The organism is Frigidibacter albus (assembly GCF_009908165.1).
Lineage (GTDB): Bacteria > Pseudomonadota > Alphaproteobacteria > Rhodobacterales > Rhodobacteraceae > Frigidibacter > Frigidibacter albus.
In genome coordinates this window covers 1-222,165 of the sequence record NZ_JAAAUC010000003.1, presented here as the reverse complement: position 1 = coordinate 222,165, position 222,165 = coordinate 1, and the positions used below count along the sequence as shown (strand labels likewise).

Sequence of the window (222,165 nt, the reverse complement as noted above, 5' to 3'; positions counted from 1 at the left end):
GCCAGCACCGGGCCGATATTGGGGATGAAGGCCAGCAGCCCCGCAATCAGGCCAAGGATGAACGCCAGCGGGATTCCGATCAGCCACAGCCCCAGCCCGGTCAGCACGCCCACCGCCGTCATCGCCATCAGCTGCGCCGTCAGCCAGCTGCGCAGAGTATTGCCCGCCTTGTCCATCACCTCATCCGCCCGGGGCCGCAGCGAGGGCGCCAGCAGCGCCAGAACGCCGGACCGGTAAAGCCCGGGATCCAGTGCGCCATAGATGCCGATGAACAGCATGATGACGAAATTGCCGAGCGCGCCGAAGGTGCCGGTCACAGCCGAGGCCGCGGCAAGGCCGCTCTCGCTCGACATCAGGCTGGAGGGGTCGATGGCGTCGGTCAGGCGCTGGCCCCAGCTGTATTGCTCCACCCGCTCGCGCAGGCTTTCGAAGGCGGCGGGGATCTCCTCGGTCAACTGGTCGAACTGCTCGGCCATCGCGGGGGCAAAACCCAGCATCGCGCCACCGAGGGCGATGAGGATCAGCAAGATGAAAAGGCCGATCCCCAAGGGCCGCGGCATCCCGGTCTTGCGGGCGATCCAACCGCCGCCTCCGCCAAAGAACACGGCGAAGAGGATGCCGGCGAAGATCACCAGCAGCACATCGGGCGCGACAAGAAGGAGGAGGATCAGCGCAGCCGCAAGAACGACAAGCGAGATGGTGCGGCGGGTTGGGGTTCTGTCCTGCATGCGGCCCCAACGTCCCGTCCTCTGCCGGGTTCCGCCGGGGACCAGGGTTGCGCCAGCGCGCATTCATTGTCATCTTTCCGTTACAACGCCGTTGGCCGCACGTCACATCCCTCGCCTAGGGACTGCCTGATACCCTTTTCTCGGAACAGGAGCACATGATGACCATCCGCGCCCTTCTCGCAGCCACCGCCCTTTCGCTTGCAGCCTTCCCGGCCGTTGCCGAATTCGCTCTCGACTCGCGCTACACCGACGCCGATGGCGACATGATCGCCGACATCCCGACCGATGCGTCGGAACTGGTCGATCCCGACACCCTGATCTTCGCCTATACCCCGGTCGAAGATCCGGCCGTCTATGCCGAAGCCTGGGCCGATTTCATCACCAACATGGAAGAAGTCACCGGCAAGACCGTGCAGTTCTTCCCGATCGACTCCAACGCCGCCCAGATCGAGGCGATGCGCGCTGGCCGTCTGCATATCTCGGGCTTCAACACCGGGTCGAACCCGCTGGCCGTCGCCTGCGCCGGCTTCCGCCCCTTCGCCATGATGGCCGCCGCCGATGGCAGCTTCGGCTACGAGATGGAAATCATCACCTATCCCGGCTCGGGCATCGAGAAGGTCGAAGACCTGAAGGGCAAGCAACTGGCCTTCACCTCGGAAACCTCGAACTCTGGCTTCAAGGCTCCGTCGGCGCTGCTGCAGGCTGAATACAACCTTGTAGCCGGCACCGACTTCGAGCCGGTGTTCTCGGGCAAGCATGACAACTCGATCCTCGGCGTTGCCAACAAGGACTACCCGGCTGCTGCCATCGCCAACTCGGTGATGACCCGGATGGTCGAGCGTGACGTGATCAAGGCCGATCAGATCGTGTCGATCTACAAGTCGGAAACCTTCCCGACCACCGGTTACGGCGTTGCGCACAACCTGACGCCGGAACTGCAGGAGAAGATCAAGGAAGGCTTCTTCGGCTTCAACTGGGAAGGCACCTCGCTGGCCGAAGAGTTCTCGAAGTCGGGCGAAGAGCAGTTCATCCCGATCACCTTCAAGGACAACTGGTCGGTGATCCGTCAGATCGACGAAGCGACCGGCGTGTCCTACGCCTGCCAGTAAACGCTACAGTCAAACGAAAATGCGGGCCCCGTGCCCGCATTTTCATGTCTGCCAGACAGGATGCACGATGCTAGAGCTTCAGGGCCTGACCAAGACCTACAAGACCGGCGACACCGCGCTCAGCGATGTCAGCTTCTCTGTCCCCAAGGGCCAGATCGTCGGGCTGATCGGGCCTTCGGGCGCCGGCAAGTCGACGCTGATCCGCTGCATCAACCGGCTGGTGGAGCCGACCTCGGGGCGGATCGTCCTGGGCGGGCGCGACCTGACCGGGCTTGGCGTGCGCGACCTGCGGGCGCAGCGGCGCCGGATCGGGATGATCTTTCAGGAATATGCGCTGGTCGAGCGGCTGAGCGTGATGGAGAACGTGCTGTCGGGCCGGCTCGGCTATGTCGGCTTCTGGGCCAGCTTCACCCGCCGCTTCCCGCCCGCCGATATCCAGCGCGCTTACCGCCTGCTGGACCGTGTCGGCCTGATGACCCATGCCGACAAGCGCGCCGATGCACTTTCCGGCGGCCAGCGCCAGCGGGTCGGCATCGCGCGGGCCCTGGCGCAGGAGCCGGAACTGCTGCTGGTCGATGAACCCACCGCCAGCCTCGACCCCAAGACGAGCCGCCAGATCATGCGGCTTCTGGTCGAGATCTGCACCGAATCCGGCCTGCCCGCCATCGTCAACATCCATGACGTGCCGCTGGCGCAGCAGTTCATGCAGCGCATCATCGGGCTGCGCGCCGGGCAGGTGGTCTTTGACGGCACGCCTGCGCAACTGACCGAAAGCGCCCTGACCGAGATCTACGGGTCTGAAGACTGGACCGCGATGCGCAAGGGCCATGAGGATGACAAGGACGCCGAGGCGGACGCGCTGCGCCGGCTGTCGGTGCTGCCGGCATGACCACCTATCCGACCACATGGCGGCGCCCGCCGCAGATCTTCACCCATCGCGGCTGGCGCATCGGGCTGCAGCTGGCGGCGCTGATCTATCTGGTCTTCGCCATCGGCACGCTGGAAGTCAGCTGGGCGCGGATCGCCGAGGGCGGCGAGCGCGGGATGCGCTTCCTCATGGGGTTCCTGTCGCCCGACTTCTCCAGCCGCTGGCGCGACATCAGCCAGGGCCTGATCGAGAGCCTGACGATGACGTTGACATCCACCGTCGTCGGCGTCGCCATTTCCATCCCCATCGGCATCGGCGCGGCGCGCAACGTGGCCCCGGCCTGGATCTACGCGATCTGCCGCAGCATCATCGCCATCAGCCGCGCGCTGCAGGAGATCATCGTTGCCATCTTCTTCGTGGCGATGTTCGGCTTTGGCCCCTTCGCCGGCTTCCTGACGCTGTCTTTCGCCACCATCGGCTTCATCTCGAAGCTGCTGGCCGAGGATATCGAGGATATCGACGAGGCGCAGGCCGAGGCGATCCGCGCCACCGGCGCCTCCTGGGCGCAGCTGATCAACTACGCCATCCAGCCGCAGGTGATGCCGCGGCTGATCGGCCTGTCGCTCTACCGGCTCGACATCAACTTCCGCGAAAGCGCGGTGATCGGCATCGTCGGGGCGGGCGGCATCGGCGCCACGCTGAACACCGCCATCGACCGCTATGAATATGACAGCGCCGGGGCGATCCTGCTGATGATCATCGCGCTGGTGATGGTGGCCGAATACAGCTCCAGCTATCTGAGGAAATTCCTGCAATGAGCGATTTCCCCGCAAGCTGGCAGTTCCGCAGCCCGAAGGCCCGGCTGGCGCTGTGGTTCGGCTGGCTGTGCCTTGTCGCGCTGTTCGTCTGGTGCTGGCAGGTGATGAACGAGCGCACGATCTGGATGTTCGTGCAGGATGCACCCAAGCAGGCGGCCGATATCGGCGGGCGGATGTGGCCGCCGCGCTGGTCCTATCTGGGCGAGCTGATGGTGCCGCTGTGGGACACGCTGAACATGGCGACGCTTGGCACGCTGCTGGGGGTGATCCTGGCGGTGCCGGTAGCTTTCATGGCCGCGCGCAACACCTCGCCCTTCCCGCTGATCCTGCGCCCCATTGCGCTGTTCATCATCGTCGCCTCGCGCTCGATAAACTCGCTGATCTGGGCGCTGCTGCTGGTCGCCATCCTTGGCCCGGGGCTGCTGGCCGGGATCATCGCCATCGGCCTGCGGTCGATCGGCTTCATCGGCAAGCTGCTCTATGAGGGGATCGAGGAAACCGACATCCGGCAGGTCGAGGCGATCACCGCCACCGGCGCCAGCCAGGCGCAGGTGCTGAACTACGCCATCGTGCCGCAGATCCTGCCCGCCTTCTGGGGGATCACCGTGTTCCGCTGGGACATCAACATCCGCGAAAGCGCGATCCTCGGCCTCGTCGGCGCCGGCGGGCTGGGGCTGAAGCTGCAGAACTCGCTCAACACCCTCGCCTGGCCGCAGGTGACGCTGATCCTGCTTGTGATCCTGGCGACGGTGGTGCTGTCGGAATGGGTGTCTGCCAAGGTGCGGGCCGCGATCATCTAAGCCTGTCCCTTGCCCCGCGGCGCATTCCGCGGGGCAAGAGGGGCGCAGAAGCGTCACACCAGATAGCGGTTGAACCAGTCCAGCGTCCGCTCCCAGGCCAGTTTCGCCGCCGGCTCGTCATAGCGCGGGGTGGAATCGTTGTGGAAGCCGTGGTTGGTGCCCGGATAGATGTGCGCCTCATAGGTCTTGCCATGCTCTTTCAGCGCCGCCTCGTAGGCAGGCCAGCCGGCATTGACGTTCTCATCCGTCTCGGCGAATTGCAAAAGCAGGGGCGCCTCGATCTTCGGCACGTCGGCGACGGGCGCCTGCCGGCCGTAGAACGGCACCGCCGCCGCCAGTTCGGGATAGGCCACCGCCGCCGCATTCGACACGCCGCCGCCATAGCAGAACCCGGTGATGCCAACCTTGCCGGTCGTCAGCTCGCTGGCCATCAGCCATTCCACCGCGGCAAAGAAATCGTTCATCAGCAGCGCCGGATCGACCTGCCGCTGCAATTCTCGCCCCTGCTCGTCATTGCCGGGATAACCGCCGACCGAGGTGAGCCCGTCGGGCGCCAGCGCCACAAATCCCGCCTTGGCCAGCCGCCGCGCCACATCCTCGATATAGGGGTTCAGCCCGCGATTCTCATGCACCACCACGACGCCTGGCTTCGCATCGGCGATTGCCACGCCATCGACCGCCGGGCGCACCAGATAGCCGCGCACCTCGCCATGGCCGTTCGGCGAGGGGTAGGTGATGTATTCCGCCACGATCTCGGGATCGGTGAACATCACCTGCTGCGCCAGCGCGTAGTTCGGCATCAGCGAGGACAGCAGCGCCGCCGCGGTCAGCCCGCCAATGGCGAACTTGCCGGCGCGGTCCAGAAACTCGCGCTTGGTGATGCGGCCATGGGCGTAGAAATCGTAAAGCTCCAGCAGCTCTGCCGGAAAGTCCTTTGCGGTCAGCCGTGTCATGCGATCCTCCCTGATGCAGCGACCCGGCCTGCCAGCGCGGGACAGGGCGATGCTAGCGCCCGAAGGCCCTGTCGCAAGCCTGGCCAGCTACACGATGCTGCGAGCGGCTGGGTCAGGACCAGGCCGCCACAGCCCGCTCGGCAAAGGCCCGGAAAGAGGTCGGCGCCTGCCCGGTCAGCTGCTGCATCCCGGTCGTGGTCCGGTCCTCGGCGCCGGCGCTGATCGCCGCATCGAGGCTGGCCAGCGTCTCGGCATAGCCCTGCGGCACCCCCTGCGCCACGAAACGCGCGGTCAGGGCGGCGGGGTCCAACGGCACATGGCGCACCGGGCGGCCGATCACGTCCGACAGGATCGCGGCGGTGTCGTCATAGCTCAACGCCTCGGGGCCGGTCAGCACGTAATCCGCGTTCAGCGGTGTGGCAGAGGTCAGCGCGGCCAGCGCGGCGGCGGCGATGTCGCCCGCGTCAATGAAGCCGATACGGCCGTCGCCGGTCGCGCTGTAGATCGCACCCGCCTGCCGGATCGTGTCTCCGTGCGGGCCTTCGCTGAAGTTCTGCATGAACCACGAAGGGCGCAGGACGGCCCACTCCACGGTATTCGCGAGCCAGCCATGCACCTCGCCCATCATCGGCCCGCCGGGCTCCAGCAGCGAGGAGCTGAGCAGCACGAAGCGCCGCACGCCCCGCGCCTGCGCCGCCTCCAGCATCGGCCGCATCACCGCCAGATGATCGGTCCGGTCGGTGGGCGCGACCAGATAGGCGGCATCGCAGCCGTCGAAGGCCGCGGCGGTGGACAGGTCGGCCCAGTCGAAGCGCCGGTCCTGCGGCGAGTCAGGGGTCCGCGTACCGATCCGTGCGTCGATGCCTGCCGCGCCCAGAAGGCCCGCCACACGGCGGCCGGTCTTGCCGGTTCCGCCGGTCACAAGAATGCGCTGCCCCATGCTCAAGCCCGCCCCGCATAGGCCGCTGCGGCCGCCTCGGCACCGCCAAGCGCGGACAGCACCACAAGGGGGTTCCAGTAGTCGCGGTAGCAGGCGATGCGACCGTCGCGCATCGTGACGACCGAGATGTAGGTCTGGTCATAAGGGGTGCCGGTCTGGGTGCCGCGGCCGGTGCAGGTGAACTCGATCACCACCGTCTCGCCCGCGGGATGGACAGCCCCGAGCGTCATCTCGCCAAAGTCGATCAGCGGACCCAGCTTGGCCAGGTGCCCCGCCAGCGCGGCGCGCCCCTCGAGCCGGGCCGGCATCCCTTCCGGCGCGAAGGGGAATTCGAACACGATGTCCGCGGCGAACATGCCCATCATGTCCTCGGCCGGGGCAAGGCGCGCGCCGAGCGCGGCGCGCAGCAGGCTTGAGAAGCTGTTGAACTTGTCAGTCATGGCGAAGCCTCCTATGGATGGAACGGTATCGTCTCAACCATCTAGGAGGGTGTCCGTTGGAACGCAACCGTTCCGCCCAAAAAACCCTGCGCAAGCCGTCCGGCGCCGCCGTGCCGCGGGCCGACCTGACCGAGGCGCTGTATCGGGCGTTCTTCGAGGAATGGGCCGCGCATGGCTTTGCCGCGCTGAGCCTTGAGCGGGTGGCGGCGCGGGCGGGCGCGGGCAAGGCGGCGATCTATCGCCGCTTCGCCTCGCGCCACGAGTTTGCCGCGGCGGCGGTGTCGGCACTGGGGCTGCGGATCGCCCTCCCCGAGGATCGCGGCAGCCTCGAGGCGGATGTGCTGGCCTTCCTGCGTCAGGTGCGCGCCGTGCTGCGCCACCCGCTGATCCGCCGGATCCTGCCGGACCTGCATGCCGAGGCCGCCCGCTCGCCTCAGATGCGCGCCCTGAACACGCAGGTCGCCGAGGCGCGGCGGGCGCAGGGGCAGGCGCTGCTGGACCGGGCCATCGCGCGCCACGAGCTGCCGGCGACGCTGGACAGGGCGCTGGCGATGGACCTGCTGCCGGCCACGCTTTACTGGCGGATGGTGGTGATCGGGGCCACGCCCACCCGGGCGCAGCTTGCGGCGCAGGCCACCGCGATCACCGCGGGCCTGCGCCGGCTCTAGCTCAGCTGCATTTCGAGTAACCGCAATCGGCGCAGGTCATGCAGCCCTCGACCATGCGCAGTGCATAGCTGCCGCAGGACGGGCAGGCCTTGCCGCGGGGGGCTTCGCCGGCCGCAACGACCATCCGCTCGGCCTGCGGGTCGGTCTTCAGGCCCATGCCTTCGCCCGCCAGAAAGCCGGTGGCGATCATGTGCCGCTCGATCACGCCGCCGATGGCCGCGAGGATCGAGGGCACGTATCGCCCCTGCATCCAGGCGCCGCCGCGCGGATCGAACACCGCCTTCAGTTCCTCCACCACGAAGCTGACATCGCCGCCGCGCCGGAACACCGCCGAGATCATCCGCGTCAGTGCGACCGTCCAGGCGAAATGCTCCATGTTCTTGGAGTTGATGAACACCTCGAACGGGCGGCGGCGGGTGCCCTGCACGATGTCGTTGATGGTGATGTAGATCGCGTGCTCGCTGTCGGGCCATTTCAGCTTGTAGGTGGCGCCTTCCAGCGATTGCGGGCGGTCCAGCGGTTCGGTCAGATAGACCACCTCGGCGCCCTGATCGACCTCGGGCGCCGTCTCGGTGGTTTCCGAAACCGACAGCACCGAGCCGGTCACCGCATTCGGGCGGTAGGTGGTGCAGCCCTTGCAGCCCTGGCCCCAGGCCGCCATGTAGACGTCCTTGAACGCCTCGACATCGATATCCTCGGGGCAGTTGATGGTCTTGGAGATCGAGCTGTCTATCCATTTCTGCGCCGCGGCCTGCATGCGCACATGATCCAGCGGCGGCAGGGTTTGGGCGTTGACGAAATAGTCCGGCAGTTCGGCATCGCCGAACTTGTCGCGCCACAGCTTCACGGCGAAATCGACGACTTCCTCTTCGGTGCGGCTGCCATCCTTCTGAAGGACTTTGCGCTTGTAGGCATAGGCGAAGACCGGCTCGATGCCCGAAGACACGTTGCCGGCATAGAGGCTGATGGTGCCGGTGGGGGCAATCGAGGTCAGCAGCGCGTTGCGGATGCCATGGGTGCGGATCGCCTCGCGCACGTCGTCATCCATCTGCATCATGTTGCCGCTGGCGAGGTATTTCTCGGCATCGAACAGCGGGAAGGCACCCTTCTCCTTGGCCAGATCGACCGAGGCCAGATAGGCCGCCCGCGCGATCCGCTTCATCCAGGCCTCGGTCTGCGCGGCGGCCTCTTCCGAGCCATAGCGCAGCCCGGTCATCAGCAGCGCATCGGCCAGGCCGGTGACACCAAGGCCGATCCGGCGCTTGGCGCGGGCCTCGTCGGCCTGCTGGGGCAGCGGGAAGCGGCTGGCGTCGACGACATTGTCCATCATGCGGATCGACAGGCGCACCAGATCGTCCAGCGCCTCGGGGTCGAGATCGGCATCCGCCTCGAACGGTTTCTTGACCAGCCGCGCCATGTTGATCGAGCCCAGCAGGCAGGCGCCATAGGGCGGCAGCGGCTGCTCGCCGCAGGGGTTGGTCGCGGCGATGGTCTCGGCATAGCCGAGGTTGTTCATCCGGTTGATGCGGTCGATGAAGATCACGCCCGGCTCGGCGAAATCATAGGTCGCCTGCATGATGCGGTTCCACAGGTCGCGCGCCTGCACAGTGCGGTAGATGCGGCCGTTGAACTGCAGATCCCACGATCCGTCAGCCTTCACCGCTTCCATGAACGGATCGGTGATCAGGACCGACAGGTTGAACATGCGCAGGCGGGCCGAGTCCTGCTTGGCCTCGATGAACTGCTCCACATCCGGGTGGTCGCAGCGCATCGTCGCCATCATCGCGCCGCGGCGGCTGCCAGCCGACATGATGGTGCGGCACATCGCATCCCAAACGTCCATGAAGGACAGCGGGCCCGAGGCATCGGCGGCGACGCCATGCACCTCGGCCCCGCGCGGGCGGATGGTGGAGAAGTCATAGCCGATGCCGCCGCCCTGCTGCATGGTCAGCGCGGCCTCCTTCAGCATGTCGAAAATGCCGCCCATGCTGTCGGGGATCGTGCCCATCACGAAGCAGTTGAACAGCGTCACGCTGCGGGCGGTGCCGGCACCGGCGATGATCCGTCCGGCGGGCAGGTATTTGAAATCCTCGAGCGCGGAGTAGAACCGCTCCTCCCAGACATTGGGTTCGGCCTCGACGGCGGCCAGCGAGCGGGCGATTCGGCGCCAGGTGTCTTCCACCGACTGATCGATCGGGGTGCCATCCGCCTCTTTAAGCCGGTATTTCATATCCCAGATCTGCTCGGCGATGGGGGCGGCGAAGCGGGTCATCGAGTATCCTTGCGCGTTTTTTCGTCGGGAATCCGGGCGGCGCGGACTGCCGGGGCAGCCGCCTCCGCGGGGCTACAGGATAGCCTCCCCCGCCCGGCCAGTCCACCCATTGCCGACGTTGCAGGCTCGCCTATATACCCGGTGTTGGGGGTGCCGCGTGACCGATCACATAAATCTCGTAAAGCTCTGCGTCGGCGCGGAAGCGGTGGAAGACCTGCTGGCCTGGCAGAAAGCGCGCTTCGGCAGCGACAATCCGGTGCATGTCACCAGGATGTGGCCCAAGCGCGCCGACGAGATTCTGGCGGGCGGCTCGCTCTACTGGGTGTTCAAGGGCGCGGTGCTGGCCCGGCAGCGGATCTTGGCGCTGGAGCCGCGGACCGGCGCCGATGGCATCGCCCGCTGCGCCCTCGTGATGGACCCCGAGGTGATCCGCACCGAACCGATGCCCAAGCGCCCCTTCCAGGGCTGGCGCTACATGGCCCCCGCCGACAGTCCGCGCGACCTGCCCAAGGGCCGCGGGCGCGAGGAGCCGCTGCCGCGCGAGTTGCTGCAGGCACTTGCCGAGATCGGACTGCGCTGAGAACGCCCGCCCCGCTTTGCCTTTTCCAAGTATCCTCGGGGGTGAATTGGCCGCAGGCCAAGAGGGGGCAGACAGCCCCCTCCTGCGCCGCCGGCCAGCACCGGGGGACTTTGCGTCCCCCGGACCCCCTGCAGGATATTTGGAAAAGGCAAAGACCGAGGGGGTCAGAGCCCCTGCGGGCGGGTCAGGCCAAGCACCGGCAGAAGGTGGTCCAGCACCTCGCTGGCACCATTGGTCCAGTCGGCGCCGCGGGCGGCGAAGAGCATGGCCTGGCTTTCGTGGATCAGGCCGCCGGTCAGGATCCTGAGGTGGTTGGCGCGCAGCGTCTCGCCGCTGGAGGTGATGTCGGCGATGGCCTCGGCGGTCAGGTTCTTGACGGTGCCCTCGGTCGCGCCCTGGCTGTCGACCAGCTGGTAATCGGCAACGCCCTGGTCTTGCAGGAATTCCCGCACCAGACGGTGATATTTGGTGGCGATGCGCAGCCGGAAGCCATGCGCGCGGCGGAAGGCGGCGGCGGCGGCGTCAAGATCGTCCAGCGTTTCGACATCCACCCAGCAGGCCGGCACAGCGAGGATCAGGTCGGCATGGCCGAAGCCGAGCGCGGCGAGTTCGGCGACCTGATCGGGCCAGTCGGCCAGACGGTCGCGCACAAGGTCGGAGCCGGTGACACCAAGGTGGATGCGCCCGGCGGCCAGCTCGCGCGGGATCTCGCCCGCCGACAGCAGCACCAGCTCCACGCCCTCGCAACCCATCACCGCGCCGGCATATTCCCGGTCAGATCCGGTGCGGGCCAGCGTCAGGCCGCGGGCGCCGAACCACTCGAAGGTCTGTTCCATCAGCCGGCCCTTGGAGGGCACCCCGAGCTTCAGCATGCTTGCGCCTCCAGACTGGCTTCAAGGCTGGCCACCAGCCCCGGCCGGATCACCCCGCCCACGGCGGGGATGGAGCGGCCGCCGCCCCGCCCCAGCACCCGGGTCAGCGCGTCATAGCGCCCACCCGAGGCGACGGGGGGCAGCGCGGGGTCGGCAGCGCGGACACTGAAGACGAAACCGTCGTAATATTCCATGGTGCTGCGGCCGTGGCTTGCCTCGAACGCCAGCGCGGCCACATCGACGCCGCGGGTGGCCATCGCGTCGAGACGGCGGGCGAGGCCGGCGACGGCGGGGGCGATGGCGGGCATCTCCCGGGCAAGGTCCTGGAGGCGCGAGAGCGCCTCGGGGGCCGGGGCGGCGAGGTCGAAGAGGGCGTTGAGCAGGGCGACTTCCGCGGTGGCAATCGGCGGGGCGGCGGCGTCTTCGGCGAGGGCGGCGAGGCGAGATTCGATCTCGGCGGCCGAGCGCAAGCCGATCAGCGGGGCATCGATGTCTGCCGTGCCTGCGGCGATGCGGGCGAGAAGGTCGGCGCGGGCGGCCGGCACGGGGGCCTTGCCGCCGAACCGGTCCAGCAGCGCATGGAAGCGGCGGGGGCGCCAGATATGGCGCAGGAGGGCCGCCTTGCGGCCAGGGAGAGTGTTCAGCCCGCCCACCGCCGCCATCAGGATGCCGATATCGCCGATGGCCGCGCGCAGCCCCAGCGGGGCCAGCAGACCGGCGATGAGCGCGAACACCTCGGCATCGGCGGCGGGGGCATCGTCCCGCGCGAAAACCTCATAGCCGACCTGGAAATACTCGGGCGCGCGGGGGCCGCGGTGGCCTTGCTTGCGGAACACCTCGCCGAAATAGCAGTAGCGGGCCGGGTCGGCACCGTTCGCCATGTGCATCTGCACCACCGGCACGGTGAAGTCGGGGCGCAGCATCATCTCGCCGCGCAGGGGGTCCTGGGTGACGAAGGCGCGGGCGCGGATATCCTCGCCGTAGAGGTCCAGCAGCACCTCGGCCGGCTGCAGGATGTCGGCCTCGACCTCGGCGGCGCCGGCCTCGCGGAAGGCGGCGAGCAGGCGCTGGCCGGTGGCGCGGGCTTCCGCTTTATCCGGGGACATCAGCCCTGCTCCAGCATCGCCCGGACGGCGGCGACCAGATCGGCGCGGGGCACTTCTTGCTGCGCGGGGCGGGCCTTCCATTCCTCGAGGCTCGCGCCTTCGGCGATGCGGGCGCCGAGGATCAGGTCCTTCAGCACCACCGTGCCGCGGCCCGCCTCGTCGCCGCCCTGGATCACCGCGACCGGGGAGCCGCGTTTGTCGGCGTATTTCAACTGGTTGCCGAAGTTCTTGGGGTTGCCGAGATAGACCTCGGCGCGGATCCCGGCGCGGCGCAGGTCGCCGGCCATCGCGAGGTAATCGGCCATGCGCTCGCGGTCCATCACCGTCACGACCACCGGGCCGGCGCTTGCGTCACCGGCGCGGCCCTTGGCTTGCAGGGCGGCGAGCAGGCGGTCCACGCCGATGGAGACGCCGGTGGCGGGCACCGACTGGCCGGTGAATCGCTTGACCAGGTCGTCATAGCGACCGCCGCCGGCGACGGAGCCGAACTGGCGCTTGCGGCCTTTTTCGTCAAGGATTTCAAAGGTCAATTCGGCCTCGAACACCGGGCCGGTGTAGTAGCCGAGGCCGCGGACGACGGAGGGGTCGATCTCTACCCGGTCCGGGCCATAGCCCTGTGCCGCGAGGAGTTCAGAAATCATTTCAAGCTCTTGCACACCTTCGAGCCCGATGGCGGAGCCACCCGCGAGCTCGTGCAGGCGGGCAACGGTGGCGGCGCCGGTCTCGCGCTTGGCGGACATGAAGCCCATCACCACCTCGGCCTGATCGGGGGAGAGGCCGGCGCCCTTGGTGAAGTCGCCGGACTCGTCCTTGCGGCCTTCGCCGAGGAGGGCGCGGACGCCGTCTGTGCCCAGGCGATCCAGCTTGTCGATGGCGCGCAGGACGATGCCGCGTTCGGCGAAAAAGCGTTCGGGATCAGTGGGATCGAGGACACCCGCCACCTCCATCACCCCGTTCAGCACCTTGCGGTTGTTCACCCGCACGATGTAGTCGCCGCGGGGGATGCCGACGGCTTCGAGCGTGTCGGCGAGCATGGCGCAGATCTCGGCGTCGGCGGCGACGCTGCCCGACCCGACGGTGTCTGCATCACATTGATAGAATTGACGAAACCGCCCCGGCCCCGGCTTTTCGTTGCGCCAGACCGGGCCCATCGCGTAGCGGCGGTAGGGGCTGGGGATGTCGTTGCGGTATTGTGCGGCGACGCGGGCGAGCGGGGCCGTCAGGTCATAGCGCAGGGCAAGCCAGTCGCCCGGCTTGTCGCCTTCCGCATCCTCTTGCCAGGCGAAGACGCCCTCGTTGGGGCGGTCGATATCGGGGAGGAACTTGCCAAGCGCCCCGACCGTTTCCACGGCGGAAGTTTCAAGCGGATCAAAGCCATAGCGGTGATAGACCTCGGCGATGGCATCGAGCATCGCCTTGCGTTCGGTCACCTCGGCGCCGAAATAGTCGCGGAAGCCCTTGGGGGATTCCGCGCGCGGTCTGCGGGGGGCTTTGTCCTTGGCCATCATCGCCTCGCTTGCTGTCGGGCGGGGGTGTAGCGGATGGGCGGGCGCGGGACAAGCGGCGAGGGTTTGCGGGCGATATGGAAAGCATGCAGAACCCATGCGGATACCGTATGTAAAGTGAAACAGTAGGACATGGGGGCCGGGATGGCTATTGAACCGAGGCTTCAGGCCAGTGAAGAGGCGATCGCGCATCTGACCCGCGCGGTGGACGAACTGTCGGAGGTGGTGGCGCGGCAGCAGCGCGAGATCGACGCGCTGACCCGCCGGGTGGCGATGCTGATGCAGCGCGAAGCGGAACGCGAGACGGAGGGCGGCGGGACGATCCCGCTGGCGGATCAGCGGCCGCCGCATTGGTGAGGGGGGCGGCTTTGGCAAAGACGGGGGCCGTCTGCCCGTTCGCGCGAAGAGGCGGGGGGCCTTCCGCCCCCCCGCGCCTCCCGAGGGTATTTTGACCAGAACGAATGGGGGGCGGCGATGGGTGAGGGGGGCGCTGGTCTGGTGGAAGCCGGGGGGCCGTCTGCCCCCCGGACCCCCCGAGGATATTTGCGCCAGCAAGAAGGGGGAGGGGAGCGGTTGTCGAGATCGCTGGTGCCTCGGCCCGCTGGGGAGGCGCGTGGCTGGGGAAGCGTTTGGCCTGCGCCGCCAGCGGGCAGCGCCTGTCTGCCGGGTGGGGGACTCTCGCCCGAGGAGGGGATGACGGGGCCGGGAGGCGGGCGCTGGCTGAAGGCGCGGCCGCGAGTCCCGGCAAGGGCGCGCGGGCGCGGGAGAGCCTTGGCGCCCCCGCGGGTTGCACCGGCCGGGGGGAGGTGCCACAACCGCGACAAGAGGGCAGTGCCTGACCTGCCCTTCTGACGCAGCCTGACCCCGAGTGCGCGAATGCCCCTGACCTTTCACATCGGACGCACCGAGGTGCATCTGCCGACCGTGCTGCTGACGCTAGCGCTTGGCACGGCGGGGGGGCTTGTGGCGCAGGCGGCGCATGTGCCGCTGGCGCTGCTGCTGGGATCGCTGCTGGCGGTGGGTGCGGCCTCGGTCTTCGGCGTGAAGCTGGCGGGGCGCCTTCCGGCCTTGCCGCAGGATGTGCGGCTGGTCTTCGTGCCGGTGATCGGGGTGGCCATCGGCGGGGCGTTCACGCCGGACATCCTGCGCGAGGCAGCCTTGTGGTGGCCGTCGCTGGTGGCGCTGGCGCTGTTCATCCCGGTGGCGCATTGGATCGGCTTCAAGGCGCTGAGCGCCACCGGGCAGCTGGACCCGGTGACGGCGTTTTTCGGCACCGCGCCAGGGGGCCTGCTGGAGACGGTGCAGATGGGCGAGGAGATGGGCGCCGACGTGCCGATGCTGACCATGCTGCAATTCATGCGGCTGATCCTGACCATCGTGCTGGTGCCGATCTTCTTTGCCTGGATGACCGGCCATGCCGTGGGCTCGGCCGGCGGCGCCAGCATGGGGGCGCGGGAGGTTCCGGGGTTGCAGGATGTGGGGATCCTGCTGGCCGCTGGCGTGATCGGCGCGGTGCTGGGGCGGCGGACGCGGATTCCGGCAGGGATCATCACCGGGCCGGTGCTGATGTCCGGGGCGGCGCATCTGGCGGGGCTGACCGCGGCACTGCCGCCCGGATGGCTGATCGGGGTGACGCAGGTGGTGATCGGCACCACGCTGGGGGTGCGCTTTGCCGGGGTGGCGCCGCGGGCCTTTGTGGTGGCGCTGCGGCTGGCGGCCCTGAACGTGGCGCTGACCATGGCGCTGGCGGGGCTGATCGCGGTGGGGCTGGCGCCGCTGGTGCATGAGCCGCGGGCGGCAGTGTTCCTGGCCTTTGCGCCGGGCGGGCTGGCCGAGATGAGCCTGATCGCGCTGTCGCTGCAAATCAGCGTGCTCTACGTCACCACCCACCATGTGCTGCGGATCGTGCTGGCGGTGACGGTGGCGCAGGTGTTCTCGCGGCGGCTGAAGAAGCGCTAGATCTCCTCCACCGCGACCACGCCGCCGATGGCCTTCAGCGCGCCCTTGATCTGCGGGTTGACCGGCAACTGGCCCGGCAGGGTGATTTCCACCTCGGCCCCCGTCTCGGGATCGGTGACGCAGAAGCTGACCGGGCCGCGGGCGGTGCGGGTTTTCGGATCGTTCCTGATGCGGTCGAAGAGCGCGGCGACGGAGGCGATGGCGGCCTCTGCCCCCAGATGGATGCGCAGGCCGGAGCTGCCGGCCTCGGCCGCGACGGCATCGACAGGTTCGGCCTTGCGGGCCAGCAGCTTCAGCGTCTCGCCCTCCAGCGTCGCCTCGACCGTCAGCACCACGGCGAGGCCGGGTTCGAGATATTGGCGCGCAGCCTCGAGCGTGTCGGAGAAGACGGTGACCTCGTAGAGGCCGGTCGGGTCCGACAGCTGGACGAAGGCGAAGCGGTTGCCCTTGGCCGATTTGCGCTCCTGCCGGGACGACACGTTGCCGGCGATCTTGGCGAGGATCGGGCCGTTCTGGGCGGCGCGGGTCAGTTCGGTCAGGGTCTTGACGTCGCGGCGCTTCAGCGCGGGCATGTAATCGTCAAGCGGGTGGCCGGAGAGGTAGAAGCCGACGGCGCCATGCTCCTGCGCCAGCCGCTCCACCGGCAGCCAGTCATCGCCGGGGGCGAGGCGCGGTTCGGGCAGGTCGTCCCCCCCTGCCCCGAACAGCGAGACCTGGGCGGACGATGCCGCCTCATGCACCGCGGCGGAATAGCTGGCGAGCGCGTCGAGGCTGTCGAAGACCCGGCGGCGGTTGGGGTCGAGCCGGTCGAAGGCGCCGGCACGGGCAAGCATTTCGAGCGAGCGCTTGCCGACGCGCTTGAGGTCCACCCGGCGGGCGAGGTCGAAGAGGCTGGCATAGGGGCGGCCCTGACGGGCGTCCACGATCATCTTCATCGCCTCGACGCCGACGTTCTTCAGCGCGCCGAGGGCGTAGAGGATGCGCCCCTCGGATACCGCGAAGGTGGCGAGGCTGCGGTTGACGCAGGGCGGTTCGGTGGTGAGGCCCATCCGGTCCACCTCGCGCTTGTAGATCGCCAGCTTGTCGGTGAGGTGGATATCGCAGTTCATCACCGCGGCCATGAACTCGACCGGGTGGTTCGCCTTCAGCCAGGCGGTCTGGTAGCTGACCACGGCATAGGCGGCGGCGTGGGATTTGTTGAAGCCGTAATTGGCGAATTTCTCCAGAAGGTCAAAGACCTCGCCGGCCTTCTTCGCGTCGATATTGTGGGTGGCCTTTGCGCCGTTGAGAAACTTGGGGCGTTCCTTGGCCATCTCCTCGGCGATCTTCTTGCCCATGGCACGGCGCAGAAGGTCGGCGCCGCCGAGGCTGTAGCCGGCCATGACCTGCGCGATCTGCATCACCTGTTCCTGATAGACGATGATGCCCTGGGTTTCGGCAAGGATGGAATCGATGGTGGGATGGATGGATTCCAGCGCCTTGGCGCCGTTCTTCACGTCGCAATAGGTCGGGATATTCTCCATCGGGCCGGGGCGGTAGAGCGCGACGAGGGCGACGATATCCTCGATGCAGGTCGGCTTCATGCGGCGCAGGGCGTCCATCATGCCCGAGCTTTCCACCTGGAACACGGCGACGGTGCGGGCGGCGGCGTAGAGCTCGTAGCTGGGCACGTCATCGAGGGGGATGTGGCCGATGTCATTCTCGGCGCCGGGGGCCGGGTCATAGAGCTTGCGGCCATCCGCGGCGATGTGCAGCTGGCCGCCGCCGCCGAGGATCAGGTCGATGGCGTTGCGGATCACGGTCAGCGTCTTCAGGCCGAGGAAGTCGAACTTCACCAGCCCCGCAGCCTCGACCCATTTCATGTTGAACTGGGTGGCGGGCATGTCGGAGCGGGGGTCTTGATAGAGCGGCACCAGCTCATCCAGCGGGCGGTCGCCGATCACCACGCCGGCGGCATGGGTGGAGGCGTTGCGCAAGAGGCCCTCGACCGCCTTGGCGTAGTCCAGCAGGCGGGCCACCACCTCCTCGGCCTTGGCGGCTTCGCGCAGGCGCGGCTCATCGGCCAGCGCCTTCTCGATGCTGACGGGTTTGACGCCTTCGACCGGGATCATCTTCGACAGCCGGTCCACCTGCCCGTAGGACATCTGCAGCACCCGGCCCACGTCGCGGACCGCGGCCTTGGACAGCAGCGCACCGAAGGTGATGATCTGGCCCACCTTCTCGCGCCCGTATTTGCCCTGCACGTAGCGGATCACCTCTTCGCGGCGATCCATGCAGAAGTCGATGTCGAAGTCTGGCATCGAGACCCGTTCTGGGTTCAGGAACCGCTCGAACAGCAGCGAGTAGCGCAGGGGGTCGAGGTCGGTGATGGTCAGCGCATAGGCGACAAGGCTGCCCGCGCCCGAGCCGCGGCCGGGGCCGACGGGGATGCCCTGGCCCTTGGCCCATTTGATGAAATCGGCCACGATCAGGAAATAGCCGGGGAAACCCATCTGCTCGATGATCCCCAGCTCGAATTCCAGCCGCGCCTCATAATCCGGCACCGGCACCGAATGCGGGATCACGGCAAGGCGGGCGGCGAGGCCTTCGCGGGCTTGGCGGCGGAGTTCTTCCACCTCGTCATCGGCAAAGCGCGGCAGGATCGGCGGGTGCTTCTTCACCGCAAAGGCGCAGCGGCGGGCGATTTCCACCGTGCTTTCCAGCGCCTCGGGCAGGTCGGCGAACAGCGCCGCCATTTCATCGGGTGTCTTCAGGTAATGCTGCGGGGTCAGGCGGCGGCGGGGTTCCTGCTGGTCGACATAGGCGCCATCCGCGATGCAGATCAGCGCGTCATGCGCCTCATACATCGAAGCCTTGGGGAAATAGACATCGTTGGTGGCGACCAGCGGCAGGCCCATCGCATAGGCCATCTCGACATGGCCGCGCTCGGTCAGCCGTTCCGCCTCGGGCAGTTGGCCGCCCTCGCCGGGATGGCGTTGCAGCTCGACATAGAGCCGGCCCGGGTAGATCGCGGCGAGTCGGGCCAGGAAGGCCTCGGCCCTGGCGTGCTGGCCGGCCTGAAGCAGGCGGCCGATGGGGCCATCGGGGCCGCCGGAGAGGCAGATGAGGCCTTCGGAGTGGGCGGCCAGCTGGTCGGTCGTCAGCTGCGGCACCTCCCCCGTCTTGTCGAGGTAGAGGCGGCTGTTCAGCTTCATCAGGTTGCGATAGCCCGCCTCGGTCTGCACCAGCAGCACTACGGGCGCGGGGCGGCGCGGACGCTCCCCGGGTTGCGGCGGATCATAGGCCAGATCGACCTGGCAGCCGACGATGGGCTGCAGCCCCGCGCCCTTGGCCAGCACCGAAAATTCCAGCGCGGCGAAGAGGTTGTTGGTGTCGGTCACCGCTACGGCCGGCATCGCCATGCTGGTGGCGGCGGCGATCAGCTTCTTGACCGGCACCGCGCCTTCCAGCAGCGAATATTCGGTATGGACGCGCAGATGGATGAATCGGGGGGCTTTGGTCATCGTGCCAGCCTAGCCTTTGGGCGCGCCGGGCGGAAGGCCGCGAAAACGCTTGCCAAGCGCCGGCCCCCGCGATTGTGTGGAGGGCAGCGAACAGGGCGCGCGCCCCGCTTTCCGCCGCATCGGGCGGGCGCGCCACAGCCCAAGCCATGGAGACAGCGGCAGGTTTTTCACGAATGACGGAGATCGCGTTTCTGCTGAACGGAACGCCGGTCCGGGCCTCGGCCGCGGACCCTGCGCGCACCTTGCTGGACTGGCTGCGCGAGGATCGCGGGCTGAAGGGCACCAAGGAGGGCTGCAACGAGGGCGATTGCGGGGCCTGCACGGTGATGGTGACGGACGCCTCCGGGGTGCGGGCGCTCAACGCCTGCATCCTGCTGCTGCCGCAGCTGCACGGGCGCGCGGTGCGCACGGTGGAGGGGATCGCCGGGCCGGGCGGCGCGCTGCATCCGGTGCAGCAGGCAATGGTCGATCACCACGGCAGCCAGTGCGGGTTCTGCACGCCGGGGTTCGTGGCGTCGATGGCGGTGGGGCACCTGAACGGGCGGCATGACCACGATGATGTGCTGGCAGGGAACCTCTGCCGCTGCACCGGCTATGCACCGATCATCCGAGCGGCGGAGGCGGCGGAAGCGGCACCGGTGCCGGAGTGGATGCGGGATAGTTTTGATGTGGAGGGGCCGGCGCCCTATGCCCCGGCCAGCAGCGATGCGCTGGCGGCATGGTGTCTGGAGCATCCGGAGGGGACGCTGATCGCCGGGGCGACCGATGTGGGACTGTGGGTGACGAAAGAGCTGCGGCCGCTGGGGCCGGTGGCGCTTTTGCACGCCGCGCGCGATCTGCAGCGGATCGAGCCGGTGCCGGGCGGGCTGCGCATCGGCGCGGGGGTGACGATTGCGGCGCTGCGCGAGGCGATGGAGGGGCCGCACCCGGCCTTTGCCGAACTGCTGCGGCGCTTTGCCAGCGAGCAGATCCGGGCGGCGGCGACCATCGGCGGCAATATCGCCAATGGCTCGCCGATTGGCGATGCGCCACCGGCGCTGATCGCGATGGGGGCGGTGTTGCACCTGCGCCGGGGCGAGGAGCGGCGCGAGATGCCGCTGGAGGCGTTTTTCCTCGACTATCGCAAGCAGGACCGGCTGCCGGGAGAGTTTGTCGAGGCGGTGACGGTGCCGGATGCCGCGCCGGGGCTGCGCTGCTACAAACTGTCGAAAAGGTTCGATCAGGATATCTCGGCGGTTTGTGGCTGCTTCCATCTGGTGCGCGAAGGTGGGAAAATCACATGCGCCCGGATCGCGTTCGGCGGCATGGCGGGTGTGCCGAAGCGGGCGGCGGCGGTGGAGGCGGCGTTGGTTGGACGCGAGTGGAGCCTTGAGACGGTGGAGGCGGCGCTGCCCGCCTTTGCGACGGACTTCGCGCCGCTCAGTGATATGCGGGCGAGTGCGGGGTATCGGCTGGCCACGGCGCAGAACCTGTTGCTGCGGTATTTCCATGACATCGCCGGGGATGCGGTCTCGGTGCTGGAGGTGCGGGCATGAGTGTTTCCTCCTCTCTCCCGCACGAGTCGGCCGGGCTGCATGTCACCGGGCAGGCGCGCTATGTCGATGACCTGCCGGTGCCGGCGGGGTGCCTGCATCTGGCGTTCGGCATGTCGAGCGTGGCGCGCGGGATGATTACCGCCATCGACCTTGAGGCGGTGCGCGCCGCGCCGGGGGTGGTCGCGGTCTATTCCGCGGCGGATTTCGCGGTGATGCCGGATTGCTCGCCCAGCCTGCATGACGAGCCGCTGCTGGCGGTGGGCGAGGTGCATTACCTTGGCCAGCCGGTCTTCGTGGTGGTGGCGGAGAGCCATCTGGCAGCGCGCAGGGCGGCGCGGCTGGGGCGCATCAGCTATGACGAGCGGCCGGCGATCCTGACGGTGGAGGACGCGCTGGCGGCGGGCAGTCGCTTCGAGGGCGGGCCGGTGATCTGGGCGCGGGGCGATGCAGCTGAGGCGATTGCCGGGGCCGAGAGGGTGGTCGAGGGCAGTTTCGAGATCGGCGGGCAGGAGCATTTCTATCTGGAGGGGCAAGCCGCGCTGGTGCTGCCGCAGGAGGATGGCGCGGTCGTCTACAGTTCCACCCAGCATCCGACCGAGATCCAGCACAAGGTGGCCGAAGCGCTGGACCTGCCGATGCATGCGGTGCGGGTCGAGATGCGGCGGATGGGCGGGGGCTTTGGCGGCAAGGAGAGCCAGGGCAATGCGCTGGCCGTGGCTTGCGCAGTGGCCGCGGCGCGGACCGGGCTTCCTTGCAAGATGCGCTATGACCGCGACGATGACATGATGATCACCGGCAAGCGCCACGATTTCCGCATCCGTTATCGCGCGGGCGTGGATACCGACGGGCGTGTCTTGGGGCTGGAAGTGACGCATCTGGTGCGCTGCGGCTGGTCGATGGACCTGTCGCTGCCGGTCGCGGACCGGGCGATGCTGCATGCCGACAATGCCTATTGGCTGCCGGCGGTGCGGATCGAGAGCCACCGGCTGCGCACCAACACCCAGAGCGCGACGGCCTTTCGCGGCTTTGGCGGGCCGCAGGGGATGATCGGGGTGGAGCGGGTGATGGACCATGTGGCCCATACGCTTGGGCTCAATCCGCTGGCGGTGCGGCGGGCGAATTATTACCCGGAGGCTTCGGAGGCGGAGGCGGGCCCCGGGGAGGTGACGCAGGATGAGCCGGAGGTGACGGGGGCGGATCGCGATCTGACTTCGCGCGGGGCGGTGGCGGAGGCCGGGGGGCCAGCCCCCCGGACCCCCCGGGATATTTCCGCCAGCAAGAAGACGACGCCCTACGGGATGGAGGTGGAGGATTTCATCCTGCATGGGCTGACGGAAGAGTTGCAGAAATCCAGCAATTTCGCTGCAAGGCAGGCAGCGATTTCCGAGTGGAACAGCACAAATGCGATCCTTAAGAAAGGGATCGCGCTGACGCCGGTGAAGTTCGGGATCAGCTTCACGCTGACCCACCTCAATCAGGCCGGCGCGCTGGTGCATGTCTATCAGGACGGATCGGTGCAGCTGAACCATGGCGGCACCGAGATGGGGCAAGGACTGCATCGCAAGGTGGCGCAGGTGGCGGCAGCGGCGTTCGGGATCGACGATGGGCGCATCCGCATCACCGCGACGGATACGGGCAAGGTGCCGAATACCTCGGCCACGGCGGCCTCTTCCGGGGCCGATCTGAACGGGATGGCGGTGAAGGCGGCCTGCGATACGTTGCGGGGGCGGATTGCGGCATTCGTGGCCGAAAAGCACGGCGGCACGGCGGCGGAGGTGCATTTTGCCGGGGGCAAGGTCTTTGTCGGCACCGAGGAGCTGACCTGGGAGCAGGCGGTGGCCGCGACCTATCAGGGCCGGGTCAGCCTGTCGGCGACGGGGTTCTACGCCACGCCGAAGATCACCTGGGATAGGGTCAAGGGCCAAGGGCGGCCGTTCTTCTACTTTGCCTATGGCGCCTCGGTGTCGGAGGTGGTGATCGACACGCTGACCGGCGAATACCGGATCCTGCGCGCCGATATCTTGCATGATTGCGGCACCAGCCTGAACCCGGCGCTGGATCTGGGCCAGATCGAGGGAGGCTATGTGCAGGGCGCGGGCTGGCTGACGACCGAGGAGCTGGTCTGGGACGCGAAGGGCCGGCTGCGGACCCATGCGCCCTCGACCTACAAGATCCCGGCCTGTTCGGACCGGCCGGGGCAGTTCAACGTGGGCCTGTGGCAGCATCCGAACCGCGAGGAGACGATTCACCGGTCGAAGGCGGTGGGCGAGCCGCCGTTCATGCATGGGATCTCGGCGTTTCTGGCCCTGTCGGCGGCCTGCGCGGCTTGCGGGCCGCACTATCCGGCGCTGGATGCGCCGGCGACGCCGGAGCGGGTGCTGGCGGCGGTGGCGCGGGCCCGGGGGCCCAAGACGGCTTGCAACGATGAGCTTTGATGCTGGGGCCCTTGCGGCGGCTGTGGAACGGCTGGGGCCGCTGGTGCGGGTGCTGGTGGCGGGCGCGGCGGGATCGGTGCCGCGCGAGGCCGGGGCCGAGATGCTGGTGAGCGCGGGCGCGCAGGAGGGCACGATCGGCGGCGGCACGCTGGAATGGCAGGCGAGCTTGCGGGCGCGGGAGCTGCTGGCGAGCGGTGCGGCGGGCGCCGTGAGCCGGGTGCCGCTGGGGCCGGCGCTGGGGCAGTGCTGCGGCGGGGCGGTGACGCTGGCCTTCGAGCGGCTGGATGCGGCGCGGCTGGCGCAGCTTGGGACCGGGTCGCTGGTGGCGCGGGCGCTGGACGGCTCGGCGATGCCACTGGCGGTGGTGCGGCTGCTGGCCCGGGCGCGGGGGCAAGGCGCCCTGCCTCGCCTGCCGCTGCTGGAGGGCAGCTGGCTGGTGGAGCGGGCGGCGCAGCCAGCGCGCGGGCTGTGGATCTGGGGCGCGGGGCATGTGGGCCGGGCGCTGGTGTCGGTGCTGGCGCCGCTGCCGGATCTGGCGATCACCTGGGTGGATACCGGGGCGGAGCGGTTCCCGGAGGTGATTCCCGCGGGGGTGACGCAGCTGGTGGCGGCGAACCCGGCGGAGCTTGTGGCCCATGCGCCAAGGGAGGCGGAGCACCTGATCCTGACCTTCTCGCATCAGCTCGACCTCGAGCTTTGCCACAGGCTGCTGGGGCATGGCTTTGCCGCGGCGGGGCTGATCGGATCGGCGTCGAAGCGGGCCCGATTCCACAGCCGGCTGCGCGGGCTTGGCCACGCCGATGCCCAGATTTTGCGCATTGCCTGCCCAATAGGCGATCCGGCCTTGGGAAAACACCCTCAGGCCATTGCCGTGGGCGTCGCCGCCGCGCTACTCAAAGGGTCGAGCGAGATGAAAACCGCAAGGGATCGCGCCGGGGGGCGGGCAGAGTGACGGGGACCGAGACGGCACAGCTTCTGACGATCCGAGGCCTGACCAAGGCCTATCCGGGCGTCGTCGCCAATAGCGACGTGTCCTTCTCGGTCGCGCCGGGCGAGGTGCATGCCCTGCTGGGCGAGAACGGCGCGGGCAAGTCCACGCTGGTCAAAGCGATCTACGGGCTGGTGCGGCCTGATTCCGGCGAGATGCGGATGCGGGGCGAGCCCTATGCGCCAACCGAGCCGCGGGCGGCACGGGCCGCGGGCGTGGCGATGGTGTTCCAGCACTTCTCGCTGTTCGAGGCGCTGAACGTCGCCGAAAATGTCGCGCTTGGCATGGAGCACCCGCCCCGGCAGCGCGAGCTTGCCGCGAAGATCCGGGCGGTCAGCGAGGCTTACGGGCTGCCGCTGGACCCCTCGCGGCTGGTCGGCGATCTGTCGGCGGGGGAACGCCAGCGGGTGGAGATCATCCGCTGCCTGTTGCAGGACCCCAAGCTGCTGATCATGGACGAGCCGACCTCGGTGCTGACCCCGCAGGAAGTGGAGATCCTGTTTGCCACGCTGCGGCAGCTGTCGGCCGAGGGCACCGCGATCCTTTATATCAGCCACAAGCTGGAGGAGATCCGCAGCCTGTGCGACAGCGCCACGATCCTGCGCCGGGGCAAGGTGGTCGCCACCTGCACCCCGCGCGAGGTTTCGGCGCGCGATCTGGCCGAGATGATGGTGGGCACGGCGCTGACCCCGCCGGCGCGGGCGCCGCGGACGGATTGGGCGGGCGCGCCGGCGCTGGAGGTGACGGGGCTGTCGGTCGCCTCACCCATGCCGTTCGGCACCTCGCTGAAGGGCATCGGCTTCACCGTGGCGCGGGGCGAGGTGCTGGGGATCGCCGGGGTTGCGGGCAACGGGCAGGACGAATTGCTGCTGGCGCTGTCGGGCGAGCTGAAATCGGCGCCGGGCATGGTGCGGGCGGCGGGGGTCGATCTGGGCGACAAGGGCCCGAATGACCGGCGGCGCGCGGGCTTCGTGGTCGCGCCCGAGGAGAGACTGGGCCATGCGGCGGCGCCGGGGATGAGCCTGGTGGAAAACGCGCTGCTGTCGGGCTGGGTCCGCATGGGGCTGGTCAGGCGCGGCTTCATCGACTGGGCGGCGACGCGGCACTTTGCGGAAGGCGTGGTCAAGGAGTACGACGTGCGCACCCCCGGCACCCATGTTGCGGCGCGGGCGCTGTCGGGCGGGAACCTGCAGAAATTCGTGATCGGGCGCGAACTGAGCCAGGAACCGGCGGTGATCGTCATCAACCAGCCGACCTGGGGCGTCGATGCCTCGGCCGCGGCCTCGATCCGGCAGGTGATCCTCGACCGGGCGGCGGCGGGGGCGGCGGTGGTGGTGATCAGCCAGGATCTGGACGAGCTGATGGAGATCGCCGACCGGTTCGCGGCGCTGAACGAGGGGCGGCTGTCGGCGCCGCGCCCGGTGCAGGGGCTGACGATGGAACAGGTCGGGCTGATGATGGGCGGCGCGCACGGGATGCATGTGCCCGAAGCGGGCGCGGCGGATGTGCTGCATGCGGAGGCCGCCGATGCTGAAGCTTGAACGGCGCCCCGCCCCCTCGCGGCTGTGGACGGCGGCGACGCCGGTGCTGGCGGTGATCGCCACGATGATCGCGGGCGGGCTGCTGTTCGCGGCGCTTGGCAAGGCGCCGGTCGAGGCGATCCGCACCATCTTCTGGGACCCGCTGTTCGGCGAGTTCGCCAGCTATTCGCGCCCGCAGCTGCTGGTCAAGGCCGGGCCGCTGATCCTGATCGCCATCGGCCTGAGCCTGGGGTTCAAGGCGCAGGTCTGGAACATCGGGGCCGAGGGGCAATACATGATGGGCGCCCTCTTCGGCGCGGCGACGGGGCTGGCATTCTACCCGACGGACAGCGTGCTGCTGTTCCCGGCCATGGTGGTGATGGGCGCGTTTGGAGGGTTCCTGTGGGCGATGATCCCGGCGGTGCTGAAGCTGCGCTTCGGCACCAGCGAGATCCTGGTGTCGCTGATGCTGGTCTATGTGGCGCAGCACATCATGTCGGCGGCATCCTTCGGGATGCTGCGCAACCCCGAGGGCATGGGCTTTCCCGGCAGCCGCAACTTCCAGCACTACCCCGCCGCGTTCAACAGCGAGCTGATCGCCGGGACCGGGATGCACTGGGGCGGGGTTGCGGCGCTTGGGGCGGTGGTTGCGGCCTATGTGCTGCTGACCCGGCATATCCTGGGATTTCATATCCGGGTGGCCGGCGAGGCGCCGCGGGCGGCGCGGTTCGCGGGTGTCAGCCCGGTGCTGCTGACCTCGATCTGCCTTGGCACATCGGGTGCGCTGGCGGGACTGGCGGGGCTTTTCGAGGTGACGGGCCCGGCCGGGCAGATCACCACCGACTTCGCCTCGGGCTATGGCTTCACTGCCATCATCGTGGCGTTTCTGGGCCGGCTGCATCCGGTGGGCATCTTGCTGGCGGGGCTGCTGATGGCGCTGACCTATATTGGCGGAGAGCTGGCGCAGCTGACGCTGAACCTGCCCTCCGCGGCGGTGCAGGCGTTCCAGGGGATGCTGCTGTTCTTCCTGCTGGCCTTTGACGTGCTGGCGAATTTCCGCATCCGGCTGGTAGGGAGCAAGTCTGTGAAAGGAGCGGGCGCATGATGGGCTCTATCGACCCGATCCTGCTGATCGCCTCCTTGATGGTGGCCTCGACCCCGATCCTGCTGGCGGCGATTGGCGAGCTGGTGGTGGAAAAGGCCGGGGTGCTGAACCTTGGCGTGGAAGGCATGATGATCGTCGGCGCCATCGCGGGCTTTGCGATGGCGGTAGAGAGTGGCTCGCCGCTGATGGGCTTCCTCGGGGCGGCGGTCGCGGGCGCGGCGCTGTCGCTGATCTTTGCCTTCCTGACGCAGGTGCTGCTGTCCAATCAGGTGGCGACGGGGCTGGCGCTGACGCTGTTCGGCATCGGGTTTTCGGCGCTGATCGGGCAGGGCTATACCGGCGTGCGGCCCCCCCCGACGCCGAAGATGGATTTCGGGCCGCTGTCGGATATTCCGGTGATCGGCCCGATGCTGCTGCGCCATGACCCGATGGTCTATGTCTCGATCCTGATCATCGCCGCGGTCTGGGCGTTCCTGAAATTCACCCGCGCGGGCCTCGTGCTGCGGGCCGTGGGCGAGAGCCATGATGCCGCCCATGCCCTCGGCTACAAGGTGGTACGGCTGCGGGTGCTGGCCATCGCCTTTGGCGGGGCCTGCGCGGGGCTTGGCGGCGCTTACCTCAGCCTCGTGCGCGTGCCGCAGTGGACGGAAGGCATGACCGCCGGCGCCGGCTGGATCGCGCTGGCCATCGTGGTCTTTGCCAGCTGGCGGCCGTGGCGGGTGCTGGCGGGGGCCTATCTTTTCGGCGGGGTCACCGTGCTGCAGCTGAACCTGCAGGCGGCCGGGGTGGCGATCCCGGTGCAATACCTGTCGATGGCGCCCTACCTGATCACCATCCTTGTGCTGGTGCTGATTTCGGCCGACCGTCGCCGCGCGGCGCAGAACGCCCCCGCCTCGCTGGGGCGGGTCTTCCATGCCTCCAGTTAATGCTTTCACCGCTGCCCGAAGGGGCGGCCCCGCTTTGACAACACCTCAAGGGAGCACCCCGAACATGCAACGCAGAACCCTGCTCAAGTCCAGCGCCGCCGCGCTGATCGCCGTATCGCTGGCCGGCCCGGCGCTGGCGCAAGACCCGCTGAAGGTGGGCTTCATCTATGTCGGCCCGATCGGCGATCTGGGCTGGTCCTACCAGCACGATCAGGGCCGTCTGGCCATCGAAGAGGAATTCGGCGACAAGATCGAGACCGTCTATCTGGAAAGCGTGCCCGAAGGCGCCGATGCCGAGCGCGCGCTGACCCAGATGGCAATGCAGGGCGCGGACCTGATCTTCACCACCTCGTTCGGCTACATGGACCCGACGATCAACGTGGCGGCCAAGTTCCCGGATGTGAAATTCGAACATGCCACCGGCTACAAGCGCGCCGACAACGTTTCCACCTACAATGCCCGCTTCTACGAAGGCCGCGCCGTGATGGGCACCATCGCCGGGCACATGACCAAATCGAACAAGATTGGCTATATCGGCTCGTTCCCGATCCCCGAGGTCATCCAGGGCATCAACGCCACCTTCATCCACGCCCAGAAGGTGAACCCCGATGTCGAGATCAGCGTGGTCTGGGCCTATACCTGGTTCGACCCCGCGAAAGAGGCCGATGCCGCCAAGGCGCTGATCGAGCAGGGCGTGGACGTGATCCTGGCCCATACCGACTCGACCGCACCGCTGGCCGAGGCTGCCAAGACCGAAGGCGTGATCGGATTTGGCCAGGCGTCGGACATGCTGGACTTCGCGCCCTCGCCGCGCGTGTCCTCGATCATCGACGACTGGTCGCCCTATTACATCAAGCGCGTGCAGGCGATGCTGGATGGCACCTGGACCTCGACCGACACCTGGGGCGGGATCGGCGAGGGTGAAGTTGTGATCGGCGAGATCACCGATGCGGTGCCGGCCGAAGTGAAGGCCGAGGCCGAGGCGCTGACCGCGGCGATTGCCGACAAGTCCTACCACCCCTTCACCGGCCCGCTGAACAAGCAGGACGGCTCTGCCTGGCTGGCCGAGGGCGAAGTGGCCGATGATGGCACGCTGGCCGGCATGAACTTCTATGTCGAAGGCATCGAGGGCGACATCCCGCAATAAGCGCGGCACCCCTGACACGGCAGAGGGGGGCACGGGTGCCCCCCTCTTGCATTCTGATCGCAGGAGACGGGCATGCAGGACTTCCTCATCATCGGCGGCGGCATCGCCGGCATCTCGGCGGCGGCGCGGCTGTCGCATCTGGGCCGCGTCACGCTGCTGGAGGCGGAACCGGCGCTTGGCTACCACGCCTCGGGCCGCTCGGCGGCGCTGTTCGAGCCGCGCTATGGCCTCGCGCCGGTGGTGGAACTGAGCCTTGCCAGCGAGGACCATCACCGCCACGCGCATGGCGGCGTGCTGAGCCCGCGCGGCATGATGATCGTGGCGCGGCAGAGCGAGGCGGAGGCCTTTGCCGAGGACATCGCCGATATGGCGCTGGACCAGATCAGCGTGGATGAGGCGCGGGGAATGGTTCCGATCCTGAACCCGGAGGCGGTGGCGCTGGCGGGCTATGCGGCCCATGCCGAGGACATCGACACCGACCTGCTGATCCAGAACTTCCTGCGCGAGGCGCGGGGAAATGGCGCAACCATCGTCACCGGCGCGCGGGTGACGGGCATTGCGCGGGGTGCCGGCGGCTGGACGGTGACCAGCGAAGCGGGCAGCCATTCCGGGCGGATGCTGGTCAATGCCGCCGGGGCCTGGGTCGACGGGGTGGCGCAGATGGCGGGGGTGCGGCCGCTGGGGTTCCAGCCCAACCGCCGGTCGATGGCGCGGATCCCGGCGCCCGGCGGGCATGACGTCAGCCGCTGGCCGATGGTGTTCGGCGCCGGCGAAGGCTGGTATTGCAAGCCCGATGCCGGGGCGCTGATCGTCTCACCGGCCGAAGAACACCCGATGGACCCGCATGACGCCTGGGCCGATGACATGGTGCTGGCCGAGGGGTTGGCGCGGTATGAGGCGATGGTGACGGAGCCTGTCACCCGCATGATCTCCAACTGGGCGGGCCTGCGCACCTTCGCGCCCGACCGGGTGCTGGTGATCGGGCCGGACCCGCGGGTGCCGGATTTCTTCTGGCTGGCGGGGCAAGGCGGCTACGGCTTCCAGACCTGCCCTGCTGCCAGCCAGCTTGCGGCCGACCTGATCGCCGGGCGCGCCCCGGCGGTCGATGCCGCCACCGTCGCCGCGCTGTCGCCGGCGCGGTTCGGCTGAACGCATTCGGAACGCTGCATAAGTTGACCCGCATCAAGGTGCGGGTCCGCGGTCCATGCCAAATCTCTCCCACACGCAAGCAGGAGACGGACATGGACTACCAGACCAAGATCGACACGATGCGCGACGAGCTGCGCACGCTCTACAAGGCGATTCCCGAAACCGCCAAGGGCTTCAGCGCGCTGTCGAAGGGCGTGAAGGAGGGCGGCGTGCTGGGGATGAAGGAGAAGGAATTCATCGCGCTTGGCATCGCCGTCGGCGTGCGCTGCGAGCCATGCATCGTGCTGCATGTCGATGCGCTGATGAAGGAAGGCGCCACGCGCGAGGAGTTGGGCGACGTGCTGGCGATGGCCGTCCAGATGGGCGGTGGCCCGGCGATGATGTATGCCGGACATGCGCTGGCCTGCTGGGATGAGCTGGCGGCCGCCAAAGGTATGTAGCCCGGACACGTTTTCGTTGCCCCTGCCCTGCCCCCCGTGACAATCCGCCCCCCCTCCGGCAGAGTCGCAAAAAAGTGAGGCGGGGCCGAATGGCCCGCGGGCTGGATAGCAGGGGCAGCGGATGCGCGGATGGATCAAGGGGCTGGCGGTCATCGCCGTGGCGGTGATTGTAGCGGCCTGCGGCGGACAGCATCCGCAGGGCATTCCGCCGCAATTCGGCGATGCCGCGCCGCATCCGTGGTATGGCCGCACCCCGGCGGGATATGAGGTGCATGGCATCGACGTGTCGCGCTGGCAGGGCCCGATCGACTGGCAGGGCGTCGCCTCGGGCGGGGTGTCCTTCGCCTGGATCAAGGCGACCGAGGGCGGCGACGTCGCCGACCCGATGTTCCGTGCCAACTGGGAGGGCGCCCGCCGCGCCGGTCTGCCGCGCGGGGCCTATCACTTCTACTACTTCTGCCGCACGGCGCAGGAACAAGCCGCATGGTTCATCCAGAACGTTCCGGCCGAGCGGGGCGCCCTGCCCCCGGTGCTGGACATGGAATGGACGCGGTCGCGCAACTGCCCCGGCCGCCCCTCGCCCGAGTGGATCCGCGCCGAGGCGCAGATCTTCATGGCGATCATCACCCAGCATTATGGGCAGCGGCCGGTGGTCTACACCACCGTGGATTTCTTCCGCGAGAATGAGATGTGGCGGCTGAACGGGGTGGAGTTCTGGCTGCGGTCGGTCGCCGGGCATCCCGATCAGGTCTATCCCGGGCATGACTGGACGTTCTGGCAATATACCGGCACCGGCCTTGCGCGCGGGGTTTCCGGCGAGGTGGACCTGAACGCCTTCGGTGGCTCGCGCCAGCAATGGTCGCGCTGGCTGGCCCGACGGAGCCAGTAGTCGCGCTCGCTGAAGCGCGTTGCAGGATTGTTGCGAGGTGAGGGCCCTAGGCCTATACTCGGCCCATATCTGAAGTGATTTCTCCGGCCGCGACTGTGGCCGGTCAGCTATGAACAGCGTCCATCAATTCAGGGTGCCGTGATGCGAATTCTTATAGTCGGCCTGCTTTTCGCGCTGACCGCCTGCGTCCAGCCGGCGGAGGAGGCCCCCGCGCAGACCCATGTCTGCACGACCTTGCCCACCAACCTCGTCGAATGCGCCGAGACCGGCTGATGCCGCGCTACACGCCCCTCAAGCTGACGCTCCGGGCGCTCTTGTGGGGGCTTTTGGGGTTGCTGGCCCTGCCCCCGCTGACCCTGTTTCTGGTGCTGGGGCTGGGTCACCTGCAAGGGGCCTGCGGCGCGGGCAGTTCAGGCGGCTGCGAGATGGGCGCGGCCATGGCCGCGCTCATCGCCACGATCTCGGGGTTCGGGCTTGGCGCCGCGATCTCGCTGATCCGCGACCTGCGGCGCAGGAAGGTCTAGCAAGGCCCCGCCCGCCGGAGCGGGACCTGTAGCGGCCTCAACCATCCTTGCGGATGCGGGCGTTCGACGGATCGAAGGGGCTGTCCTCCACCACCTCGGCATCCCACAGCTTGCGCAGCATCCGCACCTTCAGCCTCTGCCCGGTGACGGCGAGGTCGGGGCGCACATAGCCCATGCCGATCTGCTTGCCGAAGCCCACCGACCAGCCGCCCGAGGTGAGGCGGCCGATCTTGGCGCCGTCATGCAGCAGCGCCTCTTTCCCCCAGGGGTCGCAATCGGTGGGGCCGTCGATCAGCAGCGTCACGCATTTGCTGCGGATGCCGGTGTCGAGCATCGCCTGCTTGCCGTGGAAGTCCTTCGACAGGTCCACGAACCGGTCCAGCCCGGCCTCCAGCGGGGTGGCGTCGCGGCCGAGCTCGGTGCCGAAGGCGCGATAGGATTTCTCCTGCCGCAGCCAGTTCTGGGCGCGGGCGCCAACCAGCTTCATGCCGTGCTTGGCGCCAGCGGTTTGCAGCTGGTCCCACAGGTAGGCCGACATCTCGATCGGGTGGTGCAGCTCCCATCCCAGCTCGCCGGTATAGGCAACGCGGATGGCGCGCACCGGGCACATGCCAAGCTCGATGTTGCGCATCGTCAGCCAGGGGAAGCGCTTGTTGGACAGCACGGTTTCGGGCACCGCATCGCGCACCAACTCGTTCAGGATCGCGCGGGAGTTCGGCCCGGCGAGGCCGAAGACGCCCCATTGCGTCGTGACGTCATGGATGTCGAGGTATCCGCCGCCCGCCGCGATGAAATCCTCGGCGGCCTGTTTCAGATAATCTGCATCATAGGCCGTCCAGGCCCCGGCAGAGACCAGATAGTATTCATTTTCCGACAGACGGACGATGGTGTATTCGGTCCGCGTGGTGCCCGTCGCGGTCAGCGCATAGGTCAGGTTGATGCGGCCGATGGCGGGCAGTTTGTTGCAGGTGAAACCGTCGAGGAAGGCCGTCGCGCCCGGGCCGCGCACCAGATGCTTGGTGAAGGCGGTGGCGTCGATCAGGCCAGCGGTTTCGCGCAGCGCCTCGGCTTCGGACCTCGCATAGTCCCACCACGCGCCGCGGCGGAAGCTGCGGCTGTCATGGTCGAAGTTCGACGGGGCATCCAGCGGACCATAGTAATTCGGCCGCTCCCACCCGTTCACCTGCCCGAACTGGGCGCCAAGCGCCTTTTGCCGGTCATAGACCGGCGCGGTGCGCAGCGGGCGACAGGCTTCGCGTTCCTCATCGGGGTGATGCAGGACAAAGACATGCTCATAGCATTCCTCGTTCTTGCGCGCGGCGTATTCGGTAGTGATCCAGCTGCCGTAGCGCTTGGGGTCGAGGCTGGCCATGTCGATCTCGGCCTCACCTTCGGTCATCAACTGCGCAAGGTAGTATCCCGTGCCCCCCGCCGCGGTGATGCCGAACGAAAAGCCCTCGGCCAGCCACATGTTGCGCAGGCCCGGCGCCGGGCCGACCAGCGGGTTGCCATCGGGGGTGTAGCAGATCGGGCCGTTGAAATCGTCCTTGAGCCCCACGGTTTCCGACGAGGGAATCCGGTGGATCATGCTCATGTATTCCTCCTCGATCCGCTCCAGATCCAGCGGGAAGAGGTCGGCGCGGAAGCTTTCGGGCACGTCATAGAGGAAGCGCGCGGGCGCATTGCGCTCGTAAGGCCCAAGGATCCAGCCGCCGCGCTCCTCGCGCACATACCATTTCGCGTCGGCGTCGCGCAGCACCGGATGCTCGGGATTGCCGGCCTTGCGCCAGGCGGCCAGCATCGGGTCGGGTTCGGTGACGATATACTGGTGTTCCACCGGAATCGCCGGGATCTTCAGCCCCAGCAGCCGCGCGGTGCGCTGCGCGTGGTTGCCGGTGGCGGTCACCACATGCTCGGCATGGATCTCGAACGCCTCATCCGAGGCGACCAGCATCCCGCCCTTTTCCACCATCTTGTGGCCGCGCACGACCCACTCGGACCCGGTCCATTCGTAGCTGTCGACCTGCATCCGCCGCACGATCTCGGCCCCCAGCTGGCGCGCGCCCTTGGCCATCGCCTGCGTCACGTCGGCGGGGTTGATATAGCCGTCCTGCGGGTGGAACAGCGCGCCCTTCAGGTCCTCGGTCCGCACCAGCGGCCAGCGCTCCTTGATCTGCGCCGGGGTCAGGAATTCGTGATACACATCGGCGGTTTCCGCGACCGAGGAATACAGCATGTATTCATCCATCCGCGCATCGGTCTGCGCCATACGCAGGTTGCCGACAACCGCGAAGCCGGCATTGAGCCCGGTTTCCGCCTCCAGCGTCTTGTAGAAATCGACGCTGTATTTGTGGATATGGGTGGTGGCATAGCCCATGTTGAACAGCGGCAAGAGGCCGGCGGCGTGCCAGGTGGAGCCAGAGGTCAGCTCGTCCCGCTCCAGCAGCATCGTGTCCCAGCCGGCCTTGGCGAGGTGATAGGCGATCCCGTTTCCGACGGCGCCGCCGCCAACGACAAGGGCACGAACATGGGTTTTCATCGGGCGACTCCTGAAGCGCTGTTTGCCCACGAATGCCAGACTGCCGGAATTTCAGGACGGCGCGCCCGACATCTGCGGGACGAAAACGACATGATGCGCGATTGCGCCGCAGCGCGGCTTAGGGCCGCGCCACCAGCCGGGCGGAAAGGGCCAGGGTTTCGGCGTCGGTAAAGCGGAAGGGCACGGTGAAATCGAGGCTGTCCAGCACCTGCGCTGTCTCGGGGGCAGGCCATCCACTGCGGCCGAGATTGCTTTCCAGATTGAGGTTCGTGCGCATCAGAACCAGCACCGGCGTGCCGGGTGCGGGCGGGGCCTGTGTCGGCAGGAAGGGCGCCACCTGCCAGCCGGGATTGCGCAGCGCCAGATTGCCGCCGACATAGAAGTCGGCAAGGATCGGCGTCGTTTCGGGCTCAAAACGGGCCAGCGCCGCCTCGACATCGGCGAAGTCCACCGCGCCGCGGGCCGGGCCATACATCCGCGCCCCGGCCATGCCGACGACCGTCAGCGCCGCCAGCACCGCGACCACCCCCAGCAGCCCGTGGAAGGCCGCGGGGCGCGCCATCGCCACCGCACGGATCAGCAGCGGCGGTGCAGCCAGCACGAAGACCGGCAGCAGCCAGCGCGGGGTGACATGGGTGGCGCCGGCGAACACGACCCCCACAAGGAAGACGGCAAAGGCGGTCAGCGCGGCGCGGGTCAGCAGGCGCACGAAGGTCTCGCCCGGTTCGGTCAGCGGCGAGGTGGCACGGTTGCGCAGGCCGAAACCGAGGGCCGCCGCGACCAGCGCGGCCAGCCCCAGCCCCGCGGCGATCCCGGTGAAGCTGTCGCCGAGACCGGTCAGCCAGGGCAGGGTTTGGACAACCGCCTCGCCCACCGTCAGCTTGTAGCCCGAGGCAAAGGCGAGCTCCGGGTGGCGCAGCATCCAGAGGGCGGGCGCGGCGATGAGAGCCAGTGCAACCGCCAGCGTGGCGAGGATGCGCCGGTCGCCGAGCCGGGCCCGCATCAGCGGCAGGGTCAGGCCCGCCAGCGCCAGGGCGACCGGAACCAGCGCGTAATTGTATTTCGACAGCGAGCCGAGGCCGATGGCCAGCCCCAGCAGCAGGTAATCGGCGGCCCGGCCCCGCCGGAGCAGGCCCGAGACCGCCGCGAGGGTTGCCGCAATCGTCAGCAGCAGCGCGACGGAATGGGTAGTGGCGCGCTGCCCCTCCCAGAACACGTCGGGCAGCAGCGCAAGGCCCAGCGTTCCGGCCACCGCCAGCCGCAGCGGCAGAAGCGGACGGAGTGCGGCAAAGACCAGCGCATAGGTGCCAAACAGCATCAGGTTCTTGACGATGGCGAGCGCGAAGGTGGACTTGCCGAAGACCGCGAAGCTGGCCGCCTGAAGCCAGCTGTAGAGCGGCAGCTGCGGGCCATAGCCCAGCCGGAAGCCGGGGGTCAGCAGGACCATCTCGGCCTCATCCGTTTCCAGCGCGCCGCCAAGCGCCAGCCGCAGCCCGAATTGCAGCAGGAAATAGCCCACCAGCAGCGCGAGGAAGATCCGCGTGCCCTGCCCGTTGCCCTGGTCCATCTGTTGCCCTGCCCTGCGCATTTCTTGGACTGAGTTTCGCATTCCGCGGCGGGGAGCGCCAGCCCATGGGCGCGGGCATCTTGGCGTCTTCATCTGGCCCAGTCAGAGGGCAGCGCCCGTCCGCGGGTGGGCGCTGCAACGCAGGTTCTAGGCGCTTTATGGTGCGGCGCAACTCCACCGGCGTTCTACGCGGAACCGTTGAGTAGCGCCCGCCCGGGGGGCGGACGGGCGCTGCCCGGCGGCGCTGAAGCGCCTTGATTCCGGGCAAGAAGGTAAGAGCCTTCAGCTCACAGCAGCCCCGGCACCACCAGATCCGGCGGGCGGTGACCATCGGCAAAGGTCTTGATGTTGATGATGACCTTCTCGCCCATCTCCACCCGGCCCTCGACGGTGGCCGAGCCCATATGCGGCACCAGCACCACATTGGGCAGCTCGCGCAGGCGGGGGTTGATCTCGTGCCCATGCTCGAAGACGTCGAGGCCGGCGCCCGCGATCTCGCCCGCGCGCAGCATCCGCGTCAGCGCGTTCTCGTCGATCACCTCGCCGCGCGAGGTGTTGACCACCACCGCCGTCGGCTTCATCAGCTTCAGCCGCCGCGCGTTCAGCAGGTGGAAGGTCGAGGGCGTATGCGGGCAGTTGACCGACACCACATCCATCCGCGCCAGCATCTGGTCGAGGCTTTCCCAATAGGTTGCCCCCACCTCTGCCTCCACCTCGGGGCGCAGGCGCTTGCGGTTGTGGTAGTGGATCTGCATCCCGAAGGCCTTTGCCCGCCGCGCCACCGCAAACCCGATCCGGCCCATGCCGAGGATGCCAAGCCGCCGACCGCCGACGCGCCCGCCGAGGAAGGCGGTCGGCGACCAGCCCTGCCATTTGCCGTCCTGCATCACCGCCATCCCCTCGGGGATGCGGCGCGTGACCCCAAGGATCAGCGCCATCGCCATGTCGGCGGTGTCATCGGCCGAGACGCCGGGGGTGTTGGACACCAGAACCCCGCGCTGGCGGGCGCTGGACACGTCGATATGGTCCACCCCGGCGCCGAAATTGGCGATCAGCTTCAGCTTCTCGCCGGCCTGGGCGAGCATGTTCGCGTCGATATGGTCGCTGAGCGTGGGCACCAGCACATCGGCGCGGCGCATCGCGGCGGCCAGTTCCTCGCGCGTCATCCGCACATCGGTTTCGTTCAGTTCGACGTCGAACAGCTCCTTCATCCGGGATTCCACAACCTCGGGCAGGCGCCGGGTCACCACGACGCTGAGTTTTTGCTTCGACATGTCGGTCTTCCGCTTGTCAGAGGTCTCGGGGTGCCGTCTGCGTCATGTTGCACTGCAGCAGGCGGGTTTGCACCGCATTACTCGCGCAATATTATTGCGGTTTCAAGGGGAAAACTTGGCAAAAACGTCGCGGCACACCGCGGCCCTGCGGCTGCTGGCGCTACCGGGCCACACCTCCGCCGGCATCGCGCCGCATCTGGCCTCCGGCGCTGGCCTTTCCGGGCCCCGCATGGTCTGATCCGTGCAAAGAGGGTGCGGCCGGCTTCGGCCCGACATCCCGAAACCGAGGCAAAGACGGGCGGGCGGCAGGCATGACCATGCGGGCTGGACAGGGATTTCTGGCAATAGCGGCAGTTCTGGCGGCCCTGCTTGGGCCGGCGGGCATCGCACAGGCGCAAGACGGCTCTGCCCTGCTGCAAGAGGCAGCCGTGGAGCCGGCGCTTGACATGGACGCCGCGGTGCAGGCATCCGCCGCCACCGCCGAGGGCCGCGGCCCCGTCACCAACCTGCCGATGCCGCGCTATGTGTCGCTGAAGGCGTCCGAGGGCAATGCCCGCCGCGGCCCCTCGCTGTCGCACCGGATCGACTGGGTCTTTCGCCACCGCGACATGCCGCTGCGCGTGACCGCCGAGTTCGGCCATTGGCGCCGGGTCGAGGACCGCGACGGCGCCGGGGGCTGGGTGCATTATGCGCTGGTGTCAGGGGTGCGCACCGTGGTCATCAGCGCCGAGTCGGCCGACCTGCGCGCCCGCGACATGGCCGGCGCGCCGGTCGTGGCCCGGGCCATGGCCGGGGTGATTGCAAGGCTGGAGCAATGCGGGCCGGATTGGTGCCGCATCAATGCCAGCGGCCAGCGCGGCTGGGTGGAAAAATCCGCGCTTTGGGGCGTGGACGCGGGCGAACTGGTCGAATAGTCCGGCGGTCCGCGGCAGAGTGATTGCGGACACCGAGTCGAAGGACCTCCCCATGGCCAAGAACCCCATGCTGCGCCTGAACCTGTCGGCCGGCCTTGCCTCTGTCACCGTGGCGATGGTGCTGGTGCTGGCCAAGCTCTGGGCACTGTCGGCCACCGGCTCGCTCTCGATCGCCGCCTCGCTGGCCGACAGTGCGATGGACCTGATGGTTTCGGTCGCGGGACTGGCGGCGATGATCTATGCCGCCCGCCCGCCGGATGAGGACCATGCCTTCGGGCACTCGTCTGCCGAGGATCTGGTGGCCTTGGGGCAGTCGATCTTCATCGCGGTGTCGGGCATCGTCATCGGCTGGGCCGCCGCAGCACGGCTGCTGTCCGACGCGCCGGCGCCGCTGGAGGCGCAGGCCGAGGGCATCGCGGTGATGACCTTCTCCATCGTGCTGACGGTGGGGCTGGTGCTGTGGCAGCGCCGGGTGGCGCGGCGCACCCGCAGCCGGGTGGTGGCGGCGGATTCGCTGCATTACCTTGGCGATCTGCTGCCCAATATCGGCGCGATCCTGGCGCTGTGGGCTTCGGCGCGCTTCGGGCTGGGGCAGATCGATTCCGTGGTGGCGCTGGCGGCGGGCGCGGGGATGGTGCTGGGGGCCACACGCATCGGCAAGGGCGCCTGGGACGCGCTGATGGACCGCGCCGCCGATCCCGAGCTGGTGGCGGGCATTGCGGAACTGACCCGCGCCTGGCCCGAGGTGCGGGGGTTCCATGACCTGAAGACCCGCACCGCCGGCAGCCGGGTGTTTGTTCACCTGCATATCGAGCTTGATGGTGATCTGACCCTGCGCGAGGCGCATGACATCGGCTCGGGCCTGCGGCGGACAATCCTGCTGGCCTATCCGCAATGCGACGTGATCATCCACAAGGATGTGGCGCGGGTGTGAAGGAAGCAGGGGGGCCTTCCGCCCCCGGCCGAAACATAAGAGCGGGGGGCCTTCTGCCCCCCGCACCCCCCGAGGATATTTCCACCAGCAAGAACGGGTCAGGCTGCGTCGAGCAGACCCCGGCCCTTGAGCAGCGCCTCCACTCCCGGCAGGCGGCCGCGGAAGGCGGTGTAGAGGGCCTCGGCTTCCTGTGAGCCGCCTGCGGAGAGGATGAACTTCTCCAGCTTGGCCGCGGTTTCGGGGTCGAACACGTCGCCGGTTTCCTCGAAGGCGGCGAAGGCGTCGGCATCCATCACCTCGGACCACATGTAGCTGTAATAGCCCGAGGAATAGCCGTCCCCGGAAAAGACATGGGTGAAATGCGGGGTGGCGTGGCGCATCTTGATCGCGTGGGGCAGGCCGAGGCCTTCCAGCACGCGGCCCTGCATCTCCATCGGGTCTGCGGGGGCCGCGCCTTCGTGGAAGGCGAGGTCCACCAGAGCCGAGGCGACATATTCCACCGTCGCAAACCCTTGCCCGTAGGTGCTGGCGGCCAGCAGCCGGTCCAGCATGTCCTGCGGCATCGGCGCGCCGGTATGCCAGTGGCGGGCGTGCTTTTGCAGCACTTCGGGCACTTCCAGCCAGTGTTCGTAGAGCTGGCTCGGCAGTTCCACGAAGTCGCGCGCAACCGAGGTGCCCGAGATCAGCGGATAGGTCACGTCCGACAGCATCTGGTGCAGCGCGTGGCCGAATTCATGGAACAGGGTGCGGGCATCGTCATAGCTGAGCAGCGCCGGGTCGCCCTTGGCGAAGTTGCACACGTTGACCACCACGGGGCGCACCTCGCCGCCCAGCTTGCGCTGGCTGCGGAAGGACGAGCACCAGGCGCCGGAGCGTTTGGAGCCGCGGGCGAAGTAGTCGCCGATGAACACCGCCATGTGGCGGCCGTCGCGCGTCACCTCCCAGGCGCGGGCGTCGGGGTGGTAGAGGGGCGTGTCGAGTGCCCGGAACTCCAGCCCGAACAGCCGGCTGGCCACATCGAACTGCGCGCCGATCATCGCATCGAGCGACAGGTAGGGCTTCAGGGCGGCCTCATCGAGGTCATGCTCGGCGCGGCGGCGGCGTTCGGAGTAGTAGCGCCAGTCCCAGGGCTCCAGCGTGCCGTTGATGCCACCCTCATGCATCATCCCTTCAAGGATCGCCGCGTCGGCCTCGGCCCTAGCGCGGGCCGGGGTCCAGACCTGCATCAAGAGGCCCCGCACCGCGGCCGGGGTCTTGGCCATCTCCGGCTCCAGCTTGTAGGCGGCGAAGCTGTCATATCCCAGCAGCTTGGCGCGTTCCTCGCGCAGGGCGAGGATTTCCGCCGCGACGGCGCGGTTGTCGGTCTCGCCGCCCGTGGCGCCGCGGGCGCCCCAGGCCGCGAAAGCAACCTCGCGCAGGTCGCGGCGGGGCGAGAACTGCAGGAAGGGCACGATCAGCGAGCGGTTCAGGGTCAGCACATGGCCGCTCTGGCCGCGTTCCTCGGCGGCGGCCCTGGCGCTGGCGATCACGAAATCGGGCAGGCCCTCCAGATCGGCCTCGGCCAGCGGCATCGACCAGCCGCGTTCATCGGCCAGCACGTTCTGGCTGAAGCGGGTGGACAGGACCGCGAGGCGCTGTTTCACTGCGGCCATACGGGTCGCCGCCTCGCCCTGCAACTGGGCGCCGGCGCGGATGAACATCCGGCGGTAAAGGTCCAGAACCCTTGACTCTTCTGCGTTCAGGCCAAGGGTATCGCGCCGCTGCCACAGATCCTCGATCCGCCCGAACAGTTCGCGGTTCATCGTGACCTCGGAGGAGAAGACCGACATTTTCGGGGCAAGATCGCGCTGCAAGGCCTCGCGCGCGTCGGTGCTGTCGGCGCCGGCGAGGTTGTAGAAGACGCCTGCCACCCGGTCGAGCGTCGCCTCCGCCAGTTCCAACGCGGCGATGGTGTTGGCGAAGGTGGGCGTCTCCGGATCACCAGCGATTTGCGCGATGCGGGCGCGGGCTTCGGCAAGGCCGGTGTCGAAGGCGGGGGCGAAATCGGCATCGGTGATCGCGGCGAAGGGCGGCAGGTCGAAGGCGCCGGTCCAGGGGGCGAGCAGCGGGTTATCGGTCATGGCGGTCATGGGGAACTCCTTGTTGGCTGGCACGCTAGGCAGGAGCGGCGGCAAGGTCCAGCCTCAACCCCTTTTCCGCAGCCGTGCTTCCAGCCGGCGCAGCAGCAAGGACAGGGTCAGCGTCATCGTCAGATAGACCAGCGCCACCATGTTGTAGGTCTCGAAATAGCGGAAGTTGCTGGCGGCGGCGAGCTTGCCAAGCTGGGTGACATCGGCGACGCCAAGTACCGAGACCAGCGAGGAATCCTTGACCATCGCCACCAGGTCATTGCCAAGCGGCGGCAGGATCACCCGGAAGGCCTGCGGGAACACCACCATGCGAAAGCGCATCCAACGCGTCAGGCCCAGGCTCTCGGCGGCTTCGATCTGGCCCTGGTCCACCGATTGCAGGCCCGCGCGAAAGATCTCGGCGAGGAAGGCGGAATAGGCCACCGTCAGCGCCAGCACCGCCCGCCAGAGCAGCGGCACGTCGCGGGTTTGCAGCGGCGGCAGGCCGAGATGGGCGGCGAGCCCGTTCCACCCCGCCACCGCCGCCGGAACCACCACGAAGGCCGTGTAGAGCAGCAGCACCAGGATCGGGATGCCGCGCACCACCTCGATGTAAAGCCGCGCCACCTGACGCAGGACGCGGGTCCGCGACAGCACCGCAAGGGCCAGCAGCAGGCCAAGGGCGCAGGCCGAGAGGTAGGCCACCGCCGTCACCAGCAGCGTGACGCCGACCCCGCGCCACAGGAGGTGCAGCACCTGCCGCTGCGCCGGGTCGGCAAAGGCCTGCCAGAACAGCCAAGCCCCGGCGGCCAGCACGAGGGCCAGCCACCAGGGGAACTCCTTGGCGGGGTCGCGGGGGGTCAGCATCGGGAGGGCTGAGGGGTCACTCGCCCATCTTGAAGTCGAGGAACCAGCGGGTGTTGAGCGCCTCCAGCGTGCCATCGGCGGCCATCTCGGCGATGGCGGCGTTAACCGGGGCGACGAGGTCCGAGCCCCTGGGGAAGATGAAGCCGAAATCCTCGGTCCCGAGCGGGGCGCCCACCAGCTTCAACGCGCCGTCCGACGCCGCGACATAGCCGTTGCCCGAGGTGCCATCGGTCAGCACCAGATCGACATCCCCGGCCCGGAGCGCGGCAACGCCCGCCCCGAAGGTCTCGAACAGCTTGATCCGCGGGTTGGCCTCATCCCCGTCCAGCACCTCATAGACGCCGACATAGAAGGGCGTGGTGCCGGGCTGCGCGGCCATCAGCAGGGCTTCGTCTGCGGCGAAGCCGGCGGCATCGGTGAAGCGGGCCTCATCACCACGCACCATCATTACCATTTCCGAGCGCATATAGGGGTCCGAGAAATCCACCATCTCCTTGCGGTCGTCGCGGATGGTGATGCCGGTCATGCCGATGTCGTATTGCGCCTCGGATATGGCGGGGATCATCGCGTCCCAGCTGGAATTCTCGTAGCGTACCACCATGTTCAGGCGCCTGGCGATCTCGTCCATCGCGTCATATTCCCAGCCGACGGCCTTGCCCGAGCTGTCGAGGAATTGCAGCGGCGGGTAGGCGTTTTCGGTGACGACCACCACCTCGCGGCCTGCAAGATCGGGCAAATCGGCGAGGGCGGGGGTGGCGAGCATCAGGGCGGCGAGGACGGCGAGGCGGCGCATCGGGATCTCCTGTCGGGGAAGGTTGGGGAGAGGGTAGGCCTGGCGCTGCGGGCTGTCCAGCGGGGGCGTTGTCGCTGGTAAAAGGCAAGTTGCCGCCGCTGGCGCCCTTCCCTCCGACTGTTCGGGCGGGAATAGGCGAGGCACTGCCTCGCCCCGCCCGCATGGGGCCTTTCACCCAGAACCGCTGGCAGCGAGAGACCGTGTGAGGACAGCGCCCGACCTGGCGGGCGGGCGCTGGCCGGGGGCTTTGGGCCCCCGTCCGTCTGGTTGACAGGGCGCCGCGTGGCGCAGGCGATGGCCTTCGCCAAGGGGAGGGCTACTGCCGGCCGGATGTCACCCCGCCGGATGCACGCCCCCGCACACGGCACACCCGGCCCGGCGTTTCAGCCCGACCGTCCGGTTCTCGCGCCACAGCGCGTCATAGATCAGCAGCCGCCCGCGCAGCGATTGCCCGGCGCCGGTGATCTCCTTGATCGCCTCTGCCGCCATCATCGCCCCGACAACGCCCGGCAAGGCGCCCATTACCCCGGCCTCGGCGCAGGCGGGGGCGAGGCCCTCGGCGGGGGCTTCGGGGAAGATGCAGGCATAGCAGGGCGCGCCGCTTGCGGGGTCGAACAGGCCGAGCTGCCCCTCCCATTGCGCGATGGCGCCGGAAATCAGCGGCTTGCCCGCCGCCACTGCCGCCGCGTTCACCAAGAGCCGCGTGGGGAAATTGTCGGAACCATCGAGGATCAGGTCATAGTCGGCAAACAGCGCCGGGGCCTCATCGGCCGTCAGCCGGCGGTTGTAGGGGCGCACCGTGACGAAGGGGTTCAGCGCGGTCATCGCCGCCTGGGCCGAGAACACCTTCGGCATCCCGATCCGCGCATCGCTATGGATCACCTGCCGCTGCAGGTTGGAGTTCGACACGGTGTCATCGTCGATCACCCCGATTGTCCCCACCCCCGCCGCCGCCAGATACAGCAGCGCCGGTGAGCCAAGGCCCCCTGCCCCGACCACCAGCACCCGCGCGCCCTTCAGCCGCCGCTGCCCGGCGCCGCCGACCTCGCGCAGCACGATATGGCGGGCGTAGCGGTCGAGCTCGGTGTCGGAGAACGGCCCGCTCGCGGGCGGCACCGGGGTGGCAACCGAGGCAAGCGCCCCCTTGCGCAACCGGCTGACCCCCGCCCGATATCCCAGCACCACCACCACCACCACGCCAAGCGCCAGCCAGCCGCGCAAGTTGCCGCCCGTCGCGCGCAGCAGGCCCGTGCCCTCGGGCAGCACCAGATGCGCCAGCACCACCGCCAGCCACAGCATCACCAGCATCAGCCCGATCAGCCGCCGCGGCAGCCCGGCCACATAGCCAAGCGCCACCAGCGCCAGCGCGGCCAGCAGCACCGTCATCGCTTGCCTGTGGAGCCGAAGCCGCCCGCGCCGCGCACGGTCTCGCCAAGCGCGCCCACGACCGCGAACCCCGCCTGCAGCACCGGCGCGACCACCAGCTGCGCGATGCGGTCGCCGTGCTGGATGGTATAGGGCTCGGTGCCAAAGTTGATCAGCAGCACTCCCAGCGGACCGCGATAATCGTTGTCGATCGTGCCAGGGGTGTTCGGCAGGCTGATCCCGTGCTTGAGCGCGAGGCCCGACCGCGGGCGGATCTGGAGCTCATACCCCTCCGGGATCTCCACCCGGATCCCGGTCGGCAGCACCGCGCGGCGCATCGGGTCCAGGATGAAGCCGGTCGCCCTGTCTTCGGGCCGCAGGTTGGCGCGGATGTCGGCGCCGGCCGATCCTGCGGTCTCATAGCTGGGCAGCGGCACCTCGCGGTCGGCCCAGTCCTCCCACAGCACCCGGATCTCTGGCGCGCTCATGCCAGCGCCTCGGCGATGCGGGCGGCGAGCTTGCGGGCCACAGCGTCCTTGGCCATCCGCGGCCATGTCTCGGCCGCCTCCGCCGTCAGCACCGTCACCGCATTCTCGCTGCCACCCATGATGCCGGTCGCGGGCGAGACATCGTTGGCGACGATCCAGTCGCAGCCCTTGCGGGCGCGCTTGGCGGTGGCATGGGCGATCACGTCATCGGTTTCGGCAGCGAAGCCCACCACCAGCCGCGGGCGGCCCTTGGCAAGCTGCGAGATGGTGGCGAGGATGTCGGGATTCTCGGCAAAGCTGAGGGCGGGCGGGGTGCCGCTGCCGTCCTTCTTCATCTTGCGGTCCGCGGCATTGGCGACGCGCCAGTCGGCGACGGCGGCGGCAAAGACCGCGGCCTCGGCCGGCAGAGCCGCCTCGACCGCCGCCAGCATCTGTTGCGCCGTTTCGACCTTCACCACGGTCACGCCCTGCGGCGGCGGCACCGTGGCGGGGCCGGTCACGAAGGTCACCTTTGCCCCCAGATCGCGCAGCGCGGCGGCCAGTGCCGTGCCCTGCGCACCAGACGAACGGTTGGCGATATAGCGCACCGGGTCGATGGGCTCATGCGTGGGGCCGGAGGTGACCAGCACATGCCGCCCCGCCAGCGGGCCAGCCCAGCCGCCGAGGATGCCTTCGATGGCCGCCACGATCTCCAGCGGTTCGGCCATCCGGCCCGGGCCATATTCGCCGCAAGCCATGTCGCCCTCGTTGGGGCCGACGGACAGGATGCCGTCGCCCGCCAGCACCGCCCGGTTGCGGACGGTTGCCGCGTGCTGCCACATCCGCACGTTCATGGCGGGCGCGATCAGCACCTGCGTGTCGGTCGCCAGCAGCAGGGTCGAGGCCAGATCATTTGCCAGGCCGCCCGCCATCTTGGCCATCAGGTCGGCGGTCGCCGGGGCGACCACCACAAGGTCGGCAGAGCGCGACAGCTGGATATGGCCCATCTCCGCCTCTGCGGTCAGGTCGAACAGGTCGCGGTGCACGTTCGCGCCCGCCAGCGCCGCAACGGACAGCGGCGTCACGAACTCCTCGGCCGCGCGGGTCAGCACCGGGGCGACGCTGGCGCCCCGCTCGCGCAGGCGGCGGATCAGGTCCAGCGCCTTGTAGGCGGCAATGCCGCCGCCGATGATCAGAAGGATGCGCTTGCCCGCCAGCATGTCTGCCTCCAGTCCTTGGCTCCACCCCAAGGGTCCGCCAAGGATTAGGGGCGCAGGGCGCGGATGACAACGCCCGGCAGACGGATTCAGGTGCCCGGCCGCGAAGGCGGCCGATTCAGTTGAACGCGGCGCAGGGGTCTTCGCGCGGGGTGGGCTCGGTCACGAGCCAGACGTCGAAAGGCTGGCCCGGCTCCACATCGCCCTCCGCCTCGATCTGGCCGACCGAAAGCACCGACAGCTCTGGCGCGGCGAGGGCCAGTGCCGCCGGAATGCCCCAGTCACGCCGGGCATGGCCCGATCCCGCGATCACCGCCACCGGGCCGCCGGTCTCGGCCGTCGCCTGCACCGCGGCGCGGGCCAGCGAGGCATCCCGCAGCCGCTGCGCCTCGACCATGCCCGGCATCATCTCGGCCGGCATGGCGTTGCAATGGGCAGCCATCTGGTCCGCCTCGCGGGCCGCCTGCTCCGCGGCGGGCAGCGGGGAGGTGAGTCCGAAGCGTTCGGCATCCGCGCCAAGGATAACCGCGGCGCCCTCGGTCACCGACCGGCGCACCTCGTCCCGCGGCAAGGCGGCGCCGTAGATCTTGGCCTCAGGGGCCGCGGTGAAGATGGGGTGATACATCGTGAAATCGGGCCAGCCCGAGGCCTCCCAGTCCAGCGCCGCGCCCAAGGCCGCCGCATCGCCGCGGTTCGCGTCGGTCACGGCCGCGGCCTGCTCCGGCGTCAGCATCTCGAACACCAGCGCGGCGGGGGCCAGCGCCGTCACCGCCTGCGCCTGATGGGCGTGGTGAACGGGGTTGTCATGCACCTCGCCCAGGATCACCACATCGGCGCGCAGATCGGCCAGGGCGTCCGGCCCAATCTGCTCGGCAAAGGCCGGCACGGCGCAGACGCACAGCGTCAGGATCAGGACATGTCTCATGCGAGGAAGTGATGCACTTCCTGGCTTTGGGCTTCAAGGCTCTTGCGCATCTTGGCGAAGGCCTGCGCCTCCAGCTGGCGGATACGCTCTTTCGACAGGCCAAGCTCTTCCCCCAGCGATTCCAGCGTCCGCGGCTCTGCCCGCAGCTTGCGCTCGCCGACGATATAGCGCTCGCGCGGGGTCAGCGCGCCCATCGCCCGGCCCAGCCAGATGCGCAGATGGCCGGCGTCATGCGCCTCGGCGACGGTCTCGGCGGCCTGCGGGCCGTCATCCTCCAGCGCCTCGATCCACTCGCGGCCCTCGTCGTCGGACGATTGCGTGGCGTTCAGCGAGAAGTCGGACCCGGCCAGCCGCCCCTCCATCATCTCGACATCGTGCAGCGGCACCCCGACCTCGCGGGCGATGCGGGCTCGCAGCTGGTGGCCGTCGAGCCGCTCGCCCTGCGCCTCGGCCTCGCGCTCCAGCCGCGCCTGCACCCGGCGCATGTTGAAGAACAGCGCCTTCTGGCTGCTGGTGGACCCGGTGCGCACCATCGACCAGTTGCGCATCACGTAATCCTGGATGCTGGCCTTGATCCACCACACCGCATAGGTTGAGAAGCGAACGCCCCGATCCGGGTCGAACTTGTCGGCGGCCTTCATCAGGCCAAGCCCTGCCTCCTGGATCAGGTCGTTCATCGGCGCGCCATAGCGGCGGAACTTCGACGCCATCGAGATGGCGAGGCGCATATAGGCCGTCACCAGCCGGTGCAGCGCCGCCTCATCCCGCCGGTCGCGCCAGGCGACGGCCAGTTGATGTTCGGTTTCGGCGTCCAGCAGCTCCGCCTTCATCGCCCGGCGGGGCAGAATGCCATCAGAATATCCATCCAGTGCCATGCGAGCTTCCCCTTCGTTTCCATCTCGGGTGGTCGGGTCAGGCGGTAGATGCAGGAATCGGTCTCTTCTTTCCTGACTATGCGGGATACGTTTCCCAGGCTGAACCGGATCACGCAAAAGTTCATGCTTTCGGCCGGTGGGGCCATCACCGCGCGTGATGGAATGCCGCACGAACAGGCATTTCCCAACGGGCCGGGGGGTGGATAGGTTCCGCGCAGCACAGCAAAGGGAAAACGCCATGACCTATCACCTCGCCATCGGCGATCGCACCTATTCCAGCTGGTCGCTGCGCGGCTGGCTGCTGTTCGAGAAATTCGGGATTCCGGTGAGCGTGGAAACCGCGGTTCTGTATACCGATGAGCTGCCGCGGCTGCTGGCCCGCTATGCCCCGGCGCGGCTGGTGCCGGCGATGCGGATGCCCGACGGCGAGGTGGTCGGCGAGACGCTGGCGATGGCCGAAACGCTGGCGGAGCGGCATCCGGAGGCGGGGATCTGGCCGACCGATCCGGCGGCACGGGCGCTGGCACGGTGGCTCTGCGCCGAGATGCATGCAGGCTTTGGCGCGCTGCGCGGCGATTGCGCGATGAACCTGGCGAAGAGCTACCAGGACAGCGCCCCGCGGCCCGAGGTTCTGGCCGATCTGGCGCGGATCGAGGAGATCTGGGCGCTGGCGCGGGACCGCTTCGGCGCGGGCGGGCGGTGGCTGTTCGGCACCTACACCGCAGCGGATGCCTTCTTCGCCCCCGTCGCGGCGCGGATCGCCGGCTACAACCTTCCGGTGGGGGCGGCCTCGGCCGACTATGTCGCGGCGCATCTGGCCGACCCTGCCTTCCGGCGCTGGCGGGCGATGGGCTGGGCCCAGCATCTGGAGCAGGCAGCCTATCGCAAGCCCTATCCCGAGCGTCCTTGGCCCGGCCCCGCACCGTTGGCGGCGACCGTGGCCGAAGGGCCGTCGGTCAACGCCGCCTGCCCCTATTCCGGCAAGCCGGTCACCGACTTCCTGCAACTGGGCGGCAAGGTCTGGGGCTTCTGCAACCCCTTCTGCCGCGACAAGACACTGGCCGATCCCGAGGTCTGGCCGAAGTTCATGGCGATGGTGCAGGCGGAAGGCTGAAGCGGCGTTAACCATTCTTAAACCGATCCTTCCCTAAGGGTTAACGACGGGGGCCGTTGGGGGTGAAGGCGAATGGTGGCACGGGCCTATACGGTGGCCTTCGAGGGGGTCGAGGCGCGCATCGTCGAGGTGCAATGCGCGCTGACCCCGGGCCTGCCGGGCTTCACCGTCGTCGGGCTGGCCGACAAGGCGGTGTCCGAGGCGCGGGAGCGGGTGCGGGCGGCTCTCTCCGCCCTCTCCATCGCGCTGCCGTCGAAGAAGATCACCGTCAACCTCTCGCCCGCCGACCTGCCCAAGGAAGGCTCGCATTTCGACCTGCCGATCGCGCTGGCGCTGCTGGCCGCCATCGAGATCCTGCCGCGCGAGGAGGTGGAGAACACCGTGGCGCTTGGTGAGCTGTCGCTGGACGGCCGCCTCGTCCCGGTGATCGGCGCCCTGCCCGCCGCGATGGCTGCGGCCGCCGAGGGCCGGATGCTGATGTGCCCCAAGGCCTGCGGCGCCGAGGCGGCCTGGGTCGGCGCCACGCAGGTCATCGCCCCCGCCAGCCTGACCGAGGCGATCCGCCATTACACCGGCCAGTCGCCGCTGCTGCCCGCCGAACCGGGCGAAGTGGTGGCGGACACCGGCGCCCGCGACCTGCGCGACGTGAAAGGCCAGGAACGCGCCCGCCGCGCGCTGGAGATTGCAGCGGCGGGGCGGCATCATGTGCTGATGGTCGGCTCCCCCGGCTCCGGCAAGTCGATGCTGGCGGCGCGGATGCCGGGGATCTTGCCGCCGCTGTCGGCGGCCGAGGCGCTGGAAACCTCGATGATCCACTCGCTGGCGGGGCTGCTGTCCGAAGGTGGCATCTCCCGCACAAGGCCCTACCGCGACCCCCACCACACCGCCTCGATGGCCGCGATCATCGGCGGCGGCCGCGGCGCGAAACCCGGCGAGATCAGCCTTGCGCATAATGGCGTGCTGTTCCTCGATGAACTGCCGGAATTTCCCCGGCAGGTGCTCGAAACCCTGCGCCAGCCGCTGGAGACCGGCGAGGTGATGGTGGCCCGCGCCAATGCCCATATCCGCTATCCCTGCCGCTTCCTGCTGGTCGCCGCCGCCAACCCCTGCAAATGCGGCTATCTCGCCGACCCCGCCCGCGCCTGTGCCCGCGTTCCGGCCTGCGGCGAGGATTACCTCGGCCGCATTTCCGGCCCGCTGATGGACCGCTTCGATCTGCGGGTCGAGGTGCCGCCCGTCGCCTATACCGACCTCGACCTGCCCGCTTCGGGCGAGGGCTCGGCCGAGGTCGCCGCCCGCGTCGCCGCTGCGCGCGATCTGCAGACCGCCCGCTACGCGGCCGCCCCGGGGGTGCGCGTCAACGCCGATACCGAGGGCGCGGTGCTGGAGGAGGTGGCGAGCCCCGATGCCGAGGGCCGGGCGCTGCTGTCGATGGTGGCGCAGCGCTTCGGCCTCTCGGCCCGCGGTTATCACCGGGTGCTGCGGGTGGCGCGGACGATTGCCGATCTGGAAGGGTCCGAGGCTGTGCGCAAACCGCATGTGGCCGAGGCGGTCAGCTTCCGGCTGACGCTGTCGGTTCCGGCCTGAACAGCCCGGCGCGAATCGCGGCAGCGGCGACCCGCAGCGCCGCCCGCGCCTCGGGCACCCAGCCGTCGAACAGCTGGCAGACATGCGGCACGCCCGGCAGCAGCTGCAGATCGACCGCCGCGCCAAAGCCGCGCAGCCGCTCCGCCAGCCGCAGCGAATCGTCCAGCAAGATCTCGGTGCTGCCGACCTGCAGCAGCACCGGCGGCGCGCCCGGAAATTCCGCGAACAGCGGCGAGGCGCCGGGATCACCCGCCGGATGCCCCTGCAGATACATCTGCGCCACATCGGCCAGCCGCGCCGCCGGCAGCATCGGGTCGGCGCGGGCATTCCTGCGGATCGATTCGCCCGACCCGGTCAGGTCCGACCAGGGCGAGAACCCATAGACAAACCCCGGCACCGTGCCCGCCGCATAAAGCCGCGCCAGCAGCGCGAAGGCGAGCCCGCCGCCGGCGCTGTCGCCGCCAAGCGCAATCCGCTCCGGCGCATAGCCCCGCGCCAGCAGCCCGGCAAAGGCCGCCTCGGCATCCTCCAGCGCGGCGGGAAACGGATGTTCGGGCGCCAGCCGGTAGGCGGGCGCGAAGACCTCAAGGCCCGAGAGCCGCGACAGCCGCCCCAGCATCGCCTGATGGGTCCGCGGCGAGCCCGCGACAAAGGCCCCGCCATGCAGGTGCAAGATGGCATGGCCCGGCGCCACCCGCCCGGCGGAGATGCGCAGCCCCGGCACGCCGCAAAGCGGCGCATCCAGCACCAGCAGATGCGGCGGCGCGCGGAACATCCAGCGCGCGCCCCTCTCCATCATCGCCCGCGCCAGCACCGGATCGCGCATCCGCGCCAGCGCCGGCTTGGTACCAAGCCGCAGCGCCGTGTTCAGCAGGCCCAGGTGCCGGCTCATGTCAGCCGCCGCGCTTCGCCTCGATCACCTGCCAGATCCGCTCGGCGGTATTGGTGCCGTCGAAGCGCTCCAGCTCCTGGATGCCGGTGGGCGAGGTCACGTTGATCTCGGTCAGCCAGTCGCCGATCACGTCGATGCCGACGAAGACCTGGCCCTTTTCCTTCAGCACCGGCGCCAGACGCGCGCAGATTTCCAGATCCCGCGCCGTCAGCCCGATCTTCTCGGGCCGCCCGCCGACATGCATGTTCGACCGCGTCTCGCCCTCGGCCGGCACCCGGTTGATCGCGCCCACCGGCTCGCCATCCACCAGGATGATCCGCTTGTCGCCCTTGCTGACATCGGGGACGAATTTCTGCGCAATCAGCGGCTCGCGGCTCATCGAGGTGAACAGCTCATGCAGGCTGGCAAGGTTGCGGTCATTCGGGTCGAGCCGGAACACCCCCGCCCCGCCATTGCCGTAAAGCGGCTTGAGGATGATGTCGCCATGCGCCGCCTTGAACGAGCGGATCGCGGCCAGATCGCGGGCGATCAGCGTCGGCGGCGTCAGGTCGGGGAAGTTCAGCACCAGGAGCTTCTCGGGCGAGTTGCGCACCCAGAACGGGTCATTGACCACAAGCGTCGCCGGATGGATCCGCTCCAGCAGGTGCGTCGTGGTGATATAGCCCATGTCGAAGGGTGGATCCTGCCGCAACCAGACCACATCCCATTCGGCCAGGTCGATCTCGGTCTCGGCGCCCAGCGTGTAGTGGTTCCCGACCTCGCGCCGCACCGTCAACGGCCAGCCCCGCGCCAGCACCCGGCCCTCGCGGTAGGACAGCTTGTCGGGCGTGTAGTAGAACAGCTCATGCCCCCGCGCCTGCGCTTCCAGGGCGATGCGGAAAGTGCTGTCCGCCTCGATGTTGATCGGGCCGATCGGATCCATCTGGATCGCGACTTTCAGCCTTTTGGGCAAGCCTGTGGGCAAGGATGTCAGGGCCATGCGCGCCTCCTCATGTGCTGCGCCCTTGATGGATCAGCGGCGCGGCAGTTGCAAGGAAGGCGGGGAAGACGCCTCGCGGTCAGTACTCTCCGAAGGCATTCTCGATGATGTCGATCCGGCCAAAGCCATCGACCAGCGCTACATCGAAGCGCATCTCGGTATTCTGGCCGAGCGGTTCACCGGCAACGAAGGCGGCGGCAGACCGGCAGATCCGGTCCATCTGCCGCCGCGACAGACGCTCGGCAGCGCGCGCGAAGCTGGAGGATTTCTTGACCTCGACAAAGACCAGCGCGTTGCCCTCGCGGGCGATCAGGTCGATCTCTCCGCCCGGGCCGCGCCAGCGCCGCGCCGCAATCGGGCGGCCGCTGCGCTGGTAATGCGCGGCGACCTGCGCTTCGGCGGCGAGCCCGCCGTGATAGGAAACCTGCCCGCCCATACCGTCCTCCGTTCCGGCGCCAGCGCGCCTAGTCTTCAGTCCCCAGCCGCAGCGCGGCCTGATAGACCTCACGTTTGGGCAGGCCCAATGTCTCGGCGACCGCCGCCGCAGCATCCTTCAGCCGCATCCGGGTCAGCGCGTCCTTCAGCGCTGCTTCCAGATCGGCGCCGTCCGCCTTGCGCCCGCGCGCCCGGTCGATCACCACCACGATCTCGCCCTTCACGGCACGGTCCGCAAAATCGGCGGCCAGCGTGGCAAGCGGCCCGCGCGTCACCTCTTCGAAGCGTTTGGTCAGTTCCCGGCACACCGCCGCTTCCCTCTCGCCTCCGAAGCTTTGCACAAGCGCCCCTAACAAATCGCTAATCCGTTTTGGCGATTCATACAGGATCACCGTCGCCGCCACCGGCGCCAGATCCTCGAGCCAGCGCAGCCGGGCGCTGGCGGTGGAGGGTGCAAAGCCGGCGAACAGGAACCGGTCCGAGGGCAGGCCCGACACGGTCAGCGCCGCCAGCACGGCCGAGGGGCCGGGCGCAGCCAGCACCTTGTGGCCGGCCTCGATCGCGGCGCGGCCGAGCTGGTAGCCGGGGTCGGCGACCAGCGGCGTTCCGGCCTCCGACGCATAGGCGACGGCCTTGCCCATCGCCAGCGCGCGCAGGATGCGCGGCCGCATCTGCTCGCCGTTATGGTCGTGATAGGCGAGGATCTGCCGGTCCCCCAGCGGCACGCCGTGGATGTCCATCAGGTGGCGCAGGGTCCGCGTATCCTCGGCCGCGATCAGGTCGGCGCCGGCCAGAATGTCGAGCGCGCGCAGGGTGATGTCGCGCGCCGCCCCGATGGGGGTCGCGAGGAAATGCAGCCCGGGTTCAATGGGTTTGAGCGCGGGGCTATGGGTGTGGCGCGGGCCGGGGCTGGCCTCGAGACCCGCAGCTGGCGGCAGGTCGGCATCCGTCCCCTCGACCGGCTCAATCGCGTCCTCAGGAGGCTCTGCGCTCGCCGAACCCGGTTCGGACTCGTTCAGCGGCACGGGCTTTGCTTCGCCGGTCATCATCGCTCCAGTCCTGGTGCAAGTTGCCTTCCGGTCCGGGAACGCATAGGTTCATCGCGCGTTGCCGCCCTGCCCTTCCATGCCCGGGACCACAAGGATCGCTTTCATGTTCGCCGTTTTCCGCACCCCCCGCAAGCCATTGACCCGCCCCCTTGCCCGCATTGCCGCGCTGGTTTCGGCCTTCTGGGTCGCTGCCTGCGACCCGATTGCCACCGGCAGCACCGGCCCCTCGATCAACACCGATGCCCCGGTTCCGGTGGCCCTGCTGGTCCCCGGCGGCTCTGGCAGCTCGGGCGACGAGCTGATCGCGCGCAGCCTGCGTCAGGCCGCGCAGCTGGCCGTGTCGGACCTGCAGGGCGCGCAGATCGACCTCAGGGTCTATGACACCGGCCCCTCGGCGGCCGGGGCCGCCTCTGCTGCCACACGGGCGGTGGATGAGGGCGCGAAGATCATCCTCGGCCCGGTCTATGCCGAGGCGGCGAATGCCGCGGGCGTTGCCGTTGCGGGGCGCGGCGTGAACGTGCTGTCGTTCTCGAACAACCCCGACATCGCCGGCGGCAACGTCTTCGTGCTGGGGCCGACCTTCCAGAACACCGCGAACCGGCTGGTCTCCTACGCCGCCGGGCAGGGCCGCGGCCGCATCATGGTGGTGCATGACCGCAACGCCAGCGGCGAGGCCGGCAAGCGCGCCATCGAATCCGCCATCGGCAATTCGCGTGGGGCCTCGCTGGCCGGCACCGGGTCCTACGACTTCTCGCAAGAGGGCGTCGTTGCCGCGGTCCCGAACATCGTGTCCACCGCCCGCGACTCGGGCGCGCAATCGATGTTCTTCACCGCCGACACCGCCGGCGCGCTGCCGCTCTTGGCGCAACTGCTGCCCGAGGCCGGGCTGGACCGTGAAACGACGCGCTTCATCGGCCTGACCCGCTGGGACATTCCGGCCGCCACGCTGGCGCTGCCGGGCGTTCAGGGCGGCTGGTTCGCCCTGCCCGATCCGACGCTGAACCAGCAGTTCCAGTCGCGCTATCAGTCCGCCTTCGGCGAGGCGCCGCATCCGATTTCCGGCCTTGCCTATGACGGCATCGCCGCCATTGGCGCGCTGGTGAAGGCCGGCAAGGCCGATGCGCTGACCACCTCGGCGCTGACCCAAGGCTCGGGCTTCGTCGGCGTCAGCGGCATCTTCCGCCTGCGCTCGGACGGCACCAATGAACGTGGGCTCGCCGTGGGGCAGGTCCGCAACAACCAGGTTTACGTGATTGACCCTGCCCCAAGAAGCTTCGGTGGTGCCGGGTTCTGACCCGGCGCTGCCCGCAGCCCCTCTCGTCCCATCGACACCGCTGACCAGCACAGCGCCCGGCCTTGATGCCGCGGCGCTGTGTTCGGCGCTGGATGCCCTGCTGTCGGCGCCGAAGGGCGACACCCCACCGCGTACGCTGGCGGTGCAGCACCTGATCGAGGCCCGCCGCGAATGCTCGGCGCGGATCGAGGCGGAGTTCGCCACCCATCCCCGCGCCGCCGGCCCCACCGTCCGCGCCTATGCGGCGCTGACCGATGTCATCGTGCGCGCGGCGTTCCACGTCGCCACCCGCCACCTGCACCCGCTGCCGAACCCGACCGAGGGCGAGCGGCTGGCGGTGATCGCCGTGGGGGGCTATGGCCGGGCCGAGATGGCGCCGCAGTCGGATGTGGACCTGCTGTTCCTGACCCCGTGGAAGATCACCGGCTGGGCCGAGAGCGTCATCGAATCCATACTCTACATGCTGTGGGACATGCGGCTGAAGGTTGGCCATGCCAGCCGCACCGTGAAGGACTGCCTGCGCCTTGGGGCCGAGGACATCACCATCCGCACTGCGCTGCTGGAGCATCGCTTCCTGTCCGGCGACGTGCGGCTGGCCACTGAACTCCACCAGCGGCTGCGGGACGAGCTGTTCCGCGGCACCGGCCCGCAATTCATCGAGGCCAAGCTTGCCGAACGCGCCGAACGCCACCGGCGGCAAGGTGGCCAGCGCTATGTGCTGGAGCCCAATGTCAAGGAGGGCAAGGGCGGGCTGCGCGACCTGCAGACGCTCTACTGGATCGCCAAGTACCTGCACAATGTCGAGGAGGTGTCGGAACTCGTCGGCACCGGCCTGTTCTCGGCCGAGGAATACCTGCAATTCGAGCAGGCCGAGGATTTCCTCTGGGCGGTGCGCTGCCATCTGCATCTGCTGGGCGGGCGCGCCGTCGATCAGCTGACCTTCGACATGCAGGTCGATGTCGCGCAGCGCATGGGCTATGAGGATCGCGCCGGCCGCCGCGGGGTCGAGCTGTTCATGCAGGAATATTTCCGCGAGGCCACCAAGGTGGGGGAGCTGACGCGGATCTTCCTGACCGGCCTGGAAGCGCGGCACGTCAAGAAGGTGCCGCGGCTGGAAGGCCTGTTCCGCCGCCGCAAGAAGGTGCGCCCCGGCTACCGGATCGACCTCAACCGCCTGAATGTCGAAGATCCCAAGGCCTTCCTGGCCGACAACCTGAACTTCCTGCGCATCTTCGACGAGGCGCTGCGCACGGGCTATCTGATCCATCCCGATGCGATGCGGCTGGTGGCGGCGAACCTGCCGCTGATCGACGATGCCATGCGCGAGGCGCCCGAGGCGGCCGAGATTTTTCTCGACCTGATGCTCAAGCACGGTAACCCGGAACGCGCCCTGCGCCGGATGAACGAGCTTGGCGTGCTAGGGGCCTATATCCCCGAGTTCGAGCCGATCGTGGCAATGATGCAATACAACGTCTATCACCACTACACGGTGGACGAGCATATCATCCAATGCATCGCCACGCTGGACCGCATCGAAAGCGGCGAACTGGTCGAGGAGCTGCCGCTGTCCTCCTCCATCCTCAAGGAGGGGGTGAACCGCCGCGTCCTCTATGTCGCGCTGTTCTTGCATGACATCGGCAAGGGCCGGCCCGAGGATCATTCGGTCGTCGGCGCGCAGATCGCCCGCCGCGTCGCGCCCCGGCTGGGGTTGAACGCCGAAGAGGCCGAGACGGTGGAATGGCTGGTGCGCTATCACCTGTTCATGTCCGACGTGGCGCAGAAGCGCGACCTGTCGGACCCGCGGACCCTGCGCGACTTTGCCAAGGCGGTGAAGACCAAGAAGCGGCTGGACCTGCTGACGGTGCTGACGGTCTGCGACATCCGCGGCGTCGGCCCCGGAACCTGGAACAACTGGAAGGCGATGCTGCTGCGCCGCCTGCACAGCCTGGCCAGCATCGCCCTGGAAGACGGGCTCGAGGCGCTGAACCGCGACCGCGGCGAGGAGGAGAGCAAGCAGCACCTGCGCGAGGCGCTGGCTTTCTGGCCCGCGGACAAGATCGAGGCCGAGATCGGCCGCCATTACGGCCCCTACTGGCAGGCGCTGTCCACCGAAGGCCATGTCATCTTCGCCCGCCTGCTCGACGGGCTGCGCGATGACGAGATCCGCATCGACCTGATGCCCGATCCCGACCGCGACGCCACCCGCGCCTGTTTCGCGCTGACCGACCATCCGGGCATCTTCTCGCGCCTTGCCGGCGCGCTGGCGCTGGTCGGCGCCAACGTGGTGGATGCCCGCACCTATACCTCCAAGGACGGCTATGCCACGGCGGTGTTCTGGGTGCAGGACATCGAGGGCCGCCCCTACGAGGCCAGCCGCCTGCCCCGCCTGCGCCAGATGATCGAAAAGACCCTGCGCGGCGAAGTGGTGGCGCGCGAGGCGCTGAAGGACCGCGACAAGGTCAAGAAGCGCGAGCGCGGCTTCAAGTTCCCCACCTCGATCGCCTTCGACAACGAGGGCTCGGACATCTACACCATCATCGAGGTCGATACCCGCGACCGGCCCGGCCTTCTGTATGATCTGACGCGGACGCTGGCGGCCAGCAATATCTACATTGCCAGCGCCGTGATTGCGACCTATGGCGCGCAGGTGGTGGATACCTTCTACGTGAAGGACATGTTCGGGCTGAAGCTGCATGTGAAGTCCAAGCAGGAGGCGCTGGAGCGCAAGCTGCGGCAGGCGATCACCGAAGGCGTGGAGCGGGCCCGGGCGGCAGATTGAACGGCGGCGGAAGCGCTGCGATTTGGGGGCGGCGATGAGACCCGTGCGGCTGATCCGCGGTTTCCTGACGGTGGGCGGCTGGACGCTTGGCAGCCGCCTTGTCGGCTTCATCCGCGACGTGATGATCGCGGCCTTCGTCGGCGCGGGGCCGGTGGCCGAGGCCTATCTGATCGCCTCGTCCCTGCCCAACATGTTTCGCCGGTTCTTTGCCGAAGGCGCGTTCAACACTGCCTTCGTGCCGATGTTCTCCAAACGGCTGGAGGCGGGCGAGGACCCCAAGGCCTTTGCCGAAGAGGCGCTGGCCGGGCTGGCGACGGTGGTGATCGGCGTGTCCATCGTGGCGATGGCGGCGATGCCCTGGCTGGTGCTGGCGATGGCCTCGGGCTTTGCGCAGGACGAACGGCTGGGGCTGGCCACGCTCTATGGCTGGATCTGCTTTCCCTATATCCTGTTCATCTCGGTCGCGGCGCTGCTGTCGGGGCTGCTGAACGCCGGCGGGCGGTTCATCGCCGCCGCCGCGGCGCCGGTGCTGATGAACGTGGTGCTGATCGCGGCGATGCTGCTGGCCTATGTCCAAGGCTGGGACATGGGCCTCGCGATGAGCTGGTCGATGCCTGTCGCGGGCATCGCGCAGGCCGGGATGCTGTGGGTCGCCGCGGCGCGGATGGGCTTTCCCCTGCGCCTGCGCCGCCCGCGGCTGTCGCCCGACATGCGACGGCTGCTGTCCATCGCCTTTCCGGCGGTGCTGGCAGGCGGCGTGGTGCAGATCAACCTTCTGGTCGGCCGTCAGGTCGGCAGCTTCTTCGACGGCGCCATCGCCTGGCTGTCCTATGCCGACCGGCTGTATCAGCTGCCGCTGGGAGTGGTCGGCATCGCCATCGGCATCGTGCTCTTGCCCGACATCTCGCGCCGCCTGCGCGCCGGCGATACGGAAGGCGGCCGCCACGCGCTCAGCCGCGGGGCGGAGTTCGCGCTGATCCTGACGGTGCCGGCCGCCGTCGCGCTGATGGTGATCGCCGGGCCGCTGATCTCTGTCCTGTTCCAGCGCGGCGCCTTCACCGCGGCCGAGGTGGCGCCGACCGCCCTCGCGCTGGCGATCTACGGCGCGGGCCTTCCAGCCTTCGTGCTGCAAAAGGTGGTCCAGCCGCTGTATTTCGCCCGCGAGGATACCCGCCGCCCCTTCCGCTATGCGCTCAACTGCATGGCGGTGAATGCGGTCGTCGCCATCGGCCTTGCCCCGTTGATCGGCTTCAGCGCCGCCGCGCTGGCGACCACCATTGCCGGTTGGGTGATGCTGGCGCAGCTGTGGTGGGGCACCCGCGACATGGGCGAGGCCGCGCGCTTCGACGACCGCCTGCGCCGCCGCCTGCCGCGGATCGTGTTGGCCTCGGCCGTGATGGGGCTGGCACTTTGGGGCGGCCAGCATCTGCTGGGCGAGGCGCTCTACACCCCCACACAGCGCTATGGCGCGCTGGCGCTGCTCGTCCTCGGCGGCATGGCCACCTATGCGCTGGCCGCCTTCGCCACCGGCGCCTTCCGCCCGTCGGACGTGAAGGCCGGGCTGCGCCGTCAGCGCTGACGCAGCATCCGCACCGTCCGCTGCCAGCCGCCCGGGCTGACGACGAAGGACAGCAAGAACCCGGCGACGAAGCCCGCGATCTCGGCCACCCAGGACCAGCCGCCCGCCCCGAACAGCAGGCCGAACACCAGCTGGAAGGCCAGCAGGAAGCCGATCAGCGTGAAGGCCCGGTAGCGGTTGGCATTCACCGCCCCCAGCCGCGCCCAGAGGATATAGGAAAACGCCCCGATCATCCCGTAGACGGCCGGATAGCCACCGTAGAGCGGCTGCACGTCGAAGGGGAGCAGACTGTAGACCAACGCCCCCGTGATCGCCGCGGCGAAGAACACCGTCAGCACCGCCCAGGCCCGGAACACCTCGCCCACCATCTTGCCAAGCGCCAGCAGGAACACCGACACGAACAGCGCATGGGTGATGTCGCCATGCACGAACGGATAGGTCACGAAGCGCATCATCTGCTCGGGCGGGAAGATCCGGTTTTCCAGCAGCACCTTGAAGATGCCGGGCGCGAAGCTGAACTTCTGCAGCGCCTCCAGCCGCCAGCCCGCCGCTTCCGGCCCGCCGACAAAGCCGCTGCCCCCCGCGCTCAGCACCAGTTCCATCGCCACCACCGGCAGCAGCAGCAGCCAGATCACCGGCGGGATCGGGTTCAGCGGGGATTCGTCATGACCAGGGCGCATTGCCGTCTCCGTTTGGGGTGCCCCGCATTGACGGGCCATGCCCCCAGCGATAAGCGAGCCCTGCAGGAATATCCAGACGGAGAGGCGACATGACAGCCACCGCTTTCACCCCCCGCATCTTTTCGGGCATCCAGCCCTCGGGCGGGCTGACGCTGGGCAACTACCTTGGCGCCCTGAAACGCTTTGCCGAAAAGCAGGATGAGGGGATCCAGACGATCTATTGCCTCGTCGACTTGCACGCGATCACCGTCTGGCAGGACCCCGAGCGCCTGCGCCAGCAAACGCGCGAGGCGGCGGCGGGCTTCATGGCGTCGGGCATCGACCCGGCGCGGTCGATCCTGTTCAACCAGAGCCAGGTATCGGCCCATGCCGAGCTTGGCTGGATCCTCAACTGCGTCGCCCGCCTCGGTTGGATGAACCGCATGACCCAGTTCAAGGACAAGGCCGGCAAGAATGCCGAACATGTCAGCCTTGGCCTCTATGCCTACCCGTCGCTGATGGCCGCCGACATCCTTGTCTATCACGCCACCCATGTGCCGGTCGGTGACGACCAGAAGCAGCATGTGGAGCTGACGCGCGACATCGCCGCCAAGTTCAACCATGACTATGGCGTGGACTTCTTCCCCGCGCCCGAGCCGGTGATCGAAGGCGCGGCGACGCGGGTGATGAGCCTGCGCGACGGCACCAAGAAAATGTCGAAATCCGATCCCTCGGATGCCAGCCGCATCAACCTGACCGACGATGCCGATACCATCGCCCAGAAGATCCGCAAGGCCCGCACCGATGCCGAACCGCTGCCCGACACGCTGGAAGGGCTGAAGGACCGGCCCGAGGCGCGCAACCTCGTGAACATCTACGCCGCGCTGTCGGGGATGACGGCCGAGGCGGTGGTGACGGAGTTTGCCGGGCAAGGCTTCGGCACCTTCAAACCGGCGCTGGCCGATCTGGCGGTGGCCAAGCTCTCGCCGATCAGCCTTGAGATGACCCGGCTGATGGCCGACCCCGCCGAGATCGACCGGATTTTGGGTGAGGGCGCCGACCGGGCCGAGGCCATCGCCCGCCCGATCCTCGACCGGACACTGGACATCGTCGGCATGGTGCGGTCACGCCGCGGCTGACCGGCGCCACGCCGCCCGGCGGCGGCGAGGAGGCCCGCCCCGGCAACGGCGGCGCGGGACGGCGATCTGCAAACCCGCCGCTCTCGCGCCCGCCGCGCAGCCACCCTGCGCTACCGGGCCAGCGCCGGCCGGGCGAGGATGCGGCGAAGCCCGCCGCCCCGGAACCGCCGCCGGTGACCCGCGGCGAGCGCCTTCCCGCCACGCCCCTGCTGTTGACCTCGCCGCTGCCAGCCGCTTCCCGCGGGCGGCCCGCCCCCCTGCAAGCCCCGCTTTCAGAAAGGCCCCCGCCCGTCACCCGCGGCGAGCGCGCACGGACGGAATTCCCGCCACCTGCCACCTCTCCGCGGCCATCCCTCGGCGGCGATCCCTCGCCCCGACCAGCGCCGCCCCCGCCACCTGCCGCTGCCAACCCGCGGCCATCCGTCGGCGGCGCGCCCGCGCACCCCACCTTTGCCGCCCCGCCGTCCCCCGCGCCGCTGCTTCTGACCTCGCCGCTGTCCGCCTCTCCCACGTCTGCTCCTCCCCAAGGCTCCCGCCCGCGGCGTCCCGGGCCCGGTGCCCCCCCGCCACGCCGCCCCCTCGCCGCCCTCGGCGCCGGCTTCCGCCTCGCCGCCCGCCGCATCCTGCTGCTGATCCTGCTGGCCTCGCTGGCCCTCTCCGGCCAGTCCCTCGCCACCATCGCCCGCAGCCCCGGCATCGCCCCCTTCATGGACCGCGGCGCCGACAGCATCGATGCCGCGATGGAGCGCGCACTGGCCAAGGAAGCCACGCCCGAGCGCATCGAAACCTTGCTGCGCACACAACTGGCCGAGGAGGACCGCAACTGGCTGGCGATCCGCGCCATCGAGGGCGTGGCCGCCGAACGCGGCCTGCCTCTTCCCCCCGATCTGGGCGCCGATCTGGCCGCAGCGTGGGAGCAAGACAGCGGCTTCTGGGCCACAGCCGGCGGTTGCCTCGCCTGCGCCTATGATCCCGCAGAGTGCACCCTGTCGGCGGAACTGCTCTGCCAGGCGCCGATGGTGGCGACCCCGCTGGGGGACATCGCCGGCGTTGCGAAGGAGGGGCTTGCCTACTCCACCGGCGGCGAGGTGGACGAGATCAACCTGGCCCTGTCGCTGGTCGGCCTCGGCGCGGTCGCGCTGGTGGTGGCGACAGGCGGATCGTCGGCCACCGTCAAGATCGGCGCCAGCGTCGCCAAGCTGGCGCGGCGGATGGGGCTGGTCTCGCCGCGGCTTGGCGCACTGGCCAGCGACGCGCTGCGCCACGGGGTGGACTGGGCGCGGGTGCCGTCCGTGCGCGGCGCGGATGATCTGGCGGCCGTGCTGCGCCCGGACCGTTTCGCGCCGCTGGTCGCTGTCGCGTCCGATCTTGGCCGCACCAGCCGCACGCTTGGCACCACCGATGCGCTGCACCTTCTGCGCTACGTCGATGACGCGCCGGACGCCCGGCGCATCGCCAATGCCGCCGAGGCCTTGGGGCCGAAAACCGTGGGCCGGATGGAGGTTCTGGGCAAATCCCGCTTCCTGCGCGCCACGGTGCGGCTGTCGAACCTCACGGTTCAGCTGTTTGCCGGGATCATCGGCCTGCTGCTGTCGGCCGCCTCGCTGCTTGGCTCCAGCCTCTCGTCACTCGCGCTTCGTGGATTGCGCCGGGCAGCACGGGGTTGAGGCGCGGCTGACCCTACGTCGCAAAACGGAATCATTGGTCCGCTAACCTGCCCCTGTTCCGAAGCCGAATCCCCCATCGGAATGCAATCGTACCGGACCGGCAGGCCAGCCCGATCCCCCGGCACACCGCACAGCCCCTGCGGTGCCTGCCGGTCCGGTCCTTTGCACCCCACTCCGGCACTGGACCCGGCGCCGGCGCGGTGATTAACTCCGCGCCGTTCGCAAGGGGATACCGGCTATGGCATTTGGCACAAACATCCGCACCTGGTTCGAGGGTCGCTGGCACGAGGGCGACATCCCGGTGATGCGCGCCGCCGATCACGGCATCTGGCAAGGCTCCAGCGTCTTCGACGGCGCCCGCTATTTCGAGGGCGTGGCCCCGGATCTGGCGGCGCATTGCGCCCGCGTGAACCGCTCGGCCGATGCGCTGATGATCGAGCCCACCATCGATCCCGAGACCATGCTGGAGATCGCCCGCGAAGGCCTGCGCGCCTATGGCAAGGATCAGGCGGTCTATGTGCGCCCCATGTACTGGGCGATTCACGGGTCCGAGCTTGGCGTGGCACCGGCGCGGGGCGAAACCGGCTTTGCGCTCTGCCTCGAAGAGGTTGCGATGCCGGCCGCCACGGCCAGCACCACGCTGACCACCACCCAGTTCCGCCGCCCGGTGCTGGCCGACAATGTCTGCAACGCCAAGGCCGGCTGCCTGTATCCCAACAACGCGCGGATGCTGGTGGAGGCGCAGCGCAAGGGCTTTGGCAATGCGCTGGTGCAGGACGCGATGGGCAATGTCGCCGAAACCGCCACCGCCAATGTGTTCATGGTCAAGGACGGCGAGGTGTTCACCCCCATCCCCAACGGAACCTTCCTGTCCGGCATCACCCGCGCGCGCCACATCGCCAACCTGCGCGCCGATGGCGTGACGGTGCATGAAACCGTTCTGACGCTGGAGGATTTCCGCGGCGCCGACGAGGTGTTCCTGTCGGGCAACTTCGCCAAGGTCACCCCCGTCGCGGCCTTCGAGGATCGCAGCTACGGCCCCGGCCCGGTGACGAAACGGGTGCGCGCGCTTTACTGGGACTGGGCGCATTCGGCAGCCTGAGTCCGTAGCCTGACCCGCGGGGGCGCAGCGCCCCCTTGCGCCGCGCCCCCCGGATCGGCGATGATCGGGTGAAGGGGAACAACCATGCGTAAATTTCTGGTCGTGCTCGACGAGACCCGCGAATGCCTGAACGCCATGCGCTTCGCCGCGATGCGGGCCTCGCATTCGGGCGGAGGGGTGATCATCCTGTCGGTGATCCCGCCCGAGGAATACCAGCACTGGATCGGCGTGGCCGAGCTGATGCGGCAAGAGGCGCGCGAGCGCATCGAGGCGCATTTCGAGGTCTTCGCCAAATGGATGCGCGACCGGCAGGGGGTGGACCCCGAGCTGATCATCCGCGAGGGCGAACCCGCGACCGAGATCCTGGCGGTGATCCAGGAAGACCCGCAGATCGGCATCCTGGTGCTGGGGGCGGGCAGCGACAAGTCGGGGCCGGGGCCGCTGGTGTCGCAGTTGACCCGCAGTGCCGGGAACATGCCCTGCCCGATGACCATCGTGCCGGGGGACATGTCCAAGGAGCGGCTGGAGTCGATTACCTGAGCTCGATGACCTGAGGGGGGAAGCGGGGGGCTGCGCGCCCCCCGCACCCCTGCGCCCGGGAGGGGTTTTCCACCCCTCCCGGGACCCTCCCAGAGGATATTTTGAAAAGGCAAAGCCGGGGCGTCCAGATTAGAATGGTTCCAAACCTTGACTTGGGGCCCCGCGGGGCGCATATCTGCCGCTGACCTCCGGAGGCTTGCCCATGTTCATCCAGACCGAATCCACCCCGAACCCCGCCACGCTGAAGTTCCTGCCGGGGCAAACCGTGCTGGAGATGGGCACCGCCGATTTCCCCACCCCCGACACCGCCGTCAAATCCCCGCTCGCGCGGCGGATCTTTGCGGTCAGCGGCATCACCGGCGTGTTCTTCGGCACCGATTTCGTCACCGTGACCAAGGCCGAGGATGTGGCCTGGGAGCATGTGAAGCCGGCGATACTTGGCGCGATCATGGAGCATTTCCAGTCCGGCGCGCCGGTGCTGGAGGGTGAAGGCGCCCCGGCGGGCGGCCATGCCGCACATGACGGCGCCGATGGCGAGATCGTCAACCAGATCAAGGAATTGCTCGACACCCGCGTGCGGCCCGCCGTGGCGCAGGATGGCGGCGACATCACCTTCCACGGCTTCGACCGCGGCGTGGTCTATCTGCACATGCAGGGCGCCTGCGCCGGCTGCCCCTCCTCGACCCTGACGCTGAAGATGGGGATCGAGAACCTGCTGCGCCATTACATCCCCGAGGTTATCGAGGTGCGGCCGGTGGCCGTCTGAGCCTTGGCTGCTCCACTTATCCTGGCCTTCGACACATCGGCCGCGCATTGCGCGGCCGCTTTGCTGCGCGGCGATGACGTTTTGGCGGCGCGGCTGGAGCCGATGGCCAAGGGCCAGGCCGAACGGCTGATGCCGCTGCTGGAGGAGCTGCTGGCCGAGGCGGGCGCCACCTGGCGCGATCTGGATGCGGTCGCCGTGGGCATCGGCCCGGGCAACTTCACCGGCATCCGGATTTCCGTGGCCGCCGCGCGCGGGCTGGCGCTGTCGCTGCATATCCCCGCCATTGGCGTCGGCACGCTGGAGGCGCTGGCGCTGGACCTGCCGCGCCCCGTGCTGGCGGTCACCGATGCGCGGCGCGGCGAGGTCTATGCGCAGGGCTTCGGTGCGGGGCCCGCCGAACCGCGGCTGATGACGGCCGAAGCGTTGGTCGCGGACCTGCCGCCGGGTCTCGCGCTGGTTGGCGACGGCGCGGCCGTGCTGCAAGCCCTGCGCCCGGATTTGCGCGACCTCCCCCCCGCCAGGCCCTTCGCCGAGGCCCTCGCCCGCATCGCCGCCGCCCGCCTTGCCAGCGGCGAGCCGCAGCCCCGCCCCGCGCCCCTGTACCTGCGCAGCGCCGATGCCGCCCCCGCCGCCGACCCGCCGCCGGTGCTGCTGCCGTGACGCCCGAGGCCCTTGCCGCGCTGCACGCCGCCTGCTTCACCGTGCCGCGGCCCTGGACGGCTGCGGAGTTCACGGAGCTGCTGGCCCGCCAGGGCACCTTCCTGCTGCCAGAACCTGCCGGCTTCCTGCTCGGCTGCGCGCTGGCGGGCGAGGCGGAACTGCTGACCCTTGCCGTTGCCCCGGACGCGCGCCGCGCCGGCACCGGGGCGCGGCTGGTGGCGCAGTTTCTGGCCGAAGCTGCGGCCCGGGGCGCGGAAACCGCGTTTCTGGAGGTGGCGGAGGACAACCACGCTGCCCGCGCGCTCTACGAACGGGCCGGCTTTGCGCAGGCCGGCCGCCGCCGCGACTATTACCGCCACCCGGGTGGCACCGCCACCGACGCGCTTGTGATGACGCGGGCGATTGGCGCGCAAGCGTGAAGCACCGGGCGCGCCGCCCCCCTACAAGTCCTTGAGAGCCGGGGCAGATGCCGCGAATAGCTATTGACCGCTTTCCCGAACCCGGCCCTAATTCGGCGCAGATCCGCCAGAGATCATCTCTTCACAGCGGGCCGGCCAGCCATGTGCCGCGCCCCTCGACAACCGGGAGTTTTCCATGAGCCTGATGACCCATTTCCTTGGCGCTGCCGGAGTGCTGGCGCTGACCACCGGCGCGGCGCTGGCCGACCCGGCGATCATCTTCGACCTGGGCGGCAAGTTCGACAAATCCTTCAACGAAGCCGCCTTCAACGGCGCCAAGCGGTGGGCGGATGAAACGGGCGGCAGCTTCAAGGAGCTGGAAATGCAGTCCGAAGCGCAGCGCGAACAGGCCCTGCGCCGCCTGGCCGAGGCAGGATCGAACCCGATCGTGATGACCGGCTTCGCCTTTGGCGATGTGCTGAACACAGTCGCCCCCGACTACCCGGACACCAAATTCGCGATCATCGACATGGTGGTCGAGCAGCCCAACGTGAAATCGGTGGTCTTCACCGAAGAGCAGGGCTCCTACCTTGTCGGGATGCTGGCGGCGATGGCATCGGAAACCGGCACCGTCGGCTTCATCGGCGGCATGGACATCCCGCTGATCCGCAAGTTCGCCTGCGGCTATGTGCAGGGCGTGAAGGCGGTGAACCCCGACGCCACCGTGATCCAGAACATGACCGGCACCACCCCCGCCGCCTGGAACGACCCGGTGAAGGGCTCCGAGCTGGCGATTTCGCAAAAGTCGCAGGGCGCCGACGTGATCTATGCCGCCGCCGGCGGCACCGGGCTTGGCGTGCTGCAGGCGGCCGCCGATCAGGGCATCCTGTCGATCGGCGTGGACAGCAACCAGAACCACCTCTTCCCCGGCAAGGTGCTGACCTCGATGGTCAAGCGCGTCGACAACTCGGTCTATGAGGCCTTCATCGACGGCGACGCGCTGGAGCCGGGCATCACCGTGATGGACCTTGCCTCGGAAGGCGTCGGCTACGCGCTGGACGAGAATAACGAGGCGCTGATCACCGCCGAGATGAAGGCCGCCGTGGACGATGCCACCGCCAAGATCGCCTCGGGCGAGATCGCCGTGCATGACTACATGGCCGACAACACCTGCCCGGTCGAATAACCGCCAATGGCACAGGCACAAACATCGGAGCGGCAGGCAACTGCCGCTCCTGCCATTGAACTCCGGGGCATCTCCAAGGCCTTCGGGCCGGTGCAGGCGAACAAGGACATCTCGATCCGGGTAATGCCCGGCACCATCCACGGCATCATCGGCGAGAATGGCGCGGGGAAGTCGACGCTGATGTCGATCCTCTACGGCTTCTACAAGGCCGATGCCGGGGAAATCCTGATCGGCGGCACCCCGGTGCAGATCCCCGACAGCCAGGCCGCGATCCGCGCCGGGATCGGCATGGTGTTCCAGCATTTCAAGCTGGTGCAGACCTTCACCGTGCTGGAAAATGTCGTGCTCGGGGCCGAGGATGGCGCCCTGCTGCGCCCCAGCCTCGCCAAGGCGCGGGCGAGCCTGCAGCAGCTTGCGCGGGATTACGAGCTGGAGGTGGACCCCGACGCCGTGGTCGAGGAGCTGTCCGTCGGCCACCAGCAGCGGGTGGAGATCCTCAAGGCGCTCTACCGCCAGGCCGACATCCTGATCCTCGATGAGCCCACCGGCGTGCTGACCCCGGCCGAGGCCGACCACCTGTTCCGCATCCTCCGCGGCCTGCGCGCCCAGGGCAAGACCGTCATCCTCATCACCCACAAGCTGCGCGAGATCATGGAGATCACCGACACCGTCAGCGTCATGCGCCGCGGCGAGATGACGGCGACGGTGACCACCGCCGAGACCAGCCCCGAACAGCTGGCCGAGCTGATGGTGGGCCGCAAGGTGCTGCTGCATGTCCCCAAGGGCCCCGCCAACCCCGGCGCGGTGGTGCTGTCGGTCGAAGACCTGCGCATGGTGGATGAGGATGGGGTGGAACGCCTCAAGGGCATCTCCCTCCAGATCCGCGCCGGAGAGATCCTGGGCATCGCCGGGGTCGCCGGCAACGGACAGTCCGAACTGCTGAAGATCCTCGGCGGCTTTGGCCATGGCACCGGGCGCATCACCATGAACGGCGTGCCGGTGGACCTGACGGGGCGCAGCTCCGACGGCCAGACCAGCCGCGCCCAAGGCATCGCCCATGTGCCCGAGGACCGCCAGCACCTGGGCCTGATCATGGATTTCACCGCGTGGGAGAATGTGGCCTTCGGCTATCACCACGCGCCCGAATACCAGAAGAACGCCCTGTTCATGGACAACGCCGCGCTGATGGCCGAGACGCAGGCCAAGATGGAACGCTTCGACGTGCGCCCGCCGATCCCGACCCTGGCCGCCAAGAACTTCTCGGGCGGCAACCAGCAGAAGATCGTCCTCGCGCGCGAGATCGAGCGCAATCCCGACCTCTTGCTGGTCGGCCAGCCCACCCGCGGCGTCGATATCGGCGCCATCGAGTTCATCCACAAGCAGATCGTCGCCCTGCGCGATGCCGGCAAGGCGGTGTTGCTGGTCTCGGTCGAGCTTGACGAAATCCTGTCGCTGTCCGACCGCATCGCGGTGATGTTCGACGGGCGGATCATGGGCGAGCGGTTGCCGTCCGAAACCGATGAGCGGGAACTGGGCCTGCTGATGGCGGGGGTAGCATGACCAGGATGCCAAGATGGGCCGATGTCGCCCTGATCCCGCTGCTGAACCTGGTGATCGCCTTCGCCATCTCGGGCCTCGTGATCCTCGCGATCGGCGAGAATCCCTGGGCCGCGCTGAAGATCATGGTCACCGGCGCGCTCGGATCGTCCTATGGCTGGGGCTACACGCTCTACTACACCACCAGCTTCATCTTCACCGGGCTGGCGGTCGCCATCGCCAGCCATGCGGGCCTGTTCAACATCGGCGGCGAGGGGCAGGCGACGCTTGGCGGGCTTGGCGTCGCGCTGATCTGCCTGTCGCTGCCCTGGCCGCACTGGTCGCTCGCGCTGCTGGCCGCCAGCCTCGGCGCTGCCGCCTTCGGCGCCGCCTGGGCGGCGATCCCGGCCTGGCTGCAGGCGAAACGCGGCAGCCATATCGTCATCACCACCATCATGTTCAACTTCATCGCCCTGTCGCTGCTGAACTACCTTCTGGGCAACGTCATGCGCCCGGCCCGCAGCATGGACCCGGCCTCGGCCCGCTTCCCCGAGGGCGCGACCCTGCCGACGCTGAATGACATGGCCGCGGGCCTCGGCTTCGTCTGGGGCAAGAACACCCCGGCCAACATCTCGCTGTTCATCGCGCTGCTGTGCTGCCTCGCCGTCTGGGCGCTGATCTGGAAGACCCGGCTCGGCTTCCAGATCCGCGCCTTCGGCAAGTCCGAACCCGCCGCCGTCTATGCCGGGATCAACCCGGTGCGCATCACGATGTATGCCATGCTGATCTCGGGCGGGCTTGCCGGGCTGATGGCGGTCAACAACGTCATGGGCGAGGCGGAAAGGCTGGTCCTGAACGCGGTCGAAGGCGCGGGCTTCATCGGCATCGCCGTGGCGCTGATGGGCCGCAACCACCCGTTCGGCGTGCTGCTGGCGGCGCTGCTGTTCGGCTTCCTCTATCAGGGCGGCGGCGAGCTGGCGCTGTGGACGACGATCCCGCGCGAGTTGATCACCGTCATCCAGGCGCTGGTGATCCTGTTCACCGGCGCACTCGACAACATGGTTCGCGCCCCGGTAGAGCGGCTCTTTGCACGCAGGGGGGCGCGGTGATGGATCTTGCAACGATCCTCCAGATCCTCGACTCTACAGTCCGCCTCGGCACGCCGCTGCTGCTGGCCTGCCTCGCCGGCCTCTTTTCCGAGCGCGCCGGGATCTTCGACATCGGGCTGGAAGGCAAGATGCTGATGGCCGCCTTCTTTTCCGGCGCCGTCGCCGCCATCACCGGATCGGTGCTGCTGGGGCTGACGGCGGGGGTGCTGTCGTCCTTGCTGCTGTCCGCAATCCACGGCGCGGCCTCGATCACCTTCCGCGGCAATCAGCTGATCTCCGGCGTGGCCATCAACTTCCTGGCCTCGGGCCTGACGGTGCTGATCGGGCAGAAGTGGTTCCAGCTTGGCGGGCGCACCCCGCCGCTGTCCGGCGATGGCCGCTTCGCGCCCATCACCCTGCCCTTCGCCGAAACCCTGCGCGAGGTGCCGGTGATCGGCCCGATCTATTACGAACTGATCTCGGGCCATTCCATCCTGGTCTATGTCGCCTTCGCCGCGGTGCCGCTGTCCTGGTGGCTGCTGTATCGCACAAGGTTCGGCCTGCGCCTGCGCGCGGTGGGCGAGAACCCGGCGGCGGTGGATACCGCCGGCATCTCCGTGGTGCGGATGCGCTATGCGGCGGTGATGATCTGCGGGCTGCTGACGGGCCTCGCCGGCGCCTACCTCGCCACCGCCCTCTCGGCCGGGTTCGTGAAAGAGATGACCGCCGGGCGCGGCTATATCGCCCTCGCCGCGCTGATCTTCGCCAAATGGCGGCCGGTTCCGGCGCTTGGCGCAACCATGCTGTTCGGCCTCTTGGAGGCCATCGCCAACCGCTACCAGAATATCGACCTCGGCGGCGTCGTGCTGCCGGTACAATTCATGCAGGCCCTGCCCTATATCCTGACCGTGGTGATCCTTGCCGGCTTCATCGGCAAGGCGACGCCGCCGCGGGCGGGGGGCGAGGCCTATGTCAAGGAACGCTGAATGACCGCCATTGAAACCGCCTCGGCGCTTGCCGCCCGGGTCCATGCCGTTGCCGGGACCGAACCCGTGAAGGTCGGGCTGATCCTCGGCTCGGGCCTTGGCCATCTGGCGGGCGCGGTGCAGGGCGTAGCCATCGACTATGCCGACCTGCCGGGCTTTCCCCATGCCGGCGTCTCGGGCCACACGCCGCAGCTGGTGATCGGCGATCTGGAAGGCCAGCGCGTCGCGGTTTTCGGAGGGCGGGCGCATTACTACGAAACCGGCAACCCCGCCGCCATGCGCCTGCCGCTGGAACTGCTGAAGGCGCTTGGCGCGGAGACCCTGCTGCTGACCAACGCCGCCGGGTCACTGGTGCCGACCACCCCCCCCGGCGCGCTGATGCTGCTGTCGGACCACATCAACTTCTCGGGCCTGAACCCGCTGATCGGCGAGCCTTCGGATGCCCGCTTCGTGCCGATGACCGCCGCCCATGACCCCGCCCTGCGCGCCGCCCTGCGCGAGGCGGCGATGGCCGAGGGCATCGACCTGCCCGAAGGCGTCTATGCCTGGTATTCCGGCCCCTCGTTCGAGACGCCGGCCGAGATTCGCGCCATCCGCATCCTCGGCGCCGATGCCGTCGGCATGTCCACCGTGCCCGAGGTGATCCTGGCCCGCTTCCTCGGCCTGCGCGTCGCCGCGGTGTCGGTGATCACCAACATGGCCGCCGGCATGTCCGACGAGGCGATCAGCCATGAGCATACCAAGGCCATGGCCCCGATCGGCGCGGCGAAACTGGAACGGGTGCTCAGGCGGTGTCTGCGCAACATGCCGTGACGCAGTCGCAGCATCGGTTTGACATGGCCGCCCTCCACGCCCAAGACTTGGGCTGACACGTCCTTCACTGACTGACTTGCCCATGCAGATCTATCTGCCCATCGCCGAAGTCTCGGTGAACGCCCTCCTGCTGTTCGGCCTGGGGGGAATTGTCGGGCTTCTGTCCGGCATGTTCGGCGTGGGCGGCGGCTTCCTGATCACGCCGCTGCTGTTCTTCATCGGCATCCCCCCCACCGTCGCCGTCGCCACCGGCGCCAACCAGGTCGTCGCCTCCTCGGTGTCGGGCGTGCTGGCGCATATCCGGCGCCGGACGGTCGATTTCCGCATGGGCTGGGTGCTGCTGGCGGGGGGCCTCATCGGCTCCGGCCTCGGCATCTGGGTGTTCAACATTCTGTCCGAGATGGGCCAGATCGACCTGACGGTGCAGCTGTCCTACGTGCTGTTCCTTGGCTTCGTCGGCCTGCTGATGTTCCAGGAATCGCTCCGCTCCATCCTGCGGTCGCGCCAGCCGGCACGGAAGATCACCCGCCGCCATCAGCATCTTCTGGTCCACCGGCTGCCGCTGAAGATGAAGTTCCGCACCTCGGGCCTCTATATCAGCGTCATCCCCCCCATTCTGGTCGGGATGCTGGTCGGCGTCCTTGCCGCGATCATGGGCGTCGGCGGCGGCTTCATCATGGTCCCCGCCATGATCTACCTGCTGGGAATGCCCACCAAGGTCGTCATCGGCACCTCGCTGTTCCAGATCATCTTCGTCACCGCCTTCACCACCGTCATGCACGCCGTCACCAACCAGTCGGTGGACATGATGCTGGCGCTACTGCTGATCCTCGGCGGCGTCGTCGGCGCGCAGTTCGGCACCCAGATCGGCGCCAAGCTGAAGGCCGAGCAGCTGCGCATCCTGCTGGCGCTGCTGGTGCTCGGCGTCTGCGCCCTGCTGGCCCTCGACTTGCTGCTGCGGCCGGGCGAGCTTTACTCGATCTCGGTAGAGGGCCGCGCATGATCCGCCTCCTCGCCCTCCTGATCCTCTTCGCCGCGCCGCTGCGCGCCGAGGAAGTCGTCGCCGGCCTCAGCCAGACCCGCATCGCCATCACCGCCAGCTTCTCGGGCTCCGACATCCTCGTCTTTGGCGCCGTCAAGCGCGACACGCCCGCCCCCGAAGGTCCGCTGCAGGTCATCATCACCCTGCAGGGCCCGCCCCTCGCCGTCACCGTGCGCCGCAAGGACAAGGTCGCCGGCATCTGGGTCAACACCGATGCCGTCGGCGTCAGCAGCTCCCCCTCCTTCTATGCCATCGCCGCCACAGCGCCGCTGCGCGAGGTGCTGACCGAAACCGAAGACCTGCGCCATGCCGTGTCGATCCCCCGCGCCATCCGCGCCGTCGGCAGCGGGCTCGAGGATGCCGGCGTCTTCACCGACGCGCTGATCCGCATCCGCACCGAGGAAGGCTCCTACACGCTGGATGAAACCGGGGTGGAACTGGCCGAGGAAACCCTGTTCCGCACCCGTTTCGAGATGCCCGCGAACCTGACAGAGGGCGCCTATCGCACCCGCATCCTGCTGACCCGGGGCGGCACGGTCGTTGACAGCCACGAGACCATGATCGACGTGCGCAAGGTCGGGCTGGAACGCTGGCTGTTCGCCCTCTCGCGCGAACAGCCGCTGATCTATGGCCTGTTGTCGCTGGTGCTGGCGGTGGTGGCCGGCTGGTCCGCCTCGGCGCTGTTCCGCTACATCCGCAGCTGAACGACCCAAGACTGCCCGGCGGAACCATTCGTCTCCAGCCGGTGTTGTGCGTTGTAGAGCGGCACTGCGCCGCCCTTACGATTTGGAGACGACAGATGTCACGCTTTACATTCGCAGCTTTCCTTTCTGCCCTCGCCCTTGGTGCCGCCTCCCCCGTGCTGGCCGCCACCGAGGTGAAAGAGGTCGAAGTGTCCATCGACCTGAACGCCATCAACAACCCGCAGGCCGCCACGGTCTGGAGCAACATCGCCACCGACCTGCAGAACGCCATCGTCGGCCGGATCACCGACCGGATCGATTCCGACGGCGTGAAGATCTCGGTTGATATCAACGAGGTCGAGCTGGCCAACTCGTTCCAGTCCGCCATGGGGATCGCCGATTCCAAGCTGGCGGGCCGGATCAACATCTCCAGCGAGACCGACAACACCAAGTTCGCCACCTATGATCTCGACGTGTCCTTCGACCAGGCCTATCTGCCGGCCGGCACCGACATCACCGTGCTGACCATCGAGAGCCCGGTCTATTACGCGACGATGGTCGAAATCTTCGCCGAGCGGGTGGTCGAAAACCTCGACTGATCCTGACGACCGAATTATGCTGAGGCCCGCCCGAAACGGCGGGCCTTTGCGTGGGTGCTCCGTCAGCGACGCTCGCCTTGGCGAAGGCCATCGCCGTCGCCATGCCGTGCCCTCGCCATTGGCTCCGGACGGGCCCCCAAAGGGCCCGGCCAGCGCCCGCCCCGCCCCTGGCGGGCGCTTCTCGCCCGCCAGGTCGGGCGCTGCCCGCCCCCGGTTTCTGGCGGCCAGCGGCTCCGGGCGATATGTCCCGCACGGGCGGGGTCGAGGCAGTGCCTCGCCCTTTCCCGCCCTAACAACCGTCGATCTCCGAGGCCAGCCGGACGCGCCCTACCCCCCTCAAAACGCCGCGCGCAACACCCCGATCAGCGCGCCGCTGTCCAGCACCACCGGGTTGCCCGCCATCGAGGAGGATCCCGCCGCCAGCGCCGCCACCTCGGGCACATCGCCCGCCGCCAGCCCCATCGCCCCCAGCCGCGGCAGCCCCTGCGCCGCCGACCAAACTGCCAGCGTCTCGGCTGCATTGCCCGGAACACCGCCCAAGCCCCCCGCAATCCACCCCGCCACCTCGGCCAGCCGCGCCGCCGCCACGCCCTCGGCCCGCGCCATATTCGCCGCCAGCACATGCGGCAGCAGTGCCCCGCAGACCGCCCCATGCGGCGCCGCAGCCATCCCCCCGATCGGTCCTGCCAACCCATGCACCGCGCCCAGCCCCGCATTGGCCAGCGCCAGCCCGCCGCACAGGCTCACCCAGGCCAGATCGTCGCGCGCCCCCGCATCCTCGCCCTCCATCAGCCGCGCCAGCGCCCGCAGCCCCAGCGGGATCGCATCGCGGCACAAGGCATCCGTCAGCCGGTTCGCCTTGGTGGACACGTAAGGCTCGATCACCTGCGTCACCGCATCCAGCCCGCTCGCCAGCGTCACGCCCCGCGGGCAGCCATCGGTCAGCGAAGGATCGACGATGGACAGCAGCGGCAGCATCCGCGCATCGCGCAAGGACACCTTGCGCCGCGCCCCCGGCACCGCGATCACCGCGTTCTTGGTCACCTCGGCCCCGGTGCCTGCCGTCGTCGGGATCGCCACGAAGGGTAGCGGCGGCGCGTCCAGCGGCAGCCCGCGGCCCACCACCTCCAGATGGTCCAGCATCGGCCGCGGCGCCGGGGCCAGCGCGGCAATGGCCTTGCCGCAATCGATCACCGCACCGCCGCCGATGGCAACCACGGCCCGCACCCCCGCGCCCCGCGCCAGCCGGATGCCGTCCTCGATCAGCGCGATGTCCGGCTCGCGGGGGCAGGCGAAGACGCTCACCTGCACCCCCAGCCGCTGCAGCGCCAGGATCAGCGGGTCGGCGCGCTGGCCGCTGGCGCCCTGCACCACCAGCACATTGCGCCCCAGCTGCGCAACATACTCCGCCGCGCCCGCCGCGGTGCCCCGGCCAAAGCGGATCTCGGTCGCGGTCAGGAAGGAAAAGGCGGTCATGGGTCAGCTCTCCGGGGGGATGATGGCGCGGCGCATGCCCCTTAGGTCGGCCGGAATTGGCACTTCGTCAAGCGGCACGGGCCTGCAATCGTATGTATGCAATACATACGGTTTCTGCATGGTTTCTGCATACCTTCCGCATCGGAGCCGTCCCTTGGAATGGCCCCGCTCGCTCAATCCCGCAGATAGGCCTCCAGGCTGTCGTCCAGCGCATCCTTCCAGGGCGTGTGATGCGGCTCCGCCATCGTCCCGGTCATCACCGAACGATAGGAGTGATTGCGGAAGGCCATGATATCCTTGACCTTATGGTCCTTCCACTCGAAGAACGCCTCGCAGGCGCCATCGACGTCAAAGCTGGGATAGTCGGTCTCGGCGATCAGCTCCTTCACGTAATCGCCCTGATAGTGGATCGCGTCATGGCTGTCCTTGCCCGCATCCTCGCCGGCAATGCGCAAAACCACATCCGCGGCCCGTTCCGCCTCGCCGGGAATGGCGATCTTGCCCAGGATCGCATCGCGCACCCACCAGGCCTGCGCGTCGAACATGTTGAAGGTAAACCATTGATCTTGCATGCCAAGATAGAACAGCTTGGGGTTCTTGACCCAGACGACACCCTTGTAGAGATCGGCAATCGCCAGCCGGTTCGCTGTCTTCAGCCGCAGGTCATCGGGCAGGAACGGAAAGTGATGCTTGTATCCGGTGCACAGGATAATCGCATCCACCTGCCGGCTGCTGCCATCGGCAAAGGTCGCAGTATTCCCCTCAACCCCTTGCAACAACGGCACTTCTTGCCAGTTGTCCGGCCAGGCATAGCCCATCGGCCCGGTGCGGTGCGACACGGTGATCGACTTCGCGCCGTATTTCCACAGCTGCGACCCGATATCCTCGGCCGAATAGGACGTCCCGATCAGCAGCACATCCCTGCCGGCAAACTCGCGCGCGTCGCGGAAGTCATGGGCATGCAGGATCCGGCCGTTGAAACTGCCAAACCCCGGATATTCCGGCACATTCGGCACCGAGAAATGGCCCGAGGCGATGATGACATGGTCGAAGGTTTCGGTGTAAACCGTGTCCTTCAGCAGATCATGCACAGTCACGGTGAACAGGCCCGAGCCCTCGTCATAAGCCACCCAGCGGACGGGTGAGCAGAAGCGGATCCAGTCCCGCACGCCCGCCTTCTTCACCCTTCCCTCGATATAATCCACCATCACCGCCCGCGGCGGGTAGCTGGCGATCTGCTTGCCGAAATGCTCCTCGAAGGAATAATCCGCAAATTCAAGGCCTTCCTTGGGGCCATTGGTCCACAGATAGCGGTACATGCTGCAATGAACCGGCTCGCCGAACTCGTCGAGCCCGGTGCGCCAGGTGTAGTTCCACAGCCCGCCCCAGTCGCTCTGCTTCTCGAAGCAGACCACCTCGGGGATCTCCTCGCCCTTCTGGGCCGCGGACTGGAAGGCGCGCAACTGCGCAAGGGCGGACGGGCCGGCCCCGATGACTGCAACTCTCATGCTTTGGTCCCCTGTTGTCGAATGTCTTGGCCGGCCCCCTTCAATCGGGGAAAATCCCCGGCGAGGTCGGCGCGCCGTCATCATGGCGTTTCAGCCAGTCGATCGTGGTCTGGCGATAGCGGCTGAGGCCCTTGTACTCGGCCAGTTCCGGCGGCAGCGACTCCAGCACCCGCGGCAGGCGTCGGCCCCATTTCGGCACCGTCACCACCTCGTCCATGCGCATCATGTAGCCGCGGATCACGAACAGCATCCCGTTCGACCGCGGCAGCCGCCACAGGCTTTGCAGCTCCACCCGCAGATGCACCTTCTGGCCCACATTCTCGGGCGTCACCGTGGTGCGGTCCGGCCCCCATTTGGGATAGGTCTCGGGGCTGGTATCCAGCCGCGGGTTGATGGTCATCGTCCAGTTCAGCCGCCGCACCGGCTTGCCCACTTGCAGATTCAGCAGGTATTTCAACGCCCTGTCGAACACCCCCATCTGCGGGGCCAGCGGCACCGGCGCGTGCCATTCGTGGAAGTTCATGCCCACGTCGAAATCCAGCGACCAGTCGGCCTGCGCGGTGATCATCCCGGCGTCCATCCACAGGTTGCCCTCGCGCTGGTCCATCAGCGCGATGTCGCCCTGGGTCTGGCGGCAGATGTAATCCAGCGGCTCGCGCGGCAGGGTGCTGGGGTCGCCGAAGGTGAAGGTATCGTCGATCCCCAAGGGCCGGTTGATCCAGCGCCACTGATCGCCGTTCCGTTCCAGCGTGAACAGATGCGGATAGGCCCGCGCCTGCTCTTCCATCAGCAGTTCCAGCGTGTCCCATTGCGCCAGCATCATATGCGGCAGCGCCTGATAGCGCAGCGGATCCTCGGCCAGCACCTGCGCGCGGTCGGCCATCTCGGCCAGGTAATGCTCGTCCACGTCGATCAGATGCTCGAAGGCCGATCCGGGCAGGCCGGGCACATGCGGCTCGATGTTCACCGAATAGCGGTAGTGGTCTTCGTGGAACGGAAACGGGAAGTGGCGGATGTTCCCGGGGCTGTTGGCATAGGAGAAATCGCCGCGGAAGGTTTCATCCCGGAAGGTCTCGGGCCGGTGGGTGGCGCTATAGGCGGTGTCCATCATCCGTCTCCTTCAAAGGTCCAGAACAAGCCGGTCGCCGGAAAACCGGGACATGCAGATCATGATCGTGCGGCTTTCGGCGCGTTCTTCGGGCGTGAGGTAGTGGTCGCCATGCAAGATGGTGCCGCGAAGCTCCACGACCTTGGTCGCGCATTCCCCGCAAACCCCGCCGCGGCACAGGTAGCGCGGGTTGATCCCCGCCGCCTCCAGCGCCTCCAGCAGGCTCTGGTCCGGGGCGACAGCGACGTCGCGGCCGGACCGCCCCAGCGTCACGGTGAACGGATCGCCCGGGGGCGGCGCCATGAAATGCTCGGAATGCAGCGCCTGCTCGGGCCAGCCCGCCTGCCGCGCGGTCTCCAGCACCGCATCCATCAGCCGCTCTGGCCCGCAGGTGTAAAGGTGCGTTCCCAGCGGCTGGTTCTGCACCAGCGCCCCCAGCGGCAAGCGCGCGCCCTCATCGGCGGCATAGATCTTCACCCGCGGGCCATAGCGGTCTTGCAGCACGCCCGCGAAGGCCGCCGCGGCGCGCGAGCGCACGGCATAATGCAGCTCGAAGGCCAGCCCCGCCCGGGCGAATTGCGCCATCATCGCCACGAAGGGGGTGATGCCGATGCCGCCCGCCACCAGGATATGCTTCTTCGCGCGCCAGTCCGGCTGGAACAGGTTGGTCGGTGCGCCGACGGTCAGCACATCGCCCACGGCCAGCCGCTCATGGATATACGCCGATCCCCCGCGCGAGGCGGCGGCGCGGGCCACCGCAATCTCATAGCCCGTGCGATCCTCTGGGTCGCAGCACAGCGAATAGGGGTTGCGGCGGGTGACGTCGCCATCCGGCATCGCCACCACCACATGCGCCCCGCCCGAAAACGCCGGCAGCAGCCCGCCCTCCACCGGCTCCAGCCGCACCCGGCGGATGCCGGCAGCCTCGTCATGAAGCGCGGTCACCCGCATCTGAAGATCACCCATCACAGATACAGCTCCTCGGGCGGGGGCACGGCGCCCGGTTCCTCGGCATCGATGTTCACGCCCTGAAAGGCCCCCAGCCGGCGCGAATAGTGGTCGCGCACGTAAAGGTTCAGCCCGCAATGGCCACAGGTGAAGGGCGAGGCGGTCACACCCTCGGTCACGCCCTTGCAATGCACGCATTGCACCCGCCGGGCGCGCGAGCCGCGATGTTCGGTGATGACCGAGGCCGGATCGATCCCATGCGCCGCCGCCACCTGCATCGCCTGGCCGATGAAGCCTTCCGTCCCCGCCAGATAGAGCCGCGTGCCCATATGCGAGCGCGACAGCTCCACATCCAGCCGCCCCAGCAGCGGTTGCACCGTCGGCGCGGCCCAGAACGCCGCCCCCAAGGTCTGCAGCGCGCCGTGATGGCCGACCCCGAGCGAGCCGCGCGCCACATACAGGATCTGGCTGCGCCCCAGCACCTCGGGCGTCAGGTCGCCCGCGATGTCCAGCAGGGCGCCCGCGCCCTCGCCTTCCAGCGCGAAGATGTGGCGCCGGGCCAGCGGGGCGATAGCGAGCCCGGGATAGACCGGGCGGCTGCGGATGGTGGCTCCTTGCATCGCTCCCCCTCAGCCGATCGCCGTGCGCTTTTTCTTCTCGGGGTCGTCGAAGGGCAGCTTATGGGCCACCGCCGGGATCGCCTTGCCGCCCACCGTCAGCGCTGTGCCATGCACCGCGCAGCCCACCTCCAGCCGGGCGATTGCCATCGACTGCCGGGTGATCGCCGAATAGCTGGGGCAGGTCACGACGCCGACCTGCCGGTCGCCTGCAAACACCGCGTCCCCCAGATCGCAGGGCCCCTCCGCCTCCAGCAGCAGCCCGTAGATCCTGAACCGCTCCTTGCCCTTCAGCCGCGCATGTTCCTCGGCGCCGCGAAAGCCGGTCTTGCCGGGGCTGACGGTGAAATCGAGCCCCAGTTCCCACAGGCTGTCACCCGGGCCCTGGTCGGCGAAGGGATACATCTGCGAATTGTCATAGGGATAGAACAGCAGGTAGCTTTCCACCCGCAGCATATCGAGCACCGAGAAGCAGCAGGGGATGATCCCCATCTCCGCCCCTTCCGCCAGAATGGTGTCCCACACCAGCGGCGCATCCTGCCCGCGCACGAAAATCTCATACCCCCGCTCGCCGGTATATCCGGTGCGCGAGATCATCACCGGCGCGCCGAACAGCGTGGTCTGCATGTGGTGGAAGTATTTCAGATCGCGGATGCCGGGCACATGTTTCGCCAGGAAGTCCACCGCCACCGGCCCCTGCAGCGACAGGTCGTGCAGGTCGTCATCGAACAGCACCGCCACGTTGCGGCCGATGCATTGCTTGGTGATCTCCTCATGCGCGGTGCCGGAGCCGTGGACGACCATGAACGCGTTCGGCCCGGTGCGATAGACGATGCAGTCGTCGGTGAAAAAGCCCTTCTCGTTGAGGATGCAGGCATAGACCGACCGGCCCGGCGTGACCTTGGCCATGTTGCGGGTGGTCACGTAATCCAGCACCGCAATCGCGTGCGGCCCGACCAGATGCAGCTTCTTCAGGCCCGACACATCCATCAGCCCGGCCTTGGTGCGGATCGCGGTATGCTCGTCCTGAATGTCCTTGGCATAGGTCCAGGCGGTCCCCATCCCGCTCCAATCCTCGAGGTTGGAGCCTAACGCGCGGTGCCGATCCGCAAGGGCCGAAAAACGCCAGCTGAGAGCCATTGTGTTCCCTGTCGTGTTTATTAGGCAGAATATTTATTTCTTCACTATGCGTGGAGCGGCGCGTCTCGCAAGTGTTTCGGGCGGGAGCGGGCCAGCTTTCGCGCTCGCAGCACCAAATCCGCGGCGAGTGCAAAAAATTGCGGCAGCGGTGAAATCAGCGGCGCGGGAACTCGGCGAAAATCCCGAATCGCGGACTCTGGGATGTCTCTTTCCCGCGCCGGAAGGACCGCGAGCGGGCACGATGCCCTTCCGGCCAGCCGGGGTGCTCTCTCCGTCAGGCTTCCCACAAAGGCTGGCACCAAGCGGGAAATGACGGGCGAGGCATCATCCTTCCCGCCCCTCCGCCTCGGATTGGCGACCACCGCTGCCGCCAAAAGGGGCACTTCACGCTGCGCCCCATCACGGCACACGCCCAACACGGCGCAAGGCCCTGAAATGACGTTGACAGCCCCCGGCCCGGCGGTGAGCCTCGCGCGGCAAGCCAAGGAGACCTGCCCATGCCCGCAAACCTGACCTTCGACGCGCTCAAGGTTGCCGTCGGCGACGGCACGATCGACACGGTGCTGACCTGCATCGTCGACATGCAGGGCCGGCTGATGGGCAAGCGCTTCCACGCGCAGCATTTCATCGACTCAGGCTATGACGAGACCCATTGCTGCAACTACCTCGTGGCGACGGATATCGAGATGGTCACGGTGCAGGGCTACAAGGCCACCAGCTGGGCCGCGGGCTATGGCGACTATGTCATCAAGCCCGACCTTGCCACGCTTCGGCTTGTCCCCTGGCTGCCCGGCACCGCGATGGTGATGTGCGACCTTCTGGACCACCACACCCACGACCTTGTGCCCCACGCCCCCCGCTCGATCCTCAAGCGCCAGATCGCGCGGGCCGAGGCGATGGGCTTCACGCCCTACATGGCGACGGAGCTGGAGTTCTTCGTGTTCCAGGACAGCTTCGATGCCCTCTTCGACCGCGGCTATCGCGGGCTGCAGACCCTTGGCCGCCAGAATGCCGATTACGCGATCTTCGCCACCTCGAAAGAGGAGGCGATCATGCGCGCCATCCGCAACGGCCTCTATGGGGCGGGAATCCCCATCGAGAATTCCAAAGGCGAGGCCGAGGCCGGGCAGGAAGAGATCAACGTCAGGTATTCGGATGCGCTCGACACTGCCGACATGCACTCCATCGTCAAGAACGGCATCAAGGAGATCGCCCATGCCGCGGGCCATGCGGTGACCTTCATGGCGAAATACGACCATGCCCGCGCCGGATCGTCGAGCCATGTCCACCAGTCGCTCTGGTCCGGCGGCAAGAACGCCTTCCACGACCCCGACGCCGAACATGGCATGTCGGCCCTGATGCGCAGCTACATCGCCGGGCAGCTGGCCCATGCGCGCGACCTGACCCTTTGCCTCGCGCCCTATGTCAACAGCTACAAGCGCTTCGTGGTGGGCATGTTCGCGCCTACCAAGGCGGTCTGGAGCCTCGACAACCGCACCGCCGGTTTCCGCGTCTGCGGCGAAAATACCCGCGGCGTGCGGGTGGAATGTCGCATCGGCGGCGCCGACCTGAACCCCTACCTTGCCATGGCGGCGCTTCTGGCCGCGGGGCTGGACGGGATCGAGAAACAGATGGAACTGGAGCCGGCCATCTCGGGCGACATCTATCAGGGCGGTGCCTTGCGCGAGGTGCCGAAGACCCTTGGCGAGGCCGCCGCCCTGATGCAAGGCAGCGAGATGCTGCGCGCCGCCTTCGGGCCCGATGTGGTCGACCACTACCACCGCGCCGCACTGTGGGAGATCGAGGAACAGAACCGCGTGGTCACCGACTGGGAGGTCGCGCGGGGATTTGAACGCGCCTGAGGGCGCTGCGGATTTTTCGCGCCCCAGCGGCGCGCAACAGGCGCCGGGACAGGCGCAGAGGATGACATGACCAAGATGATCCAATGTATCTCGCCGGTGGACGGCAGCATCTATGCGGAACGCCCTGCCCTGCCGCTGGCCGAAGCCGAGGCCGCCGTGGCCCGCGCCCGCGCCGCGCAGAAGGACTGGGCAGCGCTGCCACTCGCCACCCGCATCGAAAAGGTGAAGGCCGGGGTCGAGGCGCTGAACGGCATGAAGGACCGCATCGTCGAGGAGCTGGCCTGGCAGATGGGCCGCCCCACCCGTTTCGGCGGCGAGTTCGGCGGCGTCAACGACCGCACCACCTATATCTCCGAGATCGCCGCCGAGGCGCTGGCCCCGATGGTCGTGGAAGCCTCCGACCGTTTCGAGCGGCGGATCGAGCGCGCGCCCGTCGGCGTGGTTTTCGTGCTGGCCCCCTGGAACTACCCCTACCTGACCGCGATCAACACCATCGTCCCGGCGCTGATCGCCGGCAATTCCGTGGTGCTGAAACATGCCAGCCAGACGCTGCTGGTCGGCGAACGGCTTGCCGAGGCGCTGCACATGGGCGGCGTGCCGGCGGATGTGTTCCAGAACGTGGTGCTCGACCATGACACCACCGAAGCCCTGATCGCCGCCCGCGCCTTCAACTTCATCAACTTCACCGGCTCCGTCGCCGGGGGCGCGGCCATGGAACGCGCCGCCGCAGGCACCTTCACCGGGCTGGGGCTGGAGCTTGGCGGCAAGGATCCCGGCTATGTCGCCGCCGATGCCGATCTGGACGCGGCCGTGGACAGCCTGATGGACGGCGCGATGTTCAACGCCGGCCAGTGCTGCTGCGGGATCGAGCGGATCTATGTCCACGAAAGCCTCTATGGCGCCTTCGTCGAGAAGGCCGTCGCCTGGGTGAAGACCCTGAAGCTCGGCAGCCCCTTCGACTCGGGCAGCACCCTTGGGCCGATGGCCAATGCCCGTTTCGCCGCCGTGGTCCGCGCCCAGACCGCCGAGGCGGTGGCCGAAGGCGCCACCCCGCTGATCGACCCCGCGCTGTTCCCCGCCGACGATGGCGGCGCCTATCTGGCCCCGCAGGTGCTGACGGGCGTCACCCACCAGATGCGGGTGATGCGCGAGGAAAGTTTCGGCCCCGTCGTCGGCATCATGCCCGTGAAGGACGATGCCGAGGCCATCTCGCTCATGAACGACTCGCCCTACGGCCTCACCGCCTCGATCTGGACGGCCAGCGCGGGCCGCGCGGCGGAGATTGGCAACCAGCTCGACACCGGCACCGTGTTCATGAACCGCTGCGACTATCTCGACCCGGCTTTGTGCTGGACCGGCTGCAAGGATACCGGCCGCGGCGGCAGCCTGTCGGTGCTTGGCTTCCACGCCGTGACCCGCCCCAAATCCTACCATCTCAAGAAGGTGACGAAATGACGACGCCCAAGGCGAACTGGTCCTACCCGACCGCGGTGAAATTCGGCGCAGGGAGGATCGCGGAACTGGCCGAGCATTGCAAGGCGGCGGGCCTGACCCGGCCGCTGCTGGTCACCGACAAGGCCCTTGCCAGCCTGCCGATCACCGCGCAGGCGCTGGACATCCTGGACGCTGCGGGCCTCGGCCGTGCCGTGTTCTCGGACGTGGACCCCAACCCGAACGAGCACAACATGGCCGCCGGCATCGCGGTCTATCTTGCCGGCGGGCATGACGGGGTGGTCTGCTTCGGCGGCGGCTCCGCGCTCGACCTCGGCAAGATGATCGCGCTGATGGCCGGCCAGCCGGACACGCTGTCGGTCTGGGACCTCGAGGATATCGGCGACTGGTGGACCCGTGCCGATGCCGCGAAGATCGCCCCCATCGTCGCGGTGCCGACGACCGCGGGCACCGGCTCGGAAGTTGGCCGCGCCGGGGTGCTGACCAATTCCGTCACCCACAAGAAGAAGATCATCTTCCACCCCAAGCTGCTGCCCGTGGTCACCATCTGCGACCCGGAACTCACGGTCGGGATGCCGAAATTCATCACCGCCGGCACCGGCATGGATGCCCTCGCGCATTGCCTCGAGGCCTATTGCTCGCCCTTCTACCACCCGATGAGCCAGGGCATCGCGCTGGAGGGGATGCGGCTGGTGCTGGAAAACCTGCCCACCGCCTATGCCGAACCCGGCAACCTTGCCGCCCGCGCCGAGATGATGTCGGCCGCCGCCATGGGCGCCGTCGCCTTCCAGAAAGGCCTCGGCGCGATCCACTCGCTCAGCCACCCGATCGGCGCGGTCTATGGCACCCATCACGGCACCACCAATGCCGTGGTGATGCCGATGGTGCTCGACTTCAACCGCGCCGCGATTGAAGACCGCATCACCCGCGCCGCCGCCTATCTGGGCATCGAAGGCGGCTTCGACGGATTCCGGGCGAAGGTGATGGATCTTCGGGCGCTGCTGGCGATTCCGGAAAACCTCACTGCCATGGGCGTCGATCCCGCGCGGCTGGATGAGCTGACCGAGATGGCGCTGGAGGATCCCTCCTGCGGCGGCAACCCGGTCGAAATGACGCGCGAGAACACCCGCGCGCTCTTCGCCGCCTGCATGTGATGAAGTGGTGATGTGATGACGGGGCCCGTCCATACCGAGATTGCCGTGATCGGCGCCGGGGTGGTCGGGCTGACCATCGCCCTGCGGCTGGCCCGCGCCGGGCATGAGGTGGTGATCGTCGACCCCGCCCTGCCAGGCTCCGGCGCCAGCCACGGCAACGCGGGCACCATAGCCGACTACGCCGTGCAGCCGGTCGGCACCCCCGCCGTGCTGCGCGCGCTGCCCTCGTTGCTCTTCGACCGCAACTCGCCACTGGCGATCCGCCGCGCAGCCCTGCCCTCGCTGGCCCCGTGGCTGCTGCGCTTCGCCCGCCAGTCGCTGCCCGGCGCCGCGGAGCGGAACGCCCGCACCCTCGCCGGCCTGCTGCAAGACGCCGCCCCGCGCTGGTCGGATCTCGCGGCGGAAATCGGCGGCGAGGCTATCCTCCAGCACAAGGGCTGCATCTACCTCTATGAACGCGCCGCAGACCGCCGCGCCGCCGAGGCCGACATCGCCTTCCGCAAGACCGTCGGCGTGACGGTGGAACTGCTCACCCCGGACGAACTCGCTGCACTGGAACCCGCCCTCCCCCCGGCCGAGGGCGGCGGCGCCCTCTTCCCGCAGGCGATGTTCATGACCGACCCCGGCCAGATGGTCACCCTGCTGGCCAAGGCCGTGACGAATGCCGGCGCCACGCGGATCACCGCGCGGGCGGACAAACTTGAGCGCACGCTGGACGGCGTCCGCCTCTCCGGTCCCGGCCTGCGCCTTCATGCCCGCCGCGTGGTGATCGCCGCCGGCGCCCACTCCCGCGCGCTGGCGGTGCAGGCGGGCGACAAGGTGCCGCTGGATACGGAGCGCGGCTACCATGTCGAATGGGACATGCCCGGGCCGCGCCTGTCGCGCCCCATCTGCCCCACGTCGCGCGGCTTCTACCTCTGCCCGATGCAGGGCCGCCTGCGCGTCGCGGGCACGGTAGAGCTTGGCGGGCTGACGGCCCCGCCCTCGCCGCACCGCCTCGCAAGGCTGACCATGGGCGCGCAGGCGATCTTCCCGGACCTTGGCCCGCCAGACCGCGAATGGATGGGCTTTCGCCCCTCGATGCCCGACAGCTTGCCGGTGATCGGCCCCTCGCCGCACGGGGCCGAGGTGATCCACGCCTATGGCCACGGCCATATCGGGCTGACCCTCGCGCCGATCACCGCCGCCATCGTCGCTGCGCTGGTCGCCGGACAGGCGCCGCCGGTGCCGCTGGCCCCGCTCTCCCCCGCCCGCTTCTAGCCGCGCCGCAGCCGCGCCAGCGGCAGTGCCACGATGAACAGGCACGCCGCCGCCGCCACGATGGACGGGCCCGCCGGCGTGTCCAGCCGCAGCGACAGCTGCAGCCCGGCCAGCACTGCCAGCATCGACAGCGCCACCGCCAGCACTGCCATCGCCTCGGGGCTGCGCGACAGGCCCCGCGCTGCGGCGGCGGGGATGATCAGCAGCGCCGCGATCAGCAGCGCGCCGACGATCTTGATCGACACCGCCACCACCAGCGCCAGCGCCAGCGTCAGTGCCAGCCGCTCGCGCCGCGGGTCGATGCCCTCGGCCTGCGCCAGTTCCTCGTTCACCGTCGCGGTCAGCAGCCCCTGCCAGCGCCAGACCAGCAGCGCCAGCACCGCCAGCGCCCCGCCCCAGACCCAGAGCAGATCGGCGCGGCTGACCGCCAGAATATCGCCGAAGAGGTACGCCGACAGGTCCACCCGCACATTGGGCAGGAACGACACCGCCACCAACCCGAAGGCCAACGCCGAATGTGCCAGCACCCCCAGCGCGGTATCCATCGCGTGCCCGCGCCCGGCCAGCGCCGACACCGTCGCCGCCATCCCCAACGCGACGATCAGCGTGCCGGCATAGAGCGGCAGGCCGCTGGCAAAGGACAGCGCCACCCCCAGGATCGCCGCATGGGCGGTGGCATCGCCGAAATAAGCCATCCGCCGCCAGACCACGAAGCTGCCAAGCGGCCCGGTCGCCAACGACAGGCCCACGCCCGCCAGCCCGGCCCGGATCAGGAAATCATCCAGCATCGTGGGCTCCATGATTGCAATCCGGCCCGTGAATGTGATGCGGATGCGCCGGATCATGCCCGTGTCCGTGATCGCCGTCATGGTCATGGTCATGCTGGTGCCGGTAGAGCGCCAGCGCCCCACCCGTCCCCAGCCCGAACAGGGCGCGATATTCCGGCGCGTCGGTCACCACCTGCGGCGTGCCCTCGCAGCAGACATGGCCGTTGAGGCAGATGACCCGGTCAGTCGCGCTCATCACAACATGCAGATCGTGGCTGACCATCAGGATGGCAGCGCGGGTTTCCGCCCGCACCTCCTCGATCAGCCGGTAGAAGCCGGCGACGCCGGGCTGGTCGAGCCCCTGTGTCGGCTCGTCCAGCATCAGGATATCGGGGCCCGACAGCAGCGCCCGCGCCAGCAGCACCCGCTGGAACTGGCCGCCCGACAGCCCCGCCATCTGCCGCGCGCCCAGATCGGCCACGCCCACCCGGGCCAGCGCCGCGGCGGCATCCCGATCCGCCACCCGGCGCGGCAAGGACAGGAAACGCCGCACCGTCATCGGCAGCCCGGCATCGACCTGCAACCGCTGCGGCACATAGCCGATGCGCAGGCCCGGACGGCGATGGACGCTGCCCTCTGCCGCCGGGGCCAGCCCGATCAGCGCCCGGATCAAGGTGGACTTTCCCGACCCGTTGGGGCCAACGACGGTGACAATTTCGCCCGGGGCTATCGCAAAATCGACATTAGCCAGCACAGCCACCCCGCCATGACGGACGGTCAGCCCCCGCGCCTCGATCAGGGCTGTCATGCCGCAGCGCCCTCGCGGCAGGCACCGCACAGGCCAAGCGCCTCGACCGTCGCGCGCTCGACCGTGAAGCCAACCGCCCCGGCCGCGGCTGCCAGTGCCGCGCGCACCGGCTCGGCTGGCGCCTCGGCCACCGCGTCGCAGGACTTGCAGATCAGGAAAACCGGGCTGTGGTCCTGCCCCGGATGCATGCAGGCGGCAAAGGCGTTCAGCCGGCGCACCCGGTGCGCCAGCCCATGCTCCACCAGAAACTCCAGCGCGCGATAGGCGACGGGGGGCTGGTTGCCGAAGCCCTCGGCCGCCAGCCGGTCCAGCACCTCATAGGCGCCCATCGCCCGGTGCGCCTCGAGCAGGATCTCCAGCACCCGGCGCCGCACCGGCGTCAGCCGCGCGCCGCGTTCGGCCGCAACCACCTCGGCCCGGGCCAGGGTATCTCCGGCGCAATGGGCGTGGTCATGGTCGGCAAAGGCCAGCGCGGTTTCGGTTTCGGGATTTGTCATGTTACCTTATCACATTTCGCTTGACCTGTTATCCTATAACATAGACAACGCCCCGCACCCCCACAAGCCACCCCGAAGGATTGCCATGCGCCGCCTCATCGCCCTCACCCTCTCCGCCGCCCCCGCCTGCCTGCTGCTGGCCGGCGCCGCCCGCGCCGAGGTGCCCGCCGTCGTCACCGACATTCCCGCCGTGCAATCGCTGGCCGCGCAGGTGATGGGCGATCTCGGGCAGCCCGCGATCCTGCTGGAGCAGGGCGGCAATGCGCATAGCTACCAGATGAAACCCAGCCAGGCCCGGGCCCTGCAGAACGCGCACCTGATCTTCTGGATCGGGCCGGAGATGACCCCCTGGCTCGACCGCGCCATCGAGGGCGTGGCGCTGTCCGGCAAGCCGGTGGCGCTGCTGAACGCGGAAGGCACGTTCCGCCAGAATTATGGCGATGGCGCACATGACCACGACGGCGAGGACCACGCCGGGCATGAGCATGAGGCCGAGCATGAGCATGAGCATGAGCATGAGCATGAAGACCATGACCATGCGCATGATGACCACGAAGACGATGCGCATGACGATCATGCCCATCATGACCACGGGCACGACGATCACGCGCATGACGACCACGATGACCATGCCCATGACGACCACGACCATGACGGCCACAGCCACACCGGCACCGATCCCCATGCCTGGCTCGACCCGGCCAATGCGCAGGCCTGGCTGGGGGTGATCGCCGCCGAACTCGCCGCCGCCGATCCCGAGAACGCCGCCACCTACAGCGCCAATGCCGAGGCCGCCTCTGCGGCCGTCGCCGCGCTGGATACCCGGATCGCAGCGACACTCTCCCCGGTGCAGGGCAAGCCCTTCGTGGTTTTCCACGATGCCTATGGCTACTTCGCAGGTCACTACGGGCTGGACGTCGCCGGCACCATTTCGCTTGGCGATGCCGCCGCGCCCGGCGCCGAACGGCTGACCGAAATCCGGCATCTGCTGGAAGAGGAAGGCGCCGTCTGCATCTTCCCCGAGGCGCAGCACGATCCCAAGCAGGTCGAGACGCTGGTCGAGGGCACCCCGGTCAAGCTTGGCGCCGCCCTCGACCCGTCGGGCAGCAACCTGACCTACGGCCCGGACCTCTACGCCGCGCTGCTGACCACGATGGCAGACACCCTCGCGGATTGCCTGGCCGACTGATCAGCCGGCCATCGCCGCGCGATACCAGGCCACGATCCTGGCGCGCTCGGCAGGCTCGATGAACGACACATTGGCGGGCGGCATCGCATGGGTGACGCCCGCCTGCAGGTAGATCGCACGCGCCTGCAGCGCGATCTGTCCGCCGGTTTCCAGATGCACGCCGCCGGGCGCATAGTGGATCCCGTCCCAGCCCGGCTCTGCCGCATGGCACATGGAACAGCGGCCCATCACGATATCCGTCACTTCCTCAAACCCCGCGGCGGAGGCAAACCGCTCCGCCCCGCGCGGCAGCGCCGCCTCCTCGTTAGCGGGTTGGAACATCGGCGCCGAAGACAGCCACATGATCACCACGAACAGGATCGCCGTCGCCGCCCAGGTCCAGTGCGGGCTGCCCTTCTTCGCATGATGCGTGTTGAACCAGTGCCGGATCGTCACCCCCATCAGGAACACGAGGCTCGCGATCAGCCAGTTCATCTCGCTGGCAAAGGCCAGGGGGTAGTGGTTCGACAGCATCAGGAACACCACCGGCAGCGTCAGGTAGTTGTTGTGCGTGCTGCGTTGCTTGGCGATCTTGCCATATTTCGCATCCGGCACCCGCCCCGCGATCAGGTCCGCCACCACGATCCGCTGGTTCGGCATGATCACCGCGAAGACGTTCGCCGTCATGATCGTCGCGGTGAACGCCCCCAGATGCAGCAGCGCCGCCCGGCCCGAAAACACTTGGCTATAGCCCCAGGCCATCGCCACCAGAATGACATACAGACCCACCATCAGCCGGGTATTGTCATCCCCGAACCGGCTCTTGCAGATCGCATCATACATCAGCCAGCCAAGCCCCAGCGAGGCCACCGAAATCGCCACCGCCTGCCAGACCGGAATATCCAGGACGTTCGGATCGACAAGATAGAGGTCAGCGCCGAGGTAATAGACCAGCACCAGCAGCGCGAACCCCGACATCCAGGTCCAGTAGCTCTCCCATTTGAACCAGATCAGGTCTTCAGGCATCCGCTCCGGCGCGACCATGTATTTCTGGATGTGGTAGAAGCCCCCCCCATGCACCTGCCATTGCTCGCCGCTCGCGCCGGGGGGCAGCGGCACATCCCGGCGCAACCCAAGGTCCAGCGCGATGAAGTAGAAGGACGACCCGATCCAGGCGATGGCGGTCACCACATGCAGCCAGCGCACCGCGAACTCGGCCCAGTCCATGAAAATGGCGAAATCGTTCATCCTGTCCCCCGGACCTTTCCCGCATCATCGCCGCCCGGCCGCGCCGCGCCAGCCCCTGCGCCCCGCCATACCGCGCGACGACCACACGCCGCAGCCCCTGCCCGCCCTTCGGGCAAGGCTGCCGCTTTTCCGTGCAAATTCAGCTTCCGCGATAGGTGGAATAGCCATAGGGCGACAGCAGCAGCGGCACATGGTAATGCGCCGCGGCATCGCTCATCCCAAAGCGGATCGGCACCTGGTCGAGGAACAGCGGCTCCTCGCCCGCGCCCCCGCTGGCCCGCAGATAGTCCCCGGCAAAGAACACCAGCTCGTAGGTTCCGGCTGCGAACGTCTCCACCGGCAGGATCGGCGCATCCGTCCGCCCGTCGGCATTCGTCACCATCTCCACCAGCTTGCGATGGCTGTTGCCGGTCACGCGGTAGAGCGCGATCTTCAGCCCCGCTGCCGGGCAGCCCCGCGCCGTATCAAGAACATGGGTCGTCAGGTATCCGCCCGCCATATCTGCCTCTGGTCTTTCCGCTGTGCCAGCGCCATTCTTGGCCCCGAACCGCGCCAACGGCAAGAGATGCAGATGAACCGCTACCCCCGCAACATGATCGGCCACGGCCCCACCCCGCCCGATGCCGCCTGGCCCGGCGGCGCGAAGATCGCCGTCTCGCTGGTGCTGAACTACGAAGAGGGCGGCGAGAACAACATCCTGCACGGCGATGCCGCCTCCGAGGCGTTCCTGTCCGACATCGCCGGCGCCGCGCCCTGGCCGGGGCAGCGGCACTGGAACATGGAGTCGATCTACGAATACGGCGCCCGCGCCGGCTTCTGGCGCCTGCACCGCCTGTTCACCGGCATGGGCATCCCCGTCACCGTCTACGGCGTCGCCACCGCCCTCGCCCGCAGCCCAGAACAGGTGGCCGCAATGCGCAGCGCCGGTTGGGAAATCGCCTCCCACGGCCTGAAGTGGGTCGAGCACAAGGACATGCCCGAGGCCGAGGAACGCCGCCAGATCGCCGAGGCCATCCGCCTGCATACCGAGGTGGTGGGGGAGCGCCCGCTTGGCTGGTACACGGGGCGCTGTTCCACCAACACCCTGCGGCTGACGGCGGAGGAAGGCGGCTTCGCCTGGATTTCCGACACCTACGATGACGACCTGCCCTATTGGGTCGAGGTCGGCGCGCGGGATCAGCTGGTGATCCCCTACACGCTCGAAGCCAATGACATGCGCTTCGCCACCTCGCCCGGCTATACCGAAGGCGAGCAGTTCTTCACCTACCTGCGCGACAGCTTCGACACGCTCTATGCCGAAGGCGCGGCCGGCGCGGCGAAGATGTTCTCCATCGGCCTGCATTGCCGCCTGATCGGCCGCCCCGGCAAGATCGCGGGCCTCAGGCGCTTCCTCGACTACGCGCAGGGCCACGACGGTGTCTGGTTCCCCCGCCGTATCGACATCGCCCGCCACTGGGCCGCTACCCATCCGCACCAGCGCAGCGAGCGGCCCAGCAAGATGTCCCATGCCGATTTCACCGCCCGCTTCGGCGGCATCTTCGAGCACTCCCCCTGGATCGCCGAACGCGCCTGGAACCTCGAGCTTGGCCCCGCCCATGACCGTGCCGCAGGTGTCCACAGCGCCCTCGCCCGCGTCTTCCGCAGCGCCGCCCGGGCCGACCGCCTCGCCGTGCTGCAGGCCCATCCCGACCTTGCCGGCAAGCTCGCCGCCGCCCGCCGCCTGACCGAGCATTCCGCCGCCGAACAGGCCGGCGCCGGCCTCGACGCGCTGACGGATGCCGAGCGCAGCGAGTTCGAGCGCCTGAACACCGCCTATGTCGCCAGGCACGGCTTCCCCTTCATCATCGCCGTGCGCGACCATGACAAGGCCGGCATCCTCGCCGCCTTCCAGCGCCGCCTCGAGAGCGATACCGACACCGAATTCGCCACCGCCTGCGCCCAGGTGGAACGCATCGCCGAACTGCGCCTGCAGGCGCTGCTGCCGTGAAAGGCACCGTATGACCAGCTACTACGCCCCCAAAGGCGGCCTGCCGCCCCAAACCCAGCTGATGACCGGCCGCGCCGTCTTCACCGAAAGCTACGCCTTCCTGCCGCGCGGCGTGTTCTCCGACATCGTCACCAGCCTGCTACCCGGCTGGACCGGCACCCGCATGTGGCTGATCGCAAGGCCGATGTCGGGCTTTTCCGAAACCTTCAGCCAATATGTGATGGAGGTCGCCCCCGGCGGCGGATCGGACGCGCCCGAACCCGAGCCCCGCGCGCAAGCCGCGATCTTCGTCACCGAAGGCGAGCTCTGGCTGTCCCTGAACGGCCAGGAACACGAGCTTGGCCCCGGCGGCTTCGCCTATATCCCCCCCGGCTGCCGCTGGCGCCTGCACAACGGCGCCACCCACCCCGCCCGCTTCCACTGGATCCGCAAGCTCTGGGAGCCGGCCCCGGGCCTCACCCCCCCCGCCGCCTTCGTCACCAACGAGGCCGAGATCGCCCCGGCCGCGATGCCCGACACCGAAGGCAAATGGGCCACCACCCGCTTCGTCGATCCCGCCGACCTCTCGCATGACATGCATGTCACCATCGTCACCTTCCAGCCCGGCGGCGTGATCCCGTTCGAGGAGACGCATGTGATGGAACACGGCCTCTACGTGCTCGAAGGCAAGGCCGTCTACAAACTCAACCGCGACTGGGTCGAGGTCGAGGCGGGGGATTTCATGTGGCTGCGCGCCTATTGCCCGCAGGCCTGCTACGCCGCCGGCCCCGGCCCGTTCCGCTACCTGCTCTACAAGGACGTCAACCGCCACGCCCAACTCCACGGCCCCTGGTCCCGCTGAACCACGCTGCCCCCTTCGTTCTGGTCCAAATATCCTCGGGGGGCCCGGGGGGCAGACAGCCCCCCGGCGCCGGCCAAAGGCTCCCCGTCCACAGCCAAGGATCGCCCCAGCCCCCGCTACCTCTTCCCCCTTCTTGCTGTCGGAAATATCCTCGGGGGGTCCGGGGGGCAGAAGGCCCCCCGGCTCCGCCAAACAAAGGCACTGCCCCTCCAATCTGGACCCTGAATGACCCTCCTGCGCCCCCAGCCCCTCACCGCCGCCGCCTTCGCCCGCTTCGGCGACGTGCTGGAGGCATCGGGCAGCCCCGATCGCATCATCAATGCCGGCCTCTGCGGCCGCTTCCATGACCGGGCGCAGCTGGATTTCGGCGAGCCCACAGGCCGCGCCGGGATTTCCGTCTTCGACGCGGTGCCGCGCCCGCTGCCCTACAGCTTCGATCTGGTCGAACGGCACCCGGAGGGCAGCCAGGCCTTTATCCCGATGAGCCTGCAGCCCTTCCTGGTGATCGTCGCCCCGGATGAGGGCGGCACCCCCGGCACCCCCCTCGCCTTCCTCACCGCGCCCGGGCAGGGCATCAACCTGCATCGCGGCACATGGCACGGGGTGCTCACGCCCCTGCACGCGCCGGGCCTCTTCGCCGTCGTGGACCGGATCGGCCCCGGCGCGAACCTGCAGGAATACACCTATCCCGCGCCCTTCACCGTGCTCCCGGCATAACCCTCAGAAATGCTTGCCCCGCGCCGTCACCGGCCAGAGGCATTCCACCACCCCGCCGCGCAGCCCGACATACCAGTCATGCAGGTTCACCGTCGGGTCGCAATGCCCCGGGATCAGCCGCAGCCGGTCCCCAGGGCGCAGCACGTCGCCCGGATCTGCCAGCGTGCCATGCTCGTCCGAGGCGCCGGCATAGACCACGCCCTCCCGCGCCGAGACCGGCAGCCCGCTCTCCATCGTCATCACCTTCAGCCCGGCATCGCAGACCGCATGGCCGGGCTTCGTCTTCGACATCACCCCCGCCAGCACGAACATCGCATTGCGGAACGGCGAGGCCATGGCCCCGCCCGCATCGAGGTTGCGGCCATAATCGGCATCCATGAAGGCGTACGATCCGCATTGCATCTCGGTATACACACCCGAGGCCCCCTCATGCCGGAAGCTGCCGGTGCCCGCGCCGCTGACGCAGGGCACCGCGATGCCGGCCGCCTTCAGCGCCGCCAAGGTCTCGCGCACCTTGCCCACCACCGCCGCGGTTGCTGCCGCGCGCTCGGCATCGCTCCGCAGATGCTGCGCGCCGCCGTGATAGGCCTGCAATCCGCCAAAGCTCAGTCCCGGCGCCGCAAGAATCGCCTGCGCCAGCGGCACCGCCGCCCCGCCCGGCGCCACGCCGCAGCGCGCCGCGCCCACATCCACCTCGACCAGCACCCGCAGCTCGGTGCCCGCCTCGGCCACCGCCGCCGCCAGTTCGGCGACCCCGCCGGCATCGTCCACGCAGACCGCGACCCGCGCCCGCCCGGCCAGCCGCGCCAGACGCGCCAGCTTTACCCCGTCCCGCACCTCGTTCGAGATCAGCACGTCGCCCACCCCGGCCCGCACCAGCGCCTCGGCCTCGCTGACCTTCTGGCAGCAGATCCCCACCGCCCCCGCCGCGATCTGCATCAGCGCGATATCGGCAGACTTGTGCATCTTGGCATGGGGCCGCAGCGCCACGCCCATGCTGCGCGCCTCCGCGGCCATAAGGGCGATATTCGCCTCCAGCGCGTCCAGATCCAGGATCAGCGCCGGGGTCTGCACCTCGGCCTCGGTCATCCCGATCATCGCGGGCAGGTCATATCCGGGTTCCATCTGCGCTCCTTTTGCCATGCGGCGTGCTGACAGCCGCCCGATCCTTCTCTAACATCGCACATGCAGAACCGGAATTGCTGCATGTCTTGGGGGTGGCCGATGCCGGACGAAGCAACACGGGCGATGTTCGCCGAGCTTGGGACCAGCCTTGGCCTGTCGCGGCCCGCCGCGCTGTGCTTCGCGGCGATCTGGCGGGCGGCGCAGGCGCCCTGCGCCGATGATCTGGTGCTGCGCGCCGGCATCTCCCGCTCCAACGTCTCGACCGCGCTCAAGGAACTGCGCGGCTGGGGCCTCATCTCCATCGCCCGCGTGCCCGGCGACCGGCGCGAGTATTTCGCGGCCCCCTCGGGCCCCTGGGCGCTGATCCGGCAGATTCTGGCCGAACGCCAGCGCCGCGTTCTGGCCCCGGCGCTGGACCGCCTGCGCGACCTGCAGGCGGCCGGCGCGGGCCCCGAGATCGTGGACCTCGCCGATGCGCTTCAGGCCTTGGCCGAGTGGCAGGAGAAGCTGGCGCAGCTCGACCCCGCCGATCTCGCAGCGCTGGTCGGCGGCACGGGCCCGGCCGACACTGGCGAGCCCAAGAAAAAGAAGAAGAAGTCCCGCAAGTCCTGACCGCACCCACGGGCCCCGCCTTACCCTGACCCTGACCCTGACCCTGACCCGGCCGCGCTGCGGCGCGGGGAGCTTTGCCTTGGCACCAAGGCGCCGGCCGAATACCTGAGCATAAAAATCAGGTTTGACAAAACCTAGCTTTTCGCTCAACTTCACCCTCAGACCAGCCAGCCACCTCCGGCAGCCAGAATCTCCCCCGCCCGGAGGCCCCCGATGAAACGCGCAACACAGACAAGCCCCACCCGTGACCGGGGCCAGAACAGGATCGAGCCGCAGCTTTGCCTCGGCGAAGTGATCCAGACCCTGCTTGCCGGGCTTCCCCCCGGCGGACACGGACTGGATTTCGTGCTCGACCGGATCGAGAGGATGCCATGAACGCCACGCTGTCCCATACCTTCGCCCTGCAAGACGCCCTGCCGGTGCATGAGGCGACCCGCCTGACCGAGGGCGGCGCGCAGGCGCGCATCGTGCTCAACGGCCAGATCTACACCCTGCGCATCACCAAGGCCGGCAAGCTGATCCTGACCAAGTGATTGCCGTCCCCTCCATCGCCGGACTGCCGGACGCGCCCCCCGCGCTGCCGGCAGTCCGTGTGGCACCCCCGGGCCCGCGACCTCCCTCCAGTTCTTCCACGATCATTTTTGCAAAAGACCTGAATAACCGCCCGAGAGGATACCAGATGAAGACCCGGCTTTTCGCCCGCATTCTTGCCACTACGGCCCTTGCCGGCACCGCCCTTTGCGGCCTGCCCGCCCTTGCCGCCGACAAGGCCGCGGTGCTGGAAACCTATGCCGACATCGCCGCCGCCGGCTATGAAGACAGCCTGATCACCGCAAAGGCGCTGCAAGAGGCCGTCGCGGCCCTGATCGCCGCCCCCTCGGAAGACACGCTCGCCAACGCCAGGACCGCCTGGCTCGCCGCGCGGGTGCCCTATCAGCAGACCGAAGTGTTCCGCTTCGGCAACGCGATCGTCGATGACTGGGAAGGCAAGGTCAACGCCTGGCCGCTGGACGAAGGCCTGATCGACTATGTCGACACCTCCTATGGCGAGGCGAGCGAAGAGAACGAATACCGCATCCTCAACGTCATCGCCAACCCGGTCTTCGATCTCTCGGGCACCCCGGTGGACGCGACCGAGATCACGCCCCAGCTGATCGCCGAGACCCTGCACGAGGCCGACGAGAACGAGGCCAATGTCGCCTCGGGCTATCACGCCATCGAATTCCTGCTCTGGGGCCAGGACCTGAACGGCACCGGCCCCGGCGCCGGCAACCGCCCCCATACCGACTACCTCACCGGCGAGGGCTGCACGGGCGGCAACTGCGACCGCCGCGCCGCCTACCTCTCCGCCGCGACCGAGCTGCTGGTCTCGGACCTCGACTACATGGCCGCGCAATGGGCGCAAGGCGGCGAAGGTCGCACCACCGTGCTGGCCGATGCGGATGCCGGGATCTCGGCCATGCTGACCGGCATGGGCAGCCTGTCCTATGGCGAGCAGGCGGGCGAGCGCATGAAGCTGGGCCTGATGCTGAATGACCCGGAGGAAGAGCATGACTGCTTCTCGGACAACACCCATAACAGCCATTACTATGACGGGCTCGGCATCCGGAACGTCTATCTGGGCAGCTATACCCGCGTCGATGGCAGCACCGTCACCGGCCCGTCGCTGTCCTCCCTCGTCGCCGCCGCCGATCCGGCCGTGGATGCCGAGCTGAAGGCCGACCTCGACGCCACCGTCGCCCGACTGGACGAACTGGTGAAGGCGGCCGAAGGCGGCATGGCCTATGACATGATGCTGGCGCCCGGCAATGCGGAAGGCGAGGCGCTGATCACCGCCGCCGTCGACGGGTTGGTCAAGCAGACGCAAGCCATCGAGCGCGCCGTGACCGTGCTTGGCGTGTCCGGCCTCGCCTTCGAAGGCTCCGACAGTCTCGACAACCCGACCGCCGTCTTCCAGTAAACCCACCCTTGCCGGGGCGCGCCCGCCGCGCCCCGGCCCCAATACCGGGGAACCGCCATGATCGTCTGTCATTGCCAGTCCATCGCCGATCACGACATCCGCGCCGCCGTGGACTGGATGCGCGCGTCCGACCCGGACACCATCATCACCCCCGGCAAGATCTATCATGCCTTGGGGAAACGTGCCGATTGCGGCGGCTGCATGCCGCTTTTCCTTGCCACCATGCATGGTTGCGACAATCTTGGGGTGCCAACCAATTTGCGCGGCCTGCGCCGCGCGGCAGGAAAGGACTATCCCAATGAAGGGCGACCCCAAGGTCATCGAGTATCTCAACGCCGCTCTGCGCTCTGAGCTGACAGCGGTCAGCCAGTACTGGCTGCATTACCGCCTGCAGGAAGACTGGGGGTTTGGCCGTCTGGCCGACAAGAACCGCGCCGAGAGCATCGAAGAGATGCACCATGCCGACAAGCTGATCACCCGGATCATCTTTCTCGAAGGCCATCCGAATCTGCAGAAGCTCGACCCGCTGCGCATCGGCCAGACCCTGCTGGAGACGCTGGAATGCGATCTGGCCGCCGAGCATGAGGCCCGCACGCTCTACATCGAGGCGCGCGACCATTGCGAGAGCGTGAAGGATTACACGACCAAGATCCTGTTCGAAGAGCTGATCGCCGATGAGGAAGGCCATATCGACTTCCTCGAAACCCAGATCGGGCTCTACGAGAAGCTGGGCGAAGAGCGCTATGGGCTGCTGAACGCCAAGCCGGCAAACGAGGCCGACTGACCTGACGTTTGCGGCTGATGCCCCCCGCCCCGTTTCGGGCGGGGGTTTTGCGTTGCGGGCCGGGCAGCGGGGGCCAGCCCCCGCACCCCCGGGATATTTTCGCCAGCAAGAAGGGGAAAGCGGGGTTGCTGCAGCGGGGCCGCACATTCCGATTGAAAGACTCGGAATTTGGCGGCATGCAGGCGCGCAGAAGGATTTCCCCATGCGCCGCCCGCTTTCAGTGTCCCCCCTGCAAGTTATCCTGATGGCAGCGTTGCTGGCCACGCCCGCGCAGGCGCTGGACATGGCGGCGCGCAGCGCGGCCGAGGCGGCGCGGGTCGCCGCGGTGCTGGCCCCGCCCGCCGGTTTCAGCGCACCCGAGCCGTTCGAGGCCCTGCCCGGTGGCAGCGGCACGTCGCGCGGCGAGGCGGCGCGCGGGCGGGCGGCCTTTGCGGCGCCGCTGCCGGGGATGGGGGCAGAGCGGGAGCTGGACTTCCACATGGGTGCGGCGCTCTTCGGCAAGCTCTGGGTGGCGGCGCCCTCCAGCACCCGCGCCTCGGACGGGGTCGGGCCGCTGTTCAACGCCCGCTCCTGCCTGGGCTGCCATCCCGGCAATGGCCGCGGCCAGCCGCGCGGGCCTGAGGACCCCGGGGCCAGCGGCATGGTGCTGCGCCTGTCGGTGGCGGGGGAGGTGCCGGCGGAGCTTGCCGCCATCGAGGGCTATCTGGCGACCCTGCCGCATCCCGAACTTGGCGAGCAGTTGCAGGACTTCGCCGTTGCCGGGCTCACGCCCGAGGGGCAACTTGCGATCCGGTATACCGAGATCCCGGTGGCGCTGGCAGGGGGCGAAACCGCCAGCCTGCGCCAGCCGCTCTACAGCGTCGCCCCCGCCCTGCCCCCCGGCACCCTGACCAGCCCGCGCATCGCGCCGCCGATGATCGGGCTCGGGCTGCTGGAGGCGATCCCCGAGGCCGACATCCTCGCCGCCGCCGATCCCGATGATGCGGATGGCGACGGCATCTCGGGCCGCGCGAATACTGTCTGGTCGCGCGCGATCGGCGCCCCGGCGCTTGGCCGCTTCGGCTGGAAGGCCGGCCATGCCACGCTGGCCGATCAGGTCGCCAGCGCCTTTGCCATCGACATCGGGATTTCCAACCCGCTCTATCCCGGCGGCTGGGGCGATTGCACTTCATCGCAGACGGGTTGCCGGGAGGCGCGGCATGGCGAGGAGGCCGGGCTGCGCGAGGGGCTGGAGCTGGACAGCACCGGCCTTGCGCTGACCACCCATTTCGCCGCCGCGGTGGCGGTGCCCGAACGGCGGGGCATCGACGACCGCCAAGTCCTGCGCGGCAAGGAGATATTCCACAGCGCCGGCTGCGCCGCCTGCCACAGGCCCAAGCATGTCACCGCACGCCTGACGGACGCCCCCCGCAGCTTTCAGCTGATCTGGCCTTACACAGACCTTCTACTGCATGACATGGGCGAGGGGCTTGCCGATCACCGACCCGAGGCCACCGCCACGGGGGCCGAATGGCGCACCCCGCCGCTCTGGGGCATCGGCTTGACGCAGGCGGTTTCGGGGCACACGCTCCACCTGCACGATGGCCGCGCCCGCAATCTGCTGGAGGCGATCCTCTGGCATGGCGGCGAGGCTGAGCCCGCCCGCGACCGGGTTGCGGACATGCCGCCCGGGGACCGCGCCGCCCTGATCCGGTTTCTGGAGAGCCTATGAAAATCCTCGTCGCCCTGCTGGCCCTCGCCGCCCCCGCCGCCGCCGACCCGGTGGTGGACCGGGTGGTGACCGGCACCATCCTGCCGCGCTTTGCCGCCTTCAGCGAGGCCACCGCCGCGCTGGAGGATGCCGCCGCTGCCGATTGCCTTGCCACCTCGCCGGACCTCCGAGCTGCCTGGAACGCCGCCTTCGACGCCTGGCTCCCCGCCTCGACCTTCCGCATCGGCCCGCTGGAGCAGGAGGGGCGCGGCCTCGCCATCGCCTTCTGGCCCGACCCGAAGGGCGCCACCGACCGGGCGCTTGCCGCCCTGCTGGCGGGCGACGGTGCCCCGCTGGCCTCGGGTCAGACCTATGCCGAGGTTTCCGTCGCCGCCCGCGGGCTCTACGCGCTGGAGGCGATGCTCTATGACCCCGACCTCAACAGCTACACCGAAGCGGACCCCGGCTGCGCCCTGACCCGCGCCGCCGCTGCCGACCTTGCCGCGCTGGCGGCCGGGGTAGAGGCAGACTGGCGCACCGATTTCGCCCCGCTGCTGCAAACCGCCGGCGCCCCCGGCAACACCCGCTTCCTGTCCGCGCATGAGGCGCGGCAGGCGGTCTTCACCCAGCTGGTCACCCAGCTCGGCTTCGATGCCGAGACGCGCGTGGGCCGCCCGCTGGGCAGCATCACAAGGCCGCGCCCGCTGCGCGCCGAGAGCCGGGCCGCGGGGCGGTCCTTGCGCAATGTCACCCTCTCGCTCGCCGCCAACCGGGCGCTGGCCGAGGCGCTGACCGATGGCGGCACCGAATACCTGTTCGCGTATTTCGACTATGCCCAGGGCGTCGCAGCCCGGCTGGACGATCCCATTTTCGCCGGCGTCGACAGCCCCTCCGGCCGGCTGAAGATCGAGGAACTCAAAACCGCCATCGAGCGTGTGCAGGATGCCGCCTCGGCCGAACTCGCCGCCGAGCTTGGCGTCGCCGCCGGCTTCAACGCGCTGGACGGCGACTGACAGGAGCCCCCCATGACAACCCGCCGCGGATTTCTGGCCAGCCTGCTCGCCGCCTCCACTGTCCCGAAACTCGGCTGGGCCGCCGCCGGGGACCCCGCTTTCCTCGCCGCCGCCCGCGACGCGGATGGCAGCTTCGCGCTTTACGGCGTCGGCAACGATGGCGCCGACCGGTTCCGCCTCCCCCTGCCCGCCCGCGGCCATGCCGGGGCCGTGCATCCGACCGAGCCGCTGGCGGTGGCCTTCGCCCGCCGCCCCGGCACCTTCGCCGTGGTGCTCGATTGCGTGACGGGTGAGACGCTGGCCCGGCTGGACAGTCCCGAGGGCCGGCATTTCATGGGCCACGGCTCGTTCTCGCCGGACGGGGCCCTGCTCTACACCGCCGAGAACGATTTCGTCACCACGAAGGGCAAGATCGGCCTCTGGTCCCGCGCCGAGGGCTGGCGGCGCATCGGCGAGCTGGAAAGCCACGGCATCGGCCCGCATGACGTGCAGTTCCTGCCGGGCGGGCAGGTGATGGCGGTGGCCAATGGCGGGATCGAGACCAACCCGGCCAAGGGCCGCGACAAGCTGAACCTGCCGGTGATGCGGCCCAACCTCTCCTATCTCTCGCTGACCGGGGAGCTGCTGGAGCAGGTGGAGCTTCCCGCCGAATGGCACCGCAACTCGATCCGCCATCTGGCGATCGGGCCGGACGGGATGGTCGCCTTCGCGATGCAATGGGAGGATGAGCCCGAAACCGCGCCGCCGCTTCTGGGCCTGCACCGGATGGGGGCGGAGCCGGTGCTGGCGGAGGCCGGCGAGGCCGAACACCGGCTGATGCAGGGCTATGTCGGCAGCGTCGCGATCAGCGGGGACGGCGCGCAGGTCGCCGTCTCCTGCCCGCGCGGCGGCCGGGTGGTGGTGTTCGATACCGCGGGCGCGCTGCTGCAGGTGATCCCCCGCGCCGATGTCTGCGGGCTGGCGCCAATGGGCGCGGGCTTCGTGCTGACCGATGGCGTCGGCGGGCTGCTGCATCTGGAGGCGGGGCGGCTGACCCCGCTTGGCGCAAGGGCGCGGGCCTGGGACAACCATGCGGTGGCGCTGAGAAGTTAAGGCACTCGGCAGCCGCAGTCCCCCCTTGCCCGGAATCAAGGCGCCTTGGCGCCGCCGGGCAGCGCCCGCCTCCCGGCCCGGCCCAAGCTGCGCGTATTCGGCCGGGCGTTCTTCGCGGAAATCCTCCACTGGAGGATTTCTTGTCGCTCATCACCCCCCTCGGGCGGGCGCTGCCCTCTGTCCGTTCCTCGCCCCCCTCAGGCCTCCACCCGTGCCGCCTGTGTCGTCTCGATGCGGCGGCCATGCGCCAAGTCGAAGAGGTGCAGCGCGCCCGGCGCCGCGGCCAGCGTCAACCTCCCGCCCAGATCGAGCCCGGCCGGCAGCGCCGCGCAGAGCGGCTGGCCCTCGGCATGGCCATGCACCAGCCGCTGCGCGCCCAGTTCCTCGACATAGGCGATCTGCATCTGCAGCGCGCCCACCGTGCCCTCCGGCACCCGCCGCAGGTCTTCGGGGCGCAGGCCGACCATCACCGGGCCCGACACCTCTGCCCGCAGCGCCAGCACCGCGCCCGCCACCCGCAACTCGCCCCCCGACAGCTGCCCGTCCAGCAGGTTCATCGCCGGTGAGCCGATGAAGCCCGCCACGAAGGCCGAGGCCGGGCGGTGGTAGAGCTCCAGCGGCGCGCCGATCTGCTCCACCCGCCCGCCGTTCAGCACCACCAGCCGATGCGCCAGCGTCATCGCCTCCAGCTGGTCATGGGTCACATAGACCGATGTCGTCCCCAGCCGCGCCTGCAACTGCTTGATCTCGCCGCGCATCTGCACCCGCAGCTTGGCGTCGAGGTTCGACAACGGCTCATCGAACAGGAACACCGCCGGCTCGCGCACGATGGCGCGGCCCATCGCCACGCGCTGGCGCTGGCCGCCCGACAAAGCGCGCGGCTTGCGGTCGAGGTACGGGCCGATCTGCAGCAGCGCCGCCGCCTCATCCACCCGCCGGGTGATCTCCTCGGCCGGGGTGCGGCGGTTCTTCAGCCCGTAAGCCAGGTTCTGGCGCACGGTCATATGCGGGTAGAGCGCGTAGTTCTGGAACACCATCGCAATGTCGCGGTCCGCCGGTTCGACCTCGTTGACCACACGCCCACCGATGCGGATCTCGCCCTCGCTGACCGTCTCCAGCCCGGCGATCATCCGCAGCAGCGTGGACTTGCCGCAGCCCGAGGGCCCGACCAGCACCAGGAACTCGCCATCCGCGATCTCGATATCGACGCCGCCCACCGCCCGTGTGCCGCCCGCATAGACCTTGCCGACGCCGGTCAGCGTGATGCCTGCCATATCCGTTCTCTCCGCTTCACTTCTCGGTCTCGACCAGACCCTTGACGAACAGCCGCTGCATGAACACCACCACCGCCACCGGTGGCAGCATGGCAAGCATCACCGCGGCCATCACGAAATTCCATTGCGGCAGCGCATCCGCCGCCTCGGCCATGCGCTTGATGCCCGCGACGACGGTGTAGAACTTGGCATCCGTCGTCACCAGCAGCGGCCACAGGTACTGATTCCAGCCATAGATGAAGAGGATCACGAACAGTGCCGCGATATTGGTGCGCGACAGCGGGATCAGCATGTCGCGGAAGAACTTCATCGGCCCGGCGCCGTCGATCCGCGCCGCCTCCATCAGCTCATCGGGGATGGTCAGGAACACCTGCCGGAACAGGAATGTCGCCGTGGCCGAGGCGATCAGCGGCACCGTCAGCCCGGCATAGCTGTTGAGCAGGCCCAGATCGGCGACCACCTTGAAGGTCGGCACGATCCGCACCTCGACCGGCAGCATCAGCGTGATGAAGATCAGCCAGAACGCCAGGTTGCGGAACGGAAAGCGAAAATAGACGATGGCAAAGGCCGAGGTGATGGAAATCGCGATCTTCCCGCAGGCGATGATCAGCGCCATGATCAGGCTGTTCACCATCATCCCCAGCAGGGGCGGCGCGCCGGATGTGGACATGCCCTGCCCCAGCATCGCCCCGTAATTCGCCGCCCCCTCGGTCCCCGGCCAGAGCGGGATCACGCCCGAGGTGAAGGCCGTCACCTCATGGGTCGAGGCGACGAAGGCCAGCCAGACCGGGAAGGCCACGGTCAGCACCCCAAGGATCAGCACCAGATGCGCCAGCAGCGTCAGGATCGGGCGGTGTTCGACCATGCTCAATACTCCACCCGCCGCTCGATCCAGCGGAACTGGATCACCGTCAGCCCGATCACGATCGCCATCAGGATCACCGATTGCGCGGCCGAGGAGCCAAGGTTCAGCCCCAGAAAGCCGTCATTGAACACCTTGTAGACAAGGATGTTGGTCGATTGCGCCGGCCCGCCCTCGGTGGTCGCATGGATCACCGGGAAGGTATCGAACAGCGTGTAGGTGATCGTCACCACCAGCAGGAAGAAGGTCGTCGGCGACAGCAGCGGCAGGGTGATGGTGAAGAACCGCTTCACCGGCCCCGCCCCGTCGATGGCAGCCGCCTCGCGCAGGCTGGCCGGGATCGCTTGCAGCCCCGCCACGAAGAACAGGAAGTTGTAGCTGACCTGCTTCCAGCTGGCCGCGATCACCACCAGCACCATCGCGTCATTGCCGTTCAGCCCGTGGTTCCAGTCATAGCCCATCTGCCGCAGCACATAGGGCATGATGCCGATGGTCGGGTTGAAGATGAACCACCACATGATCCCCGCCACCACCGGCGCCACCGCATAGGGCCAGACCAGCAACGTGGTATAGATCCGCGCCGAACCCAGCATCCGGTCCACCGCCAGCGCCAGCAGCAGCGCCATCCCCAGCGACAGCACCGCGACCGAGATCGAGAACACCGCCGTCACCTGCATCGAGTTCAGGTATTGCGGGTCCCGGAACAGCGCCGCGTAATTCTCCAGCCCGATGAAGGTGGTCTTCAGGCCAAAGGCATCCTCGCGCAGGAAGCTCTGCCGCACCGCCTGCCCGGCGGGCCAGAGGAAGAACACCAGCGTCACTGCCAGCTGCGGGGCCAGCAGCAGCCAGGGCAGCCACCGGTTCGGAAAGATCGTGCGCTTCATCGGGGGTCCGGGTCATGGCGCTTGGCGCCTGAGGGAGCAAAAGACGAACCCGCCCGCGCCGTCCTTGGCGCGGGCGGGCCGGGTGTCTATGGCTTACTTGTTCGCCGCTTCAAACTCGCGGATCAGCACGTTGCCGCGCGACACCAGATCATCCAGCGCGCCTTGGGCATCCTTCTGGCCCGACAGCAGCGCCTGGAATTCCTCGTCGATGATCGTGCGGATCTGGACGTAGTTGCCAAAGCGCAGGCCCTTGGAGTTCTCGGTCGGCGTGTTCAGCGTCATCTGCTGGATCGACACGTCAGAGCCGGGGTTGGCCTCGTAGAAGCCCTGCTCTTTCGACAGATCCCAGGCCGCCTGCGTGATCGGCAGGTAGCCCGAGAACTGGTGCCAGTCGGCCTGCACTTCGGCCGAGGAGAGGTAGCTGAAGAAATCCGCCACGCCCTTGTATTCGGCCTCGTCGCGGCCCTGCAGCACCCAGAGCGTCGCCCCGCCGATGATCGAGTTCTGCGGCGCGCCTTCGACGTCGTCATAATAGGGCAGCATCCCGTAGCCGACCTCGAAATCCTTGGCATTGGCAACCACGCCGGCGCGGCTGGCCGAGGAGTTCATGTAGATCGCGCATTCCTGGGCATAGAACTTCGGCGGCGCATCATTGCCCCCGGTCGGCCCGCCATACTGGAACAGGCCCGAATCCTGCCATGTCTTCAGGTTCTCCCAGTGCTTCACCTGCACGGGGCCGTTCACGGTCAGCTCGGTCTCGATGCCGCCGAAACCGTTCTCCAGCGTGCCGATCGGCTGGTTGTGCCAGGCCGACAGGTTCTCCAGCTGCACCCAGCTGATCCAGCCGGTGGTGAAGCCGCAGGGCGCCGCGCCCGAGTCCATGATCTTGGTGCCGAACTCCTCGACCTCGGCCCAGGTTTTCGGCGCGGTATCGCGGTCCAGCCCGGCCTTCTCGAACACGTCCTTGTTGTAATAGAGGATCGGGGTCGAGGAGTTGAACGGCATCGACAGCATGTTGCCTTCGGTGTCGGTGTAATAGCCCACGACCGAGGACAGGTAATCGGCCGGATCGAAGGGCTCGCCCATATCGGCCATCAGTTCATAGACCGGATAGATCGCGCCCTTGGCGGCCATCATCGTGCCGGTGCCGACCTCGAAGACCTGCACGATGGCCGGTTGCTCATTGGCGCGGAAGGCGGCAATCGCGGCGGTCATCGTTTCGGGGTAGGTGCCCTTGAACGACGGGATCACGGTATATTCTTCCTGGCTGGCATTGTAGCCGGCCACGATCTCTTCCAGCTTGGTGCCCAGCTCGCCGCCCATGGCGTGCCACCACTGGATTTCGGTCTTGGCCTGAGCGGCCGACAGGGAAGCAATCAGCGCAAGGCTGGAAACGGTCACAGTGCGGATCGTGGTGCGGATCATGGAGTCACCCTCGGGTTTGATCGGATGGATGCGGTTTAGGCCCGGCATGTGACAGTTCGGGTGCGGTTCTGTGACAGTTTACCAATCGGTCAGGAGGGGGGGATCGCCCGTCAGCCCGCGCAACAGAAGGGCAGCGCCCGTCCGCCGGGTGGGCGAGCACCAGAAGTTCTAGGCACTTTATGGTGCGGCCTACTTCCACAGGTGTTCTAGGCGCTGGCGTGGAAAGCGCCCGCCCGAGGGGGGTGATGAGCGACAAGAAATCCTCCAGTGGAGGATTTCCGCGAAGAACGCCCGCCCCGTCGGCGGGCCGGGAGGCGGGCGCTGCCCGGCGGCGCTAAAGCGCCTTGATTCCGGGCAAGGAAGAGAAAGTCTTTCAGGAACGATCTATAGTCCGGCAGCAGACATCCCTCCCACACCCCCCCGCTTGCCCCCGCCCCGCCTTTCCCCCACCTTGCGCCGCAACACCTCCCGCAAAGGCCCGCTCACATGACCCTCGAAACCCGCCCCATGCATCCCGCCGACATGGAGCCGCTGCGCGCCCTCCTCAACGACATCATCGCCGCCGGCGGCACCACCGCCCATGAACGGCCCTTCACCCCCGAGCAGTTCGGCGCCGCCTACTATCACGGCCCGACCCACGCCGCCGGCTTCACCGTCCTCGACCAGGACGGCCAACCAGCCGGCTTCCAGCACCTCGGCCGTGACCCCAACCTGCCGACCGGCTGGCTCTCCATCGGCACCTTCACCCGCCGCACTCCGCGCCTGCCCGGCGCCGGCCGCGCCCTCTTCGCCGCCAGTCGGGCCTGGTGCGAGGCGAATGGCATCGAGGCCATCGACGCCACGATCCGCGCCGACAATACCGGGGGGCTGGCGTTCTATGCGTCGATGGGGTTTCAGGATTACCGGGTCTATCCCGGCGTCCCGCTGAAGGGCGGAACCCCGGTGGACCGCATCGCCAAGGTCTTCCGCATCGGCGACCCTGAAAAATCCTGAGCGTTTCACTTTACATATGACATATGTATGAGTTCTGCATGGGTTCCATATCCCCACCGGACAGCAAAAAAGGCCGCCCCGAAGGGCGGCCTTTTTTGTCACTCACGCCCGGTTCAGGTGACCGGCAGATCGCTCTCGCCTTCCCGGATCCGGGTCGGCAGACCCAGCCGGTGCAACTCGGTCAGGAAGGCCATCGGCGGCAGTTCCTCGACATTCGCCATCCGGCCGATGTCCCAATCCCCCCGCGCGATCAGGATCGCGGCAGCGACCGGCGGCACCCCGGCGGTGTAAGAAATCCCTTGCGAACCAACCTCTTGGAACGCTTCCGCATGGTCGGCGACGTTGTAGATGAACACCTCGCGCGGCGCGCCATCCTTGGTCCCGCGCACCACATCGCCGATGCAGGTCTTGCCGGTATAGTCGGGCGCGAGGCTCGCCGGATCGGGCAACACCGCCTTCACCAGCTTCAGCGGCACCACCTCCAGCCCCTCGGCCGTCATCACCGGCTTCTCGGACAAAAGTCCGAGGTTTTTCAACACGGTAAACACGTTGATGTAGTGATCGCCAAACCCCATCCAGAACCGCACATCGGCCCCCGGGTAGTTCGCCGCCAGCGAATGCACCTCGTCATGCCCGGTCAGATAGGCTTTCTGCTCGCCCACCACCGGGAGGTCCCAGACCTTGCCGACCTCGAACATGCTGTTTTCCTGCCAGCCGCCCTTCTGCCAGCTATAGACGGTGCCGGTAAACTCGCGGAAGTTGATCTCGGGGTCGAAGTTGGTGGCGAACCAGCGGCCGTGGCTTCCGGCATTGATGTCAACGATATCAATGCTTTCGACGGTATCCAGATAATCTTCTGCCGCCAGACGCGCATAGGCATTCACCACCCCCGGATCGAACCCGATCCCCAGAATGGCAGTCACCCCCGCCGCCTCGCAGGCCTCGCGGCGCTTCCATTCGTAGTTGCCATACCACGGCGGCGCCTCGCAGATCTTCGCCGGATCCTCATGGATCGCGGTATCCAGATACGCCGCGCCAGTGTCGATGCAGGCCTGCAGCACCGTCATGTTCACGAAGGCGCTGCCGACGTTGATGACGATCTCCGCCCCGGTCTCCCGGATCAGCGCCGCCACCGCAGCACTGTCCATCGCATCGACGGCATGGGCCTCGAACCGGCCCGGCACCTTCATCGCGCCCTTGTCGTGGACGCTGGCGATGACCGCCTCGCATTTGCCAAGCGTCCGCGAGGCGATATGAAGATCGCCCAGCAAGTCATTGTTCTGCGCGCATTTATGCGCGACGACCTGAGCCACGCCACCGGCGCCGATGATCAGCACGTTCCGTTTCACTTCCAACCGTCTCCTTTTGACCGTCCGGGAAAAGGGCCTTGCAAGCGGCAAGGCAGGGGAGCCTCAGGAGAGGCTGGCCTCATAGTCTTCATATCCGAACGAGCGAACCAGCCGCAGCGTTCCATCCACGTCACGTATGGCAATTGCCGGCATCTTCACGCCGTTGAACCAGTTTTTCTTGACCATCGTGTAACCGGCGGTGTCCTGCACCGAGATCCGGTCGCCGACCTTCAGCCGCTCGGGGAACGCGAACTCGCCGAAGATATCGCCCGCAAGGCAGGACTTGCCGCAGATCATGTAGCGGTGCGGGCCCTCATCCGGGGCGATCTTGGCGGGCAACCGGTAGATCAGCAGGTCCAGCAGATGCGCCTCGATGGAGCTGTCCACCACCGCCAGATCCTTGCCGTTGTGCAGGATGTCCAGCACCGTCAGCTCCAGCGTCGCGGTCCTGGTGATCGCCGCCTCGCCCGGTTCCAGATAGACCTGCACCCCGAAGCGCTCTGCAAACGCCTTCAGCCGCGCCGCCAGCGCCTCCAGCGGATAGCCCTCGCCAGTGAAGTGGATGCCGCCGCCCAGGCTGACCCATGCCACCTGCGCCAGAAGGTTGCCGAAGCGGTTCTCGATATCGGTCAACTGCCGGTCGAACAGGGCAAAATCCTCGTTCTCGCAGTTGTAATGGATCATGAAGCCGGAAATCTTGTCCAGCACACCCGCGATCTTCTCGCTGTCCCATTCGCCGAGCCGGCTGAACGGCCGCGCCGGATCGGCCAGATCGAAACCGCTGGTGGAGATTTGCGGGTTCAGCCGCAGGCCGCAGGCGATCCCCTCGGCGCGATCCGCAAACCGTTCCAGCTGGCCGATGGAGTTGAAGATGATCTTGTCGGCATAGCCCACCGCCTCGTCGATCTCATCCTCGGCCCAGGCGACAGAATAGGCATGGGTCTCGCCCCCGAACTTCGTGCGCCCCAGCCGCAGCTCGTAGAGCGAGGAGGAGGTGGTGCCGTCCATGAACGGGCGCATGTCGTCGAAGGCCGACCAGGTGGCGAAGCATTTCAGCGCCAGCAGCGCCTTGGCCCCCGACAGCTCGCGCAACCGCGCAACCTTCTCCATGTTGCGGCGCAGGGCTGCGGCGTCGATCAGGTAATGCGGGGTGGGTATCGACTGGGACATGGGCAGCTCCTTGCACCGGGGCGCGAATGCGAACGGTTGCTATAAGGACGGCTCGTGACAGTTTCAAGAAAAACCGGGGCGCGGCAGCGGCAGGCCGATATGCATACGGGCCGCGGGGAATGCCCCGCGGCCCGTCCAGCCCTCCTGCCCATCCTGCCCGTCAGGCGGCACTGCCGCATTCGGGAATACCCATGCGGATCAGCTCGCTGCCGCGGATGCGCCGCGTGCGATTGGTCGAATACCGCGCCTCGGTCATGAACCATTCGGCAATCGGGGCCGGGTAGTGGGCTGCGATGACTTGCGACCAATAGTTGAAATCGTAGTCGTTCAAGGGGATGCCGTAGAAGCTTGGCCCGTGAAAGCCGAAGGTCGCGTTGGCGGCGACGCAGACCTGCGGCAGCGACAGATACATGGTGCAAGCCGACATGCATTCGCCGCGCAACTGCACCGGCTGGCCGCTCTGGCGCAGCTTGGCGATCTTTTCGGCGCGCCAGTCCACCCGGCCGCCGGCATCGTCACGGATCACCAGCGGCTGAATGTTGAGTGGTGCGCGGATCGCCTGCGCCGCTGCCGGTGCAGGGCCGAGGGCCGCAGCGCAGGCCGTCGCAACGGCCAACGCAGGAAGCGCGCGGCGCAAGGCGCGCGCGATGCTGGAAGCACATGCCAGCGGCATGCGCGTCAGATCTTCGAATGTCATGATATCCACCCCGGATAAACCAGCCGCCTACTGGCAGCGACCGCCGGGGCCCCACACCCCGCGCTCAGGTCCAAGGCTGCCGCAAGGGCGCTAACATCGGGTTACCGCCCCGCGCCGCGGTAGCGATTCTTTGCAGCCCGTTCGGTGCAATTGGAAGGACTGCCCGGAGGCCCCCGCCACAGTTGACGACGCAAAGCCCAGCGGGATAGGACAGCGCATCCCGCGTCTTGCCCTTCAGGTGCTGTATCATGTCCGCTCAAACCCCGCTGATCGCGGGTGTCCCCCCTGCCCGGATCGCCGCGCTTGCCGAGTGGGAAGCCGCCACCTATGCCGCGGCCCGTCCCAAATGCCGCGCCGCGCTGGCCTCCGGCGCCGGTGCCTGGCTGGACGGGGTCCCGATGCACTGGATGCGCGACTGGCCGCAGCCCTTCCCGTTGGTGGTCGCCCGCGCCAGCGGCGCCCAGATCGAGGATCTGGACGGCCATGTGCTCGACGATTTCTGCCTCGGCGATACCGGGGCCATGTTCGGCCATTCCCCCGCCCCTGTTGCCAAGGCGATCCGTCGCCAGGCCCGGCGCGGACTGACCACCATGCTGCCGGGGATGGATGCGCTGGCGGTGGGCGCGCTGCTGCAAGAACGCTTCGGCCCGATGCTCTGGCAGATCGCCACCACAGCGACCGATGCCAACCGCTTCGCCCTGCGCGTGGCGCGCGCGGTGACGGGGCGGCGCAAGGTGCTGGTCTTCTCCGGGTGCTATCACGGCACCGTCGATGAGGCGATGGTGCAGCTGGCGGGCGGGCAGACGGTGCCGCGGCCCGGGCTCGTGGGCCAGGCGGCGGACCTGACCCAGACGGCGGTGGCGGTGGAGTTCAACGACCTGACGGCGCTGGAAGAGGCGCTGAAGGCCGGTGACGTCGCCGCGGTGCTGGCAGAGCCGGTGATGACCAATGCCTGCATGGTGCTGCCCGATCCCGGCTTCCATCAGGCGCTGCGTCGCCTCGCCAGCGATTACGGCGCGCTGCTGATCCTTGACGAGACGCATACCCAGTCGTCCGGCCTTGGCGGCTATACCCGCCGTCACGGGCTGCAGCCCGACATGCTGGTGGTCGGCAAATGCATCGCCGGCGGCATCCCCGCCGCCGCCTGGGGGATGACGGCAGAGGTGGCGGCCCGGCTGCACAGCTATCACCAGACCCGCCCCGCGGGCCATTCCGGCATGGGCACCACCCTGTCGGCCAACCCGATGCAATTCGCCGCCCTGCGCGCCACGCTGGCCGAGGTGATGACGCCCAAGGCCTTCGCCAGGATGGAGGAGGGCGCCGCAAAGCTGGAGGCGGGGCTGGCCCGCGCCGTCGCCCGCCACGGCGCGCCCTGGCATGTGGTCCGCGTCGGTGCCCGGGTTGAGTTCATCTGCCACCCCGTCCCCCTGCGCAACGGGACCGAGGCGGCGGCAGCCCATCACCCGGCGCTGGAGGCGGCCGTCCACGCCGCCCTCCTGAACCGCGGCTGCCTGATCGCGCCCTTCCACAACATGATGCTTGTCAGCCCGGTGACAAGCAGCAAGCAGATCGCCCGGCTGATCGCCGCCTTCGAGGCCGTGCTGGCCGAACTCTTCGCCTGAAAGACCAACCCAATGACCCACAGCCCTTCCGGCTCTACCCTCGCCGAGGCCGAAGCCTTCCTGGCCGCGCATCCTGAAATCGAGGCCTTCGACATCGTGCTGACTGACGCCAATGGCATCGGCCGCGGCAAGATCATCCGCCGGCACGAGCTGCCGGGGCTGTATACCGGCGGGCGGCATCTGCCGGTGTCGATCCTCGGGCTCGATATCTGCGGCGAGGATGTGCATGAAACCGGCCTGATCTGGGACCAGGGCGATGGCGACCTGCGCGCCTGGCCGATCCCGGGGACGCTGAAACCGCTGCACGGCACCAGCCCGGCGCGGGGCGAGGTGCTGATGAGCATGTATCACCTCGACGGGGCGATCATGACCTCGGACCCGCGCCACGCGCTGCAGCGGCAGGTGGATGCGATGGCGGCCGAGGGGCTGCACCCCGCGGGGGCGTTCGAGCTGGAATTCTTCCTGCTCGATCCCAAGCTCGATGATCACGGCCGCGCCCAACCCGCCGCGGCGGTGCTGGACGGGCGGCGCAGCCTGAAGACCGAGGTCTATTCCGTCGACCACCTGCACGGGATGGAGCCGCTGTTCTCGGCCATCTACGCCGCCGCTCAGGCGGCGGATATCCGGGCGGAAACGGTGATCTCGGAATACGCGCCGGGGCAGTACGAGCTGACGCTGCATTACCGCACCGACGTGATGCAGGCCGCCGATGACCTGATCCGCCTGAAGCGCATCGTGCGGCTGCAGGCGCGGCGGTTCGGGGTGACCGCCTGTTTCATGGCCAAGCCGATCGAGGATTATGCCGGATCGGGGATGCACTTCCACGTCTCGATGCTGGACGAGGCGGGCCGCAACGTCTTCGCCGAGGCGCAGGAGGGCCAGTGGACGGACACCATCCTGCACGCCCTTGGCGGGCTGCGGCAGACGATGGGCGAAGCGATGCTGGTCTTCGCGCCCCATGCCAACAGCTGGCGGCGCTTTGCCAACCAGAGCTATGCGCCGGTCTCGCCCTCCTGGGGCGTCAACAACCGCTCCGTCGCGCTGCGCATTCCGGCGGGCGACCTGCGCGCGCGGCGGATCGAGCACCGGCCCTCGGGCGTCGATGCCAACCCCTATCTCGTGGCGGCGACGGTGCTGGCGGGCATCCGGCACGGGCTGGCGCACCGCATCGACCCCGGCCCGGAAACCACCGGCAACGGCTATGCGGGCGAGGATGCGGGCGGGCAGAGCGGGGGCGCCCCGGCGATGCCCGGCGACTGGCGCGAGGCGATCCGCGCGGCGCAGGGGTCAGCCTTCCTGAAGGAGGCCCTCGGGGAGGACATGCACCGCACCTTCTGCGCGATCAAGGCGGCGGAATATGCCCGGGTGGCGCGGACCATCGCGGATGTGGATTACGATCTTTACCTGCATACCGTGTAAACGGGGCCGAGGCCGGGGGACTTTGCGTCCCCCGGACCCCCTGCAGGATATTTGGAAAAGGCAAAACCGGGCGGATCAGACGCCCGCGCGCAAAGCCGGGCGGGCGCGCCAGACCTCGCGGGTCAGGAAGCCGGCGATGGTGGCCTTGATCAGGTCGCCCGGAATGAAGGGCAGGTTCAGCAGCATCGCCTCGAAGGGGCCCTTCTGCAGCACCGCCATCATCCCCAGCGTGCCAAGCGCATAAAGCACCACGATCCCGCCCACAAGCGCGCCCGAGATCGCCACGACCAGCGGATGCCCGCCCTGCCAGCGCTCGGTGACAAGGCCCGCCACATAGGCCGCCGGGATCCAGCCCAGGAGGAAGCCCACCGTCGGTCCGGCCAGCACGCCAAGCCCGCCGCGCCCGCCAGCCAGAACCGGAAGCCCGATCAGCGCGACCAGCACCACAAGCGCCGCCGCAGCTGCGCCGCGCTTCGATCCCAGCACCGTGCCAGCCAGCATCACCCCAAGGCTCTGCGCCGAGATCGGCACCCCCGAGACCAGGGAAAAGCTGGGCATGAACCCCAGCACCACGATGATCGCCGCAAACAGCGCGACCAGAGTCAGATTGCGTTCCATTTCGTCCCTTTCTCCGGCCGGTTCGCGCCGGCCGCCACTCCGCCGCGCGCCCTCAGCGCCTCGGCCACATGATCTGCATCGTCGAGCGTGCCCAGCATCAGCGGCACCAGGATCCGGGGCCCCGCCCTGCGCGGCGACCGCGCGCGCCACGCTTCGGCCAGCGCCCCCGCCCGTCCCTGCAGGACCGGAACGAAGCGCAGAAACAGCGCGATGGCAAGGGCCGGCGCGCGCGGGTTCACCCCCAGATGCCGCAGCGGGCCGAACAGCCGCTCGGCGACCGAGGTGATTTCGGTCAGCGGCGTGGTCAGCGTGACGAGGTTCGCAAGCCCCACCAGCACCAGAATCCGCAGCGAGATGACGGTGCCAAGGCGCGGCTCGCCCACCGCCAGATGATAGAGCAGGATGACGCCGACGAACCACAGCAGCGGCCTCAGCATCCGCGCCCCTGCCGCCAGTGCCCGGGGCCCCAGCGTCGCATAAAGCGCCGCCACCACTGCCGCCGCCCCCAGCAGCGGCAGCGGATGCGCCACCGGCAGCAGCGCCAGCACCACCAGCGCCAGCGCCGCCAGTTTGGCACCCGCGGGCAGCCGGTGCGCCCAGCTGGGCCCGGGCAGCGCGAGCCCTAGCATCCGGCGTCCCCGGCAAGCCGCTCCATCTCGGCGCGGTACGCCTCCAGCACCGGCCCGGCAGCGCCGTCGCTCATCACCTGCCCCGCCTCCAGCCAGATCACTCGGTCAAAGCCCGTCAGCGTCTCGGGCTGATGCGTGGCCAGGATCACCTGCTGCTCCAGCCCCGCCAGCCGCCGTTGCAGCCGCAGCGCGGTGGGCAGGTCCAGCCCGGTATAGGGCTCGTCCAGAAGCACCAGCCCCGGCCGCATCGCCAGCACCGCCAGCAGGCACAGGAGTTGCCGCTGCCCCTGCGACAGCGAGGCGGTGGAGCGGCCCATCCAGGCCGTCAGCCCCTGCACCGCCAGCAGCGCCGCGACCGCCGCCCGCGCCTCGCCACGCGGCTGGCCAAGCTGCTCCAGCCCGAAGGCCAGCTCCTCCTCGACGGTGGGAAAGATGATCTGGTGGTCGGGATTCTGGAACAGGATGCCGACCTCGCGGATCGCGGCGCGGCGGTCGCGGGCCACATCGGCGCCCCCAACCCGCACCGTGCCAGAGTCCGGCGCCTGCAGGCCCGCCAGCAGCCGCAGCAGCGTCGACTTGCCCGACCCGTTGCGCCCGACCAACCCGATGCGCCGTTCACCCAGCCGCAGCGACAGCCCGGCGAAGACCGGCCGCCCTTCGCGCACCAGCGCGACATCCTGCAATTCTGCGCCTGTGTCCATCGTCCCAGCCCTTCGCTGCGAGCGCTCTTACCCGCCCCGCCGGCAAAGTCCAAGGCCGGGCGTCAGCCCGCCGGCTGCAGCATCCGCCCCAGATCGCGGCCACCCATGATATGCACATGCAGATGCGGCACTTCCTGCACCCCGTCCATCCCGGCATTCGCCACCGCGCGGAAGCCGTTGCCGCCGTCCAGCGCCACGCCCGCCCTCTTGCAGACCTCGCCGATGGCGCGGGTGAAATCGACGATCTCGGCCTCCGACGCCTCGCGCGCGAAATGGTCGTAGCTGACATAGGGGCCCTTCGGGATCACCAGCACATGTACCGGGGCCTGCGGGCGGATATCCTCGAAGGCGAGGCTGTAAGGCGTCTCCAGCACGGTCTTGTTCGGGATCTCGCCGCGCAGGATGCGGGCGAAGATGTTGGTGGGGTCATAGGCGTAGCTCATGGCGGTCCTCGGTCGGGTAAGGTCAGTCGGTGAACAGGTAATGCGTCGCGGCAATCTCGCGCGCGGTTTCGGGCGGCAGCGACAGGAAGCGCGCCAGCGGCGCGGTATTGTCCTCGACGCTGGCGGACTGGCGCAGCCGGGTCAGGTTGGCGAAATTGGCATCCCGCAGCCGGTCGCTTTCAAAGCGCACGTCATAGCGGATTGTCGGCAGCAGCCGGGCCAGCACTTCGGGCGGCGTGCGCTCGCCCGCAAGCCCCACGCGCCGGGCATGGCCCAAAAGGTAGTCGTCGGTGAACTCGCACTCGATCTCCAGCGTCCGCGTCGTACAGCGGTCCGCGTAGAAATCCTGCAAGAGGTCGATGGCGGCGGGGTCGAGGCAGACCAGCAGCCGGTCGGAATTGTGATAGTCGAACAGCATCCGCAGCAGCGCCCGCCGGTGCCTCGTGCGCTTTTCCAGCGTGGTCTGGATGCCGCCCAGATCGGGCAGCGGCGTCGCCTCCTCGTTGAACATGTACTCGATGGCCGGGATGTCGGTCAGCTGGCGCACCCTGTCCACCAGCCGCTTGGCGACATGCCATTTCTTGCACACCACCAGCAGCAATTCCCGCTCGCGCCCAAGACTCGCCTCGGTCTCCCAGAACCGCGGGGCAAAGCGCCGCCCGATCCGGCCGCGGCCGGTGATGAAGCCATAAAGGCTGCGCCCCTCGTTCGAGATCGGGAAGCGCACCGCCTCGCTGGCCCACAGATCCCCCAGCCGCGCCTTCAGCTCTGCCGCATCGACAGAGATCTTGCGGGCAAAGAGGTAATCCTGGCTCAGCAGCAGGTCGTAATGGTCGTTGTAGAAGGTGACCGGCATCCCGTAGTCGGAGAACATCAGGAAGGTCAGCGTCCGCGTCTCGATCTCGGCATCCGGCACCAGATGGCGCACCAGCGTCTGGAAGAAGGTCTCGTCCGGGATCCAGGTGGTGCGGAAGAAGCGCATCACGTCGCGCCGCCTGGCGCAGAACTCCAGCACCATCTCTACCGTCCGCCGCCGCAGGCACCACCACTGGCTGCCGATCATCACCTGGATGTCGGCGGGCACCTGCCGGGTCAGCCCCAGCCGCTTCTGGATTTCATACGAGGTGTAGAACCACCACTTGCGCCCACGCTCGTTGAAGAAATGCCGATAGATCAGCCGGTCTTCCTTCATCCCGGTCTTGATCCAGTCGGAACTGAGGAAGTCGAAGCTCTCGATGAAGTCCCGGTCATTGGCCTCGAGGAACTCATGCGCGAACTCGGCCGACTTGATCGACATGCAGTCCCCGGACAGCATGTAGAAATGCGTGGCCTTGGGGAAGGCCGCCACCGCCGCCTCGGTCGCGGCCAGCGTCGCGTCCACCAGGCTCCACTCGCCCCAGCCGCATTTGATGCGCCGCTCTGCGAAGGTCACGTTGGGGTTGCCCGCCAGCGCCCGCCGGATCAGCTGATAGTCGGCCTTCTTCGCCCGCGCGTCGAAGTGGATCGACATGTAGTCGCCCGCGGCGGTCAGCCGTTCGGCCTGTTGCACGATGCCCTCAGGGTCTTTATGGCACAGCAGGATGAAGGCAATTCTGGCCATCGGACCGACCCGTTTCAGGTGCCGAAGACCGGAGATCGCGGCCGCGGCGTTTTCAGACGTTGAATTGACAGAGTTTCTTTGCTTTTTAATGCGCAATTGTTCCGCGGGTGCAAGTGAAAGCGCCCAAGGATGGCCAAGGAAGGGTTTTCATGGGGTTTCCCGGTACCTGGATGACCGAGAGCGAGAGCGTCGTCTATCGCGTCGTCCCGAAATGCGCCTGCTCGACCATCGGGCAGATCATGTTCTATTCCGATCACGGGCGCTTCTTCGACGGGGACATCCATGATGCCACCGCCGGGATGCACAAGTGGTCGATGGAGGCCAGCCAGCCGCTGATCGAGCAGAACGTCAAGACCCACAAGTCCTTTGCCTTCACCTGCGTGCGCAACCCCTATGCCCGGATCCTGTCCTCGTTCTTCGACAAGATCGCCGGCATCCAGCGCAACGGCAAACGCTACCGCGGCAACCTCGTGCCGCAGCTGGTGCAGAAATACGGCATTGATGTCGGCAGCCCGGAAAACGGCTTCGAATTCGACCAGATCGCCAGCTTCCGCCGGTTCCTGCTGTTCGCGCGCGACACCATCCGCTGGCGCCGCCCGATGGAGCCGGACATCCACTGGTCGGCGATGTCGGGCCATGTCTCTACATTCATCGTCAATGGCGGGCGCTACAACCGCATCTTCTACACCGAGAAGTTCAACGAGGGCATGCAGCAGGTGCTCGACCAGATCGAGACGCCGGTTAAGGTGGACCTGAAGGCAATCCCGCGCTTCAACGAATCCGAAGGCCATGGGCCGAAGCGCGCCCATGATGTCAGCGCCTACTTTGACGATCTGTCCCGGCACCTTATCTGGGAGATCTACAAGAAGGACTTCCAGCTGTTCAAATATGACTTCGACAACCCCGACAACAAATATGCCATCGCCGAGATCGACCTCGACGAGGTGCATGCCAAGCTCGGCGACTGACGCCGTCGGGGCCGCCTCTTGAGCCGCCCCAGCTTGCGCCAGCACCTGCACGCGCGCAGCCTTGCGCTGCTCGGGGCGCTCTTCGCCGCCATCTGGCTGTTCGTCGAGCTTGCCGAAGAGATGTCCGAGGGCGAGACCCAAGGCTTCGACCAGCGGCTGCTGCTGGCCCTGCGCCACCCCTCGGATCCCGCCAGCCCGCTGGGGCCGCCCTGGCTCGAAACCATCATCCGCGACATCACCGCGCTTGGCGGGCTGACGGTGCTGGGGTTCGTTACACTGGCCGTGGCCGGGCTCTTGTGGTTCCAGTCCCGCCCCCGCTCGGCCGGCATCCTTTTGCTGGCGATCATCGGCGGGCAGGTGTTCTCGCACCTCTCCAAGGCGCTCTTCGACCGCCCGCGCCCCGACCTCGTGCCGCATGGCACCCTCGTCACCAGCGCCAGCTTCCCCAGCGGCCATTCGATGATGGCGGCGGTGGTCTGGCTGACCCTGGCGGCGATGGTCACCCGGGTGCAGCCAGACCGCACGGTCCGGATCTACATTACCGCGCTCGCCATCGCCGTCACGCTGGCGGTCGGCTTCAGCCGGGTCTGGCTGGGCGTGCACTGGCCCACCGACGTGCTGGCCGGCTGGGCCGCCGGCGCCGCCTGGGCGCTGATCTGCCGCGCCCTCGCCGAGGTGCTGGACCCGCTGCCAGCCCTCGATCCACCCCGCTAGGCCAATCCAGCCCGCCCCTTCTTGCTGGTGAAAATATCCCGGGGGAGCGATCCGCAGGATCGTGGGGGCAGCGCCCCCTTCTTCCCTTCAGACCAGCCCCTGCCCCCGGAACAGCCGTCGAATATCGCCCTCCGGCCGCGCCCCGAAATGCCCGATCACCTCGGCCGCCGCGATGCAGCCCATGCGCCCCGCGCGGTAAAGGTCATCGCCGGTCATCATGCCATAGAGGAACCCCGCCGCGAACTGATCCCCGGCCCCGGTGGCATCGACCGGCACCACCCGGTGCACCGGCACCTCAACCCGCTCCTCGCCGCGGATCAGCACCACGTCGCTGCCCGACCGCGTGCAGACCACCAGCGGGCATTCGGCCCGTGCGCGCTCCAGCGCCGCCTCCAGATCCTCGGTCTGGTAGAGCGAGGTCCATTCCTGGGCATTGCCGATCACATAGTCGAGCTCGCCCCGGATCAGCCCCAGAAAGCTGTCCCGGTGCCGGTCCACGCAGAACGGGTCCGACAGCGCGATCCCGGCCTTGCCGCCGCCCGCCCGCGCCGAGCGCGCCGCCTTCAGGAACGCCGCCTTGCCCTTGTCCTTGTCGAAGAGATAGCCTTCGAGGAACAGCATCTCGGCCGCCCCCGTCACCGCCTCGTCCACATCCTCGGGCCCCAACTCGGCCGAGATGCCAAGATAGGTGTTCATCGACCGCTCGCCATCCTCGGTCACGAAGATCATGCTGCGCGAGGTGGGCAGATCCCCTCCCGCGACCGGCGGGTTCACGAACTCGGTGCCCTCCGCCGCCATCGAGCCCGCGTAGAACCGCCCCAGCGCATCATCGCGCACCCGGCCGATGAAGGCGGTGCTCAGACCGAGATTGCCGATGCCCGCCAGCGTGTTGGCGACCGAACCGCCCGGCGCCTCCACCCGCTCGCGCATCGCGGCATAAAGCACCTCGGCGCGCTCGCGCTCGATCAGCTGCATGATGCCCTTCTCGATCCCCATATGGTCCAGGAACCGGTCGTCGGAATGGGACAGGACGTCCACGATGGCGTTGCCGATGCCGACAACCTGATAACGGCTCACAGGGTTTTCTCCTCATACAGACAAAGGTCACGGATCGGGCAGATCCCGCATTTCGGTTTTCGCGCCACGCAGATATAGCGGCCATGCAGGATCAGCCAGTGATGGGCATGTTTCTGGAACGGCGCCGGCACATGGTCCTCGATCGCGCGCTCCACCTGTTCGACATCACGGCCCGGGGCGATCCCGGTGCGGTTGCCGACGCGGAAGACATGGGTATCGACCGCCTGCGCCGGGTGGTGGAACCACATGCTCAGCACCACATTCGCGGTCTTGCGCCCCACCCCCGGCAAGGACTGCAGCGCCGCGCGGCTCGAGGGCACCTCGCCGCCATAGCTGTCCACGAGGATCTGGCTGAGGCGGATCACGTTGCGCGCCTTCTGCCGGTAGAGGCCGATGGTGCGGATATGCTCCGTCAGCCCTTCCTCGCCCAGGGCCAGCATCTTCTGGGGCGTGTCCACAGCCGCGAACAGCGCCCGCGTCGCCTTGTTCACCCCGGCATCGGTCGCCTGCGCCGACAGCGCCACCGCGACCAGCAGGGTGAAGGCGTTGACATGGTCGAGCTCGCCCTTCGGCTCGGGCTCCACCGCCTGAAAGCGGGCGAAGATCTCGTGGATCTCGTGATATGCAAGCTGCCGGACCATCGCGCGATGGTATGCACTGCGCGGCCCAACCGGGCAAGCGGCGCAGGCAGGGCCGGTACCGGAAATCACCCGGATTTTCGGCATTTTCGCGGCCTGACGGCCGTGCTGTACGCCGGGGGGCTGCCGGGCGCGGAAATGCTGGCGGCGCGAGGGGTGCCACCGGCGGGGGGCTTGCCGCCCCCCGCACCCCCCGCGGATATTTGGAAAAGGCAAAGGAGAAGGGAGGCGTGTTTCGCAAGCGCAGGTTCCGGGTCGCGCGGGGGTCACTCCGCGCCTAGACTGGCCGCCACAGTTCCCCGAGGTTTCGATGACCGAGCATCCCTTCGCCCCCGCCTTTACCGCCACACCCGACACCACCGACACCGATGACCCACGCTATCACTACCGCGTCATTGCCCGCGCGCTGCGGCTGATGGAGGCGGAGGGGCCGGCGCTGTCACTTGACGCGCTGGCCGCGCGGATGGGGATGAGCGCGGCGCATTTCCAGCGGGTGTTCTCGGCCTGGGTCGGCGTCTCGCCCAAGCGCTACCAGCAATACCTGTCCCTCGGCCTCGCCCGGCAGCTGCTGTCGGACCGCGAGACTCTGCTGGTCACCGCAGCCAGCACCGGCCTGTCGGGCACCGGGCGCCTGCATGACCTGTTCTTGCGGTGGGAGGCGATGACACCGGGCGACTTCGCCCGCGGCGGGGGCGGGCTGCAGATCCGCTGGGGCCGGTTCGACACGCCCTTTGGCGAGGCTCTGGCGATGGGCACGGATCGCGGCCTTTGCGGGCTGGCCTTCACCGAAGAGACCGGCTTCGAGGCCGCCTTTGCCGATCTGGCCGGCCGATGGCCCTCGGCCCGCTTCACCGAAGACGCGGCAGCGCTGGCGCCTTGGGTCACCTCGGCCTTTAGCGGCGGCGGAAAGGCGCCGCTGCAGGTGATCGGCGCCCCGTTCCAGATCAAGGTCTGGGAGGCGCTGCTGCGCATCCCGTCCGGGCAGGTCACCACCTATTCCGCCATCGCCGCCGCCATCGGCGCGCCCAAGGCCGCCCGCGCCGTCGGCACCGCCATCGGCCGCAATCCGGTCAGCTTCCTGATCCCCTGCCACCGCGCGCTGGCCCGGTCCGGCGCGCTTGGCGGCTATCACTGGGGCCTGCCGGTCAAGCGGGCGATGCTGGCCTGGGAGGCGGCGCGGTGGGAGGCCGGGCCTGCGCCCGCCCCGCAAGGCTTTTGAACCTCTCCCGCTTGTGATGGGCGGAAACCTGCTGGCAGGCGCGCGGGCCTATTCGCGGCACCCCAAGCTTTGCTATACAGGGCGCAACGTCCACTGGACGGATATAACAAACAGGCGGCCCATCATGAACGCGAAGACCCCCTTTCTCCTTGCCATCTCGGCAAGCCTCGGCCTGACGGCCTGCGTGCAGTCCGACCCTTATGGCGGTGGCCAGCAGCAGCCCAACAACGCCCGCAACGCGGCCATCGCCGGCGCGGTTGTCGGCGGTGTCCTGGGCGCCACGGCCGACGGTGACGAGCGGCTGACCAAAGCCGCTGCCGGCGCCCTTGCCGGTGCAGCCATCGGCGGCGTTGCCGGCAGCCTGCTGGACCGTCAGGCCCGCGAACTGCAATCCGAGATCGGCGGCAACGGCACGACCGTGACCAACACCGGCCAGAACCTCGTAGTGAACATGCCGCAGGACGTGCTGTTTGCGACCGACAGCGCCACCGTGTCGAGCGCCGTGACCAATGACCTCTATGCCCTGTCGTCGAGCCTCAACCGCTACCCGAACACCCGGGTCGAGGTGATCGGCCATACCGACAACACCGGCTCGGCCGCCTACAACCAGGACCTGTCGCAGCGCCGGGCCTCTGCCGTGGCGCAGGTCATCCGCAATGGCGGCGTGGCCCCGCAGCGCGTGGTCTTCTACGGCCGCGGCTATGACCAGCCGATCGCGTCGAACGCGACCCCGGAAGGCCGCGCCCAGAACCGCCGCGTGCAGATCATCATCACGCCGACGAACTGATCTTTCGGTCAGACGATCCAGAGGCCGGGCCCTGTGCCCGGCCTTTTTCGTTGCCGGCGCCCGGGCGCGCGCCTAGAAGTGGTCATGCAAACTGACCAATCCGGCGGAGCCGCGCCCATGCCCTTCCAGAAGGTCGAGCCCGAGAAGCTGTCGCACAGCGTTGTCCGCCAGATCGAGCGGCTGATCCTGCAAGGCATCCTGCGCCCCGGCGAGCGGCTGCCGGCCGAGCGTGACCTTGCCGACAAGCTCGGTGTCTCCCGCCCCTCGCTGCGCGAGGCGCTGGCAGATCTGCAGGTGGCGGGGCTGCTGGTCGCCCGCCCGGGTGCGGGGGTTTTCGTGGCCGATGTGCTGGGGTCCGCCTTCTCCCCCGCCCTGACACGGCTGTTCGCCAGCCATGACGATGCGGTGTTCGACTATCTCGACTTCCGCCGCGATCTGGAAGCACTGGCCGCCGAGCGCGCCGCGCGGCTGGGGTCGGGCACCGACCTCAAGGTGATCGACGCCCTCTTCCGCCGCATGGAAGCCGCCCATGGCAAGCGCAACCCGGCGGATGAGGCGGCGCTGGATGCCGAGTTCCACATGGCGATCATCGAGGCGAGCCATAACGTGGTGATGCTGCACATGATGCGGTCGATGTTCGAACTGCTGCGCGAGGGGGTGTTCTACAACCGGCAGGTGATGTTCCGCCAACGCACCACGCGGGAATCCTTGCTGGACCAGCACCGCGCCATCCACGCCGCCCTGCTGGCGCGCGATCCGGCGGCGGCGCGGGCGGCGGTAGAGGCGCATATGGACTTCGTCCGCGCCGCCCTCGCCGACCAGATCAAGGCCGACCGGAACGAGGCCGTCGCCCGCCTGCGCTTCGATCATGAGCAGGAGCGGGGCTAAGGGAGACTTGCAGCTTGCAGTTGGAGGGCAGCGCCCGTCCGCCGGGTGGGCGCTCCAACCCCAGTTCTAGGCGCTTTATGCGTCAACACCCCTCCACCGAATTTCTAGGGACTGACGTTGCAAAAGCGCCCGCCCGAGGGGGCGGACGGGCGCTGCCCGGCGGCGCTGAAGCGCCTTGTTCCGGGCAAAAGACATTTCCACAACCGGAAGCCTCACAAAACGAAAAACCCGGCCAAAGGCCGGGCTTCCCAATCTCATATCGTCCAGCCGCTCAGTGCAGCCGGGTTTCCACATCGCCAATCGCCGCATCGATCAGCGCCGATTTCTCGGCCTCCTGCATCGACTTGGCGATCACCTCGCCGGCCGCGGCAACCGCTACCAGCACGGCGCGGTCGCGCACCTCTTTCACCGCCGACTTTTCAGCCGAGGCGATCTGCTCTTCCGCCGCCTTCAGCCGGCGCTGGATTGAGACCTTCAGATCGTCCTTGGCCTTTTCGGCCGCCGCCATCGCTTCCTTGCGGGCAGAGGCGACGATCATCTCGGATTGCTCGATCATCTCCTTCTGCTTGCGCTCGTAGGAAGCCAGGATCGTCTGCGCCTCTTCACGCAGCGCCCGGGCTTCCTCCAGCTCGGACTTGATGGTCGCGGCCCGCTTGTCCAAGAGCCCGGCAATCGCCGAGGGGACCTTGAAGTACAGCAGGATCCCGATGAACACCAGGAAGGCCAGCAGCACGATGAAGTCGGTGTTGCGCAGCGAGATGAACGGGCCGGTGGCCGCAGCGGCGGGCGTTGCCGCCAGCGCCAGAAGCAGGGATAGTTTGTGCATCATGCTCACCCCTTGATCCGCTCTGCCACGGCCGCATCGATCGCGCCCGCATCTGCCCGGCCGCCGAAGGTCGCCACGATTTCCGCCGCCGTATCGCGGGCAACGGTATTCACCGCCTCCAGCGCGCCGGCCCGGATCTCGCCGATCCGGCCTTCGGACTCGGCGGTCTTCGCCGCGATCTCGGCATCGGCATGTGCCGTCGCCACGTCGAGGTCCGCCTGGATCTCGGCCTTGGCGGCGGCAACGATCTTGCCGGCCTCGGTCTTGGCATCGGCCAGGGCGCGCGTATAGGTCGCCTCGGCCGCTTTCGCCTTCAGCTTCAGCTCTTCGGCGGTGGCAAGGTCATTGCTGATCGTGCCCGCCCGTTCCGCCAGCACGCCGCCGATCCGCGGCAGCGCGATGCGCGACAGGACGAGGTAGATCACGACCAGCGTCACCAGCAGCCAGAAGATCTGGTTCGGGAAAGTCTCGAACACCAGCTGCGGCATGCCGACCGCGCTGCCAGAGGCATCGGTGCCCGGCAGCATCGGGTGGACAGCGTCCGTCGCCTGCGCTGCCGCTTCTTCCGTTGTTGTTGCCATGTCGTTCCCCCGGTCCGTCAGGACCTGTCAAACCGGCGGGCAGGCCCCAAAAGGGCCCGCCCGGCTCTCAGATCTTTGGAAGGGATCAGACTGCGAACAGCAGCAGCAGCGCGACCAGGAACGAGAAGATGCCCAGCGCTTCGGCAAAGGCCATGCCGATGAACAGCGTGGCGGTCTGCGACGCGGCAGCCGAGGGGTTGCGCAGCGCGCCGGCCAGGTAGTTGCCAGCGACGTTGCCCACACCCATTGCAGCCCCGGCCATGCCGATGCAGGCGAGACCAGCGCCGAGGTATTGGCCGAGTTGTGCGATGCCTTCCATAGAGGTGCTCCTTCAGGATTGGAAAGGTTGTAATTGGATAACTGCGGTCCGCGCCTTAGTGACCCGGATGCAGCGCGTCCTTGAGATAGACGCAGGTGAGGATGGTGAACACATAGGCCTGGATCAGCGCGACGAGCACTTCGAGCCCGTACATCGCGGTGATAGCCAGGATCGAAACCGGGGCGATGGCCGCGATGGCCGCGAAACCCGCGAACACCTTGATCACCGCGTGCCCTGCCATGACGTTGCCGGCAAGACGAATGGAATGGCTGACCGGGCGCACGAAGTAGGAAATCACCTCGATCACCGCCAGCACCGGGCGCAGCGGCAGCGGCGCCGACGACACCCAGAACAGGCCCAGGAAGTGCGCGCCGTTCTTCACGAAGCCGAGGATCGTGACCCCCAGGAACACCAGCATTGCCAGAACCGCCGTCACCGCGATGTGGGAGGTGGTCGAGAACGAGGTGGGGATCAGGCCGATGAAGTTGGCGAACACGATGAAGCAGAACAGGGTCATCACATAGGGGAAGTACTTCAGCCCCTCCTTGCCGGTGATGTCTTCCAGCATCTTGTGGACCATGCCGAAGGTCAGTTCCGCGATGGACTGCATCCGGCTGGGAACGATGGCCCGGCCGCGCGAGCCGACGACCAGCACCAGCACGATGGCCAAGACCGTCAGGCCCATCCACAGCGTCACGTTGGTCGGCGTGTACCAGTTGATCTCGGTGCCGCCGAACAGCGGGCGCACCAGAAACTGGTCCATCGGGTGGAATGCAAGACCGCCTGCTGCTTCTTCCGTCGCCACGTCTACTTCCCCTCATCCCGGGCGGAGTCTTCCGCCTGTCGTTTCGTCTGCATCTCGGTCGCGGTGCGAAGCATCGTCTTCACCCCGGCCGCGAAGCCCAGGAATATGAACAGCACCAGCATGAAAGGCATGGTCCCGAACAGGGTATCCAGCCCGTAGCCGATAGCAAAGCCGATCCCCAAACCCGAAACCAGCTCGATCACCATGCGCCAGGCCTGGTTGGCCTGACTGAAATGCTCGTCCGCGCGGGGCTTGGGCGCGTGGGCGGCCTTGACCTTCTCGATCCGCTTTTCCAGCTCGGAAAGCCGGGTCTGATCGGGTTCGTCGGCCACGTTGCGCTCCTTGGAGCCCCCCTTGGACTGTTGCCGCCTTCCTAGGGGGCCGGGGCATGTGAGTCAAGCGCGTTAGGGGGCCGCCAACCATTCGTCAAAGCACTGAAATCGCGATATATTTCGCGCAGAAGCCCGGCTGTGCGCGGCCCAGGCCCCTCGCCGTCGCCGCTTTGCGGCAAAATCGCATATTCAACCGTCCGGTTGACCGTTTGCCGGCAGGGGCGCTAGGAATGCCCATGCACGCCCCGCCAAGCCCTGCCCTCTCCCCCGCCCTCGACGCCGTGTTCTCGGCCCTCGCCGATCCGACGCGGCGCGCGATCCTGTCGATGCTGCTGGAAGACGACATGGCGGTGACCGATGTGGCCGAGCCGTTCCAGATGTCGCTCGCCGCCATCTCCAAGCACCTGCAGATCCTCGCCGAGGCCGGCCTCATCAGCCAGGAAAAGCGCGGAAGGGTGAAATGGTGCAAGCTGGAGCCTGACGCGATGCGCGAGGCCAGCATCTGGATGCAGGGCTTCGGCCAGTTCGAGCGGCTGGACCTCGACGCCTTCGAGCGGTTCCTGGAGGCGGAGCTTCAGGAGATCGAGCTAGAGCCCCCCGCCTGCTAGTGATTGCCCGAGCACATCGCCGGCCACTCCTTCGACGCCGCCTTGATCGCGGTCAGGAAGGCCTGGACCTTGGTCGTGCGGTGCAGGTCCACATGCGTGACCAGCCACAGCGGTGCCGCCCAAGCCTCGCGCGGCGCCAGCACCTCGACGAAATCGGGATTGCCCCGCGCCGTTGCCACCGGCAGGAAGCCCAGCCCCAGCCCGGCCCGTACCGCATCCCGTGTAGCCTCGCCATCATTGCAGCGATAGACCACCTGCGAGCGCGGCACGACGCCCGACAGCCACTGGTAGAACGGCGCGCGCGAGGCCGGGTTCTCATTGCCGATGAACCGGTGCGCGACGAGGTCGGTATCCTTCACCGGCGTGCCATGTTTCGCCAGGTAGGACGGCGCCCCGAACAGCGCCACCTGATGCTCGTGCAGCCGCTGCACCACATTGTCCGGCTCCGTCGGCGCCGATCCCGCCCGGATCGCCACATGCGCCTCGCCATATTCCAGCCGGAAGATCCGCAGGTCGGTGACATAGCGCACGATCAGCTCGGGATGCTCGGCCATCAGCCCCGCGACGATCGGGGTGATCAGCGCCGACAGGCCGGGCACCGATGTCACCACCAGCTCGCCGCCCATTTCCGACCCGGCCCCGTTGATCCGCGCCGCCAGCTGGCCGAACTGGTCCTCGGTCGCCTGCGCCACCTTCAGCAGCTCCTGCCCCGCCTCGGTCGGCGTATAGCCGCGGGCATGGCGCTGGAACAGCTTGGCCCCGAGCCGCCCCTCCAGCGCATCGATATGCCGGATCACCGTCGCATGGTGGACCCCCAGCACCTCGGCCGCGCCGCTGACCGTGCCGATCCGTGCCACCTGATAGGCCGTGCGGATCTCGTCCCAGTTCTGAAAAGACATTTTCTGTGCGCCCGTCAACATATGCAGTGCGAGTATCGGCGTTGCGTTCGAAATTGCAACGCGCAAGTTAGGGACATGCCCGGCCTGCCCGCCGCTCTCCCATTCAAGGACTTCCCCGATGACCAATATCCTCCGCCTCGACGCCTCGATCAAACCCGCCGGCTCGATCTCGCGCCGCCTTACCGACCGCATCCTTGCCCGCCTGACCGAGGCGCAGCCCGCCGCGACCGTCACCAGCCGTGACCTCGCCTCCGGCCTGCCGGCCATCGACGCCGCCTGGATCGGCGCCGTCTTCACCCCGGTCGAGGCGCGCAGCCCCGAGCAGGCCGCCATCGCCGCCGTCTCCGACACCCTGATCGCCGAGATCAAGGCCGCCGACATCGTGGTGATCGGCCTGCCGATCTACAACTTCGGCACCCCCGCCTCGCTGAAGACCTGGTTCGACCACATCGCCCGCAAAGGCGAGACCTTCACCTATACCGAAGCCGGCCCCCAAGGCCTGCTGACCGGCAAGCGCGCGATCGTCGCCCTGTCCTCGGACGGCACCCGCCTTGGCTCCGAGGTGGATTTCGCCTCGGGCTATGTGCGCCACATGTTGGGCTTCCTCGGCATCACCGATGTCGATTTCGTTGCCGCCGACGCGATGGTCTTCGGCCCCGAAGAGGCGCTGGCCAAGGCCGAGGGCGAGGTTGACGCACTGGCCGCCTGATAAGGCGATACTCTTCCTTGCCCGGAACAAGGCGCCTTGGCGCCGCCGGGCAGCGCCCGTCCGCCCCCCGGGCGGGCGCTCCCACGGTTCCGCCTAGAAGTTCGGTGGAAGTAAGCCACACCATAAAGCGCCCAGAACTGCTGTTGCTCGCCCACCCGGCGGACGGGCACTGCCCTCTGACGGTGCCAGCGAGGCCAAGGTCTCAATCCCACCCCCGCTTGACTCCCCCGCCCATTTCTTCTACGGCCTGCCCCAATTCCCCGGAAGTGACTTGCTTCCGGTCCCAACCCGTCATGGGGGGATCGCCATCCGTCAGCGCGTTGCGCCCACGGGTGTCCTTCCGCATTGACCCGTTCGGACCTGCCACCCTTGGGGATCGTAGCGCCGGGCCTTACATGGTCCCGGCAAGGTGCAATCGGGGCCATGGAGGGCCAGACGCGATGTTCGAGACTCTATCCGAACGGCTCTCCGGGGTCTTCGACAAGCTCACCCGCCAGGGCGCGCTCACCGCCGAGGATGTCGAAACCGCCCTGCGCGAAGTGCGCGTCGCCCTGCTCGAGGCCGACGTTTCCCTCCCCGTCGCCCGCGCCTTCGTGAAATCGGTCAGCGCCAAGGCCACCGGCTCTGCCGTCACCAAATCCGTGACCCCCGGCCAGCAGGTCGTGAAGATCGTCCATGACGAGCTGATCCGCACCCTGCGCGGCGAGGGCGACCCCGGCGCGCTGAAGATCGACAACCCGCCTGCGGCGATGCTGATGGTCGGCCTGCAAGGCTCGGGCAAGACCACCACCACCGCCAAGCTGGCCAAGCGCCTGACCGAACGGCAGGGCAAGCGCGTGCTGATGGCCTCGCTGGATACCAACCGCCCGGCGGCGATGGAACAGCTGGCCATCCTCGGCACCCAGATCGGCGTCGATACCCTGCCGATCATCAAGGGCGAGAATGCCGTCCAGATCGCCAAGCGCGCCAAGCAACAGGCGACGTTTGGCGGCTACGATGTCTACATGCTCGACACCGCCGGCCGGCTGCATATCGACGAAGCCCTGATGGCCGAGGTGCAGGCGGTCCGCGACGTGGCGCAACCGCGCGAGACGCTGCTGGTCGTCGACGGCCTGACCGGCCAGGACGCGGTCAACGTCGCCACCGAATTCGACGGCAAGGTCGGCATCACCGGCGTCGTCCTCACCCGGATGGACGGCGACGGCCGCGGCGGCGCCGCGCTGTCGATGCGCGCCATCACCGGCAAGCCGATCCGCTTCGTCGGCCTCGGCGAAAAGATGGACGCGCTAGAAACCTTCGAGGCTGAACGCGTCGCCGGCCGCATCCTTGGCATGGGCGATATCGTCGCCCTGGTGGAAAAGGCGCAGGAAACCTTCGAGGCCGAACAGGCCGAGCGGATGATGAAGCGCTTCCAGAAGGGTCTGTTCAACATGAACGACCTGAAGGGCCAGCTTGACCAGATGCTGAAGATGGGCGGGATGCAGGGCGTGATGGGCATGATGCCCGGCATGGGCAAGATGGCCAAGCAGGCCGAGGCCGCGGGCTTTGACGACAAGGCCCTGCGCCGCCAGATCGCGCTGATCAACTCGATGACCAAGAAGGAACGGGCCAATCCCGACCTGCTGCAGGCCAGCCGCAAGAAGCGCATCGCCGCCGGCGCGGGGCTTGAGGTCGCCGAGGTGAACCGCCTTCTGAAGATGCACCGCCAGATGGCCGACACCATGAAGAAGATCGGCAAGATGGGCAAAGGCGGGATGCTCAAGCAGGCCATGCAGATGTTCGGCGGCAAGATGCCCGGCGGTATGGGCGGCATGGATCCCTCGAAGATGGACCCCGCCCAGATGGAAGAAGCGGCCAAGGCCCTGCAAGGCCAGATCGGCACCAAGATGCCGGGCGGCCTGCCCGGCCTTGGCGGCCTGAACCTGCCCGGCGGGCTTTCGGGACTCGGCAAGAAGAAATGACCGTCACCCTCTCCTCCACCCCGGTGATCGAAACCGAACGCCTGATTCTGCGCGCCCCGCAGGCGGTCGACTGGGAGCCTTGGGCAGCGTTCGCCGTGGATGAGCGCTCGCGCTTCGTCGGCGGCCCGCTGGACCGGGAAAAGGCTTGGCGCGCCTTTGGTCATGTCATCGGCATGTGGGTTCTGCGCGGCTTCGGCACCTTCGTCTTCGCGCCCAAGGCCGGCGGAAGCGCGCTTGGCATGTGCGGCCCTTGGTATCCCGAAGGCTGGCCGGAACGCGAAATCGGCTGGACCCTCTGGTCGCCCGAGGCAGAGGGCAAGGGCTATGCCTTCGAAGCTGCCCGCGCCAGCATCGACCATGCCTTCGGCCCGCTCGGCTGGGACACCGCCGTCAGCTATATCGACCCGGCCAATTCGCGCTCCATCGCGCTGGCGCAGCGCCTCGGTGCGCAGCGCGATGACTCTGCGGCGCATCCCGGAACCGACCCCTGCCTCGTGTTCCGCCACCCTGCCCCGACCACGAGGTATGTCCTGTGACATACATACGAAAACCATACGGGTTCCATATGCTTTCCAGATGCCGGAGGAGCGCATGACCGACGCCGCCACCCGCGCCGCAGCCCTGCTGCATGAACACCGCGAGTCCATCGACCGGCTCGACGCCATCTTGCTCTACACGCTTGCCGAACGCTTCAAGCACACCCAGTCCGTCGGCCGCCTGAAGGCCGAACACAACCTGCCGCCCTCGGATCCGACCCGGGAAGCGGCCCAGATCGCCCGTCTGGAACGGCTCTCGCAAGAGGCCGATCTCGACCCCGAATTCGCCCGCAAATTCCTGACCTTCATCATTTCCGAAGTCATCAGGCATCACGAGAAACTGCAGAAATAACGGGCACTTGCCCGAACTTACAAAGACCAAGGAGAAACTGACATGTCCATGAAAATCCGCCTCGCCCGTGGTGGCTCCAACAAGCGCCCGCACTATTCCATCGTCGCCTCCGACAGCCGGATGCCGCGCGACGGCCGCTTCCTCGAAAAGCTCGGCACCTACAACCCGCTGCTGGCCAAGGACAGCGAAGAGCGCGTGAAGATGGATCTCGACCGGGTGAAATACTGGCTCTCGCACGGCGCCCAGCCGACCGACCGGGTTGCCCGCATGCTGGAAACCGCTGGCGTGCTGGAAAAAGCCGTCCGCAACAACCCCAAGCAAGCCGAACCCGGCGCCAAGGCCAAGAAGCGCGCCGAAGAGCGTGCGAAGAAAGCCGCCTCGGCCGCCGAAGCCACCGAGTAAGCCTTTGGGCTGCCACGGTAATTCCGGCGCTTGCAACGGCGCCGGATTGCCGCAGAATATGCGGCGGGTGGCGTGAGGCCGCCCGCCTTTTTGCCTTGGGTCCGGGGGGAAGCGATCATGGCCGCAAACGACAAGGTCTGCGTGGGCGCCATCGCCGGCGCCTTCGGCGTGCAGGGCGAGGTGCGGCTGAAGAGCTTCTGCGCCGACCCCGCCGCGATTGCCGACTATGCCCCGCTCACCTCTGAAGACGGCAAGCGCAGCTTCACGGTCAAGATCACCCGCGCCGTTGCGGGCGGCCTCGCGGCGCGGATGACCGGCATCACCACCAAGGAACAGGCGGATGCGCTCAAGGGCGCAACCCTTTGGGCTGAAAGGACAAAGCTGCCATCGCTGCCGGATGACGAGTTCTACCATGCCGACCTGATCGGCCTGACGGTGCTCGATACCGGCGGCGCCCCCGTCGGCACCGTCCATGCGGTCCACAACCACGGCGCGGGGGATATCCTCGAAATCCTCGCCCCCGGCCAGCGCAACGCGCTGCTGCTGCCCTTCACGCTTGCCGCCGTGCCGACCGTGGACCTGACCGCGGGCCGGATCATCGTCGATCTGCCGGAAGAGGCCTGACATGGCCGACGCCCCGTCGAAGTCGCATGGCCGCCTCGCGATTTCCGCGTCGATCAAGCCGCGCGAGCTGATGGACCACAACCCCCGCCTGAAGGGCGCCTGGGCCGCGAAGATCGTCACGCTGTTCCCCGACGCCTTTCCCGGCACCCTCGGGCTCAGCCTGACCGGCAAGGCGCTGGACATGGGCCTCTGGGCGCTGGAGACCATCGACCTGCGCCCCTTCGGCGAGGGCAAGCACCGCAATGTCGATGACAACCCCGCAGGCGGCGGCGCCGGCATGGTGCTGCGCGCCGACGTGGTCGCCAAGGCGCTGGATCAGGCCGCCCTCGGCACCCCGCCCGACCGCGCCCGCTGGCCGGTGATCTACCTGTCACCCCGCGGCAAGCCCTTCGATCAGGCGACCGCGCGGCGGCTCAGCCAGTCGGACGGGATCACCCTGCTGTGCGGCCGCTTTGAAGGGGTGGACGAACGGGTGCTGGAGGCTTATGGCATTGAAGAGATCAGCCTTGGCGATTTCGTCCTTACGGGCGGCGAGATTGCAGCACAGGCCTTGATCGACGCGACAGTTCGACTTATACCCCGCGTGCTTGGGAATCAGGCGTCCACCGAGGAAGAATCCTTCTCGGACGGGCTTCTGGAACATCCCCAGTATACAAGACCCACCGTCTGGGAAGGCCGCGCGATACCGGAAATTCTTCAATCCGGGCATCACGCAAGAATTGCCGACTGGCGACGGGCCGAGGCCGCAAGGCTGACAAAAGAACGCCGTCCTGATCTCTGGCGGGCGTGGTGTGCGATGCACAGCGCGGACCCGGATGAAGACCGAGAGCTCTGAGGACGCATCACCTTCGCGGAAAACCGCGAGCAGAGCAAAGGACTTGCGATGAACCTTATCGCGCAAATCGAAGCCGAGCAGATCGCTGCGCTTGGCAAGACCATCCCGGACTTCAAGGCCGGCGACACCGTTCGCGTCGGCTACAAAGTGACCGAGGGCACCCGCTCGCGCGTGCAGAACTACGAAGGCGTCGTGATCGCCCGCAAGGGCGGCAGCACCATCGCCGCGTCGTTCACCGTGCGGAAAATCTCGTTCGGTGAAGGCGTGGAACGGGTGTTCCCGCTCTACTCGACCAACATCGACGCCATCGAGGTCGTGCGCCGTGGCCGCGTCCGCCGCGCCAAGCTGTATTACCTTCGTGATCGCCGTGGCAAAAAGGCCCGGATCGCGGAAGTCACCAATTACAAAGCCAAAGACGGCGCAGGCGCGTAAGGAGCGGGATCATGAGACAAGGAATTCACCCCGACTATCACGTCATCAACGTGAAGATGACCGATGGCAGCGTGTATCAGGTCCGTTCGACCTGGGGCAAAGAAGGCGACCAGATGGCGCTGGACATCGACCCGCTGGCCCACCCGGCCTGGACGGGCGGCAATGCCAAGCTGATGGACACCGGCGGCCGCGTGACGAAGTTCAAGAACAAGTACGCCGGCCTCACGCTCTAAGAACGGGTCACGGACGATACGGGGAAGGGGCGCGCCGCAGGGCTGCGCCCCTTTTGCATTGACCCCCAACACGGGCGCAACATTCCCGGGAAAATCGGGGCACGGCCTGCCCTCGCGCTTCACTTGGGGCGGACCGCAACATATAGGTTCTTGCGCCCGGGAACCCGGGCAGGGGCTGCGGGCGGGGAAGCGACTTGGCACATATCATCGTCACCGGAAACGAGAAGGGCGGGTCGGGAAAATCCACGACCTGCATGCATGTGGCAACCGCCCTGTGCCGCATGGGCTGGCGGGTCGGCGCGCTCGACCTCGATGTCCGTCAAAAAAGCTTCGGGCGCTATCTGGAGAACCGCCGGGCCTTTGCGGCGCGGCAGGGCATCACCCTGCCGATGCCCGATTACCGCGAATTGCCGGAGGTTGACGCGGCCTCGCTGGGGCCCAACGAGAACGTCTTCGACCATCGCCTGTCCGCCGCCGTGGCCGCGCTGGATACCGATTGCGACTTCATCCTGATCGACTGCCCCGGCTCGCATACCCGCCTCAGCCAGGTCGCGCATTCGCTGGCCGATACGCTGATCACCCCGCTGAACGATAGCTTCATCGACTTCGACCTGCTGGCCCGCACCGACCCCGAAACGGGCCGCGTGCTTGGCCCTTCGATCTATGCCGAGATGGTGTGGAACGCCCGCCAGTCACGGGCCCGCGCCGGGCTGAAGCCCATCGACTGGATCGTGCTGCGCAACCGCCTTGGCGCGCAGCACATGCACAACAAGAAGAAGGTTGGCGAGGCGCTGACCAGCCTGTCGCGGCGCATCGGCTTTCGCGTGGCCCCCGGCTTTGCGGAACGGGTGATCTTCCGCGAGCTGTTCCCGCGCGGGCTGACGCTGCTGGACCTGAAGGATGTCGGCGTCGAGAGCCTGAACCTGTCGAACGTCGCCGCCCGGCAGGAACTGCGCGACCTGATCAAGGAGCTCAAACTGCCAGGCGTCTCGCCCGACTTCTGAACAGCCGCGGCCGCGGACCTTGCCGCAACCTCAGCCGGGGACGCTCGGTGACGATCATCTGCGCAAGGCGCGCCTCGAACACGTCCTGGGCGGGCTCAGCCGATCCAAGGCCGATACGGGTCAGAAGGGCGACTGCGAACCTCATGGGACAACCTCGTCGTGTTCCGTTTTTCCTGCTTGCAGGCTGATCGGCAAGCGGGGCGTGAATGTGGCGTGTCGGGGGCGTTTTTCGCACCTGGCTCCTGACCCGGAACCGGCAGGCAGGCCGCCGCGTTCCGCGGAACGACAGCGCGTATTTCAAGCGAGGAGATTTCAGGATGACAAGCAGACGATACGTTCTGGCAGGCGCCGCGGCCCTGGGGCTGATGGCCCTGCTGCCGCTGCCGGCGCGGGCCGATCAGGAGGTGGTCCTGGGCGAGAAGACCGTCGGCTTCAACGAGCAGCGCGACGTGATCCAGGTCGGCCGCCGCGAAGGCCGGTTCACCCATCTGAAGCTGGCGGTGCGCGACAACCCGGTCTTCCTCGAACGGGTGCTGGTGCATTACGCCAATGGCGACGTGTCGGAGCTTCCGGTGCGCGCCCGGATCCGCCGCGACAGCGAGACGCGGTTCATCCCCCTGCCCGGCGACCATGCCCGGGCCATCCGCCGGATCGAAATTTACTATGCACGCGCCGCGCAGGGTGACAGGGCCCGGATCATTGCCATCGGTCGCGCGGGCGGATGATGCCTTCGGGCCGGGCAGATCCCCGGCCCGCCCAAGCCACCCTCGCCCGCCTAGCGCAGCGCGATGGCCTTTTGCAGGTCGTTGCCCGCATGGGGCAGCCCGATGGCGCCCTGCCCGATCCGCGCGCCCGCGGCCTTGACCGTCAGGCACTTGGCCGGAGAGGCGAAGCTGTCCAGCGTCGCAAAGCGCAGCGTATCGATCTTCAGGTCGGGACCGACCCAGGCCGAGGCGACCACGCCCACCGGCTGGCCGTTCCGGTCAAAGACCAGATAGTCGGCATAGACCTCGCTGTTGCCATCGTTGCGGCAGACCAGCCGCTTGGCCTTGGCGACTTCGGCGCGGCCGGGCATCGATGCGACCGTCACATTGCCCCCAGGGGTGGACGGGTTTGTGCCCGGATTGCCGGGGTTGGTCCCCGGATTTGTGCCGGGGGCGCTGCCGCCGATCGAGACGCCGACATCCACCGCATCGCCAACGTTCACGCCGGCCCCGATGCCGTTGCCCCCGCCAATTCCAACGCCTACCCCGACGCCGCTGTCGCCGCCGACCCCGACATCGACACCCACGCCATTGCCGCCGCCGACGCCCACGTCGACACCCACTCCGTCGTCGCCGCCGATCCCGACGCCTACCCCGAGCCCGCCGCCATCACCGCCACCGATATCGACACCAATGCCGTTGTCGCCGCCAATCCCGATGCTGAGCGCGGACACGCTTGGCGCCATCATTGGCAGGGTGAACATCGATGCAAGCACAAGCCTACTGGTTAAGTTGATCATCTCGAAACCTCCCATTCAAATTTAATGGACAAGCGAGCTGCAGAGCCTCAAGTAGTCGCAGGTACTGGCCCATAATAACGCGGGCCGAACTATAATAATCTCCCTCGCAGCGCCTCGTCCAAGACGTCGAATTACCGGGCTGCAGCCAAAAGGTCCGACCAACACCGGACCTTGGTACGAAAAGCCTAGTCGCTGCCTATGATTGCCGAGGATTGCTCAGGGAGCAACACGTTTCTACGCATCCTTCCCATGCATAGCTGATGTATTTCGTAAAAATCAAAGCACAATATGTGGTGACAACTTCATCATTCTTTTTCCCATTTTGAGCTTTGCAGCCCAGGAAAATGATTTTAGCGGTCGGCGAAGGTGTCGCACCTTTTCATCACTCGGGCTCACCGAAATGCGGAAAGGCTGCGACCTGCCAAGATTTTGCCCTAATTCCACCGCACCATTGCTGCAATTCGGTCGGAACTGGCAAACCCCTGCACCAACGCGCTGCCTTCTTTTCGACCTCACCCACAGATTGCCATATTTCGCGCGCCACCTCTCTCGGGCCGGCCCCGGCCAGCCGCTGGAGGCCCGCTCCACATCAGCCGCCACGCCTCGTCCATTGGTGCGAAACCGCCGCTTTCGCCACAACCGCCAATGGCCCGACGACGCAGGGGAAGGCAGCGTGCAGTTATGGGCCCAGAGACCACCAGAGATCAGCGGCCTGACCCACGACAGCATGGAGGAGGCATCAATGGCTATGCAGGACAACCTCGGCAACGGGACCGTTCAGGCAGCGGCAGGCGACTGGATGCGGCGGTTCGCGGCTGGTTTTCGCGCCGCGCCACGCCGAACGAATCTGGCCGATGCCCAGGCCCGCCTCTTCCCGGTCGGCACCACGAACCCACAGCCCACGCCCCGTGACCAAGCCATGCCTGCGCCACTGACGCGGCAAGCTGCACCCTTCGATCCGTCCGGCGCCCGGGCCAGCGAGTTCGATCTGATCGAAACCGAACTGCTTGCACATCGCCATGTGGTGATGGTCGGGGGCAGCGCCGATCAGGGACTGCTGGACCATACCCTATGGCTGCAAGACCACGTGGCAGACCTGCAAACTGCGGCCGACTTGGGTGCCGCCGCAGCGATGGTTGCGCCGCTGGCCGCCGATACCGGGCTGATGCTGGTGGATATGGACGCCCTGCGCGCCGATGCCGTCACGCTGCTGCAGGGCTTTCGCGACCGCTATCCGGACGTCGCGGTGGTGATCGGCTCGCGCCGCTTCGCGCGCAACGATTTCAGCTGCGAACGGGCCCTGATCGCCGATGCGTCGCTGCGCCTGCCAGCCCGGCGCATCGCATTCGCGCTGGCCATGTCGAGCGCAATCCACAATAATCGTGTGATCCGTTCGCGTTGACGGCTCTCTTATACCCTCGGGGGCGCCTGATGTTCGACCTTGCCATCTGCACGCCCTGCCCGGCACGGGGCATCCCCGGCCGCGCCGCCCCCGCGGGCATGGGCCGGTGATGCCCGTCGGTGCGGCGCTCCGCCGCTGCGGGCTTGCCTCGGCGCTTGCCATTGCGCTGGCCCCCGCGGGCCATGCCGATCCAGCCTCGCGCGTCGCGGGCTTCGATACCTTCCGCGTGCAGCACAACCCGCAATGGCGCTATATCGACATCCTCGAGGCGCTGGACGGCGAGGGCTATACCATCGTCAGCGTCACCGACACGCTGCTGAACCGGGTCAAGATCCGCGCCCGCAGCCGCGAGCACCTGCGTGAAATCGTGGTCAGCCGCGCCTCGGGGCAGATCCTGCGCGATGCAGTGATAGAGACCTATGACTATCGCCCCGCGGGGCCAGAGCGGTCGCTGGATCTGATGTTGCTGGACCTGCCCCCGCAAGGCGTCCGGTCCGGGCAATGACCGGCCCCGAGGCGCAGCGATGACCAGTTTCGGGCTGCGGGGGCCCGCGCTGGCCCTGTTCATGCTGGTGACGCTGATCCAGGTGCTCAGCACCGTGTTCTTTATCTTCAAGCTGCTGTCCGAGGTGTTCTACTGGCAGGCCCCGCTGATCCCGTGGGAGTTGCAGGAAACGCTGGAGATCCTGTGCAGCGTCGGCCTGCTTGCGGGAGTCGTCAGCAGCGTGGTTCTGCTGCGGCTCAGCTTCCGGCGGGTGAACCGTATCCAGACCCAGCTGGATGCGACGACCGGCCAGTTCGAGACCCTGGTGGCGAGTCAATTCACAGAATGGGCGCTGACCCCGACCGAGCGGCACGTGGCGCTGCTGGTCATCAAGGGCTTCAGCAACCCCGAGATCGCCGGGCTGCGCGGCACGTCCGAATCCACGGTGAAATCGCAGCTGACCGCGATCTTCCGCAAGTCGGGACTCAGCAGCCGGCAACAGCTGGTGTCCTGCGTGATCGAGGACATCCTGGTGGCGCTGAAGGTCGATTGAGGCCCTGACCGCGCCGGATCGGCATCGTCCCTTGGCATGATCGCACCCTCGTCCGATTGCAGCGCTGCGCCGCGGCACTAGGCTTGGCGCGTGGGATCGCCCCTGGGCCAAGGCTGCTCATCGGGCAAAGCTTTTGGGGCATCGCTTCGGAGGGCGAGATGACGACCAAGTCACTGCAGGCAAGACAGGCACGAGAAGCGCAAGGCGGAACGACACGCCGGGGCGGCGGGTTGGGGACAATTGCCGTCGCTGCAGCCCTCGCCATTGCCGCGCCGGGACTTGTGGCACTGATCTGGCAGGCACCTACGCCCTTCCCCGCAACGGTCGTGACTGGGCCTGGAAGCGGTCCGGTCGCGCCCGTCCTGCCCGCTGGCGCTGATGGTCCGGGCAGCGGGCGGGAAGACGCAGCGGCGAAACCGGCATCAGAACCGGCACCGCTGCGGACGGCCAGGCGGGAAGCGCCGATGCCGCCACGCTCGTGGACGCCCGTGCGGCGGACGGTGATCATTCGCGCCAGTGCGGCGCCGACCGTCCCACCCGGAGATGCCATCGGGCCGCTGGATTTCCCGGCCTCTCCGGCCTCGATGTCCAGCCGCGGCAGCTCGGGCGACTGGTTCGGCACGCGAACAGCCGACCTGCCCTCTGGCGCGCCGGCGGTTGCCACACGGCGTGCGCCCGCCGAGGGCTTGGTTGATCTGCCAGCGGTGATGAACGGCGACCTCGCCCCGCTTCTCGCCCGGGCGACAGAGCCTGCCCCGCGCGAGGTGACGGCGGCGGTGGTCTGCCCGGGCGCGGCCGGATGTGCCGTGCGGCCTGCACCGGCGCCGCCTGCGGCCGATGCCCGCGACATCACCGCGGCGCTGTTCCCCGGTAGCCAGTTGCGCCCCTGGACGCCGACGCCGGTGCCGCCTGCGTCGCCGCAGGCGCGCGACATCACCTGGCGCCTGTTCCCCTCGGGCGAAGCGCGCTGGTAAGGCCAAGGGCGGGACGCCAGCCGCGGGCCGCCCGGATCAGCCGGGGCCGCAACCCGTGCCGGTCCATGAACCGGCGATACAGGCGGTAGTCCCGCGCCTCACTGCAACAGGCCTCCTCGTGCCGGGCGCGCATGAAATACAGGCAGCCGATACCCGCCAGCGCCAGCGTGTTCGCCATCGCCTCGCCGGGGGCCGCGGCCAGAAAGGGCAGCTGCACCATCCACATCGAGGCATTCTTGCAGATATAGGCCGGGTGCCGGACCAGCGCATAGGGGCCCTGCCAGATGGTGCCGCGATAGGTGAGGTTCGAAAACCGCATCCCGAAGCAGACCGTGCTACCGACATAGACCATCAGCAGCGCCAGGATCGTCGAGCCCCAGAGGGCATAGATCACCGGATGCTGCTCCAGCAACTGGCCCCAGACGATGCTATCCTCATAAGCCAGAAAGTCGCGCCCGATCACCTGCCAGAACGGCATGTAGCACATCAGGCACACGGCCCATCCGCGGAACGTGCGCTCGGGCCAGCGGACATGGGCGCCCGTCAGCCGCAATGACAGCGCGTAGCCGATGATGGAAAAGATCACGTCGACGAAGAACACGAAGCGGTAAAGGTATTCATAGACGGTGCGGAACGACCCGTCCGGAAAGGGCTCGCGGAAGAAGAACAGCCAGTCATCCACCGCGTAGCCATACATCAGCGGTAGGAAGAACAGCTTCACCAGCCAGATCAGCGCGAAATCCGCCGCCTGCGCCCGGTCGCCCTCGCGGCCAAGGGTCATCAGGACCCGGCCGAAGCTTTCCAGATGGTCGCTGGCCTTGACCGAGATGCAGTGCAGCGCGGTGACATAGACCAGAGACACCGGCACCAGCCAGGGCAACGCCATGTGGAATTGATTCAGAAAAGTACCGTACCAGGGCGCGCGGTAGATGTCGGCGCTGCGGTAGAGGATCAGCGCCAGCGCCACCACGCCCAGGGTGCCCGCCAGCTTGTGCAGCAAGGTGCGGCTGGCAAGCCTGCCGGGGATCAGCCGCAGCGGCTGCACGATGCCCGCTTCGGGCTGCCGCCAGGTGCGGTGAACGGCCAGATCGACGGCGCCCATGGCCAGCGCGACCAGCAGCACGAACAGGTTGAACTCCGTGACCGGGTTGCGCGCGAAGCCTGTGGGCCACAGCGCCAGTGCCGTCAGCAGCACCGCGAGGCCGACAAGGCCGGTGGTCAGCGGCGGGGAATTCACGAAATGCCGCGGGTGGCGGCGCGGGGACACATACCGCCAAGGGCGGCGCGGTGACAGATTCCGCCAAGGGCGGCGCGGGAACGCGGATGTCATGGCGGGGGTCCGGTGTTGCGGGCGGCGGCGGCGGCCCTGCGGAAGGGTTCGGCCGAAAGCGGGGCGGCGGCGCGACCCGCCGCCCCTGACCGGAACCGGACTACCCCCGACCATCGGGTGGCAGCAGGCGCAAGGGCGCCGGTTCCGGGAGGGCTTGCGCCCTCAGTTCTTGGCCGACATCACCGCCTGGTGCAGGCCGGTCATCGTCACCGGCACCGCAAGCGACCCACCCGCCTGGGTGATCGGCACATTGGTCATCTGGATGCACTTGGCCGGGCTTGCGACGTTGTTGGTGGTTGCAAACCGGATCGAGACCAGCCGGAGGTCGCCGCCCACCGTTGCCTCATGCACCGTGCCGATCTGCACGCCCGACCGATCGACGACCGGCACGTTCGAATAGGCCCCGGTGTTGCCCTGGCCGCGGTCGCAGATCTGGCTGAAGAGGCCGATGCCCGGGTTCGAGATCACCATCTGGCCGCCCGAGCTGCCCGAAGACCCCGAAGAGCCCGATGCCCCGGAGGTGCCCGACGTCCCGGAGGTTCCCGATGTGCCCGAGGTCCCGGACGTGCCGGACGTGCCCGAGGTCCCGGATGTGCCGGAGGTGCCCGAAGTTCCGGAGGTGCCAGACGTCCCCGAAGATCCGGAACTGCCCGAAGAGCCCGAGCCGCCGCCACAATTGCCGACGCAGACATCCACGACGCTGTCATCGTTCAGGACATCGGCCCCGATATCGAGCCCGGCGACCGAGGCATCCACCCCCAGCAGCCCCGAATCGGTGCCGAGGTCCACATCGGCCGAGATCACGTCAGCCACATCGGCGCCAACGGTCAGCAACTCTCCCGAGCTGAGCAGGTCTGCCGTGATGTTGATGCCGCCACCGCCAAGGCCACCGCCACCACCGCCCAGCAATCCGCCGCCGCCCACAAGGCCGCCGCCAGTGCCACCACCAGCAAGGCCGCCGCCCGAGCCACCGCCGCCCAGCAGGCCGCCAAGACCGCCGCCACCAGATTGGCCACCGCCAGTCTGCCCGCCACCGGTCTGGCCATCACCGCCGATATCGACGCCGACATTGGCGAGGCCTTCATCGGACCCGACATTGGCATCGACGTTGATGCCGTCGTCACCGCCGACATCGACATCGGCATCGACAAGGCCGCCGCTGCCGCCGACGCTGACGCCGACATCCACGCCATCGTCGCCGCCAAGGCCGACACCGACGCCAAGCCCGCCGCTGTCATCGCGTCCGATGGATACTTTGCCCACGCCAAGGTCCAGGTCGAGGGCCTTGGCCGTAAAGTCACCCTGCGCCGCCATGAGGGCCAGGGCCGAGGTCAGGGCCAGCGCGCTTGCGGCCCGGTTGCGCGAAGTTCTGTTCATTTCAGTCTCCAATGCGTTGCTGTCGTTCCAGCGACCCCGGGAGCTGCAACCGGGAGCCACCATCCGACCGAAAAGACCGCTTTCCCCAAAAAGCGCCGACTTCCGGCGCCTGCGCGGTTGTCCCTGCGTCAGGCCCTTAGGTTGTGCATGAGAGACTCGCCCCACCGGAATTGGCGAAAGGTGCCATCGGACCATTGGACGATGCCGGTTTCGTGAGTGGATGTGAGGGCAGCGGCGTCATTGGCGGCTGCGGACGCAAACACCCGCGCGGCCTGAAAGGGCGGGCGCAGGCAATGCCGAAGCACTGACATGGGAATGCTGTGCTATTGAAAGCTGTCGGTCAAACAGTAGGGGAAAATGGTGCACCCGGAGCGATTCGAACGCCCGACCCTCAGATTCGTAGTCTGATGCTCTATCCAGCTGAGCTACGGGTGCACTGTGGAAGTGGCATTTAGCGAGGGCGGCACGGACATGCAAGGGCGAAAAACGCCCTGTCCCGGGATCGGGCGAAGAAAGCTCAGGCGGCGACCTCGGCCTGGGTCACTGTCTTGGGCAGGCGGATCATGAACTCGGTGCCATCCTCGTCCGACCGCACCAGTTCCAGCCGCCCGCCATGGCCGCGCACCAGCTCGGCCGAGATCGCAAGCCCAAGGCCGGTGCCGCCCTTGCGGGTGCCGCCCTGGAAGGGCTGGAACAGGTGCGCCTTGGCCCGGTCGGGCAGGCCCGGCCCGGTATCGCCGACGCGGATCCACCAGAAGCCGTCATCCTCGCCTGCGCCAACCTCGACCGTGCCGGCCTTCTTGGTCGCCTCGATCGCCTGCCGGGCATTGCGCACAAGGTTCAGCAGCACCCGGTGCAGCTGTTCGGAATCGGCGCGGATGGTCAGGTTCGGGGCCACGTCGGTCACGAACTCGATCTCTCCGGCCTCGGCTGCCGGGCGCTCCCCCTCCAGCACCTCGGTCACCAGCCCCGCCAGCATGAACCGTGCCAGCCGCGGGGGGGGCTCCTCGGCGCGGCCGAAGGTCAGCGTGCTCTCGCACAGGTTCACCGCGCGGGCGATGGAGTTCACCAGCTTGGGCGCCGCGCGTTTCACTGCCGGATCCTCGGACGCCTCCATCCGGTCGGCGAACAGCTGCGCCGTGGTCAGGATGTTGCGCAGGTCGTGGCTGATCTTGGCGACGGCGCTGCCAAGCTGCGCCAGCCGCTCTTTCTGCCGCAGCGCGCCGGTGAGCTGGGTCTGCAGGCTCTGCAGCGCATCCTCGGCCTCGCGCAGCTCCACCACCCGCGCCGTCGGCTCGATGAAGCGCCGCGCATCCTCCGGCGCCTCGGCGTAGGAGGACATGTGGGCGACCACCCGGCGGATCGGGGCGACCAGCAGCCGCTGCACGGCAAGGAACAGCAGCAGCGCCGTCAGCACCGAGATCACCGCCGACAGGCCAAGGATGCGCAGGCCATATTCGATCATCTCGCGCCGCATCGGGCCGCTTTCGATGGTGACCTCGATCAGCAGCCCGGCCTGCAACGCCGGCTCGCCGATGACCCGGATCACCCGGTTGCGGCTGTCGGTCAGGTCGGCGAAGGCATCGCGCACCAGGCTGAAGCCGGTGGGATCGCGCAGGTCATAGCTGGCATCGACCGGGCTGGGGATTGGCGAGGACAGCACCAGCTGGCGCATCTCGTCGCGGCGCAGGACGACGTTGAACACGCCGGCATTGGCCAGCAGCTCGCGCTCCAGATCCTCCGAAATCATGTCTTCCGAGGCGAGCAGGGCCAGCGAGGCGATTTGCGCCCGTTCCAGCCGCAGCCGCAGATAGTCCTCGCGGAAGCCTGCCACCGAGGGAACGAAGATCAGCACTTCGGCCAGCATGACGAACACAGTCGTCAGCATCAGGAACCGGCCCGAAAGTGTGTTCAGGAAATGTGCCCGCGCCATTCCTTGCCCTGTGGCCTCACCTCTTGGCGGGGTCGTCAGGGCAGCAGCCGCTGGATCAGCCGCACCCCCCGCTTCACCCAAGGGTTTTCGAAAAGCTTCGGTGAGAAATAGGCGCTCGCCGCGCGCTTTGAAAGCTCGGAAAGGGTCGGATAGGGGTAAACCGCCGATGTATAGGCAGAAAGTTTGAGCTTGGCCGCGAGCCCGAGCGCGAAGGGCGCGATGATTTCGCCAGCGTCGGGGGCCGCGATGGTCACGCCCACCGCCCGCCCGCGATGCACGATCAGCTTCAGGAAGCCGTCCCTGTGCCCCTGCGCCAGCGCCCGGTCATTGCCCGCGACGGGCACCTTCACCACGGTGATCTTGCCCCCATGCTTCTCGCGCGCCTCCACCTCGGTCAGCCCGATCTGGGCAAGGCCGGGGTCGGTATAGGTGGCGCGGGGGATGTGATCGTCGCGGAGGCGAGAGGGCAGCGCGAACAGCGCCTGCCGCACCACGAGCCCGGCGTGATAGCCCGCCAGATGCGTGAACTGCCCGCGCCCGGCGATGTCGCCGATGGCGAAGATACGGCGGTTGCTGCTGCGCAGGCGGGCGTCGGTGACGATGCCGCGCGCGTCGGTCTTGACCCCCGCCGCGGGCAGGTTCAGCCGCTCGACATTTGGCGCGCGCCCTGCGGCGACCAGCAGGTGCGAGCCCTCGAAGCTGCGCCCGTCACCCGTCTGCAAGGTGATCGCCCCGGCGCGGCCCGAGGCGCGGGTGACCTCGGCGCCCTCGACGATCTCCACCCCCTCGGCGCGCAGGGCGGCCAGCACCACGGCCGCCGCCTCTGGGTCATCGCGGCCGAGCGCGTGGCCGCCGTCCAGCACGGTAACGCGCGAGCCAAGCCGACGATGCGCCTGCGCCATCTCCATCCCCAGCGGGCCGCCCCCCAGCACCAGCAGATGCTCGGGCAGTTCGCGCAGCGCCCACAGCGTCTCGTTGGTCAGGAAGGGCACGCCCTTCAGGCCGGGGATGCCCGGCACGGCGGGGCGGGATCCGGTGGCGATGACGAAGCGGCGGGCGGCGATCAGCGTGTCACCTGCCTCCAGCGCGTCGGGCCCGACGAAGCGGCCCCAGGCGCGGATGACATGGACGCCGAGCCCCTCGAACCGGGCTTGGCTGTCATGCGGGGCGATGGCGGCGATGGTGGCGGTGACATGGGCCATCGCGGCGGCGTAATCCACCTGCGGTTCCATGGGCGCGACGCCCATGCCGCCCGCCCGCACCGTCTGCGCCCGCGCGGCGGCGGCCAGCAGCGCCTTGGAGGGCACGCAGCCGACGTTGAGGCAATCGCCGCCCATCGCCGCCCCCTCGACCAGCACCACCCGCGCACCCATCTGCGCGGCGCCTGCCGCGACCGACAGCCCACCCGAGCCGGCGCCGATGATGCAAATGTCTGCCTTGATCTGCCCGGTCATGCGGAATCCTCCTTCTGGCGGGCGCGGAGCAGCATCGGCAGCGCCGCCAGCGCGGCCAAGGCTAGAAGCGGGATAAGCACACCGGGGCGGAAGATTGCGCCAAGGTCCGGCTGCCCGCCCGCCGCGAACACCTCGCCCAGACCGGCGCCGACCGAGGTATAGACCCAGGCCCCCGGCAAGATGCCGAGGAAGGTGGAGATGACGAAGCGGTGCAGGCGCACGCCCAAGGTGGCAGCAGCAAGGTTGGTCACGAAGAACGGCACCAGCGGCACCAGCCGCATGATGAACAGCACCGACCATTCATTTTCGTGCAGCCCCGCCATCAGCTTGCGGGCCGAGGGACCGGCCGCCGCCAGCCGTTCCGCCGCATTCCCCGCGCCCCAGCGGGCCAGCAGGAACAGCGCCACCGCCCCCGTCCCCGCCGCGCCGACATTGATGAAGGTGCCGGGGAACACCCCGAACAGGAGGCCGCCGGTCAACGTCATCACCGTGGCGCCGGGCAGCGACAGGGTGACGATCCCGGCATAGACCGCCATGAACCCCGCCACCGCCAGCCCGTAATGCGAATCCCGGAAGCCGGTCAGATCGTCGCGCCGGCCCGCCAGAGCCTCAAGGCTCAGCCGGTCCCCCAGCAGCAGCGCGCCCCCGAGGGCCAGCACCAGCAGCCCCGCCAGAACCGCCAGCCGCGGGACGCTGCGCCCCGTGTTGCCCTGTTGCCCTTCGGTCACGCGCCGCCCCTTTGGATTGTGCTCGGCCACCATGCGCGCTACTGGCGCGAGCGGCCAGTGCCCTCACGCGGGGTTGATGCCGCGCGGCGGCGGGCACATTGCGACAGGACGGTAAAAAATCCGCCCCGGCGCGTTGACTTGCCAAGGCTCGGCCTCTAAAGGACGGGCTTCGAATGACACGGCGCTCGAATCCCGAAGGGGTCTGGCGCTGCCCGGAACGGAGTTACCGCCATGAAGCGCACCTATCAACCGTCGAACCTTGTCCGCAAGCGCCGCCACGGCTTTCGTGCGCGCATGGCGACCAAGGGCGGCCGTCGCATCCTGAACGCCCGGCGCGCCCAAGGCCGCAAGTCGCTCAGCGCCTGATCGCCCGCCGCAAGGCAGGACAGATTATGCCGCCGGTCGCGCCCGTCCCCGATCCACAGGATCGGACATCGGGGCCGCAACCGGCGGTTTCCGTTTGCCCGGAGGGCGCGACTGTGACCGAGGCTCCCGTGCAGATCGAAGTCCTGGCCCGCCGGCCGGATTTCCTGCGCGCGGCGCAGGCCCGGCGGCAAGGCGCGCCCGGCTTCCTGCTGCAGGCCCGGCAGCGGCGCGGCGACGAGCCCGTGCCGGCCGAGATGATCCGCATCGGCTATACCTGTTCCAAGAAGCTAGGCAATGCCGTCGCCCGCAACCGCGCCAAGCGCCGCCTGCGCGAGATTGCCCGCGCGGTGCTGCCGCTGGCGGGACAGCCCGGATGGGACTATGTTCTGGTGGGGCGCCCCGGGGCCACTGCGGACCGGCTGTTCGCCGACCTGCTGGCCGACCTGACCCGCGCCCTGAGCCAGATCCACGCCGCCCCTGCCCCGCGTGGCAACCGCACCCCCGATCCCGGCGGGCCTGTCCGGGAGCCGCCGAAGGACCATCGCCGATGACCCCGCTTGCCTATCTTCTGTCGCTGCCGGTGCGCGCCTACCGGCTGGTGCTCAGCCCCTGGGTCGGGCGGTCCTGCCGGTTTCAGCCCACCTGTTCCGAATATGCGCTGGACGCCTTGCGCGTGCATGGCGGGGTAAAGGGCGGCTATCTGGCCGCGCACCGCATCTGCCGCTGCCATCCTTGGGGCGGAGAGGGCTTCGACCCGGTTCCGCCCAAGAAGACAGGTGCCAAATCCGCGCCCGCACAAGAGGAGCCGTGATGCTGGACGATCCCGACGACATCCACCCGCTGTTCCACGGCGCCCCGGCGACGACCGAGTTCAAGAAGCTGCGCAAGCGCCTCGTGCGCGAGGTGCGCGAGGCGATCGAGACCTATGGCATGATCGAGCGCGGCGCCCGCTGGCTGGTGTGCCTGTCGGGCGGCAAGGACAGCTACACCCTGCTGGCGGTGCTGCATGAGCTGCAATGGCGCGGGCTGCTGCCGGTGGATCTCTTGGCCTGCAACCTCGACCAAGGCCAGCCGGGGTTCCCGGCGACAGTGCTGCCGGAGTTTCTGGCGAAGATGGGCGTGCCGCACCGGATCGAATACCGCGACACCTATTCCATCGTGATGGACAAGGTGCCCACGGGCCGCACCTATTGCGCGCTATGTTCCCGGCTGCGGCGCGGCAACCTCTACCGGATCGCGCGGGAAGAGGGGTGTTCGGCGGTGGTCCTCGGCCACCACCGCGACGATGTCCTTGAGACGTTCTTCATGAACCTCTTCTTCGGCGGCCGGCTGGCGACGATGCCGCCCAAGCTCTTGAACGAGGATGGGGACCTCTTCGTCTATCGCCCGCTGGCCTTCGTGGCCGAGGCGGATTGCGAGAAATTTGCAAATTCAATGGCCTATCCGATCATCCCCTGCGATCTGTGCGGCAGCCAGGACGGGCTGCAGCGCCAGCAGGTCAAGCAGATCCTTGACGGCTGGGAGGCGCGCAGCCCGGGCCGCCGGCAGATCATGTTCCGCGCGCTGATGAACACCCGCCCCTCGCATCTGCTGGACACGTCGATCTTCGATTTCGTCGGGCTGACCCGCAGTTCTGGTCCGGAAACCGCCGATTTGGCCGCAAATCCCCCGAAATTGCGCCATCGCGATTAACCTCGTGCTGACGGTCCTTGCCTAATCTGCCCGGCAGAGGGGCGCCCGGCGGTGCCCGAACGAGGGTTGGGCAGGATGGCGGACAGGGGCGCAGAGCCGGATACGGGGCTGACCATGCGGATCGCAGCGCAGTTGCGCCGGCCCGAAATGCTGGCCTTCGTTCCAGCGGTGATGCTGGCGGCCTTCTGGTTTGGCGGGGAGGGCGCGCTGCTGTCAGCGGCACTGGCCCTGCCGATCGCCCTCGCCGTCATGCGCGCAAGCCCGCCAGCCCAAGGGCAGCCCGGCCGCGACCACATCACCGGCCTGCCGCTGCGCGACACCGCCGTCTCGACGCTCGACGCGGCCCTGGCCGCCTGCCGGCTGGACGGGCGCACCACTGCCTGCCTCGTGCTGTGCCTCGATGAGGCCGATCTGCTGCTGGACCGGCACGGCCATGCCGCCTGGACCCAGATCCTGCGCCGCACCAGCGAGCGATTGCAGGGCATGCTGCGCGAGCATGACCGGGTGATGCGGCTCGACGGCGCCCGCTTTGCCATCACGCTTGGCCCGGTGCGCCATGCCGATCTGGAAAGCCTGATCCAGATCGCGGCACGCCTGCAATCGGCCGCGGAATTGCCGCTGTCGATAGATGCCAGCACGCTTTATGTCCGTGCCTCGGTCGGCTTCTGCCTCGCTGCCCGCGCCCCGCATGGCACCGGCGAGTCGCTGCTATGCGCTGCAGAGGCCGCGCTTGAAGAGGCGCGCCAGCAGGGACCCGGAGCGATCCGCGCCTACTCGGCAGAGCTGCAGCGCGCCAGCATCGCCCGCGATACGTTGGCAACAGAGGCCGCGGCGGCGCTCGAATCCGGGCAGATCCTCGCGTATTTCCAGCCGCAGCTTTGTACCGATACCGGCGAGGTTTCGGGCTTGGAGGCCTTGGCCCGCTGGCAGCACCCCACGCGCGGAGTGCTGCCGCCCTCGGATTTCATTGCGGTGATGCAAGATGCCGGGCTGTCGGGACGGCTGAGCGAGGTGATGCTGTTTCAGGCGCTGACCGCCTTGCGCAGCTGGGATAAGGCGGGCCTGCCGGTGCCCACGGTCGCGGTGAATTTCTGCAAGGAAGACCTGCGCAACCCGCGGCTTGCCGACCGCATCAAATGGGAGCTGGACCGCTTTGATCTGCAGCCGCAGCGGCTGACGGTGGAGATACTGGAATCGGTGGTCGCCGATACCGGCGATGAGGTGATCGTGCGCAATATCGCGGCACTGGCCCGGCTGGGCTGCAGCATCGACCTTGACGATTTCGGCACCGGCCATGCTTCGATCGCCAATATCCGCCGCTTTGACGTGCACCGCCTGAAGATCGACCGCAGCTTCGTGACCAAGGTCGATACCGACCCCGGCCAGCAGCGGATGGTGGCCGCGATCCTGTCGATGGCAGAGCGGCTGGACCTGCAGACACTGGCCGAGGGGGTGGAGACCACTGGCGAGCATGCGCTGCTGGCGCAGCTTGGCTGCGGCCATGTGCAGGGCTTCGGCATCGCCCGGCCGATGCCGTTCGACGACTCCCTGGGCTGGCTGTCGCGCCACAAGGCGAAGCTTGCCCACCCACCGCGGATTGGCCGGCGCACGGGGTGAGGGCGCCGAAGGGCCGCGGCAGGGCGCGTGCCCACCGGGGTGCCGCTGCGCCGGGTCGCCCCTGCGTCGTGGGTGCTTCCACCAGGCTGGGAAGGCAAGTCTGCCATCGGGTCCGGGAAGACGGCAAGGCGCTTGTCCACCCGTGCGTACCGGGCGCTTTTCAGGGACTTGTCGCATTTCAGGAGTTTGGCGGACAGAAAGGGGCCAAAGCGCTCGCCGTTCTGCGCGAGGCGCACGCCAACCGTCATGAGCCATGAGCCATGAGCCATGAGCCATGAGCCATAAAACGCGGTGCCCGGGCACCGTGGCACAGCGGAACCCGTTGAGGGGCAGCCCGCCGAGACTTTCCATGGCAGCCGTCGCGAGACCTGCCCCGCGCCGCAGACGCTCTCGGCGTCCAGTCGCAGCGAAGCTCACCGAGCCTGCAGGTCACAAGACCCGGCTGCTCTGCCGACAATTCCACCGTGTCCCCCAGCTGCCCGGTATTGTCGGGGGTTGCGCGCGCGGCGTGGACGCAGGAACAGGCCGTCCTTCGGGGTATTGCCGCCCACAACCACATAGGCGCCGCCGCCAGTCTGCTCGCATCGGGGCGGAAATGCATGCCAAACCAGCCCTCGCCGCCCGCGCCCTACCCTCTTGCAACCTGCCGTTTCCGCAAAACCGCTTGACCTTTCCCGCCCCCTTCTGTTGAACCTCCGCGAACCTTGGCAGCACTGGCGGTGTCTCCCTGATGGATAATCAGAACAAGAATCTCATTCTGGCGACCGTGCTCTCCTTCGTGGTGATCCTGGTCTGGTACACGGTGTTCGCACCGGCCGTACCGCCGACCGACCCGAATGCACCCGTTGCGGTGACGCAGGCCGATGGCGGCACCCCGCCTGCGGTGCCGGGCGATGCCCCTGCCGTGGCCGAGGCTGCCGAGGCCGCGACCGAAGCGGCTGCAGCGCCGCGGGTTGCCATCGACACGCCGCGCCTGACCGGCTCGCTGTCGCTGGCGGGTGGCCGCATCGACGATCTGTCGATGAAGGACTACAAGGACACGCTCGACCCGGCCTCCGGCCTCGTGCGGCTGTTGTCTCCGGTGGGCGGGGACACTGCCTCGCAGCCTTACTACGCGGTCTATGGCTGGGCCCCCGCAGGCGGGCTGGCTGCCACGGCGGTGCCCGATGCGCGCACCGTCTGGTCGGTGGAAAGCGGCGAGACGCTGTCGCCCGAAACGCCGGTGACGCTGGCCTGGGACAATCGCGCAGGGCTGACCTTCCGCCGGGTGATCACGGTCGATGAGGACTATCTCTTCACCATCACCCAGTCGGTCAGCAATGCGACCGACGCCGCCGTGCGCATGGCCCCCTACGGCATCGTGGCCCGCCACGGCGAGCCGCAGACCCAGAACATCTGGGTGCTGCACGAAGGCGTGGTGCGCATGACCGACGGCGCGCTGCAGGAAATGGACTATGACGACATGCCCGATCTGGAACGGATCGAGCGCGAGGCCGGCAATGCCGAGGTGGCCGAGGTCACCGGCAACGGCTGGGTCGGCTTCACCGACAAATACTGGATGACGACGCTGGCGCCGATGCCGGGGCAGGCCTTCACCTCGGTGGTGAAATATGTTCCCGGCGCCGAGATCTACCAGACCGAATCCCGCCTGCCGGTGATGGACGTCGCCCCGGGCGCGACCGCCGAAGTGCAGACGATGCTGTTCGCCGGCGCCAAGGAATGGGAAGCAATCCGCCATTACCAGAACGACACCGGCATCGAGGGCTTTGTCGACTCGATCGACTGGGGCTGGTTCTTCTTCCTGACCAAGCCGATCTTCATGCTGCTGCACTGGCTGCATGTCGTGATCGGCAACATGGGTTGGGCAATCATCGCGCTGACGCTGATCATCAAGGCGCTGGTCTTCCCGCTGGCCCGCAAGTCCTACATCTCGATGGCGAAGATGAAGGAGCTGCAGCCCGAGGTCGAAAAGCTGAAGGAAAAGACCGGCGAGGACAAGTCCAAGTTCCAGCAAGAGATGATGGCGCTTTACAAGAAGGAAAAGGTCAACCCGGCTTCGGGCTGCCTGCCGATCTTCCTCCAGATCCCGATTTTCTTCTCTCTTTACAAGGTGATCTTTGTCACGCTGGAGGTGCGCCATGCGCCCTGGTTCGGCTGGATCCGTGACCTTTCGGCCCCTGATCCGTCGTCGATCCTGAACCTGTTCGGCTTGCTGCCCTATGCGACGCCGGAGCCCGGATCACTGTTCTTCATCTTCTCGCTGGGGATCCTGCCGATCCTGCTCGGCATCTCGATGTGGTTCCAGCAGAAGCTGAACCCAGCCCCGACCGATCCGACGCAGCAGATGATCTTTGCCTGGATGCCTTGGGTGTTCATGTTCATGCTGGGCGGCTTTGCCTCGGGTCTGGTGGTCTACTGGATCGCGAACAACACCATCACCTTCGTGCAGCAATACCTGATCATGACGATGCACGGACACAAGCCAGACCTGTTTGGCAATATCACCACGGGCTTCAGCAAGAAGAAGAAGGCCGAGGCGGCGGCGAGGGCAGAGGCAGAGAAGGCAGCCAAGGCAACGCCCGTGCAGACCACGGAAGTTCTTGAAAAGGCACCGACTTCGCCAAAGCCCCGCAAGGGGAAACCCGGCCCGAAGGCATGACCGGCACGCTGGCCCATATCTTCCGCCACCCGATCAAGGCACACGGACGCGAGGCTCTCGCGTCCGTGCTGCTTTCGGCGGGGGCGTGCCTGCCGTGGGACCGGCACTGGGCGGTGACGCATGGGCGCTCGAAATTCGATGCCGAGGCGCCGGGATGGACGCCCTGCAGCCAGTTCCAGCGCGGGGCGCGGACCCCGGGGCTGATGGCGATCGAGGCGCGGTTTGACGAGGCGGCGGGCGCGATGGTGCTGACGCATCCGGCGCGGCCGGCGCTGGAGTTCCGGCCCGAGAGCGAGGGTGCGGCACTGATCGACTGGCTGCGCCCGATCAGCCCGGAGGGGGATTTCCGGCCCGCGGCGCTGGTCTCGGCGCCAGGGCGGGGGATGACGGATAGCGATTTTCCGTCGGTTTCCCTCAACAGCTTGAGCTCCAATGCGGCACTGTCACAGCATATGGAGGTTGACCTGTCTATCCACCGCTGGCGGGGCAACCTGTGGCTGGAGGGGTTCGAGCCCTTTGCCGAGATGGGCTGGATCGGGCGAGAGGTTCGCATTGGCGCGGCGCTGCTGCGGGTCGAGGAGCGCATCGGGCGCTGCAAGGCGACCACCGCGAATCCCGCGACGGGCGAGGAGGATGCCGATACGCTGGCCGGGCTGCGGGCGCTGACCGGGGCGCAGGAATTTGGCGTTTACGCCGTGGTGATTTCGCCGGGGCGCATCGCGCCGGGCGACAAGATAGAGGTGCTGTGATGCAGCTGGGTTTCCCGCTTTCCCCCGAGCCGACGATCGAGGCGCGCGAGAAGGGCCGGCTGATGTTTGCCGGCGAGATCGACTTTCTGAAGGGCGTCGTGGCGATGGACGGGCTGCCGCCCGCCGACCGGATGGAGGTGTGCTTTGCCGGACGGTCAAACGTCGGGAAATCCAGCCTGATCAATGCCTTGACCGGCCGCAAAAACCTTGCCCGCGCGTCGAACACGCCGGGGCGGACGCAGGAGATCAACTACTTCACCGCAGGCGATCAGTATCTGGTCGACCTTCCGGGCTATGGCTATGCCGAGGCCCCGGTGGCGATTGTCGAGAAGTGGCAGCGGCTGCTGAAGGCGTATCTGTCGGGGCGCCAGACGCTGCGGCGGGCCTTTGTGCTGATCGACACGCGGCACGGGGTGAAGGCCGTGGATGAAGAGATCATGGCGCTGCTGGACCGCTCTGCCGTGGCCTTTCAGGTGGTGCTGACCAAGGCCGACAAGGTTGGCAAGGTCGAGCAGGAGCGGATCCTGGGCCAGGTGCGGGGCGCGATGGCGAAGCATCCGGCGGCCTATCCCGAACTTGTGATGACCAGTTCCGAGAAGGGCGACGGCATCGAAACGCTGCGCGCGATCATCGCCACGCTGGAGTAAATCCGCTGGGTTCGGGGCGTGTGGAAACCATGCAGAACCCATACATATGTCATATGCAAAGTGAATGACTCGGGAACTCCAGCGTGAAGGGGGCTAACGCCCCCTGCCCCGGCCGCGAACTCTGGCCTCAGACGTGCTGGCCGGCGTTCACCTCGATCTCGGTCCCGGTGACGTAGCTGGCCTGATCCGAGCACAGGAACCACACCACATCGGCCACCTCGCTTGGCTGGCCAAGTCGGCGCAGCGGCAAGGTCTCGACGATCTTCTCGGTGCCGGGCGAGAGGATCGAGGTCTCGATCTCGCCGGGCGCAATCGCGTTCACGCGCACGCCCATCGGTCCGAAGTCATGTGCCATCTCGCGCGTCAGGGCGGCCAGCGCGGCCTTGGAGGTGGCATAGGCGGCGCCCGCGAAGGGATGCACGCGGGCACCAGCGATGGAGGTGACGTTGACGACCGAGCCCTTGGCCGCCGACAGTTCATCCTTGAAGCCGCGGGCCAGCACGATGGGCGCGAAGAAGTTCACGTGGAACACATGGCCCCAGGTCATCAGGTCGGTGGAGAGGGTGGAAAGCCGCGCGCCCTCGGGCCCCTTGGGCGAGATGCCGGCATTGTTGACCAGTGCGTCGAGGCGGCCGTCCAGCCTTTCACGGATCACTTCGATGACGTTGATGGTGTCGGCGGGGTCGGCAAGGTCGATCTGGATGTGATCGTCGCGCCCGCCGCCCCAGGGGCAGCCCTCGGGGAAGGCGTGGCGCGAGCAGGTCAGCACCCGCCAGCCTTCGCGTGCAAAGCGCTTGACGGTGGCATGGCCGATGCCCCGGCTGGCGCCGGTCAGCAGCATCACCTTCTGTTCGCCTGCGCGTGCCATGATCTTCTCCGCCCGTGATCCTGCGGGGCACCCTGCCCCGCCGCGCAGACCCTAGCCATTTTCCGGGCATTGGCAACGGCGCGAACCGCCATCATCGCGGCGCAAGCCGCAGGGCAAGGGGGTGAAGCCTGGCCCCCGGTGCCAAATTCCGATGGGCAGCCCGTGTGGGCGGGGAAGGCTGGCTCAGGTCCGGCACGCCTTGCCGCGCCCAGACCGTTCGCCTAATGTTCCCGCAAGCCAACGGAGCCCACGCGCCATGCAGCCAGCCCATCCCCGGCCCGACAACCTGCCGCTGGCCGTGGGCGTGATCCTTGTCACCGTGCTGGCGCTGTCGCTGGGGGATGCGCTGATCAAGCTGACCAGCAGCAGTTTCGTGATCTGGCAGATCTTCGTGATCCGCTCGGCCATCGTTCTGCCTGTCCTGCTGGCGGTGCTGCTGGCCCAGGGCGGGCTGCGCCTGCCAGCCTCCGCAGGTTGGGTCGCGCTGCGCAGCGCGATGCTGGTCGCCATGTGGATCTGCTATTATCTGGCACTGCCGCATCTGTCGCTGTCCGCCGCCGCGGCCGCCTATTACACGCTGCCGATCTTCATCACCCTGTTCTCGGCGCTGGTCATCGGGGACCGCATAACCCGGCTGGGATGGATCGCCGTCGCCCTCGGCTTCCTCGGCGTGCTGCTGATCCTGCGGCCGGGCCTCGGCGATTTCAACGCCTTCGCCCTGCTGCCGCTGGTCGCCGCCATGCTCTATGCCGGGGCGATGATCCTGACGCGGACGCGCTGCCGCGCGGCAAGCCCGCTGGTGCTGTCACTGGCGCTCAACATCGGGTTCGTCATCACCGGAGGCATTGCCGCCGCCGGTATCGCGCTGCTGCCGGGCGAAGCGCGGCAGGGCTTCCTGCTGGCGCCCTGGGCAAGCATGGGCGCGGCGGAGTGGCTGTCGATGGCGCTGCTGGCCGGGGCGCTGCTGATCGGCAGCATCGGCGCCGCCATCGCCTACCAGAATGGTCCACCGGCGGTGGTCGGCGCCTTCGACTTCGCCTATGTCGCCTTCGCCGTGCTCTGGGGGGCGGTGTTCTTTGCCGAGGTGCCGGACCTGACCTCGGCCCTCGGCATGGCGCTGATCATCGGGGCCGGGATCCTGTCGCTGCGCAGCCACTAGGCGGTGACGGGCACCAGCGCGCCGGGCGCCGCGATCACCTGCCGCGCGATGGCATGGCCGCGCAGCGCCGCCTCGGCCGCGCTGGTGCCGGTCAGCCGCGCCGCCAGATAGCCGCCGTTGAAGCTGTCGCCCGCGCCGGTGCTGTCAACCGGGCGGGAGCTTTCGACCTCGATCTCGGCATAGCCGCCCGCCTCCAGCAGGCCCATCGCGCCGCCGCCGTTCTTGACGATCACTTCGCCGGCACCAGCTTCCAGCCAGCGGTCCGCGCAGGCCCGCAGCGAGGTATCGCCGAACCACTCCGCCTCATCCTCGTAACTCGGCAGCAGGATCTGCGAGCCCTCGCCGGCCGCGGTCAGCCAGTGGCGCATCGCGTCCGCGCTTTCCCACAGCTTGGGGCGCAGGTTGGGGTCGAAGGCCGTCACCTTGCCTTCGGCCCGCGCCGCGATCAGCCGCGCAATCAGCGCCTCGCGCCCCGCCTCGGGCAGGATCGCCAGCGTGATCCCCGACAGGTAGATCGCATCCGCCGCGGCAAAGGCCCGGTCCAGCGCATCCGTATCTTCGGCCAGATGCCGAGCGGCGGACTGGCCGCGCCAATAGGCAAAGCTGCGCTCGCCGTCATGAAGCTCGATGGAATAGAGCCCGACCGACCGCGCCGGGTCGATCGTCACATGGGTGGTGCCGATGCGGCTTTTGCCCAGAAACTCCAGCATCCTGGGCGAGAACGGATCCTGTCCCAGCCGCGTCAGGTATTCGACCTGCCAGCTTTCGGGCAGGCAGGCGCGGGCATACCAGGCGGTGTTGAGCGTATCGCCGGCAAAGCCGAGGCGCCACAGATCGGCGCTTTCGGGGGCGCGCGACAGCTCGACCATCGCCTCGCCAATGGACAGGAACAGGGTCATCGTAGGGCCTCCTCGCGCACCGCGGCGACCATACCTTGCGACAGCATGGGGTCAAGGCTGCCGGTCACCGCCGCGCGCCAGGCGGGCGCCCCGCTCAGCGCGGCAGGGATCAGCCCCGGCAGGGCGGCAAGTGCGTCATGGATTGCCCCCGCCTCGCGCGGGACATCCGCAAGCACGGCACGGATCTCGTCCTCGCGCGGGTCGCGCAGGGCGTAGGTCTGGCCGTCATCGGTCTGGCCGAGCGTGTAGCGCATCCAGGCCGCGGTGGCGAAGGCGAAGGGGGCCAAGGGTTGCCCCCGCTCCAACGCGGTCAGCGCAGGCTGGAAGATACGCTGCGGCAGCTTCTGGGTGCCGTCCATGGCGATCTGGAAGGTTTCATGCGCGATGGCCGGGTTGCGGAACCGATCTGCCAGCGCCTCGGCATAAGCGGCAAGGTCGATCCCCTCCAGCGGCGGCATCACCGCGGCTGCGGCCTGCAGGTGGCGGGCGACCAGAACCGACAGCGCCGGATCGCCCATGACGTCCCGCACATAGCGGTGGCCCGACAGGAAGCCGGCATAGGCAAGCATCGAATGGCTGCCATTGAGCATGGTCAGCTTCATCCGCTCATAGGGTGCGACATCGGTGACGAAGATGGCGCCGGCGGCTTCCCAGGCGGGGCGGCCCTGCGGGAAGTGATCCTCGATCACCCATTGCACGAAGGGCTCGGTCTCGACCGCGGCAAGATCGGTGCAGCCGGCCTGGCGTTCGGCCTCGGCCAGCGTGGCTTGCGTGGTCGCCGGGGTGATGCGGTCCACCATCGACGAAGGGAAAGCGACCTCGGCCGCGATCCAGTCTGCCAGCGCCGGATCGACATGGCGGGCGAAACCGATGACGCCGCTGCGCAGCAGCGCGCCATTCTCGGGCAGGTTGTCGCAGGACAGCACGGTGAACGGCGCGGCGCCCGCAGCGCGGCGCAGGCGCAGCGCGGCCACGAGCAGCCCCAGCACGCCTACCGGCGCCTCCGGCTTGGCGAGGTCGGCGCGCACCGCGGGGTGCGCGGGATCGGGCGCATGGGTGGCGCGGTCGATGCCATAACCCTTCTCTGTCACCGTCAGCGTCACGATCCGCACCGCCGGATCGGCCAGCGCGGCAAGGGTCGCGGCCGGGTTGGCGGCGATGACATCGCGGATCGACGCGATCACGCGCGCCGATGTGCCGTCCGCGCCGCGCTCGATCAGCGTGTAGAGCCCGTTCTGCGGCCCCATCGCCTCGGCGATCTCGGTGGAGCGCAGGCTGACGCCGGTGATCCGCCAGTCCCCGCCCGCAACCGCCATCGCGGTATCAGTCATCACCGCCTGATGGGCGCGGTGGAAGGCGCCGATGCCCAGATGGACGATCCCGCGGCCATGCGCCGCCGGATCATAGCCGGGCCGGGCCGCCAGGCCGGTGATGTCTGCCAACGAGGCGAGGCGGGTCACCGCAATCCCTCGACCGGATGCTCCAGCGCCGTCATGATGCCGCGCAGTTCCGCCAGACCCTTCAGCCGCCCGATGGAGGGGTAGCCGGGCTGCGCCTGACGGCCAAGGTCATCGAGGATGTCCTGCCCGTGATCGGGGCGCATCGGGATCGACACGTCGGCACGGCCCGCGGCCTTGCGGCGCCGCTCCTCGCGCAGCACGGCGGCGATCAGGGCCACCATGTCGGTGCCCCCCCCCAGATGCTCGGCCTCGTGGAAGCTGCCCTTCACATCGGCGCTTTCGCGCAGCACATTGCGCAGGTGCAAGAAATGCACGCGGTCCCCCAGCCGGTCCATCATGCCCGGCAGGTCATTGTCGGGCCGGGCGCCAAGCGAGCCGGAGCACAGCGTGATGCCGTTCGCCGGGATGTCCACCGCCTGCATCACCGCGCGGTAATCGGCCTCGAGCGACATCACCCGCGGCAGCCCCAGCAGCGGGAACGGCGGGTCATCGGGATGGCAGCACAGCCGCACGCCAAGGTCTTGCGCGAGCGGCGTCACCTCGGCCAGGAAATCGACCAGATGGCCGCGCAGGCGGTCGGCGGAAACCGAGGCATATTCGGCCAGATGGCGGCGCACATCCTCGAGGCTGAAATTCTCGGCGGCACCGGGCAGACCGAAGACCACATTCCTGGCCAGCGCCAGCTTCCGGTCCTCGGACATGTCCGCAAAGCGGCGATTCGCCTCTTCGGTCACCTCGGGGGTGAAGTCCTCGGCGGCGCCGGGCCTGGCAAGGATGTGTATGTCGAAGGCGGCGAAGTCGATCAGGTCAAAGCGCATGCAGGTGCCGCCCGTCGGCAGCCGCCAGGCTAGATCGGTGCGCGTCCAGTCCAGCACCGGCATGAAGTTGTAGCAGATGACCTCGATCCCGGCCTCGCGCAGGTTGCGCATCGAGGTTTTCCAGGTCTCCAGATGCGCGCGCCAGTCACCCTTCTGCTTCTTGATGTCTTCGGACACCGGAAGGCTTTCGACCACCTCCCACGCCAGATGCGACGGGCTGCCGTCCTTCATCCGGCCGATTTCATCCTGCCGGCGCGCAATCTCCGCGGGCGACCAGACAGCGCCGGTGGGGATGTGATGCAGGGCCGAAACGACGCCCTCTACCCCAGCCTGCCGCATGTCATTGATCGAACACAGATCCTTTGGCCCGAACCAACGCCAGGTTTGCCGCATGGACCCACTCCTCCTCGTGCCTGTCATGGCCGGTTTAGCATGTAGCAAAATTGTTGACTAGTATGGAAGTATGGCTATAGCCTTTTTGCAGGGAGGACGGCCATGGACGCGAATCTTGTGCAGGTTCAGCTTCTGGAGCAAAGCGCGGCCGTCGGGCCGCAGCTGCACCGGATGCTGCGCGACCGGATCATCCGCGGTCATATCGCGCCCGGCGCCCGCATTTCCGAGACCGAGATCGCCAATGCCTATGCCGTGTCGCGTCAGCCGGTGCGTGAGGCGTTCATCAAGCTTGCTGAAGAGGCCCTGGTCGAGGTTCGCCCGCAGCGCGGCACCTTCGTCAGCCTGATCTCTGTCTCGGCGGTGATGACGGCACGGTTCATCCGCGAGGCGGTCGAGGCCGACGTTGTCCGCCGCGTCGCCGAACGCGCCGATGCCACGGCGATGGCGCTGCTAGATGACCGGATGGCGCAGCAACGCGCGCTCGGCCCCACCGCCACCGGCGAAGAGTTCATGCGGCTGGATGAGGATTTCCACCGCGCGCTGGCCGAGATCGCCGGCGAGGCCGCGGTTGCCGACCACCTTGAAGAGCTGAAGATCCACATGAACCGCGTGCGCCATATCAGCGCCCGGCAGCTGTCGCGCGAGCGGCTGATCGACCAGCATTCCGATGTGGTGGAGGCGATCCGCAGCCATGACCCGGCCCGGGCCGATGCGGCGATGCGCCTGCATCTGCGCGAGATCGTGGCGGACCTGCCCGGCATCGTGGCCGCACAGCCGGAGTTCTTTGCCGGAACACCGTCCGGAACACCCTCCGCCGGGTCCGTGGCATGAGCGCGGTGCTGGAGTCCGGCTTTGCACAGGGTGCAGGCGGGCCGGTCAGCGGCGCGGACGATTGGGCTTCGTGGTTCTGGGCGGAATTCTTGACGGGTTGGCTGGCCCGGGTTCACGACGAGCAGGGCGGTGTGTTCGACATGCTGGGTGCCGATGGCCGGCCGGTGCTAGCGGCGGAAAAGACCGTGCTGGCGCAGGCGCGTGTGCTGTTCACCCTGTCGCATCTGGCGCTTCTGTCCGGCGATCCGGCGATGCTCGCCGCTGCGGATCACCAGGCCAGTTTCCTGCCGCGGTTCCGCAAGGCGCCCGGCCTCTACCGACGCGCCCTGCGCCGCGATGGCAGCGTGACCGGCCTTGCCGGCGATGAGGTCGCGCGCAGCTATGACCAGAGCTTCGTCATCCTCGCGCTGGCGACCTGGAACCGCCTTGCGCCCCGCGAGGGGACGGCGGCAGAGATCGACGCCTGCTGGACGGCGCTTGCCACCACGCTGACCGATCCCGCGACCGGGCTGCTGCTGGAGGATGACAGCGTCACCGACCCCGCCGCGCCGGACGCGCCGCTGCGCGCGCAGAACCCGCATATGCATCTGTATGAGGCTTGCCTGCAGGCCTTCGAGATGACTGGCAATGACCTGTGGCAGACGCGCGCCGCGTCGCTGCGGGCCTTGGGCCTGCAGCATTTCCTCGACACCGGGACCGGCAGCATCGCCGAGTTCCGGGCGCCGGACCTCGGCCCCCTGCCCGGCGCGGCCGGGCTGCGCCGCGAGCCCGGGCACCAATGCGAATGGGCCTGGCTGCTGGGGCGCGAGGCAGAGCTTGGCGGCGATCCGGCGCTGCGCGGCACCGCCGCCACGCTGATGGCCTTTGCCGATCGTTGCGGGTTTTCCGGCGCCGGTCCGCTGCAGGGCGCGGCGTTTGATGCTGTAGCGGCAGACGGCGCGGTGATGGAGCACAGCTTCCTGCTCTGGCCGCAGACCGAGGCGATCAAGGCGCTTACCTTGCGCCACAGGGCCGGGGAGGCCGCGGCGGGGACCCGCGCGCGCGCGCTGCTGTGCCTGATGTTCGAAGGCTGGTTCGCGGGGCGCAAGTCCTTCGTGAACCAGCTGGACGCCGCGGGCGAAAGCCTGTGGTCCGAGGCGCCCTCGCGCCTGCTCTACCACGTTGCACTCGCGCTGACCGAAGGCGCGCGTGCCGGGCTCTGGCCGGGACTTCCCCGGCGCTGAACGATTTTCAAGGAGGAGAATCACCATGACCATCAAGACACTCGGACTTGCCGCCGCCCTGCTGGCGACAACCGCCACAGGCGCGCTGGCCGAGGTCAAATTCGCCCTGTCCACCTCGCAGAACGCGACCGATCCGCTGGCGATTGCCATGGAAGAAGCCGCGGTCCGCATCGAGGAACGCACCAATGGCGAGATCGATGTGACGGTCTATCCGTCCTCGCAGCTTGGCTCGGACAATGACGTGCTCGAACAGATCCGCAACGGCGCCGCGATTGCGGTGCTGGTGGATGCGGGCCGCCTTGCGCCGTTCAAGCAAGAGCTTGGCATCCTGTCGGCCCCCTATCTGGTGGAAGACTGGACCCAGTACGCCGCCATCACCGCCTCCGAGCCCTATCTGGAATGGGTCGAGGATCTGGCCGACACCTCGGGCCTGCGCCTGCTGAACTACAACTGGTTCCAGGGCACGCGGCAGATGTTCACCACCAATCCGGTGACCAGCGCGGCCGATCTTGCCGGCGTGCGCGTGCGCACCATCGACGCGCCGGGCTGGCTGGCGACGGTGAACGCGATGGGCGCGACGGCGGTGCCGATGGCGTGGTCCGAGGTCTATTCGGCGCTGCAACTGGGCGCCATCGACGGGGCCGAGGCGCAACTGACCGGCGCATACGGGATCAAGCTGCATGAAGTGACCGGCAACCTTGCCTTCACCAACCATGTGCAGCTGGTAACCGGGCTGACCACCTCCGAGGCCTGGTTCAGCGGCCTGACCCCGGAACAGCAGGCCATCGTGTCCGAGGAACTGGCCCAGGCGGGCGACGATGCTTCGGCCGCGACCGTTGCCAAGGGCGAGGAAGTGCTGGCCGAGATGAAGGCCGGCGGCATGACCGTGAACGAGGTCGACCCCGAGGAGTTCCGCGAGCTGACCGCCGGCGTCTATGCCGAACTGGGGCTGGAAGAAGCCCGGGCGGCGCTGCAGCCGTTCATCGACGCGGCAAAACCCTGATCTGCACCCGGGCGCGGCAGCCTTGCCGCGCCCTTTTCTTGAACACCGGGATCCCCTCCATGTTGAAACTGCTGGACCGCGCCGAGGAATACATGGCCGTTCTGCTTCTGATCGGAACGGTGGCGGCCGTGCTGGCGGGGGCCATCGGCCGGTCCGTCGGATATCCCTTTCCCGCAGGCCCCGAGATCGCGCAGCTGCTGCTGATCTGGACCTGCATGTTCGGCGCCGATCTGGTGCTGAAGCGCGGCGAGCATATCCGCATCTCGGCCCTGCCCGATGCGCTGCCGCCCAATGGCCGCCGCCTGCTGCACCTGATCTGCGTGATCTGCATCATGGGGTTCCTGGGCTATTGCGGCTGGCTCGGCTGGCTTCTGGCCACGTCGAACTGGGCGCGCGAGATGGGCGCATCGGGCCTGTCCTATGGCTGGGTGACGCTGGCCTTCCCAGTGGGCTGCGCACTGATGATGATCTCGATGGTCCGGCGGATCTTCGAGCATGGGCTGCTGTTCTCGATCGAATCCGAAACCCGCGGCCGGGAGCAACTGCTGTGATTTCCTTCCTCCTCCTGTGCCTCGCGCTTGGCTTCATGGTCATCGGCATGCCGGTCGCCTTCGCCATCGGCGTGTCGAGCGTTCTGTATTTCCTGCTGCCCTCGACCTTCATGCCCGACATCACCGCGGTGCAGCGCATCGTGGCGGCCAGCCAATCCTTCCCGCTGCTGGCGGTGCCGCTGTTCATTCTGGTCGGCCACCTGATGAACGGATCGGGGATCACCCCGCGGATGATGACCCTTGCCTCGACCCTCGCGGGCTGGATGCGCGGCGGGCTGGCGCAGGTCAGCCTGCTGCTGTCGGCGCTGATGGGCGGGATCTCTGGCTCTGCCGTCGCAGATGCCGCGATGCAGTCGCGCATCCTGGGCGGGCCGATGATCAAGGAGGGATACTCCAAGGGCTTCACCGCGGCGCTGCTGTCGGTGGGCGGGCTGATCACCGCGACCATTCCGCCCAGCCTTGGCCTGATCCTCTACGGCTTTCTGGGCGAGGTCTCCATCGGCCGGCTGTTCATCGCCGGCATCATGCCGGGCGTGTTCCTGACCATCGCGCTGATGATCGCCACCGCCTGGATCTCGAAGAAACGCGACTACAAGCCGGTCAATGACCGCGCCCCCACCTGGCGCGAGGTTGGCGCGGCGGTAAAGACCGCCTTCTGGGCGATCCTGTTCCCGGTCTGGCTGATCGTCGGCATCCGCTTTGGCATCTTCACCCCCTCCGAGGCGGGGGCCTTCGCCGTCGCCTATGCACTGATCGTCGGCGTGCTGATCTACCGCGAGCTAAACTTTGCCGCCATCGTCGATGCGCTGCTGCTCTCGGTGCGCGACATCGGGATGATCATGCTGATCATCCTGCTGTCCGGCGCCTTTGGCTATGTCATCACCTTCGAAAGGGTGCCGCAGACACTGGCCGAGATCACCACGGGCCTGTTCACATCGAAGATCGCCCTGCTGTTCGCCATCTCGGCCTTCCTGCTGATCTTCGGGATGCTGGTCGAGGCGACGGTGATCGTGATGCTGCTGACCCCGATCCTGGTGCCGGTGATCACTGCCGCCGGGGTGGACCCGGTGCATTTCGGCCTGATCATGATGACGCTGGTCACCTTTGGCGGCATGACCCCGCCGGTCGGCGTGTCGATGTTCACGGTCTGCGGCATCCTGAACTGTTCCTACAAGGACTACACCAGAGAGCTGATCCCGCTGGCCATCGCGGTGCTGAGCGTGGTGTGCATCATCATCGTCTTCCCGCAGGTCGTGCTGTTCCTGCCCAACCTGATGATGGGGAACTGAGGTGATGCTGCATCCCGACCGGCTGTTCCCGGCCGACCCGGCGACTCGCGCCCTTGCGCGCGAGCTTTACGCCGCGGTTGCAGGGCAAGGCATCGTCTCGCCCCATGGCCATACCGATCCGCGCTGGTGGGGCGAGAATGCCGCCTTCGCCAATCCGGCAGAGCTGCTGGTGATCCCCGACCACTATGTCGTGCGGATGCTGATCAGCCAGGGCGTGCCCTATGAGGCGCTTGGCATCGGCGCGGGGGCCGAGGCCGATCCGCGGGCGATCTGGCGAACCTTTGCGGAACACTACCACCTGTTCCGAGGCACGCCCTCGCGGCTGTGGTTCGACCATGCGCTGTCCGAGGTGTTCGGCCTGACCGAGCGGCTGTCGGCTGCGAATGCCGATGCGCAGTATGACGTGATCGCCGGGCATCTGGCGGACCCGGCCTACCGGCCGCGGGCGCTGTATGACCGGTTCGGGATCGAGGTGATCGCCACCACCGACAGCGCGCTGGACGATTTGGCCTGGCACCGGATGGCGCAGGAGAGCGGCTGGACGGGGCGGGTCGTGCCGACGTACCGGCCCGATGCGGTGATCGACCCCGAGGCGGAGGGTTTCGCCCAGAACCTGGACCGGCTGGCAGAGATCACCGGCTGCGATACCGGCGACTGGCAGGGGTATCTGGATGCGCACCGGGCGCGGCGGGCGTTCTTCCGGTCCATGGGCGCAACGGCGACCGACCACGGCCATGCGACGGCGCAGACCGCGAAACTTGCGGAGGGCGAGGCGGCGCGGCTGTTTGGCCGGGTGCGGGCGGGCAATGCCTCGGCGGCGGATGCCGAGCTGTTCCGCGCGCAGATGCTGACAGAGATGGCGAAGATGTCGGTCGAGGACGGGCTGGTGATGCAGTTGCATCCCGGATCGTTCCGCAGCCACAGCCCTGATGTGCTGGCACGCTATGGCCGCGACCGCGGCTTCGACATTCCGGTGCCGATCAGCTTTACCGCGGCGCTGAAACCGCTGCTGGACGTGGTGGGGATGGACCCGCGGATGCGGCTGATCCTGTTCACGCTGGACGAGACGACCTATGCGCGCGAACTGGCGCCGCTGGCCGGGGCCTATCCTGCGCTGCGGCTTGGCCCGCCCTGGTGGTTCAACGACAGCTTCGAGGGCATCCGCCGCTTCCGCGAGCTGGCGACGGAAACCGCGGGCTTCCTGAACACCGTGGGCTTCAATGACGACACCCGCGCGCTGTGCTCGATCCCGGCGCGGCATGATGTCAGCCGCCGGGTGGATTCGGCGTTTCTGGCGGAGTTGGTGATCTCGCATCGCCTTGATGAGGCGGAGGCGTTCGAGCTGGCACCGCTGCTGGCAGGCGGGCTGGCCAGGGACGGGTATCGGCTTTAGCCCCCACATGATTGCGCCGGGCTTTGGTGCCCGGCGCAAGGTCGCAGTTTGAACCGGCGCGCCGCGCCGGGACCGATCAGAACGGGCTGTCGGGGTAGTAGAACGTCTCGGCATTCTCCGGCGTCACCAGAACCGAGCCGATGATGAAGTTGCCAGAAACCGGCGCCTGCGACACAAGGCCGACGGCGGTGATTTCAATGGCGGTGGCGATCATCGACGGCGGATAGGTCACGTTCGCCGGGATCATCGTGTCGCCGTCCATCACTCGCTTGACCATCTCTTTCATGCCGGCGCCGCCGAGCACGAACTTGACGTCATCGCGCCCCGCCGCCTCGATGGCCGCCAGCACGCCGACCGCCATGTCATCGTCCGACGCCCAGACCGCGTCGATCTGGGGATGCCGGGACAGGAAATCCTGCATGACGGTGAAGCTGTCATCGCGGTTCCAGTTGCCATGCTCCATGCCGATGACTTCGATGTTCTTGCCTTCGATGGCCGCCTCGAAGCCTTCCACACGCTCATTGTCGATGGTGGTCGGAATGCCGCGCAGCACGACGATCTTGCCGCCATCTGGCATCGCCGAGGCCATGTATTCGCCCGACACGCGGCCAAAGCCGGGGTTGTCGCCTGCGACATAGAGGTCTTCGATGCCGGGCACCGACAGGCCGCGGTCCACGACCGTGATCCACGCGCCCGAGGCCTTGACGTTCTGCACCGGGCCGGTCAGCGGCTCTGATTCAAACGGCAGCACCACCAGCGCGTCGATGTTGCGGGTGGCGACCATGTCCTCGATGTCGTTCACCTGCTTGCCCGGGTCGGACGCCGTGGCGAGCACGAAGTCGAGCTCGGGATAGGCCTCTTCCAGCCGGTCGATGGCGGCCTGGGCAAAGTAGTTCATGCCGCCCGCCCAGCCATGGGTCGCGGCCGGGATCGACACGCCGATCACCTTGGTGTCCTGCGCGAGGGCCGGCACCGCCAGCGCAACCGACAGGGCAAGCCCCGATACGAGATGTTTCATTAGATTACTCCTCCCTAGATGCCGGGGTCAGGCCCCCGGTTTGCTTTCGCGCTGCAAGACCACAGCGAGAACGATGATCAGCCCCTGGATTGCTCCGTTCAGGTAGGGCGATACGAAATCCGTCAGGTTCAGGATGTTGCCGATCAGCGTGAGGATCAGCACACCGATCACCGTGCCCCAGACCCGGCCGAAGCCGCCCTTGAGCAAGGTGCCCCCGATGATCACGGCGGCAATCGCCTCCAGCTCCCACAGCACGCCGGTGGAGGAGGAGGCAGAGCCAAGCCGAGGCACATACATGATGGTGGCGACGCCCACGAGCAGGCCCAGCATCACATAGGTCGCCATCCGCACCCGGCCCACCCGGACGCTGGAATATTTGGCGACCTGGTCGTTGGAGCCGATGGCGGCGCAATGGCGGCCGAAGACCGAGGAGCGCATGGCGATCTCGCCCAGGATCACCACCACGGCAAACACGATGATCGGCCAGCTGATGCCAAGGATGCCGCCATAGAACACCGGCTGGTAGAAGGTGCGCAGCCCGAAATCGAGGCTGAGCGTGCCGCCATCGGCCAGCCAGGTCACCAGGCTGCGGTAGATGCCCATGGACCCCAGCGTCACGATGAACGCCTCGATCCCCAGCACGGTGATCAGGAAGCCGTTCAGCCAGCCCGCGATCAGCCCTGCCACCAGCGCCGTCGCCATGCCCAGCAGGATGATCGGCACGCCGATCCCCAGCGAGGGCAGCGCCGCGTTCATCACCAGGATCATGAGGCCTGCCACGAAAGCGGCCATGGAGCCGACAGACAGATCGAGCCCACCGGCGGTGATCACGAAGGTCATGCCGACGGCGATGATCCCGATGAAGGCCGAGCGGGACAGCACGTTGCTGATATTGTCGGGGCCAAGGAAGTTGGGGTTCATCAGCGCGCCCATCACGATCAGCGCGATCAGCGCCGCGATCGGGCCGATCACGGACATCGACACCTTGGGTCGGGCCTGAGGCTTGACGGTCATTGCGCAGTCTCCAGTACCGGGGCGCGTTGCCCCACACCCATCGCCAATTGGACGATGGCATCTTCGGTGAGCGACGCGCCCTGTACCTCGCCGGCGATGCGCCCCTGGCGCATCACCAGAACGCGGTCGGCGAGGCCGATCACCTCTTGCATTTCCGATGAGATCACCACGATGGCGCGGCCCTGATCGGCCAGCCCGCGAATGAAGCCATACATCTGCTGCTTGGTGCCGATGTCGATGCCGCGCGTGGGCTCGTCGATGATGACGATCTCGGGGCTGGACAGCATGGTCTTGGCAAACAGCAGCTTTTGCTGGTTGCCGCCCGACAGGTTGCCGACCCGCACCGCGCGGCTGCCGCGGATGTCGAACTCGGCGATGGCCCTGGTGAGGGCTGTTTCTTCCGCACCCTTGTCGATCAGCCCGCGGGCAAAGCTGTGCAGCGCCTGCAGGGTCAGGTTCTCGCGCATGCCCTTTTGCAGCAGCAACCCGCGGGTCTTGCGATCCTCGGTCAGGTAGCACATGCCAAGGTCCAAGGCCTCCCACGGGTGGCGAATGGTCACCGGCTGACCCTTGATCCGCACCTCGCCCGTGGCGGGGCGCAGGCCGCAGAGCCCTTCGAAGGTTTCGGTGCGGCCCGATCCGATCAGCCCGGCGATGCCGAGGATCTCGCCGCGCCGCAGGGTGAAGCTGATATCCTCGGCAAAGCCGGGCACCGTCAGCCCCCGCACCTCCAGCGCCATGTCGCCAAAGCGGCCGGTCTTGGCGGGGAACAGGTCCGACATCTCGCGCCCGACCATCGCGGTGGCCATGGCGCGTTCGTCCATTCCCTCGGCGGGGCCGGAGAACACCACCGCCCCGTCGCGCATGATGGTCAGGTCATCGGCAATCTCGCGCACTTCATCCAGCTTGTGCGAGGTGAACAGCACTGCCGTGCCCTTGTCGCGCAACGCGCGCACCTGCCGCATCAGCACCGCGGTTTCCGATTTGGTCAGCACGGCGGTGGGTTCGTCCATGATCAGCACCCGGGTGTCGCGCAGCAACGCCTTGGCGATCTCCACCATCTGCTTGTCGGAGTTCGACATCTGCGAGACCACGCGGTCCGCCGGCACACGGCAATCGAGGCGGTCCAGCAACTCTCGCGTCCTGGCGCGCATCGCGCGCTTGTCCAGCAGCAACCCGCGCTTCAGCTCCTGCCCCAGGAAGATGTTCTGCTCGGCGGTCAGCTGCTCCGCCAGGTTGAATTCCTGGTGGATCAGCGAAATGCCAAGCGCTTCGGCCTCGCCCAGAGAGGCAAAGGCGGTCTCGCGCCCGTCCACATGGACGGTGCCGGAGCTGGGGGGCTGATAGCCGGCCATGATCTTCATGGTGGTCGATTTGCCCGCCCCGTTCTCGCCGATCAGCGCATGGACGCGGCCGGGGCGCAGCGCCATGCTGACGCCGTGCAGCACCTCGATGGGCCCGAAGCTGCGGCTGACATTGGACAGGGCCAGCACGGGGTCCGTCACAGCGCCACCCAGGCGGCATCGTCCTGCGAGGAGGCGACGGCGGCGGCGATGAAGCGCATCCCGGCAAGGCCGGCATCGAGGCCCGGCAGCAGGTCCAGCACCGCCGCCCGCTCTCCCTTCGCCGAAGCGCGGATCGCCTGCGCGGCGCCGGCATAGATGTTGGCGAAGCCCTCCAGATAGCCCTCGGGGTGGCCGCCCGGCGTGCGGCTGACGGCGCCCGCCGCCGCCGAGGCCCCTGCCCCGCCCCGCGTCAGCAGCCGCTTGGGCTGGCCGAAGGGCATGTGCCACAGGTAGTTCGGATCCTCCTGCGCCCAGTCGAGCCCGCCCTTCTCGCCATAGACGCGCAGGCGCAGGGCATTCTCGTTCCCGGGCGCGACCTGGCTGCACCAGAGGCTGCCCCGCGCCCCGCCCGCAAACCGCAGCAGGATATGCGCATTGTCATCCACCCGCCGCCCCGGCACGAAAGACTGCAGGTCGGCGGCCAGCTTTTCCACCTGCAGCCCGGTGACGAAACAGGCCAGGTTATGCGCATGGGTGCCGATGTCGCCGATGGAGCCGCCCGCGCCCGAGCGTTCGGGGTCGGTGCGCCATTCGGCCTGCTTGTTGCTGCCGGTCGCCTCCGACGCCTCGGTCAGCCAGTCCTGCGGGTATTCCACCTGCACCACGCGGATGCGGCCCAGATCGCCCGCCGCCACCATCTCGCGCGCCTGACGGATCATCGGGTAGCCGGTGTAATTGTGCGTCAGGATGAACAGCGCCTGCGAGCCGCGCACCGCCGCCGCCAGTTCCTCCGCCTGCTCCATCGTCGCGGTCAGCGGCTTGTCGCAGATCACATGGATGCCGCGCCTCAGGAAGGCGATGGCTGGGGCCGCGTGCATGTGGTTCGGCGTGACGATCGACACCGCCTGAATGCCGTCGGGCCGCGCCGCCTCGCGCTCTGCCATCTCCTCGAAGCTGCCATAGCAACGGTCCGGCGCAAGGCCGAGCGCCAGCCCGCTTTCGCGCGCCTTGTCCGGCGTGGAGGACAGTGCCCCCGCCACCAGATCATAATCGCCGTCGATCCGCGCCGCGATGCGGTGGACGGCGCCGATGAAGGCGTCCTTGCCGCCGCCGACCATGCCCAGCCTGATCTTTTCCATCGCTCAGATCCCCAGCATACGGCGGTTGGCGGCATCGTCGGCGCCGCCGCCCGCGAAATCGTCAAAGGCCTTTTCGGTGACGCGGATGATGTGCGACTTCACGAACTCCGCCCCCTCGCGCGCCCCGTCTTCGGGGTGCTTGAGGCAGCATTCCCATTCGACCACGGCCCAGCCGGCAAAGTCGTTCGCTGCCATCTTGGAAAACACCGCCCCGAAATCCACCTGCCCGTCGCCAAGGCTGCGGAAGCGCCCGGCGCGGTTCGTCCAACCCTGATAGCCGCCATAGACACCCTTGCGCCCGGTCGGGTTGAATTCCGCATCCTTGACGTGGAACATGCGGATGCGGTCCTTGTAGATGTCGATATTGTCCAGGTAATCAAGGCATTGCAGGACGTAGTGCGAGGGGTCGTACAGCATGCAGGCCCGCGCGTGGTTGCCCGTCCGCTCCAGGAACATCTCATAGCTGTCGCCGTCATGCAGGTCTTCGCCGGGATGGATTTCATAGCAGACATCGACCCCGCAGTCCTCGGCATGGTTCAGGATCGGCACCCACCGCCGCGCCAGCTCGTCAAAGGCGGCTTCCACCAGACCCGCCGGGCGCTGCGGCCAAGGGTAGACGAAGGGCCATGCCAGCGCGCCCGAGAAGGTCGCGTGGGCGTCGATGCCCATGTTGCGCGAGGCGGTGAGGGCCTTCTTGACCTGATCCACCGCCCAGTCCTGCCGGGCCTTGGGGTTGCCGCGCACGGAAGGGTCGGCAAAGCCGTCGAAGGCCTCGTCATAGGCGGGGTGGACGGCGACCAATTGGCCCTGAAGGTGGGTGGACAGCTCCGTCACCTCCACGCCGTTGGCGGCGGCGACGCCCTTGAACTCGTCGCAGTAATCCTTGCTGTCCGCGGCCTTGGCCAGGTCGATCAGCCGCGCATCCCAGCTGGGCACCTGCACGCCCTTGTAGCCGCAGTCCGCGGCCCATCTGGTGATGCTGTCCCACGAGTTGAACGGCGCGCCATCGCCTGCGAATTGCGCCAGAAACAGCGCCGGTCCCTTGATCGTCTTCATGGCTCCCCCCTTCAGACGTAACGGTTCACGAGGTTTTCAAGCTGCTCTTGCCGGCCCGACACCGGCTGCGGATCGAGCCCGCGCGCCACGGCGGCGTCGGCGATCTGATCCAGCCGCGCGCCCGGGGCCAGCATGGCCTGCGCCGCCTCGCTTTGCCAGCCGGCATAGCGAGCATCGCGCGCGGCTTCCAAGCGGCCTTCTTCCAGCATCTTCGCCGCGGCCTTCAGACCGCGGGCGCAGACATCCATCGCGCCGGCATGGGCGGCGACCAGATCCTCGGCGTCCAGCGACTGGCGACGGATCTTGGCGTCGAAATTGGTGCCGCCGGTGGTGAAGCCGCCGCCCCTGAGGATCTCGTAATAGGCCAGCGCCACTTCGGGCACGTTGCTCGGGAACTGGTCGGTATCCCAGCCCGATTGCTGGTCATTGCGGTTCATGTCGATCGATCCGAAGATGCCAAGCGCATTGGCCAGCGCGATCTCATGCTCGAAGCTGTGGCCCGCAAGGATCGCGTGGCCCTGCTCGATATTCACCTTCACCTCCTCCTCCAGCCCATAGCGGCGCAGGAAGCCATAGACGGTGGCGACGTCGTAATCATACTGGTGCTTGGTCGGTTCCTGCGGCTTCGGCTCGATCAGGATCGCGCCCTTGAAGCCGATGCGGTGCTTGTAGTCCACGACCATCGACAGGAACCGGCCCATCTGGTCCAGCTCCTTCCCCAGATCGGTGTTCAGCAGCGTCTCATAGCCCTCGCGCCCGCCCCAAAGCACGTAATTCTCGCCCCCCAGCCGCTGGGTCACGTCGAGGCAGTCGCGCACCGTCGCGGCGGCATAGGCGAAGACATCCGGGTCGGGGTTCGTCGCCGCGCCCGACATGTAGCGGCGGTTGGAGAAGAGGTTGGCGGTGCCCCACAGCAGCTTGGGCCCGCCCGCCTCCATCTTCTGCTGGAAGATGTCGGCGATTCGGTTCAGCCGGTCGCGGCTTTCGGCCAGGCTGGCGCCTTCGGGGCGCACGTCATGGTCGTGGAAGCAGTAATAGGGCGCGCCGAGGATGCGGAAGAAGTCGAAGGCCGCCTCCGCCCGCGCCTCGGCCAGTGCCATCGTGTCGGCGGGGAACCAGGGCCGCTCGAAGGTGCGCCCGCCAAAGGGATCGCCGCCTTCCCAGCCGAAGCTGTGCCAATAGGCGACGGCAAAGCGCAGGTGGTCCTTCATCGGTTTGCCAAGGACGATCTCGTCCGCATCGTAGTGACGGAACGCAAGGTTCTCGCTGTCCGGTGCAAAGCTCAGCGGGGCGATTTTTCTGAAATAGTCGCTCACGTCCATCCTCCATTGGCATTTTGGTCAGGCAGGTTGTCTGCCAGGTAGATTGTCGGGACGACGCGGCTGTCCGGGGCAGGCATGTCGTCGGCAATGGCGCGCATCGCGTCGATGGCGCGGCTGATTTCTTCGGCCGGCTTCTGGTCGATGACCGCGTCGATCACCCCCCGCTCCAACGCGGCACGGCTGTGCGGGGTCAACTCGTGCAGCACGGCCACGGGGCGCGGGCCGGTGATCCGGTCCAGCAGCTCGATCAGCCCGCGGTTGCCGCCGCCGATCGAGTAGATCCCGGTGATGCCGGGATCGCCCTGCAAGATGTCGCTGAGGCGGCCCAGCATGATCTCGGGCCGGTCCTGCACCTCGATGGGCGGCAGGATCTGAAGGCCGGACCCGGCGGCCGCAATCACTTCGGTCGCGCCCTGCAGGCGGTCGCGGTGGTCGCGCACGCCAAGGGTGCCCAGGATCGGCTGGACCTTCCCCGTCCGGCCCAGATGGGTCAGGCGCATCAGGCGGCCCGCGGTGCGGCCGGCGATGACGTTGTCGATGCCGATATAGGACTGGCGCAGATCGCTGGCGCTGTCGGAGACGAGGGTGATGACCGGCAGCCGGTTCTCGACCAGCCGACGGATCGCCGTATCCAGCGCCGCCGAGTCCACACCGATCAGCGCGACACAGTCGTAATCCTCGGGATTGGTCGCGTCGAGTTCCGCCGCGAGCGCCTCTGCGTCGAAGGCCGGGACCTCGCGGTGGGTGATCACCAGCCGGTCCACCATGCGCCGGACGGTTTCGCGCGCAAGCGCCTCGCGCAGGACGGTGAAGAAGCCGTGATCGCCCCGCGGCAGAAGAAAGAGGAAGCGGTAGTTGCGGCGCCGCGACAGGTTGGCGGCGTGAATGTCGCGCCGGTAGCCCAATTCCTCGATGGCGCGCTGGACACGCTGCGCGGATTTCTCCGCGACACCGCCCCGACCATTCAAGACGCGATCAGCTGTCGAATAACTGACACCTGCTGACCGCGCTACATCATGCAGCGTGGGGCTTCTCATGATTCTCCTCCCACGAAGAGCCTCACAGAGGAGATGATAGACGTCAATCAGTTTTGACAGACGTCTATCATTCTGCCGCAGCAGGACCTCCCGCGCGCCGCGGGCGGCTCCGTCTGGCTAGTGGTTGTGCCGCGGCAGGGTGCGCGAAATGCCGCGGAAATCGTCGGCGCCCTCAATGATCGCGCCATCCGACAGCTGCGTCACCGTTTGGCGATAGAGGCGCTGCCACGGGGTCGCATCTGCCGGAATCGGCGGGGCAGGCTCGGTCTTGCGCCGGGCGATCTCGGTATCATCGACCAGCATGTCGCAACGGCCCTTGTTGAAGTCGATGCGGATCACATCGCCGCTGCGCAGCAGCGACAGGCCACCGCCCACCGCGCTTTCGGGTGAGGCGTTGAGGATCGAGGGACTGTCCGCCGTACCCGATTGCCGCCCGTCGCCGATGGTGGGCAGCGACTGGATTCCCCGCTTCAGCAAAGCGTCAGGCGGCTGCATGTTCACGACCTCGGCCGAACCGGGCCAGCCCACGGGCCCGGCGCCGCGGATCACCAGGATGGTGCGCTCGTCGACGCCGAGGTCCGGGTCGTTGATGCGGGCGTGGTAGTCCTCGGAGCCGTCGAACACCACCGCCTTGCCCTCGAACACGCCCTCATTGCCCGGCTCGCTGAGATAGCGGTCGCGGAACCCGTCCGACACGACGCTCATCTTCATGATGGCGAAGTCAAAGAGGTTGCCGCTGAGCACCAGGAACCCCGCCCGCTCGCGCAGCGGCTGCGCGAAGGGGCGGATCACCTCGCGGTCCGTAGCCTCGCGCCCTTGCAGGTTCTCGCCCATGCTCTGCCCGGTCACCGTGCGGCAAGAGGGCTCGATCAGCCCCGCCTGCAGCAGCTCCCACATCACCGCGGGCGTGCCGCCGGCGCGGTGATAGCGCTCGCCGAGATAGGCGCCCGCCGGCTGGACATTCGCCAGCAGCGGGATGTCGAGGCCGTGCAGCTGCCAGTCTTCGGGATGCAGTTCCACCCCCGCATGTTTCGCCATGGCCGCCAGATGCGGCTGCGCGTTGGTGGACCCGCCGATGGCGGAGTTCACGCGGATGGCGTTCAGGAACGCCTCGCGGGTCAGGATGTCCGAGGGCTTGAGGTCTTCCCACACGATCTCTACCGCCCGGCGCCCGGTGCGATAGGCCATCTGCCCCCGCTCGCGGTAGGGGGCCGGGATCGCGCCGCAGCCGGTCAGCGACATGCCAAGCGCCTCGGCCAGCGCGTTCATGGTCGAAGCGGTGCCCATGGTGTTGCAATGGCCGACCGAGGGCGCGGATTCCAGCGCGGCCTGCAGGAATTCCTCGCGGTCGATCTCTCCGGCCGCATATTTGCGCCGCATCCGCCAGATCACGGTGCCCGAACCGACCAGATCGCCATCATGCCAGCCATCCAGCATCGGCCCGCCCGACAGCACGATGGCCGGAATATCGACGGTGGAGGCTGCCATCAGCGCCGAGGGGGTGGTCTTGTCGCAGCCGGTGGTCAGCACGACCCCGTCCAGCGGATAGCCGAACAGCACTTCCACCAGCCCCAGATAGGCCAGGTTGCGGTCCAGCGCCGCGGTCGGGCGCTTGCAGTTCTCGAAGATCGGATGGGTCGGGAACACGATCGGAATGCCGCCCGCATCGCGGATGCCGTCGCGCACCCGCGTCACCAGATCCATATGCACCCGGTTGCAGGGCGTCAGGTCGCTGCCGCTTTGCGCGATGCCGATCACTGGCTTGCCCGACCGCAATTCCTCGGGCGTGATCCCGTAGTTCATGAACCGTTCGAGATAGAGCGCGGTCATGTCGAGATGGTCGGGATTGTCGAACCAGTCCTGCGAGCGCAGACGGCGTTTGGGGGTGTCGGCCATGATCTACGCTCCGGTTTTCGGGTTCTGCGCTTCAAGGTGAAGCAGAAGCGCACTGTGATCCATCTCCGCGCCGCCGGTGGCGACGAAATCCGCGAAGGCCTCGCGCACGTCTTGGGTCAGCGGAAGGGTCAGGCCAAGGTCTGCCGCAACAGCCAGTGCCGTGTCGAGGTCTTTGAGCTGCAGCCGCGAGGGCCCGCCCGGTTCGAACCGCCGTTCCACCATCCGCGCACCGTGCAGATCGAGGATGCGGCTTTCGGCAAAGCCGCCGCGGATGGCATCGCGGAAGGCCGCGCGCGAGGCGCCGCCGGCTTCGACCAGCACCATCGCCTCGGCCAGCGCGCCGATGGTGACGGCGACGATCTGCTGGTTGGCCAGCTTGCAGACCTGCCCGGCCCCGCTTGGCCCGACATGGGTGACGCGGCCAAGGGCGGCGAAGACATCGGCGAGGCTGTCCACAACCGCTGCATCCCCGCCGGCCATGATCGCCAAGGTGCCGGCCTCGGCGCCCACCGTGCCGCCGGAGACCGGCGCATCCAGATGGGCGATGCCGACTGCGGCCAGCTTTTCAGCGTGCGCGCGGGCCAGCTTCGGCGCGATGGAGGAGGTGTCGACGACCACGGCGCCCGCCTTCAGCGCATCGGCAGCGCTCTGCGCGAACAGCACGTCACCGACCGCATTGCCATCACTCAGCATGGTGAAGACAATGTCCGCGCCCCGCACCGCCTCGGCCGCCGTCGCCGCGACCTTGGCACCGTCCACGGCAAGCGCCTCCGCCTTGCTGCTGTCGCGGTTCCAAACAGTCACCGCAAAACCTGCCCCCAGCAACCGGCGCACCATCGGCGCGCCCATCAGGCCGGTGCCCAGGAAGGCGATGGCGCGGGTCACAGCGTTCCCCCAAGCTCGTCCTCGATATGGACGCGGATGATCTCGTCAAAGCTGGCTTCCGCGGTGAAGCCAAGCGCGAGGGCGCGTGTCGCCTCGAACCCCGGGGCCCAGCCGTCGCACATACGGGTAATCATCGCGTCCGGCTCGCGCCGGATCAGCGCAACCGCCTTGTCGCCGGCCACGCGGCGGAGCGCCTCGATCTGCTCGCCCACCGTCGCTGACAGGCCCGGCATGGACAGGTTGCGGCGCGGGCCGACCGCGTCAACGTCAATCGTCGCCGCGTGCAGCAGGAAGCCGACCGCCGAGCGCGGAGAGACATGCCAGTGGCGCACCGTATCGGGCACCGGCAGCACGGCCTCTTGCCCCACCAGCGGCTCGCGCAGGATGTTCGAGAAGAAGCCCGACGCCGCCTTGTTCGGCTTGCCCGGCCGGATGCAGACCGTGGGCAGGCGGATGCCGATGCCGTCAAAGAACCCGCGGCGCGAATAGTCGGACAGCAGCAGCTCGCCGATGGCCTTCTGCGTGCCATAGCTGGTAAGCGGCGTGGTGTGGAAGTCGTCGGGGATCGGGTAGGGCAAGGGCGCGCCGAACACCGCGATGGAGGACGCGAACACCACCCGCGGGCGGTAGCCGTCTTGCTGCGACGCAAGGCGGACCGCGTCGAACAGGAGGCGGGTGCCATCAAGATTGATGCGGTAGCCCTTGTCGAAATCCAGCTCAGCCTCGGCCGAGACGATGGCCGCCAGATGGAAGATCATGTCGGGGCGGGCAGCGACCAGCGCCTCGGCCTCGCCGGGGGTCGAGAGGTCGGCGGCCCGGAGGTCGACATGGCCGGCGAACTTCGGGGCCTCGGGCGCGATCACATCGAGCAACGTCAGCCGGTCGACCGCGCGCCCCTGAATGGCGCCCTCTGCCACGATCCGCTGGGTAAGCTTGCGCCCCAGCATTCCGGCGGCGCCGATTATGGCTACATGCATTCGCATCCCCTCCCACGGGCGAGGCTGCCTTGCCGGCCGCCTCGAAACAACTTGTAGGGTTGTCTGATAACCGTGTATCGATGGTTTGAAAACAGGAAACTGCGGAAGCGCCCGTGGGGCGGCAGCGACCACCCGCCAGATCCCGGTTGCCAGATCGGGGCGATGTCGCGAAGCTGTGACCCGTTCAAGAAGGATATGTGATGTCGTCGTTCCAGCAGCTGTCGCGCACCGAGCATCTGCCCAAGCGCATTGCCGAAGAGATCGGCCGCGGCATCGCCGGCGGGCGGTTTGCATCGGGGGACAAGCTGCCGACGGAACACATCCTGGCCCAGACCTTCGGCGTCAGCCGGTCGGTCGTGCGCGAGGCCATCGCGCAGTTGCGCAACGAGGGCATGGTGGAGACCCGTCAGGGCGTCGGCGCCTTCGTCACCGACCCGCAGCGCCGCGCCACGATCCGGGTGGAGCAAGCAAGCCTTGCCGACCCGGTCAGCCTGCGCAACTTCTTCCAGCTGCGCCTGCCGCTGGAGGTCGAGGCGGCGCGCCTTGCCGCCCGGCACCGCACCCCCGCCGAGATCGCGGCGCTGGACGCGGCGCTCGACGGCATGGTGCAGGCGCGCGACTGGCTGGACGAGGGGGTGAAGGCCGACCTTGCCTTCCACCGCGCTTTGGCGGCGGCCACGCAGAACGAATTCTATGCCATCTTCCTGGGCTATATCGCCGAGAAGACCAGCACGAGCATCAACACCTCTTTCCCGCGCGAGATGGGGGCCGAGATCGTCAAGGTCACCATCGGCGAACATGCGGCGATCCATGGCGCGGTGGTTGCGGGCGATGCGCCGCGCGCTGGCGAGGCGATGCGCCAGCACCTGATCAATTCGGCGGCCCGGCTGGGGATCACGCTCGAAACCAGCTGACCCTGCACGCCCTATGCCGAAGCGCTGGACAGGTCCGCGCGGCGCCGGTATAGACATTTTCATGGATTCAGTTGTCAGACATCCGACAAGCAGGTTTCTGGGGAGGAATGCATGGCCGAGACGCAGAGACTGACCGCCCGCGAGATCCTGCCGCAGGACAGCGCCACTGCGCTGCTGGTCGGCCGCGTCTGGTCGAACGCTGCGGGCGGCCCCTGCCCGGTGTTGCTGCAAGGCAGCCGCGTTCTTGACCTGACTGGCCTCGCGCCGACGCTCTCGGCCGTGCTGGAGCTTCCGGGTCTGCCTGATATCGCCCGCCTTGCCCAGGGCTGCGCCGAGCTTGGCGCGCTGGATGACTTCCTGTCCGGCGCTGCCGGGCAGCTGCTGGCCCCCGTCGATCTGCAGGCCGTGAAGGCCGCCGGCGTGACCTTTGCGGGCAGCATGCTGGAGCGGGTGGTGGAGGAGCACGCCAAGGGCGATGCCGGCCGCGCGCAGGAAATCCGCGCGCGCCTTGCCCCCGTTCTGGGCGAGAGCCTGCGCGGGGTCGAGGCCGGGTCTGCCAAGGCGGCCGAGGTCAAGATGCTGCTGCAGGGGCTTGGCCTGTGGTCGCAGTATCTGGAGGTCGGCATCGGCCCCGACGCCGAGATCTTCACCAAGGCCCAGCCGATGTCCTCGGTCGGCTGCGGCGCCGATATCGGCATCCATCCCAAATCCGAATGGAACAACCCCGAGCCGGAGATGGTGCTGGCGATCACTTCGGATGGCCGGATCGTCGGCGCGACGCTTGGCAATGACGTCAACCTGCGCGATTTCGAAGGCCGCTCGGCCCTGCTGCTGTCCAAGGCCAAGGACAACAACGCCTCTTGCGCCCTTGGCCCGTTCATCCGGCTGTTCGATGCGGACTTCACGCTGGACGACATGAAGGGCGCCGAGATCGCGCTGCGGGTTACGGGCGAAGACGGCTTCGCGCTGGACGGGCTCAGCCCGATGCGCGCGATCAGCCGCAGCCCCGAAGACCTTGCCGGGCAGTTGCTGAACCGCAACCATCAATATCCCGACGGCGCGGTGCTGTTCCTTGGCACGATGTTCGCGCCGACCAAGGACCGCCGCGGCCCCGGCCTCGGCTTCACGCATGAGATCGGCGACCGGGTCGAGATTTCCTCGCCCCGCCTTGGCCGCCTGGTGAACTGGGTCCGCCGCACCGACGAGTGCCCGGAATGGACCTTCGGCATCGGCGCGCTGATGGCCAACCTTGCCCGGCGCGGAGTTCTGCGCGCCGGTTGAACCGCTATCGAAGGGAGGGAGGAGTCATGGCCGACAACAGCAGCTCAGCCCGCCGCGCGGACCCGGCCTGCGCCGCGATCCGTGCTCTCGCGCGGCATCAGCTGGCAGCCCAGATCGACATTGCCCGGCTCGGGCCTCTGCCCCCGCGCCGCCGCCGCGATCATCTGCACGGCGCCCTGCCCCATCTCGTAGCAGGGCGTCTTGATGGACGAGAGCGAGGGCGCGCTGGCGGCGGCATATTCGATATTGTTGTAGCCCATGATGCCGAACTGCCCCGGCACCCGGATATGCCGGCGCTGGCATTCGAACAGCGCGCCAAGCGCCATGTCGTCGTTGTTGCAGAACACGGCATCGGCATCGGGCGCCATCGCCAGAAACTCGCCGAACATCCGGCTGCCAAGCGCGACGGAGGTGGGCTGCGGCGAGGTGAGGATCAGCGCGTCGTCGAACAGGTCCGCCTCGGTCAGCGCGTCGATATAGCCATCCAGCCGCTTCTGGCTGCGGGGGTCCATCCGCGCGCCGATGAAGCCGATGCGGCGATAGCCCTGATCGACCAGATGCCGCGTCGCCGCATAGGCCGCGCGGCGATGGTCGAAGCCGATCATCATGTCCACCGGGTCGGCGCTGACATCCATGATCTGCACCACGGGGCAGCCAAGGCCCGACAGGATCGCCCGCGTCTCGGGGGATTGGTCGACACCGGTCACGATCAGGCCCGCCGGGCGTTGCGCGGCGAAGACCTTCAGCAGCTCCTGCTCCTTGCTGTCCCGGTAGCGGGTGTTGGCGATCTGCACCTGGTAGGGCGTCTGTTCGGCGGCATCGTAGATCCCGCGCAGCACATCCACAAACACCAGGTTCGAGATCGAGGGAATCAGCACCCCGATGGTCGAGCTGGTGGCCGAGACAAGCGCCCGCGCTGCCTCGTTCGGGGCATAGCCAAGGGCCTGAACCGCCTCGGAAACCCGCGCGCGCATCTTGGCGGACACCCGGTCGGGCGTGCGCAGGGCGCGGGATGCCGTCATAACGCTAACATCGGCAAGCGCGGCGACGTCCTTCAGGGTTACAGACCTGTAATCACTAACTATTTTCTTCATTCTACCCCCATTCCCTGCGGAAGTAACGACGCGAGTGGTTGACAATGTTATACGTTACCAAATATGAACCAGCCAAGGGACATCGGCAAGGGAGGAGACCTTCCGATATCCGGATCAATCGCCGCACCCATGCCGCGATACCCCTTGCGGGAGGAGACTCGATCATGTGCCTGGCGCTCTGGACAGAAGGTGTTCGCGCATGACCAGATTTTCCGACATCGCCGTGAAGCTTGTCGAGCTCGTGCTCGCCGCCTTGCTGGCGGGCATGGTGCTGATGGTGGCGACCAATGTCGTGCTTCGCTACGGGTTCAACAGCGGCATAACCTTCTCGGAAGAAATGTCCCGCTATTTCTTCGTCTGGCTGACCTTCATCGGTGCCGTGCTGGCCTTCAAGGAGCACGGTCATATCGGCGTCGAGACCATCGTGCGGCTGTTCGGCCGCCGCGGCCGCGTGATCTGCATGTTCATCTCGAACCTGATCATCCTGGGCTGCGCGGGCGCGTTCTTCCACGGCACCTGGGTCCAGCACCCGATCAATGCGACGATGAGCGCGGCGGTGATCGATCTGTCGATGATCTGGGTCTACGGCATCGGCTATTTCACCGGAGGCGGCGTGGCCCTGATCGCGCTGATGCGCATCATCCAGATCCTTACGGGCCGCGTGACCGAGGCCGAGATCGCCCGCTTCGTGGGCGAATACGAAGAACCCACTTCTGAAGGGCGCGCATCGTGACCATTCTCGTCTTCCTCGGCACGCTGTTTGCCACCCTTGCCATCGGTGTTCCCGTGGCCTTCGCGCTGATGGCCACGGGCATCGTGCTGATGTCCTACATGGGCATCTTCAACACCCAGATCATCGCGCAGCAGATGATCACCGGCGCCAACACCTTCACCCTGCTGGCGGTGCCTTTCTTTCTGTTGGCGGGCGAGTTGATGAACGCAGGCGGCCTGTCGCGCCGGATCGTGGACTTTGCGGTCACCTGCTGCGGCCATATCAAGGGCGGGCTCGGCTATGTCGCCATCATGGCGGCGATCATCATGGCCTCGATGTCCGGCTCTGCCGCGGCCGACTCCGCCGCGCTGGCCGCCATCCTGGTGCCGATGATGCGCGATGCCGGCTACAACGTGCCGCGCGCGGCCGGCCTGATGGCCGCCGGCGGCATTATCGCGCCGGTGCTGCCGCCCTCGCTGGCTTATATCATCTTCGGGGTTGCCGCGAACGTGTCGATCACCGGGCTGTTCCTGGGTGGCATCGTCCCCGGCCTGATGATGGGCGCGGCGCTGGCGCTGATGTGGAGCTTCGTCGCCCGCAAGGAAACCGTCATCCCGCTGCCGCGCCGCTCTGGCAAGGAGCGTCTGCAGGCGGGGGGCGCCGCGATCTGGGCGCTGTTCATGCCGGTGATCATCCTGGCCGGGATCCGCTTCGGCATCTTCACCCCGACCGAGGCGGCGGTGGTCGCAGCGGTCTATGCCCTCTTCGTCGGCGGCGTGATCTACCGCGAGCTGACCTGGAACAGCCTCTACCGCGTCTTCGTCAACGCCGCGAAGACCACGGCCATCGTGATGTTCCTTGTCGCCTCGGCGCTGGTGACCTCCTGGCTGATCACCTCGGCCAACATTCCCAACGACCTGATCGGGCTGGTCGAGCCGCTGATCGAAAGTCCGCAGCTGCTGATGCTTGGCATCGTCGCCCTGCTGCTGGTCGTGGGCATGGTCCTTGACCTTGCCCCGACCATCCTGATCTTCGCCCCCGTCCTGATGCCGGTCACCCGGGCCGCCGATATCGACCCGGTCTATTTCGGCATCATCTTCGTGATGACCACCTGCATCTCGCTGATCACCCCGCCGGTCGGCGTCGTGCTCAACGTGGTCAGCGGTGTGTCACGGGTGCCATTCGGCAAGGTGGCGCAGGGCGTGTTGCCCTTTATCGCTTCTCAGCTTGTCGTGCTCGCCCTGCTTCTTGCCTTCCCGCAGATCGTGCTGGCCCCGCTGGCCTGGATGCGGTGACCCGACACTGTCAAAATAACCCGCAAAATCGGAGGAGTTTGCATATGAAGACCCTTATCACCACCTCGGTGGCCGCCGTCCTGGCCCTTACCGTCGCCATCCCGGCCAGCGCCGAGATTTCCGAACGCACCATCCGCATCGCCAATGGCGTGGCCGAGGATCACCCGGTCGGCGACGGCGTCGAAGCGATGCAGGCCTGCGTCGAGGAACGCACCGGCGGCGCCTGGACCATCAACGCGTTCTGGAGCTCGTCGCTCGGCGATGACCTGCAATCGGCGCAGTCGCTGCGCTCGGGCACGCTGGAAATGGTCGTCTCCTCGACCTCGCCGCTGGTCGCCATCGAACCGGCGCTTGGCGTGTTCGACCTGCCCTTCCTGATCTCGAGCGAGGCAGAGGCCGACGCGCTGCTGGACGGCGAGTTCGGCAAAATGATGTCCGACAAGATGCAGGCGCATAACCTTGTGAACCTCTCGTTCTGGGAGAACGGGTTCCGCAACCTGTCGAACTCGCTGCGCCCGGTCGAAACGCTCGAGGACTTCAACGGCATGCGCGTGCGCGTCATGCAGAACAACATCTTCCTCGATACGTTCGAAACGCTCGGCACCAACGCGACGCCGATGGCCTTTGGCGAGGTGTTCACCGCGCTCGAAACCGGCGCCATCGACGCGCAGGAAAACCCCTATGTGACCATCGACACCTCGCGCTTCTACGAAGTGCAGGACTACGTGTCGAACACCCGCCACGCCTACACGCCGTTCATGGTCCTGTTCTCCAAGCCGATCTTCGACACCTATTCGGCTGAAGAGCAGCAGATCCTGATGGACTGCACCGCGACCGGTCAAACCGCGCAGCGCGACTCCAGCCGTTCGCTTTCGGAAGAATCGCTGCAGCGGATCAAGGATGCCGGGCTGGAAGTGAACGACATCTCGGAAGAGGCGATGACCGAAATCCGCGAAGCGGTTGCCGGCGTCTATGAGCGCGGCGCAGACTCGATCGGCGCCGATGTCATCGAGCAGGTCCAGGCCGAGCTGGCCACCATCCGCGGCCAGTAACTCTGGCCCGTTGAACAGAGGGGCCGGGGCCATGTGCCCCGGCCCTTTGGTGCAGGCCCCCCATGAAGTCGGCGCCCGCCACGGCGCCGGGCCCCCGATACCGCCCATGACGGACGCCAAGACATGAACCTTCCCGGAACCACCTTTCGCGGCACGGCGATCAGCCCGGCCCGGCTTGGCATGATCGTGATGCTGCTGGCGATGTTCCTGTTCGTCGCCAATGACGCGATGGGCAAATGGCTGGTCTCGACCTATTCGGTCGGGCAGGTGCTGCTGCTGCGCTCTGCCGTCGCGCTGCTGATCCTTGCACCCTTCCTGTGGCGCATGGGGCTGGCGCCGATCCGCCGGGTGCAACGCCCGCTGCTGCAACTCGCCCGCGTGGTCTTCTCCACCGCCGAGGTGTTCTGCTTCTACTGGGCCGTCTATTACCTGCCGCTGGCCGATGTGATGACCTATTGGCTGGCCGCACCGATCTATGTGGCGGCGCTGTCGCCCTTCTTGCTGGGCGAGAAGGTGGGCGCGTTGCGGTGGGCGGCCATCGCGCTCGGCTTCGTCGGGGTGCTGGTCGCGCTGACGCCCTCGGGCGAAGTGCATCCCTTCGCCATCGCCGTGTCGGTCATAGGCACCCTCGCCTTCGCGCTGATGATGCTGACCGGCCGCAGCCTGCGCGGCACGCCCGATACGGTGTTGGTCTTCTTCCAGATCCTCGGCGCGCTGGCGGCGGGGCTGGTCCTCGCCCCGGTCGGTTGGGTGACCCCGAGCGGCCCTGACCTGCTGCTTCTGGGCACGCTCGGCGTGGTCGCCATGCTGGGCCATATCTGCGTGAACCGCGCGGTGAAGCTGGCCGATGCGGCAACGGTGGCGCCGTTCCAGTACACGCTGCTGCCCTGGGCGGTGCTGATGGGCTGGATGTTCTTCGGCGACCTGCCGACCGCGACCATGCTGGCGGGCGCGGCGATCATTGTGGTGTCCGGCCTGATGATCTTCGCCGCAGACCAAAAGGAACGCAGCGCAGCGCCGTGAACGGGCCGGGGGCCAAGCCCCCGCCCAATCCCGTTAGCCGAGACTGCGCAGCAGGGCCACCGAGGGCACGCCGGTCGCCGCCTGCCCGATGCTGCCCTGATAGGCACTGATCGCGCTGCGGCTCTTCGGTCCCAGCACCCCGTCCGCGCCGCCGGTGTCGAAGCCTCGCGCGGTCAGCCGCTGTTGCAAGCGGATGCGGTCGTCCTTGGTCAGGCCATTGGCATCGGGCGGGAAGCTGCCGCGCAGCGGCCCTCCGCCGGCAATCCGGTCGGCCAGATGGCCCACGCCGATCGCGTAAAGGTCGGAGTTGTTGTAGCGCTTGATCGCGCGGAAGTTGCCGGTGACGGAAAACCGCGGCCCGCCCGGCTGCGGCTGCAGCGCGCCATCCGCGGCCTCGTTCCCCCAACGCACACCCCGGGTCCAGCCGCTGCGCGACAGGTAGGCCGCGGTCGAGGCAAGCGAGTCGGTCGGATCGTCCGACCAGATGTCGCGCCGCCCGTCGCCGGTGAAATCCACGGCATATTCCAGATAGGAGGTCGGGATGAACTGGGTATGCCCCATTGCCCCGGCCCAGCTTCCGACCATGCGTTCCGGCGTCACGTCGCCGCGCTGCAAGATGCGCAGAGCCGCGACCAGCTGCTGTTCGAAGAACGCCGCGCGGCGCCCGTCATAGGCCAGGGTCGAGGTTGCCGAGATCACCGGCACGTCGCCGCGCCGCTCGCCATAGAAACTTTCCAGCCCCCAGACCGCGGTGATGATAGAGGCATCTACGCCATAGCGCGCTTCCAGCGCAGCCAGCGTCGGGCGCTGGCGGGCATAGGCGGCGCGGCCCTTGGCCACCCGTTCATCCGACACGGCGATGGACAGGTAATCCTCCAGCGTGCGGTTGGATTCGGGTTGGTTGCGATCCCGTGTCACCGCGCCGGGCACGAAACCGGCCGAGCGGAAGGCCGAGGACAGCGTTCCTTCCGAAATTCCCTGCCCCGCGGCCCGGCCCTTGAACGAGGCGACCCAGGCATCATAGCCCGCATTCGGCACCGGGCGCAGATCGTCCGGGATGCCGGCCGGCGCCGACGCGCCGCCAAGATTGCGGGGCCCTGCGCAAGCCGCCAGCCCGAGGGCTCCGAGCCCAAGGCCGAAGTGCCGCCTGTTGATCGACATGTCTGCCCTCCTTGGCTGATCTTTGCAGCCAGCATAGAGAAACGCCCCGCGGTCGCAATCGGGGCTTGGCCCGCGCGGGGGGGGGGGCGCGGCGAAACCGGCGTGTTTCAACCGATCAGGGCGTCAGTCGAAGGGCCACAGGGCCGGGTTCAGGGTTACGGGCAGCACATCGGAGATCAGCCCCGGTTGTGTTCCGAGCCAACTGTGCAGGACCACAGCCCCCGGCTCCAGCGCCAGCGCATGAACCGCATCCGCGCGCAGGTCGCGGTTGACAGCATGGGCGGTCGAGGGGGCGATCATGCAGCCGACACGGCCGATCTGCCCGGTGATGGCGCGGTGGACATGGCCGGAAATCATCCGGGCGGGGCCGGGATAGGCTTCCAGCAGGTCCATCAGGGCCGCGCCGTTGCGCAGGTTGTCGGCATCCATCGCAGGGATGCCGCAATGCAGCCAGGGATGATGTGTCGCCACCACAACCGGATGGCCGCCAAGGTCGGCAAGCGACTGGCTCAGGAAGGCAAACCCCTCCTCCGCCAGCCAACCGTGATGCGCGCCCTCCAGAAGCGTGTCGAGGCCGATAACGGCGAAGGGGCCGAAATCACGCAGCCAGTGGACCGGGCCACGGGCGGGCATCCAGTCCTGCCCGGCAAAGGCGCCGCGCATGCCCTCGCGGCTGTCGTGGTTGCCGGGGATCGCCCGCCAGGGCAGCGCCAGATCGGCCATGATCTCGATGAAATGGGCATATTCCTCGGCCGTGCCATGGTCGGTCAGATCGCCGGTGACGATGGCACAGTCGACGGGGCCGAGCGCGGGCAGGCGGGCATTGATCGCGGCCACGGCGCTGCGCAGCGCGGCGGCGGTGTCGGAATGGCCGCAGACAAGCTGGCCCTTGGGCACGACATGGGGATCGCTGATCTGGATGAAGGTGGGCATGGTGAAGGTGGGCATGATGGGGGCGGGCATTCAGGCAGCGGCTTTCTCTGGGCTCAGGATCAAGATCGACTGCGGCGCGATGGCAAGGCGCACCGTCTCGCCCGGCTTCGGGGCAGACTGGCCCTGATGCAGGCAGAACAGGGTGTCCTCCGTCGCGCCGCTCAGGGCGATGCGGTAATGGGTGCCAAGGAAGGTAACGGCTGTGACGCGGGCGGTCAGCGGGCCGTGCTCGGCAAGCCGCACATCCTCGGCCCGCACGAAGGCGGCCTTGCCGTCCGAGGGGGCAGTCAGTGCCAGCGTACCGCCCGGCAGATGCAGCTGGCTGCCCTCGATCCGGCCGCCAAGCGGCATCGAATTGCCGACGAAGCGGGCGACGAAGGCGGTTTGCGGCGCCCGGTACAGCGCCTCGGGCGTGCCGATCTGGGCGACGCGGCCCTGGCTCATCACTGCAACGCGGTCGGCAATCGCCATCGCCTCATCCTGGTCATGGGTCACGAAGATCGCGGTGATGCCGAACTGGCGCAGCAGGGCCGCCAGCTCGTCGCGCAACTGCCCGCGCAGGGCGGCGTCGAGCGCCGACAGCGGCTCGTCCAGCAGCAGCAGGCGCGGGCGCGGCGCGAAGGCGCGGGCCAGCGCCACCCGTTGCCGCTGCCCGCCCGACAGCGCGGTGATCGCCCGCCCTGCATAAGGTTCCAGCCGGCACAGCGCGATCACCTCGTCCACCCTTGCGTCGATCTGCGCGCGCGGCAGGCCCTGCATCTTCAGCCCGTAGCCGATATTGCCGCGCACCGACATGTTGGGGAACAGCGCGTAGGACTGGAACACCATCCCCACCTTCCGCCGCTCTACCGGCTGATGGGTGATGTCATCGTCCTTGAAGCGGATCTCGGCCCCGGCATCGGCCGTCTCCAGCCCCGCGATGATCCGCAGCAGCGTGGTCTTGCCGCAGCCCGAGGGGCCAAGCAACGACACGATCTCGCCCTCGGCGATATCAAGGTCGGTGGGCAGCAGCGCGCGGGTGCCGCCGGGATAGGTCTTGGCGATGTTGCGAAGGGTCAGGGTCATTGCGACATCCTTTGGGCACGGGCGCTGGCCCATTGCATGGCAAGCAGCAGCGGCACGATCATCACGAAGAAGATCAGGGTATAGGCCGAGGCAATTTCCAGCCGCATCGAGGCATAGCTGTCGGCCAGCCCCACCGGCAGGGTTTTCAGGAAGGGTGTGTGCAGCATCCAGGTCAGGTTGAATTCGCCGATCGACAGGGTGACGACGGTCAGCGCCCCCGCCAGAATGCCGGGCAGCGCGTTCGGCACCACCACATCGAAGAACCGCCGCACCGGGCCCGCGCCAAGGGTTGCCGCGCCCTCCTCCAGCGTCCTCAAGTCAATGGCGGCCAGCACCGATTGCACGGAGCGCACCATGAAGGGCAGCGTGTAGAGCACATGGCCGACAAGGATGAAGGCCGGGCTCATCCGGAAGCCCTTGTAGCTGCCGTAAAGCTGCAGCAGCGCCAGCGCCAGCGCGAGGCCGGGAATGGCCAGCGGCAGCGAGATGAACTCCTCGACCGCGCGCGACAGGCGGCCGGGGCTGCGGGCCAGCGCATAGGCGGCGGGCACGCCGATCACCAGCGTCACGCACAGGCAGGCCAGCGCGATGCCAAGCGACAGGAAGATGGAGGAGGCGTAAAGCTCCCACACCACCGCGATCCACTCCAGCGTGAGGCCAGAGCGGATGCCCTGGAAGTAGTTCACCGTCACGCCCGCCAGCACCGACTGGATCGTCGGCACCAGCAGGAAGGCGGCGGCCAGCAGCGTCACCGCCAGTTGCAGGGCTTTGCCGATCCGCATGGCCTCAGCCCCCCGCCGCGATGGTGGAGCCCGAGAAGCTGCGCGCCAGGAACAGCATTCCCCAGGTGACGATGCCCAGCAGGACCGACAGGGCCGCGGCCATGGCGATATTCGCCGACAGCGTGAACTCCGTGTAGATCACCATGGGCAGAACATCGATATTGGTGGCCAGCGTGAAGGCGGTGCCGAAAGCCCCCATCGCGGTCGCAAAGGCAATTGCGCCCGCGGCGACCAACGCCGGGGCCAGCGCCGGGATCAGCACATCGCGCAGCACCCGGTGCGACGGGGCCCCCAGAGTGCGGGCCGCCTCTTCCAGCGCCGGGTCGATCTTTTCGGCCGCCGCCATCACGGTCAGCAGCACGCGGGGGATCGAGAAATAGAGGTATCCCAGGAACAGCCCGAAGATCGAATAGGCAAAGACCCCGTGACCGGGGAAGATCGCGTTGAACAGCCCCTGCCGCCCGCCCAGCAAGATGATCATGAAGCCCACGACCACGCCCGGAAAGGCCAGCGGCAGCGTCAGGATCGACAGCAGCACCGCCCGCCCGCGAAAGCGGTTTCGGGTCAGGAACAGCCCGGCGGTGGTGGACACCGCCAGCGCGGCAATGGTGACGCTGACCGAGACCAGAACCGTCTGCACCAGCGTCGTCAGGTAGCGGGGCGTGTGCAGGATCTGCCAGTAGATGCCCCAGCCTGCTTCGCCCTCGCCCGAGGCAAGGACCAGCCGCACCAGCGGCAGCGCCAGAAAGGTCAGCGCGAAGATGGCAAGCGGCACAAGGCACAGGGCAACGAACTGCCGGGTGGACATGGGGGATTCCTTGGATTGGGATGGGCAGGGCGCGAGCGCCCTGCCCTGCCGCGCGTTACTTCACTTCGGACAGGTAGCGCTCGCCAAAGGCAGCCTGCGCCGCGGCCATCGCCGCATAGTCCACGGCCACGGCCCGCTCATAATCGCTGTCGGGCAGGAAGCGGCCGGCGACATCGGCGGGCAGTTCCACCGGGCGGGCGGGCTTGAGATAGGCATTGGTCCAGATCGCCTGGCCTTCATCCGACAGGATGAAGTCCAGCGCCTTCTTGGCGGTTTCAGGATGCGGTGCGTTCGCCACCAGGCTCATGACATAAGGCACGCGGATCGTGCCTTCGCAGGGCAGCACGAATTCGTAGTTGCCGCCCTCGTTGTACTTGGCGCGGTAGGCGTTGAAGTCATAGTCGAACAGGATCGGGATCTCACCCGAAACGACGCGGGCATAAGAGGTCTGCTTGGGCACCAGCGGGCTGTTGGCGGCCAGGTCGTTGAAATACTTGATCGCCGGGCCGAAGTTGGTCAGATCGCCGCCGAACGCCTGGTTCACGGCAACCGCGCCGGCATAGCCGACGAAGGCGGAAGCCGGGTCGAGATAACCCACCATCGCCTTGTATTCGGGCTTGGCCAGGTCGGCCCAGCATTGCGGCACCGGCGCGCCGGCCAGCGCATCCACGTTCACGAACATCCCCAGCGTGCCGTAATGCACGGCAAACCAGTTGCCCTCGGGGTCTTTCAGCCCGTCCGGGATCTCGTCGAAGCCGGCGGGCTTGTAGGGCTGGACGACGCCCTCCTTGATCGCCTGAATGCCGGTGGTCACGCCGTAATAGGCGACGTCGGCCACGGGCGAGGCCTTTTCGGCGATCATCTGGCTCAGCGCCTGGCCCGAGTTCTTGTTGTCATGGGGCATGGTGATGCCGGCCTGTTCGTCCAGCGCCTTCAGCATCGAGGCCCAGTCCGCCCATTCCGGCGGGCAGTTGTAGCAGACGGCGTCTTCGGCAAAGGCCTCCGTGGTGAAGGCCGGCGCGGCAATGGCCGTTGCGAAGAGAACGGCAAGAACGGTATGTTTCATCGGTTCATCCTTGTTGAGCGGTTTCGGCAGGGGGAGCGGACGGCGGTTGGGCTGCAACCCGACCGTCGTCACCTTTTCCCGGGGTCGGCGGGGCAAGCGTCGCCCCGGCCCGGAAATGGAAGGACAGGGCCGGCGGCTGAACGGGCGCGCCGCCCTGCAGTCTTTCAAGCAGCAGCCGGGCGGCCTGACGGCCCATTGCCTCGGGCGAGGTTTCGATGGTGGCTAAGGGCACCTCGAGCAACCGCCCGATCTCGATCCCGTCGAACCCGGCAACCGACATGTCCTGCGGCACGCGCCAGCCCAAAAGGCGTGCGGCATTTTGCAGGGCGATGGCGAGGAAGTCGTTCGAGGCGAAGATCGCCGTCAGCCCAGGGTGCTGGCCGAGGATCACGGCAAGGCGGTCAGGCTGGCGCGCCTCGGCCTCGCCGATCTCGATCAATGCCGGGTCGGGCAGGCCCCCGGCCCGGCATTCGGCCAGAAACCCGGCATAGCGGTTGCGCGAACGGTCCGAGGTCGAGAAGCGCAGCGCAAGAAACCCGGTGCGCCGGTGGCCAAGCCGGGCGAACTGCCGCGCCACCTCGCGGGCGGCCTCCACATTGTCCACGTAGGAGGTGACGAAGCCCTCCATCGGATCGTGGAACATCAGCGCCACCGGGATGCCGCGCCGGCCCGCCAGTTGCAGGGCCGCGCTGCGCTCGGGTGCGACCATCGTGGCGATCAGGGCGTCGGTGTCTTTCGACAGCAGCATCTCGAGGGCGGCGTCGTCGGCCGCCTCGTCGTAGTTGGAGCAGGAGATGAGCAGCTGGTATCCAGACCCCTGAAGCTCTGCCTGCACGCCCTGCACCGCTTCCGCAAAGACCGGGTTGGCCAGCGAGGGCACAAGGCAGCCGATGGTCATCGACCGGCGGCTTTGCAGGGCGCGGCCGATGGCCGAGAAGCTGAACCCCAGGTCGCGCGCCGCCGTCTCGACCCGCTCGCGCACATCGGCGCTGGCGGAGCCGGAATTGTTCAGCACCCGGCTGGCCGTCGCCACACCGCAGCCCGCCGCCTGCGCGACGTCCTTGATGGTGATGGCGGATTTGTGGGTCATGGGTTTCGGGCCTGTGGAAACGTTTCCATGGCTTGTAGCGTCCGAATCTGCACAGGATTATGACATGCAGCGCCCTGGCCGGGACCCATCGCCGCCAGCCGCTCTCTATGCCCTGATTTCCGACTGAAACGCTCTTGTTATCCCCCAAGGCCGCCGCTAAGAGAGCCAGACTCTTTTCGTCGGAAAAATGGACTCCATCATGTGGAACAAGGGCCTTGGGGTGCTGGGCGCCGTCATGGGAACCTGTCTGTGTGCCGCCGTGCAGGCCGCGCCGACCACCTATCCCCTGACGCTCGAGAATTGCGGCCAGCAGGTCACCTTCACCATGGCGCCCGAACGGGCGGTGCCACTGGGACAGAACAGCGCCGAGATCCTGTTGCTGCTGGGGCTCGAGGACCGGATGGCCGCCACCGCCTTCTGGCCGAACAAGGTCCTGCCCGAACTGGAGGCCGCCAACAGCAAGGTCGAGGTCCTGACCGTCGAATTCCCGACGCTGGAGGCGGTGCTGTCCAAGCAGCCTGACTTCGTGCCGGCGATGCTGGTCACGCTGATGGGCCCCGACAGCAAGGTCGCCAAGCGCGAGGATTTCGAGGCGCTCGGGATCCCGACCTATCTCTCGCCCAGTGCCTGCTCTACCGCGCTGACCGCGGGCGATGCCTATGGCAGCCGGGGCGACCTGTGGACGATGGACCTGCTCTACAAGGAAATCGAAGACCTCGCGCAGATCTTCGACGTCGCGGATCGCGGGCAGGCGCTGGTCGCGGAGTTCAAGGCCCGCGAGGCGGCGCTGCGGGCCGAGTTCGCCCAAAGCGAAGACGTGACCTTCCTGTTCTGGTTCTCCAGCCCCTCGCCCGCCGATGACGCCTATCTTGGCGGCGGCAACGGCCCGTCGGGCTATATCGCGGACATCCTTGGCGGGTCGAACGCGGTCGAGACCGAGGCGGAATGGCCGACGCTTGGCTGGGAAGGCATCATGGCCGCCAACCCCACCGTCTTCGTGGCCGCGCAGGTGGACCGCAACCGCTGGGATCTGGACAATGCCGCGGCGAAGATCGCCTATCTGACCTCGGACCCGACGGTCAGCCAGATGGAGGCGGTGAAAGCCGGGCGGATCGTGGAGATGAGCGGGGCCGCGATGAACCCAAGCATCCGCACGCTCTATGGCGCCGAGCAGATCGCCGAGCAACTGAAGGCGCTTGACCTGCCGTGACACGCACCGATGACGCAGGGGGCGGGGCCGGCTGGCTCGCCCTCTTCCTGGCGCTGGCCCTTGTCGTCCTTGCCTTCGCGGTCGCCCTTGCGACCGCGATTGGCGATTACAGGATCGGCCTTGGCACCGTCTTTCTGGCGGTCACCAACGGGCTTGGCCTGACCGGGGCCGAGATCCCGCCCATCGAGGCCAGCATCGTGTGGGACCTGCGCCTCAGCCGGGCACTGGTCGCAGCCCTGGCCGGGGCCGGCCTCGCGCTTTGCGGGGCGATCCTGCAGGCGCTGCTGCGCAACGCGCTGGCCGAGCCCTTCGTGCTTGGCGTGTCGGCGGGCGCCTCGACCGGCGCGGTCTGCGTGATCGTGCTTGGCATCGGCGCGGGCGGGCTATCGCTGTCGATGGGCGCCTTTGCGGGCGCCTTCGCGGCCTTCGCCCTCGTCGCGCTGCTGTCGAACGGGGCCACAAGCGGCCCCAACCACACGATCCTTGCCGGGGTCGCCGCCTCGCAGCTGTTCAACGCGCTGACCTCCTACATCGTCACCACCTCGGGCAATGCCCAGCAGGCGCGCGACGTGATGTTCTGGCTGCTTGGCAGCTTTGGCGGCGTGCGCTGGCCCGATGTCTCGCTTCTGGTGCTTGTCGTAGCGGCAAGCCTTGGCATCTGCCTGTGGATGGCCCGCTCGCTCGATGCCTTCACCTTCGGGGATGAGGATGCGGCGGCGCTTGGGGTGCCGGTGGCGCGCATCCGCCTGATCCTGTTCGGGGTGACGGCGATGCTGACGGCGACCATCGTCAGCATGGTCGGTGCCATCGGCTTCGTCGGCCTCGTGGTGCCCCATGCGGCGCACTATGTCGTCGGCCCCATGCACATGCGCCTGCTTCCGGCCTGCGCGGCGGTCGGGGCGGTGTTCATGGTGCTGGCCGATATCGTCTCGCGGGTGATCGTGGCGCAGCAGACCGTGCCCATCGGCGTGGTGACGGCGCTGGTGGGCGTGCCGTTCTTCGCCCTCATCCTCTACCGCTCGAGGCCCCAGACATGAGCCCCCGCCCATGAGTGTCGTCGCCAGCAATCTGGTCTGGGGCGTGCGGCGCAAGACCATCCTGTCCGATGTGTCGCTGTCCGTCGCGCAGGGTGAAACGCTGGGGCTGATCGGCCCGAACGGGTCGGGCAAATCCTCGCTGCTGCGGCTGCTGGCCGGGCTGAAGCGGCCGCAGTCGGGCCGGGCGCTGATCAACGGGCAGGACATCGCCACTGTGCCGCGCCGCAAGCTGGCGCAGCAGGTGGCCTTCGTGCAGCAGAACGCCGCGACCGACACCAATGTCTCGGTCCGCGATGTGCTGCGGCTGGGGCGCACGCCGCACCGCTCTGCCCTGTCGGGCTGGTCTGCGGCGGACGAGGCGGCGGTGACCGGCGCGCTCGCCGCTGTGGGCATGTCCGGCCATTCGGCGCAGGCCTGGCAAACCCTGTCGGGCGGCGAGCGTCAGCGTGTCCATATCGCGCGGGCGCTGGCACAGGCCCCGCGCGTGATGTTCCTCGACGAGCCCACCAACCATCTCGACATCCAGCATCAGATAGAAATCCTGCGGCTGGTGCGGGATCTGGACCTGACCAGCATCGTCGCCCTGCATGACCTGAACCTTGCCGCGATGTTCTGCGACCGTATCCTGGTGCTGCACGCCGGCCGCGTCGTGGCCTGTGGCAGCCCCGGCGAGGTGCTGACCGAAGACCTGCTGCGCCAAGTGTTCCGGGTCGAGGCAGAGGTGAGCCTGTCTGCCGATCCTGCCCGCCCGCATATCCGCTTCCGGGCGGGCTAGCCCCGAAACGCCCGGAAAACCGACACGGCCGCATCCCAGAGGTCGAAGACCCGGGCCAGCGCATGTTCGCGCGCAGCGAACGGCCTGTCCCGGCTGCCGCCGATTTCCGCGTCGAGCGTGTCCAGAAGCCGCATCAGCCTGCGGCGGTGGATTCCAAGCCGCACCTGCACCGGATCGGCGATGACGCCGGCAAAGGCGGCGATGACCGACCCCAGCAGCATGAGGCCCGCGACCGTGGCGACAATCAGCGCGGGGGACGGTCCGACTGCAAAGACGCCATACCAGACCCCGCCGAGCGTGGCGCCAAGCGGAAACTCGGCAACGGCAGTGCCTCGCGACACCGCCCCCGCGACACCGGGGGCCATCGAGATCATGCCGGGGGTCAACGCCTGAAACACGATGGCGCCGATGGCGAGGGTGACGAGGCCGGTGGTGAACTCGGCAATGGAGGACCGCGTGCCGGTGTAATCCCCGATCGCGCCAGTGATCCGGTCGGCCAGCGCCTGCGCACCGGCCACCGAGCCCTGGCTGCGGATCATCGCGCGAAACTGCGGCGCGGCAAGGATGGCGCGCGACATCGCGGCGCGGTCCGGGATGGCTTTGCCCGGGGCCGGCGGCACGTCCAGCAGCTCGCCGAGGATCGCGGCCTCGACCCGCGCCGAAACCGCCGTGCGCAGCAGCAGGCGCCGGTCCGCCAGCCAGTCCGCGGCCCGTCCCCAGCGCAGCTTCCGGCAGATCCACGCGCCCGCCCTGGCCAGCAGCAGGATCGGCGACAGCATGACATTGATCGGCGCCCGCAGGATATCGAAGCCAAGCGCCGCCCCGTGCAGCCGCAAGGTGCCGGGCCATGTGAAATGGCGGCGCACGAAGGCATCCACCTTGGCCCGCCGCGCGCCCTCTGCCGTGCCCTCCGCCCCAGCGGGCTCCGAGGCAATCCGACGTCTCAGATACAGCGCCTTCAACATCGGCTTTCCCACCTGGACCATGTCCGCACCAGTCGCGCTGCCGGTCACCGCACACCGCCCCTGCGCATGATATAGGGGAGCGACACCCCACCGCCAACGCCCACCCGACATCGGCGAGCGCCCCGCCCCCCGTCATCCGCAAGTATGAGGCGCGGGCGGTGGCGGGGAGCGCGTTCCTCTGCCACTCTGCCCCGGACATGGCCGATCGGGGAGGTGAGGCGTGGCACTTTTGGAAAGCGTTCCGGCGCCGTCTGCGGCCGCCGAGATTGCAGAGCTGACGGCAGCAATGGCCGCGGGGCTGATCGGGCATGACCATCTGGTCGAGCGTCTGGTGATCGCCCTTCTGGCCGACGGTCATGTGCTGATCGAGGGGCCGCCGGGCCTCGCCAAGACCCGCGCCGTCAAGCGGCTGGCGGCGGGCCTCGACGGCAGCTTCGCCCGCATCCAGTGTACGCCCGACCTGATGCCGTCCGACATGATCGGCACCCAGCTGTTCCGCCGCGCGTCCGAAAGCTTCGAGTTCGCGCCCGGGCCGCTGTTCCACTCGCTGGTGCTGGTGGATGAGATCAATCGCGCCCCGCCCAAGGTGCAATCGGCGTTGCTGGAAGCGATGGCCGAGCATCAGGTGACGGTGGGCGGCAGCACAAGGCCGCTGCCCGACCCGTTCATGGTGATCGCCACCCAGAACTCCATTGAGCACGAAGGCACCTTCCCGCTGCCCGAGGCGCAGCTGGACCGCTTCTTGCTGCATGTCCAGCTGGCGCTGCCGGGGGCCGAGGCGGAACGCGCGATCCTCGATCTGGTGGAAGGGGAGCTGCGGGCGCCGCCCCTGCCCGAAGGCCCGCGTCTGGGGCATGACCGGCTCCACGCCGCCCGCGCGGCGGTGGCGGCGGTGCATCTTGCGCCGGCACTGAAGGATTTCATCGTGCGGCTGGTGATGGGCACGCGCGCGGTGGGCGAGGATGCGCCGCTGGCCGGGCTGATCGAGCATGCCGTCTCGCCCCGCGGCACGCTGGCGCTGGCCGCCGCGGCGCGGGCGCGGGCGGCGCTGGCCGGGCGCGACCATGCCCTGCCCGAGGATGTGGAAGCGCTGGCCCCCGATGCGCTGGCGCACCGGCTGGTGCCAAGCTGGCGTGCGACGTCCGAAGGGCTGTCGGCGCGGGACATCGTGGCCCGCCTGCTGGCGCAGGTCCGGCCGTATTGAGGGGCCGCCCATGCTTGCCCCCGCCATTACCGACCTGCGCGCCGAGGATCTGCTGGCCATCGGCGCCCGGCTGGGGCGGCCGGGGCGCGGCGCGGTGCAGATCACCCGCCGCGCCGGGGTCACCGCCACCCGCCTGCGCGGGCAGGGCCATGAGATCCGCGAGATCCGCCCCTATACCGAGGGCGACGACCTGCGCCATCTCGATGCCGCGGCCACAGCGCGCAGCGGCAGCCTTCAGGTGCGCAGCTTTCAGGAAGACCGCGACCGCAGCGTGATGCTGATCGCCGATTTCTGCCCGCCGATGCTGTGGGGCACGCGGGGGCGCTTCCGCTCGATTGCCGCCGCCGAGGCGTTGGCGGTGGCGGGCTGGCAAGCGGTGCTGGCGGGCGGCAGTGCCGGCGTGGTGGCGCTGACAGCCAGTGGGCTGGTGGCGGAGCGCGCGGCGGCCCGCGCCCGCGGCATGGCGCGGGTGGCGGGATGCCTCGCGCGGGCGCACGCCGCGGCGCTGGAGGCTCCGGAAGCGGCCGTGCCCGACCTTGCGCAGATGCTGGCCGGGGCCGCCCGCCTCGCCCCGCGCGGGGCGGCGGTGGTGCTGGCGACCGGCTTCGACGATCCAGGCGAGGGCATCGAGCAGGTGCTGGCCGGCATCCTGCGCCGCGGCCCGCTGCGCATCGAGCTGACCGAAGACCGCTTCGAGCTGAGCCCTCCCGCTGGTGCCCTGCCCTACCGGATCGGCACCGGCCCCGCCCGCCTCGGTGACTTCACCGCCCTGCCCGCGCGCCGCGCCGATCTGGTCCGGCGGCTGGAACAACTCGGCGCGCAGGTGGAGCGGCTGGCGACCGACGCGCCGCTGGCACTGGAGCCCGCGCCATGACCCCGCAGATCGTGCAGGACCTGCACCCGCCGCGCCTGCCGCTGGATTATGTGCAGCTTGGCCCACCCGAAGTGCTGGCCGCCCTCGGCCTCGGCCTGCTTGCGGCCCTCGCGCTGATGGCCCTGCTGCGCCCCGCCCTGCACCGCCGCCGCCCGCCCGCCGAGGCGCTGGAGGCGGCGCTGGCCGACCTCCGCCCCCTGCCGCCGCAGGACCGGCTGCTGGCACAGGCGGCGCTGCTGGCGCACTATGGCGGCACGGTCCCGCCCGACCTGCGCCCCGCGCTCTATGGTGCCGCGGTGCCGGACAACCCTACGCTGGAGCCGCTGATCCGCGCCGCCGCGCGAGGCGCCAGACATGCCTGACCTCGGCACCCTCATCCTCGCCGCCCCCCTCGCGCTGCTGCTGTTGCCGTTGCCGCTGCTGGCGCTCCGCCTGCTGCCACCGCAGCCTGCGCAGCTGGCCGCGATGCGCCTGCCCGGCGCCATCGGCGCGGCGGCCCTCCCCGCAGACGCGCAGCGCCGCACCGTCACCCGCACCCGGGCCCTGAAAGCGCTGCTGTGGTGCGCGCTGGTGCTGGCCCTTTCCGGCCCGGCGCGGCTGGTCGCCACCGCCGATACCAGCGCCTCGGGCCGAGACATCCTGCTGTCGCTGGACCTGTCGGGCAGCATGGCCATCGAGGATTTTGATCTGGACGGGCAGCGCATCTCGCGCCTCGATGCCGTCAAGCAGGTGGCGCAAGGCTTCGTCGCCTCGCGCGCTGGTGACCGCATCGGGCTGGTGCTGTTCGCTGACCGCGCCTATGTCGCGGCCCCGCTGACCCATGACCTTGCCGCCGTGTCCCGCGCCATCGAGGAGGCGGGGATCGGCATCACCGGCCGGTCCACCGCCATCGCGGAAGGGCTGGGGCTCGCGCTGAAACGGGTGGTGGCGGGGGCGGCGGAGGGGCAGGTGATCGTGCTGCTGTCGGATGGCAAGGAGACCGGCGCGCGGATGGATGCGCGGCAGGTCGCGGCGCTGGCTGCCGAACGCGGTGTGCGCGTTCACACCATCGCGCTTGGCCCCGACGATCTGGAAACCCGCCCCGCCAGCCGCGATGCCGTGGATATCGCCTTGCTGCGCGAGATTGCGGCGGCCAGCGGCGGCACCAGTTACCGGGTGCGCGACATGGCCGACCTTGCGGCGATGGCGGCGGATCTGGACCGGCTGGAGCCCAACCCCTCGCGCCGCCCGCCGGTGCTGGTGCCGCAGCCGATGTGGATCTGGCCGGCGATGGTGGCGCTGCTGGCGGCGCTTGGGCTTGGCCTTGACCCGAGGGGGGCGGCATGAGCCCCGGCGATCTGGTCCTGTTGCGCCCTCTATGGCTGCTGGCGCTGCTGCCCGTCGCCTTGGCGGCCCTCTGGCTGCGGCGCCGCGCGGCGGGCGGCGGGTGGGAGCGGCTGGTCGATCCGCCCTTGCTGCGCCGGATGCAGGCGCTTGGGCTTGTCGGCATGGGGGGCGCACCTCGGCTCGCACCCTTCGTGCTGGCCGCGCTGCTGGCACTGGCGCTCGCCGGCCCGGCGCGCCTCAGCGCCTCGGCCACCGCCTTCGCGCCGATGGACCCCGTGGTGCTGATCCTCGACCTCTCGCCCTCGATCACGCGCGGCCCGGCGCTGGCCGATGCGCAGGCGGCGGCGGCGCTGGTGCTGCAATCGGCGCAGGGGCGGCCCGTGGGGCTGATGCTCTATGCCGCCGATGCCTATCTCGCCAGCGCGCCCACCAGCGATGCGGCGACGCTGGAAAGCCTGATCGCGGTGCTGGATGCGCAGACCATGCCGGTGCAGGGCAGCCGGCCCGACATCGCGCTGGCCAGCGCCCGCGATCTGTTCTTGCGCGAAGGGCATCCCGGCGTGGGCGGGGTAGACCTGATCCTGATCTCCGACGGCGGCGGCGTCAGCCCCCCGGCGCTGGAGGAGGCGCAGCGGCTGGCCGAGGCGGGCGCGCGGCTGTGGACGCTGGGGCTGTCCTCCGCCCCGGCCGAGGGCGCCCCGCCCCCCGACTCCGAGGCGCTGGCAAGCCTCGCCGCTGCGGCTGGCGGTGCCCATGCCCCCGCCAGTGCCCCCCGCCCGCTGCTGGCGCAGATCGAGGCGGCGCGGCTGACCGCCCTCGCCCGCAGCGAACGCGCCGCGATGGCCTTCGACGACCTCGGCCGCTGGCTGCTGCTGGCGGCGCTGATGCCTGCCCTCGCCCTGATGCGGAGGCGGGCATGACCCGCGCCGCCCTGATCCTTGCCGGTTGCGCGCTGCTGGCCCTGGCGCTGGCGGGGCGGGAGGGCATCGGCAAGCTGGCACTGGTCGCAGGGCTGCCCGGCCCCGCGGCGCGGCTCATCGAGGATCCGCAGATCCGCGGCGTGGCGCTCTACCGCGCCGGGGACCATGCCGCCGCCGACCTCGCCTTCCGCGCGGCGGGCCGCAGCGCCACCTACAACCGCGGCCTGTCGCTGGCCGCCACCGGCAACTACCCCCTCGCCCGCGCCTATTTCGATGCGGTGCTGTTCGCCAACCCGGCGGATTCCGAGGCGCGCGACAACCGCGCCGTGGTGCATGCCCTGATCCCGCCGGTGATGGGCGCGGGCAACGAGGCCGGCCGCATCGCCGTGACTCCCGTCACCCCGCCGGACGGCCCGCCGGTGGAAAAGTTCAACGTGCTTGGCAAACCGCTGGACGCAGGCCGCCGCGTCGCCGATGCCGCCTGGCTGGAGGCGCTGCCCGATGATCCGGGCGAATTCCTGCGGCTGCGGCTGGCCGATGAGCATCTGCGCCGCCTGTCCATCGGCCTGACCCCGCCAGAGGAGGGCGACCCGTGGTGATACGCTTCGCCCTGTGCCTGCTGCTTCTGCCGCTCCCCGCCCTCGCCGAGGGCCGGCTGGAGCTGGACATCATCCCCCACCCCACCCACAGGGAAATCGTGGTCGGCGAGATGGTTCCCGTCACCCTCCGCGGCGTCTACGAACGCTCCATCGCGCGCGAGGATCTGGTGATCGCCCCCACCGATGCCTTCGACTGGATCCAGCTGGCGCAGGACGACTGGCACCGCGAGAGGATCGACGGGCGCAGCTACATGGTGATGGAGCGCAAGCTGGCGCTGTTCCCCAAGCGGGCCGGGCCGGGGCGGTTCGGGCCGGCCGAACACAGCCTGACCATCATTACCACCGCCAGCCAGCGGGCCGAGGCGCTGGTGCGATCGTCCCCGATGGAGCTGTCGGTGGGGAGCTTCCCGACGGATCGGGGCTGGCACTTCGCCGCCTCGGACGTGACGCTGCAAGACGCGCTCAGCACCGACCCCGCCGCCCTGCAGGATGGCGCCACCGTCACCCGCACCGTCACGCTGCGGGCGCATGGCGTGCTGCCGGAAATGCTGCCGCCGCGGCCCGTGGTCTCGGAAAACTGGCTGATCACCTTCGCGGCGCCGGTGCAGCGGACGCTGGAGCTGACGCCCGATGGCCCGGTGGCCAGCGTGATCTGGACCTGGCAGTTCCGGCCGGAAACCGGCGAGCCGGGGGTGCTGGAGCCGGTGGTGATCCCGTATTTCGACACGAAGACCCGGCAGATGGCGCAGGTGGAGATCCCGGCACTGCCGATCGGCTATGCCAGCTTCAGGGACAATCAGGTGGATGCCGGGCGGATCAGCGCGGGCAGCCGCTGGCTGCTGGCTGCCACCTTTGCCGCGGGCCTCGCGCTCGGGGCGGCGGTGATGGCGCGCTGGTATCGGCCGGATCGGGCGCGGCTGGCGGCGGCGCGCCTCGCGCGGCACTGGTCGCCCTTGCCGCGCTGGCACCTGCGGCAGGCGGCGCGGTCAGGCGATCTGCTGGCGTTGCGGGGGGCGGCCGAGGCCTATCTGCGCCCCGAGGAAGCCGCGGACCCGGCCCTGCGCCGCGCGGCTCTGGCGCGGCTGGATGCCGCGATCTACGGGCGGCGGGCAGCTGAGTTCGACACGGCGCGCTTTGTCGCCGACTTGCGGCGGGCCGCGCGGAGCGGGGTCAAAAGCACAGGATCTCGGCCTCGGCCTGCGCCCGCCGCAGCTCTGCCACCACCGCCGTAGTCGCGGCGGTGCCGCGGAACAGCGCCGACCGCTCGCCCGTGGTCTGCCGCAGCATCAGCACGGTTTCCCCCGCGACATATCCGTCATAGGGCAGGATCGCCGCGATCTGGTCTATCGAGCACGAACAGCGCGTCAGCGCATCCCGCGTCTGCCCGTTCGCGGCCATGCAGGCGAAGACATATTCCGCCCGCGCTTCGGTGGGGTAGTCGTTCAGCACCGGCGGCAGGGCCGGATCGGCCGCAAGGGCCGCACCCACAAGCCCAGCCATCACCGCGCCCGCCAGGACTATCGCGCGCATCATTCCTCCTCCGGCATCAGGGTCAGGCTTTCATGATAACCGCCCTTCGCCGCAGCGGTATCGGCCGAAAGGCTGAGGAAGCGCGGGGCCCCTTCGGTCTCCACCACCAGCGTCAGCGCCAGCTCGGCAAAGGCCCCCATGCTGGCGCGGTTCGGGTCGGCGGCGAAGGGCTGCAACACTATCTGCCGGGCGGGCGTATCGCCGAGTGTGACTTCGGTGCCCAGATCGGCCTGCCCAAGCGCCTCGCGGATGCGGTTGCGGATGTAGAACGGGCTGCCGCCGGTCAGCGCGGCCATGTTGCGCGCGGTGGATTCGAGGAAGAACAGCAGCACCGGGTCCGGCCCCGCCAGCGGGAACTCCGACACCGGCGCAGGCCCCGGGGTGCCCGGCCCCTGCCGCGTCAGCACCCTGCGCGGCACCTCGCCACTGGTCTGGGCCAACGTCAGCACCTCATCGCTGACCGGCTTGGGCAGCGCGGCATCCTCGGGCAAATCCGCCGGCACCCTGCGCTCATGGGCATAGGACACCTCCGCCGCGCTCGCCGCAGCCGCCCCCGGCGCGAAGATCAGGTCCGACAGCGGCCCCGCGGCGGCGGGCCCCGCCGCCACCAGCAGCGCCAGCGCACAGGCAACAACTCGGGTCATCAGCTTTCCTCCAGCGTCAGGACAAAGCCGCGCCCGCGCAGGGTGCGCAGGGCCAGCCCATAGGGCGACAGGTCCGACAGCTTGCGCCGCAGGTATCCCAGATAGACATCGACGACATTCTCGGTCGATCCGCCATGCGGCGCCCACAGCGCATCGAAGATCTCGCCGCGGGTCAGCACCTGCCCGGGGCGGGCGATCAGATGCGCCAGCAGCTCGCCCTCGCGCTCGGTCAGCACCACCTTGCGGCCGGCGCCGCTGACGGTGCGGTCTGCCGGGTCATAGCGCAGCCCGCCAAGCGCCAGAGCGGGCACAGGGGCCGCGCCGCGCACCAGCTGCACCTCCAGCCGCGCGATCAGCTCTCCCAGCTGGAAGGGCTTGACCACATAATCCTGCGCGCCGGCATCCAGCCCCTCGGCCCGGTCCTCGACCCGCGACAGGGCGCTGAGCACGATGGCCGGCATCCGGTGGCCGCGGGCACGCATCTCGGCCAGCAGCTCGGCGCCGCTCTCCTCGCCCAGCATCATGTCGATGATCGCGGCATCGAAAGCCTGATGCCGCAGCCGCGCCAGCGCCGGCTCGCCCGCCGCCTCCCAGACCGTGCCATAGCCCGCCGCCCCCAGCCCGCGTTGCAAAAGCGAGGCGATGTCGGGATCATCCTCGACGATCAGCACCTGTTTCACGCAACCTCGCTTTCCGCCCCGGCCGCACGCGGCAAATCGATACGAATCGTCAGCCCGCGGCCTTGGATCACCGGGCTGATCGCCGTCAGCCGTCCGCCCTGAGCCTCGACCACCCACCGCGCCAGCGCAAGGCCGACGCCGAAGCCGGCCTCGCGCGTATCCCCTCGCCCAAAGCGGGCCAGCGCCGGTTCCAGCAGGGCGGGCGCGATGCCCGGCCCGGTATCGGTGACCTCGGCGCGCGCCCATGCCCCGAGGGACTGCCCCCTGATCCGGACAGTCGCCCCCCGCCCCGCATATTTCGCGGCATTCTCCAGCAGGCCGGAAAACACCTGCCGCAGCCAGTCGGCATCGCCGGCCACCTGCAGGTCGCCGTCAAAGTCCAGCTCCGCCTCCACCCCCGCGCGGCGCAGCAGCACAGCCATGTCGCCAAGGGCCGCCTGCGCCGCCGCCGCCAGATCGACGGGCTGACAGTCCAGATCCAGCCTACCGCTGTCGGACCGGGCAATCCGCAACAGATCCTCGATCCGCCGCGCCAGCCGCAGCGCGCGGCTGTGGATGGTGCGGAAACTGGCGCGCAGCGCGGGGTCGTCATGCCGCTCGCCCAGTTCCGCCTCGCCAAGGATCACCGTCAGCGGTGTGCGCAGCTCATGCCCGACATCGGCGAAGAACCGGCGCCGCTCGGCATCCACCCGCGACAGGCGGGCATTGGCGGCGCTGAGATCTTCGGTGCGCTCGGCCACCAACGCCTCCAGCCGGGCACGGTCCGCGGCAAGGCGGCGCGCCCGGCGGTCCAGCCGCGCCGTCATCTGCCGCACCCGCGCGAACAGCAGGCCAAGCTCGTCATGCACCGGCGCGCCCTCGCCGCCCGCTGCCAGCCGCCGGAATACCGGGCGCAGCAGCACCAGATAGAGGACAATCAGCAACAGCGGCGCGCCGATGGCAATCGCCAGCGCCAGCGCATGCAGCGGGCCGCGCAAGTCGGCCATCGCCGCCAGCGCCGCCTCGCGCCGCCGCGTCTCCTGATGGATCTGCGCCGCGATCAGCCCCGGCACCTGCGCGCCGTAGACCGCCAGCGCCGCTTCGCCCGCGGGAGTGCCGGGCGGCGATTGCGCCAGGCTCCGCTCCAGCCGGGTGAATTGCCCGCGCACCCGCGCCAGCGTGATGCCCTGCCGGGCGCGGGTGGCGGTTTCGGTCGCGTTCGGCGCCACCTCCACATCCTCGGCCACCAGCCGGTCCATCAGCCCGAAGGTCGCCGTCACCGGAAAGCTGTCTGGCGCAGCGCCCTGCTGCGCGACCGGCGACAGCCAGCCCAGCATCCACTCGTTCACCCGCGCCGACAGCGCGCCATAGCCCTCGATCCGCTGCTGCGCCGCCATCGCCTCGGCCGCGTGCCGCTGGGTGCGCGACAGGCCATGGACGGCGATGCCCGCGGCCAGCACCGCCAGTGCCGCCAGCAGCAGCGCCGCCAGCGCGAATTTCTGCCGCAGGTTCGGGGCGCCGCGGCTCATGGCGCGGCCCCCAGCAGGGCGCGCATCATCTGCCGCAGCTCCGCCTCGGCCACAGGCTTTTCCAGAACCCCGGCGCCGAGATGAGAAGACGCGGCCCCAATCGTCTCGGCGCATTCCGCGCTGACGATCAGCGCCGGCACCGCGCGGCCAAGCGCGGCATGAACCTGGCTGATCACCTGCACGCCCGTCTCGCCCTGATCCAGCCGGTAATCGGTCAGCACGATCTCGGGACGCGGGCGCGGCCCTTGCAACAGCCTGCCCACGCCCTCCATCCCGTCGGTGGCCAGCACCGTCATGCCCCAGCCCCCCAGCAGGAAGGAAAACGCCTGCCGCATTGCCGGGTCATTCTCCACCACCAACACCGTGCGCCCGTGAAAGGCCGCGTCCGGCCCCGGTGCCTCGCGCGCATCGGCCACCTTGTCCTTGGGCGCCAGCGACGCAGCATCGGCCAAGGGCAGCAGCACCCGGAACAGCGAGCCGCGCCCCGGGGCGCTGAGCACCTCGAGCTTGTGGCCAAGCTGCTGGCAAGCGCGGCGCACGATGGTCAGGCCAAGGCCGGTCCCCGGCTGGTCGGAGTGCGAGAGGCGTTCGAATTCGTTGAAGATCCGCTCCTGATCCTTGGCGGCGATGCCCGGCCCGGTGTCATGCACCTGCAGCCACACCGCGCCCGGCGCCCGCCGCACCCCGACCAGAACCCGGCCGGACAGCGTGTATTTCAGGGCGTTGGAGATCAGGTTTTGCGCGATGGAGCGCAGATGCACCGGATCGCTGAGCACCGCGGCAGACGAGGGCACGAAGCGCAGGTCCAGCCCCCGCGCCTCGGCCTGCGCCTGCACGTCGATGGACAGCCGCTGGAACAGCCGTCCCAGCGACACCGGCCCCACATTCATCTCCACCCGCTGCGAATCCAGCCGGGCGATCTGCAGCAGCGCGCGGATCAGGTCTTCGGCGGATTCGAAGGTGGCGGCGATACGGCCGACCAGATCGGCCTGCCCGGGATCGGTCGTCACATCCTCCAGATGCGACAGCAGCAGCTTGGCGGCGCTCAGCGGTTGCAGCAGGTCATGGCTGGCCGCGCGCAGAAAGCGCGACTTGGCGCGGTTCGCCTCATCCGCGGCCACCCGGGCCGAGGCAAGCTCGGCATTGATCGCGCCCAGATCGGCCAGCGCCCGTTCCAGATCGAGGTTCCGCGCCACCACCTCGCGTTCCAGCACCGCCGCCGCCTGCGACAGGGCATGGGTGGACCCGCGCGCCTCGTCGATGATGTCCATCCGCCGGATCAGCGCGGCATTGATGCGCTGCAGCTTCTGGATCTGCCGCTCGGCGGTGTCAGAGCTGCGCAGCATCGTCGTCCTCACCTTGCAAGAACGCCAGCCCCACGAAGGTCTGGTTCACGTGGATGCCGCCATGCTGCTCGCCATAGGTGTTGAACCCGGCGATGTTGTAGTCGTGGAAGATGCGGCCCACCGTCTCCTGTAACCCCGCCTGTTCCAGCGCGATGCGCCGCAAGATGCAGTCGAACCCCAGGATCAGCGCGGCGGGGCCAGCCAGCTGCGCCAGCCGCGCCTCGAAGCCGCCCGTGAGGTCTTCGGCGCGGCCAAGGGTCATCATCACCCCCTCATCCACCGCCGACATCATCCGCAGCCCGCCGCCCTCGGTCACCTCGAGGATCGCGCGCACGAAATGCCGCCGGCCGATCCGCACCAGCAGCGGGTTCTCGGCAAAGGCGCGGGGGCCGAGATCGGCCACCGGCAGGCCGATCCTCCTTGCATATTCCTCGGCCGCGGGTTCGGCGTTGATCTCAAGGATCAGCCGCTCCTCGGGCAGCGCCTCTGTCACCACCATCCGCTGGCCGGCCGGGGTGAAATGGTCGAACACCACCTCCTCGATCCGGTAATCGGTGGACATCAGGCACAGGACCGCGCTTTGCGGGCAGCTCTCGCCGTCGATGGCAAGGTGGGTGCGGCCAAAGCGCAGCCCGTCCCCGGCCGATCCCCCCAGCACCAGCACGCCGGGCAGCGTCGCCTCGACCGTCGCCGTCACCAGCTCCTCGCGCTTGCTCAGCCCGTCGATGAGCAGGATGCCAAAGCGCACCCGGCCGGGCCGGTCCGGGACCCGGGCGCTGGCGGCGCGCAGCGTCGCCATCCAGTCCAGCGCCGCATGGTCGCGCAGCCGCCGCAGCCAGACCGCCTCGCCCTCGAAATGCGCGGCAGGAAAGGCGATGGCGACGGCGCCGCGATTGTCATAGCCGGCAAAGGCGAACTCGCCGGCCGAGGAGCAGCCGACCACCCGGCAGGCCGTGCCAAAGCGCGCCGCCAGCGCCCCGGTCAGCGGCGCGATCAGCGACCCGTCCGAGGCGAAGACCAGCACCAGCCCCGGGGCTGCGCCCCCGAAGGCCGCCACGATCTGCGCCTCGATTTCGGCGGCATTGCCCAGGGCGGTCACGGCGCGCGGCCGTTCCGGTTTGGGAAGCGCCGCCCCTGCGGACATGTCCGGCATGGCCTGTCTCCCCCGGTTTCGATCTGCGGTCAGCGCATGAAGATCCGCGCCCTGCTGGCCAGCAGCGCGGCCTGGGTGCGGTTGCGCACATTGATCTTGGTCATGATCGCGGCGATGTGGGTCTTGACCGTTGCCTCGGCGATCGACAGCTCGTACGAGATCAGCTTGTTGGGCCGACCCTGGCAGATCAGCCGCAGGATGTTCATCTGCTGCGGCGTCAGCGTGGCGAAATCCCGCGCCAGTGCCGCCAGCTCGTCCGCATCGCTGCGCCCGGCCTGCTCATAGCCCTCGGGCGTCACCACCTCGCCGGCCCACATCCGTTCGAACGCCTCGACCATCTTGCTGCGGGCAAGGCTCTTCGTCACATAGCCGCGCGCCCCGGCGGCCAGCACCGCCGTCACCCGGCCCGGGTCCAGCTCGGCCGAGATCACGGTCAGCGGTGCGTCGCCGATATGCTGGCGCAGCACGATCACGCCTTCCACCCCCGCCACATCCGGCAGGTTGAGGTCCAGCACCACCGCATCGGGCGCCCCCTCGGCAGCGATATTGGCCATTGCGGTGGCGATGCTGGTGGCGGTGCGCACCTTGCGCAGCCCGAAGGCATGGCCAAGCGTCACCGACAGCGCATGGCAGATCAGCGGGTGGTCATCGACGATCAGGACATCCTGCACCGCATGACCGTTGGCTCCACGCGAGACGTCGCTGGCGACATCCCGGATCGGGCGTAGCTCCATGATAGTCCTCCCCATGCCGGCGCGAGCCTCCACACCCCCGCCGACGGTTCAGTGTAGGACGACATGTCGCGGACGAGAACGGTTTTTTTCATTTTGCCCGCATTTTCAGCAGGGCTTCGCCATGCCGGGCGCTACGGCAGATGGGCCATCACCGCGCGCCCCAGTGCAAAGGCCCGCTGCTCCAGAATCACCGGGGTTTCGCACACATAGATCAGCGATTGCTGCCGGTCGAGGAAGATGCGGGTGGACCAGTCGATATCGGCCTCCAGCGCATCCAGCCGGTCGAAATCCTGCGATTCGGCCTCGGTCAGCGCCGCAAACTCCCGGCGCGCCTCCTCGATGTGCTGGTCCAGATCGGCCTGCTTGTGGGCATAGCGGGTGATGCCCACCAGCACCCGGTCGCGGCTGGCGTCGATATGCTCCAGCGTCGCCACGAAGAGGGCAGTCAGCGCGGCGGCATCGGCGGTTTCGGCATAGCCCGCGATCAGCGCCTCGGCCTCCGGCATCGGCGTGCGGCGCAGCGCCAGCGCGCGGGCAACCCCTTGCACCGGCGCCGTGTCCGCCAGCTCCTCGATGGCCGGGTCCGGCAACGGCCCGGCCCAGACCTGCCCCAATGACAGATGCGGCACCCGCCGCTGGATGCAGGGCCAGTCGGGATCGACCGGCCCCGCGGCCTGCGCCGCCCCGCCCAGCATCAGCGCCGCCGCCATCAAGATCGCACGTTTCATCGACATACCTCCCTACCCTGTGCGCTTGCGCCACAGGCCCTTGGCCGGATCATACATGAAAACGGTGCCGCCGAAGAACACCACCGTGCAGCCAGCCACGACCGCCAAGGCGGTGACATTGACCTGCCCGTAGAGCGCGAACCGGATCAGCTCCACCGCAGAGGTGAAGGGGTTCAGCGCACTGATGTCATGCAGCAGCACGCTCGATTCCTTCATCCGCCACAGCGGGTAAAGCGCGCTGGAGGCGAAGAACATCGGGAAGATCACGAAGTTCATCACCCCCGCGAAATTCTCCAGCTGGCGGATGGTCGACGAAATCAGCAGCCCCAGGGAGCCCAGCATCACCCCCGCCAGCAGCAGCGCCGGCAGCACCGCCGCCCAGCCGATCGCCGGCGGCTTCACCCCCCACAGCCAGGCGATGCCCAGAAAGGCATAGACCTGCAGGATCGACACCAGCACCCCCGCCACCAGCTTGGCCCCCAGCAGGAACCAGCGCGGATAGGGGCTGACCAGCAGCGTGCGCATCGCCCCGGTCTCGCGGTCATAGACCATCGACAGCGAGGACTGCATCCCGTTGAACAGCTGGATCATCGCGCAGAGGCCGGGCACCACATAGACCTCGTAGAGCACGTAGGTCTCATAGGGCGCGGTGATCGACAGGCCGAGGACCGAGCGGAACCCCGCGGCAAATATGAACAGCCAGACCAGCGGGCGCACCAGCGCCGCCAGAAACCGTTCGCGCTGGCGGGCAAAGCGCAGCACCTCGCGGCGCGCGATGCCGGAGAAGGCGATGGTCCAACCTGTTCTCATGCCGCCTGCCCCGTCAACGACAGGAAGGCCGAGGTCAGATCGCCCCCCGCCGCCGCGATGCTGTCCGCGCGGCCGCGCGCCAGCACCTCGCCCCGGTGCAGCAGCACCACATTGTCGGCGGGCTCGATCTCATCCATCACATGCGTGGCGAACAGGGCCGAGACATTCTCGTGCCGGATCAGCCGCCGCACCAGCGCCAGCACCTCTGCCCGCGCCCTGACGTCAAGCCCCGCCGTCGCCTCGTCCAGCAACAGCAGTTCGGGCCGGTGCAGCAGCGCGCGGGCAATCTCGGCCCGCCGCTGCTGCCCGCCCGACAGCGCGGCGGTGCGCTGGTCGATGCGGTCCGCCAGATCGACCAGCGCCAACACCTCGGCGATCCGCGCCTCGGCGGGCCTGCGGGCAATGCCGTGCAGCGCGGCGTGATAGCGCAGGTTCTGGCGCAGGGTCAGGTCGGTATCCAGCGCGCGGGTCTGGAACACCACCCCCAGCCGCGCCAGCGCCTCGCCCGGCGCGCGGCGGGCATCGAACCCCGCCACCGCGATTGTGCCGCTGGTGCTGTCATAGAGCCGGGTGATCAGCGAGAAAAGCGTAGTCTTGCCAGCGCCGTTCACCCCCAGCAAGGCGGTGAAGGCGCCGCGGGCAACCGTGAAGGACACGCCCTTCAGCGCCTGCACCTCGCCAAAGCTGTGGCTGACATCCGCCACCACCAGCGCCGGCGCAAGGTCTGGCGCGCCCGAAGTGAGGGGCGCGCCCGGGCTTCCGGTCATTCCTTGCGCTGCTCCGTGACGTTCAGATCGGCATCCATCACGATATCATACTGGCCATCGATGCAGATCGCGTCATCGAGCTCGAAGCCGCCATCCTCCATTTCGATGTTGTCGGGATCGACCTCGCATTGCATCTCGGCCAGCTTGGCATCGATGGCGGCGATCTGTTCGGGGGTGGCCTCGGCAAAGGCCGGGGCGGCAAGCAGCACCAGGGCTGCCGCAGCAAGAAGGTGTTTCATCAGGGTCGCTCCTCTCAGCGGATGTTGAAGACGGCTTTCTGGGTATCCCCGGACGAGCCGGGGATTTTCAGCTCAAAGCTGCCGGGGATGATGGCGATGAAGGACAGCTCCGCCTCGCCCGCGGCATCGAATTCCAGCGAGTGCACGCCCAGCGGACGCACCTCGATCTGGTTGATGACGATCTCGTTGATCCAGATCGCCCGGAAGAAATCCCCCCCCGACAGCGCCAGTTCGGCCGAGCCATCGGCCACGATCTTCATCTTGTAGTAGGTGCCCGATTTCAGCTCATAGGGCGCGGCCGCGACCGGCTTGCCGGACCCCAGCGTCAGCGGCTCCAGCGTCTCGCGGTTGTCCTTCGACAAGAGGCCCGCAAAGCCATAGTCATGGGCCAGCGCCGGCATGGCGGCCCCCACGGCCAGGATAGCGGCGGCAAGTATGCGTTTCATCAGGTCTCCTCCCAGATTGACCTCAGTTTGATTTCGTCGCCACCACACCCCAGGGCTGCTGGCCGACCTGCACCGATTTCAGAACCTCGTTGCTGGCCACGTCGATGATCGAGATGTCGTTGGAATTGCCGTTGGTGGTGTAGAGGTATTTGCCATCGGGCGAGAAGGCGAGTTGCCAGACCCGCTGGCCGACCAGCAGGTAGTCCTCGACCTCGTAGGTCTCGCCATTGACCACGGCCACCCGGTTCGCCGGCCCGAGGGCGACGAAGATTTTCGAGTCGTCCGCCGTGATGCGCAGGCCCACCGGCTGCAGCGCCTCGGGCACTACGCCCGGCACCTCGAAGGTGATCTTGTGGGTCACCTCGTAGCTGGCGGCGTCGATCACCGACACCGTGCCGCCGATCTCGGCGGTCACGAACAGGTGGCTGCCATCGCTGTCGTATTGGGCAAAGCGCGGGCGGCTGTCGACCAGCACATTCGCCACGATCTCATAGGTGGTGGTGTCGATCATATGCGCCATGTTGGTGGTCTCTGACGTGTTGACCACGATGGACCCATCGGGATGAACGCCCATCCCCTCGGGCTCCACCCCCACCGGCACCTCGGCCAGCACCTGCCGGGTTTCCACATCGACCACGGTGACGATGTTGTCATCCTCGTTGGCGATATAAAGCGGGTTGCCCGACGGGTGCAGCACGAACAGTTCCGGGTCGGGACCAGAGGGCAGCGAGGGCAGCTCCTCATAGGTTTCGGTATCGAACACCCGCACCAGATCGTCATCCGACGCGCAGACATACAGGATCTTGCCATCGGGCGAGGCGGTGATGCCCCGCGGCCGCTGGCCGCCGTTGAAGGTGTGGATCACCTCGAAGCTGGTGCCATCCAGCACGGTGATGGTGTTGCCCTTTTCGTTGCTGACAAAGATCTTGTCGGCAAGCGCCGGGGATGCGGTCAGCGCCGCGCAGGCCAAAGCTGCGGTAAATCTTGTCACCTAGTCCTCCCTTGCTGTCATGCGTGTGCAACCGGTTTCGGCCCGGTCGGTGCCCAGAGTGTCAAGCTGCGACACCTGATGCAGGAACCCGTCCTGCGGTGAGACGGAGACGGTCACCGGCCCCATGCTCAGCAGCACCGGCTGGCGCAGCTGGCCGTCCCAGTCGCGATAGGTCAGCTTCTGGCCTTTGAAGGCCGCCAGATCGAAGCTGTCGCCGGTGATGAACCCCACCAGCGTGTCGAAATCGTCCGATGTGGTGCGCGTTGCCGCCTCGCCGAGGCTGCGCAGCGCCATCCAGACCTGAAAGTCCTCGGGCCGGGCGGGGCGGTTGTTCTGCTTCTCGAACCGCGTCTGCCATTGCATCGCGCCCCAGGCCTCATGCGCCGGATGCCAGCTGACCGGCATCAGCCCGCCTGATCCCGCCACCGGCCGCGGCTCCCAGGTGTGGAACGGCAGCCAGGCGGCGAACACGCCGGCATGGTCGGCGGCGACCACCACGTCATGCTCGGCCGCGCGCTGCGTGAAGACCGGCATCTGCGCCTGCACCTGCACATGGCCACTGTCGGTGCGCCGGGCGCCGCCGGTATCCTCGAACACCCGCTCTTCCACGATCTTGGCGCCGAACTTCGTCGCGGCGCGCCGGTAGGCGCCCGCCAGCGCGGTATCCTCGGGGTGGATGCCCTCGATCAGGAACCATTCGTCCCACCGCTTCCAGATCAGGAACTGGGCCAGCGCATCGGCCAGCATCGCGTCCGAGGGCGCGGTGTGCAGCAGGTTGGCCCGGCAGTCGGCATTGCGCAGCACGTCGCCGCTGGCGCCCGCGTTGAACAGCAGCGCGCGGTCCCCGGCCAGATCGGCCAGCCGCACCGTCATCGCCTCATCCGCCAGCACCACGATGAACCGCGTGCCGCCGTCCAGCAGCCGCTGCATCTCGGCTTCGGCGGTTTCGGGTGTCGCCAGAACGTCCTCGGTCACGAAGGTCTGCTTCATGAAGCTGCCGGTGGTGGCGTTGTCGGCGGTGCCAAGCGCCCCGCCTGCAAAGCCCAGGTCCTCCGGCGGCAGATCCAGCCGCGAGATCGGCAGCGGGCCGGGCGTATCCACCCGCAAAACCGCGGCGCGGTATTCGGTCTGCGCCTGTGCCGGGGCACTCAGCGCGGCGCAAGCCAGCAGCGCGCCGGCCAGTCTCAAGCCAGTCTTTCCCATCACGTCCTCCCTGCCGGCATTGGGGCATGACGGCGCCGCCCGGCAAAACGCTTTCTTCTGATAAGAAGAAAATAAGTCCCTGATATCAAAGGCACTCATACTTTGGTTTGATTGCCGGGGGGGCGCCGCGCCGTATCGTTGGCCCGTCGGGGCAGCCGCAAGGCGCCCTTGAATCGGAGGAGACAGAATGCGCAACACCGTCCGGGCCCTGGTTGCCGGAGCAGCCCTTTTCGCCAGCCTCGCGCTGGCCGCGCCGCCGGCCGAGGCTCATGGCCCCTCGCGGCAGAAGACCACGCAGGAAATCACCCTCAACGCCAGCCCCGAAGAGGTCTGGGCGGTGATCGGCGACTTTGCCGACATGAGCTGGCACCCCGCCGTCACCGCGACCGAGGCCCCCGAAGGCGCCGAGATCGGCGCCGTCCGGGTGCTGACCCTGCAGGGCGGCGAGACGCTCAGCGAGGAGCTGACCAAGTTCGACGCCGCCAAGCGCAGCTATTCCTACCGGATGACGGTGGACAATGTGGCGGCGCTGCCGGTCACCAACTATTCCTCGCATCTGACGGTGAAGGATGCTGGCGGCAAGGCGCTGGTCGAATGGCGCGGCGCCTTCTATCGCGGCTTCCCCAACAACGATCCGCCGCCCGAGTTGAATGACGAGGCGGCGATTGCGGCGGTGGATGCGGTCTATCAGGCGGGCTTCGTCGCCTTGGTGGAGCAGTTCGGCGCGGCGGAGTGAGACCCCTTTGCGCGCTGCTGCTGGCTTTGTCTGTAACCGCCGCAGCGGCGCAAGAGGTGGCGGTGATCCCGTCGCAAAACGCCGGGGCGGTCAGCTTCCTTGACGCGGGCACCGGCAGCATTCGCGCCACGGTGCCCCTGCCCGGCAAGCCCGCGGCGGTCGCGGTGGACGGGCCCCGGGTGCGCGCCTATGTCGTCGCGGTGGAACCCGGGCGGCTGCATGTGCTGGACCTGCTCAGCGCGCAGACCCTGCGGGTGATGGACCTGCCCGGCGCGCCCTTCGGGGTGGCGGTGAACCCGGTCTCGGGACTGGTCTATGTCTCGGACTGGCAGGCCGCGCAACTGCTGGAGATCGACCCCGCCGCGGGCGAAGTCCTGCGCCGCTTCGCTACCGGCCCCGCGCCTTCGGGCATCGCGGTCAGCGACGATGGCGCGCTGCTGGTCACGGCAGAGCGGGACGCGGACAGCCTCGGCCTGATCGACACGGCCACCGGCGCCACGCTGGCGCAGGTGGCCGTGGGTGCGCATCCATTTGGCGTCACCCTCCATGCAGGGCGCGCCTTCACCGCCGATGTGATGGGCAATACCGTGTCGGTCGTCGATCTGGACAGCCGCAGCCTGATCGCCACGATCCCGGTGGGCGAGCGGCCCTATGCCATCGCCTTCGCGGCCGGCAAGGGCTTCGTCACCAACCAGTATGGCGAAAGTGTCAGCGTGTTCGATGCAGGCAGCCTCGAAGTGCTGGCGACGGTCACGGTCGGCGAATACCCCGAAGGCATCGCCACCACCGCTGACGGGGGCCGCATTCTCGTGGCGAACTGGTTCTCCGACACGCTCAGCATCCTCGATGCGCAAAGCCTCGCCCTGCAAGGCGAGGTTGCGCTGCCCGAAGGCCCCGCGGCTTTGGCGCCTTCATCGGCACCGCGCCGTGAGCTGACCCCGCCCTAACCTGCGGGCTTCAGCTTGGTCCCGTAATCATCGACCAGCGGCACCCCCGCCTCGATCAGGATCGCGTCGATCTCGGCCTGGTTGCGGCGGATCAGCGAATTCAACTCGCGCTTCCACTCATCCTCGCCCGCGCGCACGCCCATCGTGATGCGGTAGAACAGCCGCGGCGTGGCTTCTTCCTTCAGCAGCGGCGTCACCACCAGCGCATCATTGCCCTTGACCAGCGGCCCACCGATCGGCCCCCAGAGGATCGCGAGGTCGATCTCGCCCGCCTCCAGGTCCGCCAGCATGTCGCCCGCCGGGTTCTCCACCCGCCGGTCCACCACCAGGTCATAGCCCTTGGCCTTTCCGATCAGCCCGTTGCGCGCCAGATGCGTCGCCGGCGGCGTGCCGGCCACCACGCCGATGCGCTTGTCCAGCAGCCGCGCATCGGTCAGCGTGTCGACATCGGCAAGGTCACTGTCCGCCCGCGCGATCAGCACATGGGTCGAAACGTAATAATGGTTGGTGTTCAGCACCAGCTCGTCGCCCTGCGCGAAGCCGATCACCACATCGCAGCGCCCGGCCTGCAGGGTCTTGCGGACAAAGCCGGTGACCTGCGGGAACCAGACATAGCTGACCGGCACCCCCAGCTTTTCCCCGAACATCGCCGCCAGCCTGTTCTCGAAGCCCGAGCCATCCTGATGCGATAGCGGCGCGTTGCCCGGATCGGCGCAGACGCGAAAGGCGGTGCGGTCCACCAGATCCGCAACCTGCGCCGAGCCCGGCGCAGCCGCAACCGCCAGCGCAAAGGCCAGCGCGGTGGTCCCCAAGGTGGCCCGCACCCGGCCCATCATCCGTCCATGCAGGCGGCTTCGGCCGCGGCAAAGGCCTCGGACTTGTCGGCGCGCTTGGCCGGGCGGCCACGGTCCACCGCATCGGTGCCGCGGGCGCGCAGGTAGATGTAGATATCGTCGATATAGCACATGACATTCGGGTTCACGCCAAAGGCGGGCATCACCGAATTGTCCGAGGCGCCGACCTTCTGGCGCCCGGCAGCCACGACGCCGATGAAGTCGTAATAATCCATGCGCAGCGCCGACTCCTTCAGAGCCGGGGCATAGCTCGACCCCTCGCCATCCGGCCCGTGGCAGACATGGCATTCCGCGTGATAGCGCCGGTAGCCCGAGAAGGTCGGCCAGTCCAGCGTGCCGTCCTCGGCGATGTTGTAGGTCGGGATTTCCTCGGCGTTGAAGGCGCGCACCCCGTCTTCGGACGCAACGGCAACATCAACGACAGGCGCTTCGGCCAGCGCCGCAAAGGGCAGCAGCGCCAGCGCCAGAATCGGCACAGTGAGTTTCATGCAGGGCTCTCCTCCCAAAGAGTTCCCCTCAAGGTTAGTCGGCGCGGGATCGGCTGTCACCGGCGGCGGACTAGCACTTTAGTCTGGCCTGTTGAGAGATTGGATGAGCGTCGCGGCGCAACGGGCTGTCCCACCAGCGAAAAACGCCGCCCCGGATCTCGGGGCGGCGTTCACATCGTGGTGCAGTGGCGATCGGTCAGTCTGGGCCGTCCGTCCGGGCCGTCAGTCCGGGATTGCGAACACCGTCAGCTGGCCGCCAAGCGCGGTGTAATCCGACAGCGCCGCATAGCCACCGACCGCGCCAAGCCCGTCATTGGCGTTGGTCAGGCCCGCCGCAAGGCCGATGCCCGCCCAACCGCCGACGCCCGACAGCACGCCGATATACTGCTTGCCGCCATGTTCGTAGGTCATCACGTAGCCGATGATCCCCGACGGCGTCTTGAACTTGTAAAGCTCCTCGCCGGTCTCGGCATCAACCGCCTTCAGGTAGCCTTCGAGCGTGCCGTAGAACACCACGTCCCCCGCGGTCGCCATCGCGCCCGACCAGACCGAGAACTGTTCCGGCAGCGACCACTTGATCTCGCCCGCGACGGCGTCCCAGGCGATGAAGTTGCCCATGCCGCCATGGCTGCCCGGCGCCGGGAACATCGACAGCGTCGCGCCGACATAGGGCTGGCCGGCCGAATAGCTGACGCGGAAGGGCTCGTAATCCATGCAGACATGGTTGGTCGGCACGTAGAACAGGCCGGTTTTCGGCGAGTAGGTCGAGGGCTGCTGGTCCTTGGTGCCAAGGGCCGCAGGGCAGATGCCGGTGGTGTTCACGTCCTCGCCGTTCTGCGCGGTCGAGTATTCGGCCACGACCTGCGGGCGGCCATACTGGTCCGACGCCGGGTCCATCTCGACATGGGTGGCCCAGTTCACGGCGGGGTCATACTTCTCGGCCACCAGCAGTTCGCCGGTTTCGCGGTCGAGGGTATAGGCAAAGCCGTTCCGGTCGAAGTTTACCAGCAGCTTGCGCATGGTGCCGTCGATTTCCTGATCGACGAGGATGTTCTCGTTCACGCCGTCGAAGTCCCACTCGTCATGCGGGGTCTTCTGGTACATCCACTTGGCGACGCCGGTATCGGCATCCCGCGCCATGATCGTCATCGACCACTTGTTGTCGCCCGGGCGCTGCGCGGGGTTCCAGGTCGAGGGGTTGCCGGTGCCGTAATAGATCAGGTTCAGGTCCGGGTCATAGGTGGTCCAGCCCCAGGTGGTGCCGCCGCCGATCTGCCACTGGTCGCCCTCCCAGCTGTCGAGCGAGGAGTTCGCGCCGACGGGCTTGCCCAGCACCATGGTGTTCTCGGGATCGACCAGCATGTCTTCGTCCGGGCCGGTGGAATAGGCGCGCCAGGCCATCGAGCCGTCGGCGATGTTGTAGGCGGTCAGGTGGCCGCGCACGCCGTATTCGCCGCCCGAGATGCCGACCAGGACTTTGTCGTTGACCGGAAGCACGGTGGCGGTGTTGGTCTCACCCTTGGCCGGATCGCCGTTCACGACGCTCCACTTCACATCGCCGGTCGTGGCATCGAGCGCCACCAGCGTGGTATCGGCCTGATGCAGGAAGATGGTGTCGTCGGAATAGGCCAGCCCGCGATAGACGGTATCGCAGCACATCACGCCGATCACGTCGGCATCTTGCTGCGGGGTATAGCGCCACAGGATCTTGCCGTCGTTGTTCAGGTCCAGCGCGTAGACGTTGTTCGGGAACGGCGTGTGCACATACATGACATCGCCGATCACCAGCGGCGCACCTTCATGGCCGCGCAGAACGCCGGTCGAGAAGGTCCAGGCAACCTGCAGGTCGCCGACATTCTCGTTGGTGATCTGGTCGAGTTCCGAATAGCGGGTGCCGGCATAGTCGCCAAGCTGCGCCGCCCATTGCTTTGAATCGCCGGTCGCCGCAAGCACGCTGTCATTGGCAAAGACCGGGGCGGCCGTGCCAAGCAGCAATGTGGCGACAACACTGATGGTAAACCTTTTCATGTGCTTCCTCCCTGAAGACTGAAATCGGGCGCGCAGCCAGTGGCTGCAGGCTGTCGGGCTGGCCGGGCCGCTGGATTGCCGGTCTGGCAAGGGTGCGGGCGGGCTTCTTATTGTGCTCTTATTATTGGCGATCCGGCCTTGGGCGAGTCAACGGAGTTGGCAGAGTTTCAACCCAAAGTATGAGTCCGGTCGGCGGGGCCATTGGTGGGCACGGCGAAGCGGGCCGCAGGGCGCGGCCGCACTGTCGTTGCGGGGACGGCGTCAGGCCACGGCGACAAGCGCCAGCTGCGCCGAATGCCAGCGGACATGGTGTTCCATCACGCTCGACACATAGAAATAGCTGTGGTCATAGCCCGCCAGCATCCGGAATTCGCAGGGCTGGCCGCGGTCGGCGGCGGCCTCGATCAGCGCCTGAGGGGTCAGCAGGTGCAGGAACTGGTCCGCCGCGCCCTGGTCGATCAGCACCGGCCCCGGGTAGCCTCGATCCCGCATCAGCAGGGTCGCGTCATGGGGCGCCCAGGTGGACTCGTCCGGCCCAAGATAGGCGGTGAACTGCTTGCGGCCCCAGTCCGAGGCGGCAGGGTGCGCAATGGGCGAGATGGCGGAAACCGAACGATAGGTTTGGGGATGGGTCATGGCGATGGTCAGCGCGCCGTGCCCGCCCATCGAATGCCCGGTGATGCCCTGACGCGCCCGGTCGAGCGGGAAGCGGTCGAAGACAAGCTCGGGCAGTTCGGTGACCACATAGTCCCACATGCGGAAATGCGGGGCCCAGGGGGCCTCGGTCGCGTTGACGTAGAAGCCTGCGCCCTGCCCCAGATCATAGGCCTCGTCATTTGCCACGCCCTCGCCGCGCGGCGAGGTGTCGGGGAAGATCAGCGCGATGCCCGCCTCTGCCGCCCATCCCTGCGCGCCGGCCTTGGTCATCGCATTCTCATGGGTGCAGGTCAGGCCCGAGAGATACCACAGCACCGGCACCGGGCCGGCCCTGGCGGCGGGCGGCAGGTAGACCGCAAAGGTCATGTCGCAGCCGCAGGCGTCCGAGGCGTGGCGATAGACGCCCTGGACGCCGCCGAAAGCGCCGGTTTCAGAGAGGGTTTCCATCCCGCTCAATACACCACCACGCTGCGGATGCTTTCCCCCGAATGCATCAGGTCGAAGCCCTTGTTGATGTCTTCCAGCTTCAGCGTATGGGTGATCATCGGGTCGATCTCGATCTTGCCGTCCATGTACCAGTCCACGATCTGCGGCACGTCGGTGCGTCCGCGCGCGCCGCCGAAGGCGGTGCCCTTCCAGACCCGGCCGGTCACCAGCTGGAACGGCCGGGTCTGGATCTCGGCCCCCGCCGGCGCCACGCCGATCACCACCGACACGCCCCAGCCGCGATGGGTGCATTCCAGCGCGTCGCGCATCACCTTCACATTCCCGGTGCAGTCGAAGCTGTAATCGGCGCCGCCGATCTGGTCGAACGGGGTCT

The 222,165-nt window shown here is 68.1% G+C and carries 220 protein-coding genes, 1 tRNA gene and 1 pseudogene (1 of these 222 only partly in view); 116 read left to right on the top strand and 106 right to left on the bottom strand.

Annotated elements, in window-relative coordinates:
- On the bottom strand, positions 1-728 hold the 5' portion of the coding sequence (locus GVY41_RS06045) for an AI-2E family transporter (protein WP_161344405.1). The gene continues 286 nt to the left of window position 1, outside the view; only the first 728 of its 1,014 coding nucleotides appear in the window; its start codon is at positions 726-728; its stop codon lies off the left edge, out of view.
- Between the two features lie 155 nt (positions 729-883).
- Here GVY41_RS06045 and phnD point away from each other — a divergent pair, with 155 nt between their 5' ends.
- The 4 genes from phnD to phnE (GVY41_RS06025) all read left to right on the top strand — a co-directional run bounded on the left by phnD (position 884) and on the right by phnE (GVY41_RS06025) (position 4,323).
- Positions 884-1,837 carry a phosphate/phosphite/phosphonate ABC transporter substrate-binding protein gene (gene phnD, locus GVY41_RS06040; RefSeq protein ID WP_229725953.1) on the top strand — a complete coding sequence of 318 codons (954 nt, stop codon included), beginning with the start codon at positions 884-886 and terminating at the stop codon, positions 1,835-1,837.
- A 67-nt stretch (positions 1,838-1,904) separates the two neighbouring features.
- The gene (phnC, locus tag GVY41_RS06035) at positions 1,905-2,726 is read left to right on the top strand and encodes a phosphonate ABC transporter ATP-binding protein (protein ID WP_161344410.1); all 822 of its coding nucleotides are present in this window, start codon (positions 1,905-1,907) and stop codon (positions 2,724-2,726) included.
- Positions 2,723-3,523 carry a phosphonate ABC transporter, permease protein PhnE gene (phnE, locus tag GVY41_RS06030; protein ID WP_161344412.1) on the top strand — a complete coding sequence of 267 codons (801 nt, stop codon included), beginning with the start codon at positions 2,723-2,725 and terminating at the stop codon, positions 3,521-3,523. The genes phnC and phnE (GVY41_RS06030) overlap by 4 nt, the downstream gene beginning before the upstream one ends.
- A complete protein-coding gene (gene phnE / locus GVY41_RS06025) occupies positions 3,520-4,323 on the top strand; it encodes a phosphonate ABC transporter, permease protein PhnE (RefSeq protein WP_161344414.1) in 804 nt (267 codons plus the stop codon). Before phnE (GVY41_RS06030) ends, phnE (GVY41_RS06025) begins: the two co-directional genes overlap by 4 nt.
- A gap of 53 nt (positions 4,324-4,376) precedes the next feature.
- Here the strand turns inward: phnE (GVY41_RS06025) and yghX are convergent, their stop codons facing one another.
- The 3 genes from yghX to GVY41_RS06010 form a co-directional block, all read right to left on the bottom strand.
- Positions 4,377-5,276: a YghX family hydrolase gene (gene yghX / locus GVY41_RS06020; RefSeq protein ID WP_161344416.1), complete on the bottom strand. Its 900-nt coding sequence runs from the start codon at positions 5,274-5,276 to the stop codon at positions 4,377-4,379.
- Positions 5,277-5,388: 112 nt separating this feature from the next.
- Positions 5,389-6,216: an ergot alkaloid biosynthesis protein gene (locus GVY41_RS06015; RefSeq protein ID WP_161344418.1), complete on the bottom strand. Its 828-nt coding sequence runs from the start codon at positions 6,214-6,216 to the stop codon at positions 5,389-5,391.
- Positions 6,217-6,218: 2 nt separating this feature from the next.
- Positions 6,219-6,656, bottom strand: a complete 438-nt coding sequence (locus tag GVY41_RS06010; RefSeq protein ID WP_161344420.1) for a nuclear transport factor 2 family protein — start codon at positions 6,654-6,656, stop codon at positions 6,219-6,221.
- A gap of 56 nt (positions 6,657-6,712) precedes the next feature.
- Between GVY41_RS06010 and GVY41_RS06005 the strand changes: the two genes are divergently transcribed.
- The gene (locus GVY41_RS06005; RefSeq protein ID WP_229725954.1) at positions 6,713-7,324 is read left to right on the top strand and encodes a TetR-like C-terminal domain-containing protein; all 612 of its coding nucleotides are present in this window, start codon (positions 6,713-6,715) and stop codon (positions 7,322-7,324) included.
- A gap of 1 nt (position 7,325) precedes the next feature.
- Here the strand turns inward: GVY41_RS06005 and GVY41_RS06000 are convergent, their stop codons facing one another.
- Positions 7,326-9,596, bottom strand: coding sequence for an adenosylcobalamin-dependent ribonucleoside-diphosphate reductase (locus GVY41_RS06000; protein ID WP_161344424.1), 2,271 nt, complete (start codon positions 9,594-9,596; stop codon positions 7,326-7,328).
- Between the two features lie 157 nt (positions 9,597-9,753).
- Between GVY41_RS06000 and GVY41_RS20285 the strand changes: the two genes are divergently transcribed.
- Positions 9,754-10,176 (top strand): DUF1489 family protein, encoded by a 423-nt coding sequence (locus tag GVY41_RS20285; RefSeq protein WP_161344426.1) that lies wholly within the window; start codon positions 9,754-9,756, stop codon positions 10,174-10,176.
- A 164-nt stretch (positions 10,177-10,340) separates the two neighbouring features.
- Here the strand turns inward: GVY41_RS20285 and hisG are convergent, their stop codons facing one another.
- The 3 genes from hisG to hisS are packed head-to-tail and all read right to left on the bottom strand — an operon-like array spanning position 10,341 to position 13,659.
- Entirely contained in the window at positions 10,341-11,048 is a 708-nt protein-coding gene (gene hisG, locus GVY41_RS05990) for an ATP phosphoribosyltransferase (protein WP_161344428.1), read from the bottom strand.
- The gene (locus GVY41_RS05985) at positions 11,042-12,154 is read right to left on the bottom strand and encodes an ATP phosphoribosyltransferase regulatory subunit (protein ID WP_161344430.1); all 1,113 of its coding nucleotides are present in this window, start codon (positions 12,152-12,154) and stop codon (positions 11,042-11,044) included. Before GVY41_RS05985 ends, hisG begins: the two co-directional genes overlap by 7 nt.
- Positions 12,154-13,659 carry a histidine--tRNA ligase gene (hisS, locus tag GVY41_RS05980; RefSeq protein ID WP_161344432.1) on the bottom strand — a complete coding sequence of 502 codons (1,506 nt, stop codon included), beginning with the start codon at positions 13,657-13,659 and terminating at the stop codon, positions 12,154-12,156. The genes GVY41_RS05985 and hisS overlap by 1 nt, the downstream gene beginning before the upstream one ends.
- Before the next feature lie 144 nt (positions 13,660-13,803).
- On the opposite strand from hisS, the gene GVY41_RS05975 reads away from it, so the two are divergent.
- On the top strand, positions 13,804-14,016 hold the full coding sequence (locus GVY41_RS05975) for a SlyX family protein (RefSeq protein WP_161344434.1): 213 nt from the start codon (positions 13,804-13,806) through the stop codon (positions 14,014-14,016).
- Between the two features lie 519 nt (positions 14,017-14,535).
- Positions 14,536-15,618 (top strand): AbrB family transcriptional regulator, encoded by a 1,083-nt coding sequence (locus GVY41_RS05970; RefSeq protein WP_161344436.1) that lies wholly within the window; start codon positions 14,536-14,538, stop codon positions 15,616-15,618.
- Here the strand turns inward: GVY41_RS05970 and dnaE are convergent.
- Positions 15,615-19,121: a DNA polymerase III subunit alpha gene (gene dnaE / locus GVY41_RS05965; RefSeq protein WP_161344438.1), complete on the bottom strand. Its 3,507-nt coding sequence runs from the start codon at positions 19,119-19,121 to the stop codon at positions 15,615-15,617. The two genes, GVY41_RS05970 and dnaE, sit on opposite strands and share 4 nt — an antisense overlap.
- 173 nt (positions 19,122-19,294) lie before the next feature.
- On the opposite strand from dnaE, the gene xdhA reads away from it, so the two are divergent.
- The 12 genes from xdhA to GVY41_RS05910 all read left to right on the top strand — a co-directional run bounded on the left by xdhA (position 19,295) and on the right by GVY41_RS05910 (position 31,779).
- Complete coding sequence (gene xdhA / locus GVY41_RS05960; RefSeq protein WP_161344440.1) at positions 19,295-20,656, top strand: xanthine dehydrogenase small subunit; 1,362 nt, start codon at positions 19,295-19,297, stop codon at positions 20,654-20,656.
- Positions 20,653-23,091 carry a xanthine dehydrogenase molybdopterin binding subunit gene (gene xdhB / locus GVY41_RS05955; RefSeq protein ID WP_161344442.1) on the top strand — a complete coding sequence of 813 codons (2,439 nt, stop codon included), beginning with the start codon at positions 20,653-20,655 and terminating at the stop codon, positions 23,089-23,091. Before xdhA ends, xdhB begins: the two co-directional genes overlap by 4 nt.
- Complete coding sequence (xdhC, locus tag GVY41_RS05950) at positions 23,081-24,043, top strand: xanthine dehydrogenase accessory protein XdhC (RefSeq protein WP_161344444.1); 963 nt, start codon at positions 23,081-23,083, stop codon at positions 24,041-24,043. The genes xdhB and xdhC overlap by 11 nt, the downstream gene beginning before the upstream one ends.
- Complete coding sequence (locus GVY41_RS05945; RefSeq protein WP_161344446.1) at positions 24,040-25,620, top strand: ABC transporter ATP-binding protein; 1,581 nt, start codon at positions 24,040-24,042, stop codon at positions 25,618-25,620. The genes xdhC and GVY41_RS05945 overlap by 4 nt, the downstream gene beginning before the upstream one ends.
- Positions 25,607-26,704, top strand: coding sequence for an ABC transporter permease (locus GVY41_RS05940; protein WP_161344448.1), 1,098 nt, complete (start codon positions 25,607-25,609; stop codon positions 26,702-26,704). Before GVY41_RS05945 ends, GVY41_RS05940 begins: the two co-directional genes overlap by 14 nt.
- Positions 26,701-27,630: an ABC transporter permease gene (locus GVY41_RS05935; protein ID WP_229725955.1), complete on the top strand. Its 930-nt coding sequence runs from the start codon at positions 26,701-26,703 to the stop codon at positions 27,628-27,630. The genes GVY41_RS05940 and GVY41_RS05935 overlap by 4 nt, the downstream gene beginning before the upstream one ends.
- A gap of 64 nt (positions 27,631-27,694) precedes the next feature.
- Positions 27,695-28,777: a BMP family ABC transporter substrate-binding protein gene (locus GVY41_RS05930; RefSeq protein WP_161344450.1), complete on the top strand. Its 1,083-nt coding sequence runs from the start codon at positions 27,695-27,697 to the stop codon at positions 28,775-28,777.
- 72 nt (positions 28,778-28,849) lie between these two features.
- On the top strand, positions 28,850-29,926 hold the full coding sequence (locus GVY41_RS05925; RefSeq protein ID WP_161344452.1) for an NAD(P)/FAD-dependent oxidoreductase: 1,077 nt from the start codon (positions 28,850-28,852) through the stop codon (positions 29,924-29,926).
- Positions 29,927-30,018: 92 nt separating this feature from the next.
- Positions 30,019-30,366, top strand: coding sequence for a carboxymuconolactone decarboxylase family protein (locus tag GVY41_RS05920; RefSeq protein WP_161344454.1), 348 nt, complete (start codon positions 30,019-30,021; stop codon positions 30,364-30,366).
- A 121-nt stretch (positions 30,367-30,487) separates the two neighbouring features.
- On the top strand, positions 30,488-31,255 hold the full coding sequence (locus tag GVY41_RS05915) for a glycoside hydrolase family 25 protein (protein ID WP_161344456.1): 768 nt from the start codon (positions 30,488-30,490) through the stop codon (positions 31,253-31,255).
- 141 nt (positions 31,256-31,396) lie between these two features.
- Positions 31,397-31,528 (top strand): hypothetical protein, encoded by a 132-nt coding sequence (locus tag GVY41_RS20505; RefSeq protein ID WP_268234497.1) that lies wholly within the window; start codon positions 31,397-31,399, stop codon positions 31,526-31,528.
- On the top strand, positions 31,528-31,779 hold the full coding sequence (locus GVY41_RS05910) for a hypothetical protein (RefSeq protein WP_161344457.1): 252 nt from the start codon (positions 31,528-31,530) through the stop codon (positions 31,777-31,779). The genes GVY41_RS20505 and GVY41_RS05910 overlap by 1 nt, the downstream gene beginning before the upstream one ends.
- 37 nt (positions 31,780-31,816) lie before the next feature.
- On the opposite strand, the gene GVY41_RS05905 is transcribed toward GVY41_RS05910, so the two are convergent.
- From GVY41_RS05905 to GVY41_RS05895, 3 genes are all read right to left on the bottom strand, one after another.
- Complete coding sequence (locus GVY41_RS05905; RefSeq protein ID WP_161344459.1) at positions 31,817-34,318, bottom strand: GcvT family protein; 2,502 nt, start codon at positions 34,316-34,318, stop codon at positions 31,817-31,819.
- 118 nt (positions 34,319-34,436) lie between these two features.
- The gene (locus tag GVY41_RS05900) at positions 34,437-35,885 is read right to left on the bottom strand and encodes a glycosyltransferase family 39 protein (RefSeq protein ID WP_161344461.1); all 1,449 of its coding nucleotides are present in this window, start codon (positions 35,883-35,885) and stop codon (positions 34,437-34,439) included.
- A gap of 287 nt (positions 35,886-36,172) precedes the next feature.
- Entirely contained in the window at positions 36,173-37,159 is a 987-nt protein-coding gene (locus GVY41_RS05895) for a 2-hydroxyacid dehydrogenase (RefSeq protein WP_161344463.1), read from the bottom strand.
- 311 nt (positions 37,160-37,470) lie between these two features.
- Here GVY41_RS05895 and GVY41_RS05890 point away from each other — a divergent pair, with 311 nt between their 5' ends.
- Positions 37,471-38,073 (top strand): SH3 domain-containing protein, encoded by a 603-nt coding sequence (locus GVY41_RS05890; RefSeq protein WP_161344465.1) that lies wholly within the window; start codon positions 37,471-37,473, stop codon positions 38,071-38,073.
- A gap of 52 nt (positions 38,074-38,125) precedes the next feature.
- Positions 38,126-39,007: a cation diffusion facilitator family transporter gene (locus tag GVY41_RS05885; RefSeq protein WP_161344467.1), complete on the top strand. Its 882-nt coding sequence runs from the start codon at positions 38,126-38,128 to the stop codon at positions 39,005-39,007.
- Between the two features lie 98 nt (positions 39,008-39,105).
- On the opposite strand, the gene GVY41_RS05880 is transcribed toward GVY41_RS05885, so the two are convergent.
- From GVY41_RS05880 to GVY41_RS05845, 8 genes are all read right to left on the bottom strand, one after another.
- Positions 39,106-41,136, bottom strand: coding sequence for a M3 family metallopeptidase (locus GVY41_RS05880; protein WP_373283264.1), 2,031 nt, complete (start codon positions 41,134-41,136; stop codon positions 39,106-39,108).
- Positions 41,137-41,190: 54 nt separating this feature from the next.
- Positions 41,191-41,982: an amino acid ABC transporter permease gene (locus GVY41_RS05875; RefSeq protein WP_161344469.1), complete on the bottom strand. Its 792-nt coding sequence runs from the start codon at positions 41,980-41,982 to the stop codon at positions 41,191-41,193.
- Between the two features lie 16 nt (positions 41,983-41,998).
- On the bottom strand, positions 41,999-42,775 hold the full coding sequence (locus tag GVY41_RS05870; RefSeq protein WP_161344471.1) for a transporter substrate-binding domain-containing protein: 777 nt from the start codon (positions 42,773-42,775) through the stop codon (positions 41,999-42,001).
- 333 nt (positions 42,776-43,108) lie between these two features.
- The gene (locus GVY41_RS05865; protein WP_161344473.1) at positions 43,109-44,161 is read right to left on the bottom strand and encodes a HesA/MoeB/ThiF family protein; all 1,053 of its coding nucleotides are present in this window, start codon (positions 44,159-44,161) and stop codon (positions 43,109-43,111) included.
- Complete coding sequence (dut, locus tag GVY41_RS05860) at positions 44,158-44,628, bottom strand: dUTP diphosphatase (RefSeq protein ID WP_161344475.1); 471 nt, start codon at positions 44,626-44,628, stop codon at positions 44,158-44,160. Before dut ends, GVY41_RS05865 begins: the two co-directional genes overlap by 4 nt.
- Positions 44,625-45,827, bottom strand: coding sequence for a bifunctional phosphopantothenoylcysteine decarboxylase/phosphopantothenate--cysteine ligase CoaBC (gene coaBC / locus GVY41_RS05855; RefSeq protein ID WP_161344477.1), 1,203 nt, complete (start codon positions 45,825-45,827; stop codon positions 44,625-44,627). Before coaBC ends, dut begins: the two co-directional genes overlap by 4 nt.
- A 115-nt stretch (positions 45,828-45,942) precedes the next feature.
- A complete protein-coding gene (locus GVY41_RS05850; RefSeq protein ID WP_161344479.1) occupies positions 45,943-46,749 on the bottom strand; it encodes a ChaN family lipoprotein in 807 nt (268 codons plus the stop codon).
- A complete protein-coding gene (locus tag GVY41_RS05845) occupies positions 46,746-47,624 on the bottom strand; it encodes an RNA polymerase factor sigma-32 (protein ID WP_161344481.1) in 879 nt (292 codons plus the stop codon). Before GVY41_RS05845 ends, GVY41_RS05850 begins: the two co-directional genes overlap by 4 nt.
- Before the next feature lie 238 nt (positions 47,625-47,862).
- On the opposite strand from GVY41_RS05845, the gene GVY41_RS05840 reads away from it, so the two are divergent.
- Together GVY41_RS05840 and GVY41_RS05835 are read left to right on the top strand one after the other, a co-directional pair.
- The gene (locus tag GVY41_RS05840) at positions 47,863-48,738 is read left to right on the top strand and encodes a glutathione S-transferase (RefSeq protein WP_161344483.1); all 876 of its coding nucleotides are present in this window, start codon (positions 47,863-47,865) and stop codon (positions 48,736-48,738) included.
- Positions 48,739-48,810: 72 nt separating this feature from the next.
- A complete protein-coding gene (locus GVY41_RS05835) occupies positions 48,811-50,325 on the top strand; it encodes a YifB family Mg chelatase-like AAA ATPase (protein ID WP_161344485.1) in 1,515 nt (504 codons plus the stop codon).
- Here GVY41_RS05835 and GVY41_RS05830 read toward each other — a convergent pair.
- The 4 genes from GVY41_RS05830 to rsmI form a co-directional block, all read right to left on the bottom strand.
- Entirely contained in the window at positions 50,291-51,217 is a 927-nt protein-coding gene (locus GVY41_RS05830; RefSeq protein WP_161344486.1) for an alpha/beta hydrolase, read from the bottom strand. The two genes, GVY41_RS05835 and GVY41_RS05830, sit on opposite strands and share 35 nt — an antisense overlap.
- A gap of 1 nt (position 51,218) precedes the next feature.
- Positions 51,219-52,196: a glutathione synthase gene (gshB, locus tag GVY41_RS05825; protein ID WP_161344488.1), complete on the bottom strand. Its 978-nt coding sequence runs from the start codon at positions 52,194-52,196 to the stop codon at positions 51,219-51,221.
- 79 nt (positions 52,197-52,275) lie between these two features.
- Positions 52,276-52,632 carry a YraN family protein gene (locus GVY41_RS05820; protein WP_161344490.1) on the bottom strand — a complete coding sequence of 119 codons (357 nt, stop codon included), beginning with the start codon at positions 52,630-52,632 and terminating at the stop codon, positions 52,276-52,278.
- A 28-nt stretch (positions 52,633-52,660) separates the two neighbouring features.
- Entirely contained in the window at positions 52,661-53,677 is a 1,017-nt protein-coding gene (gene rsmI, locus GVY41_RS05815; protein WP_161344492.1) for a 16S rRNA (cytidine(1402)-2'-O)-methyltransferase, read from the bottom strand.
- A 106-nt stretch (positions 53,678-53,783) separates the two neighbouring features.
- Between rsmI and GVY41_RS05810 the strand changes: the two genes are divergently transcribed.
- Genes GVY41_RS05810 through murJ form a run of 3 tightly spaced genes read left to right on the top strand, consistent with a single transcriptional unit; the run spans position 53,784 to position 59,332 of the window.
- On the top strand, positions 53,784-54,974 hold the full coding sequence (locus GVY41_RS05810) for a penicillin-binding protein activator (RefSeq protein ID WP_161344494.1): 1,191 nt from the start codon (positions 53,784-53,786) through the stop codon (positions 54,972-54,974).
- A complete protein-coding gene (locus tag GVY41_RS05805; RefSeq protein ID WP_373283270.1) occupies positions 54,958-57,753 on the top strand; it encodes a [protein-PII] uridylyltransferase in 2,796 nt (931 codons plus the stop codon). Before GVY41_RS05810 ends, GVY41_RS05805 begins: the two co-directional genes overlap by 17 nt.
- A 34-nt stretch (positions 57,754-57,787) precedes the next feature.
- Complete coding sequence (murJ, locus tag GVY41_RS05800; RefSeq protein WP_161344498.1) at positions 57,788-59,332, top strand: murein biosynthesis integral membrane protein MurJ; 1,545 nt, start codon at positions 57,788-57,790, stop codon at positions 59,330-59,332.
- On the opposite strand, the gene GVY41_RS05795 is transcribed toward murJ, so the two are convergent.
- Complete coding sequence (locus tag GVY41_RS05795) at positions 59,323-60,012, bottom strand: rhomboid family intramembrane serine protease (protein ID WP_161344500.1); 690 nt, start codon at positions 60,010-60,012, stop codon at positions 59,323-59,325. The genes murJ and GVY41_RS05795 overlap by 10 nt on opposite strands.
- A gap of 89 nt (positions 60,013-60,101) precedes the next feature.
- Here GVY41_RS05795 and trpS point away from each other — a divergent pair, with 89 nt between their 5' ends.
- The 15 genes from trpS (at position 60,102) to GVY41_RS05720 (ending at position 74,196) form a co-directional block, all read left to right on the top strand.
- The gene (gene trpS, locus GVY41_RS05790; RefSeq protein ID WP_161344502.1) at positions 60,102-61,130 is read left to right on the top strand and encodes a tryptophan--tRNA ligase; all 1,029 of its coding nucleotides are present in this window, start codon (positions 60,102-60,104) and stop codon (positions 61,128-61,130) included.
- 707 nt (positions 61,131-61,837) lie between these two features.
- Positions 61,838-62,797: a hypothetical protein gene (locus tag GVY41_RS05785; RefSeq protein WP_229725956.1), complete on the top strand. Its 960-nt coding sequence runs from the start codon at positions 61,838-61,840 to the stop codon at positions 62,795-62,797.
- A gap of 238 nt (positions 62,798-63,035) precedes the next feature.
- Positions 63,036-63,899: a branched-chain amino acid aminotransferase gene (locus tag GVY41_RS05780; protein ID WP_161344505.1), complete on the top strand. Its 864-nt coding sequence runs from the start codon at positions 63,036-63,038 to the stop codon at positions 63,897-63,899.
- Positions 63,900-63,983: 84 nt separating this feature from the next.
- Positions 63,984-64,439 (top strand): universal stress protein, encoded by a 456-nt coding sequence (locus GVY41_RS05775; RefSeq protein WP_161344507.1) that lies wholly within the window; start codon positions 63,984-63,986, stop codon positions 64,437-64,439.
- A 202-nt stretch (positions 64,440-64,641) separates the two neighbouring features.
- Positions 64,642-65,205, top strand: coding sequence for a NifU family protein (locus GVY41_RS05770; protein WP_161344509.1), 564 nt, complete (start codon positions 64,642-64,644; stop codon positions 65,203-65,205).
- 3 nt (positions 65,206-65,208) lie between these two features.
- Positions 65,209-65,865 (top strand): tRNA (adenosine(37)-N6)-threonylcarbamoyltransferase complex dimerization subunit type 1 TsaB, encoded by a 657-nt coding sequence (tsaB, locus tag GVY41_RS05765; RefSeq protein ID WP_161344511.1) that lies wholly within the window; start codon positions 65,209-65,211, stop codon positions 65,863-65,865.
- Entirely contained in the window at positions 65,862-66,284 is a 423-nt protein-coding gene (gene rimI, locus GVY41_RS05760; RefSeq protein WP_161344512.1) for a ribosomal protein S18-alanine N-acetyltransferase, read from the top strand. The genes tsaB and rimI overlap by 4 nt, the downstream gene beginning before the upstream one ends.
- A gap of 175 nt (positions 66,285-66,459) precedes the next feature.
- A complete protein-coding gene (locus GVY41_RS05755) occupies positions 66,460-67,449 on the top strand; it encodes a BMP family lipoprotein (RefSeq protein ID WP_161344514.1) in 990 nt (329 codons plus the stop codon).
- Positions 67,450-67,455: 6 nt separating this feature from the next.
- Positions 67,456-69,009, top strand: a complete 1,554-nt coding sequence (locus tag GVY41_RS05750; RefSeq protein WP_161344516.1) for an ABC transporter ATP-binding protein — start codon at positions 67,456-67,458, stop codon at positions 69,007-69,009.
- Positions 69,006-70,094 (top strand): ABC transporter permease, encoded by a 1,089-nt coding sequence (locus GVY41_RS05745; protein WP_161344518.1) that lies wholly within the window; start codon positions 69,006-69,008, stop codon positions 70,092-70,094. Before GVY41_RS05750 ends, GVY41_RS05745 begins: the two co-directional genes overlap by 4 nt.
- Positions 70,094-71,059 carry an ABC transporter permease gene (locus tag GVY41_RS05740; RefSeq protein ID WP_161344519.1) on the top strand — a complete coding sequence of 322 codons (966 nt, stop codon included), beginning with the start codon at positions 70,094-70,096 and terminating at the stop codon, positions 71,057-71,059. Before GVY41_RS05745 ends, GVY41_RS05740 begins: the two co-directional genes overlap by 1 nt.
- Entirely contained in the window at positions 71,060-71,872 is an 813-nt protein-coding gene (locus GVY41_RS05735; RefSeq protein ID WP_161344521.1) for a purine-nucleoside phosphorylase, read from the top strand.
- 82 nt (positions 71,873-71,954) lie between these two features.
- Positions 71,955-72,875 (top strand): sulfite exporter TauE/SafE family protein, encoded by a 921-nt coding sequence (locus GVY41_RS05730; protein ID WP_161344523.1) that lies wholly within the window; start codon positions 71,955-71,957, stop codon positions 72,873-72,875.
- Positions 72,872-73,618 carry a TIGR02186 family protein gene (locus GVY41_RS05725; RefSeq protein WP_161344526.1) on the top strand — a complete coding sequence of 249 codons (747 nt, stop codon included), beginning with the start codon at positions 72,872-72,874 and terminating at the stop codon, positions 73,616-73,618. The genes GVY41_RS05730 and GVY41_RS05725 overlap by 4 nt, the downstream gene beginning before the upstream one ends.
- A 95-nt stretch (positions 73,619-73,713) precedes the next feature.
- On the top strand, positions 73,714-74,196 hold the full coding sequence (locus tag GVY41_RS05720; protein WP_161344528.1) for a hypothetical protein: 483 nt from the start codon (positions 73,714-73,716) through the stop codon (positions 74,194-74,196).
- A 336-nt stretch (positions 74,197-74,532) separates the two neighbouring features.
- Here the strand turns inward: GVY41_RS05720 and GVY41_RS05715 are convergent, their stop codons facing one another.
- From GVY41_RS05715 to GVY41_RS05690, 6 genes are all read right to left on the bottom strand, one after another.
- The gene (locus GVY41_RS05715) at positions 74,533-75,672 is read right to left on the bottom strand and encodes an iron-containing alcohol dehydrogenase (protein WP_161344530.1); all 1,140 of its coding nucleotides are present in this window, start codon (positions 75,670-75,672) and stop codon (positions 74,533-74,535) included.
- A 173-nt stretch (positions 75,673-75,845) separates the two neighbouring features.
- Positions 75,846-77,180, bottom strand: a complete 1,335-nt coding sequence (locus GVY41_RS05710; protein ID WP_161344532.1) for an NAD(P)-binding domain-containing protein — start codon at positions 77,178-77,180, stop codon at positions 75,846-75,848.
- Positions 77,181-77,220: 40 nt separating this feature from the next.
- Positions 77,221-78,288, bottom strand: coding sequence for a heme-dependent oxidative N-demethylase family protein (locus tag GVY41_RS05705; RefSeq protein WP_161344534.1), 1,068 nt, complete (start codon positions 78,286-78,288; stop codon positions 77,221-77,223).
- Positions 78,289-78,300: 12 nt separating this feature from the next.
- Entirely contained in the window at positions 78,301-79,254 is a 954-nt protein-coding gene (locus tag GVY41_RS05700) for a PDR/VanB family oxidoreductase (RefSeq protein WP_161344536.1), read from the bottom strand.
- Positions 79,254-79,856, bottom strand: coding sequence for a dimethylamine monooxygenase subunit DmmA family protein (locus GVY41_RS05695; protein ID WP_161344538.1), 603 nt, complete (start codon positions 79,854-79,856; stop codon positions 79,254-79,256). Before GVY41_RS05695 ends, GVY41_RS05700 begins: the two co-directional genes overlap by 1 nt.
- A gap of 9 nt (positions 79,857-79,865) precedes the next feature.
- Positions 79,866-80,993: an aminomethyl transferase family protein gene (locus GVY41_RS05690; RefSeq protein WP_161344540.1), complete on the bottom strand. Its 1,128-nt coding sequence runs from the start codon at positions 80,991-80,993 to the stop codon at positions 79,866-79,868.
- A gap of 497 nt (positions 80,994-81,490) precedes the next feature.
- Between GVY41_RS05690 and GVY41_RS05685 the strand changes: the two genes are divergently transcribed.
- From GVY41_RS05685 to GVY41_RS05670, 4 genes are all read left to right on the top strand, one after another.
- Complete coding sequence (locus tag GVY41_RS05685) at positions 81,491-82,855, top strand: glutamine synthetase family protein (RefSeq protein ID WP_161344541.1); 1,365 nt, start codon at positions 81,491-81,493, stop codon at positions 82,853-82,855.
- A gap of 66 nt (positions 82,856-82,921) precedes the next feature.
- A complete protein-coding gene (locus GVY41_RS05680; RefSeq protein WP_161344543.1) occupies positions 82,922-84,310 on the top strand; it encodes an aldehyde dehydrogenase family protein in 1,389 nt (462 codons plus the stop codon).
- Positions 84,307-85,461 (top strand): iron-containing alcohol dehydrogenase, encoded by a 1,155-nt coding sequence (locus GVY41_RS05675; protein WP_161344545.1) that lies wholly within the window; start codon positions 84,307-84,309, stop codon positions 85,459-85,461. Before GVY41_RS05680 ends, GVY41_RS05675 begins: the two co-directional genes overlap by 4 nt.
- Positions 85,462-85,476: 15 nt before the next feature.
- On the top strand, positions 85,477-86,721 hold the full coding sequence (locus tag GVY41_RS05670) for an NAD(P)/FAD-dependent oxidoreductase (protein WP_161344547.1): 1,245 nt from the start codon (positions 85,477-85,479) through the stop codon (positions 86,719-86,721).
- On the opposite strand, the gene GVY41_RS05665 is transcribed toward GVY41_RS05670, so the two are convergent.
- From GVY41_RS05665 to GVY41_RS05655, 3 genes are read right to left on the bottom strand one after another with little or no spacing between them, the layout of a single operon-like run.
- Positions 86,718-87,509: a metal ABC transporter permease gene (locus GVY41_RS05665; protein WP_161344834.1), complete on the bottom strand. Its 792-nt coding sequence runs from the start codon at positions 87,507-87,509 to the stop codon at positions 86,718-86,720. The genes GVY41_RS05670 and GVY41_RS05665 overlap by 4 nt on opposite strands.
- Positions 87,499-88,296: a metal ABC transporter ATP-binding protein gene (locus GVY41_RS05660; RefSeq protein ID WP_161344549.1), complete on the bottom strand. Its 798-nt coding sequence runs from the start codon at positions 88,294-88,296 to the stop codon at positions 87,499-87,501. The genes GVY41_RS05665 and GVY41_RS05660 overlap by 11 nt, the downstream gene beginning before the upstream one ends.
- Entirely contained in the window at positions 88,293-88,793 is a 501-nt protein-coding gene (locus GVY41_RS05655; RefSeq protein ID WP_161344551.1) for a Fur family transcriptional regulator, read from the bottom strand. The genes GVY41_RS05660 and GVY41_RS05655 overlap by 4 nt, the downstream gene beginning before the upstream one ends.
- Positions 88,794-88,878: 85 nt before the next feature.
- Here GVY41_RS05655 and GVY41_RS05650 point away from each other — a divergent pair, with 85 nt between their 5' ends.
- Positions 88,879-89,982 (top strand): zinc ABC transporter substrate-binding protein, encoded by a 1,104-nt coding sequence (locus tag GVY41_RS05650; RefSeq protein WP_161344553.1) that lies wholly within the window; start codon positions 88,879-88,881, stop codon positions 89,980-89,982.
- Here GVY41_RS05650 and GVY41_RS05645 read toward each other — a convergent pair whose 3' ends face one another.
- Together GVY41_RS05645 and uraH are read right to left on the bottom strand one after the other, a co-directional pair.
- Entirely contained in the window at positions 89,983-91,209 is a 1,227-nt protein-coding gene (locus GVY41_RS05645; RefSeq protein WP_161344555.1) for a urate hydroxylase PuuD, read from the bottom strand.
- 139 nt (positions 91,210-91,348) lie between these two features.
- Positions 91,349-91,708, bottom strand: a complete 360-nt coding sequence (gene uraH / locus GVY41_RS05640) for a hydroxyisourate hydrolase (RefSeq protein ID WP_161344557.1) — start codon at positions 91,706-91,708, stop codon at positions 91,349-91,351.
- A 72-nt stretch (positions 91,709-91,780) separates the two neighbouring features.
- Here uraH and puuE point away from each other — a divergent pair, with 72 nt between their 5' ends.
- From puuE to GVY41_RS05625, 3 genes are all read left to right on the top strand, one after another.
- Positions 91,781-93,196 (top strand): allantoinase PuuE, encoded by a 1,416-nt coding sequence (gene puuE, locus GVY41_RS05635; protein WP_161344559.1) that lies wholly within the window; start codon positions 91,781-91,783, stop codon positions 93,194-93,196.
- 10 nt (positions 93,197-93,206) lie between these two features.
- A complete protein-coding gene (locus GVY41_RS05630; RefSeq protein WP_161344561.1) occupies positions 93,207-94,037 on the top strand; it encodes a bifunctional allantoicase/(S)-ureidoglycine aminohydrolase in 831 nt (276 codons plus the stop codon).
- A 225-nt stretch (positions 94,038-94,262) separates the two neighbouring features.
- The gene (locus GVY41_RS05625; protein ID WP_161344563.1) at positions 94,263-94,754 is read left to right on the top strand and encodes an ureidoglycolate lyase; all 492 of its coding nucleotides are present in this window, start codon (positions 94,263-94,265) and stop codon (positions 94,752-94,754) included.
- A 3-nt stretch (positions 94,755-94,757) separates the two neighbouring features.
- Here the strand turns inward: GVY41_RS05625 and GVY41_RS05620 are convergent, their stop codons facing one another.
- Positions 94,758-95,879, bottom strand: coding sequence for a DSD1 family PLP-dependent enzyme (locus GVY41_RS05620; RefSeq protein WP_229725957.1), 1,122 nt, complete (start codon positions 95,877-95,879; stop codon positions 94,758-94,760).
- A 99-nt stretch (positions 95,880-95,978) separates the two neighbouring features.
- Between GVY41_RS05620 and GVY41_RS05615 the strand changes: the two genes are divergently transcribed.
- The 9 genes from GVY41_RS05615 to GVY41_RS05575 all read left to right on the top strand — a co-directional run bounded on the left by GVY41_RS05615 (position 95,979) and on the right by GVY41_RS05575 (position 103,030).
- Complete coding sequence (locus tag GVY41_RS05615) at positions 95,979-96,491, top strand: GbsR/MarR family transcriptional regulator (protein WP_161344567.1); 513 nt, start codon at positions 95,979-95,981, stop codon at positions 96,489-96,491.
- A 213-nt stretch (positions 96,492-96,704) separates the two neighbouring features.
- Positions 96,705-96,866 (top strand): hypothetical protein, encoded by a 162-nt coding sequence (locus tag GVY41_RS05610; protein ID WP_161344568.1) that lies wholly within the window; start codon positions 96,705-96,707, stop codon positions 96,864-96,866.
- Positions 96,863-97,024 (top strand): hemin uptake protein HemP, encoded by a 162-nt coding sequence (gene hemP / locus GVY41_RS05605; protein ID WP_161344570.1) that lies wholly within the window; start codon positions 96,863-96,865, stop codon positions 97,022-97,024. Before GVY41_RS05610 ends, hemP begins: the two co-directional genes overlap by 4 nt.
- A gap of 146 nt (positions 97,025-97,170) precedes the next feature.
- Complete coding sequence (locus GVY41_RS05600) at positions 97,171-98,451, top strand: imelysin family protein (RefSeq protein ID WP_161344572.1); 1,281 nt, start codon at positions 97,171-97,173, stop codon at positions 98,449-98,451.
- A gap of 57 nt (positions 98,452-98,508) precedes the next feature.
- On the top strand, positions 98,509-98,802 hold the full coding sequence (locus GVY41_RS05595; protein WP_161344575.1) for a (2Fe-2S)-binding protein: 294 nt from the start codon (positions 98,509-98,511) through the stop codon (positions 98,800-98,802).
- Positions 98,750-99,235 (top strand): bacterioferritin, encoded by a 486-nt coding sequence (bfr, locus tag GVY41_RS05590; RefSeq protein ID WP_161344577.1) that lies wholly within the window; start codon positions 98,750-98,752, stop codon positions 99,233-99,235. Before GVY41_RS05595 ends, bfr begins: the two co-directional genes overlap by 53 nt.
- A 244-nt stretch (positions 99,236-99,479) precedes the next feature.
- Positions 99,480-100,946: a di-heme oxidoreductase family protein gene (locus GVY41_RS05585; RefSeq protein WP_161344579.1), complete on the top strand. Its 1,467-nt coding sequence runs from the start codon at positions 99,480-99,482 to the stop codon at positions 100,944-100,946.
- Positions 100,943-101,938, top strand: a complete 996-nt coding sequence (locus GVY41_RS05580) for an imelysin family protein (RefSeq protein WP_161344580.1) — start codon at positions 100,943-100,945, stop codon at positions 101,936-101,938. Before GVY41_RS05585 ends, GVY41_RS05580 begins: the two co-directional genes overlap by 4 nt.
- A 12-nt stretch (positions 101,939-101,950) precedes the next feature.
- Complete coding sequence (locus GVY41_RS05575) at positions 101,951-103,030, top strand: DUF1513 domain-containing protein (protein ID WP_161344582.1); 1,080 nt, start codon at positions 101,951-101,953, stop codon at positions 103,028-103,030.
- 197 nt (positions 103,031-103,227) lie between these two features.
- Here the strand turns inward: GVY41_RS05575 and GVY41_RS05570 are convergent, their stop codons facing one another.
- The 4 genes from GVY41_RS05570 to ugpB all read right to left on the bottom strand — a co-directional run bounded on the left by GVY41_RS05570 (position 103,228) and on the right by ugpB (position 107,475).
- Positions 103,228-104,304 carry a sn-glycerol-3-phosphate import ATP-binding protein UgpC gene (locus tag GVY41_RS05570; protein WP_161344584.1) on the bottom strand — a complete coding sequence of 359 codons (1,077 nt, stop codon included), beginning with the start codon at positions 104,302-104,304 and terminating at the stop codon, positions 103,228-103,230.
- A gap of 16 nt (positions 104,305-104,320) precedes the next feature.
- Positions 104,321-105,169 (bottom strand): sn-glycerol-3-phosphate ABC transporter permease UgpE, encoded by an 849-nt coding sequence (gene ugpE, locus GVY41_RS05565; RefSeq protein WP_161344586.1) that lies wholly within the window; start codon positions 105,167-105,169, stop codon positions 104,321-104,323.
- 2 nt (positions 105,170-105,171) lie between these two features.
- On the bottom strand, positions 105,172-106,050 hold the full coding sequence (gene ugpA, locus GVY41_RS05560) for a sn-glycerol-3-phosphate ABC transporter permease UgpA (protein WP_161344588.1): 879 nt from the start codon (positions 106,048-106,050) through the stop codon (positions 105,172-105,174).
- A gap of 93 nt (positions 106,051-106,143) precedes the next feature.
- Entirely contained in the window at positions 106,144-107,475 is a 1,332-nt protein-coding gene (gene ugpB, locus GVY41_RS05555) for a sn-glycerol-3-phosphate ABC transporter substrate-binding protein UgpB (RefSeq protein WP_161344590.1), read from the bottom strand.
- Between the two features lie 486 nt (positions 107,476-107,961).
- Here ugpB and GVY41_RS05550 point away from each other — a divergent pair, with 486 nt between their 5' ends.
- On the top strand, positions 107,962-108,468 hold the full coding sequence (locus GVY41_RS05550) for a GNAT family N-acetyltransferase (RefSeq protein ID WP_161344592.1): 507 nt from the start codon (positions 107,962-107,964) through the stop codon (positions 108,466-108,468).
- 113 nt (positions 108,469-108,581) lie between these two features.
- On the opposite strand, the gene GVY41_RS05545 is transcribed toward GVY41_RS05550, so the two are convergent.
- The 3 genes from GVY41_RS05545 to GVY41_RS05535 all read right to left on the bottom strand — a co-directional run bounded on the left by GVY41_RS05545 (position 108,582) and on the right by GVY41_RS05535 (position 111,684).
- Entirely contained in the window at positions 108,582-109,817 is a 1,236-nt protein-coding gene (locus GVY41_RS05545) for a saccharopine dehydrogenase family protein (RefSeq protein ID WP_161344594.1), read from the bottom strand.
- Positions 109,818-109,880: 63 nt separating this feature from the next.
- Positions 109,881-110,987, bottom strand: coding sequence for a carboxynorspermidine decarboxylase (locus GVY41_RS05540; RefSeq protein ID WP_161344596.1), 1,107 nt, complete (start codon positions 110,985-110,987; stop codon positions 109,881-109,883).
- Positions 110,988-111,147: 160 nt separating this feature from the next.
- Complete coding sequence (locus GVY41_RS05535) at positions 111,148-111,684, bottom strand: hypothetical protein (RefSeq protein ID WP_161344598.1); 537 nt, start codon at positions 111,682-111,684, stop codon at positions 111,148-111,150.
- 248 nt (positions 111,685-111,932) lie between these two features.
- Here GVY41_RS05535 and GVY41_RS05530 point away from each other — a divergent pair, with 248 nt between their 5' ends.
- Together GVY41_RS05530 and GVY41_RS05525 are read left to right on the top strand one after the other, a co-directional pair.
- Positions 111,933-113,306, top strand: coding sequence for an aspartate aminotransferase family protein (locus tag GVY41_RS05530; RefSeq protein ID WP_161344600.1), 1,374 nt, complete (start codon positions 111,933-111,935; stop codon positions 113,304-113,306).
- A gap of 12 nt (positions 113,307-113,318) precedes the next feature.
- Positions 113,319-114,725, top strand: a complete 1,407-nt coding sequence (locus GVY41_RS05525; RefSeq protein WP_161344602.1) for a glutamine synthetase family protein — start codon at positions 113,319-113,321, stop codon at positions 114,723-114,725.
- Between the two features lie 75 nt (positions 114,726-114,800).
- Here the strand turns inward: GVY41_RS05525 and GVY41_RS05520 are convergent, their stop codons facing one another.
- The 5 genes and pseudogenes from GVY41_RS05520 to GVY41_RS05500 form a co-directional block, all read right to left on the bottom strand.
- Positions 114,801-115,343 (bottom strand): biotin transporter BioY, encoded by a 543-nt coding sequence (locus tag GVY41_RS05520; RefSeq protein ID WP_161344604.1) that lies wholly within the window; start codon positions 115,341-115,343, stop codon positions 114,801-114,803.
- Positions 115,328-115,972, bottom strand: a complete 645-nt coding sequence (locus GVY41_RS05515) for an energy-coupling factor transporter transmembrane component T (protein WP_161344606.1) — start codon at positions 115,970-115,972, stop codon at positions 115,328-115,330. The genes GVY41_RS05520 and GVY41_RS05515 overlap by 16 nt, the downstream gene beginning before the upstream one ends.
- A pseudogene (locus GVY41_RS05510) lies at positions 115,966-116,583 on the bottom strand (energy-coupling factor ABC transporter ATP-binding protein); the annotation flags it as partial. The gene GVY41_RS05515 and the pseudogene GVY41_RS05510, both read right to left, overlap by 7 nt.
- Positions 116,584-116,735: 152 nt before the next feature.
- Positions 116,736-117,116, bottom strand: coding sequence for an HIT domain-containing protein (locus GVY41_RS05505; protein ID WP_161344610.1), 381 nt, complete (start codon positions 117,114-117,116; stop codon positions 116,736-116,738).
- 22 nt (positions 117,117-117,138) lie between these two features.
- Positions 117,139-118,716: a DUF5928 domain-containing protein gene (locus GVY41_RS05500; protein ID WP_161344612.1), complete on the bottom strand. Its 1,578-nt coding sequence runs from the start codon at positions 118,714-118,716 to the stop codon at positions 117,139-117,141.
- Between the two features lie 149 nt (positions 118,717-118,865).
- Here GVY41_RS05500 and GVY41_RS05495 point away from each other — a divergent pair, with 149 nt between their 5' ends.
- Positions 118,866-119,684, top strand: a complete 819-nt coding sequence (locus GVY41_RS05495) for a sulfotransferase family protein (protein ID WP_161344614.1) — start codon at positions 118,866-118,868, stop codon at positions 119,682-119,684.
- Positions 119,685-119,702: 18 nt separating this feature from the next.
- Positions 119,703-120,398 carry a phosphatase PAP2 family protein gene (locus tag GVY41_RS05490; protein ID WP_229725958.1) on the top strand — a complete coding sequence of 232 codons (696 nt, stop codon included), beginning with the start codon at positions 119,703-119,705 and terminating at the stop codon, positions 120,396-120,398.
- An 87-nt stretch (positions 120,399-120,485) separates the two neighbouring features.
- Here the strand turns inward: GVY41_RS05490 and GVY41_RS05485 are convergent, their stop codons facing one another.
- A complete protein-coding gene (locus GVY41_RS05485) occupies positions 120,486-121,475 on the bottom strand; it encodes an adenosine kinase (protein WP_161344616.1) in 990 nt (329 codons plus the stop codon).
- Entirely contained in the window at positions 121,472-122,116 is a 645-nt protein-coding gene (nth, locus tag GVY41_RS05480; protein ID WP_161344618.1) for an endonuclease III, read from the bottom strand. Before nth ends, GVY41_RS05485 begins: the two co-directional genes overlap by 4 nt.
- A 412-nt stretch (positions 122,117-122,528) precedes the next feature.
- Between nth and GVY41_RS05475 the strand changes: the two genes are divergently transcribed.
- The 3 genes from GVY41_RS05475 to GVY41_RS05465 all read left to right on the top strand — a co-directional run bounded on the left by GVY41_RS05475 (position 122,529) and on the right by GVY41_RS05465 (position 125,007).
- Positions 122,529-123,332: a methylated-DNA--[protein]-cysteine S-methyltransferase gene (locus tag GVY41_RS05475; RefSeq protein WP_373283271.1), complete on the top strand. Its 804-nt coding sequence runs from the start codon at positions 122,529-122,531 to the stop codon at positions 123,330-123,332.
- A gap of 124 nt (positions 123,333-123,456) precedes the next feature.
- Complete coding sequence (locus GVY41_RS05470; protein WP_161344622.1) at positions 123,457-124,119, top strand: YiaD family glycine zipper/OmpA-like lipoprotein; 663 nt, start codon at positions 123,457-123,459, stop codon at positions 124,117-124,119.
- A 117-nt stretch (positions 124,120-124,236) separates the two neighbouring features.
- Entirely contained in the window at positions 124,237-125,007 is a 771-nt protein-coding gene (locus GVY41_RS05465; RefSeq protein ID WP_161344624.1) for a FadR/GntR family transcriptional regulator, read from the top strand.
- 271 nt (positions 125,008-125,278) lie between these two features.
- On the opposite strand, the gene GVY41_RS05460 is transcribed toward GVY41_RS05465, so the two are convergent.
- The 5 genes from GVY41_RS05460 to GVY41_RS05440 form a co-directional block, all read right to left on the bottom strand.
- Positions 125,279-125,833, bottom strand: coding sequence for a F0F1 ATP synthase subunit B (locus GVY41_RS05460; protein ID WP_161344626.1), 555 nt, complete (start codon positions 125,831-125,833; stop codon positions 125,279-125,281).
- Between the two features lie 5 nt (positions 125,834-125,838).
- Positions 125,839-126,360, bottom strand: coding sequence for a F0F1 ATP synthase subunit B' (locus tag GVY41_RS05455; protein WP_161656872.1), 522 nt, complete (start codon positions 126,358-126,360; stop codon positions 125,839-125,841).
- A 139-nt stretch (positions 126,361-126,499) separates the two neighbouring features.
- Complete coding sequence (locus GVY41_RS05450; protein ID WP_066809443.1) at positions 126,500-126,733, bottom strand: F0F1 ATP synthase subunit C; 234 nt, start codon at positions 126,731-126,733, stop codon at positions 126,500-126,502.
- Positions 126,734-126,788: 55 nt separating this feature from the next.
- The gene (locus tag GVY41_RS05445) at positions 126,789-127,496 is read right to left on the bottom strand and encodes a F0F1 ATP synthase subunit A (RefSeq protein ID WP_161344838.1); all 708 of its coding nucleotides are present in this window, start codon (positions 127,494-127,496) and stop codon (positions 126,789-126,791) included.
- Between the two features lie 44 nt (positions 127,497-127,540).
- Positions 127,541-127,870 carry an AtpZ/AtpI family protein gene (locus GVY41_RS05440; protein WP_161344630.1) on the bottom strand — a complete coding sequence of 110 codons (330 nt, stop codon included), beginning with the start codon at positions 127,868-127,870 and terminating at the stop codon, positions 127,541-127,543.
- A 230-nt stretch (positions 127,871-128,100) separates the two neighbouring features.
- Between GVY41_RS05440 and GVY41_RS05435 the strand changes: the two genes are divergently transcribed.
- A complete protein-coding gene (locus tag GVY41_RS05435) occupies positions 128,101-128,478 on the top strand; it encodes an ArsR/SmtB family transcription factor (RefSeq protein WP_229725959.1) in 378 nt (125 codons plus the stop codon).
- On the opposite strand, the gene GVY41_RS05430 is transcribed toward GVY41_RS05435, so the two are convergent.
- On the bottom strand, positions 128,475-129,377 hold the full coding sequence (locus GVY41_RS05430; RefSeq protein ID WP_161344632.1) for a LysR family transcriptional regulator: 903 nt from the start codon (positions 129,375-129,377) through the stop codon (positions 128,475-128,477). The two genes, GVY41_RS05435 and GVY41_RS05430, sit on opposite strands and share 4 nt — an antisense overlap.
- A gap of 118 nt (positions 129,378-129,495) precedes the next feature.
- Between GVY41_RS05430 and GVY41_RS05425 the strand changes: the two genes are divergently transcribed.
- The 11 genes from GVY41_RS05425 to GVY41_RS05375 all read left to right on the top strand — a co-directional run bounded on the left by GVY41_RS05425 (position 129,496) and on the right by GVY41_RS05375 (position 137,190).
- Complete coding sequence (locus GVY41_RS05425) at positions 129,496-130,086, top strand: FMN-dependent NADH-azoreductase (RefSeq protein WP_161344634.1); 591 nt, start codon at positions 129,496-129,498, stop codon at positions 130,084-130,086.
- Between the two features lie 440 nt (positions 130,087-130,526).
- Positions 130,527-132,047, top strand: a complete 1,521-nt coding sequence (gene ffh, locus GVY41_RS05420) for a signal recognition particle protein (RefSeq protein WP_161344636.1) — start codon at positions 130,527-130,529, stop codon at positions 132,045-132,047.
- Positions 132,044-132,583: a GNAT family N-acetyltransferase gene (locus GVY41_RS05415; RefSeq protein ID WP_161344638.1), complete on the top strand. Its 540-nt coding sequence runs from the start codon at positions 132,044-132,046 to the stop codon at positions 132,581-132,583. Before ffh ends, GVY41_RS05415 begins: the two co-directional genes overlap by 4 nt.
- Positions 132,584-132,638: 55 nt before the next feature.
- Entirely contained in the window at positions 132,639-132,935 is a 297-nt protein-coding gene (locus GVY41_RS05410; RefSeq protein WP_161344640.1) for a chorismate mutase, read from the top strand.
- A gap of 42 nt (positions 132,936-132,977) precedes the next feature.
- Entirely contained in the window at positions 132,978-133,337 is a 360-nt protein-coding gene (gene rpsP, locus GVY41_RS05405) for a 30S ribosomal protein S16 (RefSeq protein WP_161344642.1), read from the top strand.
- Positions 133,338-133,454: 117 nt separating this feature from the next.
- On the top strand, positions 133,455-133,961 hold the full coding sequence (rimM, locus tag GVY41_RS05400; protein ID WP_161344644.1) for a ribosome maturation factor RimM: 507 nt from the start codon (positions 133,455-133,457) through the stop codon (positions 133,959-133,961).
- Position 133,962: 1 nt separating this feature from the next.
- Positions 133,963-134,796: a tRNA (guanosine(37)-N1)-methyltransferase TrmD gene (gene trmD, locus GVY41_RS05395; protein ID WP_161344646.1), complete on the top strand. Its 834-nt coding sequence runs from the start codon at positions 133,963-133,965 to the stop codon at positions 134,794-134,796.
- Between the two features lie 48 nt (positions 134,797-134,844).
- The gene (gene rplS, locus GVY41_RS05390) at positions 134,845-135,228 is read left to right on the top strand and encodes a 50S ribosomal protein L19 (protein WP_161344648.1); all 384 of its coding nucleotides are present in this window, start codon (positions 134,845-134,847) and stop codon (positions 135,226-135,228) included.
- Positions 135,229-135,239: 11 nt separating this feature from the next.
- Positions 135,240-135,461: a 50S ribosomal protein L31 gene (gene rpmE / locus GVY41_RS05385; RefSeq protein ID WP_161344650.1), complete on the top strand. Its 222-nt coding sequence runs from the start codon at positions 135,240-135,242 to the stop codon at positions 135,459-135,461.
- A gap of 194 nt (positions 135,462-135,655) precedes the next feature.
- Entirely contained in the window at positions 135,656-136,465 is an 810-nt protein-coding gene (locus tag GVY41_RS05380) for a division plane positioning ATPase MipZ (protein WP_161344652.1), read from the top strand.
- 317 nt (positions 136,466-136,782) lie between these two features.
- Complete coding sequence (locus tag GVY41_RS05375) at positions 136,783-137,190, top strand: DUF2541 family protein (RefSeq protein WP_161344654.1); 408 nt, start codon at positions 136,783-136,785, stop codon at positions 137,188-137,190.
- Between the two features lie 50 nt (positions 137,191-137,240).
- Here GVY41_RS05375 and GVY41_RS05370 read toward each other — a convergent pair whose 3' ends face one another.
- Positions 137,241-137,903, bottom strand: a complete 663-nt coding sequence (locus GVY41_RS05370) for a hypothetical protein (protein WP_161344656.1) — start codon at positions 137,901-137,903, stop codon at positions 137,241-137,243.
- Between the two features lie 808 nt (positions 137,904-138,711).
- Between GVY41_RS05370 and GVY41_RS05365 the strand changes: the two genes are divergently transcribed.
- From GVY41_RS05365 to GVY41_RS05350, 4 genes are all read left to right on the top strand, one after another.
- Positions 138,712-139,371, top strand: coding sequence for a hypothetical protein (locus tag GVY41_RS05365; RefSeq protein WP_161344658.1), 660 nt, complete (start codon positions 138,712-138,714; stop codon positions 139,369-139,371).
- Positions 139,372-139,480: 109 nt separating this feature from the next.
- Positions 139,481-139,876 carry a hypothetical protein gene (locus tag GVY41_RS05360; RefSeq protein WP_161344660.1) on the top strand — a complete coding sequence of 132 codons (396 nt, stop codon included), beginning with the start codon at positions 139,481-139,483 and terminating at the stop codon, positions 139,874-139,876.
- Positions 139,877-139,895: 19 nt separating this feature from the next.
- Positions 139,896-140,408: a helix-turn-helix transcriptional regulator gene (locus GVY41_RS05355; RefSeq protein ID WP_161344662.1), complete on the top strand. Its 513-nt coding sequence runs from the start codon at positions 139,896-139,898 to the stop codon at positions 140,406-140,408.
- 464 nt (positions 140,409-140,872) lie between these two features.
- Positions 140,873-141,382, top strand: a complete 510-nt coding sequence (locus tag GVY41_RS05350; RefSeq protein WP_161344664.1) for a hypothetical protein — start codon at positions 140,873-140,875, stop codon at positions 141,380-141,382.
- On the opposite strand, the gene GVY41_RS05345 is transcribed toward GVY41_RS05350, so the two are convergent.
- From GVY41_RS05345 to GVY41_RS05320, 6 genes are all read right to left on the bottom strand, one after another.
- Positions 141,342-142,619, bottom strand: a complete 1,278-nt coding sequence (locus tag GVY41_RS05345; RefSeq protein ID WP_161344666.1) for a hypothetical protein — start codon at positions 142,617-142,619, stop codon at positions 141,342-141,344. The genes GVY41_RS05350 and GVY41_RS05345 overlap by 41 nt on opposite strands.
- 255 nt (positions 142,620-142,874) lie before the next feature.
- A complete protein-coding gene (locus tag GVY41_RS20175; RefSeq protein ID WP_161344668.1) occupies positions 142,875-144,089 on the bottom strand; it encodes a hypothetical protein in 1,215 nt (404 codons plus the stop codon).
- 358 nt (positions 144,090-144,447) lie between these two features.
- Positions 144,448-144,524 (bottom strand) — tRNA-Arg (locus GVY41_RS05335).
- 82 nt (positions 144,525-144,606) lie between these two features.
- Positions 144,607-146,022, bottom strand: a complete 1,416-nt coding sequence (locus GVY41_RS05330) for a sensor histidine kinase (protein WP_161344670.1) — start codon at positions 146,020-146,022, stop codon at positions 144,607-144,609.
- Between the two features lie 35 nt (positions 146,023-146,057).
- Positions 146,058-147,476: a dihydrolipoyl dehydrogenase family protein gene (locus tag GVY41_RS05325; RefSeq protein WP_161344672.1), complete on the bottom strand. Its 1,419-nt coding sequence runs from the start codon at positions 147,474-147,476 to the stop codon at positions 146,058-146,060.
- Positions 147,473-148,204 carry a TVP38/TMEM64 family protein gene (locus tag GVY41_RS05320; RefSeq protein WP_229725960.1) on the bottom strand — a complete coding sequence of 244 codons (732 nt, stop codon included), beginning with the start codon at positions 148,202-148,204 and terminating at the stop codon, positions 147,473-147,475. The genes GVY41_RS05325 and GVY41_RS05320 overlap by 4 nt, the downstream gene beginning before the upstream one ends.
- Positions 148,205-148,435: 231 nt before the next feature.
- On the opposite strand from GVY41_RS05320, the gene rpmH reads away from it, so the two are divergent.
- The 8 genes from rpmH to yihA all read left to right on the top strand — a co-directional run bounded on the left by rpmH (position 148,436) and on the right by yihA (position 155,934).
- Positions 148,436-148,570 carry a 50S ribosomal protein L34 gene (gene rpmH / locus GVY41_RS05315; protein WP_066809333.1) on the top strand — a complete coding sequence of 45 codons (135 nt, stop codon included), beginning with the start codon at positions 148,436-148,438 and terminating at the stop codon, positions 148,568-148,570.
- A gap of 23 nt (positions 148,571-148,593) precedes the next feature.
- Positions 148,594-149,121, top strand: coding sequence for a ribonuclease P protein component (rnpA, locus tag GVY41_RS05310; RefSeq protein ID WP_229725971.1), 528 nt, complete (start codon positions 148,594-148,596; stop codon positions 149,119-149,121).
- Positions 149,118-149,381, top strand: a complete 264-nt coding sequence (yidD, locus tag GVY41_RS05305) for a membrane protein insertion efficiency factor YidD (RefSeq protein WP_161344678.1) — start codon at positions 149,118-149,120, stop codon at positions 149,379-149,381. The genes rnpA and yidD overlap by 4 nt, the downstream gene beginning before the upstream one ends.
- A complete protein-coding gene (gene ttcA, locus GVY41_RS05300; protein WP_161344680.1) occupies positions 149,381-150,262 on the top strand; it encodes a tRNA 2-thiocytidine(32) synthetase TtcA in 882 nt (293 codons plus the stop codon). The genes yidD and ttcA overlap by 1 nt, the downstream gene beginning before the upstream one ends.
- Positions 150,263-150,337: 75 nt before the next feature.
- Positions 150,338-151,879, top strand: a complete 1,542-nt coding sequence (locus GVY41_RS05295; RefSeq protein WP_161344682.1) for a putative bifunctional diguanylate cyclase/phosphodiesterase — start codon at positions 150,338-150,340, stop codon at positions 151,877-151,879.
- A 730-nt stretch (positions 151,880-152,609) separates the two neighbouring features.
- Entirely contained in the window at positions 152,610-154,538 is a 1,929-nt protein-coding gene (gene yidC / locus GVY41_RS05290) for a membrane protein insertase YidC (protein WP_161344684.1), read from the top strand.
- A complete protein-coding gene (locus tag GVY41_RS05285; protein WP_161344686.1) occupies positions 154,535-155,287 on the top strand; it encodes an MOSC domain-containing protein in 753 nt (250 codons plus the stop codon). The genes yidC and GVY41_RS05285 overlap by 4 nt, the downstream gene beginning before the upstream one ends.
- Entirely contained in the window at positions 155,284-155,934 is a 651-nt protein-coding gene (gene yihA, locus GVY41_RS05280) for a ribosome biogenesis GTP-binding protein YihA/YsxC (RefSeq protein ID WP_161656865.1), read from the top strand. Before GVY41_RS05285 ends, yihA begins: the two co-directional genes overlap by 4 nt.
- Before the next feature lie 127 nt (positions 155,935-156,061).
- Here yihA and GVY41_RS05275 read toward each other — a convergent pair whose 3' ends face one another.
- On the bottom strand, positions 156,062-156,802 hold the full coding sequence (locus tag GVY41_RS05275; protein WP_161344690.1) for an SDR family NAD(P)-dependent oxidoreductase: 741 nt from the start codon (positions 156,800-156,802) through the stop codon (positions 156,062-156,064).
- Positions 156,803-157,058: 256 nt separating this feature from the next.
- Between GVY41_RS05275 and GVY41_RS05270 the strand changes: the two genes are divergently transcribed.
- Positions 157,059-157,961 (top strand): DMT family transporter, encoded by a 903-nt coding sequence (locus tag GVY41_RS05270; protein ID WP_161344692.1) that lies wholly within the window; start codon positions 157,059-157,061, stop codon positions 157,959-157,961.
- On the opposite strand, the gene GVY41_RS05265 is transcribed toward GVY41_RS05270, so the two are convergent.
- The 3 genes from GVY41_RS05265 to uxuA are packed head-to-tail and all read right to left on the bottom strand — an operon-like array spanning position 157,958 to position 161,531.
- Positions 157,958-158,860, bottom strand: a complete 903-nt coding sequence (locus GVY41_RS05265) for a sugar kinase (protein ID WP_161344694.1) — start codon at positions 158,858-158,860, stop codon at positions 157,958-157,960. The genes GVY41_RS05270 and GVY41_RS05265 overlap by 4 nt on opposite strands.
- Positions 158,857-160,320, bottom strand: a complete 1,464-nt coding sequence (locus GVY41_RS05260) for a mannitol dehydrogenase family protein (RefSeq protein WP_229725961.1) — start codon at positions 160,318-160,320, stop codon at positions 158,857-158,859. The genes GVY41_RS05265 and GVY41_RS05260 overlap by 4 nt, the downstream gene beginning before the upstream one ends.
- On the bottom strand, positions 160,317-161,531 hold the full coding sequence (gene uxuA / locus GVY41_RS05255) for a mannonate dehydratase (protein ID WP_161344696.1): 1,215 nt from the start codon (positions 161,529-161,531) through the stop codon (positions 160,317-160,319). Before uxuA ends, GVY41_RS05260 begins: the two co-directional genes overlap by 4 nt.
- A 102-nt stretch (positions 161,532-161,633) precedes the next feature.
- Here uxuA and GVY41_RS05250 point away from each other — a divergent pair, with 102 nt between their 5' ends.
- The 6 genes from GVY41_RS05250 to uxaC are packed head-to-tail and all read left to right on the top strand — an operon-like array spanning position 161,634 to position 167,821.
- A complete protein-coding gene (locus GVY41_RS05250) occupies positions 161,634-162,362 on the top strand; it encodes a GntR family transcriptional regulator (RefSeq protein ID WP_161344698.1) in 729 nt (242 codons plus the stop codon).
- Complete coding sequence (locus tag GVY41_RS05245) at positions 162,359-163,585, top strand: AGE family epimerase/isomerase (protein WP_161344700.1); 1,227 nt, start codon at positions 162,359-162,361, stop codon at positions 163,583-163,585. Before GVY41_RS05250 ends, GVY41_RS05245 begins: the two co-directional genes overlap by 4 nt.
- A 25-nt stretch (positions 163,586-163,610) precedes the next feature.
- Positions 163,611-164,588 carry a C4-dicarboxylate TRAP transporter substrate-binding protein gene (locus tag GVY41_RS05240; protein WP_161344702.1) on the top strand — a complete coding sequence of 326 codons (978 nt, stop codon included), beginning with the start codon at positions 163,611-163,613 and terminating at the stop codon, positions 164,586-164,588.
- A 59-nt stretch (positions 164,589-164,647) separates the two neighbouring features.
- Positions 164,648-165,139, top strand: coding sequence for a TRAP transporter small permease (locus GVY41_RS05235; protein ID WP_161344704.1), 492 nt, complete (start codon positions 164,648-164,650; stop codon positions 165,137-165,139).
- On the top strand, positions 165,136-166,428 hold the full coding sequence (locus tag GVY41_RS05230; RefSeq protein ID WP_161344706.1) for a TRAP transporter large permease: 1,293 nt from the start codon (positions 165,136-165,138) through the stop codon (positions 166,426-166,428). The genes GVY41_RS05235 and GVY41_RS05230 overlap by 4 nt, the downstream gene beginning before the upstream one ends.
- Before the next feature lie 4 nt (positions 166,429-166,432).
- Positions 166,433-167,821, top strand: coding sequence for a glucuronate isomerase (gene uxaC / locus GVY41_RS05225; RefSeq protein WP_161344707.1), 1,389 nt, complete (start codon positions 166,433-166,435; stop codon positions 167,819-167,821).
- Positions 167,822-167,897: 76 nt separating this feature from the next.
- On the opposite strand, the gene GVY41_RS05220 is transcribed toward uxaC, so the two are convergent.
- From GVY41_RS05220 to denD, 10 genes are all read right to left on the bottom strand, one after another.
- Positions 167,898-168,839 (bottom strand): ABC transporter substrate-binding protein, encoded by a 942-nt coding sequence (locus tag GVY41_RS05220; RefSeq protein ID WP_161344709.1) that lies wholly within the window; start codon positions 168,837-168,839, stop codon positions 167,898-167,900.
- Between the two features lie 27 nt (positions 168,840-168,866).
- Positions 168,867-169,853, bottom strand: coding sequence for an ABC transporter permease (locus tag GVY41_RS05215; RefSeq protein WP_161344710.1), 987 nt, complete (start codon positions 169,851-169,853; stop codon positions 168,867-168,869).
- Positions 169,850-171,358: a sugar ABC transporter ATP-binding protein gene (locus tag GVY41_RS05210; protein WP_161344712.1), complete on the bottom strand. Its 1,509-nt coding sequence runs from the start codon at positions 171,356-171,358 to the stop codon at positions 169,850-169,852. The genes GVY41_RS05215 and GVY41_RS05210 overlap by 4 nt, the downstream gene beginning before the upstream one ends.
- The gene (locus GVY41_RS05205; protein ID WP_202456076.1) at positions 171,355-172,497 is read right to left on the bottom strand and encodes a Gfo/Idh/MocA family protein; all 1,143 of its coding nucleotides are present in this window, start codon (positions 172,495-172,497) and stop codon (positions 171,355-171,357) included. The genes GVY41_RS05210 and GVY41_RS05205 overlap by 4 nt, the downstream gene beginning before the upstream one ends.
- 3 nt (positions 172,498-172,500) lie before the next feature.
- On the bottom strand, positions 172,501-173,553 hold the full coding sequence (locus tag GVY41_RS05200) for a sugar phosphate isomerase/epimerase family protein (RefSeq protein WP_161344714.1): 1,053 nt from the start codon (positions 173,551-173,553) through the stop codon (positions 172,501-172,503).
- 11 nt (positions 173,554-173,564) lie between these two features.
- The gene (gene xylA, locus GVY41_RS05195) at positions 173,565-174,875 is read right to left on the bottom strand and encodes a xylose isomerase (protein WP_170301121.1); all 1,311 of its coding nucleotides are present in this window, start codon (positions 174,873-174,875) and stop codon (positions 173,565-173,567) included.
- Positions 174,866-175,912, bottom strand: coding sequence for a LacI family DNA-binding transcriptional regulator (locus tag GVY41_RS05190; RefSeq protein WP_202456077.1), 1,047 nt, complete (start codon positions 175,910-175,912; stop codon positions 174,866-174,868). Before GVY41_RS05190 ends, xylA begins: the two co-directional genes overlap by 10 nt.
- 117 nt (positions 175,913-176,029) lie before the next feature.
- Positions 176,030-177,808, bottom strand: coding sequence for an IlvD/Edd family dehydratase (locus GVY41_RS05185; RefSeq protein ID WP_161344718.1), 1,779 nt, complete (start codon positions 177,806-177,808; stop codon positions 176,030-176,032).
- Positions 177,809-177,811: 3 nt separating this feature from the next.
- A complete protein-coding gene (locus tag GVY41_RS05180) occupies positions 177,812-178,693 on the bottom strand; it encodes an NAD(P)-dependent oxidoreductase (RefSeq protein WP_229725962.1) in 882 nt (293 codons plus the stop codon).
- Positions 178,690-179,670, bottom strand: coding sequence for a D-erythronate dehydrogenase (gene denD, locus GVY41_RS05175; RefSeq protein WP_161344720.1), 981 nt, complete (start codon positions 179,668-179,670; stop codon positions 178,690-178,692). The genes GVY41_RS05180 and denD overlap by 4 nt, the downstream gene beginning before the upstream one ends.
- Before the next feature lie 200 nt (positions 179,671-179,870).
- Between denD and GVY41_RS05170 the strand changes: the two genes are divergently transcribed.
- On the top strand, positions 179,871-180,584 hold the full coding sequence (locus tag GVY41_RS05170) for a FadR/GntR family transcriptional regulator (RefSeq protein ID WP_161656864.1): 714 nt from the start codon (positions 179,871-179,873) through the stop codon (positions 180,582-180,584).
- 111 nt (positions 180,585-180,695) lie between these two features.
- Positions 180,696-181,865 carry a fumarylacetoacetate hydrolase family protein gene (locus GVY41_RS05165; RefSeq protein ID WP_161344724.1) on the top strand — a complete coding sequence of 390 codons (1,170 nt, stop codon included), beginning with the start codon at positions 180,696-180,698 and terminating at the stop codon, positions 181,863-181,865.
- Positions 181,866-181,909: 44 nt separating this feature from the next.
- Here GVY41_RS05165 and gntR read toward each other — a convergent pair whose 3' ends face one another.
- The gene (gntR, locus tag GVY41_RS05160; RefSeq protein ID WP_161344726.1) at positions 181,910-182,959 is read right to left on the bottom strand and encodes an HTH-type transcriptional regulator GntR; all 1,050 of its coding nucleotides are present in this window, start codon (positions 182,957-182,959) and stop codon (positions 181,910-181,912) included.
- 199 nt (positions 182,960-183,158) lie between these two features.
- On the opposite strand from gntR, the gene GVY41_RS05155 reads away from it, so the two are divergent.
- The 4 genes from GVY41_RS05155 (at position 183,159) to GVY41_RS05140 (ending at position 187,041) form a co-directional block, all read left to right on the top strand.
- Complete coding sequence (locus GVY41_RS05155) at positions 183,159-183,692, top strand: TRAP transporter small permease (protein WP_161344728.1); 534 nt, start codon at positions 183,159-183,161, stop codon at positions 183,690-183,692.
- Positions 183,689-184,966 (top strand): TRAP transporter large permease subunit, encoded by a 1,278-nt coding sequence (locus tag GVY41_RS05150; protein ID WP_161344730.1) that lies wholly within the window; start codon positions 183,689-183,691, stop codon positions 184,964-184,966. The genes GVY41_RS05155 and GVY41_RS05150 overlap by 4 nt, the downstream gene beginning before the upstream one ends.
- A gap of 44 nt (positions 184,967-185,010) precedes the next feature.
- Positions 185,011-186,018, top strand: a complete 1,008-nt coding sequence (locus GVY41_RS05145) for a DctP family TRAP transporter solute-binding subunit (RefSeq protein ID WP_161344732.1) — start codon at positions 185,011-185,013, stop codon at positions 186,016-186,018.
- A gap of 123 nt (positions 186,019-186,141) precedes the next feature.
- Positions 186,142-187,041: a DMT family transporter gene (locus GVY41_RS05140; RefSeq protein ID WP_161344734.1), complete on the top strand. Its 900-nt coding sequence runs from the start codon at positions 186,142-186,144 to the stop codon at positions 187,039-187,041.
- Between the two features lie 33 nt (positions 187,042-187,074).
- On the opposite strand, the gene GVY41_RS05135 is transcribed toward GVY41_RS05140, so the two are convergent.
- From GVY41_RS05135 to GVY41_RS05105, 7 genes are all read right to left on the bottom strand, one after another.
- The gene (locus GVY41_RS05135) at positions 187,075-188,202 is read right to left on the bottom strand and encodes a lytic murein transglycosylase (protein WP_161344736.1); all 1,128 of its coding nucleotides are present in this window, start codon (positions 188,200-188,202) and stop codon (positions 187,075-187,077) included.
- A 123-nt stretch (positions 188,203-188,325) separates the two neighbouring features.
- Positions 188,326-189,165: a phosphodiesterase gene (locus tag GVY41_RS05130; protein WP_229725964.1), complete on the bottom strand. Its 840-nt coding sequence runs from the start codon at positions 189,163-189,165 to the stop codon at positions 188,326-188,328.
- Positions 189,166-190,200: an ABC transporter ATP-binding protein gene (locus GVY41_RS05125; RefSeq protein WP_161344738.1), complete on the bottom strand. Its 1,035-nt coding sequence runs from the start codon at positions 190,198-190,200 to the stop codon at positions 189,166-189,168.
- The gene (locus GVY41_RS05120) at positions 190,197-190,982 is read right to left on the bottom strand and encodes an ABC transporter permease (RefSeq protein WP_161344740.1); all 786 of its coding nucleotides are present in this window, start codon (positions 190,980-190,982) and stop codon (positions 190,197-190,199) included. The genes GVY41_RS05125 and GVY41_RS05120 overlap by 4 nt, the downstream gene beginning before the upstream one ends.
- A 4-nt stretch (positions 190,983-190,986) precedes the next feature.
- Entirely contained in the window at positions 190,987-191,790 is an 804-nt protein-coding gene (locus GVY41_RS05115) for an ABC transporter permease (RefSeq protein ID WP_161344743.1), read from the bottom strand.
- A 55-nt stretch (positions 191,791-191,845) separates the two neighbouring features.
- Complete coding sequence (locus GVY41_RS05110) at positions 191,846-192,856, bottom strand: ABC transporter substrate-binding protein (RefSeq protein WP_161344744.1); 1,011 nt, start codon at positions 192,854-192,856, stop codon at positions 191,846-191,848.
- A 4-nt stretch (positions 192,857-192,860) separates the two neighbouring features.
- Entirely contained in the window at positions 192,861-193,946 is a 1,086-nt protein-coding gene (locus GVY41_RS05105) for a LacI family DNA-binding transcriptional regulator (RefSeq protein WP_161344746.1), read from the bottom strand.
- Positions 193,947-194,145: 199 nt separating this feature from the next.
- Here GVY41_RS05105 and GVY41_RS05100 point away from each other — a divergent pair, with 199 nt between their 5' ends.
- From GVY41_RS05100 to GVY41_RS05090, 3 genes are read left to right on the top strand one after another with little or no spacing between them, the layout of a single operon-like run.
- On the top strand, positions 194,146-195,156 hold the full coding sequence (locus GVY41_RS05100; RefSeq protein WP_161344748.1) for an ABC transporter substrate-binding protein: 1,011 nt from the start codon (positions 194,146-194,148) through the stop codon (positions 195,154-195,156).
- On the top strand, positions 195,153-196,193 hold the full coding sequence (locus GVY41_RS05095; RefSeq protein WP_161344750.1) for a FecCD family ABC transporter permease: 1,041 nt from the start codon (positions 195,153-195,155) through the stop codon (positions 196,191-196,193). Before GVY41_RS05100 ends, GVY41_RS05095 begins: the two co-directional genes overlap by 4 nt.
- Before the next feature lie 10 nt (positions 196,194-196,203).
- Complete coding sequence (locus tag GVY41_RS05090; RefSeq protein ID WP_161344752.1) at positions 196,204-196,968, top strand: ABC transporter ATP-binding protein; 765 nt, start codon at positions 196,204-196,206, stop codon at positions 196,966-196,968.
- On the opposite strand, the gene GVY41_RS05085 is transcribed toward GVY41_RS05090, so the two are convergent.
- Entirely contained in the window at positions 196,965-197,954 is a 990-nt protein-coding gene (locus GVY41_RS05085) for a DUF6635 family protein (protein WP_229725965.1), read from the bottom strand. The genes GVY41_RS05090 and GVY41_RS05085 overlap by 4 nt on opposite strands.
- Positions 197,955-198,219: 265 nt before the next feature.
- On the opposite strand from GVY41_RS05085, the gene GVY41_RS05080 reads away from it, so the two are divergent.
- From GVY41_RS05080 to GVY41_RS05050, 7 genes are read left to right on the top strand one after another with little or no spacing between them, the layout of a single operon-like run.
- Positions 198,220-199,137 carry an AAA family ATPase gene (locus GVY41_RS05080; protein ID WP_161344852.1) on the top strand — a complete coding sequence of 306 codons (918 nt, stop codon included), beginning with the start codon at positions 198,220-198,222 and terminating at the stop codon, positions 199,135-199,137.
- Between the two features lie 10 nt (positions 199,138-199,147).
- On the top strand, positions 199,148-200,011 hold the full coding sequence (locus GVY41_RS05075; RefSeq protein WP_161344754.1) for a DUF58 domain-containing protein: 864 nt from the start codon (positions 199,148-199,150) through the stop codon (positions 200,009-200,011).
- The gene (locus tag GVY41_RS05070) at positions 200,008-200,373 is read left to right on the top strand and encodes a hypothetical protein (RefSeq protein WP_161344756.1); all 366 of its coding nucleotides are present in this window, start codon (positions 200,008-200,010) and stop codon (positions 200,371-200,373) included. The genes GVY41_RS05075 and GVY41_RS05070 overlap by 4 nt, the downstream gene beginning before the upstream one ends.
- Positions 200,366-201,337 (top strand): VWA domain-containing protein, encoded by a 972-nt coding sequence (locus tag GVY41_RS05065; RefSeq protein WP_161344758.1) that lies wholly within the window; start codon positions 200,366-200,368, stop codon positions 201,335-201,337. The genes GVY41_RS05070 and GVY41_RS05065 overlap by 8 nt, the downstream gene beginning before the upstream one ends.
- On the top strand, positions 201,334-202,257 hold the full coding sequence (locus GVY41_RS05060) for a vWA domain-containing protein (protein WP_161344760.1): 924 nt from the start codon (positions 201,334-201,336) through the stop codon (positions 202,255-202,257). Before GVY41_RS05065 ends, GVY41_RS05060 begins: the two co-directional genes overlap by 4 nt.
- Positions 202,254-202,856, top strand: a complete 603-nt coding sequence (locus tag GVY41_RS05055; protein WP_161344762.1) for a hypothetical protein — start codon at positions 202,254-202,256, stop codon at positions 202,854-202,856. Before GVY41_RS05060 ends, GVY41_RS05055 begins: the two co-directional genes overlap by 4 nt.
- On the top strand, positions 202,853-204,088 hold the full coding sequence (locus tag GVY41_RS05050; protein WP_229725966.1) for a hypothetical protein: 1,236 nt from the start codon (positions 202,853-202,855) through the stop codon (positions 204,086-204,088). Before GVY41_RS05055 ends, GVY41_RS05050 begins: the two co-directional genes overlap by 4 nt.
- Here GVY41_RS05050 and GVY41_RS05045 read toward each other — a convergent pair.
- From GVY41_RS05045 to GVY41_RS04980, 14 genes are all read right to left on the bottom strand, one after another.
- Entirely contained in the window at positions 204,027-204,389 is a 363-nt protein-coding gene (locus tag GVY41_RS05045; protein ID WP_161344764.1) for a hypothetical protein, read from the bottom strand. The genes GVY41_RS05050 and GVY41_RS05045 overlap by 62 nt on opposite strands.
- Positions 204,386-205,030 carry a hypothetical protein gene (locus GVY41_RS05040; protein ID WP_161344766.1) on the bottom strand — a complete coding sequence of 215 codons (645 nt, stop codon included), beginning with the start codon at positions 205,028-205,030 and terminating at the stop codon, positions 204,386-204,388. Before GVY41_RS05040 ends, GVY41_RS05045 begins: the two co-directional genes overlap by 4 nt.
- Positions 205,030-205,710 (bottom strand): response regulator transcription factor, encoded by a 681-nt coding sequence (locus GVY41_RS05035; protein ID WP_161344768.1) that lies wholly within the window; start codon positions 205,708-205,710, stop codon positions 205,030-205,032. The genes GVY41_RS05040 and GVY41_RS05035 overlap by 1 nt, the downstream gene beginning before the upstream one ends.
- Positions 205,707-207,218, bottom strand: coding sequence for a sensor histidine kinase (locus GVY41_RS05030; protein ID WP_161344770.1), 1,512 nt, complete (start codon positions 207,216-207,218; stop codon positions 205,707-205,709). Before GVY41_RS05030 ends, GVY41_RS05035 begins: the two co-directional genes overlap by 4 nt.
- Positions 207,215-208,564, bottom strand: a complete 1,350-nt coding sequence (locus GVY41_RS05025) for an ATP-binding response regulator (RefSeq protein ID WP_161344772.1) — start codon at positions 208,562-208,564, stop codon at positions 207,215-207,217. The genes GVY41_RS05030 and GVY41_RS05025 overlap by 4 nt, the downstream gene beginning before the upstream one ends.
- The gene (locus GVY41_RS05020; protein ID WP_161344774.1) at positions 208,548-209,717 is read right to left on the bottom strand and encodes an FIST N-terminal domain-containing protein; all 1,170 of its coding nucleotides are present in this window, start codon (positions 209,715-209,717) and stop codon (positions 208,548-208,550) included. The genes GVY41_RS05025 and GVY41_RS05020 overlap by 17 nt, the downstream gene beginning before the upstream one ends.
- Before the next feature lie 29 nt (positions 209,718-209,746).
- Positions 209,747-210,451 (bottom strand): LuxR C-terminal-related transcriptional regulator, encoded by a 705-nt coding sequence (locus tag GVY41_RS05015; protein ID WP_161344776.1) that lies wholly within the window; start codon positions 210,449-210,451, stop codon positions 209,747-209,749.
- Between the two features lie 131 nt (positions 210,452-210,582).
- The gene (locus GVY41_RS05010; protein WP_161344779.1) at positions 210,583-211,179 is read right to left on the bottom strand and encodes a hypothetical protein; all 597 of its coding nucleotides are present in this window, start codon (positions 211,177-211,179) and stop codon (positions 210,583-210,585) included.
- A gap of 12 nt (positions 211,180-211,191) precedes the next feature.
- On the bottom strand, positions 211,192-211,989 hold the full coding sequence (locus GVY41_RS05005; RefSeq protein ID WP_161344781.1) for an ABC transporter permease: 798 nt from the start codon (positions 211,987-211,989) through the stop codon (positions 211,192-211,194).
- Positions 211,986-212,756, bottom strand: a complete 771-nt coding sequence (locus GVY41_RS05000) for an ATP-binding cassette domain-containing protein (protein ID WP_161344783.1) — start codon at positions 212,754-212,756, stop codon at positions 211,986-211,988. The genes GVY41_RS05005 and GVY41_RS05000 overlap by 4 nt, the downstream gene beginning before the upstream one ends.
- A complete protein-coding gene (locus tag GVY41_RS04995; protein ID WP_161344785.1) occupies positions 212,753-212,995 on the bottom strand; it encodes a PepSY domain-containing protein in 243 nt (80 codons plus the stop codon). Before GVY41_RS04995 ends, GVY41_RS05000 begins: the two co-directional genes overlap by 4 nt.
- Positions 212,996-213,009: 14 nt before the next feature.
- Complete coding sequence (locus tag GVY41_RS04990; RefSeq protein ID WP_161344856.1) at positions 213,010-213,444, bottom strand: cupredoxin domain-containing protein; 435 nt, start codon at positions 213,442-213,444, stop codon at positions 213,010-213,012.
- Positions 213,445-213,463: 19 nt separating this feature from the next.
- Positions 213,464-214,432, bottom strand: a complete 969-nt coding sequence (locus GVY41_RS04985) for a YVTN family beta-propeller repeat protein (RefSeq protein WP_161344787.1) — start codon at positions 214,430-214,432, stop codon at positions 213,464-213,466.
- The gene (locus GVY41_RS04980; protein WP_161344789.1) at positions 214,433-215,635 is read right to left on the bottom strand and encodes an ABC transporter substrate-binding protein; all 1,203 of its coding nucleotides are present in this window, start codon (positions 215,633-215,635) and stop codon (positions 214,433-214,435) included. It lies immediately after the preceding gene.
- Positions 215,636-215,822: 187 nt separating this feature from the next.
- On the opposite strand from GVY41_RS04980, the gene GVY41_RS04975 reads away from it, so the two are divergent.
- Positions 215,823-216,371 (top strand): SRPBCC family protein, encoded by a 549-nt coding sequence (locus GVY41_RS04975; protein WP_161344791.1) that lies wholly within the window; start codon positions 215,823-215,825, stop codon positions 216,369-216,371.
- Positions 216,368-217,318 (top strand): YncE family protein, encoded by a 951-nt coding sequence (locus GVY41_RS04970; RefSeq protein WP_161344793.1) that lies wholly within the window; start codon positions 216,368-216,370, stop codon positions 217,316-217,318. Before GVY41_RS04975 ends, GVY41_RS04970 begins: the two co-directional genes overlap by 4 nt.
- On the opposite strand, the gene GVY41_RS04965 is transcribed toward GVY41_RS04970, so the two are convergent.
- The 5 genes from GVY41_RS04965 to GVY41_RS04945 form a co-directional block, all read right to left on the bottom strand.
- Positions 217,315-218,154 (bottom strand): substrate-binding domain-containing protein, encoded by an 840-nt coding sequence (locus GVY41_RS04965; protein WP_240466822.1) that lies wholly within the window; start codon positions 218,152-218,154, stop codon positions 217,315-217,317. The two genes, GVY41_RS04970 and GVY41_RS04965, sit on opposite strands and share 4 nt — an antisense overlap.
- Positions 218,151-218,660 carry a c-type cytochrome, methanol metabolism-related gene (locus GVY41_RS04960; protein ID WP_161344797.1) on the bottom strand — a complete coding sequence of 170 codons (510 nt, stop codon included), beginning with the start codon at positions 218,658-218,660 and terminating at the stop codon, positions 218,151-218,153. The genes GVY41_RS04965 and GVY41_RS04960 overlap by 4 nt, the downstream gene beginning before the upstream one ends.
- Positions 218,661-218,882: 222 nt before the next feature.
- Positions 218,883-220,688, bottom strand: coding sequence for a methanol/ethanol family PQQ-dependent dehydrogenase (locus GVY41_RS04955; protein WP_161344799.1), 1,806 nt, complete (start codon positions 220,686-220,688; stop codon positions 218,883-218,885).
- A gap of 261 nt (positions 220,689-220,949) precedes the next feature.
- Positions 220,950-221,792: an S-formylglutathione hydrolase gene (gene fghA, locus GVY41_RS04950; RefSeq protein ID WP_161344801.1), complete on the bottom strand. Its 843-nt coding sequence runs from the start codon at positions 221,790-221,792 to the stop codon at positions 220,950-220,952.
- Between the two features lie 5 nt (positions 221,793-221,797).
- The coding region (locus GVY41_RS04945) for a zinc-binding dehydrogenase (protein ID WP_161656862.1) at positions 221,798-222,165 on the bottom strand (368 nt) is incomplete at its 5' end.

What these genes read in the sequence shown, in the direction of transcription:
- GVY41_RS05540 (WP_161344596.1), bottom strand. Translation starts at nt 110,987, where the DNA reads ATGTCCCAGTCGATACCCACCCCGCATTACCTGATCGACGCCGCAGCC.
- GVY41_RS05715 (WP_161344530.1), bottom strand. Translation starts at nt 75,672, where the DNA reads ATGACCGCCTTTTCCTTCCTGACCGCGACCGAGATCCGCTTTGGCCGG.
- GVY41_RS05915 (WP_161344456.1), top strand. Translation starts at nt 30,488, where the DNA reads ATGCGCGGATGGATCAAGGGGCTGGCGGTCATCGCCGTGGCGGTGATT.
- GVY41_RS05895 (WP_161344463.1), bottom strand. Translation starts at nt 37,159, where the DNA reads ATGTCGAAGCAAAAACTCAGCGTCGTGGTGACCCGGCGCCTGCCCGAG.
- GVY41_RS05040 (WP_161344766.1), bottom strand. Translation starts at nt 205,030, where the DNA reads ATGACCCGAGTTGTTGCCTGTGCGCTGGCGCTGCTGGTGGCGGCGGGG.
- GVY41_RS04960 (WP_161344797.1), bottom strand. Translation starts at nt 218,660, where the DNA reads ATGAAACTCACTGTGCCGATTCTGGCGCTGGCGCTGCTGCCCTTTGCG.
- ttcA (WP_161344680.1), top strand. Translation starts at nt 149,381, where the DNA reads ATGCTGGACGATCCCGACGACATCCACCCGCTGTTCCACGGCGCCCCG.
- GVY41_RS05740 (WP_161344519.1), top strand. Translation starts at nt 70,094, where the DNA reads ATGGATCTTGCAACGATCCTCCAGATCCTCGACTCTACAGTCCGCCTC.
- GVY41_RS04980 (WP_161344789.1), bottom strand. Translation starts at nt 215,635, where the DNA reads ATGGGAAAGACTGGCTTGAGACTGGCCGGCGCGCTGCTGGCTTGCGCC.
- GVY41_RS05365 (WP_161344658.1), top strand. Translation starts at nt 138,712, where the DNA reads ATGGCTATGCAGGACAACCTCGGCAACGGGACCGTTCAGGCAGCGGCA.
- GVY41_RS05665 (WP_161344834.1), bottom strand. Translation starts at nt 87,509, where the DNA reads ATGCTGGATGATTTCCTGATCCGGGCCGGGCTGGCGGGCGTGGGCCTG.
- GVY41_RS05265 (WP_161344694.1), bottom strand. Translation starts at nt 158,860, where the DNA reads ATGACCCTGTTCCTGTCCATTGGCGAGGCGATGGTCGAGCTGTCGCGC.
- GVY41_RS05940 (WP_161344448.1), top strand. Translation starts at nt 25,607, where the DNA reads ATGCTGAAGCTTGAACGGCGCCCCGCCCCCTCGCGGCTGTGGACGGCG.
- GVY41_RS05625 (WP_161344563.1), top strand. Translation starts at nt 94,263, where the DNA reads ATGACCCTCCTGCGCCCCCAGCCCCTCACCGCCGCCGCCTTCGCCCGC.
- GVY41_RS05430 (WP_161344632.1), bottom strand. Translation starts at nt 129,377, where the DNA reads ATGTCTTTTCAGAACTGGGACGAGATCCGCACGGCCTATCAGGTGGCA.
- GVY41_RS20175 (WP_161344668.1), bottom strand. Translation starts at nt 144,089, where the DNA reads ATGAACAGAACTTCGCGCAACCGGGCCGCAAGCGCGCTGGCCCTGACC.
- denD (WP_161344720.1), bottom strand. Translation starts at nt 179,670, where the DNA reads ATGCATGTAGCCATAATCGGCGCCGCCGGAATGCTGGGGCGCAAGCTT.
- GVY41_RS05700 (WP_161344536.1), bottom strand. Translation starts at nt 79,254, where the DNA reads ATGGGTGATCTTCAGATGCGGGTGACCGCGCTTCATGACGAGGCTGCC.
- GVY41_RS05350 (WP_161344664.1), top strand. Translation starts at nt 140,873, where the DNA reads ATGCCGCCACGCTCGTGGACGCCCGTGCGGCGGACGGTGATCATTCGC.
- GVY41_RS05470 (WP_161344622.1), top strand. Translation starts at nt 123,457, where the DNA reads ATGAACGCGAAGACCCCCTTTCTCCTTGCCATCTCGGCAAGCCTCGGC.
- GVY41_RS05720 (WP_161344528.1), top strand. Translation starts at nt 73,714, where the DNA reads ATGTCACGCTTTACATTCGCAGCTTTCCTTTCTGCCCTCGCCCTTGGT.
- GVY41_RS20505 (WP_268234497.1), top strand. Translation starts at nt 31,397, where the DNA reads ATGCGAATTCTTATAGTCGGCCTGCTTTTCGCGCTGACCGCCTGCGTC.
- rpmE (WP_161344650.1), top strand. Translation starts at nt 135,240, where the DNA reads ATGAGACAAGGAATTCACCCCGACTATCACGTCATCAACGTGAAGATG.
- GVY41_RS05550 (WP_161344592.1), top strand. Translation starts at nt 107,962, where the DNA reads ATGACCCTCGAAACCCGCCCCATGCATCCCGCCGACATGGAGCCGCTG.
- GVY41_RS05620 (WP_229725957.1), bottom strand. Translation starts at nt 95,879, where the DNA reads ATGGAACCCGGATATGACCTGCCCGCGATGATCGGGATGACCGAGGCC.
- GVY41_RS05455 (WP_161656872.1), bottom strand. Translation starts at nt 126,360, where the DNA reads ATGCTGCCGGGCACCGATGCCTCTGGCAGCGCGGTCGGCATGCCGCAG.
- GVY41_RS05875 (WP_161344469.1), bottom strand. Translation starts at nt 41,982, where the DNA reads ATGCTGACCCCCCGCGACCCCGCCAAGGAGTTCCCCTGGTGGCTGGCC.
- GVY41_RS05145 (WP_161344732.1), top strand. Translation starts at nt 185,011, where the DNA reads ATGAAGACCCTTATCACCACCTCGGTGGCCGCCGTCCTGGCCCTTACC.
- rimM (WP_161344644.1), top strand. Translation starts at nt 133,455, where the DNA reads ATGGCCGCAAACGACAAGGTCTGCGTGGGCGCCATCGCCGGCGCCTTC.
- GVY41_RS05515 (WP_161344606.1), bottom strand. Translation starts at nt 115,972, where the DNA reads ATGCTAGGGCTCGCGCTGCCCGGGCCCAGCTGGGCGCACCGGCTGCCC.
- GVY41_RS05085 (WP_229725965.1), bottom strand. Translation starts at nt 197,954, where the DNA reads ATGGTCCAGGTGGGAAAGCCGATGTTGAAGGCGCTGTATCTGAGACGT.
- GVY41_RS05685 (WP_161344541.1), top strand. Translation starts at nt 81,491, where the DNA reads ATGCCCGCAAACCTGACCTTCGACGCGCTCAAGGTTGCCGTCGGCGAC.
- GVY41_RS05135 (WP_161344736.1), bottom strand. Translation starts at nt 188,202, where the DNA reads ATGTCGATCAACAGGCGGCACTTCGGCCTTGGGCTCGGAGCCCTCGGG.
- gntR (WP_161344726.1), bottom strand. Translation starts at nt 182,959, where the DNA reads ATGAAGAAAATAGTTAGTGATTACAGGTCTGTAACCCTGAAGGACGTC.
- GVY41_RS05185 (WP_161344718.1), bottom strand. Translation starts at nt 177,808, where the DNA reads ATGGCCGACACCCCCAAACGCCGTCTGCGCTCGCAGGACTGGTTCGAC.
- GVY41_RS05600 (WP_161344572.1), top strand. Translation starts at nt 97,171, where the DNA reads ATGAAGACCCGGCTTTTCGCCCGCATTCTTGCCACTACGGCCCTTGCC.
- GVY41_RS05015 (WP_161344776.1), bottom strand. Translation starts at nt 210,451, where the DNA reads ATGGAGCTACGCCCGATCCGGGATGTCGCCAGCGACGTCTCGCGTGGA.
- GVY41_RS05925 (WP_161344452.1), top strand. Translation starts at nt 28,850, where the DNA reads ATGCAGGACTTCCTCATCATCGGCGGCGGCATCGCCGGCATCTCGGCG.
- GVY41_RS06015 (WP_161344418.1), bottom strand. Translation starts at nt 6,216, where the DNA reads ATGGGGCAGCGCATTCTTGTGACCGGCGGAACCGGCAAGACCGGCCGC.
- GVY41_RS05870 (WP_161344471.1), bottom strand. Translation starts at nt 42,775, where the DNA reads ATGCGCCGCCTCGCCGTCCTCGCCGCCCTGATGCTCGCCACCCCCGCC.
- GVY41_RS05090 (WP_161344752.1), top strand. Translation starts at nt 196,204, where the DNA reads ATGAGTGTCGTCGCCAGCAATCTGGTCTGGGGCGTGCGGCGCAAGACC.
- GVY41_RS05275 (WP_161344690.1), bottom strand. Translation starts at nt 156,802, where the DNA reads ATGGCACGCGCAGGCGAACAGAAGGTGATGCTGCTGACCGGCGCCAGC.
- phnD (WP_229725953.1), top strand. Translation starts at nt 884, where the DNA reads ATGATGACCATCCGCGCCCTTCTCGCAGCCACCGCCCTTTCGCTTGCA.
- rpmH (WP_066809333.1), top strand. Translation starts at nt 148,436, where the DNA reads ATGAAGCGCACCTATCAACCGTCGAACCTTGTCCGCAAGCGCCGCCAC.
- ffh (WP_161344636.1), top strand. Translation starts at nt 130,527, where the DNA reads ATGTTCGAGACTCTATCCGAACGGCTCTCCGGGGTCTTCGACAAGCTC.
- bfr (WP_161344577.1), top strand. Translation starts at nt 98,750, where the DNA reads ATGAAGGGCGACCCCAAGGTCATCGAGTATCTCAACGCCGCTCTGCGC.
- GVY41_RS05130 (WP_229725964.1), bottom strand. Translation starts at nt 189,165, where the DNA reads ATGCCCGCCCCCATCATGCCCACCTTCACCATGCCCACCTTCATCCAG.
- GVY41_RS05220 (WP_161344709.1), bottom strand. Translation starts at nt 168,839, where the DNA reads ATGAAACATCTCGTATCGGGGCTTGCCCTGTCGGTTGCGCTGGCGGTG.
- GVY41_RS05520 (WP_161344604.1), bottom strand. Translation starts at nt 115,343, where the DNA reads ATGGAACGCAATCTGACTCTGGTCGCGCTGTTTGCGGCGATCATCGTG.
- GVY41_RS05985 (WP_161344430.1), bottom strand. Translation starts at nt 12,154, where the DNA reads ATGTCCCCGGATAAAGCGGAAGCCCGCGCCACCGGCCAGCGCCTGCTC.
- GVY41_RS05710 (WP_161344532.1), bottom strand. Translation starts at nt 77,180, where the DNA reads ATGAGAGTTGCAGTCATCGGGGCCGGCCCGTCCGCCCTTGCGCAGTTG.
- GVY41_RS05270 (WP_161344692.1), top strand. Translation starts at nt 157,059, where the DNA reads ATGCAGCCAGCCCATCCCCGGCCCGACAACCTGCCGCTGGCCGTGGGC.
- GVY41_RS05630 (WP_161344561.1), top strand. Translation starts at nt 93,207, where the DNA reads ATGACCAGCTACTACGCCCCCAAAGGCGGCCTGCCGCCCCAAACCCAG.
- GVY41_RS05020 (WP_161344774.1), bottom strand. Translation starts at nt 209,717, where the DNA reads ATGCCGGACATGTCCGCAGGGGCGGCGCTTCCCAAACCGGAACGGCCG.
- rsmI (WP_161344492.1), bottom strand. Translation starts at nt 53,677, where the DNA reads ATGACCGGCGAAGCAAAGCCCGTGCCGCTGAACGAGTCCGAACCGGGT.
- rpsP (WP_161344642.1), top strand. Translation starts at nt 132,978, where the DNA reads ATGTCCATGAAAATCCGCCTCGCCCGTGGTGGCTCCAACAAGCGCCCG.
- GVY41_RS05325 (WP_161344672.1), bottom strand. Translation starts at nt 147,476, where the DNA reads ATGACCGGGCAGATCAAGGCAGACATTTGCATCATCGGCGCCGGCTCG.
- GVY41_RS05375 (WP_161344654.1), top strand. Translation starts at nt 136,783, where the DNA reads ATGACAAGCAGACGATACGTTCTGGCAGGCGCCGCGGCCCTGGGGCTG.
- GVY41_RS05065 (WP_161344758.1), top strand. Translation starts at nt 200,366, where the DNA reads ATGCCTGACCTCGGCACCCTCATCCTCGCCGCCCCCCTCGCGCTGCTG.
- hemP (WP_161344570.1), top strand. Translation starts at nt 96,863, where the DNA reads ATGAACGCCACGCTGTCCCATACCTTCGCCCTGCAAGACGCCCTGCCG.
- GVY41_RS05890 (WP_161344465.1), top strand. Translation starts at nt 37,471, where the DNA reads ATGACCATGCGGGCTGGACAGGGATTTCTGGCAATAGCGGCAGTTCTG.
- GVY41_RS05575 (WP_161344582.1), top strand. Translation starts at nt 101,951, where the DNA reads ATGACAACCCGCCGCGGATTTCTGGCCAGCCTGCTCGCCGCCTCCACT.
- GVY41_RS05215 (WP_161344710.1), bottom strand. Translation starts at nt 169,853, where the DNA reads ATGACCGTCAAGCCTCAGGCCCGACCCAAGGTGTCGATGTCCGTGATC.
- yidC (WP_161344684.1), top strand. Translation starts at nt 152,610, where the DNA reads ATGGATAATCAGAACAAGAATCTCATTCTGGCGACCGTGCTCTCCTTC.
- GVY41_RS05570 (WP_161344584.1), bottom strand. Translation starts at nt 104,304, where the DNA reads ATGGCAGGCATCACGCTGACCGGCGTCGGCAAGGTCTATGCGGGCGGC.
- GVY41_RS05505 (WP_161344610.1), bottom strand. Translation starts at nt 117,116, where the DNA reads ATGAGCTACGCCTATGACCCCACCAACATCTTCGCCCGCATCCTGCGC.
- GVY41_RS06000 (WP_161344424.1), bottom strand. Translation starts at nt 9,596, where the DNA reads ATGACCCGCTTCGCCGCCCCCATCGCCGAGCAGATCTGGGATATGAAA.
- uxaC (WP_161344707.1), top strand. Translation starts at nt 166,433, where the DNA reads ATGCTGCATCCCGACCGGCTGTTCCCGGCCGACCCGGCGACTCGCGCC.
- GVY41_RS05970 (WP_161344436.1), top strand. Translation starts at nt 14,536, where the DNA reads ATGCCCCTGACCTTTCACATCGGACGCACCGAGGTGCATCTGCCGACC.
- GVY41_RS05000 (WP_161344783.1), bottom strand. Translation starts at nt 212,756, where the DNA reads ATGACCGGAAGCCCGGGCGCGCCCCTCACTTCGGGCGCGCCAGACCTT.
- GVY41_RS05930 (WP_161344450.1), top strand. Translation starts at nt 27,695, where the DNA reads ATGCAACGCAGAACCCTGCTCAAGTCCAGCGCCGCCGCGCTGATCGCC.
- nth (WP_161344618.1), bottom strand. Translation starts at nt 122,116, where the DNA reads ATGGTCCGGCAGCTTGCATATCACGAGATCCACGAGATCTTCGCCCGC.
- GVY41_RS05755 (WP_161344514.1), top strand. Translation starts at nt 66,460, where the DNA reads ATGAGCCTGATGACCCATTTCCTTGGCGCTGCCGGAGTGCTGGCGCTG.
- GVY41_RS05500 (WP_161344612.1), bottom strand. Translation starts at nt 118,716, where the DNA reads ATGGCCAGAATTGCCTTCATCCTGCTGTGCCATAAAGACCCTGAGGGC.
- GVY41_RS05730 (WP_161344523.1), top strand. Translation starts at nt 71,955, where the DNA reads ATGCAGATCTATCTGCCCATCGCCGAAGTCTCGGTGAACGCCCTCCTG.
- GVY41_RS05935 (WP_229725955.1), top strand. Translation starts at nt 26,701, where the DNA reads ATGATGGGCTCTATCGACCCGATCCTGCTGATCGCCTCCTTGATGGTG.
- GVY41_RS04965 (WP_240466822.1), bottom strand. Translation starts at nt 218,154, where the DNA reads ATGATGGGCCGGGTGCGGGCCACCTTGGGGACCACCGCGCTGGCCTTT.
- GVY41_RS05285 (WP_161344686.1), top strand. Translation starts at nt 154,535, where the DNA reads ATGACCGGCACGCTGGCCCATATCTTCCGCCACCCGATCAAGGCACAC.
- GVY41_RS05410 (WP_161344640.1), top strand. Translation starts at nt 132,639, where the DNA reads ATGACCGACGCCGCCACCCGCGCCGCAGCCCTGCTGCATGAACACCGC.
- GVY41_RS05820 (WP_161344490.1), bottom strand. Translation starts at nt 52,632, where the DNA reads ATGGGCGGGCAGGTTTCCTATCACGGCGGGCTCGCCGCCGAAGCGCAG.
- GVY41_RS05655 (WP_161344551.1), bottom strand. Translation starts at nt 88,793, where the DNA reads ATGACAAATCCCGAAACCGAAACCGCGCTGGCCTTTGCCGACCATGAC.
- GVY41_RS05055 (WP_161344762.1), top strand. Translation starts at nt 202,254, where the DNA reads ATGACCCGCGCCGCCCTGATCCTTGCCGGTTGCGCGCTGCTGGCCCTG.
- GVY41_RS05140 (WP_161344734.1), top strand. Translation starts at nt 186,142, where the DNA reads ATGAACCTTCCCGGAACCACCTTTCGCGGCACGGCGATCAGCCCGGCC.
- GVY41_RS05885 (WP_161344467.1), top strand. Translation starts at nt 38,126, where the DNA reads ATGGCCAAGAACCCCATGCTGCGCCTGAACCTGTCGGCCGGCCTTGCC.
- GVY41_RS06010 (WP_161344420.1), bottom strand. Translation starts at nt 6,656, where the DNA reads ATGACTGACAAGTTCAACAGCTTCTCAAGCCTGCTGCGCGCCGCGCTC.
- trpS (WP_161344502.1), top strand. Translation starts at nt 60,102, where the DNA reads ATGACAGCCACCGCTTTCACCCCCCGCATCTTTTCGGGCATCCAGCCC.
- GVY41_RS05190 (WP_202456077.1), bottom strand. Translation starts at nt 175,912, where the DNA reads ATGAGAAGCCCCACGCTGCATGATGTAGCGCGGTCAGCAGGTGTCAGT.
- dnaE (WP_161344438.1), bottom strand. Translation starts at nt 19,121, where the DNA reads ATGACCAAAGCCCCCCGATTCATCCATCTGCGCGTCCATACCGAATAT.
- phnE (WP_161344414.1), top strand. Translation starts at nt 3,520, where the DNA reads ATGAGCGATTTCCCCGCAAGCTGGCAGTTCCGCAGCCCGAAGGCCCGG.
- GVY41_RS05795 (WP_161344500.1), bottom strand. Translation starts at nt 60,012, where the DNA reads ATGCGCCCTGGTCATGACGAATCCCCGCTGAACCCGATCCCGCCGGTG.
- fghA (WP_161344801.1), bottom strand. Translation starts at nt 221,792, where the DNA reads ATGGAAACCCTCTCTGAAACCGGCGCTTTCGGCGGCGTCCAGGGCGTC.
- GVY41_RS05200 (WP_161344714.1), bottom strand. Translation starts at nt 173,553, where the DNA reads ATGAAGACGATCAAGGGACCGGCGCTGTTTCTGGCGCAATTCGCAGGC.
- hisG (WP_161344428.1), bottom strand. Translation starts at nt 11,048, where the DNA reads ATGCTGAAGCTCGGGGTGCCCTCCAAGGGCCGGCTGATGGAACAGACC.
- GVY41_RS05675 (WP_161344545.1), top strand. Translation starts at nt 84,307, where the DNA reads ATGACGACGCCCAAGGCGAACTGGTCCTACCCGACCGCGGTGAAATTC.
- GVY41_RS05360 (WP_161344660.1), top strand. Translation starts at nt 139,481, where the DNA reads ATGCCCGTCGGTGCGGCGCTCCGCCGCTGCGGGCTTGCCTCGGCGCTT.
- GVY41_RS05615 (WP_161344567.1), top strand. Translation starts at nt 95,979, where the DNA reads ATGCCGGACGAAGCAACACGGGCGATGTTCGCCGAGCTTGGGACCAGC.
- phnE (WP_161344412.1), top strand. Translation starts at nt 2,723, where the DNA reads ATGACCACCTATCCGACCACATGGCGGCGCCCGCCGCAGATCTTCACC.
- GVY41_RS05005 (WP_161344781.1), bottom strand. Translation starts at nt 211,989, where the DNA reads ATGAGAACAGGTTGGACCATCGCCTTCTCCGGCATCGCGCGCCGCGAG.
- GVY41_RS05695 (WP_161344538.1), bottom strand. Translation starts at nt 79,856, where the DNA reads ATGCAAGGAGCCACCATCCGCAGCCGCCCGGTCTATCCCGGGCTCGCT.
- GVY41_RS05045 (WP_161344764.1), bottom strand. Translation starts at nt 204,389, where the DNA reads ATGATGCGCGCGATAGTCCTGGCGGGCGCGGTGATGGCTGGGCTTGTG.
- GVY41_RS05205 (WP_202456076.1), bottom strand. Translation starts at nt 172,497, where the DNA reads ATGGAAAAGATCAGGCTGGGCATGGTCGGCGGCGGCAAGGACGCCTTC.
- GVY41_RS05170 (WP_161656864.1), top strand. Translation starts at nt 179,871, where the DNA reads ATGTCGTCGTTCCAGCAGCTGTCGCGCACCGAGCATCTGCCCAAGCGC.
- uraH (WP_161344557.1), bottom strand. Translation starts at nt 91,708, where the DNA reads ATGGCGGGCGGATACCTGACGACCCATGTTCTTGATACGGCGCGGGGC.
- GVY41_RS05920 (WP_161344454.1), top strand. Translation starts at nt 30,019, where the DNA reads ATGGACTACCAGACCAAGATCGACACGATGCGCGACGAGCTGCGCACG.
- GVY41_RS05445 (WP_161344838.1), bottom strand. Translation starts at nt 127,496, where the DNA reads ATGGACCAGTTTCTGGTGCGCCCGCTGTTCGGCGGCACCGAGATCAAC.
- GVY41_RS05475 (WP_373283271.1), top strand. Translation starts at nt 122,529, where the DNA reads ATGGAGGCGGAGGGGCCGGCGCTGTCACTTGACGCGCTGGCCGCGCGG.
- puuE (WP_161344559.1), top strand. Translation starts at nt 91,781, where the DNA reads ATGAACCGCTACCCCCGCAACATGATCGGCCACGGCCCCACCCCGCCC.
- GVY41_RS04975 (WP_161344791.1), top strand. Translation starts at nt 215,823, where the DNA reads ATGCGCAACACCGTCCGGGCCCTGGTTGCCGGAGCAGCCCTTTTCGCC.
- GVY41_RS04955 (WP_161344799.1), bottom strand. Translation starts at nt 220,688, where the DNA reads ATGAAAAGGTTTACCATCAGTGTTGTCGCCACATTGCTGCTTGGCACG.
- GVY41_RS05330 (WP_161344670.1), bottom strand. Translation starts at nt 146,022, where the DNA reads ATGGCGCGGGCACATTTCCTGAACACACTTTCGGGCCGGTTCCTGATG.
- GVY41_RS05535 (WP_161344598.1), bottom strand. Translation starts at nt 111,684, where the DNA reads ATGACATTCGAAGATCTGACGCGCATGCCGCTGGCATGTGCTTCCAGC.
- GVY41_RS05595 (WP_161344575.1), top strand. Translation starts at nt 98,509, where the DNA reads ATGATCGTCTGTCATTGCCAGTCCATCGCCGATCACGACATCCGCGCC.
- GVY41_RS05660 (WP_161344549.1), bottom strand. Translation starts at nt 88,296, where the DNA reads ATGACAGCCCTGATCGAGGCGCGGGGGCTGACCGTCCGTCATGGCGGG.
- GVY41_RS05745 (WP_161344518.1), top strand. Translation starts at nt 69,006, where the DNA reads ATGACCAGGATGCCAAGATGGGCCGATGTCGCCCTGATCCCGCTGCTG.
- yghX (WP_161344416.1), bottom strand. Translation starts at nt 5,276, where the DNA reads ATGACACGGCTGACCGCAAAGGACTTTCCGGCAGAGCTGCTGGAGCTT.
- GVY41_RS05165 (WP_161344724.1), top strand. Translation starts at nt 180,696, where the DNA reads ATGGCCGAGACGCAGAGACTGACCGCCCGCGAGATCCTGCCGCAGGAC.
- trmD (WP_161344646.1), top strand. Translation starts at nt 133,963, where the DNA reads ATGGCCGACGCCCCGTCGAAGTCGCATGGCCGCCTCGCGATTTCCGCG.
- GVY41_RS05775 (WP_161344507.1), top strand. Translation starts at nt 63,984, where the DNA reads ATGCGTAAATTTCTGGTCGTGCTCGACGAGACCCGCGAATGCCTGAAC.
- ugpA (WP_161344588.1), bottom strand. Translation starts at nt 106,050, where the DNA reads ATGAAGCGCACGATCTTTCCGAACCGGTGGCTGCCCTGGCTGCTGCTG.
- GVY41_RS05235 (WP_161344704.1), top strand. Translation starts at nt 164,648, where the DNA reads ATGTTGAAACTGCTGGACCGCGCCGAGGAATACATGGCCGTTCTGCTT.
- GVY41_RS04995 (WP_161344785.1), bottom strand. Translation starts at nt 212,995, where the DNA reads ATGAAACACCTTCTTGCTGCGGCAGCCCTGGTGCTGCTTGCCGCCCCG.
- GVY41_RS05495 (WP_161344614.1), top strand. Translation starts at nt 118,866, where the DNA reads ATGGGGTTTCCCGGTACCTGGATGACCGAGAGCGAGAGCGTCGTCTAT.
- GVY41_RS05060 (WP_161344760.1), top strand. Translation starts at nt 201,334, where the DNA reads ATGAGCCCCGGCGATCTGGTCCTGTTGCGCCCTCTATGGCTGCTGGCG.
- GVY41_RS05670 (WP_161344547.1), top strand. Translation starts at nt 85,477, where the DNA reads ATGACGGGGCCCGTCCATACCGAGATTGCCGTGATCGGCGCCGGGGTG.
- GVY41_RS05645 (WP_161344555.1), bottom strand. Translation starts at nt 91,209, where the DNA reads ATGAACGATTTCGCCATTTTCATGGACTGGGCCGAGTTCGCGGTGCGC.
- GVY41_RS05030 (WP_161344770.1), bottom strand. Translation starts at nt 207,218, where the DNA reads ATGAGCCGCGGCGCCCCGAACCTGCGGCAGAAATTCGCGCTGGCGGCG.
- xylA (WP_170301121.1), bottom strand. Translation starts at nt 174,875, where the DNA reads ATGGACGTGAGCGACTATTTCAGAAAAATCGCCCCGCTGAGCTTTGCA.
- GVY41_RS05025 (WP_161344772.1), bottom strand. Translation starts at nt 208,564, where the DNA reads ATGCTGCGCAGCTCTGACACCGCCGAGCGGCAGATCCAGAAGCTGCAG.
- GVY41_RS05460 (WP_161344626.1), bottom strand. Translation starts at nt 125,833, where the DNA reads ATGCACAAACTATCCCTGCTTCTGGCGCTGGCGGCAACGCCCGCCGCT.
- xdhB (WP_161344442.1), top strand. Translation starts at nt 20,653, where the DNA reads ATGAGTGTTTCCTCCTCTCTCCCGCACGAGTCGGCCGGGCTGCATGTC.
- GVY41_RS05415 (WP_161344638.1), top strand. Translation starts at nt 132,044, where the DNA reads ATGACCGTCACCCTCTCCTCCACCCCGGTGATCGAAACCGAACGCCTG.
- GVY41_RS05120 (WP_161344740.1), bottom strand. Translation starts at nt 190,982, where the DNA reads ATGCGGATCGGCAAAGCCCTGCAACTGGCGGTGACGCTGCTGGCCGCC.
- GVY41_RS05770 (WP_161344509.1), top strand. Translation starts at nt 64,642, where the DNA reads ATGTTCATCCAGACCGAATCCACCCCGAACCCCGCCACGCTGAAGTTC.
- murJ (WP_161344498.1), top strand. Translation starts at nt 57,788, where the DNA reads ATGAGACCCGTGCGGCTGATCCGCGGTTTCCTGACGGTGGGCGGCTGG.
- ugpB (WP_161344590.1), bottom strand. Translation starts at nt 107,475, where the DNA reads ATGATCCGCACCACGATCCGCACTGTGACCGTTTCCAGCCTTGCGCTG.
- GVY41_RS05105 (WP_161344746.1), bottom strand. Translation starts at nt 193,946, where the DNA reads ATGACCCACAAATCCGCCATCACCATCAAGGACGTCGCGCAGGCGGCG.
- GVY41_RS05900 (WP_161344461.1), bottom strand. Translation starts at nt 35,885, where the DNA reads ATGGACCAGGGCAACGGGCAGGGCACGCGGATCTTCCTCGCGCTGCTG.
- GVY41_RS05650 (WP_161344553.1), top strand. Translation starts at nt 88,879, where the DNA reads ATGCGCCGCCTCATCGCCCTCACCCTCTCCGCCGCCCCCGCCTGCCTG.
- gshB (WP_161344488.1), bottom strand. Translation starts at nt 52,196, where the DNA reads ATGGCCCTGACATCCTTGCCCACAGGCTTGCCCAAAAGGCTGAAAGTC.
- GVY41_RS05910 (WP_161344457.1), top strand. Translation starts at nt 31,528, where the DNA reads ATGCCGCGCTACACGCCCCTCAAGCTGACGCTCCGGGCGCTCTTGTGG.
- GVY41_RS05840 (WP_161344483.1), top strand. Translation starts at nt 47,863, where the DNA reads ATGACCTATCACCTCGCCATCGGCGATCGCACCTATTCCAGCTGGTCG.
- GVY41_RS05075 (WP_161344754.1), top strand. Translation starts at nt 199,148, where the DNA reads ATGCTTGCCCCCGCCATTACCGACCTGCGCGCCGAGGATCTGCTGGCC.
- GVY41_RS05785 (WP_229725956.1), top strand. Translation starts at nt 61,838, where the DNA reads ATGGACCGCGGCGCCGACAGCATCGATGCCGCGATGGAGCGCGCACTG.
- GVY41_RS05355 (WP_161344662.1), top strand. Translation starts at nt 139,896, where the DNA reads ATGACCAGTTTCGGGCTGCGGGGGCCCGCGCTGGCCCTGTTCATGCTG.
- GVY41_RS05530 (WP_161344600.1), top strand. Translation starts at nt 111,933, where the DNA reads ATGTCCGCTCAAACCCCGCTGATCGCGGGTGTCCCCCCTGCCCGGATC.
- GVY41_RS05080 (WP_161344852.1), top strand. Translation starts at nt 198,220, where the DNA reads ATGGCCGCGGGGCTGATCGGGCATGACCATCTGGTCGAGCGTCTGGTG.
- dut (WP_161344475.1), bottom strand. Translation starts at nt 44,628, where the DNA reads ATGAGCGCGCCAGAGATCCGGGTGCTGTGGGAGGACTGGGCCGACCGC.
- GVY41_RS05100 (WP_161344748.1), top strand. Translation starts at nt 194,146, where the DNA reads ATGTGGAACAAGGGCCTTGGGGTGCTGGGCGCCGTCATGGGAACCTGT.
- GVY41_RS05725 (WP_161344526.1), top strand. Translation starts at nt 72,872, where the DNA reads ATGATCCGCCTCCTCGCCCTCCTGATCCTCTTCGCCGCGCCGCTGCGC.
- GVY41_RS05780 (WP_161344505.1), top strand. Translation starts at nt 63,036, where the DNA reads ATGGCATTTGGCACAAACATCCGCACCTGGTTCGAGGGTCGCTGGCAC.
- rplS (WP_161344648.1), top strand. Translation starts at nt 134,845, where the DNA reads ATGAACCTTATCGCGCAAATCGAAGCCGAGCAGATCGCTGCGCTTGGC.
- GVY41_RS05810 (WP_161344494.1), top strand. Translation starts at nt 53,784, where the DNA reads ATGTTCGCCGTTTTCCGCACCCCCCGCAAGCCATTGACCCGCCCCCTT.
- GVY41_RS05585 (WP_161344579.1), top strand. Translation starts at nt 99,480, where the DNA reads ATGGCAGCGTTGCTGGCCACGCCCGCGCAGGCGCTGGACATGGCGGCG.
- GVY41_RS05680 (WP_161344543.1), top strand. Translation starts at nt 82,922, where the DNA reads ATGACCAAGATGATCCAATGTATCTCGCCGGTGGACGGCAGCATCTAT.
- GVY41_RS05830 (WP_161344486.1), bottom strand. Translation starts at nt 51,217, where the DNA reads ATGAGCCGGCACCTGGGCCTGCTGAACACGGCGCTGCGGCTTGGTACC.
- GVY41_RS05705 (WP_161344534.1), bottom strand. Translation starts at nt 78,288, where the DNA reads ATGGACACCGCCTATAGCGCCACCCACCGGCCCGAGACCTTCCGGGAT.
- GVY41_RS05525 (WP_161344602.1), top strand. Translation starts at nt 113,319, where the DNA reads ATGACCCACAGCCCTTCCGGCTCTACCCTCGCCGAGGCCGAAGCCTTC.
- GVY41_RS05880 (WP_373283264.1), bottom strand. Translation starts at nt 41,136, where the DNA reads ATGACCGCCATGACCGATAACCCGCTGCTCGCCCCCTGGACCGGCGCC.
- GVY41_RS05245 (WP_161344700.1), top strand. Translation starts at nt 162,359, where the DNA reads ATGAGCGCGGTGCTGGAGTCCGGCTTTGCACAGGGTGCAGGCGGGCCG.
- uxuA (WP_161344696.1), bottom strand. Translation starts at nt 161,531, where the DNA reads ATGCGGCAAACCTGGCGTTGGTTCGGGCCAAAGGATCTGTGTTCGATC.
- GVY41_RS05735 (WP_161344521.1), top strand. Translation starts at nt 71,060, where the DNA reads ATGACCGCCATTGAAACCGCCTCGGCGCTTGCCGCCCGGGTCCATGCC.
- xdhA (WP_161344440.1), top strand. Translation starts at nt 19,295, where the DNA reads ATGACGGAGATCGCGTTTCTGCTGAACGGAACGCCGGTCCGGGCCTCG.
- hisS (WP_161344432.1), bottom strand. Translation starts at nt 13,659, where the DNA reads ATGGCCAAGGACAAAGCCCCCCGCAGACCGCGCGCGGAATCCCCCAAG.
- GVY41_RS05975 (WP_161344434.1), top strand. Translation starts at nt 13,804, where the DNA reads ATGGCTATTGAACCGAGGCTTCAGGCCAGTGAAGAGGCGATCGCGCAT.
- GVY41_RS05240 (WP_161344702.1), top strand. Translation starts at nt 163,611, where the DNA reads ATGACCATCAAGACACTCGGACTTGCCGCCGCCCTGCTGGCGACAACC.
- GVY41_RS05110 (WP_161344744.1), bottom strand. Translation starts at nt 192,856, where the DNA reads ATGAAACATACCGTTCTTGCCGTTCTCTTCGCAACGGCCATTGCCGCG.
- ugpE (WP_161344586.1), bottom strand. Translation starts at nt 105,169, where the DNA reads ATGGTCGAACACCGCCCGATCCTGACGCTGCTGGCGCATCTGGTGCTG.
- GVY41_RS05010 (WP_161344779.1), bottom strand. Translation starts at nt 211,179, where the DNA reads ATGAAACGTGCGATCTTGATGGCGGCGGCGCTGATGCTGGGCGGGGCG.
- GVY41_RS05750 (WP_161344516.1), top strand. Translation starts at nt 67,456, where the DNA reads ATGGCACAGGCACAAACATCGGAGCGGCAGGCAACTGCCGCTCCTGCC.
- GVY41_RS05070 (WP_161344756.1), top strand. Translation starts at nt 200,008, where the DNA reads ATGACCCCGCAGATCGTGCAGGACCTGCACCCGCCGCGCCTGCCGCTG.
- GVY41_RS05905 (WP_161344459.1), bottom strand. Translation starts at nt 34,318, where the DNA reads ATGAAAACCCATGTTCGTGCCCTTGTCGTTGGCGGCGGCGCCGTCGGA.
- GVY41_RS05690 (WP_161344540.1), bottom strand. Translation starts at nt 80,993, where the DNA reads ATGGCTCTCAGCTGGCGTTTTTCGGCCCTTGCGGATCGGCACCGCGCG.
- xdhC (WP_161344444.1), top strand. Translation starts at nt 23,081, where the DNA reads ATGAGCTTTGATGCTGGGGCCCTTGCGGCGGCTGTGGAACGGCTGGGG.
- GVY41_RS05835 (WP_161344485.1), top strand. Translation starts at nt 48,811, where the DNA reads ATGGTGGCACGGGCCTATACGGTGGCCTTCGAGGGGGTCGAGGCGCGC.
- GVY41_RS05155 (WP_161344728.1), top strand. Translation starts at nt 183,159, where the DNA reads ATGACCAGATTTTCCGACATCGCCGTGAAGCTTGTCGAGCTCGTGCTC.
- GVY41_RS05250 (WP_161344698.1), top strand. Translation starts at nt 161,634, where the DNA reads ATGGACGCGAATCTTGTGCAGGTTCAGCTTCTGGAGCAAAGCGCGGCC.
- GVY41_RS05465 (WP_161344624.1), top strand. Translation starts at nt 124,237, where the DNA reads ATGCCCTTCCAGAAGGTCGAGCCCGAGAAGCTGTCGCACAGCGTTGTC.
- yidD (WP_161344678.1), top strand. Translation starts at nt 149,118, where the DNA reads ATGACCCCGCTTGCCTATCTTCTGTCGCTGCCGGTGCGCGCCTACCGG.
- GVY41_RS05115 (WP_161344743.1), bottom strand. Translation starts at nt 191,790, where the DNA reads ATGTCCACCCGGCAGTTCGTTGCCCTGTGCCTTGTGCCGCTTGCCATC.
- GVY41_RS05450 (WP_066809443.1), bottom strand. Translation starts at nt 126,733, where the DNA reads ATGGAAGGCATCGCACAACTCGGCCAATACCTCGGCGCTGGTCTCGCC.
- GVY41_RS05580 (WP_161344580.1), top strand. Translation starts at nt 100,943, where the DNA reads ATGAAAATCCTCGTCGCCCTGCTGGCCCTCGCCGCCCCCGCCGCCGCC.
- GVY41_RS05845 (WP_161344481.1), bottom strand. Translation starts at nt 47,624, where the DNA reads ATGGCACTGGATGGATATTCTGATGGCATTCTGCCCCGCCGGGCGATG.
- GVY41_RS05850 (WP_161344479.1), bottom strand. Translation starts at nt 46,749, where the DNA reads ATGAGACATGTCCTGATCCTGACGCTGTGCGTCTGCGCCGTGCCGGCC.
- GVY41_RS05425 (WP_161344634.1), top strand. Translation starts at nt 129,496, where the DNA reads ATGACCAATATCCTCCGCCTCGACGCCTCGATCAAACCCGCCGGCTCG.
- coaBC (WP_161344477.1), bottom strand. Translation starts at nt 45,827, where the DNA reads ATGCTGGCGGGCAAGCGCATCCTTCTGATCATCGGCGGCGGCATTGCC.
- GVY41_RS05865 (WP_161344473.1), bottom strand. Translation starts at nt 44,161, where the DNA reads ATGACGGTGCTGCTGGCCGCGCTGGCGCTGGTGGCGCTTGGCTATGTG.
- GVY41_RS05295 (WP_161344682.1), top strand. Translation starts at nt 150,338, where the DNA reads ATGGCGGACAGGGGCGCAGAGCCGGATACGGGGCTGACCATGCGGATC.
- GVY41_RS05610 (WP_161344568.1), top strand. Translation starts at nt 96,705, where the DNA reads ATGAAACGCGCAACACAGACAAGCCCCACCCGTGACCGGGGCCAGAAC.
- phnC (WP_161344410.1), top strand. Translation starts at nt 1,905, where the DNA reads ATGCTAGAGCTTCAGGGCCTGACCAAGACCTACAAGACCGGCGACACC.
- GVY41_RS05125 (WP_161344738.1), bottom strand. Translation starts at nt 190,200, where the DNA reads ATGACCCTGACCCTTCGCAACATCGCCAAGACCTATCCCGGCGGCACC.
- GVY41_RS05435 (WP_229725959.1), top strand. Translation starts at nt 128,101, where the DNA reads ATGCCCATGCACGCCCCGCCAAGCCCTGCCCTCTCCCCCGCCCTCGAC.